Origin of the sequence: Pseudomonas sp. D4-21 (assembly GCF_051132125.1) — a bacterium.
In the GTDB taxonomy this organism is placed as follows: Bacteria; Pseudomonadota; Gammaproteobacteria; order Pseudomonadales; family Pseudomonadaceae; genus Aquipseudomonas.
Map to the genome: position 1 here is coordinate 4,348,723 of NZ_CP071664.1, position 227,069 is coordinate 4,575,791.

Consider the following 227,069-nt stretch of genomic DNA (forward strand, 5'->3'; position numbering starts at 1 on the left):
GCCGTACATGCTGGTGTTTTCCACGCTCTCGGTCTGGTTGCGCGAAGCCGGCGTGGCTCGCGAGACCATCGGTTACGCCAGCCTGATCGGCCTCGCCTACGCCTTCAAATGGGTCTGGTCGCCATTGCTGGACCAATGGCGCCTGCCACTGCTGGGCAAGCTGGGACGCCGCCGATCCTGGCTGGTGCTATCCCAAGGGCTGGTCATCCTGGGCCTGGTGGGCATGGGTTTCTGCGATCCGCAAAAGCACCTGTCCTGGCTGATCGCAATCGCGGTGATAGTGGCCTTCGCCTCCGCGACCCAGGACATCGCCGTCGATGCTTATCGACTGGAAATCGTGGACGACACCCGCCAGGCCGCATTGGCCGCCAGCTACATGTCCGGCTACCGGGTCGCCGCCCTGCTGGCCACGGCCGGCGCGCTGTTTTTCGCCGAGGGCTTCGGCTCCACCGGGTTCAGCTACAAACATTCGGCCTGGGCGGGCACGTACCTGTTGTTCGGCGTGCTGATGGTGCCCGCCTTGCTGACCTCACTGTTCATGCGCGAGCCTCCGGTGCCACTGCGCACACAGTTGCAGGCCGGGCGCTATACCTTCGTCCATCAGCTCGCATCGGTGTTCGTCCTGATCGTGCTCCTGGTGTCGGTTCCGGCCATGTTCACCCAACTCTATAACACCGACTTCGCCAGCGTGCTGTTCGAGGGCGTCAGCCTGCTCGACCTGCTGCTCGAGGACCGGGCGTTCCTGCGCGCCATCCTCTATATCCTCCTGACTGTCATGTGCTTGTCGTCGATGGGCCGTCGCGGCCTGGCGCCGGTGCTCACCCCCGTCAACGACTTCATCCTGCGCTACCGCTGGCAGGCGCTGCTGCTGCTCGGCCTGATCGCCACATACCGCATGTCCGACACGGTCATGGGCGTCATGGCCAACGTGTTCTACATCGACCAAGGATTTACCAAGGACCAGATCGCCAGCGTCAGCAAGATATTCGGGCTGATCATGACGCTGGTGGGCGCCGGCATGGGCGGCCTGCTCATCGTGCGATTCGGCATCTTGCCGATCCTGTTCATTGGCGGCGTGTCCTCGGCGGCCACCAATATCCTGTTCTTGATGCTCACGGGGATGGGCGCCGACCTGGAGATGCTGATTGTCACCATCTCCCTGGACAATTTCAGCTCCGGCCTGGCGACCTCGGCATTCGTCGCGTACCTGTCCAGCCTGACCAACCTGAAATTCTCCGCAACCCAGTACGCCCTGCTCAGCTCGATCATGCTCTTGCTGCCGCGCCTGATCGGTGGGTATTCCGGGGTCATGGTGGAAAAGTTCGGCTATCACGATTTCTTCCTGATCACCGCCCTGCTCGGCGTTCCAACCTTGCTGCTGATCGCGCTCCACTGGTATCAGGAAAATCGCCGCCAGGACTCGACGCACGGAACGGAGTCAGAGTCAGAGCCGGAGTCGAAATCGACGCCGACCCGGCCCGCCCAAGAGTCGTAGGCCCAAGAATCGTAGGAAAGCTCAGCAGGCGCCGAAGAAAGCGGCGCCTGGATCCGGCAACAGGCCACGCGCCTGTACGCCAGGGCATCTCGCCCGTACAATGCTGCGTCACTTCTCGTCATCAGCAACCGACAACGGCCAACCATGCGCACCAGTCAATTTTTGCTCGCCACACAGAAAGAAACGCCTTCCGACGCCGTCGTGATCAGCCACCAGCTGATGCTGCGTGCCGGCATGATCCGCAAACTCGCCTCCGGCCTGTACACCTGGCTGCCGATGGGCCTGCGGGTCATGCGCAAGGTCGAAGCCATCGTCCGTGAAGAAATGGACGCCGCCGGCTCTCTGGAAGTGTTGATGCCGAGCACCCAACCGGCCGAGCTGTGGCAGGAGTCGGGACGCTGGGAGGAGTACGGCCCCGAGCTGCTGCGCATCAAGGACCGTCACGGTCGCGACTTCTGCGCAGGCCCGACCCACGAAGAAGTGATCACCGACCTGATGCGCAACGAGTTGAGCAGCTACAAGCAGCTGCCCATCAACCTGTATCAGATCCAGACCAAGTTCCGTGACGAGATCCGTCCGCGCTTCGGCCTGATGCGCGGTCGCGAGTTCATCATGAAGGACGCCTACTCGTTCCACGCCGACCTGGCGTCGCTGCAGGTTACTTACGACCGCATGCACCAGGCGTACTGCAACGTGTTCACCCGCCTGGGCCTGAAATACCGCCCGGTTGAAGCCGACAACGGCTCCATTGGCGGTGCCGGCTCCCACGAATTCCACGTACTGGCCGAGTCCGGCGAAGACGACATCGTCTTCAGCAACGGCTCCGACTACGCCGCGAACATCGAGAAAGCCGAAGCCGTGCCACGGGAAACGTCCCGCGCCGCGCCGACCGAAGAATTGCGCCTGGTGGATACACCCAACACCAAGACCATCGCCCAGTTGGTGGAAGGCTACAACCTGCCGATCGAACGCACCATCAAGACCCTGATCGTGCGCGCGGAAGAAGAAGGCAAGCTGATCGCCCTGATCGTCCGCGGCGATCACGAGCTCAATGAAATCAAGGCGGCCAACCAGCCTGGCGTCGCAAGCCCATTGGTCATGGCCACCGACGCCGAGCTGCGCGACGCCATCGGCGCCGGCGCCGGCTCCCTCGGCCCGCTGAACCTGCCGCTGCCGATCATCATCGATCGCTCGGTGGAGCTGATGAGCGATTTCGCCATCGGCGCCAACATCGACGACAAGCACTATTTCGGCGTGAACTGGGAGCGCGACCTGCCGGTTCCAGCCGTCGCGGACCTGCGCAACGTGGTGGCCGGCGATCCAAGCCCGGACGGCAAGGGCACTCTGGAAATCAAACGCGGTATCGAAGTCGGACACATCTTCCAGCTGGGTGACAAGTACAGCAAGGCGATGAAATGCGAGGTGCTGGGCGACAACGGCAAGCCGGTCACCCTGCAGATGGGCTGCTACGGCATCGGTGTATCCCGCGTGGTGGCCGCTGCCATCGAGCAGAACAACGACGAGAACGGGATCATCTGGAGCGACACACTGGCGCCCTTCCAGGTCGCGCTGGTGCCGCTGCGCTATGAAACCGAACAGGTTCGCGAAGCGACCGACAAGCTCTACGCCGAATTGACGGCCGCTGGCTTCGAGGTGCTGCTGGACGACCGCGACAAGAAAACCAGCCCCGGTATCAAGTTCGCCGACATGGAACTGATCGGTATCCCGCACCGGATCGTAGTCAGTGATCGCGGCCTGGCCGAAGGCAACCTGGAATACAAGAGCCGCACCGAGGCCGAGCCGCAAGCGCTACCGGTCGCCGAAGTGCTGTCCTTCCTCCAGGCTCGTATCCGCCGCTGAGACCAGATAGAGACGTCATGTTCAAGCGAAACACCTTAGGCCTCGGGGGCGCCGCACTGTGCGGCGCCCTGCTGGTCAGCGGCTGCGCCAACCAGATGTCGCAACGCAACGAGCACGAAGAACGGATCGAGCGCAAGCTGCTCGACCATAGTCTGCAGATCGATGTGGGCGAGCCCAAGGTGCTCGACTTACCGCAGCGTCGGGTTCGGATCAACGAGCAAAAAACTTTCGAGGTCACTGAATTCGAAGTCACCCGGCACTACGATCGCTACACGCCCTACCAGCCATGGCGCGAGGTCTATGAGATCCCGCTGGGCGCGGTGGCGGTGGTGGCCGGTGTCGGCGCGAACGTGGTCAATGTGTTCGCCCTGGGCACCTTGCCTGACACCGCGACCCGTGACTGGATCAGCTACGGTTTCGCCGGCCTGAACCCATTCATGAACGTCCCGTCCAACGGTCGAGCGCAACAAAACCTGGCCGGTATCGACGAAATCCAGCGCGACAAGCGCACCGAGCACTCGAGCCTGCCCTGGAGCGAACGCTCGGTACAGGTGAAGGCCGCCCGCCAGACATTCGAGATGAGCACCGACCGCAACGGGGTGCTGCGCTTGAACCTGCTGGAAAGCCCGTTCGCCGAACATGACCTGAGCCAGTTCGGCAAATTGCAAATCAGCGTGACGGATGCCCAGGACGAGGTGCATACCGACTCGTCGCTGAGCATCAGCAGCACCCTGCGCAGCAAATTGGTCGAAGCCCACGCATTGATCTACGACGACCTGGAAGATGACGAAGTGAGCCAGTGGGTTCACCGGGTCAAACGCCTGTCGGAACTGGGCCTTGAAGAAGAAGCCAGTGAGCTGGAGCAAAGCCTGATCGAACTGACCCGCAACGATCCGGAACTGCAGACCGAGTTCCTGAAGGCGTTGACCAAGGATGGCGGACGGTTGGTGGCGGACCCAGGGGCGAGTTGAACCTGGCTGAACGAGGGATGCTTCCCCTGTGGTGAGGGGATTATCCCTCACCACAACGAGCGCTTACCGATCAAACAGCTCCAACTGTTCATACCCTCCCCGCAAATCCTCCAACCGTACCCCGATCCCCAACAACCGCACCGGCTTGCCGCCACGGTTGAAGGCCTGGGTCAACAAAAGCTGGTAACTGCCCAGATCCCGCCCGGCCCCGGACTGCTCCAGGGTGGTCTGGGTGAAATCATGGAATTTGACTTTGACGAATGGCTTGCCCGGGCGGTAACTGCTGTCGATCCGCGCCATGCGCCCGCTGAGGGTTTCCATCAGCTCCGGCAACTTGTCCAGGCAGCTTTTCAGATCGGGCAGATCAACGTCGTAGGTGTTTTCCACGCTGATGGACTGACGACGGCTGTCGTTGTGCACCAGACGCTCATCGATCCCACGGGCAAGGCTCCAGAGGCGCTCGCCAAAACTGCCGAATTCACGCACCAGGGCGAGCTTGTCCCACTGACGCAACTGTGAACAATCGGTGATCCCGAGCCTGTTCAACTTGTCGGCGGTGACCTTGCCAACACCGTGGAGTTTATTCACCGGTAATGCCGAGACGAAATCTTCCACTTGGTCGGGGGTGATGACAAACAAGCCATTGGGCTTCTTCCAATCACTGGCGATCTTGGCGAGAAACTTGTTCGGCGCAACGCCAGCGGACACGGTGATGTGCAGCTGATTGGAGACACGCCGGCGAATGTCTTGGGCAATACGCGTGGCGCTGCCGCCAAAATGCGCGCTGGCGGAGACATCCAGGTAAGCCTCGTCGAGGGACAGCGGCTCGATCAGATCGGTGTAATCGCTGAAGATCGTGTGGATTTCCTTCGACGCCTCTCGGTAGGCGTCCATCCTCGGCTTGACGATGGTCAGGTCAGGGCAGAGCTTCAGCGCATGGCCGGAAGACATGGCAGAGCGCACGCCATAGGCCCGGGCCTCATAGTTGCAGGTCGCGATTACGCCGCGCCGGTCCGCCGAGCCGCCGACCGCCAATGGCTTGCCGGCCAGCTGCGGATCATCACGCATCTCGATAGCGGCATAGAAGCAGTCGCAGTCGACGTGGATGATTTTGCGTTGCGTCATGAGAGAAGCGGCACACGGATTGATTCGGGGCGCCAGTATCTCATTCGAACCTGTATATAGCACCAGTGCTTTGAAAGATCCTTCGTTGAACCTTGAAAATTCCTACATGGATGTATTTCCTCAATCACCCAGAGCCCGCCAATAGGGCGCCAGCCCTTGCCCGGCTTGCGTCACAGCGCGAAACCTGGCCCTGCCCCTGGGCTAACCGCTTGAAGCGGAACATGTTTTTCCCGGATAAGGGTTGACAGCCCGTCGATCTTCTGTAGAATGCCGCCTCACAGACGCGGGATGGAGCAGCCTGGTAGCTCGTCGGGCTCATAACCCGAAGGTCGTCGGTTCAAATCCGGCTCCCGCAACCAAACATCAAGAAAGGCTACTCGAAAGAGTGGCCTTTTTTGTGCGCGCCTGATTTATGCGCCTGCGCCCCATGGCGCTTCTATCAACCTAAGCCCTTGCTGATGGTTGTAGGACAATTTTCTTTTGTTTTCGTGTATTTAGGTGAACTCGTCGTTTATTTCACCCAGCCCCTTATTAACGGTTGACACTCTGGCGTTCGCCTGTAGAATGCCGCCACACAGACGCGGGATGGAGCAGTCTGGTAGCTCGTCGGGCTCATAACCCGAAGGTCGTCGGTTCAAATCCGGCTCCCGCAACCAAACATCAAGAAAGGCTACTCGGAAGAGTGGCCTTTTTTGTGCGTGTCGTAAAAACTCCATGACAAATATTTTGTAATATTTTCCACCGCAGGGATTGGTAACTTGGCTGGATACCCCCATCCTGTCGCGCATAGCTCAAGAGGTGATTGATGCGCGCCCACTCGTCTGACCCACAAGACACTGTTTCTGCGACACAACCGATCAAGGCCGAGCGATTGCGCTGGATGGAGCGGATCAGCCAGTACCGGCAACCGATCGGCCTCGCTGTCACGCTGCTCCTGTTTGCAATTGCCTTGATCGCCTGCCGCCATCTGTTGAGCGAGCTCGACCTTTACGCCCTTCACGACTCGATCCTCGAGGTGCCGAGGCCGGCGCTGCTCGGCGCGATCGCCGCGACCGTGGCCGGTTTTGTCATTCTGCTGGGCTATGAGTGGTCCGCCACCCGCTACGCGGGGGTGAAGCTGCCGCCGCAAACCCTGGTGCTAGGGGGCTTCAGCGCTTTCGCCATTGGCAACGCCATCGGCCTGTCGCTGCTGTCGGGCGGCTCGGTTCGTTATCGCCTGTATGCTCGCCATGGCCTGGGGGCGACGGATGTCGCCCATATGACGTTGTTCGCCAGCCTGTCGCTGGGCTGCGCCCTGCCGCCCTTGGCCGCCCTGGCGACACTGAGCAATCTGCCTGCGGCATCCGCCGCCTTGCATCTTCCAGCCACGTTGCTGGGATCGATCGCCGTCGCGGTGCTGCTGCTGACTGGCGTGCTGGCGGTGGGTATCTATCGCCGTCGCCTGCCGGACCAACCCTACCGCGACAGCCTGCTGGTCAGGGCCGGTCGCCGGACCTTGCGGCTGCCCGGCCGACGCCTGACGCTCCTGCAATTGGTGATTACCGCGCTGGACGTCGCAGCTGCCGCGACGGTGCTCTATCTGTTGCTGCCCGAGGCGCCCCCGTTCGGTCCATTCCTGTTGGTGTACTTGCTCGCGCTGGCCGCCGGTGTACTCAGCCACGTGCCGGGCGGGGTCGGGGTGTTCGAGGCGATCCTGCTGGCCGCGTTTGCCGACAAGCTGGGTGCCGCGCCGCTGGCCGCCGCCTTGCTGCTGTATCGCTTGATCTACGTGCTGCTGCCGATGCTGGTAGCGTGCGTGCTGCTGCTGATCAACGAGGCGCAACGACTCTTCCAGACACGCCAGTCCTTGCGGGCGGCGTCAGGTTTCGCGGCACCGATCCTGGCCGTGCTGGTGTTTTTGTCGGGCGTGGTGCTGCTGTTTTCCGGGGTGACACCCGAAATCGACACCCGCCTGGAGCACATCGGGTTTCTGATTCCTCACCGACTGGTGGATGCCTCGCACTTTGGCGCCAGCCTGATTGGCGTGCTGTGCCTGTTGCTGGCCCAAGGCTTGCGCCGTCGCCTGTCCGCCGCCTGGATGCTCACCACCGTGTTATTGCTGGTGGGTGCCCTGCTCTCGCTGCTCAAGGGCTTTGATTGGGAAGAAGCCACGCTGCTGACCTTGACTGCTGCCCTGCTGTCGATCTTCCGGCGTTCGTTCTACAGGCCGAGTCGCCTGACCGAGTTGCCGTTTTCGCCGTTGTTCTTGATCGCTAGCCTGTGCGTCCTGGGGGCGTCGATCTGGCTGTTGCTGTTCGCCTATCAGGACGTGCCCTACAGCCATCAACTGTGGTGGCAATTCACCCTGGATGCCGACGCTCCCCGCGGCCTGCGCTCATTGCTCGGTGCCGCGGTGCTGCTGGTGGTGGTGTCGCTGACCTGGTTGCTGCGCACCGCGCGGCCGGTGATTCACTTGCCTACGGCACAAGAGCTGGAACGCGCCAAGACCATTCTCATGGCATCGTCTCAACCCGACGGCGGCTTGGCCCTGACCGGCGACAAGGCGCTGCTGTTTCACCCCAACGACGAGGCATTTTTGATGTACGCCCGTCGCGGCCGCAGCCTTGTCGCGCTGTACGACCCGATCGGGCCGACCCAGCAACGGGCGGAAATGATCTGGCAGTTCCGTGACCTGTGCGACATCTATCACGCCCGGCCAGTGTTCTACCAGGTACGCGCCGAGAACCTGCCTTACTACATGGACATCGGCCTGACCGCGATCAAGCTGGGCGAAGAGGCGCGAGTCGACCTCAAACGTTTCGATCTCGAAGCCAAGGGCAAAGAGATGAAGGACCTGCGCTACACCTGGAATCGCGGCACCCGCGATGGCCTGTCGCTGGAAATCCACGAGCCGGGCCAGGCGCCCATGGAGGAACTGAAAGTCATCTCCGACGCCTGGCTGACCGGCAAGAACGTCCGGGAAAAAGGCTTCTCCCTCGGACGATTCAGCGATGACTACCTCAAGCATTTCCGCATCGCGGTGATTCGTTTCGAAGGCCGGCCGGTGGCATTCGCCAACCTGCTGGAAACCCACAACCACGAATTGGCCAGCCTCGACCTGATGCGCGCCCACCCCGAGGCGCCGAAGCTGACCATGGAATTCATGATGGTCGGCCTGATTCAGCATTACAAAAACCATGGCTACGCTCGCTTCAGTCTCGGCATGGTCCCTTTGTCGGGCTTGCAGCCGCGTCGCGGCGCACCGCTGACCCAGCGCCTGGGGTCGATGGTGTTTCGCCGTGGCGAGCAGCTTTACAATTTCCAGGGGCTGCGCCGCTTCAAAGACAAATTCCAGCCTGACTGGGAACCTCGTTACATGGCCGTGCCCGCCGGACTCGATCCGCTGGTTGCACTGGCTGATACCGCCGCCCTGATTGCAGGCGGCCTGACTGGATTGGTGAAACGCTGATGATGCAACGCTCGTGGCGATACGTAGTGGCCGCCCTGCTGGTGCTGGCTGTGATTCTCGGTGGCGGCTACTGGTATTGGAACCGCCCTGCCCCGCAACCGACCCTGGAACAACTGGAACCCGCCGACGGCGTGCCAATGACGCGCATCATCCCCGGCACCAAGCCCCGCGCCCAGGTGCTGGTGGCCGTGAATGAGGACCAAAAGCTCAGCGACACCCAGTTGACGACCCTCAGCCGCAGCGGCTCGGCACAGATCGTCCAAGTGATCCTGCCCAAGGACTGCATGTTGCAAGGCCGTGCTCTACAGGCCGGCCTGAGACAACTCCACGGCCCGGCCACGCTGGTCAGCGGCATCGGCCCCGGCGCCGTGCTGGCCTGGCGCTGGTTGGCCGAGCAGAAGGACGACAATGCCCGGGCCGTCTCGGTGGACCTGGCCCTGGAAAAACCTGGCTGCACGCACCTGCTGCCCAAGAGCGCCGCACACGGTCACTGGCTGGTCGCCTGGAACGATAACCCCGACGACACCAGCGCCGGGTTCGTTCGTGATCAACACAATGCCGAAACCAGCATCAGCGACTACGACATCAACCTGCCGCAAGTGCTGAACAATGAACTGCGCAAGATCCTGGTAGGTGCCGAAAAGGGCAAGGGCGGCCTGAGCATCCCGGTGGTGGAGGTGCCCGCCAGCCAGGCCCGGGATACCGTGACGCTGTTTCTCTCTGGCGACGGTGGCTGGCGTGACCTGGACCGCGACGTGGCCGATGAAATGGCCAAGGTCGGCTACCCGGTCGTCGGCATCGACACCCTGCGTTACTACTGGCAGCACAAGAGCCCCGAACAGAGCGCCGCCGACCTGACCGAGCTGATGCAGCACTACCGCCAGATCTGGGGCACCAAGCGCTTCATCCTGACCGGCTACTCCTTCGGCGCCGATGTGCTGCCGGCGATCTACAACCGTCTACCGGCGACAGAGCAACAGCGTGTCGATGCAATCATCCTGCTCGCCTTCGCTCGCACCGGCAGCTTCGAAATCGAAGTCGAGGGCTGGCTCGGCAACGCCGGCACCGAAGCCGCCACCGGCCCGGAGATGGCCAAGCTGCCCGCCGAAAAAGTGGTGTGCATCTACGGCGCCGAAGAGGCCAACGAAAGCGGCTGCACCGACAAGACTGCCGTGGGCGAAGTCATCAAGTTGCCGGGCGGCCACCACTTCGATGAAAACTACCCGGCCCTGGCCAAGCGCCTGATCGGCGAGATCGACAAGCGCCAAACCAAGCCTGCCGTGCAATAAGCGGGGGCAAGCCAGACAAAAGCCCCCACCGCCGCAAGGCACTTGGGGGCTTTTGTTAACGGCGACGTTCTGCCGCGTCGTATACTTCTTTATCTCGCCGCGCGCCAACGGCGACTATCAGCACCTGAATCGCTTTTCCGTCGACCCTGTAAACAATGCGGGTATCACCCGTTCGGATCCTTCGGCACCCGGCCAGGCTGGCTCTGAGCGGCTTGCCGATCTTGTCCGGCTCGCCATTGATGATCCGCTCTTCGATGACATCAAGGATACGGTTCGCAGCCGCAACACCCAACTGATCCAGATCGTCTTGAACCTCCGGATGGTAAACAACGTTCCAAGCCATTCACCGCCCCTTCAGTCGTTTTTGGCATACCGCGCCCGCATATCCTCATGACTGACGGCCTTGGCCCGATCGAAATTGATCAAGCGTTCACGAGCCGTCGCCTCGACGCGAAGATTTTCCAGCTCATCGAGCATTTCCTGATAAGCGTCGACGTTGATGATCACCGCTGCGGGTTCATTGTCCTTGAAGATCACCAGCCTTTCGGTTGCACGACTCGATACTTCCTTGAGCTTCGCGCTGAACCCCCTGACCATTGCCGTAACGGATATCGCTTGATCCGCCCGCTCCAGTAGTGCTGCCATACCCCACCTCCTTCCACCTGATTCCGCATACTTTAAAACACATCTTTAACTGTAAAATATTACGTCATATTAGACGCAAATCAAGGTAAGGAAAGACCAACCGACCAAATGCCCAAGAGGCTCCCACAAAAAAGCCCCCACCGCCGCAAGGCAATGGGGGCTTTTTGTTTCCCGGTGCTACATCTCCACCTGCGTCCCCAATTCAATCACCCGATTCAACGGCAGATTGAAAAAGCGCAGGTTGCCGTTGGCATTTTTCAACATGAAAGCAAACAACGATTCACGCCAACGCGCCATGCCCTCCAGCTTGGAGGCGATAACAGTTTCGCGACTGAGAAAGTAGGTGGTGCGCATCGGACTGAAATCCAGGTCGTCCAAATGACAGAGCTTGAGCGCCTCGGGCACGTCCGGCTCGTCGGTAAAACCGAAATGCAGGATCACCCGGAAGAAGCCCTCGCCATAGGCATCGACCTCGAAACGCCGTTGTGGCGGCACGCGGGGAATGTCTTCGTAGACCACTGTCAGCAACACCACCTGCTCATGCAGCACCTGGTTGTGCAGCAGATTGTGCAATAGCGCATGGGGCACCGCATCCGAGCGCGCCGTCAGGAACACCGCCGTGCCCTGGACCCGGTGCGGCGGCTGCACGCGGATGCTGCTGATGAAGACCGGCAGCGGCAACGCCCCTTCGTCCAGCCGCTCCACCAACAGCTGCTTGCCGCGTTTCCAGGTGGTCATCAATACGAACAAGGCAATGCCGGCTATGACCGGGAATGCGCCGCCCTGGATGATCTTCGGCACGTTGGCGGCGAAGTACAGCCCATCTACCAGCAAGAAACCGAACAGCACCGGCACCGCCAGCAGCGGCGGCCATTTCCATAGCAACAGGATCACGGCGGAGACCAGGATCGTGGTCATCAACATCGTACCGGTCACCGCCACGCCGTAGGCCGATGCCAGCGCTCCGGACGACTCGAAGCCCAGCACCAGCAAGACCACGCCGACCATCAAAGACCAGTTCACCGCGCCGATGTAGATCTGGCCCTGTTCGGCGCTGGAGGTGTGCTGGATGTACATGCGCGGGATGTAGCCGAGCTGGATTGCCTGGCGCGTCAGGGAGAACGCGCCGGAGATCACCGCTTGCGAGGCGATCACCGTCGCCAGCGTCGCCAGGCCCACCAAGGGCAGCAATGCCCAGCTCGGCGCCAGCAGATAGAACGGGTTGCGCGCCGCTTCAGGATCACCGAGCAGCAAGGCGCCCTGGCCGAAATAGTTGAGCATCAGGCCCGGCAGCACGAGGATGAACCAGGCACGGGCGATGGGTTTACGGCCGAAGTGGCCCATGTCGGCGTACAGCGCTTCGGCCCCGGTCAGCGCCAGCACCACCGCGCCAAGGATCGCTACGCCCATGCCCGGGTGGACGACAAAGAAACGCACGGCCCAGGCCGGGTTCACTGCGTTCAATACTTCCGGGTGCTGGCTGATGCCATACACGCCCAAGGCGCCGAGGACGAGGAACCAGGTCACCATGATCGGACCAAAGAGGATGCCAATGCGCGCGGTGCCGTGGCGCTGGATCAGGAACAACGCCACCAGCACCACCACCGATAGCGGCACCACCCAGTGATCGATGCCTTCGAATGCGAGGCCCAGGCCTTCGACCGCCGACAATACCGAGATCGCCGGGGTGATCATGCTGTCGCCATAGAACAGCGCCGCACCGATCAAACCGCAGATCACCAACAACGTACGCAGCCGCGCCCTGCCGGCCGCCGCGCGCCGCGCCAGGGCAGTCAAGGCCATGATTCCGCCTTCGCCCTGGTTGTCCGCGCGAAGGACGAACATCATGTACTTGATGGACACGACCCAGATCAGCGACCAGAAAATCAGCGACAGGATCCCCAGCACCCCGTCATGGTTGACGGGCACGCCATAACCACCGGAAAACACTTCTTTAAGGGTGTACAGCGGGCTCGTGCCAATGTCGCCATAAACCACCCCGACCGCCGCGACCAGCATGCTCAGCGGTTTGGCCGCCGAGTGCTCGGCGCCCGCCGCCTGACTACCTGCATGACCCATCCAACACTCCTGATTTCCAGACCTGCCTTCTTGAAAGAAGCCGTACGCTCTTGTGACGCAGCATGGGCGGTTTTACGCTTTGTAACAGACGTTCTGTTGACTGCAGCGTTCGCCAGAAGGCAAAGGCGCGAAGCATAGCGCAGCACTCGTCGTATTTCCCGGTATAAAGCTGGTCAAGTGCGGCGACCACGGATAGAATTGCGCACTTTTTGATCAGAGGCGCGTCAGGCGCCCTGTCTCCGCAAGAGACGATCCCCCTACACCGAGGTTAGACATGTCCACCACTACCGCGCCAGCCAATCCCAAGGTTGGCTTCGTATCCCTGGGTTGCCCGAAAGCGCTGGTCGACTCCGAGCGCATCCTGACCCAGCTGCGCATGGAAGGTTATGACGTTGTGTCCACCTACCAGGACGCCGACGTGGTGGTGGTCAACACCTGTGGCTTCATCGACTCGGCCAAGGCCGAATCCCTTGAAGTGATCGGCGAAGCCATCAAGGAAAACGGCAAGGTCATCGTGACCGGCTGCATGGGTGTGGAAGAAGGCAACATCCGCGACGTGCACCCGAGCGTGCTGTCCGTGACCGGGCCGCAGCAGTACGAACAAGTGGTCAACGCCGTGCATGAAGTCGTGCCGCCGCGCCAGGACCACAATCCGCTGATCGACCTGGTGCCGCCACAAGGCATCAAGCTGACCCCGCGTCACTACGCCTACCTGAAGATTTCCGAAGGCTGCAACCACAGCTGCAGCTTCTGCATCATCCCCTCGATGCGCGGCAAACTGGTGAGCCGTCCGGTGGGTGACGTGCTCGACGAAGCCCAGCGCCTGGTCAAGGCCGGCGTCAAGGAATTGCTGGTGATTTCCCAGGACACCAGCGCCTACGGCGTCGACGTCAAGTACCGCACCGGCTTCTGGAACGGCGCGCCGGTGAAAACCCGCATGACCGAACTGTGCGAAGCCCTCAGCACCCTCGGTGTCTGGGTCCGCCTGCATTACGTCTACCCGTACCCGCACGTCGACGAGCTGATCCCGCTGATGGCCGCCGGCAAGATCCTGCCGTACCTGGACATCCCGTTCCAGCACGCCAGCCCGAAAGTTCTCAAGGCCATGAAACGCCCGGCTTTCGAAGACAAGACCCTGGCGCGCATCAAGAACTGGCGTGAAATCTGCCCCGAGCTGATCATCCGCTCGACCTTCATCGTCGGCTTCCCGGGGGAAACCGAAGAAGACTTCCAGTACCTGCTGGACTGGCTGACCGAAGCCCAGCTCGACCGCGTCGGCTGCTTCCAGTACTCGCCCGTCGAAGGCGCACCGGCCAACGACCTGAACCTGGACGTGGTGCCGGATGACGTCAAGCAGGACCGTTGGGAGCGCTTCATGGCGCACCAGCAGGCCATCAGCTCGGCGCGCCTGCAAATGCGCATCGGCCGTGAGATCGAAGTGCTGGTGGACGAAGTCGACGAACAAGGTGCCGTCGGCCGCTGCTTCTTCGATGCTCCGGAAATCGACGGCAACGTGTTCATCGACAACGGCAGCAATCTCAAGCCAGGCGACAAGGTCTGGTGCAAGGTCACCGACGCCGACGAGTATGACTTGTGGGCTGAGCAGATCGGTTGATCCAGGCCTGGACTCAAGCCGAATAGGCTTTTGTGGCGAGGGAGCTTGCTCCCGCTGGGCTACGAAGTAGCCCTATCCTTGCGATTGCTACGCAATCGAGCGGGAGCTAGCTCCCTCGCCACAGGTTGTTTGCCAGCCACTCGCCGCCTCTAAAAAAAACTTTCTGAAGCCCTGCTCTGTAACAAGAAGCAGGGCTTTTTTACGGCTATCGTATGCAGACAAGAAAACTCCACCACAAGGAACAGGCGGACATGCGCCAGCATTCGGTCATCCACACACCGAAACCGAGCGATTATCAGGAACTGACCCGGGTCTGGGAGGCATCGGTACGGGCCACCCATGATTTCCTGCCCGACAGTTATATCGAACTGCTCAGAAACCTGGTGCTCACCCGTTACCTGGACGCGGTGATGCTCATCTGCACCCGTGATTCACGCCAGCGCATCACAGGGTTCGCCGGGGTCGCGGCTGGCAAGATCGAAATGCTCTTCATCGACCCCGAGCATCGCGGCCAAGGCCTGGGCAAACAACTGCTGCGCTATGCCATTGAACACCTGAACGCCGATGAACTGGACGTCAACGAACAGAACCCGCAAGCCCTTGGCTTTTATCTCAAGCAAGGGTTCGAAGTTATCGGTCGCTCGGCAAAGGATGGCATGGACCAGCCCTACCCGCTGCTGCATATGCGCTACAAGCAGCCCGATCTGAAAGCGGGGCGCGGCTAAAAACGGCATGAGGCAAATGGACCCGCGATTAACCGGCGCCAGACAGGTACAATGCCCACCCCTTTTTGTTACGGCCCCGTCATGACTGACCCGATTCGTCTCTCCAAGCGTCTCATCGAACTCGTCGGCTGTTCCCGTCGGGAGGCTGAGCTGTTCATCGAGGGCGGCTGGGTCACCGTGGACGGCGAAGTCATCGATGAACCGCAGTTCAAGGTCACCACCCAAAAGGTCGAACTCGACCCCCAAGCCAAGGCCACCGCGCCAGAGCCTGTGACCCTCCTGCTGAACGTCCCGGCTGGCATGGATGTCGACGCGGCAATGGCAACCCTGGGGCCACAGACCTTGAGCGAAGAACATCGCTTCGGCAAGCGCCCGCTCAAGGGCCACTTCCTGCGCCTGACCGCCAGCGCCGATTTGCAGGCTGGCGCCAGCGGCCTTTTGGTATTCACCCAGGACTGGAAGATCCTGCGCAAGCTCACCGCCGACGCGGCCAAGATCGAGCAGGAGTATGTGGTGGAAGTCGAGGGCGAGATGGTCGCCCACGGTCTCAATCGCTTGAACCACGGCCTGACCTACAAAGGCAAGGAATTGCCGGCGGTCAAGGCCAGCTGGCAGAACGAGAACCGCCTGCGCTTCGCCATGAAGAACCCGCAACCGGGCGTTATCGCGCTGTTTTGCCAGGCCGTCGGGCTCAAGGTCGTTGCCATCCGCCGCATCCGCATAGGCGGCGTGTCGATCGGCAAGGTGCCGTTGGGCCAATGGCGCTACCTGTCCGCCAAAGAGAAATTCTAATTTTCCGGCGCCGCACCGAACCGGGGCGCCCACTGCCTTCATCAGGATTGCACACATGATTCACAACGACGTACTGCGCAGCGTGCGCTACATGCTCGACATCAGCGACAAGAAAGTCGTCGAGATCATCAAGCTGGGCGGCTTGGAAATCTCCCTGGAAGATTTGGCCGGCTACCTCAAGAAAGATGAAGAAGAAGGCTTTGTGTTCTGCCCCGACCTGGTCATGGCGCATTTCCTCGACGGGCTGGTGATCTTCAAGCGCGGCAAGGACGAAAGCCGTCCGCCGCAGCCGATCGAAGTGCCGGTCACCAACAACATCATCCTGAAAAAGCTGCGGGTGGCCTTCGAGCTGAAGGAAGACGACATGCACGCCATCCTCAAGGCCGCCGACTTCCCGGTGTCCAAGCCGGAACTGAGCGCATTGTTCCGCAAGTTCGGCCATACCAACTACCGGCCGTGTGGCGACCAGCTGCTGCGCAACTTCCTCAAGGGCCTGACGCTGCGCGTTCGCGGCTAATGCCGAAGGGCTGTCATTTCTTGAAGCGCTGCTGATGGTGGCAGAGCTTTTGTGGCGAGGGAGCTTGCTCCCTCGCCACAAAAGCCCCCGCCATAAACGGCAAGACCAGCCGCCCGCGCTATGATGCCCTTTCAACCCTGCCTTGATCCCAGCCCATGACCTACAACGTCTCCCCCATCGGCTTCGTACGCTCCTGCTTCAAGGAGAAGTTCGCCATTCCGCGCCAACCACAACTGGCCCCGGCCGCGCGCGGTGTGTTGGAGCTGGTGGCGCCATTCGACCAGGGCGAGGCCGTGCAGGGTCTGGAGCAGGTCAGCCATGTCTGGTTGCTGTTCCTGTTCCATCAAGCCCTGAAAGACAAGCCACGATTGAAAGTACGACCGCCGCGCCTGGGTGGCAATAAATCCATGGGCGTCTTCGCCACCCGAGCCACCCATCGCCCCAACGGCATCGGCCAGTCGGTGGTAAAGCTGGAACGGGTGGAGGCCGCTCGACTGTGGATCTCGGGCATCGACCTGTTGGACGGCACACCCGTGCTCGATATCAAGCCCTACGTCCCCTACGCGGACATCATCGACTTGGCCTCCAACAGGATCGCCAGCGCCGCGCCTGAGTTGATTCCAGTGCAATGGGCGGACTCTGCCCTGCTTCAGGCACGCGACCACGCAAGGCGCCTCGAAGAGCCCTTGGTGGAGCTGATCGAACAATGCCTGGCCCAAGACCCACGTCCGGCGTATCAGGTTCCTACAGCTGAACGGGAATACGGTGCGCGGTTCTGGGATCTGGACGTGCGCTGGCATTACCCGGAGCCGGGGGTGATTCGGGTGTTGGAAGTCGTTCCTACGGCTGGATAAAACCCGGACACGAAAAAGCCCGCGCGGCCTTCATCAGACGGCGCGGGCTTTTTATGGTCTGTCAGTTGGACCAAGTCGCTGCCATCGCGAGCAAGCTCGCTCCCACAACTGATTTGCAGCGACCACCAAAGTTGTGGTCATACATATCCAGTGTGGGAGCGAGCCTGCTCGCGATGGCGGTCGGTCAGCCACCGCAAACGCCGAAGCTTACTTCTCTACAAACGCGCGCTCGATCAGGTAATCACCCGGCTCGCGCATACGCGGCGAAACGGTCAGGCCGAAGCTGTTGAGCACTTCGCTGGTTTCGTCGAGCATGCTTGGGCTGCCGCACAGCATCGCGCGGTCGTCTTGCGGGTTGATCGGCGGCAGGCCGATGTCGCGGAACAACTTGCCGCTGCGCATCAGGTCGGTCAGGCGACCTTCGTTCTCGAACGGCTCGCGGGTCACGGTGGGGTAGTAGATCAGCTTTTCGCGTAGCGCTTCGCCGAAGAACTCGTTCTGTGGCAGGTGCTCGGTGATGAATTCGCGATAGGCGACTTCATTGACGTAACGCACGCCGTGGCACAGGATCACTTTTTCGAAACGCTCGTAGGTTTCCGGATCCTGGATGACGCTCATGAAAGGCGCCAGGCCAGTACCGGTGCTGAGCAGGTACAAATGCTTGCCAGGCTTGAGGTCGTCCAGCACCAGCGTGCCGGTGGGCTTCTTGCTGATGATGATCTCGTCGCCTTCCTTCAAGTGCTGCAACTGGGAAGTCAGCGGACCATCAGGGACCTTGATGCTGAAGAATTCCAGATGCTCTTCCCAGTTCGGGCTGGCAATCGAGTAAGCGCGCATAAGCGGGCGGCCGTTGGGCTGCTGCAGGCCGATCATCACGAACTGACCGTTCTCGAAGCGCAGGCCCGGATCGCGGGTGCACTTGAAGCTGAACAGAGTGTCGTTCCAGTGATGAACACTGAGGACACGCTCGTGGTTCATGTTGCTCATGTACGGGGGACTCCTGGAAATGATGCCTGCGCCGGTAATCTGCGCAATTGCATCGCATTCTAATGGCGGCGACAATATCTGTTAAATGGATTATTAAGATAAGGGTTATCGGTTATATCGATATGCGATTTACTCTACGGCAACTTCAAGTCTTCGTCGCTGTCGCCCAGCAGGAAAGCGTGTCCCGTGCCGCGGGCTTGCTCAATCTGTCGCAGTCGGCCGCCAGCACTTCCATCACTGAATTGGAGCGTCAATCCAGCTGCCAACTGTTCGACCGCGCCGGCAAGCGCCTGAGCCTCAACGCCTTGGGTAAGCAATTACTGCCCCAGGCCGTGGCACTGCTGGACCAGGCCAAAGAGATCGAAGACTTACTCAACGGCAAGTCCGGCTTCGGTTCGCTGGCGGTCGGGGCCACGCTGACCATCGGCAATTACCTGGCGACGCTGCTGATCGGCGGATTCATGCAGCGCCATCCGGAAAGCCAGGTGAAGCTGCACGTGCAAAACACTGCCAATATCGTGCACCAGGTCGCCCATTACGAAATTGATCTGGGTCTAATCGAAGGCGATTGCAGCCATCCGGACATTGAGGTGCAGAGCTGGGTCGAGGATGAATTGGTGGTGTTCTGCGCGCCCCAGCATCCACTGGCCAAGCGTGGTCAGGCGACCATGGAGGAATTGACCCATGAAGCGTGGATTTTGCGGGAGCAGGGTTCAGGTACGCGGCTGACCTTCGATCAGGCCATGCGCCACCACCGCAGCGCGCTGAACATTCGCCTGGAATTGGAACACACCGAAGCGATCAAGCGAGCAGTGGAATCGGGCCTGGGCATTGGCTGCATTTCGCGCCTGGCCTTACGTGATGCTTTCCGTCGCGGCAGCCTCGTGGCCGTGGAAACCCCGGACATGGACCTGGCGCGGCAGTTTTATTTCATCTGGCACAAACAGAAGTACCAGACCTCAGCCATGCGTGAATTCCTCGACCTCTGCCGGGCCTTCACCGCTGGGGTCCAGCGCAGCGACGAGATCGTCCTGCCTGCCATCGCTTGAATCAGAGCAGCACCAGGCCCCAGACCAGGGCAATCATCGTCAGGGCGACAAGTTGGGCCGCGCTGCCCATGTCCTTGGCGTTTTTCGACAAGGGGTGCAGCTCAAGGGAAATACGGTCGATTGCCGCCTCTACCGCCGAGTTGAGCAACTCCACGATCAAGGCCAGCAGGCACACCGCTATCAACAGCGCCTGCTCCACGCGACTCACGTTCAGGAAAAACGACAACGGAATCAGGATGACGTTAAGCAGGACCAGTTGACGGAACGCCGCTTCGCCGACGAAAGCTGCACGCAGCCCGTCCAGGGAATAGCCGGAGGCATTGAGGATGCGTTTCAGGCCGGTTTGGCCTTTGAAAGGAGACATAGAGTGGGCAACTGATCGATAGGAGTGAAGAAGCTACTGTAATTGCAGTCAAAAAAGCGTGAATTCAGGCGCTACGACTGCGGCGAAATTGACTCAAGTTGTTGCAACAACAAGGCAGCCTGGGTCCGGGTGCGCACATTCAATTTACGAAAGATCGCCGTAACATGAGCCTTGATGGTGGCCTCTGACACATTCAGTTCGTAAGCGATCTGCTTGTTCAACAGACCTTCACAAACCATGGTCAGCACTCTGAACTGCTGGGGCGTCAGGCTCGCGAGCCCTTCGCTGGCCGCCTTGGCCTCGTCGGACACGCTCACCGCCTCGAACGCCTGCGGCGGCCAGGATACATCACCGCTGAGGACGGCCTTCACCGCCCGTTGAATCATTTCGAGAGAGCTGGATTTGGGGATGAACCCGCTGGCACCAAATTCGCGGGCCTTGACCATCACCGAAGCTTCTTCCTGGGCTGAGACCATCACCACGGGAATCTGCGGATACTGCCCACGCAACAGGACCAGCCCTGAAAAACCATACGCGCCGGGCATGTTCAGATCCAGCAGCACCAGGTCCCAATCAGCCTTTTCCGCCAATCGGGCTTCCAACTCCGCGATGCTGGCCACCTCCGTCAACCGGACATCCGAACCAAGGCCCAGGGTCACCGCCTGATGCAACGCGCTGCGAAAGAGCGGGTGGTCATCGGCAATCAGGATTTCGTATGTGGCCATTTTTCAAATGATCCTGTTTTTTTAAGGCAGGCCCGATGCATTCGCGCCTCGCCATGCAACTCAAGATAACGCCATTCAGCGTTATCCACAGGGGCACGTTCAACGCCAATCACAGCGTCTTAAACTCCGGCCGCACCCTGGTCGGCGCCAAGCATGCCCAGCGAAACCGGGGTGGTCAAGCTGCACGGCCACCGCTGTACCCAGTATGGGCCACTATTAGGCCAACGCCGCCTGAGCCGAGCGGACAAAGGGCAGCAGTTCGGCATGGGCCGGAGTCGACACGTTCACTTCCTGCTGACGCTTGGCGCCCAGGTAATGCTGGCTGAACACATCGAAATAGGCGTCCAGGGCCGACGCCGCGTCGCTATCGCCCGCCAGCTCAAGGCACAGCGCCGCTACCTCGGCGGTGCACAGGTGCTCACTGCGTGTGGAGCGCCGCAAGCGATAGCGCGACAGCCTGTCGGGCAGCAGGCTCAAGATGGGCAGCCGGTCAAAGTAAGGACTTTTACGGAACATCTTGCGCGCTTCCGTCCAAGTGGCATCCAGCAAGATGAACAAGGGACGCTTGCCCCGAGCCAGATCAACCGTGTGGGTTACCCGGGAGGGTTCGACATACTCACCTGGAAATACCAGGTACGGTTGCCATTGTGGATCGTTCAACAAAGCCAGGAGTTGCTCATCGACATCAGTGCGCGACCAGATGAAGGCATGGTTATCCCGTACCACATCGGCGATCAGCCAGCCCGTGTTGCTCGGCTTGAAGACTTCCTTATTAGTCATGATCAGGCAGACGCCGGAACGGGTCTCGACGCTCGGACGCCAGGCACATAAGCAATGGCTCTCGATCACTCGACAGGCGCCACAACGGGGCGCGCGCCACCCTCGGGCCTGGAGCGGCTTGATGCCTTCATCGACGCGTTGGTCGCGCAAGCGGGCTACGGCGTTGGAAGCACAGCTCATCGCGGGCAACGCCCGCAGACAGGAAAACTTGACACGAACCACACTCGCAAGGGCAATGAAGACCGGCAGTCTACCAGAGCGCGCAAACCTGTACCGTCTACCCGGGCTTCCCTATAATCGCCGCCACTGAACGCACAGTCACGTGACCGGTCGAACCACCAGTTACTGAACCAGGAGAGTTTCATGCTGCGCCTTATCGTTCCAACCGTTGCCGTTCTGCTGGCGACGTCCATCAGCGCTCAGGCTGCGTCGCTGAAAGAACTCGAACTGAACAAGATGCTGCAGAACGTTGCCAAGCAAAGCAGTGTCGGCACGCCGCGCGCGATCAACGAAGACATTCTTGACCAGGGCTACACCGTCGAAGGCACCGAGCTGATCAACCATCTCAGCGTCCAAAGCAGCCATGCGCAAAAAATGCGCGCGGATCCCAAGGCGGTTTATTTCCAGCTGGGCTCCACGGTGTGCACCAATCCAGGGTTCCGCAAACTGATGGCCAAGGGCGCGACCATGCGCTACGAGTTCACCGAAGTGAAGACCAACCGTCCGGTCGCCAGCGAACGTTTCCAGGAATCGGATTGCCCGAAACCGGCCAAGACCAAGAAATAATCAACCCGCGCGCGCGCGCCGCTGCTCTTCGTCGGCGCGCAGTTCCGCCACCAGCGCCTGCAAATAGCGTGAGCGCCATTCCCGACCTTCCAGCCGACGGCAACATTCCTCTTCCAGGCTTACCCGATTGGCTTGAGCCGCTTCCAACAACATCAAATACAACTGCCCTTCGAGCTCCAGCGTTACCCTGGTCATTTCTCCCGCCTCCCTGCCCATCAATGCAGCATTTCATCGCGCGGACGTCCAGCCCTGGACGTCGAACTACGTTGGCACGCCTTTAATGGAGTTAATCAGAGCGGTACGCACCCAGCCGGTGAGCTGACGAGCGGTACGGGCCGAGGTCATTACTGAACCCATCGCGAGCGACCGATGAGCGTAGGACTACGGGGAAATGTTGCAAACGTTCACATTCGAGCGCCATGATCTGGACAGCGAAGTTCACCGCCAGAGGCTAGATTCAACGTATCGTTTTTACTGGGCAGAAAGAGGCTGCCCTCACCAATAAGCGATGTTCAACCGTTTTTCATCCAAGGGAAACAGCAGGACCCGTTGGATGGCTTGGCCGCCTTGCTACAGATTACGTCGAGCCAGGTTTACGCCCGGGCACGCGCCCGGACTCACAACGGCACAGGAAGTGTCGTGGCCCTGATGAATCTCTCGTCAGGACCGGGGTCCTGTTCAGAAGGAGAAGCTGAATGCCTTACAAACCGAATGACCTGCTCAGCCGTCATTTTGAGAGCCATGGCCACGACCTCACCCGCAAGGTCGAAGAGCAACTCAACCTGGTATCGCCCAACAGCCCCAACCTCCCCATCTACCGCGACATGATCCTGACCGTGCTGCGCATGGCCCAGGAAGATCACAACCGCTGGAATGCGAAGATCACGCTTCAGGCCCTTCGGGAACTGGAACATGCGTTTCGAACGCTGGAACAATTCAAAGGGCGCCGCAAGGTTACGGTCTTCGGCTCGGCCCGAACGCCCATCGAACACCCTTTGTATGGCTTGGCACGGGAGCTGGGAGCGGCGCTGGCTCGGTCAGACATGATGGTGATCACCGGCGCAGGCGGCGGGATCATGGCCGCGGCCCATGAAGGCGCGGGCCGCGAGCACAGCCTGGGATTCAACATCACCCTACCCTTCGAGCAGCATGCGAACCCGACCGTCGAAGGGACGCAGAACCTGTTGCCGTTCCATTTCTTCTTCACTCGCAAGCTTTTTTTCGTCAAGGAAGCCGATGCCTTGGTGCTGTGCCCCGGCGGTTTCGGCACTCTTGACGAAGCATTGGAGGTCCTGACTCTGGTGCAGACGGGCAAAAGCCCATTGGTACCGGTGGTATTGCTGGACGTGCCCGGAGGCAAGTTCTGGCAGAGCGCCCTGGACTTTATCCGCGAACAATTGGAGGAAAACCGCTACATCCTGCCGACCGACATGAAGTTGATGCGCCTGGTGTACTGCGCCGAGGACGCTGTGGGGGAAATCAACCAGTTCTACCGTAACTTCCATTCCAGCCGCTGGCTCAAGCATCAGTTCGTGATCCGCATGAATCACGAACTCAGTGAACAAGCACTGCAACAAATGCAGGCCGAGTTCGCCGACCTGTGCCTGAATGACTGTTTCCATCAGCACGCTTACAACGGCGAAGAACCCGAGGAAGCGCCCTTCAGTCATCTGACGCGATTGGCATTTACGTTCAACGCCCGTGACCACGGTCGCTTAAGGGAATTGGTGGACTACATCAACCTGCCGGAAAACTGGGCCCAACCCACCGCCAAGGCCCACCCCCTGACTTGGGAGCCGATCAAGGTAACGTGAGCCCATAAAAAAACGGCCCGCTATCGACATAGCGGGCCGTTTTTAGTCGTCCATGCTGCGACCACTGAACAAGCGGTTGATCATTTCCATGGAATAGCCTCGATACGCCAGGAAACGCCCTTGCTTGGCACGCTCCCGAATGTCGATAGGCAAATGTCCCGAAAACTTGCGGCGCCAGGTCTCGGCTAACTGTTGCTGCCAATCGATACCGCTCTCGCGCAAGGCTGATTCGATATCCGCTCGTTGCAACCCGCGTTGGCCAAGCTCTTCACGAATGCGCATTGGACCGTAGCCGGAGCGGGCGCGATAAGAGACGAAGCTCTCGAGGTACCGCGCTTCCGATAACAGCCCCTCTTCCGTCAAACGGTCAAGAGCGGCGTCGATCAACTCATCATGAGCCCCGCGTTGACGCAGTTTACGCGTCAGCTCCACACGACCGTGCTCGCGCCTGGCGAGCAGGTCCATCGCAGCTCGCCGCACCGCGACGAGGGTATCGAGTACGGCAGTCATCGGATCAATCAGATATCTGCGTCGGCCAGGTTGTCGGCAGTCTCGCGGTTGGCCACGGCTTTGACGTCCGCCACCGGGCTCAACAGCTTGTCCCGCAGTTGCTTCTCGAGGGCTGCCGCGACTTCCGGGTTGTCCGCCAGGAATTTGGCCGAGTTGGCCTTGCCCTGACCGATCTTGGTGCCGTTGTAGGCATACCAGGCGCCCGACTTCTCGACGAAACCGTGCAGCACACCCAGATCGATCATTTCGCCGTTGAGGTAGATACCCTTGCCGTACAGGATCTGGAACTCAGCCTGACGGAACGGCGATGCCACCTTGTTCTTCACAACCTTGACGCGGGTTTCGCTGCCGACAACCTCATCACCTTCTTTCACCGCGCCAGTACGACGGATGTCCAGGCGAACCGAGGCGTAGAACTTCAACGCGTTACCACCGGTGGTGGTTTCAGGGCTGCCGAACATCACGCCGATCTTCATGCGGATCTGGTTGATGAAGATCACCAGGCAGTTGGCGTTCTTGATGTTACCGGTGATCTTGCGCAAGGCCTGGGACATCAGGCGAGCCTGCAGACCCACGTGCGTGTCGCCCATCTCACCTTCGATTTCCGCTTTCGGTACCAGGGCCGCCACGGAGTCGACGATGATCACGTCAACTGCGTTGGAGCGCACCAGCATGTCGGTGATCTCCAAGGCCTGCTCGCCGGTGTCCGGTTGGGAGACCAGCAGGTCATCGACGTTGACGCCCAGCTTGCCGGCGTATTCCGGGTCCAAGGCGTGTTCGGCGTCGACGAAGGCGCAGGTAGCGCCCGCTTTTTGAGCCTGGGCGATCACGGACAGCGTCAGCGTGGTCTTACCGGAAGATTCGGGACCGTAGATTTCAACAATACGACCTTTTGGCAAGCCGCCGATACCAAGCGCGATGTCCAGGCCCAGGGAGCCGGTGGAGATGGAAGGAATAGCCTGGCGATCCTGATCGCCCATACGCATTACGGCACCCTTGCCGAATTGACGTTCGATCTGACCCAAGGCCGCAGCCAAGGCTTTCTTCTTGTTGTCGTCCATTAAAGTCCTCACGTAATCAATAAGGCCTGACGGCCAACACCTGTATAAGTAGCCAGTATTATTCCACAGCGATCGGGGATCGCCTACCCCTGATTTGAGATTTCTGCGGCGGCATGTTGTAACAGCCCGTCTAGCGCGGCCTTCACCGTTTGTCGGCGGACCTCGTCGCGGTTGCCAGGTAAGAATTTCTGCTCGCTGTACACCGCCTCGCCAACACCCCAGGCAAGCCACACCGTGCCCACCGGCTTGTTCGGCGAGCCCCCGTCCGGCCCGGCCACGCCGCTGACCGCCACGGCAAACCGCGCCAGGCTTTTCTGCTGGGCGCCGCGCACCATGGCCTCCACCACCTCGCGACTGACCGCGCCGACTTTGTCGAACAGCTCTGCGGGAACACCCAACTGCTGGGTTTTCTGGCGATTGGAATACGTGACAAAACCGGCCTCGAACCAGGCCGAGCTCCCCGGAATCCGAGTGATTGCCTCGGCGATCCCCCCGCCGGTGCAAGACTCGGCCGTGGTGACATGGGCATTTAGCACCTGCAAGCGCCTACCCAATTCAGCGGCCAGTTCAGTGATGTCGTCCACGCTGCTCTCCTGATTCGACGCAATGGGCCCTACCGTACACGAGCAATCGCCGCTTGCAAGACTCGGCGGATTACCGGCCCAGCGCCCTGACATACGCCTGGCAGGCCTGCAAGGCAATCAGTCCACGGTCGCCCGCGTCGGTGATGGCGATAATTCGTTGAGCATGCGCCGGGTCAAGTCGGGCGCGTGAGGCGCCATGATCCACGCCGCCGGTGCCGGTGGTGGCAGGCACTGTACAACCGGCGGCGACATCGTCGGCGTCGAGGAGGACTGACAGCCGGACATTGGCAGTAGCAAGGCGATCGCGCAGGCGATCCTGATCACGTTGGGCATCGCTCAGGGCTCGGTAATGGGTTTGTTCGCTGGTGGAGAGTTGTTGTTCCAGGGCGAGGCGTTTCTGTGTTTCCTTATGCTGGGAAGCCGCAGCTGCCGCGGTCATCTGCTTTAAGGTCTCGGCCTGCGCCCGCGCTTGCTCGGCCAAGACCCTGCCGTAACGCCAATCCTGGACCTTCCATGCCATGCTGGTCGCCAGCAGTAAAAGCCCCAATACTGTGATGGGAAAGAACCTCAACAGCGCCGGATTCATCCCAACACCTGCAACGCCCGCCCATGCAAGGCCCGCCGTTGCGCCGCGCCATTCTGGCCGCCATTGATCCGCTGCGTGATGGCGTCGAATCGACCAGCATCAGCGAGAGAATTAAGCCCATGCGACGCCCAGAACCACGCAGCCGAAAGCGCGGCCCATCGCGGCAGCTCCAGCAATGCAGGCTGCTCCATCAGATCCAGACTCAAGGCTTTACCGCAGGCCTGGTAATTAGCCCGCCCGGTGATCTGGATCAGACCTCGCCCACGGTATTTTTGCCCGTCGCCATCGGCTTCGGGGGAGTTGCCCAGGCACGAAGCCAATCGGCCAGTGTCATACTTTGATAAATAAACATCGTTGCCTAGCTCCCGTACGTGCCGCAGCTGGCCGGACTCGTGCCCCACCTGTGCAATGAATGCGGCGGCACGCTTGGGGCCGATGATCTGGTAAAGCTCCATGGCAGTGCCTAAGAGAGGTGCAAAAACGCCGGCATTGTCGCCGGCGTTTGGGAGGATACGCAGTAGTTGGGCAGGGGTGATGAACATGGCGCTCTCTTTAACGCGAATGAATACAACAACGATCATTGACTAACGGAATGGAATGAATGAGCAGGCGAAGTAGTTTTGAGAAATCGCTCATTACGGAGTCATCGTTTACATCGTTTGAAAACATGAGCTTTAGCGAATGTAGGAATGTAAAAAGTGGACCGGTTTTCATCATCGCCTCGGGCAACTCAGCGAAGGGCTTTCCGCTGGAGGAGTTTTCAGCCGTACCCATGATTACCATGAACGGCGCTATATCCATGTTCAGCCAAGCGCATACAAAACCCTTTTTTTATATCTGCTCCGATACCCACTTCCCGCTCCAGCAGCCCGATCTTTTTGCAACCGCTATGCGGCTCAGTGAGAACGTTGCCTTATGGGAGGACCAGTTCGACATCGTCCAAGCTAAGCCAAGCGGGCGAGCCTTCGGCTTGAAAAAAGCTCCCAGGGCCTCGATCTGCTCCACGTTATTCAACCCGCAGAAGTCTCTCGTCAGGTACAGATCTCTTTTTAGCAAGCGAAGCAAAGACATCGGCTTCAGCAAAAATATGACCCTCGGTTGCTTCGATGCCAGGACGGTGATGTATTTGGCCTTACAGGTTGCCTACCATCTGGGCTTCAATAGGGTTTTCCTTGTAGGTTTCGACTTGGACCAAGCGGCCGGCCGATTCTATGAAACGGTCGAAAGCAAACGCTCGCCCTGCGGGTTGGATCAGCATTACAAGACTCGCATCCTGCCTTCTCTAAAACTGATGTCCAAGCAGATCATTGATGATGATTTTCAGGTGTATAACTTGTCCGCGACCTCAAGGGTGCCGGCAGATATCATCAAAAAAATCAGTCTCGACGACGCACGGCGAATGCTACGTAACTGAATGATGGCCCCTCCAAGCCCCGGTCACGCTCTTGCATCCAGGCAAGTCGCCTCAACGCTGCAGCGGTAGCTTTTCTCCCGGCTACCGCTGGCGGTGACCTTGTCGATCGACCAGCGACCGCGCATGAAATCCGGCCAGGAAGGATCGAGCAGCACGATGCCCTCGGCGGACAGCCCCGGGTTACCCGGGCATTCGATCGTCACCTTGAGGGCCTCGCGCAGCATCCGGCGCACCTCGCCTTCGCCGGCGGCGCGGGCCTCTTCTGCGCTCTGGAAGCGCTGGCGCAGGGTCTTGAACGGCGCGATGCCGCTCTCCTCGACCCGCAGCTTGCCCGCCGCCGCATCCCACCAAAAGGTCTTGCAACCCTCGTACTTCGCCCGCGCGGTTTCATCCAGCTTGGCCGAAATGAAAGCGTGGTCGCCCGGGCGATTGTTCGTCGTCACCGACAGCCTTATCTCGGGCAGGACCTTGCCCGACAACGACTTCGCCTGACCGCGCCGGGCCAGCACATACAACTCGTTGACTGGTTTGGCCACAGCGTCATAACGATGGGCCAGGCGGGTCAGCAAGCCCATGTCGGTTTCGTTGGTTTGGTCAATGTGCTCGATTTTAATCAGCGAAAGCTCCGGCGCCACACGGGGCGAGAACCCGTGCCTGGACGTCAGCTCCCGAAACAACGCCCCCAGGGTCGTCGGGCCATGGCTGATGGATCGGCGCTGCTTGAAGCCCGTCTGGTCAGCCGCGCTGAACGGCGCCGCCATGGCCACCAGAACGAGTTGCAGAGGAAACAACAACGGCGTGCGCCGAGTGATGACAAACTCGCCTTTGTCCACCAGCCCCGATTCAAGATAACCGACCCGCAGGCCGATTTTCCCGCCCAGGCTTGGCAACCCTTCGAGTCCGTCCAGGCTGATGGTGAGCGTCAATTGATCGGACTCGATCCCCGCCGCGTCGACGTGGCTCCAACCGAGCAGGCGTTCGTTGAGCAGCGCGGCGTTCGCACCATAAATTTCCACCGCAGGCGTGAAACCCAATGACATGTCGCCTCCTTAATCCCAGGCCGAGACCGGAGGGATCGCCACGGGCTTGAGATCCACTTCCGGCAGGACAATCCATACGCCCGCCGGCAATACCGGGCCCCATTGCGCCAACCCCGGATTGAGCAGCCAGAGCGCCTCCTCAACGAGGTCGTCACAGCGCTCAAGCTCGCGGTACAGCAACAGATTCACCGAATCACCGGCGATACTTCGAACCCTACGCATTGGCGAACTCCGTCAAATCAATCACCCAACCGACCACCATCGCCGTGCCATCGTCGATGACCTCGGTCTGGGTCTCCGACACCTTGTTGATCTGCCACAGCCCCCAGTTTCGACCGATGCCATCGACCAATGGCAAAGGGATGCGCAAGGCTTGCAGCGCTCGCAATTCATCGAGGCGATCCATGGCGGTCGCGTACATCGATTTGCCGGTGATCGTCAGCCCTTGCAAGCCTTGCCCGACCTGACTGGACCTTGGTTTGCTGGTGAGGATGTCGATGTTTTTCCAGCCACCGTCCGAGGTGCGAACCAGCGAGTGATAAGCGAAGTTGCGGGAGAGGCCGAAAATGAAATTGCCCAACGCCATTTGTTGACGCATCACGTACCTCCGTCCGTCAGGGCCGCGTCACTGCGCATGGCGAGTGAGTTGGGCATGAGTTGGAATTGGCTGCTGATTTGTTGCACCACCAGGTTCGCCAATTGGGCGGCACTGGCCTGATCCTGGCCGTTGATGTAGATGTTTGCGGTCAGGGTGTTTTGCTGGGTGGTTGCCTGGGTGCCGGCCAGGTCTTTGCTGACCTGCTCTGGGACGGCGAGCCTGTCGGCGGGCGTGGCGAGTTTGTCACCCAGCCAGGACCCCGCCTCCCTGCCCATCCAGCTTCCCGTCAGGCCGCCAACAAGCGCGCCGATCGCTCCACCGAGGACGGTGCCGATGCCCGGACCGAAAAAGGTGCCAATCGCAGCGCCTGCCGACGCGCCCGCCCAGCCGCCGCCAGCGGCCCCCAGGCCCTCTCCGATCATTCCGCCGTCCCCATTGATCGCGCCCTCGACGACCTCAGCGGCGGCACCCAAAACCATCGCTTTGGGCATTATACGAGTCACCGTACGCAATGAACTGGTCACGCCTTGCAGGGAGCGGCCGGCGCTCACGCCACCCTCGGCCTTCGCAGCGCTCGTCGGCTCCAAAATTCGCTTGGCCGCTCGACTGCCCAATTCATCCGTGAGGGCCTTTAGCAACGCCCCCACCAGCGGCTTGATCGCCGCGCCGACCAGCACAATGGCGGCGGCGGCTTTAGGTGAGGTTTCGGCCAACTCGCTCATGTCATCGTTCAACGACCCGAGCCATTGCAGCGAGCTGTCCACAACGGGTGTCACGGCATTGCCAGCGGCCGCCGACAAACGCTCATTGCTGGCGTTGAAGACGTTCCACCGACCTTGCTGGGTGTTCGACAACGCCAACGCATCCTGCCGCACCGAGCCCTTGTCACCCAATAGCGACGTGGCGTAGTGGGCCGGGTCTTCCACCTGCCAGAACGCTGCGTTCACATCGTCAAGCTTCTGCGCCATGCGTAGCACCGCTTGGTCGCCCACGCCAAACAGCGAAGCGGCGAGGTTCGGGCGCTGGTCCACAGGCTGCGCATTCAAGGCCGCCAATACCGACATCACCGTACCGGGCGCTGCGTCTTTGGCACGCAGCCCATTCGCCACTTCCTCAGGGTCAAGCCGCAACTGCTTCCAGGCTGCCTGCTCGGTCGCGGAGGCTTGATTGCCCTTGCCCAAAGCCTTCGCGAAGCTATCCAGCGCGGCGCCGGCTTCAGCTTGTTGCGAACCGGTGTTGAGCAACGCCGCCGTCAACGCTGCGGCTTGCGCTGGTTGCAAACCCGCCGAGGTCGCGGCCGCACCGTCACGCTGCAACACGGTACCGATCTCACTGGCTTTCGCACCGCCGGGGAGCTTGCCGAGGTGGTTGGTTGCATCCGCCAGGTCAAACGCTTTTTCAGCGCTGAGTTTCATGGCGGTGCGCCAGCCGAGCAGCATCTCGGCGGCTTCCATGGCCGGCATCTTGAATGTGGATGCCGTCACCCCTGCATCACTGGCAAAGCGCAACAGTGCCAATTGCCGGTCCGAGGCATTGGGCAGATCGCTGCTGATTCCCGCCCTGGCCGCCAGGCTTCCCATCCTCACGACATCAACCGCCGTGGTCCCGCCGGCCGCCACCAATGGCGCGCTGGCGATGCGCTGGGTGGGCTCAGCCATCTCGGCAATCTGGCGAGGGCCGAATTGGGTGGCCAGCTTTAGATCGGCAATGGCTGAATCCATCGCTATCGCGGGTTTCAGCAGTTCTGGTGGCTCAATACCGCCGGCCGGCTGACCCTTCGGTTCCTTGGCTGTCTCGCCCTTGGCGCCGGTTCCCATTGCCTGGGAAAACAATCGCTGCGCCGAAAGCTTGACGGTCAGCGACTCGATTGCCGTGGTCAGTCGGCCGAGCTTGAGCCCAAGGTTTTCCATCGCGAGGCTCAGTCCTGGCAGCCGATCCCCAGCGGAGATGATCACACTACTCGCAGGGTTCGTATTTGAGGCCGCCGACCCACTCTCAGTGAAGGCTGCGTATCTGAGCGAATATCTATCGTCCGCCATCCCGCTCTACTCCTGTTTCACGCCAAGGCGAGTGATCGCGATGTCGTATCGGCGCAAGGCCTTGCCGGCGTCCCACTCCAGGATTTCCGCTTCACTTACCGAGTAAATGAGCGGCACCACATCGAGGATCACTTCGATGTCGCGCTCCGAAAGAAGTCCGCCGGTTTGTTTAAAAAATCGTCGATGCGCACCTGAAGTTGCGTCCAGTCAGGCACAGTCAGCGAGGCCAGATCGGGCAGCATCAGGCCGGTGCAATGGGCCGTGATGAACTCGGCGCGTTCCTTAGCCGTCTTCAGTTTCTTCATCGCCTTGGTGGCCCGCAGAACCGGCATTTCCAGGGTTAATGAGGTCAGGCTGCGGCCCGCGACGTCGAGTGGTTGCAGCAGCGGCATCTGGTCAGGATCGGCCTGTGGGTCATCCAGAAAATACGACGCCGGGCGCGTGGACATTTCGTGCACGTACTGGGCAATGCTCACGTAATCCGGACGCTTGAGCTGATCGAGCTCCTTGCCCGACAGGCCGGTGGCCAATTTGGCCAATTCGAAGAATTGCTCGTCTTCGTCATCGCCGGCACGGGCCAAGGCGTCTTTTTGCGCGGCGTAGTACAGCGGCCTGAGTTGCAGTTGCTCGAGCTGCGAACCGTCGTCATCGGTGATCGGCGATAACAGCTCAAGGGTTGGAGGCATCCAGGACATAAAATCAATTCCTTGAAAAATCGGGGATCCCCTGTGGGAGCGAGCTTGCTCGCGATGGCGACGTTCATTCAATATCAAGGTGTCTGACACTCCGCTATCGCGAGCAAGCTCGCTCCCACAGGGATTGCATCTAGCCGGCTGGCAACTGCTTAAGGCAGCAACACCGCACGACGCGCATCGCCAAGAATGTCGACGCCGTTGAGCACGAACTTCTGGGTGCGCACGTCGATGTCGATCACTGGGATGCCGTTTTCCAGGCGGCTGTAGGTGCGGCAGGACAGCTCCAGGGTGGTGGTGGGCGTCTCGTTCATTTTCAGGGCGGCTTCGTCGAGGGATTTCAACTTGCCGCCCACAGTGTGGTAGGTGAACCAGGTATTGCCGTCCTGATCCTGGCCCGCCTCGCGCACGTTCAGCAGGATGTCGTCTCCGACGCTCACGCCCAGCGCCAGCATGATTTCCGGGCCGACACCTTGCAGCACCAGTTTGGCTGTCAGCGCTTTGCCGCTCTTGGCCATTTCCTCGCCGATGAAGCGTCCGCCGCGCATTTCTTCCATTTCGAATTCAATTTTCGGCGGCGTGAATTCTTCCACGGTCGCCGACAACGGCAGGCCCTGCAGGGTGGCCGCAATGGCCTGTCTTACGCGGTTGGTAAACATTAGAGAACGTCCTCCAGAAACTGCTCGATGATTTCATCGCGGGCATTGAGTTGATAAATCATGTGTTCATTCGGCGCATAGCGGCCGTAGTCGATGACTACGTACCAGGTGCCGTTCTTGTACTTCTCGACGCTGTTCAGTTCCGGGTGCAGGTACACGCTGCCGCCAGGAATGGTTTCGTCGGCCACCAGGGTTTGCAGCCAGTCGTTGATGCGCTTGACCTCCTGGTCCATGAACGACTTGGTCAGGTTCTTGGCCATGGCTTTCTGGCCGGCCTTCACCAGCTTGCGGCTGATGGCGTCTTCCAAGCCGACGTAGCTGATGAACTTGCCGGTGATGGAACGGTTGCCCAGCAAAGAGAAGCCGCCGAGGATGGTGCGGGCGTAGTAGCTGACGCCGTAGCGGTTGAGCAGATCGCCTTCGGTGGAGGTGTCGAGGATGTTGTATTCGACGGTGCGGGAAACGTCCTCGGCGAAAGTCACCTGATTGCCCGGACTCTCCCACTGCTTGACCTTGGCAAGTGCGGCGATGGCCAGGCTCGACGGGGCCAGGAAGACGTTTTTCTTCGCCGCCTTGGAGTACACCGCCGGCATGTTGTGCACCACCAGGCAACGGTCGAAACCGAGGTCGGCGCCGCCCAACTCCTGGCTGTAGGTCACTTGATCAGCGACCGAGGCGTCCTTGCCATCCAGCACCACACGGGCCTTGATGCGCTTGCCGAACGAAGCGAACTCGCCGGCCACGGCCTTGGTGCCGGTGAAGCCCGGCGCGCCGATGATCGTCAGGTCTTCGGCCACGCCACTCAACGCGGCCAGGCCCAACTTGCGCCCGGTCTGCGCCTCGATGCCGCCGACTACATTGTTCTGCGTGTCGGCCAGTGTCGCGCCCTCTTCGACGATGACCACATACACCGGCACCTTGACCACTTTGAGGATCTGGTACACCGCGTGGAACAACGTCCCGGCCTCGGCACCGCTCGGGTCGAGCTGGGCTTGGGTGGTAAAACTGTTGATGCGAAACGGAGTATTTTTCGGAATCAGCGGGTTGGCATTCGGCGCGGTGCCGACCAGCCCGATGACGTTGTCCCCCAGGCCACCCATGGCCTCGGGAGATTCGGTGGCATTGACGGTGATGCCGTTGTGCTCGAAGTTCAAAACCTCAGCCATGGTTATTCAGCCTTTTTGGTGGTGGCCTTTTTGGCCGGGGTGGTTGTGGTGGCTTGCGTGTCAGAAGCCGGCTCCTGCGAATTCAGGACGCTGGTCAGTTCGAGGCGACCGGCACTGCGCAACGCGCTGGCCTGAACATCCAACAAATCCAACGTCTGGCCGACGCTCGACCAGTGCCCACCGCCGGTAGGAAATGGCAGCAGCACGGTGTATTGCTTACGAACGGGCATCTACGGTCTCTCCAGATGCGAAAAACACAAAAGCCCCATGGCGGGGCTTAGTGCAGGCGAAAAAAAACCGCTCTCGCGGTCGTGGATTACTTGATGAAATCTGGCAGCACGGGCCAGAGCAGGCTGGACGGCTCCACATCCGTTTCGGGGATGTCTCGCAAGGCCTGGCGATAAGCCTTGATATCGGCGAGCTGGGTTTCTGTTGCGGGGAAGTCTGGTAATTGGGTGAAATCCGTGTCTCGCAACAGTTGATTACGACGCGTGCGAATGGCAGCCCATTCGATTTCAGGCGACGGTACGGCAAGTGGAATTTCGGGTATGTCATTGTTGGACAGATCAGACATGTTCGTTCCTTAGCTGAAAATAACGGTTTCGGCCAGCGACAATCTGGTGACCAAATCCCCAAGATTGAACAACCGACCATTGCCCACGCGCATGGTGTCAATGCGCACGGTGGTGTAATAAATGTTTGGAATCAGAATTCGCATGACGATATTGCCGTTAGTATCGACATAGATAGAAGGGGTCATGTTTCCAAAAGTCGAAGCGTTTTGCAGAACCCGAGTGGGCTGATAGCAATACCCCACCAACGTTTCGTCGATTATTTTTGCTGTGCCGTAGCTGTAACCCTTGATGTTGAACCAGAACATCTCCGAGTGAACATTGATGTTCAATGGCACTTTGAAATGCATATAGACATTCGCGCTGGCACCCAGGTTCGTCGATACAAAATCACCTTGAGCCGTGGCGCCATAGACACCACCAGTCCCATAGACATGTCCCTGCAGCACATTGCGACGAATCGTACCGAGCGCGCTTGGATCCCCTTCTACATCCTTCTGACTTCGCCACTCGTTGAACTGCGTCAGCGCCGTGGCCATGGTCGTGTTGATACTGCCGATTTTCCCATTGACCACCGAGGTCAAATTGTTGGCCGCTGATACCAGCGACGCGATAGTGGTTTCCAGACTCACATTCAGATTCCTTGTGCTATTTGATTATTTGGCTTCGAGCGCCATTACCCGGAGCATCAGGCCAACGTGCCGCGCCATGTTGTCGATATTAGCGGTAGCCAACGTGGCGATTTCTTCACTCAATAGAATGTTCAGGTTGTCGGACCCGACCACCACCGTGACGCTTTGCGCCGGCAATGGTGAAATATCCAGCGTGAACTTTTGCAAGACTCGCGCTGCAGCGGCTTTGTAGGTCAGCAGCTTCCCAGCCACCGAATACACCGCCAACAACGTGCCCGTGGAAAGATAAAAACCGAACTCGCCAATCTCATATTCATCCGCCCCCTCAAACAAAGCGGCCATTCGCAACTGCCCTGTATCCAGGCCTTCGTAATCCACGATTGGCACACGCTGTCGCTCATTGCGAAGCGCCGTTTCCGATCCGTTGGGATCGTAGCGGGCGGTGCCAGCTCCAATGTGAGTGATCTCACCTTTCAAGCCTTGGTTCTTTGCCTGCAGCACTTCGGCCAGGCCGGCGGAAGTGAAACGAACCAAGCGCGTAATGTCTTCTGTCATGGCTGCGCCCTGAGGTCGTAATCGTTAATGGTGTAGGGTTGGAAAAAGCTGGTGCTGATAAGTCGTGCATCAAGATCAAGTGCTGGCAGCGCCCCCCACAGAAACAGCTCTGCTTCGCTCAATGCTCCATGGGGAGCTGACGCGAGCGCCAGACTGCCCCTCGTTTGATGTACAAGCGTGATAGTGGCCTGGTCGCGCTCGCTCTTGGCGGCATTGATGCGCCGTATCAAGCGATTGTGGTCGCCGCTGGACCAGCTCTGGCCGATGATCGCTTGCACATCAAAGGTGTAGGGATGTGTAGGAGGTTGCTGCTCATACCAGGCGACAACATGGGGTATAAACCCCATGGACTCGACGGCATGACTCAGGGCTCGACGCGTACCAGCCTGACGCTGGATCTGCCAGGACAACGAAACGGTCAAGCGCTTTTCCAGGTCGTCGGCTCCTGTGTCCCATTCACTGACCCCACGATCCGCCCCCAAATACGGCAGGAACGCCAAAGGCGTGGCCGCCGGGTTCATCAACTCGGGAAACGGCGGATCGATGCGCTCCAGCAATTGGGCAAACCCAAGATCCAGCGCCCGCTCCAGCGGTGAACTGTTGACCGGCAGCAGGCTCGGTCGAGATGTGTCGTCGCTCATAACGTATCCACCTCGACCTCGACGCCCGTGCAGTACGGCGCCTGGAAAGCCGTCGTCACGATCGGCGCAAGCGGTTCGAGAATCTGCAGTTGAACCGCGCCGGCGCTGTGCAGCGTGTAGTCAATCCAGCTCGGGTCCACCCGACCTTCCAGGCGATGGCAGGCCTCGGCGTATTCCTGCAGTTGCCGCTGTGCAGCAACCTGGGTCAGGCCCGAGTCAGGGCCGGGATTGATCTTCGCCACGACGCGGATCTTGTAGTTCTTGATCTGCGCGGGTTGGACGATGACCCGGTCCGTTTCCGGTCGTACATCCGGTCGGGCGAAGTGCTCGCGAACGCCGTCGAGCAACGCTTCGGATGGCGTTCCATCGCCGTCTCGGGACAGCACCGTGACCGTGACTTCGCCGGGCGCGGTGCGGCGTCCGTTGCCGTCCTTGACCTGGGCGGCGTAGCTGTCCGGGTCGAAGGTGTACGTGACCGTCACCACACCCGCCGAAGCGCTTTCAACCTTCACGACGGGGCGTTGCCCCAGGGTGAAAATTTCCCGTCGATATTGCATGCGCGAGCCAGCCGCCGGGGCATGGGGCGCCAGGTAGTAGCGCAGCCGCGCATCGTCATCGCTCTCGTAGACCGGGGGAACGGGCGGGAATGCCGCCGGATCGCCCGGGTCGAGCAACTGGCGTTCAAGACCCATGTCCGCGAGGCGAGCATCGAGGTTGGTGCCGGTGGCCCACCATGCCAGCATCTGCTTGATGCGGGCGTTGTATTTGCGTTCGTGGGTTTGCAGCCGGACACAGAACGCCTCGAGGGCCAGGGTCAGCAGTTCGCTTTCGTTTTCGAGGCTGTCCACCAGTTTTGCGGCGCTTGCGGGAGAGCGTGCCGCGACATACTCCACCACGAAGGTCTTGAATTCTGCGAGCAGATCCTCGAATGCCTCGACGGTGACGATGGCCGGTTCGGCCAGTTGGTTCTGGCCGGGTATCAACATGCTCATGCCACCACCTCGAAAGTCTGTTTGCGGTTTCTCCAGGTGCCGGCGAAACGCAGCAGCAATCCCGCACCGTGCCGGCTGGCAACGATGACCTGCGGCTCGAAATCATCGATACCGTTGTGCGGGTTGTAGAACGCTTGGGCCGCATGGCTCTGGGCGAGGATCAGCAGGTCGTCACCAAGGTTCTGCCCCAGCAACTGCGTGAGTGCGCAGCCATACAACGGACGCTTCTGACGAGTGCCCAACGGCGTGGTCAAGGCACGGGTAGCGCGCTGCACGAACTGCAGCCAGTCGTCGACCGTGGCGCCGGTATTTCGATCGATTCCAATCATGGGGAAATCTCTTATGCGGTACTGATGACGCGTCCCTGGTGATCCACCACCGGACCGCTCAGGTGCACACCCGACGCGTCGAGGCGAATGCCAACAGCGCCCAGTTGCAACTCGATGGTTTGCGGCGTCATCACCAAACTGGATGGGCCAATGTTCAACCGGAGGGATTCGCGGGAACCGCTGAATGCCGCCGGACCGTTGTTCCAATGCAGGACATGGCTGGCGTGGTCGTAGCCGTTTTCCGCGCCGTCCTGATAGAGGCGACGCGTCAGCGAAGCCTGGGTCGAGACGGGCGGAAACTGACCACCGTTAAGGCCGAACAGCGCCACCGCTTGGCCACCGCCGTCGCCGCCGCCATGGTTGAGCAACAGGCACTGCTCGCCCACGGACGGAATCCGCGACTCGCTCTGGGCACCGGCGCTCGGGTTGAAGAAGCGGATCGCCGGTGTCAGCAGCCCGCCATGGCTGACCTTGCAGGTATTGGTGGCGGCATCGACTTCCTGACACACACCGATGCGACAGAAACTTTCCGCACGCCGATGCAGGTCTTCGAGCTCGGTTTCCATCTGCGCCAGACGCTCGATGATCGGCCCCAGATGCATCCGCAACAGCGCATCAAACATGGTTCAACCCTCGAGTGCTGTGTATTGATCTGGGTCGTCGATGCTCGAGACTTCCCAGGTTCGCGCGAATTTCGGAATGCCCAACGGGTCATCCAGCAGCGTTGGCCCCAGGTACAGGGCCTGGCTGAAAGAAAGGGTCCAGGCGGTGTATTGCCGCGCCGGATGGATGAATGTAGACGGGAGGCCATCGAGCTCCGTCGGCAGGTCGCATTGATCACCGGACAGCCCCCAGCGGTTATCCATGACCAATTGCTTCAGCTCTGCGGCCAAATCGCAGGCGTCCCATCCCGGAACGGCCATGACCACCTGCAAAGACACCGTCAGCACATGGGCGATACGCCCGTCGTTGGCGCGAAGGCCGGACGCATCGCGCTCAATGGCGATCAGCACCCAAGGTTGGTCGTCGGTGCCGTCGAATTCTTGGGGGCTGCCGATCTTCAAGGCGGGATAAGTGGCGCGCAGCGTCTGGGCAATGGCGAAGAACAGCTGCGACGGTTTTTCGAGGACGGCAGGCATCGAGGCCTCCTTTTTTACGGCGGCACGAAGAACGCCAGTGAGGGATCAATGTGGATCGGAACGGGAATCACGCGGCGGCAGTTCACTCACGCCCATCCGTTTGGCGGCCCAGCGTTCGTAAAGCCCTATGGCCACGTCCGCCCCGGCCATTGCGGTAAGGCAACCGAAGGCACCAGCGGCCCAGATCGACAGGCCCATGGCGTACAACAGCATGATCGCCGAGACGCCACAGACCATGCAGGCACCGGAACGCAGCGCCAGGCGCCGCAGCAGCGACCAGCCACGGGCGCCTTCCTTATCGGCACGCCACATCTCGCCAGTCACCCCGCCCACCAGGGCGAGCACGATGACCAGCCAGATCGGCATGTCCAGCAACGCTTGTTGCTCGTTTGTCATGTCTCGTTTCCTGGGGTGATTAAGATTGGGCGGGGAAGTTGTTTGAAGTGGAATGAGATGTGGATCGGTGCAACCCATTAAGTTGCTAGAAACGGGGTTCAAACATTTGTCGGGTTATTTGAAAGCTGACATCACTTTGTAATCAGCATGTCCACACTGGTCGCATCGCAAGAGTTGTTAGCCTTTCTATCGATGGCCAGATAAAGCGAAGACGCCGGCGTGACGGCGACGTTGTTCAACATGAACGTGGTACTGCCTCCGTTTGCCAGGCTCCCGGACTGAAGCACCGTGTCGCCCAGGTTGAGCGACCAGCCGACACCGTCCCCGCAAGCGTTATGCAGGTCATTGACCCGGCCCAGTACGTTGATATTGCCGGTGACGGGACTGGCCCAGCGGAAGATGCTCTGGCTGTTGGTACCGGGATGCGTGGCGACATCGCCCTGCTTGAACACGAAGCTGGTGCCCGAGCCGGTGAAGGTGAAGCTTTCATTTGGAATGGAGATCCAAGCGCCCGTCACATCGTCGCGCCAGCATGTCGTTGGCTTGCCACTACAGACCCCGGCCTGAAATGTCGGAAAGAGCGTGTAGTTGGCCGAGGCATTCACGCCCGATTTGTTTTGCATGAACGACCACGGCGAACCGGCCGGTGCGGCTTCGGTCATCAGGTACATGTCCCGGGCCAGGTTCCACGACAGGGCCGTATCAGCCCAACTGTTCAGGGATACGAAGGACGACAAAAACACAGTTGTTAGTAGGGCTTTTTTGAGCAGTTTCATTTTTCTTACCTCGATGATGTCATTGAGTACGGCGTGCAGGGTCTATTCCGCACACTGTTCGCTCGACGGCGTTCACTCGAAGCTCAACGGCCTTCACATGATTCAACGTCCCGCATCGGGAACACTTGATCTGGAGTTCGGTGTTCTCGCCCATCCGGGCCAGAAGTTTTTTACAGTGACCGCATCTGAAATCCTTCAGCATCGAAAGCCCTCCCATTGGCGGCGGTTTGAAGTGCCTCGCGGCAGAGGCATTCCAAAAAGCCCGGTTACCCAGGCTTTTCAGTAATGCGCTTGATCTTTCGGCGCGACTGGCGCGGTACGGATCCATTCAAATTGTTTTTCCGGCCGCGGTCCCTGCCCGCCGGATAACTGCTTCTGGTGCTTTACGCTGCACACCCGGGCCAGTTGCCAACCCTCTGAACCGTTAAGGCCGGTTCATCGCTGCCTGTGGGTAGAACTAAAGAGCTTTGTTGCCAGCCGCTTTGTCGAGCGGCTTGGACACAGAATATGCATGGATGCATATACAGTCAATGCGTAAATGCATTTATTTATGCATGACAAATGCATCAACGCATGAAGCCCGCAGAAACACTGAGGGTTGCCAGTTTTCAGGAGGCGAAAAAAAACCCGCGCGGCGGCGGGTTTTATCTGACAGCGGAGGGGTTAACGGGCGTACATGCCCCACCAGAAGACGTGACCGAGGATGACGATCTGCTCGTCCTGCATTTCCTGGAACGTGTAGTCCTCATCCGGATGTTCATCGCGGTTGAAGCTGCGCAGACGAATGCCAGTGGGCAAGCGGTATAGCTGTTTCACCCGCAGTTGGCCGTTGTGGTTGATGGCGTAGAGGTCACCGTCGACAATGTCGCCGATCCCGCATTTGCCCGCGTTCACCCCAACCGTGGCGCCGTCACGCAGCACCGGCAACATGCTGTTGCCGCGTACCGTCACACACTTGGCCTGGTCGAACTGCACGCCGTTGTGGCGCAGGCTGCGCTTGCCGAAGCGCAGGCTGGAGCGCTCGCTTTCCTCGATGACGAATCTTCCTGATCCAGCAGCCAATTCAACCTCACGCAGAAAAGGAACGGACACCTCGTCTTCCTCGACGGGTGTGTCATCGTCCCACAGGCTTATGTCCTTGAGTTCGGAATGCGGCTCGTCGCGGCGGGCATTGCCGGCGGGCACAACGTCCGCGCGCCCGCGCAACTGGTCGGTGCTCACGGCAAAATATTCGGCGATCTTCGAGATGTGTTTATCCGAAGGGTCGACGATCTTGCCGCTGAGGATCCGCGAGAGGGTGGACTGAGGCACGCCGGTACGCCGGTGAAGCTCCGTGGGGGAGATCCCGTGCTGATCGAGCAATACTCTTAATACAGTAGAAACGTTGCGTTTTTGCATAACGCGCATAATGCTTGTTCTTTTGGCGGAAGACAAATGCTGATTTGCATAAATATGCAATTCCAGCGTCGCGCATTTCTTGTGGCGAGGGAGCTTGCTCCCGCTTGAGTGCGAAGCGCTCACAAGAAGGGTCTGCTGCGCAGCCCAGCGGGAGCAAGCTCCCTCGCCACGGAATTCGTCCTACAAGCCCTTGGGAAAAGGCTTCAAAGGCGTCCTTCAAATGTGCGACCCAAGGCTACGTTTCCTTGCGCCTCTGCCTACAACTACGCCAGAATCCGCCGGCTTGTGCGCCTTGGGGGCCACCGGTACTTTTGATCCTGTCACTGCCCATCAGTGATCGGGTTTAGTAGCCCGGTATTTCCAAGATGTACATCGCTCCATCCAGTCAGGTATTCCCATTCCTGTATTCGATGGTAGCTGTGCGCAGGGCGCCCTCGGGTGCGCCGGTTTCTTGGATCCCCGGTCTACTAACCTGCGTACAGCTGCCACCCACTTCGTTTAGTAGCGAATCGGTGATGGCTCCCACTTCGAGGATCCAAGCATCATGAGCAAGAACACTCCAAATCCCCCAGACGATCACATCTCCCGCACCCAATCGGCCAACGCCAAGAAACTCGACGACGCGGCCACCCGCGCCCTGAACTACTACCTCAAGCCGAAAACCGACAAAGAAACCTCAGAATCACTCGATACGCTCTATGTCATAGCTCCCAACATCGACGCCGAATGCCTGCTCGCCAACCTCAGCGAAACCCTGGCCTCGGCCAACGCCATGGTCAGCGACCTGGCATTCGACCTGAAGGGCTCGCGGCGGAATATCCTGCTGGGGGTTCAACAGATGATCGAGCTGAGCCAGTTGCTGGCGAACCGGGCGTTGGATGTGGTTGAGGTGAGGTAAACAGGTCCCATTAAGCAGAAACATAAATGGCCGTATGTATAGCCATAGTGTTCACTTAAGAAAACGAAGAGCTTGTTGGGGGAGTTCGCTCCGCTGGGCTTGGGAGCCCTCCTTTTTTGTGTGCACTCCGCACTCAAGCAGAAGCAGGCTCCCTCGCCACCGCTTCACCGATTTCCATCATGGACAGCACTGGACACCAATAGGTCGCTTGAGTCCGGCAAACACAGGAATATTAAAAAGGATTAGATTAATGACGGAGGATGCCAACACTCGCAATCAGGAAGTGGCTTTAGCAGATCGAACCGTTTATGAAGACGCATTGCGCTTCGCTCGATCCAATAAAAAAGCAATCGCAAAACGACTTACAGATAAGGAGCTTTATCCACCAGAAGAAGCGCCGGTATCAGTTTTCATGGCGGGTTCCCCTGGCGCAGGTAAAACCGAGGCCTCAATAGCTTTGGTGAATCTCTTTGCGGATACCGCCATTCTACGGATAGATGCTGATGAGCTGCGAAGTGAGTTTCCAGCTTATACGGGAACAAATTCGTGGCTTTTTCAGGGTGGGGTTTCGATTCTGGTCGACAAAATCCTCGATTTCGCATTGGATCAAAGGCAATCGTTTATCCTTGACGGGACGTTTTCCAACATAGATGTTGCAAGACAGAACGTCGACCGCTCATTGAAAAAAGGCCGATTCATACAAATTTTGTATGTCTATCAATCACCTGTGCTTGCCTGGGGGTTTGTCAACGCTCGTGAGGCGGCCGAGGGTAGGAGGATTCACAAAGAGCATTTCATCCAGCAATACTTCGCAGCACGTGACGTCGTGAACGCGCTTAAGCTAGAGTATCAAGGTGATGTCCATGTAGATCTGTTGCTCAAACATATCGACAATTCGGGACGACTTTACAAGGCTGGTGTCGATAAGATTGACTACCATATCCCTGAGCAACACACGCGGGCGGACCTAGAGGCCATGCTCGGAGCACCATCAGGAGGGCACCTATGATTTCGATCAAGCTTGGCTTGTCCAAAGGAACCAAGAGCACCTTCGCCGATTTTATTCGTAACGCGAAATCGGACCAAAAGAAGCGTGTTTATAGCGAGGTTTTGACGGAGGCTACCAAGCAGCAAAACCTAGTCATGATGCAGGCCGAGGCGAAACGAGCCTGATGTCAAGACTGGAACGAAGCCCGACCATGTGTCGGGCTTTTTGTTGCCTGGTTTCATACCTCAGGCATATTTCCGCGCCGCATCTAGAAGCGATATCGGAAGGAAGAAGCCCAGCTTCACCAACATCGAAGCACTCATCCCTGGGTAGCACCAGACCGCCCATGTTAACCTTGCGCCCATCGCGGAAAAGCCGGGCCGATGCCCCTCCTTTTGCCTACACCTTTCAACGAGCTTTGCCTGACCCCAATGAATACAGCCGTGAACGACCTGTCCTCCCACACGCCGATGATGCAGCAGTACTGGCGCCTGAAGAACCAGCATCCCGATCAGCTGATGTTCTACCGCATGGGCGACTTCTACGAGATCTTCTACGAAGATGCGAAGAAAGCCGCCAAGCTGCTGGACATCACCCTGACGGCGCGTGGGCAATCGGCGGGCATGGCGATTCCGATGTGTGGGATTCCTTACCACGCAGCGGAAGGTTATCTGGCGAAGCTGGTCAAACTCGGCGAGTCCGTGGTGATTTGCGAGCAAGTCGGCGACCCGGCCACCAGCAAAGGGCCGGTGGAACGCCAGGTCGTGCGGATCATCACGCCGGGCACGGTCAGTGACGAAGCCTTGCTGGACGAGCGTCGGGACAACCTGATTGCTGCAGTCCTGGGCGACGAGCGCCTGTTCGGTCTGGCGGTGCTGGACATCACCAGCGGCAATTTCTCGGTGCTGGAAATCAAGGGCTGGGAAAATCTGTTGGCGGAGCTGGAGCGGGTCAACCCGGTGGAGCTGTTGATTCCCGACGACTGGCCCAAAGACCTGCCGGCGGAAAAACGCCGTGGCGTACGTCGTCGGGCACCGTGGGACTTCGAGCGCGATTCGGCGTTGAAAAGTCTTTGCCAACAGTTCGCCACGCAAGACCTCAAGGGCTTTGGTTGCGAAAACCTGACCCTGGCCATCGGCGCTGCCGGTTGCCTGCTGGCCTACGCCAAGGAAACCCAGCGCACCGCCCTACCCCACTTGCGCAGCCTGCGTCACGAACGCCTGGATGACACCGTGGTGCTGGACGGCGCGAGTCGACGCAACCTGGAGCTGGACACCAACCTGGCCGGCGGACGCGACAACACCTTGCAGTCGGTGGTCGATCGCTGCCAGACCGCCATGGGCAGCCGCCTGTTGACCCGCTGGTTGAACCGTCCGCTGCGGGACCTGACGGTACTGACAGCGCGCCAGTCTTCCATTACTTGCCTGCTGGACCGTTATCGCTTCGAGCAGTTGCAACCGCAGCTCAAGGAAATCGGCGACATCGAGCGGATCCTCGCCCGTATCGGCCTGCGCAACGCCCGTCCCCGTGACTTGGCGCGCCTGCGCGACGCCCTCGGCGCGCTGCCGGAACTGCAAGTGGCGATGACCGACCTCGAAGCACCGCACCTGCAACAACTGGCGCGCATCACCAGCACCTACCCGGAACTGGCCGCGCTGTTGGAAAAAGCAATTATCGACAATCCGCCGGCGGTGATCCGTGACGGTGGCGTGCTGAAAACCGGCTACGACGCCGAGCTCGACGAACTGCAATCGCTGAGCGAGAACGCCGGCCAGTTCCTGATCGACCTCGAAGCCCGGGAAAAAGCCCGTACGGGCCTCGCCAACCTCAAGGTCGGCTACAACCGCATCCACGGCTACTTCATCGAACTGCCGAGCAAGCAGGCCGAGCAAGCCCCGGCCGATTACATTCGCCGCCAGACCCTCAAGGGCGCCGAGCGTTTCATCACTCCGGAGCTCAAGGCGTTCGAAGACAAGGCGCTGTCGGCCAAGAGCCGCGCCCTCGCCCGGGAAAAAATGCTCTACGAAGCCCTGCTCGAAGACTTGATCAGCCAGCTCCCGCCGCTGCAGGACACCGCCGCCGCCCTGGCTGAACTGGACGTGTTGAGCAACCTGGCCGAACGCGCGTTGAACCTGGACCTGAACTGCCCGCGCTTCGTCAGCGAACCGTGCATGCGCATCAGCCAGGGTCGTCACCCGGTGGTCGAGCAAGTACTGACCACGCCGTTCGTGGCCAACGACCTGAGCCTGGACGACAATACCCGCATGTTGGTGATCACCGGCCCGAACATGGGCGGTAAGTCCACCTACATGCGCCAGACGGCGTTGATCGTGCTGCTGGCCCACATCGGCAGCTTCGTGCCGGCGGCCAGCTGCGAACTTTCCCTGGTGGACCGCATCTTCACCCGGATCGGCTCCAGCGATGACCTGGCGGGTGGGCGTTCGACGTTCATGGTGGAAATGAGCGAAACCGCTAACATCCTGCACAACGCCACCGAACGCAGCCTGGTGCTGATGGACGAAGTCGGCCGGGGCACCAGCACCTTCGACGGCCTGTCCCTGGCCTGGGCTGCCGCTGAACGCCTGGCTCAACTGCGCGCCTACACGCTGTTCGCCACGCACTACTTCGAATTGACCGTACTGCCGGAAAGCCAACCGCTGGTAGCAAACGTCCACCTCAACGCCACCGAGCACAACGAACGCATCGTCTTCCTGCATCACGTGTTGCCCGGCCCAGCCAGCCAGAGCTACGGGTTGGCGGTGGCGCAGCTAGCCGGCGTGCCGAGCGATGTCATCACCCGCGCCCGCGAGCACCTGAGCCGCCTGGAAACCACCAGCCTGCCCCACGAAGTACCCCGCCCGACCAAAGGCAAACCGGCCGCGCCGCAGCAAAGCGACCTGTTCGCCAGCCTGCCCCATCCGGTGCTGGATGAACTGGCCAAGGTTGACCTGGACGACCTGACGCCACGCCGTGCACTCGAATTGCTTTATACATTGAAGACACGGATCTAACGCACAGGCTTTCAAGCTGTTAGAATCTCGCGCGGTTTGGGATGCTGCTGCCTATTAGCCTGGGTTTGCAGACTATCGCTCCCGAACCCCGCGACCCCTACCGTGAAGGGGCTTCGCCGCAGCCGCCTGAGGAGAGAATTAGAAATGACCTTCGTCGTCACCGACAACTGCATCAAGTGCAAGTACACCGACTGCGTAGAAGTGTGTCCGGTGGACTGCTTTTACGAAGGCCCGAATTTCCTGGTCATTCACCCGGACGAGTGCATCGACTGCGCCCTGTGTGAACCGGAATGCCCGGCGAATGCCATTTTCTCGGAAGACGAAGTGCCAGCTGGCATGGAGAACTTCATCGAGCTGAACGCTGAATTGGCGGACATCTGGCCGAACATCACCGAAAGGAAAGACGCCTTGCCGGACGCTGAAGAGTGGGATGGCAAGCCAGGCAAGATCGCAGACCTCGAGCGCTGATCTTTCCCGCGTCACCAAAGGCCCCTTGCGGGCCTTTTTGCTGGTTGAAAACAAAATCGCAGGCAAAAAAAAGGGGCGGTTTGACCCGCCCACATTTTTTCCCTAATCCCTTTAATCCTATTCATCGTCCTGATGAATCGCATCCTGCGATATCCTTTCCTTCCCATCATCCTTGACAGGTGTGTCTGTCCGTCGACACAGGACTGATATTAGTGTTTTCCCATTTCTGTGCAATGGCCCGCAGGCGTCTTCCTGCCCTCTGTAACAGTCCGTTCACAGAAACTTATCTTGTTTAAAAACAACTAGTTAACTATTTTTCACCGCATTCGTTAGTCATCTGTCCCATTGAAGGAAAACCGAACGCTTACGTAACAGTAGGCAAAGGCTTACAAACTGAAACTACAAAATGGGTAGGACTGGAAAATCAAATGGCCCAGAAACGCAAAAGCCCCGAACCAGTCGGGGCTTTCTCTGCTGCGCTTGGTGAGTGTTATTGAAACAACGATTCGCTCGACAGGCCATTTTTCTCCAGGATCTCCCGGAGGCGCTTGAGGCCTTCGACCTGGATCTGCCTCACCCGCTCCCGAGTCAAACCAATCTCCAGGCCGACATCTTCCAGCGTGCTGCTTTCATGGCCGCGCAAGCCGAAGCGGCGAATCACCACTTCCCGTTGCTTGTCCGTAAGCTCCGAGAGCCACTGGTCGATGCTCTGGGACAAATCGTCATCCTGGAGCAACTCGCATGGATCGGTGGGACGGTCATCGGTCAGGGTATCGAGCAGCGTCTTGTCAGAGTCCGGCCCCAGGGAAACGTCCACCGACGAAACCCGCTCATTGAGCCCAAGCATGCGCTTGACCTCACCCACAGGTTTTTCCAGCAGGTTGGCGATTTCTTCAGGTGAAGGTTCGTGGTCCAGCTTTTGGGTCAGTTCACGGGCAGCCCGCAGATAGACATTCAACTCCTTGACCACATGGATCGGCAGCCGAATGGTCCGGGTCTGGTTCATGATCGCCCGTTCGATGGTCTGGCGGATCCACCAGGTCGCGTAGGTCGAGAAACGGAAGCCGCGCTCGGGGTCGAATTTCTCGACAGCGCGAATCAGCCCCAGGTTTCCCTCTTCGATCAGGTCCAGCAGCGAAAGCCCACGATTGACATAACGTCGGGCGATTTTCACCACCAGGCGCAGGTTGCTTTCAATCATGCGTTTTCGACCGGCCGGGTCGCCACGTTGCGACAGGCGCGCAAAATGAACTTCTTCCTCGGGGGAGAGCAGCGGCGAGAAACCGATTTCGTTGAGGTACAGCTGAGTGGCGTCCAGCGCCCGGGTGTAGTCAATGTACTTATGTTGTTTAAGTGAAGCGGAGTGTTTGGATTTGGCACGAACGGAAGGTGGAGTCGCCCCTTCATCATTCGACATCGAATCCATAGCGATGCCGGTCTCCATAAGGAGAACCTCATCGTCGATGTCAAACTCCGGCACTTCTTTACTGAGAGCCATTGTTATAGTCCTTTGGTGAGTTCGACCTCAAGCTCGAGCGACGCCTTTATCCTTGGCAACGCTGGAGCCTGTTCCCTCTACGTGACGGAACAGGCTGACAACCGAATCAACGACGTGGCAGGAATTGCAGCGGATCTACAGGTTTACCTTGTCGGCGAATCTCAAAATGCAGCTTCACCCGGTCTGTACCCGTTGATCCCATCTCGGCAATTGTCTGTCCGACCTTGACCTGCTGCCCCTCCCGAACCAACAGCCTGCGGTTGTGACCGTAGGCACTGACGTAGGTATCGCTGTGTTTGATGATCACGAGTTCGCCGTAGCCCCTCAAACCACTCCCGGCGTACACAACCGTGCCATCAGACGCGGCTAAAACAGGCTGTCCCAAATCCCCGGCGATATCAATTCCTTTATTCAAACTACCGTTTGAAGAGAATTTTCCAATGAGAACGCCATTAGAAGGCCATCCCCAGCCAGTCGGGGCGGGGCCTGCAGGAGGCATCGGAGCAGGGGCCGGCTTGTTCGCGACGGACGGTACAGCCGCCGGCGCGGGACCCGCCGGACGACGGATAACCGTGGTTTTGCTCGAGGAAGAAGGTGTGGAACCGGACTGGGTGACGACCGCCGTAGGCGTTGAACCGCTGCGCCCGTCAAAGCGAATTGTCTGACCTGGGTGGATCGTATAAGGCGCAGGAATGTTGTTCCGGGCCGCGAGGGCTTTGTAGTCCCAGCCGTAGCGAAAAGCGATGGAAAACAGCGTATCGCCACGCCGGACTACATACTGGCCGGTCGTGACCGTTGGCCGTTGCGGTGTCGCATTGTTGCGATCGACCACTCGGACGTTACCCGAAGGCGTGCTGGAACAACCGACCAGCAAGGTACCCAAGAGAAGGCCAGTCACCAGGCGCTTTAAGCTCGTGATACCCATACGCTGCGCAATGACTGTGAGACTCACCCGCCGCTCCCTTTGTGGTGGCTGAAGAAATTCGAAACTGCCTGTCCAGGCAGACATGTTGCCCTATGGCTCGCCGACATTGCGCGTCTATAAAGGAAGCGCAATGGCCGCCCGCACACGTTTGCTCGACGCTGTTTAACGTTATCTGGCAAACCGAAGCCCGGCGAACGGGTGCTGCCGTAAGACACAGTCCGTGTCCTGGAATTCAGCATCCGATCACAAATGCTCAGGCCAACGGTCCGTTGAGCAACGGTACGAAACGCACCGCCCCAAGGACGTGTCGTGAAAAACCGTGCTCTTCGCGCACAATCAACATCAGCTGCTGGACTTCACCCGCACCGACCGGAATGACCAGGCGCCCGCCCGGAGCAAGCTGATCCAACAAGGCCTGGGGGACGTCTGTGGCCACCGCCGTGACAATGATGCCGTTATAAGGCGCCAACGCTGGCCAGCCTTCCCAACCGTCTCCCCAGCGAAATACCACGTTGCGCAGATTCAATTCCACGAGACGTTCCTTGGCGCGATCTTGCAGCACCTTGATCCGCTCCACGGAAAACACACGTTCCACCAACTGCGACAACACGGCGGTCTGATAGCCCGAACCCGTGCCGATCTCCAGCACCTTGTCCAGCGGCCCAGCCTCCAGCAGCAGCTCGCTCATGCGGGCCACCATATAAGGCTGGGAAATGGTCTGGTTATGGCCGATCGGCAACGCCGTGTCTTCATAGGCGCGATGGGCCAGCGCCTCATCGACGAACAGGTGACGCGGCGTGCGACGAATCACCTCCAGCACCTGGGCATTCGACAGCCCTTCTTCGTAAAGCCGCTGGATCAACCGTTCCCGGGTGCGCTGGGAGGTCATGCCAATTCCCCGGCGCAGCATATCGTCTTGTTCACGTGACATCAGTGCAGCCCCTCCAGCCAGCCTTCGAGATGCCTGAAGGCATCGTTGAAGGTTCGATCCAGCTGCAACGGCGTGATCGAGACGTAGCCCTGCATGACCGCATGGAAGTCCGTGCCAGGCCCGCCATCTTCGGCGTCGCCGGCGGCCGCGATCCAGTAGCCGGCCTTGCCGCGCGGATCGACGACATGCATCGGTTTGGCCGCGCGGGCACGATGGCCCAGGCGAGTGAGCTGGATGCCACGGATATGGTCTAGCGGCAAATTCGGGATGTTCACGTTCAGCACCGTGCGCGGCGGCAGGTCCAGTTCGCCGTGGGCCTCCACCAGCTTGCGGGCGAAGTAGGCGGCGGTAGGCAAGTTGTCGACCTGCCGTGAAACAAACGAAAAGGCAAAAGAGGTGTGGTTCAGGAAACGACCTTCCAGGGCCGCGGCAACCGTACCCGAATACAGCACATCGTCCCCCAGGTTTGCCCCCAGGTTAATACCTGAGACCACCATGTCCGGCTCGCGCTCCAACAGGCCATTCAGGCCCAGGTGCACGCAATCGGTCGGCGTACCGTTGAGGCTGATGAAACCATTGTCCAGGTAGCAAGGATGCAACGGACGATCGATCGTCAGCGAACTGCTGGCGCCGCTTTTGTCCTGGTCCGGGGCGATCACCACGCACTCGGCAAAATCCGCCAGCGCAGCATAAAGCGCGGCAAGACCGGGTGCTGTCACCCCGTCGTCGTTAGAAATCAGAATACGCATGGGTTGTCCGTCTGCCCTGCAGGCACCAGATCGACGAGTTCGCGCACCAAGACAGTGGCGAAACATCCGGCCGGCAGGACGAATTCCAATTGCAGAATGTCCAGCGAGGGATAATGCCACGACAGCCCGCCAATGGGCAGCCGCAGGATGCGACGTTCGTGACTCATCCCCGCGTTTATCAACCAGTCGCGCAGGTCCGCCTCGCTCTGGGCGACGGCCTGCTCTAATTCAAAGACCACGCCAGCGGCGGGTGAAGGGCCTTCGCCCCATTGGGGACCGGTCGGGTGCAGATCGAGAATCGCCAGGCGCGGATCGCTGCATTCAGCCTCCCCGGCCGGGAAAAAACTGCGGCTGTCGGTGAAAGCCAGCAGATCGCCCACCTGGGCGTGTTGCCAGGTACCGTCGGCCACTCTGGCCGCCAGCACTTTGTTGAAGAGAAAACTGCGGGCCGTCGACAGCAGGCGCGAACGCACGTTGCGCTGTTCCGGCAAGGCTTTGCGCGCCGCCCATGCACGAGCATCGACAACATTGCCACCTTCGTGGCCGAAGCGCTGGGCGCCGAAATAGTTAGGGATGCCCTGGCGAACAATTTGTTGCAGGCGTGCCTCGATCGCCGCTTTGTCGCCTGTGAACTGGGTCAGGCGCAAGGTAAAACCGTTGGCCGAGTGCGCACCGCGCTGCAGCTTGCGCCTGTGGCGGGCGGTCTTGAGGATTTTCAGGGTGTCGTTTTCGGCGGCCGCCAGGTCCGGGTCGGCCTTGCCTGGCAATTGCACGCTGAACCACTGACGAGTCAGTGCCTGGCGATCCTTGAGTCCGGCGTAGCTGACCGTGCGCAGCGGCACGCCGGCGGCCTTGGCGATACGCCGGGCAGCCTCCTCGGTGTTCAATCCGCGTTTTTCCACCCAGATCCACAAGTGCTCGCCATCGCCGGTCAACGGAATGTCGAGCACTTCATCGACCTGGAAATCCTCCGCCGTGGCTTTCAGTACCGCGCTGCCCAACGACTCGCCATAGGCCCGTGGCCCCAGTAGTTCAAGTTCGGTCATGAGCGCAACAACAAGGCAACGGAATGGACGGCTATGCCTTCTTCACGACCGACGAAGCCCAGCTTCTCGGTGGTGGTGGCCTTCACGTTCACCTGGTCCAGGTCTACCTGGAGATCTTCGGCAATCCGCTGGCGCATCGCTTCGATGTGCGGCGCCATCTTTGGCGCCTGGGCAACGATGGTGTTGTCGACGTTGCCCACTTTCCAGCCCTTGGCATGGATCAAGGAAACCACGTGACGTAGCAGCACACGGCTGTCGGCGCCCTTGAATTGCGGGTCGGTGTCAGGGAAATGCTTGCCGATATCGCCCAGGGCGGCAGCGCCGAGCAAGGCATCGCTCAAGGCGTGCAGCAACACGTCACCATCAGAATGCGCAAGCAGCCCGAAGCCGTGTGCGATCCGCACGCCGCCCAGAGTAATGAAGTCGCCTTCAGCAAAACGGTGAACATCGTAGCCGTGGCCAATACGCATAAAAAAACGCCCCGATTTTTGTCAGGGCGTGATTCTACCTGCATTAGCCGTTCAGGGCGCGTGCATGATGTTGCAAGTGTTCATCGATGAAGCTGGCAATGAAGAAGTAGCTGTGGTCATAGCCGGGTTGCAGCCGCAGTTCCAACGGGTGATCGGCCGCCTTGGCCGCCTGTTGCAAGGCTTCGGGCTTGAGCTGGTTGGCGAGGAAATCATCGCGATCACCCTGGTCCACCAACAGCGGCAGCTTTTCTCCCGCTTCGGCGATCAACGCGCAGGCATCCCATTCGCGCCATTTCGAACGGTCTTCCCCAAGGTAGCGGGCGAACGCTTTCTGTCCCCACGGGCAATCCATCGGATTGTTGATCGGAGAAAAGGCCGACACCGAACGGTAACGCCCGGGGTTGCGCAAGGCGCAGACCAGCGCGCCATGACCGCCCATGGAATGACCGCTGATGCCACGCTTATCCGAAGCCGGGAAATGCGCTTCTACCAACGCCGGCAATTCCTGCACGACATAGTCATGCATCCGATAGTGTCGCGCCCAAGGATCCTGCGTGGCGTTCAGATAGAACCCTGCCCCCAGGCCGAAGTCCCACGCACCGTCCGGATCACCGGGCACTTCGGCGCCACGGGGGCTGGTGTCCGGCGCGACGATGATCAAGCCCAACTCGGCGGCCATGCGCTGGGCACCGGCCTTTTGCATGAAATTTTCGTCCGTGCAGGTCAAACCGGACAACCAGTACAACACCGGCAACTTACCGCCCTGCTCCGCTTGCGGCGGCAGATACACGGCGAAGACCATGTCGCAACCCAGCACTTCGGAACGGTGCCGGTAACGCTTGTGCCAGCCGCCGAAGCTCTTCTGGCAGGAAATGTTTTCCAGGCTCATGACCGACCTCAGAAATGAATAACGGTACGGATGCTCTTGCCTTCATGCATCAAGTCGAATGCCTTGTTGATGTCCTCCAGGCCCATGGTGTGAGTGATGAAGGTATCCAGCGGGATCTCGCCCTTTTCAGCCATGTCCACGTAGCTCGGCAGTTCGCTGCGACCGCGCACGCCGCCAAACGCCGAACCGCGCCAGACGCGTCCGGTTACCAGTTGGAACGGACGGGTGGCGATCTCCTGGCCGGCCCCGGCCACGCCGATGATCACCGATTCGCCCCAACCTTTATGGCAGCATTCCAGGGCGGCACGCATCAACTGCACATTGCCGATGCACTCGAAGGAAAAGTCCACGCCGCCGTCTGTCATGTCGACAATGACTTCCTGGATCGGACGGTCGAAATCTTTCGGGTTGACGCAATCGGTGGCGCCCAGCTGCTTGGCGATTTCGAACTTGGCCGGGTTGATGTCGATGGCGATGATGCGCGCGGCCTTGGCCTTCACGGCACCGATCACGGCCGAAAGCCCGATACCGCCCAGGCCGAAGATCGCCACGGTGTCACCCGGCTTGACCTTGGCGGTGTTCAACACGGCGCCGATGCCGGTGGTAACGCCGCAACCCAGCAGGCAGACCTTTTCCAGGGGCGCATCTTTCTGGATCTTCGCTACGGAGATTTCCGGCAGCACGGTGTATTCAGAGAACGTCGACGTACCCATGTAGTGGAAAATCGACTCGCCCTTGTAGGAAAAGCGCGAAGTACCGTCCGGCATCAGGCCTTTGCCCTGGGTGGCGCGGATGGCCTGGCAGAGGTTGGTCTTGCCCGACTTACAGAATTTGCACTGGCCGCACTCCGGGGTGTACAGCGGGATCACATGGTCACCCACCGCCACCGATGTCACACCCTCGCCGATGGCTTCGACAATGGCGCCGCCTTCATGGCCAAGAATCGAGGGGAAGATCCCTTCCGGGTCAGCGCCGGACAGCGTGTAGGCATCGGTGTGACAAACGCCCGAAGCCACCACGCGCAACAGCACTTCGCCCGCCTTGGGCATGGCCACGTCGACTTCAACGATTTCCAGGGGTTTCTTGGCCTCGAAGGCAACGGCAGCGCGTGACTTGATCATCCGGATACTCCAGCAAAATAAAACGAGACAGGGAGTGTAATCCTATGCCGGAAACTGAATAATCCAGCCGAAAGCAAAACATTATTGCCATATAGGGATAATCAGCCATGTCAGACAACCGCTGGGAAGGCATCGATGAGTTCGTGGCTGTGGCCGAATGCAGCCAGTTCACCGCCGCAGCCGAACGTCTCGGTGTGTCGTCTTCCCATATCAGTCGACAAATCGTACGGCTTGAGGAGCGCCTGCAGACACGCTTGCTTTATCGAAGTACCCGTCGGGTAACGCTGACCGAAGCCGGGCAGACCTTCTTGCAGCATTGCCAGCGCTTGCAGGATGGGCGCGAGGAAGCATTGCGGGCCGTCGGTGATCTTGCCAGCGAACCCAAGGGCATGCTGCGCCTGACCTGTGCCGTTGCCTACGGTGAACGGTTCATCGTGCCATTGGTGACGCGGTTCATGGGGATCTATCCACAGTTACGGGTGGACATCGAGCTGAGCAATCGCGCGCTGGACCTGGTGCATGAAGGCCTGGACCTGGCGATTCGCCTCGGCCGCTTGCAGGACTCACGGCTGGTAGCCACGCGCCTGGCACCGCGGCGGATGTACCTTTGCGCTTCGCCGTCCTACCTGGAACGTTATGGTCGGCCCCATAGCTTGTCGGAACTGAGCCGCCACAACTGCCTGATCGGCAGCTCCGACATCTGGCAACTGGAGCAGAACGGCCGGGAATTTTCCCAGCGGGTGCAGGGAAACTGGCGCTGCAACAGCGGGCAAGCGGTGCTGGACGCTGCGTTGCAAGGCGTGGGGTTGTGCCAGTTGCCGGATTATTACGTGCTGGAGCATCTGCACAGCGGTGCGTTGATTTCGTTGCTGGAAGCCCATCAGCCCCCAAACACGGCGGTGTGGGCGCTTTATCCGCAGCAGCGACATCTGTCGCCGAAGGTGCGCAAGTTGGTGGATTACTTGAAGGAAGGGTTGGCTGAGCGGCCGGAGTATCGGGGGTAACGCTGGTTTTATATTGCCTGATCGATTGCTATCGCGAGCAGGCTCGCTCCCACAGTGGATCTTCAGCGGATACAAACTTTGCGTACAGACAACATCCCTTGTGGGAGCGAGCCTGCTCGCGATGGCGATCCTGAAGACGCCTCCATTGCTCGCTTAACGCCGATTCGCCCACCGCTGGCGCAACCACTCAAGGTCTTCCGGCCGGGTGACCTTGATGTTATCCGCCCGCCCCTCAATCAGCCGAGGCGCTTGCCCCGCCCACTCCATGGCGGACGCTTCATCGGTTATCACGGCATCGGCCACCAGGCTGTCGGCCAGGGCCCGGTGCAAGGCGCCAAGACGGAACATCTGCGGTGTATAGGCTTGCCAGATCACGCTGCGATCGACGGTCTCCAGCACGCGGCCATGCTTGTCGGCGCGCTTGAGGGTGTCGCGAGCCGGGACGGCCAGCAGGCCACCGACCGGATCGTTCGCCAGCTCATGGAGCAACGTATCCAGGTCGACCCGGGCAAGATTGGGACGCGCAGCGTCGTGAACCAACACCCAATCGAAATCGTCGGCGCCCTGTTCGTGTAAGTGCAGCAATGCATTGAGGACCGAATCCGAACGCTGCTCGCCGCCGTCCACCCGCTGGATACGGGGATCGCTGGCGCAGGCCAGGGTCGGCCAATAGGGATCGTCGTGAGCAATGCTGACCACCACGCCCTTGACGGTCGGGTGATCGAGGAAACAGCCGAGGCTGTGTTCAAGAATTGTGCGTGCGCCCAGTTGAAGGTATTGCTTGGGTCGGTCCGCGGCCATGCGAGCACCAACGCCCGCGGCAGGAATCACGGCCCAGAAGGCCGGTGGACGAATGCTCATTGGGCCAACTGGTAGAGGGTTTCGCCCTCCTTGACCATGCCCAGTTCATGGCGAGCCCGTTCTTCGACGGTCTCCATGCCTTTCTTCAGTTCCATCACTTCGGCGTCCATCACCCGATTGCGCTCCAGCAATGCCTCGTTTTCGGCGTGCTGGTCGGCAATCTGCTGATTCAGCTCGGCCACTTGCGCCAGGCTGCCATTGCCCACCCACAGGCGGTACTGCAGGCCGGCCAGCAACAGGAGCAAGACGAGAAACAACCAATTGGGACTGCGCATCGAATATCAGGTATCCAGTGAAAAAAGACCGCCATGCCAAACTTTGAAGCGTCTGATAGCACGAAGCCTGGAAGATCCAGGCTTGTGCTTGATAAGGCATCAGATTAGAGGCAAAACCACCGCGTTGGTAATTGTTGCGACGCAATCCGCTGTCTTTTTACCATTTACCGCTTAACCGCGAAACTCGGCGCGACCGTTGTACTTGGCCTTGCCGTTCAACTGCTCTTCGATGCGCAGCAGTTGGTTGTACTTGGAAACGCGGTCGGAGCGGCACAGCGAACCGGTCTTGATCTGGCCCGCCGCGGTGCCCACGGCCAGGTCGGCAATGGTCGAGTCTTCGGTCTCACCGGAGCGGTGGGAGATCACGGCGGTGTAGCCGGCAGCCTTGGCCATCTGGATGGCTTCCAGGGTTTCGGTCAGGGTGCCGATCTGGTTGAACTTGATCAGGATAGAGTTGGCGATCTTCTTGTCGATGCCTTCTTTCAGGATCTTGGTGTTGGTCACGAACAGGTCGTCGCCCACCAGCTGGGTTTTCTCGCCGATCTTGTCGGTGAGGATTTTCCAGCCAGCCCAGTCGGACTCGTCCAGGCCGTCTTCGATGGAAATGATCGGATAGCGCTCGGTCAGGCCCTTGAGGTAGTCGGCGAACCCTTCGGCGGTGAACACCTGGCCTTCGCCGGACAGGTTGTACTTGCCGTCTTCGAAGAACTCACTGGCCGCGCAGTCCAGGGCCAGGGTCACGTCGGTGCCCAGCTTGTAGCCAGCGTTGGCCACGGCTTCGGAGATCACTTTCAGGGCGTCTTCGTTGGACGCCAGGTTCGGTGCGAAACCGCCTTCGTCACCCACGGCGGTGCTCAGGCCACGGGCCTTCAGCACAGCCTTGAGGTGATGGAAAATCTCGGTGCCCATGCGCAGGCCTTCGGAGAAGGACTTGGCGCCAACCGGCTGCACCATGAATTCCTGGATGTCGACGTTGTTATCGGCATGTTCGCCGCCGTTGATGATGTTCATCATTGGCACCGGCATCGAGTACACGCCTGGCGTACCGTTGAGGTTGGCAATGTGGGCGTACAAAGGCAGGTCCTGGTCCTGAGCGGCGGCTTTGGCGGCGGCCAGGGACACTGCGAGGATCGCGTTGGCGCCCAGAGTGGCTTTGTTTTCGGTGCCGTCGAGCTTGATCATGGCCTGGTCGAGGGCCTTCTGGTCGGCAGGGTCCTTGCCCAGCAACAGTTCGCGGATCGGACCGTTGATGTTGGCGACGGCTTTCATCACGCCCTTGCCCATGTAACGGCTCTTGTCGCCATCACGCAGCTCCAGCGCTTCGCGCGAGCCAGTGGAAGCACCGGACGGCGCGCAGGCGCTGCCGATGATGCCGTTGTCGAGAAGCACGTCCGCTTCGACAGTGGGGTTGCCACGGGAGTCGAGAACTTCACGACCTTTGATGTCGACGATTTTTGCCATTGTTGTAAACACTCCAAAGTTGACGAAAACGACGCAGCGAGAAGAAAACTTTTACGGTCGGCGGGTGTAGAGCAGCGGGCAGGCTCGCCGACGACAACGCCCGGCCCGCAGGCCAGAGCGTTGATCGAGCGGTACTTTACCGGAGAAAACCGCGTTACGCGGTTTCTATCGTCGGAAAACCCTTGACCAGCTCATCCAGCGACTTGAGCTGAGACAGGAAAGGTTCCAGCTTGTTCAAGCGCAAGGCACAAGGGCCGTCGCACTTGGCATTGTCGGGATCAGGGTGGGCTTCAAGGAACAGGCCAGCCAGAGACTGGCTCATGCCGGCCTTGGCCAGGTCGGTCACCTGGGCGCGACGACCGCCGGCGGAATCGGAGCGACCGCCGGGCATTTGCAGCGCGTGGGTCACGTCGAAGAACACCGGGTACTCGAACTGCTTCATGATGCCGAAGCCGAGCATGTCCACGACAAGGTTGTTGTAGCCGAAGCTCGAACCACGCTCGCAGAGGATCAATTGGTCATTCCCGGCCTCTTCACATTTGCTCAGGATGTGTTTCATTTCCTGGGGCGCGAGAAACTGGGCTTTCTTGATATTGATCACCGCGCCGGTCTTGGCCATCGCGACCACCAGGTCGGTCTGGCGCGACAGAAAGGCCGGCAACTGGATGATGTCGCAGACTTCGGCGACGACCGCGGCCTGGGCCGGCTCGTGGACGTCGGTGATGATCGGCACGCCGAACGCTTGCTTGATGTCCTGGAAGATCCGCATGCCTTCTTCCAGGCCGGGGCCTCGGTAGGAGGTGACCGACGAACGGTTGGCCTTGTCGAAGCTGGCCTTGAAGACGTAAGGGATACCCAGCTTCTGGGTCACCTTCACGTATTCTTCGCAGACCTGCATCGCCATGTCGCGGCTTTCCAGCACGTTCATGCCACCAAACAGCACCATGGGCTTGTCGTTGGCAATCTCGATGTCGCCGACGCGGATGATCTTCTGGGCCATCGTCTTATGCCTTTTTCTGGTGTTGAGCCAAAGCGGCTTTCACGAAACCGCTGAACAGCGGGTGACCGTCGCGCGGTGTCGAAGTGAACTCCGGGTGGAACTGGCAGGCCACGAACCATGGATGGTCGGCAGCTTCGACCACTTCGACCAGCGCGCCGTCACCGGAACGACCGGAGATCTTCAGGCCGGCTTCGATCAGTTGAGGCAGCAGGTTGTTATTCACTTCGTAGCGGTGGCGATGGCGCTCGACAATCACATCCTTGGCGTAGCAGTCGTGCACCTTGGAGCCGGCTTCGAGCAGGCATTCCTGTGCGCCGAGGCGCATGGTGCCGCCCAGGTCGGAGCTTTCGGTACGCACTTCGACGGCACCGGTGGCGTCTTCCCACTCGGTGATCAGGCCCACGACCGGGTGGCCACTGGCACGATCGAATTCGGTGGAGTTGGCGTCTTTCCAGCCCATCACGTTACGTGCAAACTCGATGACCGCCACTTGCATCCCGAGGCAGATGCCCAGGTACGGCACCTTGTTTTCACGAGCGTATTGCACCGCGGTGATCTTGCCTTCCACGCCGCGCAGGCCAAAGCCGCCCGGCACGAGGATCGCATCGGCGCCTTCGAGCAGGCCGGTGCCCTGGTTCTCGATGTCTTCGGAGTCGATGTAGCGCAGGTTGACCTTGGTGCGGTTGCTGATGCCGGCATGACTCATCGCCTCGATCAGCGACTTGTAGGCGTCCAGCAGCTCCATGTACTTGCCGACCATGGCGATGGTGACTTCGTGTTCCGGGTTGAGCTTGGCATCGACCACGGCCTCCCACTCAGACAGGTCCGCGCTGGCGCATTGCAGGCCGAAGCGCTCGACGACGAAATCATCGAGGCCCTGGGAGTGCAGGATGCCCGGGATCTTGTAGATGGTGTCGGCGTCTTCCAGGCCGATGACCGCGCGTTCTTCCACGTTGGTGAACTGGGCGATCTTGCGACGCGAGGACATATCGATCGGGTGATCGGAGCGGCATACCAGCACGTCCGGCTGCAAGCCGATGGAACGCAGTTCCTTGACCGAGTGCTGGGTTGGCTTGGTCTTGGTTTCGCCGGCCGTGGCGATGTACGGCACCAGCGTCAGGTGCATCAGCATCGCGCGCTTGGCACCGATTTCGAAACGCAACTGGCGGATGGCTTCGAGGAACGGCTGGGACTCGATGTCGCCCACGGTACCGCCGATCTCTACCATCGCCACGTCCGCGTCGCCGGCGCCCTTGATGATGCGGCGCTTGATTTCGTCGGTGATGTGCGGGATGACCTGGATGGTCGCGCCCAGGTAGTCACCACGGCGTTCCTTGCGCAGCACGTGCTCGTAGACACGGCCGGTGGTGAAGTTGTTGTTCTGGGTCATGGTCGTGCGGATGAACCGCTCGTAGTGGCCCAGGTCCAGGTCGGTCTCGGCGCCGTCATGGGTAACGAACACTTCACCGTGCTGGAACGGGCTCATGGTGCCCGGGTCGACGTTGATGTACGGGTCCAGCTTGAGCATGGTGACCTTAAGTCCCCGCGCCTCCAGGATGGCCGCCAATGAAGCCGAGGCAATGCCTTTCCCCAATGAAGAAACAACACCGCCCGTGACGAATATGTAGCGCGTCATGAAAAACCCTAGAAGTCTGCGTTAAAGCGGTCCGAGCCGCCGGGGAAAGCGAAGGAAGGCCGAAGCCCCCGATCACCTGCATTAATCACAGTGCACCTTTCAAAAAAACCGCCGCGTCGGGACAGACCGGAGGTGAAATCACCGGTACGTTGCTCGCTACACATTTTTTGGAATCGCCCAGCAAAGACTGCTTGGTAATCGGCAACTCCTGCAATTCAGGCGAATCCACAGAAGTTGTATCAAGAAGGGAGCGTAGTCTACCGGAAAGCCCCTTTCAGCTCAAACCCAGATCTTCCTTTCATGGCTGCCAAATGAGTTGCCAACGGTCACTGGCGTCCCGATCGAACCCCTTCAGATTGGCCAACCCCAGCAATTGCTCGCCCCGGTACAGGAGCGGCAAACGGCCACGGACGAACGCCGGCACGCTGTTTTCGTTGAGCAAACGCTTGAGGTCCCGGTGTCCACGACCCGGCAATTCCATGACTTCGCCGCCCCGGCGATAGCGAACGCAAAGCGGTCCCGGGGGGGCTTCGCCGCGCAAGCTCACCCGGCCATTGCCCGGCAAGGCCAAAGGCTGATCCACGCAAGGCCATTCAACGGGGCCTGAGACTGGCTGCAGCCAGTGGTCGGATAACCACCAGATGCGTCCGCCGGTCCGGTGTATTTCCCCATCGGCCAGTCGCCAGACAGGATGGCCATCGTCCCTGGCATCACGCAACGAGTCCCAGCCAACCCAATGGTCACTGTCGGGAAGCCGCGTGACGGGCGCCAGCCAATGACTCAACGCATTGCGTTGCCGGGCGGGGGACAGGGCCCGAAAAGATGTCATTTCAAGGGACCGCAGCCCGAGCCAATCGAAGGCATTCGGCGTGAGGGCGCACGCCAGGTCGATCTGCGCCAGCTCGTCCAGCAAGCCTTGCGCCTCGCTCAGGTGCGCGGCGCTGCGGGCCAGGGTCAGCGACGCCTGGGGCCACTGCTCGGCCAAGACTGGAAAGACCCGCTGCCGCAGGAAATTGCGGGCGTAACGATGATCGTCATTGGAGGGATCTTCAACCCAGCTCAAGCCATGCCGGCTGGCATAGGCCTCCAGTTCCGCCCGGGAGACATCGAGCAATGGCCGCAGCAAATGCCCCTGCCCCAAGGGCCGCTGCTTCGGCATCGCCGACAAGCCTCGCGCCCCGGCCCCGCGCAGCAAACGAAACAACAGGGTTTCGGCCTGGTCGTCCCGGTGTTGCGCCGTGAGCAGCACTTCGTTGTTCTGCGTCGCCGCGATGAAAGCCGTGTAACGCGCATCCCGGGCAGCGCGCTCGACACTGGCGCCGGGCCGGACCTCAACGCTGATCACTTGCAGCGGTACCCCAAGGGTCTCGCAGACCCGGCGACAATGTTCCGGCCACGCCTCGGCCACGGCCTGGAGGCCATGGTGGACATGGATGGCGCCGAGGGGCGGCAGGACCTGGCTTTTTGCCAGGGAAACGAGCAGGTGCAGCAGGACAGTGGAGTCGAGGCCACCGGAGAAGGCGATGCGCCAGGTGGACGCGTTGCGCCAGTCAGATAACTGAGCGAGAAGCCGGGTGGGCAGATCCGTGTTTGAGTTCATAGGAGTCAGCCTAGGGCATAAACAACTGTGGGAGCGAGCTTGCTTGCGATGGCGGTGTCTCAGTCAACTCAGGAGTTGAATGTTAAATCGCTATCGCGAGCAGGCTCGCTCCCACAAGGTATTGCAATCAGATCAGAGACCGTAGCTCATCAAGCGCTCATAGCGACGGGCCAGCAGCGCGTCGTTGTCAAAGGTTTTGAGCATCGACAACTGCGAGCTCAGTTCAGCGCGAATCAGCGCCGCTGCTGCGGCCGGATCGCGATGGGCGCCGCCCACTGGCTCGTTGATCACTTTATCAACGATGCCCAGGCCCTTGAGGCGCTCGGCGGTGATGCCCATGGCTTCGGCGGCATCCGGTGCCTTCTCGGCGGTTTTCCAGAGGATCGAAGCGCAACCTTCCGGCGAAATCACCGCGTAGGTGGAATATTGCAGCATGTTCAATTGGTCGCAGACACCGATGGCCAACGCACCGCCAGAACCGCCTTCGCCGATCACGGTGGCGATGATCGGGGTCTTCAGGCGCGCCATCACGCGCAGGTTCCAGGCGATCGCTTCGCTCTGGTTGCGCTCTTCAGCGTCGATGCCCGGATAGGCGCCTGGGGTGTCGATGAAGGTCAGGATCGGCATCTTGAAGCGCTCGGCCATTTCCATCAGGCGGCAAGCCTTGCGGTAGCCTTCCGGACGCGGCATGCCGAAGTTGCGACGCACCTTCTCGCGCACTTCGCGGCCCTTCTGGTGACCGATCACCATCACTGGCTGGTCGTCCAGGCGGGCGACACCACCGACAATCGCGGCGTCGTCGGAGAAATGACGGTCGCCGTGAAGCTCATCGAACTCGGTGAAGATGTGTTCAATGTAGTCCAGGGTGTAGGGACGACGCGGATGACGCGCCAGACGCGCGATCTGCCAACTGGTCAGCTTGCCGAAGATGTCTTCGGTCAGCGTGCGGCTCTTGTCCTGCAGCCGAGAGATTTCATCGCCGATATTCAGCGAATTGTCGTTACCGACCAAGCGCAACTCTTCGATCTTGGCTTGCAGGTCGGCGATCGGCTGTTCGAAATCTAGAAAATTCGGGTTCATAGGCGTCCGTCTTGGGTCGACGTCCAAGAGAGCTTGGGCCGGCCGGTTGTCTATTCGCGCCCTACCTTAAGGGAGAGGCGCGTTCAGGTCGAGATTAAAAATTCGAGTCGAGGTCAGGGGCGCTCCGGGTGCGGGAGTGGCCCCTGGCCGTCAACGGTATTGGAGGAAGACGTTGTCTTTGCCGAACTGGTCACGCAAGGCTTGAATCAACGCATCCGCCGGGTCGATCCGCCACCCCTCGCCAAACTGCAGCACGGCCTTGGCGTCGGGGCGCACATATTCCATGGTGATCGGGCATGCACCACGGTGGCGCTTGAACAACTCGCCCAACCAGCGTAGCTGATCGCCCTTTAAATCCTGGGTCTGCAACTTCAGGCGCAGGCTCTCGGCCAGGTTGGTGCGGGCATCCTCCATGCTCATTACGCGTTTGACCCGCAACCGCAGGCCGCCGGAAAAGTCATCATTGCTGACCTCCCCTTCCACCACGACCATCGCATCCGTCTGCAGCAACGACTGCGCCGAATGGAACGCGTCGGCAAACAATGACGCTTCGATACGCCCAGAGCGGTCGTCGAGGGTGATGAAGCCCATCTTGTCGCCCTTTTTGTTTTTCATTACCCGCAGGGCGATGATCATGCCGGCGACCGTTTGCGTGTCGCGTGCCGGCTTCAGGTCGATGATGCGCTGACGGGCGAAGCGGCGGATCTCGCCTTCGTATTCATCGATCGGGTGACCGGTGAGGTACAGACCCAAGGTGTCTTTCTCGCCCTTGAGGCGCTCCTTGAGGGTCAGCTCCTTGGCCTTGCGATGATTGGCATACACATCGGCGTCTTCCTCGACGAACAACCCGCCAAACAGGTCGGCGTGGCCGCTGTCGTGGGTGCGGGCCGTCTGTTCGGCGGCCTTGATCGCTTCTTCCATCGCCGCCAGCAACACCGCGCGGTTGCGGTCGATGTTGGCCTGGTAGGCCTTGGGCTCGTCATGGAAGTACGGGCCCAAACGGTCCAGGGCGCCACTGCGGATCAGCCCGTCGAGGGTACGCTTGTTGATACGTTTGAGGTCGACCCGGGCGCAGAAATCGAACAGGTCCTTGAAGGGCCCGTCCTGGCGCGCTTCGGTGATCGCCTCCACCGGGCCTTCGCCCACGCCCTTGATCGCGCCGAGGCCGTAGATGATGCGGCCTTCGTCGTTCACCGTGAACTTGAACTCCGAAGCGTTCACGTCCGGCGCGTCGAGGCGCAGCTTCATGGTCCGCACTTCTTCGATCAAGGTCACGACCTTGTCGGTGTTGTGCATATCCGCCGAGAGCACCGCCGCCATGAACGGCGCCGGGTAGTGTGCTTTCAACCATGCCGTCTGGTACGACACCAGGCCATAGGCGGCGGAGTGGGATTTGTTGAAGCCATAGCCGGCGAATTTTTCCACCAGGTCGAAGATGTTGCCCGCCAGGTCCGCATCGATGCCGTTGTTTGCACAACCTTCGATGAAACCGCCGCGTTGTTTGGCCATCTCCTCGGGCTTTTTCTTACCCATCGCTCGACGCAGCATATCCGCGCCGCCGAGGGTGTAGCCGGCCATCACCTGGGCAATCTGCATCACCTGTTCCTGATACAGGATGATGCCGTAGGTCGGTGCCAGTACTGGCTTGAGGCCCTCGTACTGGTAGTCGGGGTGCGGATAGGCCAGCTCGGCGCGCCCGTGCTTACGGTTGATGAAGTCGTCCACCATGCCCGATTGCAGCGGGCCCGGACGGAACAGGGCCACCAGTGCGATCAAGTCTTCCAGGCAGTCGGGCTTGAGCTTCTTGATCAGCTCCTTCATGCCTCGGGATTCAAGCTGGAACACCGCCGTGGTTTCAGCTTTCTGCAACAGGCTGTAGGTCGGCTTGTCGTCAAGCGGAATGAAGGCAATGTCCAGCGGCTCTTCGCCGACCTTGGCCCGGTCGCGGTTGATGGTCTTGAGCGCCCAGTCGATGATGGTCAGGGTCCGCAGGCCAAGGAAGTCGAACTTCACCAGGCCCGCCGCCTCGACGTCGTCCTTGTCGAACTGGGTGACCAGGCCGTCGCCCTCTTCATCGCAATAGATCGGCGAGAAGTCGGTCAGCTTGGTCGGCGCGATCACCACGCCACCGGCGTGCTTGCCGACGTTACGCACCACGCCTTCGAGCTTGCGGGCCATCTCCCAGATTTCCGCGGCCTCTTCGTCGACCTTGATGAAGTCCCGCAGGATTTCTTCCTGCTCGTAGGCTTTTTCCAGGGTCATGCCGACTTCGAAGGGGATCATCTTCGACAGGCGATCCGCCAGGCCGTAGGACTTGCCCTGCACCCGCGCCACGTCGCGCACCACAGCCTTGGCGGCCATGGAACCGAAAGTGATGATCTGGCTCACTGCGTTGCGGCCGTATTTTTCGGCCACGTAGTCGATCACCCGGTCGCGACCGTCCATGCAGAAGTCGACGTCGAAGTCGGGCATGGAAACCCGTTCCGGGTTGAGGAAACGTTCGAACAGCAGGTCATATTCCAGCGGGTCGAGGTCGGTGATCTTCTGCACGTAGGCCACCAGCGACCCGGCGCCCGACCCCCGGCCAGGGCCTACCGGCACGCCGTTGCTCTTGGCCCACTGGATGAAGTCCATCACAATCAGGAAGTAACCGGGGAACCCCATCTGGATGATGATATCCAGTTCGAAATTCAACCGATCGACATAGACCTGGCGCTTGGCTTCGTAATCTTCGGTGGTGTCCTTGGGCAAAAGGACGCTCAGCCGTTCTTCGAGGCCGTCGAACGAGACCTTGCGGAAATATTCATCGATGGTCATGCCATCGGGAATCGGGAAGTTGGGCAAAAAGTGCTTGCCCAGCTTCACTTCGATGTTGCAGCGCTTGGCGATCTCGACGGTGTTTTCCAGCGCTTCGGGCAGGTCGCTGAACAACTCGGCCATTTCCTCGGCGCTCTTGAGGTACTGCTGGTCGCTGTAGTTCTTCGGCCGACGCGGGTCGTCGAGGGCGCGGCCCTCGCCGATGCAGACGCGGGTCTCGTGGGCCTCGAAATCTTCTTGCTTGATAAACCGCACGTCGTTGGTCGCCACCAGCGGCGCACCGAGCTTGTCGGCCAGGGCCACGGCGGCGTGCAGGTGCTCTTCGTCATTGGGACGGCTGGTGCGCTGCACTTCGATGTAGAAGCGATCCGGGAACACCGCCATCCAGTCGCGAGCGAGCTGCTCGGCTTCTTCGGTATTGCCGCTGAGCAGGGCCAGGCCGATCTCGCCCTCCTTGGCCGCCGACAGCATGATCAACCCTTCGCTGGCCTCGGCCACCCATTCGCGCTCGATGATGATCGAGCCGTTGCGCTGGCCGTCGATAAAGCCGCGGGAAATCAGCTCGGTGAGGTTGCGGTAGCCCACGGCATTCATCACCAGCAGGCTGATACGGCTCAGCGGCGCATCCGGGTCCTTGCTCGCCAGCCACAGGTCGGCGCCGCAGATGGGCTTGATCCCGGCGCCCATGGCGTTCTTGTAGAACTTGACCAGCGAGCACATGTTGTTCTGGTCGGTAACCGCCACGGCAGGCATGTTCATGCCCACCAGGGTCTTGACCAGGGGCTTGATCCGCACCAGACCGTCGACCAGGGAATATTCAGTGTGCAGGCGTAGATGAACGAATGAAGCCGGCATAGTGATCCTGCGTTAAGTCATGAAAACAACAAGGCCCGGATTGTACCGGGCCTTGGGTAAAACATCAGCCATGTGTATCCCGTCAGGCAAATGCGCACACTACTTTTGTGGCGAGGGGATTTATCCCCGCTGGGCTGCGAAGCGGCCCCAAAAGCCCATCAGGCAACGGGTTGTCAGCTAAAGGACCGCTTCGCGCTCCAGCGGGGATAAATCCCCTCGCCACAAATCCACATTCGCCTTTATGTAATGGGAGCCTGATTACTCACGATCAGCCCACCACGCGCTTCATAAGCCAGCCGAACCGGCGCAAACGAACGCCTGTGGATCGGCGTCGGCCCAAGGCGTGCCAGGGCTTCCAGATGCACCGGGGTCGGATAACCCTTGTGGCTGCCAATCCCGTAGCCGGGGTAGATCAATTCGAACGCGGCCATTTCCCGGTCGCGGCTGACCTTGGCCAGGATCGAGGCGGCTGCGATGGCCGGAACCTTGCCGTCGCCCTGGATGACCGCCTCGGCGCGCATCGACAGTTTCGGACAGCGATTGCCGTCGATCATCGCCAGCTTCGGCGTGACATGCAGCCCGTGCACCGCACGCTGCATCGCGAGCATGGTGGCGTGCAGGATATTGAGTTCATCGATTTCTTCGACTTCGGCCCGGGCGATGCACCAACTCAAGGCTTTCTCACAGATTTCGTCATAAAGCTTTTCGCGACGGGCCTCGGTGAGTTTCTTCGAGTCATCGAGACCCAGAATCGGCCGTGTCGGATCGAGAATCACCGCCGCCGTTACCACCGCGCCGCACAACGGGCCGCGTCCTACTTCATCGACACCGGCGACAAGCTGTTCCACCTCGGCGACCAGGTTGAAATCCAGGCCCATCTGCAGCTTTACGTTGCTCATTGTTTCTTGCCGATCAGGGTCAATACAGCCTCCGCAGCCTGGTTGGACGCATCGCGTCGCAAGGTGCGGTGGATTTCGTCAAAGCCCCGGGTCTGTTCCTCGCCGCCGTCGATCAGGGGCAACAGCGTATTGGCCAGCGACTCGGCGGTTGCGTCGTCCTGAAGCAGCTCCGGTACCAGCAAGCGCTGGGCCAGAAGATTCGGCAAGGAAACGTAAGGGCTCTTGACCATGCGCTTGAGAATCCAGAACGTCAGCGGCGCCAAACGATACGCGACCACCATTGGGCGTTTGTATAACAACGCCTCAAGGGTAGCAGTGCCAGAGGCAATCAACACGGCATCGCAGGCGGCCAGCGCTTGGTGGGACTGACCGTCGAGCAGCATCACCGGCAAATCGCGCCCGGCCAGCAAGGCTTCAAGCTGGCCGCGCCGCTGCGGGCTGGCACAAGGAAGGACAAACCTGACATCGGGACGCATCGTCCGCATCCGTTCGGCGGCGTCGAAGAACAACCCGCCCAGGCGACTGACCTCGCCGCCCCGGCTGCCAGGCATCAACGCCACCAGCGGCCCTTCCGGCAGGCCCAATGCCTGGCGAGCCGCCGCGCGGTCTGCCTCCAGGGGAATGGTATCGGCCAGGGTGTGCCCGACGAACCGCACCGGCACGCCTTTTTCTTCGTAGAAGCGGGCTTCGAATGGCAGCAGCGTGAGCATCAGGTCGCAGCCTTCGCGAATCTTCAGCACCCGCTTCTGCCGCCAGGCCCAGACGGACGGGCTGACGTAATGCACGGTCTTGATGCCAGCCTGGCGCAACTTGAGCTCGATATTGAGGGTGAAGTCCGGCGCGTCGATGCCGATGAAGACGTCCGGTTTCTCCTCGATCAGCGTCTGGATCAGTTTCTTGCGACGGGCCAGTAACTCGCGCAAGCGCCCGAGCACCTCCACCAGGCCCATGACCGACAGCCGCTCCATGGGAAAGTAGGACTCCAGGCCTTCGGCCTGCATCAACGGGCCGCCGACACCGATGAATTCGACCGCGGGATGCTGCGCCTTGAGCGCGCGCATCAAGCCGGCACCCAGGATGTCACCGGAAGCCTCTCCCGCTACCAGCGCAATACGCAGATTGGCCATGGTCAGCGGGTAATGCCGCGGGTCGAAGACTGGATGGAGTCGCGGAATGTCGCGACCTCCGGGAACTGCACTGACGCTTCGGCCAGTTCGGCGAGCGCCTGCTCGACCGTCAGGCCCTGGCGGTAGACGACCTTGTAGGCGCGGCGCAAGGCCGTGATCGCCTCTTCGCTGAAACCACGACGACGCATGCCTTCGAAGTTCATGCTGCGGGCTTCGGCCGGGTTGCCGAACACCGTGACATAGGCCGGGACATCCTTGCCGATGGCGGTGCCCATGCCGGAGAAACTGTGGGCACCGATATGGCAATACTGGTGGACCAGGGTGAAACCGGACAGGATCGCCCAGTCATCCACATGCACATGGCCGGCCAACGCGGTGTTGTTGACCAGGATGCAATGGTTGCCAATGATGCTGTCGTGACCGATATGGGCATAGGCCATGATCAGGTTGTGATCGCCCAGCGTCGTTTCGGAACGGTCCTGGACGGTGCCACGGTGGATCGTCACGCCTTCGCGAATCACATTGTGATCGCCGATCACCAGGCGGGTTTCTTCACCTTTGTACTTGAGATCGGGCGTGTCCTCGCCTACCGATGAAAATTGGTAGATGCGATTGTGCCGGCCGATCCGGGTCGGGCCCTTGAGAATTACGTGGGGACCGATCACCGTGCCCTCGCCGATTTCCACACCTGCGCCGATGATTGACCAAGGGCCAACCTCGACATCGGCGGCCAGCACGGCCGACGGATCGATGATTGCGCGAGGGTCAATCAAACTCATAGCTTGCGTTCCGCGCAGATGATTTCAGCGGAGCAGACCGGCTTGCCGTCGACCGAAGCCTGGCATTCGAATTTCCAGATCTGGCGCTTGCAACTGATGAACTTGGCCTCGAGGATCAATTGATCGCCCGGGGTCACCGGCTGGCGGAAACGCAGCTTGTCGGAGCCGACGAAGTAATACAGCGTGCCATCGGCAGGCTTCACGTCGAGCATTTTGAAACCAAGGATCCCGGCAGCCTGAGCCATCGCTTCGATGATCAACACGCCCGGCATGATTGGATGCGCTGGGAAGTGGCCATTGAAGAACGGTTCGTTGATGCTGACATTCTTGTAGGCGCGAATGCGCTTGCCTTCAACATCCAGGTCCACGACCCGATCCACCAGCAGGAACGGGTAACGGTGAGGCAGGTATTCGCGAATCTCGTTGATGTCCATCATTTCGGGGGGAAGCCTATGTAAAGATTGGGAGCGCACGATTGACGCGCACCCCGCTAGCAAATCAAGGAGGCCAGGGCCTAGCGGCTGTGCACACTTGATATGGAAATGGTATCAGCCATCTGATGAAGCATTACCGTCAGGGGTCACGTCCCCTACACGCTTTTCCACCTGCTTGAGGCGCCGCGCGATGTCGTCGAGCTGGCGGATACGCGCCGCGCTCTTTCGCCACTCGGCAGCCGGTTGCATGGCTGTGCCGGAAGAATAGGCACCCGGCTCGGTAATCGAGTGGGTCACCATGGTCATCCCGGTCAGGAATACGTTGTCACAAATATCGATATGGCCCACCAGGCCCACGCCGCCGGCGAGCATGCAGTGCTTGCCGATTTTGGTGCTGCCGGAAATGCCGACACAAGCCGCCATGGCGGTGTGATCACCGACCTGGACGTTGTGGGCGATCTGGATCTGGTTATCGAGCTTGACGCCATTGCCGATGACCGTATCGGCCAGCGCGCCACGGTCGATGGCCGTATTGACGCCTATCTCCACGTCGTCGCCAACGCTCACGCCACCAATCTGGGCGATCTTTTGCCAGACGCCCTTCTCATTGGCGAAACCGAACCCTTCACCGCCCAGCACCGCGCCGGACTGGATCACCACCCGTTTGCCGATGCGTACATCGTGGTAGAGGGTGACCCGCGGAGCCAGCCAACCGCCCTCGCCGATCTCGCTGCGCGCACCGATGAAGCAATGGGCGCCCAGCGTCACGCCGGCGCCAATCCGGGCCGCGCTTTCGATGACGACGAAGGGACCGATACTGGCCGAGGGATCGACGACGGCATCCGACGCGATCACCGCGCTGGGATGAATGCCTGCCGCCGACTTGGGTTTGGGATCGAACAGATGGGAAATTCGCGCGTACGCCAGGTACGGATCGGCCACGATCAGCGCATCGCCGACAAACCCTTCGGCATCGCCAGCCTTGAGCAATAACGCGGCAGCCCGGCTGTCAGCCAGGTATTTGCGGTACTGGGGATTTGCCAGGAAGCTCAACTGAGCTGGGCCAGCCTCTTGCAAAGTGGCTAGCCCAGTGATGACCTTCTCCGGGTCGCCACGCAGGGTGGCGCCGAGGAACTCAGCCAATTGGCCGAGCTTGATAGTCGCTGTCATGGATTACTTCAGCTGGTTCATGCGCTCGATGACCTGGCGCGTGATGTCGTATTGAGGTTTGACATCGATCACTGCGCCCCGCTCGAACACCAGGTCGAAACCACCTTTCTTGATGACTTCTTCCACGGCGCTGTCGAGTTTCGGCTTGAGCTGCTTGAGCATTTCACGGTCGGCCACGGCTTTCGCTTCGTTCAGTTCCTTGGACTGGAACTGGAAGTCACGAGCCTTCTGCTTGAATTCAAGCTCTAGGCGTTCGCGCTCGCCCTGGGCCATCTTGTCGCCACCGGCCACCAGACGGTCCTGAATGCCTTTGGCACTGCTTTCCAGGCCTTTGAGCTTGGTCAGTTGCGGGCCAAATTTCTTCTCGGCGTCTACGGCGTATTTCTTCGCCGCGTCGGACTCCAGCAAGGCCATCTGATAGTTCAGCACGGCGATTTTCATGTCGGCAAAAGCCGGGCCTGCGACCAGCACGGTCGCCAGGAGAACCAATTGAGTCAACTTACGCACGATGTACTCCTACAAAATCCGTTGTCGTTATCTTGGGTCAGACGCTTAGAACGTCTGGCCGAGGGAGAATTGGAACACTTGGGTTTCAGCGTCGTCCGGTTTCTTGATCGGCATCGCCAATGCGAAGCTCAACGGGCCCAGCGCGGTGACCCAGGTCACGCCCACACCGACGGAGCTGGCCAGGTTGCTGAGGCTGATGTCGTTGCACTTGGTATTGGAACTCGTACCGTTAGCGTTGGTGGTGTCATCACAACTGGAGTCGAATACGTTACCCACGTCCCAGAATACCGAGGTACGCAGGGAGCGCTGATCCTTGACGAACGGCATCGGGAACAGGATTTCCGCGCCGCCCTGGATGAGCACGTTGCCACCGAACGGCAGCGGATCCTGGTCCGGATCGCGGATGGTCCCCGGGTTGGTGCCACGGCTCGGCGTACTGCGCGGGCCCAAGGTGCTGTCCTTGAAACCACGGACCGAGTTGAAACCACCGGCGTAGTAGTTCTCATAGAACGGCAGGCCATCGGTCGAACCGTAGCCATCGCCATAACCCAGCTCGGTGTGCAGGCGCATGGTGTAGTTGTCGGTCAACGGCTGGAACAACTGGCCACGGTAATCGAGCTTGAAGAACGACAGGTCACTGCCAGGGGTGGTGGTTTCCAGCACCAGGCTCTGGGACCGACCGCGCGTCGCCAGCACGCCCTTGTTCAAGGTCGATTCGGACCAGCCGACAGACGCCTTGAAGTTCAGGTAGTTATCGCCTTCCTTCTCGACGAAATCGAAAATCTCGTCAACGGTGTAGCGACCGGTGTTGATCTTGTCCTGCTGCGCGGTGAGGCCGAAGGTAAGGCGCGAAGTCTCGCTGATTGGGTAACCAACGTTCACACCCGCACCCAGGCTGTCCACGGCGTAGCTGGAGATGTCAGCATCGAGCTCGTCGTAGTCGGTGGTGCGATAGAAGGCGTTGTAGCCCAGGCTCACGCCGTCGGCGGTCCAGTAGGGGTCCACGTAGCCGAAGTTGTAGCGGGTCTGGTACTCGCTTCGGGTCAGGCCGAGGCTGACCTTGTTACCGGTGCCCAGGAAGTTGTTCTGGGTGATCGACCCACCCAGGATCAGGCCCGCGCTCTGGGCGAAACCGACGCTGGCGGTGATCGAGCCGGAAGCTTGTTCTTCAACGCTGTAGTTCACATCCACCTGGTCATCGACGCCCGGTACGGCCGGGGTCTCGACGTTGACTTCCTTAAAGAAGCCCAGGCGTTCCAGACGGGTCTTGGATTGGTCGATCAGGTAGGTCGACGCCCAACCGCCTTCCATCTGACGCATTTCACGACGCAGCACTTCATCTTCGGATTTGGTGTTGCCACGGAAGTTGATGCGGTTGACGTAGGCACGCTTGCCCGGATCCACGGCGAAGGTGATGTCGACGGTATGGTCTTCATCGTGCGGCTGCGGCACGCCGTTGACGTTGGCGAAGGTATAACCCTCGTTACCCAGGCGACGGGTGATCAGCTCGGACGTGGTGGTCATCAGCTTGCGCGAGAACACCTGGCCCTTCTGCACGAGCAAGAGTGATTTCACCTGGTCTTCAGGGACTTTCAGGTCACCACTGAGCTTGACGTCACGAACGGTGTACTTCTCGCCTTCGTTGACGTTGACGGTGATGTAGACGTGCTTCTTGTCCGGGGTAATGGACACCTGGGTCGAAGCGATATCCATGTTGATGTAGCCACGGTCCAGGTAGTAGGAACGCAGGCGCTCCAGGTCACCGGAAAGTTTTTCACGGGCGTACTTGTCGTCGTTCTTGAAGAACGACAGCCAGTTGGTGGTCTTGAGCTCGAACAGGTCGATCAGGTCTTCATCCGGGAAAACCGTGTTGCCCACCACGTTGATGTGCTGGATGGCCGCCACGGTGCCTTCGTTGATGTTGACCTTCAGGCCGACGCGGTTGCGTGGCTGCGGCACCACTTCGGTGTCGACGGTGGCCGAATAGCGACCCTGGGCGACGTACTGGCGCTGCAGCTCGTTACGCACACCTTCGAGAGTGGCGCGCTGGAAGATCTCGCCTTCGGCCAGGCCGGATTGCTTGAGGCCTTTCATCAGGTCCTCAGTGGAAATCGCCTTGTTGCCCTCGATCTCGATACTGGCGACCGAAGGGCGCTCGACGACCGTGATGACCAGGACATTGCCGTCGCGGCCCAGCTGGATATCTTGAAAGAAGCCGGTCTTGAACAACGCACGAGTGGATTCCACCAGGCGCCGATCATCCGCCTGCTCGCCGACGTTCAGCGGCAAGGCACCAAAGACGCTACCTGCGGAAACCCGCTGGAGGCCGTTGACGCGAATATCAGAGATAGTGAAGGACTCGGCGTGAACTTCGGCGATCATCAATACGGTGAGAACCGCAGTTAGCAGCAGACGTTTCATGAAGTCCTTTCTTATTCCAACTGGCAATAAACAAACTGCCGCAAAATGCGGCAGATTCGCAATTCAGCGAAGCGTTACAGACGACCCAGATCGTTGACCAAGGCAAGCAACATCACCCCGACCACCAAGCTGATACCGATCTGTATCCCCCAACCTTGCACCCGATCCGACAAGGGACGACCACGCGCCCACTCGATCAGATAAAACAGCAGATGCCCCCCATCCAGTACCGGGATGGGCAGCAAATTCAGAACCCCCAGGCTAATGCTCAGATAAGCAAGGAAATTCAGGAAATCAGCGACGCCCGACTGGGCAGAAGCGCCCGCCACTTTAGCAATGGTTATCGGTCCACTCAAGTTTTTTACCGAGAGCTCGCCGAACAACATTTTCTTCAGCGAGTCGAGGGTCAGGACACTCATGGTCCAAGTACGCCGCGCGCCCTCGCCAATTGCCGCGACAGGGCCGAAGCTGACCTCTCGAACCATCTCCGGTGGCCAGTCGACCGCCTTGACCCCCGCCCCCAGGTAACCCGTCGGCGCTTTGGCTTCGCCACGGGCGGCCAACGTCACGGGAACATCAATCGTGGCGCCGTCGCGCTCCACGCTCAGCAATATTTTGGCATCAGGACGGACACGAACCGAGTCGACCACCTGCTGCCAGTCGCTGACCGCCCGCCCATCGAACGCGAGCAAACGGTCACCGGTCTTCAGGCCCGCGGCATGTGCCGGGCCTTTCGGGTCGAGTTCGGCGAGGACAGGCGCCAGCGCGGGACGCCATGGACGGATCCCGAGGGAGCGGATCGGATCAGGCTCGTCGGCACCTTTGAGCCAATTATCGAGTACCAGCTCCCGGGGCGAGTCCGCGGTGGATCCCTCCTCGCGAACGATCATCTGCAGGGAACCGCTCTCACCCAGGCGACGCACCAATTGCAGATTGACGGCGGCCCAGCCTGATGTTGGCTCGCCATCGATGGCCACGATTTCCTGGCCCGCGCCCAACCCGGCGCGCGCCGCAACGCTCCCCGCCTCGACCGCGCCAATGACAGGGCGCACCTGCTCGCTGCCCAGCATGGCCAGCGCCCAGAAAAACACCAGGGCCAGCAGGAAGTTGGCGATCGGCCCCGCCGCCACGATGGCGATGCGCTGACGAACGGTCTTGCGATTGAAGGATTGGTCGAGCTGGTCGAGAGGAACTTCACCCTCGCGCTCGTCGAGCATCTTCACGTAGCCGCCCAGGGGGATGGCCGCGACAACGAATTCAGTGCCCTGCTTGTCGTGCCAGCGTAGCAGGGGCATGCCGAAGCCGACGGAAAAACGCAGGACCTTGACGCCACAGCGACGCGCGACCCAGAAATGGCCGAATTCGTGAAAAGTGACCAGCACACCCAGCGCAACCAGGGTGCCGACGATCATATAGAGCGCGCTCATCTGTTTTCTCCACAATCCTGCCCAGGACAACCCTGGCTAACGTACCGCAGCCTCAACGCCCGTGGCGGCTCAACCACTGGCCCGCCAACTGGCGAGCCCTGGCATCCACGGTAAATACCGCGTCGAGGTCATCGAGGGAGACCACGGCCTCGAGGTTCAAGACTTCCTCGATGATACTCGCGATCTCGAGGTAACGGACACGCCCATCGAGAAACGCTGCAACCGCCACTTCGTTAGCGGCATTAAGCATGGCCGGCGCGCTGTTGCCCACCTCGGCCGCCTGCCGCGCCAGGCGCAGGCAGGGAAAGCGCTGTTCATCGGGCGCCTGGAAATCCAGGCGCGCGATCGCGAACAGGTCCAGCGGCGCCACTCCCGAATCAATCCGCTCCGGCCAGGCCAACGCGTTGGCGATCGGCGTGCGCATGTCCGGGTTGCCCAACTGGGCCAGCACCGAACCATCGACGTAGTCGACGAGGGAGTGGATCACGCTCTGCGGGTGGATCACCACTTCTACCTGCGACGGCTTGGCGTCGAACAGCCAGCAGGCCTCGATCAACTCCAACCCTTTGTTCATCATGCTGGCTGAATCCACGGATATCTTGCGCCCCATGGACCAGTTCGGATGAGCGCAGGCCTGCTCGGGTGAAACATGCACCAATTCTTCCAGCGGTGTCTGCCGGAACGGACCACCGGACGCCGTCAGAAGAATCCTCCGGACGCCCACTGCCTCCAGGCCACGGGAAAAGTCCTGCGGCATGCATTGGAAAATCGCGTTGTGTTCGCTGTCGATCGGCAACAGTACCGAGCCGCTTTTGCGCACCGCTTGCATGAACAGCGCGCCAGACATCACCAGCGCCTCTTTATTGGCCAGCAGAATTTTCTTGCCAGCCTCCACCGCCGCCAAGGTCGGGCGCAGCCCCGCCGCACCCACGATCGCCGCCATCACGGCGTCGACTTCCGGATCGGAAGCCACCTGGCAAAGACCCTCTTCCCCCACGAGCACCCGGGTTCGCAGCCCCGCGGCCCGTAGGTCGTCTTGCAGCGCGCTCGCCACGCTAGCCTCGGGCACTACGGCAAACCGTGGCGCGTGGCGAATGCACAGCGCCAGCAACTCGCTCAAGCGCGTGAAACCACTGAGGGCGAACACCTGGTAGCGCTCAGGGTGCCGGCCAATGACGTCCAGCGTGCTGAGGCCGATCGAACCCGTAGCGCCCAGCACAGTGATCTGCTGTGCACGACTCACGACGCGGCCATCCAGAGCAGAACGGCGAAGACAGGAATCGCGGCAGTCAGGCTGTCGATACGATCCAGTACGCCGCCGTGACCCGGCAGCAGGTTACTGCTGTCCTTGATCCCGGACTGGCGCTTGAACATGCTTTCGGTCAAGTCGCCGACCACCGAGACAAACACGATGAGGGCCGCGCCGAACAACCCCATCAACAGTTGCGCGACGGTCCAGTCTCGCACGAAGCCGACCACCGCCGTGATGACCAGGCTCAAGGCAAGGCCGCCATAGACGCCTTCCCAGCTCTTGCCAGGACTGACCTTTGGCGCCAGCTTGCGCTTGCCGAAGGCACGGCCAGAAAAATAGGCTCCGACATCGGCGCCCCACACCAGCACCATCACCGCCATGATCTGCCAGTTGCCCAGAGGCCCCTGCTTGATCCAGATCAGCCCTTGCCAGGCCGGCAACAGGATCAGCAGCCCTATCACCAGCTTGGTCGCGGCATTGGACCAATGGTGCGTGGTACGCGGATAGGTCAAGACCAGGAACGTCGCGGTTGCCCACCAGAGCACCGCCGCTCCCAGTACCCAGGGCGCGATACCAGGCACCACATACATGATGAACAACATGGCCGCTACCGCCGCCGCGTAGGTCACGCGCGCCGATTGAGCGGCAAAACCCGCCAGCCGCCCCCATTCCCAAGCGCCCAACGTCACGACCAGGCCGATGAACAGGGCGAAGCCCGCACCTTCCAATAGGAAAAAACCACCCAACGCGATGGGCAACAGGATCAAGGCTGTGATGATTCGTTGTTTTAGCATTAAACCCGGGCTCCAGCTTCGATCTGCTCGCTCGTTTTACCGAAACGACGCTGACGGGAAGCGAAATCGGCCAATGCGGTGCGCATGGCTTCGTGTTTGAAGTCCGGCCAGAACAGGTCGGAGAAGTACAGCTCGGCGTAAGCCAGCTGCCACAGCAGGAAATTGCTGATGCGGTGTTCGCCACCGGTGCGGATGCACAAGTCCGGCAGCGGCAGGTCGCCGGTCGCCAGGCACGTTTGCAACAGGTCGGCAGTGATGTCCTCTGGCCGCAAATGACCGGCCTGAACCTCCCGCGCCAGCCGCTGGGCGGCCTGGGCAATATCCCATTGGCCGCCATAATTGGCGGCGATTTGCAGGACAAACCGATCGGCGCCAGCCGTGGCTGACTCAGCCTCACGCATTGCCGCCTGCAGCTCAGGATGAAAACGTGAACGATCGCCGATGATCCGCAAGCTGATCTTGTTTTCGTCCAGGCGCTTGGCTTCACGTCGCAAGGCCTTGAGGAACAGGTCCATCAAGGCACTGACCTCATCGGCCGGACGCTGCCAGTTCTCGCTGGAGAAGGCGAACAGGGTGAGCACCTCGACGCCGGCCTCGGCACACACCTCGATGACTGCACGGACCGCATCAACCCCGGCTTTGTGCCCGGCGACGCCGGGCATAAAGCGTTTCTTGGCCCAGCGGTTATTGCCGTCCATGATGATCGCCACGTGGCGCGGCACCGCGAACGGCACGGCCTGCTTGGTCTTATCCATTAAAACGAGACCCTTATACGGCCATCAGGTCTTTTTCTTTCTCGTCCGTGGCCTTGGTGATCTGGGCCTCGGATTCTTTGGTCAGCTTATCGATATCAGCGATGGCACGACGCTCTTCGTCTTCACTGATTTCCTTATCCTTGACCAGCTTCTTCAGCTCACCCAACGCGTCACGACGGATGTTGCGCACGGCAACACGCGCGTCTTCCGCAGCGCTACGGGCCTGTTTGGTAAATCCTTTGCGCGTTTCCTCGGTGAGAGCCGGCATCGGGATCAGCAGCAGCTCACCCAGGTTAGTTGGGTTGAGGTTCAGACCGGCGCTCTGGATCGCCTTGTCTACAGCAGCGAGCATGTTGCGCTCAAAAGCCACGACCTGCAGGGTGCGCGAATCTTTCACGGTGACGTTGGCAACGCTGCTCAGCGGTGTGTCAGTGCCGTAGTAAGGCACCATGACGCTGCCGAGGATGCTCGGGTGAGCCTTGCCGGTACGAATCTGACCGAATGCGTGGCTCAGGGAGTCCAAGGATTTCTTCATGCGCTCTTCAGCGTCTTTCTTGATTTCGTTGATCATTGCTTGCCTTCCTCGATCAGTGTTCCTTCGGCGCCGCCATGGACGATGTTCAGCAGGGCACCGGGTTTGTTCATGTTGAAAACGCGCAGCGGCATCTTGTGGTCGCGGCACAGGCAGATAGCCGTCAGATCCATTACACCCAGCTTGCGATCCAGCACTTCATCGTAGGTCAGATGATCGAACTTCTCGGCATGCGGGTCTTTGAACGGGTCAGCGGTGTACACGCCATCTACCTTGGTTGCCTTGAGCACGACATCGGCATCGATTTCGATCGCTCGCAGGCACGCGGCCGAATCCGTGGTGAAGAACGGATTACCGGTACCGGCGGCAAAGATCACCACTTCCTTGGAGTTGAGGTGGCGCATGGCCTTGCGGCGATCGTAGTGATCGGTCACGCCAACCATGGAAATGGCCGACATCACGATGGCCGAGATATTGGCACGCTCCAGCGCGTCGCGCATAGCCAGAGCGTTCATCACAGTGGCCAGCATGCCCATGTGGTCGCCCGTGACCCGATCCATGCCCGCCGCGCTCAGCGCAGCACCACGGAACAGGTTGCCGCCGCCGATGACCAGGCCGACCTGTACGCCGATCCCGACCAACTGGCCAACTTCCAGAGCCATGCGGTCTAGCACTTTCGGATCGATCCCGAACTCTTCCGAGCCCATCAGGGCCTCGCCGCTAAGCTTGAGTAGAATGCGTTTATAGCGAGCCTGATAACCACTGCCCTGCTGAGCCATTGCGAATCTCTCCTGCGGCGTATTTTCTCAAAAAATTCTTAACGGGCTGTTTGCAGCCTCGTTCACTCTAGCTTGACGCTGACACAGCGCCATCGGAACACGGCTTTGTAAGCCAGTTCCGACAGGAAACCAATATAAATCGGCATCCTCATCCAAAAAGAGGCTGCGCGCGTGAGCGGGCAGCCTCTTCTGGGCGACAGTCGTTGAACCGTCTTATTGCTTGCTGGCAGCAGCTACCTGGGCAGCAACTTCTTCAGCGAAGTTGTCGACCGGCTTCTCGATGCCTTCGCCTACTTTGAAGTAGGTGAACGAAACGATTTCAGCGCCGGCTTTCTTCGCCAGGTCGCCGACCTTGATTTCCGGGTTCTTGACGAACGCCTGCTCAACCAGGCTGGCTTCGGCCAGGAATTTGGAAATACGGCCGCTGACCATTTTTTCAGCGATTTCAGCAGGCTTGCCTTTCAGCTTCTCTTCGTTCAGCTGCAGGAAAACACCCTTCTCGCGCTCGATCGCTTCAGCCGAAACGTCCGAAGGCAGCAGGAACTCAGGGTTGGTTGCAGCCACGTGCATGGCGATGTCTTTCGCCAGCTCGGTATCGCCGCCCTTCAGGACAACTGCAACACCGATCTTGTTGCCGTGCAGGTAGGTACCAACCACATCACCTTCAACACGAACCAGGCGACGGATGTTGACGTTTTCGCCGGTCTTGCCAACCAGGACCAGGCGGGCTTCTTCCTGAGCTTCGATCAGCGGAGCTGCGTCGGTCAGTTTGTCAGCGAAAGCTTTTTCGACGCTGGCAGCGACGAATGCCTTGAAGTCATCCTGCAGAGCCAGGAAGTCGGTCTGGGAGTTGACTTCCAGCAGAACGGCGGCTTTACCGTCGTCCTTGATGGCGATGGCGCCTTCAGCGGCAACGTTGCCAGCTTTCTTGGCAGCCTTGATGGCGCCCGAAGCGCGCATGTCATCAATGGCTTTCTCGATGTCGCCGCCAGCCTTGGTCAAGGCTTTCTTGCAGTCCATCATGCCTTCGCCGGTACGCTCGCGCAGTTCTTTGACCAACGCTGCAGTAATCTCTGCCATTTCAAAATCCTCTTGGATAGGTTTTCAACCATTCCACCCGACCGAACGGGCGATCAATTCTTCCTGGAAAAACCACTGTTTATAGATCGCTGCAGGTTACAAACAGGTAGCTGCGCTTGCGACAAGTGGTTTTCGAGGTGGCAAAAAGGGGGCCAAGCCCCCTTTTTGCTTACTGAGTCAACGCCAGGGCGTCAATTACTCAGCGGCTGCCGCCGGAGCTTCTTCAGCGAAGACTTCGGTGCCGCCATTAACGTTGTTGCGACCACGGATAACAGCGTCAGCCATCGAACCCATGTACAGCTGGATGGCGCGGATGGCGTCATCGTTGCCTGGGATGATGTAGTCAACGCCTTCCGGGCTGCTGTTGGTGTCGACAACGCCGATGACCGGGATACCCAGCTTGTTGGCTTCGGTGATCGCGATGCGCTCGTGGTCAACGTCGATCACGAACAGTGCGTCAGGCAGACCGCCCATGTCCTTGATACCGCCCAGGGAGCGGTCCAGCTTCTCAAGATCGCGAGTGCGCATCAGCGCTTCTTTCTTGGTCAGCTTGGCGAAAGTACCGTCTTCGGACTGGACTTCAAGGTCACGCAGACGCTTGATGGAAGCGCGGATGGTCTTGAAGTTGGTCAGCATGCCGCCCAACCAGCGGTGATCGACGTACGGCGAACCGCAACGTGCTGCTTCTTCAGCAACGATCTTGCCGGCGGAACGCTTGGTGCCGACGAACAGAATCTTGTTTTTGCCCTGGGCCAGGCGCTCTACGAAGGTCAGTGCTTCGTTGAACATCGGCAGGGTTTTTTCAAGGTTGATGATGTGGATCTTGTTGCGCGCGCCGAAAATGTACTTGCCCATTTTCGGGTTCCAGTAACGGGTCTGGTGGCCGAAGTGCACACCGGCCTTCAGCATATCGCGCATGTTGACTTGGGACATGATAGTTCCTTGATAAGTCGGGTTTGGCCTCCACGTATCCCAATGACCAACCAGCGGCGGTGAAAGCCGAAGGCACCCAGGTCATCGTGTCGACACGTGTGTGGATTTAAGCTTACGGGGTCATCCCCGGAAAGCGGCGCATTTTATACCACAGCAAGGGCGAAAACGGAACACGGATTCTGAAATCCCGGTGAAGCCCCCTTCCCACAGCCCTTTCATGGGCCATGGATGCACACCCCTATAGAGAGAAGCGATGCATGTGGACGGGGATTTGCGCTGATCGTCTGTTAGAATCGCCTCTTTCAGGGCCGCATGGATCATCATCCGCCGCCCATTTCGTTTTGAACAGCGCCGTCGGGCGCAGAGAGAGCCTGTATGACCGTTACCCTCAAGACTCCCGAGGACATCGCTAAAATGCGTGTCGCCGGCAAACTCGCCGCCGAAGTGCTGGAAATGATCGCCGACTACGTCAAGCCGGGCGTTACCACTGAAGAGCTGGACCGCATCTGCCACGACTATATCGTCAACGAGCAGAAAGCCATCCCTGCCCCGCTCAACTATAAAGGCTTTCCGAAGTCGATCTGTACCTCGATCAACCATGTGGTCTGCCATGGCATCCCCAATGAGAAACCATTGAAGGACGGCGATACCCTGAACATCGACGTCACTGTCATCAAGGATGGCTACCATGGCGATACCAGCCGGATGTTCCATGTCGGCAACGTACCGGAGTGGGCCGAACGCCTGTCCAAGGTCACCCAGGAATGCATGTACATGGCCATCGAACTGGTGAAACCGGGCTGCCGCCTGGGCGACATCGGCGAAGTGATCCAGAAGCACGCGCAGAAGAACGGTTTCTCGGTGGTGCGCGAGTTCTGCGGCCACGGCATCGGCAAGGTGTTCCATGAAGAACCGCAAATCCTGCATTACGGCCGCGCCGGCACCGGCATGGAACTGCAGGCGGGCATGACCTTCACCATCGAGCCGATGATCAACCAGGGCCGCGCCGACACCAAGGTACTGGGCGACGGCTGGACCGCCATCACCAAGGACCGCAAGTTGTCGGCCCAATGGGAGCACACGCTGCTCGTCACCGAGACCGGCTACGAAATCTTTACCCTGCGCAGCGATGACACCATCGCGCGTGTTTCCGCCTGACCCGTACCCAGCCTATAGATATAGATAGAAAGGAAAGTCATTCGATGCCGCAGGTGGACCCCGAACTCTTCGACCGCGGCCAGTTCCAGGCTGAACTGGCCCTGAAGGCAAGCCCCATTTCGGCGTTCAAGAAGGCGATCCGCCAGGCCCACGAAGTGCTCGACCAGCGCTTTCGCAGTGGCCGCGATATCCGCCGGTTGATCGAAGACCGCGCCTGGTTCGTCGACAACATCCTGCAAAAGGCCTGGGACCAGTTCAACTGGAGCGAGGATGCCGACATCGCGCTGGTGGCGGTGGGCGGCTACGGGCGTGGCGAACTGCACCCCTATTCCGACATTGATCTGCTGATCCTTTTGGATAGCGCGGACCACGAGATTTTCCGCGATTCCATCGAGCGCTTCCTGACGCTGCTGTGGGACATTGGCCTGGAAGTCGGCCAAAGCGTGCGTTCTGTGCAGGAATGCGCCGACGAGGCCCGCGCCGACCTGACGGTGATCACCAACCTGATGGAAAGCCGCACCATCGCCGGCCCCGAGCGCCTGCGCCAGCGCATGCTGGATGTGACCAGCACCGCGCACATGTGGCCCAGCAAAGACTTTTTCCTGGCCAAGCATGCCGAGCAGAAGGCCCGGCACCACAAGTACAACGACACCGAATACAACCTGGAGCCCAACGTCAAGGGCTCGCCCGGCGGGCTGCGTGACATCCAGACGATCCTGTGGGTCGCCCGCCGTCAGTACGGCACGCTGAACCTGCGAGCCCTGGCCGGCGAAGGTTTCCTGGTGGAAAGCGAGAACGCCTTGCTGGCATCGTCCCAGGAATTCTTATGGAAGGTCCGCTACGCCCTGCACATGCTCGCTGGACGCTCCGAGGACCGCTTGCTGTTCGATCATCAGCGCTCCATTGCCGGCCTGCTGGGTTTCGAAGGACAGGATGCCAAGCAATCCATCGAAAACTTCATGCAGCAGTACTACCGTGTCGTGATGAGCATCGCCCAGCTCAGCGAACTGATCATCCAGCACTTCGAAGAGGTCATCCTCGCCCCCGAGGACGAGGAGCCGCCGCAGCCGATCAACTCGCGCTTCCAACTGCACGACGGCTACATCGAAGCGCGCAATGCCAATGTGTTCCGCCGCACCCCGTTCGCCATGCTCGAGGTTTTCGTGCTCATGGCCCAGCAACCGGAAATCAAGGGCGTGCGCGCCGATACCATTCGCCTGCTGCGGGAAAACCGGCATCTGATCGACGATGATTTCCGCCACGATATCCGCAACACCAGCCTGTTCATCGAACTGTTCAAGTGCAAGATCGGCGTGCACCGCAACCTGCGACGCATGAACCGCTACGGGATCCTGGGGCGCTACCTGCCGGAATTCGGCTACATCGTCGGGCAGATGCAACACGACCTGTTCCACATCTACACGGTCGACGCCCACACCCTGAACCTGATCAAGCATCTGCGTAAGCTGCAGTACACCCAGGTGTCGGAGAAATTTCCGCTGGCCAGCAAGCTCATGGCCAAGCTGCCCAAGCCCGAGCTGATCTACATGGCGGGGCTGTATCACGACATCGGCAAGGGCCGCCAGGGCGACCATTCCGAGATTGGCGCGGTGGATGCCGAGGCTTTTTGCCAGCGGCACCAACTGCCAACTTGGGACAGCCGGCTGATCGTCTGGCTGGTGCAGAACCACCTGGTGATGTCCACCACCGCCCAGCGCAAGGACCTGTCCGACCCGCAGGTGATCCATGACTTCGCCCAGGCCGTTGGCGACGAAACCCGCCTGGATTACCTCTACGTGCTGACCGTTGCCGACATCAACGCCACCAACCCGACCCTGTGGAATTCCTGGCGCGCCAGCCTGTTGCGCCAGCTCTACACCGAGACCAAGCGCGCCTTGCGCCGTGGCCTGGAAAACCCCGTGGACCGCGAAGAGCAGATCCGCCGCACCCAAAGCGCGGCCCTGGATATCCTGGTGCGCGGGGGCACTGATCCGGACGACGTCGAGCAGCTCTGGTCGCAATTGGGTGATGATTATTTCCTGCGCCATACCGCCGGCGACGTGGCCTGGCACAGCGACGCGATCCTGCAGCAACCGGCCGATGGCGGGCCGCTGGTGTTGATCAAGGAAACCACCCAGCGCGAGTTCGAGGGCGGCACGCAGATCTTCATCTATGCGCCGGACCAGCACGACTTCTTCGCGGTGACGGTGGCGGCGATGGACCAGCTCAATCTCAACATCCATGACGCTCGGGTCATTACGTCCACCAGCCAGTTCACCCTCGACACCTATATCGTGCTCGACACTGACGGCGACTCTATTGGCGACAACCCGGCGCGGGTCAAGCAGATTCGCGACGGACTCACCGACGCCCTACGCAACCCGGCGGACTACCCGACCATCATCCAGCGACGCGTGCCCCGCCAGCTCAAGCATTTTGCCTTTGCACCACAAGTGACGATCCACAACGACGCCCAGCGTCAGGTCACGGTGTTGGAGCTCAGCGCACCGGATCGCCCGGGCCTGCTGGCGCGAGTCGGCCATATTTTCCTGGAATTCGACCTGTCGCTGCAGAACGCCAAGATCGCCACGCTCGGCGAGCGGGTGGAAGACGTTTTCTTCATCACCGACGCCCACAACCAGCCGTTGTCCGATCCGCAGCTTTGCAGCCGCTTGCAGGAAGCGATCGTCCAGCACTTGAGCGTCAACCAGGAACCCGATGCTCACCTGACTCGCATTAGCATCTGAACGAACACCACTCCCTGTGGGAGCGCGCTTGCTCGCGATGGCCGCGGAACATCCAAGCCGATGTTGCCTGATCCACCGCTGTCGCGAGCAAGCTCGCTCCCACAAAGGATCGCGCCCACATTGAACGAGGCCCCCGATGAACAACGCTTTGAACCAGCTCCAGCCGTACCCGTTCGAAAAACTCCGCGCCCTGCTCGGCAGCGTCACGCCGAACCCGGACAAGCGCCCGATCGCGTTGTCCATCGGCGAGCCCAAGCATCGCTCGCCAAGCTTCGTGGCCGAGGCGCTGGCCAGCAATCTGGAAAAAATGGCGGTGTACCCGACCACACTCGGCATCCCGGAACTGCGTGAAGCCATCACCGGCTGGTGCGAGCGCCGCTTCAACGTGCCGAACGGCTGGCTCGACCCGGCGCGCCACGTGCTGCCGGTCAATGGCACCCGCGAAGCCCTGTTCGCCTTCACCCAGACCGTGGTCAACCGTGGCGACAACGCCTTGGTGGTGAGCCCGAATCCGTTCTACCAGATCTACGAAGGCGCGGCGTTCCTGGCCGGGGCCAAGCCGCATTACCTGCCGTGCCTGGACACGAACGGTTTCAATCCGGATTTCGATGCCGTCTCGCCAGACGTCTGGAAACGTTGCCAGATCCTGTTCCTGTGCTCCCCCGGCAACCCGACTGGCGCGCTGATCCCGGTGGATGTGCTGAAGAAACTCATCGCCCTGGCGGATGAATATGACTTCGTCATCGCCTCGGACGAGTGCTACAGCGAACTCTACTTCGACGAACAAACCCCACCGCCAGGCCTACTCACCGCCTGCGTCGAACTGGGCCGCAAGGACTTCAAGCGTTGCGTGGTGTTCCACAGCCTCTCCAAGCGCTCCAACCTGCCCGGCCTGCGCTCCGGTTTCGTGGGCGGCGACGCCGATATCCTCAAGGGCTTTTTGCTGTACCGCACCTATCATGGCTGCGCGATGCCGGTTCAGACCCAACTGGCGAGCATCGCCGCGTGGAACGACGAAGAGCACGTGCGAGCCAACCGCGCCCTGTACCGGGAAAAATTCGACGCCGTGCTGGAAATCCTCAGTCCGGTGCTGGACGTACAACGCCCCGATGGCAGCTTCTACCTGTGGCCGAACGTAGCGGGCGATGATGCCGCCTTCTGCCGCGACTTGTTCGAACAGGAACACGTAACCGTCGTGCCAGGCTCGTACCTGTCCCGCGATGTGGACGGCGTCAACCCAGGCGCCGGCCGCGTGCGCATGGCCCTGGTTGCGCCATTGGCCGAATGCGTGGAAGCGGCGGAGCGGATCCGAGCGTTTATCCAGCGCCGGGGTTGATGGCTGTATCGCGCTGAAGCGGACCGCTGTTGTGGCGAGGGAGCTTGCTCCCGCTGGGCTGCGTAGCAGCCCAAAGCAGTCAACTCAATCTGCCTGACATACCGCGCTGCCCGGTTTCAGGGCCGCTTCGCGCTGGAGCGCCAGCCCGGCCCAGCGGGAGCAAGCTCCCTCGCCACAGGGGTTTGATGTAGACCTCATATTTGTTGACACCACATACGCTGTGGGAGCGAGCCTGCTCGCGAAGAGGCCGGCACTTATTACATCAAGTCCGAAGCCCTACCCGATCCAGGCACTTGTTCGCCAACAACATCCCCAACTCAATCATCTGCGCCACCCCCAACGCTACATGCCGTCGCGAGCCGTCCAGGTCAAACGTCAGGTTGCTGAGTACTGCATAGGCCGAGGCCAGGAGATGCCCGCAATCGCAGGATTCTGTAGACATTGACAGTAGCAACCGGACTTGTGAAATGCACCTATTTCGGTACACTCCCATTCATGGTTGATATTGCCCCCATACTGAACGTACGTTTCTTCCGCACCGACGCCGGGAATGAGCCTGTTCGCGAATGGCTGACTGATCTGCCTCGCGAGCATAGACGGATGATCGGGACTGACATCAAAACCGTTCAGATTGGTTGGCCTATAGGTATGCCGGTGGTTCGCAAGCTGGACACTGGGCTATGGGAGGTCAGGATTGACCTTGGAGATACCATCGCCCGCGTTCTCTTCACTGTGGTGGGCTCTGACATGGTTCTGCTCCACGCTTTCATAAAGAAAAGTCAAAAAACGCCAACCACCGACATGGCAACCGCCAAGCAACGCAAAGCAAGACTATGAGGCACAGCAAATGAACAAACACATCGGATCTGATTTTGACGACTTCCTCGCCGAGCAAGGTATCGCCGAAGAAGTTTCCGCAGCTGCGCTCAAACGCGTTATTGCCTGGCAGATTGCCGAAGCAATGAAGCTTCAGAAAGTGACCAAAAAGGCCTTGGCACAGCGGATGCACACCAGTCGCACTGCTGTTGATCGTGCGCTGGATCAGAACGATGCGGGGATGACGCTGGCAACACTTGCCAGCGCAGCGCGTGCGTTGGGTCAGAGGGTGGAAGTACGGCTGGTGCCTGAGCAGGAAGAAACCCACGCATAACAGCTGTTGTGGCGAGGGAGCTTGCTCCCGCTGGGCTGCGTAGCAGCCCCAAAGCAGTCAACTCAATCTGCCTGACATACCGCGCTGCCCGGTTTCAGGGCTGCTTCGCGCTGGAGCGCCAGCCCGGCCCAGCGGGAGCAAGCTCCCTCGCCACAGGGGTTTGATGTAGACCTCATATTTGTTGACACCACATACCCTGTGGGAGCGAGCCTGCTCGCGATGAGGCCGGCACTTATTACATCAAGTCCGAAGCTCTACCCGATCTAGGCACTTGTTCGCCAACAACATCCCCAACTCAATCATCTGCGCCACCCCCAACGCTACATGCCGTCGCGAGCCGTCCTGATCGAAGGCAAGATCATTGAGCATCGCATTGGCCGAAGCCAGGGTTTCGCTGAGGTTGGCCAGCAACACTTCGGTGTCGATACCGTCAGCCACCGTGAATAACTGCACTGAGGGCTTGGGCTCTGACTTGCTGTCGTCATCAGGCTTGAGATATTGATCCAGCACACGGTCAGCTGCTTCTTGCAGTTTTTCGGGGGCGTAATCGCCGTAGGGGAAAGTGGAGGCTGGCTTTGGAGGATTAGGCGTATCTTTGATCATGTTATTGCTCCTAGAGAATTGGGAGCCGCCACCGAGTCTTCTCACGGACCGGAGGGTGGCAGCCGTACGCGGGGTGAGAATCCGAGTCCCTAGAAGCCCGGCCATGCCGAAGCATGCCCGCGCACAGCCGCCATAACATAATGCGCAGACGAAAAGCGCCTGCACTTTATATGGTCGACGCCTGCGCGCCTAGAGGAGTTCGGATTCTCACGTCCGGTCGCTGAACTGGCAGCAACACCCAGAGGCTAGAGCCCTCGCTTCCGACGGACAACCTTAAAAACTTGTCGGAAACTTCGGTGCGTCTGACAGACCACAAGCGCTTGCTCAGACAAGAAAAGAAATAAAACGCACCTCATCGAAGCAAGCCCTTGATTTTACGGGTTTAACACCGCAAAAAAACTCATGCAGCCTGTTTCAAGAATCAAGCTCGCTTGAATTCGCTGATATCAGTAGCCATGATCGCCCCCGTCACCGGCGAACGCTGGCAGGAGTCTGGGTCCCTCTCCGGGTTGACCCAGCCACGCAGAAGGGGCAGAGCAAGCTCAACTGCGTGTCGATTGAAGCCGCCTTCGGGCGGCTTTGCTTTTTATGAGGTCTGGCTAGCTGCACATGCCGCCTTGCTTGTCTATGCCGAGCCCGACGAAGTGATCGCCGTGGGCAGAAAGAATTTCGCCACCTCACCGGCATCGATTCGTGCAGCAAGCGTTCCGTCGATATGGACAGCGACATAGCAGTCGCGCCCCAGGAACCCCGTGTCTCAAGTCACGACTACGGTTCCGTATGTCTCTTTCGGCTTTGAGGAGAAAGCAAGGATCAGTCTTTCGGAACCGGCTTCGCTTCGCCTGGAGAAACTGGCGACGTAGAACACCCCGCCAGCAAAGCAATAGCTACCGCGCCTACGAACAATCTCATGGCGTCCCCTGTGGAAGATGGGCCCAAGATATCGGAAACAGAGTGCCCGGCAGAACTGCAAGCTGTTGCTTGTGAATGCTTGCAAAAGTCCCACCACGGGACTACATTCTCACCCATGAGAATTATCGCCATCAGTCACCTGAAAGCCTTCTGGGAGAAATACCCAGATTCCGAACAGCAGCTTAAGGCTTGGCTTGACGATGCCAAAAAAGCCACTTGGACCAACCCTAACGACATCAAGGCGCAATACGGTAACGCAAGCATTCTCAAGAGTCGCCGCGTGGTATTCAACATCAAGGGTAACGACTACCGCCTGGTGGTCGCCATTGCCTACCGCTTCGGCGCTGTGTACATCAAGTTTGTCGGCACTCATCGTCGGTACGATGAGATCGACGTAAACACCGTGGAAATGGAGTAATCACCATGAACATTCGCCCAATCCGCACCGATGACGAATACCGGATAGCTCTCAAAGAGATCTCTCCCCTGTTTGAGAATGAGCCTGAACCTGGCACCCCGGAAGGCGATGCTTTCGAAGTCATGATCACTCTGATCGAGGCCTACGAAACCAAGAACTTCCCGGTTGATCTGCCTGACCCAATTGAAGCCATCAAGTTTCGCATGGAGCAATCCGGACTCACCGCGGCCGATCTGGCTCCCGCTATCGGAAAAACGAACCGCGTATACGAGGTGCTCAACCGTAAACGCTCGTTAACTCTGCCCATGATCTGGAAGCTTCACGATATGTTCGGCATTCCAGCAGAAAGCCTGATAAAGCCAGTAAAAGCTGCCTGATACTAGCCCGGGCAGTCCGGGCTTTTTTATGTCTTCCAGAAACGACAAGCCCACATCTGCGGGCTTTGTCGTTAGGGTAAGGATCAGAAAATGGATGTGATCTCGATGGTCGCAAATTGTTGATCTTCTGGATCCCTCTCGGCGTTGACCCAGCCAGGCAGACGGGTCGGAATAAGCTTAACTGCAATGCCAGCTACACATATCCGGCAACAGCTTGCAGTTGAAGTGCCATATTGACCGCCTAACATCAGCTTGGCCGTTACACCTATGTCGCAGCCCTGCCCTGTGGAATGAGCCTGTGGGAGCAAAGCTTGCTCGCGATGAACGATGACACAGTGTTGCAGTTGAACCGTGTCGCCTGTATCGCGAGCAAGCTTTGCTCCCACAAGCTCGCTCCCACAGGTTTTGGTGTACATCAACCTGGGCCGCCGCGAAACCGTCCGGTCATGGCATAATCCTTCACCTTTTATTTCCGGCACCTGCAAAGGGGGCAGTTCCTTGACCGATTCAAGCAAAACGTTGCACCTTTTCGGCATCAAAGCCTGTGACACGATGAAAAAGGCGCGCACCTGGCTCGATGATCACGCTGTGCATTACGATTTTCATGACTACAAGACCGCCGGCATCGACCGTGAGCACCTGACTCAATGGTGCGACGAGCATGGCTGGCAAGTGGTGTTGAACCGCGCCGGTACGACCTTTCGCAAACTCGACGACGAACGCAAAGCCGATCTCGACCAGACGAAAGCCATCGAACTGATGCTCGCCCAACCCTCGATGATCAAGCGCCCGGTGCTCGACCTCGGTGACCGTACCCTGATTGGCTTCAAGCCAGATATCTACGCGGCAGAAATCAAGTAAGCCTGCCCAGTCCATTTTGTAGAGGTAATTTCATGTCCACTACCCTGTTCAGCCTGGCCTTCGGCGTCGGCACCCAAAATCGTGAAGGCGCCTGGCTGGAAGTGTTCTACGCACAGCCATTACTCAACCCGTCGGCCGAGATCGTGGCAGCCGTCGCGCCGATCCTTGGCTACAGCGAAGGCAACCAGGCCATCACTTTCACCACCGCTCAGGCCTCGCAACTGGCCGAGGCACTTCGCAGCGTCGACGCCGCGCAAGCCAAGCTGTTGACTCGCCTGGCTGAAAGCCACAAGCCGCTGGTCGCCACCCTGTTGGCCGAGGATGCCCAGCTGAGCTCCACCCCTGAGGCTTACCTGAAGCTGCACCTGTTGTCCCATCGTCTGGTCAAGCCTCACGGCCTGAACCTGGCCGGTATCTTCCCGCTGCTGCCAAACGTGGCATGGACCAGCCAGGGCGCGATCGACCTGGCCGAACTGGCCGAGCACCAGCTCGAAGCCCGCTTGCGTGGCGAGTTGCTGGAAGTGTTCTCGGTGGATAAATTCCCGAAAATGACCGACTACGTGGTCCCGGCCGGCGTGCGTATCGCCGACGCCGCGCGCCTGCGCCTGGGCGCCTATGTGGGCGAAGGCACCACGGTCATGCACGAAGGTTTCGTCAATTTCAACGCCGGCACCGAAGGCCCGGGCATGATCGAAGGCCGTGTTTCGGCGGGCGTGTTCGTCGGCAAGGGCTCGGACCTGGGTGGCGGCTGCTCGACCATGGGTACTCTCTCGGGCGGCGGCAACATTGTGATCAAGGTCGGCGAAGGCTGCCTGATCGGCGCCAACGCCGGCATCGGTATCCCGCTGGGCGACCGCAACACCGTGGAGTCGGGCCTGTACGTGACCGCCGGCACCAAAGTCGCCCTGCTGGATGAGAACAACCAGCTGGTCAAAGTGGTCAAGGCCCGCGATCTGGCTGGCCAGCCGGACCTGTTGTTCCGCCGTAACTCCGAGACCGGCGCGGTGGAATGCAAGACCCACAAGTCGGCCATCGAGCTCAACGAAGCATTGCACGCGCACAACTAAGCTTCACACCATCACCTGTGGGAGCAGATTTGCTCCCACAGGGTCCGGCGTAACTCCAGCAGGGCCCGCAAGCATGTTGATTCAATCCCCCTGGCGTGCCGATTTCCCGGCCATCGCCGCCCTGCAACGGCAAGGCCAGACCTACCTGGACAACGCCGCCACCACGCAAAAACCCCAAGCTTTGCTCGACGCTCTGGCGCATTACTACGCCAACGGCGCGGCCAACGTGCACCGGGCGCAACATCTGCCCGGAGCCCTGGCCACCCAGGCATTCGAAGACAGTCGCCTCAAGGTCTCACAATGGCTCAACGCGGGTGACTGCGGGCAAATCGTATTCACCCACGGCGCCACTTCGGCGTTGAACCTGCTCGCCTACGGGCTGGAACACCTGTTCAACCCAGGCGATGAAATTGTCGTCAGCGCCCTGGAGCATCACGCCAACCTGTTGCCCTGGCAGCAACTGGCCGAGCGCCGCGCGTTGACACTGGTGGTACTGCCACTGGACGCCGACGGCGTTATCGACAGCGCTGCGGCCGCCGAGCTTATCGGTCCTCGCACGCGCCTGTTGGCGGTGAGCCAATTGTCCAACGTGCTTGGCACTTGGCAGCCGTTGCCGGCATTGCTGGCGATGGCCAAGGCGCAGGGTGCGCTGACGGTCATCGATGGCGCCCAAGGCGTCGTCCATGGTCGTCATGATGTGGAGACCTTGGGCTGCGACTTCTATGTGTTTTCCAGTCACAAGCTGTACGGCCCGGAAGGCTTGGGCGTGCTGTTTGGCCGCACCGCAGCGCTTGGCCAACTGCGTCACTGGCAGTTTGGCGGCGAAATGGTGCAGCAGGCCGATTACCACAGCGCCACCTTCCGCCCGGCGCCACTGGGTTTCGAAGCCGGGACGCCGCCTATCGCCAGTGTGATCGGCCTGGGAGCGACCCTCGATTACCTGTCCGGCCTCGACGGGCAGGCGGTCATCGATCATGAAACTGCCCTGCATGACTATCTGCTTCACGGCCTGCAGGCGCGCAACGGCGTGCGCCTGGTGGGCGAGCCGCAACTGGCCCTCGTCAGTTTTGTGGTCGACGGCATCCACAATGCCGACCTGGCGCACCTGCTGACCGAGCAAGGCATCGCCGTGCGCGCCGGGCATCACTGCGCAATGCCGCTGTTCAGGCATCTGAAGCTGTCCGGGGCGATTCGGGTGTCGCTGGCGCTGTACAACGACTCCGCCGATCTCGAACGTTTTTTCGAGGCCCTGGACCAGGCCTTGGAGATGCTGCGATGAACCTGCCTGCCGATGCGGTCGCCGCGCTGCAAGTTTTTCAGGACGCCTCCGGTTGGGAACAGCGGGCCCGCCTGCTGATGCAATGGGGCGATCGCCTGGCGCCATTGAGCGATGCAGACAAGTGCGACGCCAACCTTGTCCACGGCTGTGAGAGCCAGGTGTGGTTGGTGGGGCAGTTGCGCGATGGCCACTGGCAGTTCTCCGCCAACAGCGATGCGAGATTGATCCGTGGCTTGGTGGCGTTGTTGCTCGCGCGGGTCAATGGCTTATCCGCTGACGAGTTACAGCAGGTTGATTTGCCGGATTGGTTCAATCAGTTGGGGTTATCGCGGCAGCTATCGCCGTCGCGCAGCAATGGATTGAATGCGGTGTTGAAGCGCATGCGCGAACTGACGCAATAACCTGTGGCGAGGGAGCTTGCTCCCGCTTGAGCGCGAAGCGCTCACATTAATGGGTCTGCTGCGCAGCCCAGCGGGAGCAAGCTCCCTCGCCACAGGTCATCACTCCCTTAGTCAACTGCGCTGCATCACTCCCCGGGTTTGACCCTGTCCGCCGGCCGCCGCACGCCCGCGACAATCTTATCCACAGCCTTGGTCGCCGCGACCATGCCGAACGTCGCCGTGACCATCATCACCGCGCCGAACCCGCCGGCGCAGTCGAGCTTGACGCCGTCTCCGACAAAACTCTTCTGCAAGCAAATGCTGCCATCCGGTTTCGGGTAGCGCAGTTGTTCGGTGGAGAACACGCACGGCACGCTGTAGTGGCGGGTCACGGTGCGGGAGAAGCCGTAGTCGCGGCGCAAGGTCGAGCGCACCTTGGAGGCCAGCGGGTCATTGAAGGTGCGGTTCAAGTCACAGACCTGGATCAGCGTCGGGTCGATCTGCCCGCCCGCGCCGCCGGTGGTGATGATCTGGATCTTGCGGCGCTTGCACCAGGCGATGAGCGCGGCCTTGGCATTGACGCTGTCGATGCAGTCGATCACGCAGTCGATGTTCGGCGTGATGTACTCGGCCATGGTGTCGCGGGTGACGAAGTCCGCGACTGCATGCACGGTGCAATCGGGGTTGATGCCGCGCAGCCGCTCGGCCATCACCTCGACCTTGGGCTTGCCGACGGTGCTATCCAGGGCGTGTAGTTGGCGGTTTGCGTTGCTGACGCAGACGTCGTCCAAGTCGAACAGCGAAATCTCGCCCACGCCACAACGGGCAATGGCTTCCGCCGCCCAGGATCCGACGCCGCCAACACCGACAATTGCCACATGGGCCGCCCGCAGGCGCTCCAGGCCTTCGATGCCATACAAACGGGCGATGCCGGCAAACCGTGGATCTTCTGTACTCATGACCGTTACCCCAAAAACCGGCGCGCATTATAGGGCTTTGCCGTGGCAATTCGAGCTGTTCGCGAATTGAATCCCACCAATTTCCCCTTGCTCGCGATGGCGTCAATCCAGTCAATAGAGTATCGACTGATCCACCGCCATCGCGAGCAGGCTCGCTCCCACAGGATTTGTGTTCCAACCGACCAGCACCAGGGGCCCATGAGAGTCGTTTTGCTATAAGATAACCGCCATTTTGCGCGAGCCAGCCTGCTCCCGCACTAGCCTTGCGTCCACATTATTCCCGGAGCTTCCATGACGGCCCACGCCGACCTTTCGCCAACCCTGCAACTCGCCATCGACCTGATCCGCCGTCCGTCCGTGACGCCGTTGGATGCCGATTGCCAGAAAATCATGATGCAGCGCCTGGGCGACGCCGGTTTTAAGCTGGAGCCGATGCGCATCGAGGATGTGGATAACTTCTGGGCCAGCCATGGCAAGCAGGACGGCCCGGTGCTGTGCTTCGCCGGCCACACCGATGTGGTGCCGACCGGTCCGGTGCAGGCGTGGCAGCTCGACCCGTTCAATGCGGTCATCGACGAACACGGCATGCTCTGCGGCCGCGGCGCGGCGGACATGAAAGGCAGCCTGGCGGCGATGGTTGTGGCGGCCGAGCGGTTTGTCGCCGACTACCCGGACCACAAGGGCTCGCTGACTTTCCTGATCACCAGCGATGAAGAAGGCCCGGCCCACCACGGCACCAAAGCCGTGGTCGAACGCCTCAAGGCCCGCCAGGAGCGCCTGGACTGGTGCATCGTCGGCGAGCCGTCGAGTACCACGCTGGTGGGCGATGTGGTCAAGAACGGCCGTCGCGGCTCCCTCGGCGCGAAACTCACCGTACGCGGCAAACAGGGTCACGTGGCTTATCCACACCTGGCGAAGAACCCGATCCACCTGGCCGCGCCGGCCCTGGCCGAACTCGCCGCCGAGCACTGGGACCATGGCAACGATTTCTTCCCACCGACCAGCTTCCAGATCTCCAACCTGAACTCTGGCACCGGCGCGACCAACGTGATCCCCGGCGATCTGGAAGCGGTGTTCAACTTCCGCTTCTCCACTGAATCCACCGTCGAGGGCCTGCAACAGCGCGTCGCCGATATCCTCGACAAGCATCAGCTGGACTGGCACATCGACTGGGCTTTGTCCGGCCTGCCATTCCTCACCGAGCCGGGTGCCCTGCTGGACGCCGTGTCATCGAGCATCAAGGACGTGACGGGCCGCGAGACGAAAGCCTCCACCAGCGGCGGTACGTCCGACGGTCGATTCATCGCCACCATGGGCACGCAAGTCGTGGAGCTGGGGCCGGTCAACGCGACCATCCACCAGGTCAACGAACGCGTGCTGGCGGCTGATCTCGACGTGCTCACCGAGATCTACTACAAGACGCTGATCAAGTTGCTCGCCTGATGCTCGCCTGCCCGATCTGCAGTGAACCGCTGAACGCCGTGGACAACGGCGTCGTGTGCCCCGCCGGCCACCGGTTCGACCGTGCGCGGCAGGGTTACCTGAACCTGTTGCCGGTGCAGCACAAGAACAGCCGCGACCCCGGCGACAACCAGGCGATGGTCGAAGCTCGCCGCGACTTTCTCAACGCCGGGCACTACGCCCCGGTCGCCCGGCGCCTGGCCGAATTGGCGGCCGAACGGGCACCTGGACGTTGGCTCGACATCGGTTGTGGTGAGGGCTACTACACCGCGCAAATCGCCGATGCCCTGCCCAACGCCGATGGCTATGCCCTCGACATCTCCCGCGAAGCGGTCAAGCGCGCCTGCAAACGCAACCCGCGGCTTACCTGGTTGATCGCCAGCATGGCCCGGGTGCCGCTGGCGGATGGCTGCTGCCAGTTCCTCGCGAGTGTGTTCAGCCCGCTGGATTGGCAAGAGGCCAAGCGCTTGCTCAGCCCCGGCGGCGGCCTGATGAAAGTCGGCCCTACCGCCGGCCACCTGATGGAATTGCGCGAGCGCCTGTACGACGAAGTGCGCGGGTACACGGACGACAAGCACCTGGCCTTGGTGCCGCCCGGCATGGCGCTGGATCACAGCGAAACCCTGGAATTCAAGCTGACGCTCGACAGCGGCCAGGACCGCGCCAATCTGCTGGCGATGACGCCCCACGGCTGGCGCGCCAGCGCCGAGCGCCGCGCCAACGTGATCGAACAGGCCGAGCCGTTCGAAGTCACGGTGTCGATGCGCTACGATTATTTCATTGTTCAATAATTAACCTTTGGCCCCTGGCAATCGCTTGGGGCCAGCTAAATCCGCGAATGGATTTTTCAAGACCACAGTGAGGACATCCATGCGCCAACCCGATATCGAGATTTACCTGAAGGACGCCGACGTTGACCACAGGGCCATCGCCCACTGGCTAGGCGAGGCCCTGGGCCCATGCAGCGACTGGGTACAGAAAGGCCAGACCTACAAGTGCAAGGCTGGCCACATTCCGGTGACCTGGCTGCCCAAGGCCGTAGGAAAATGGAACAGCCTCTATCTGGAAAGTGACCAGACCCCGTGGGAAGACGACATTGCCTGCGCCCGCGCCGCCTTCGCCGCGCTGAACGTCGAAGTGCGCTGCGCGCCCGGCTCCTGGGTGGAAGAAGAAGGGGAAGAATCGGCGGACCGCTGGATCCGCATCAGCGCCGATGGGGAAGAAGAGATTACCTGGAAAACGGCGTGATTTAGCGCCCAGCGCTGATCTAATGTGGGAGCGAGCCTGCTCGCGAAAGCGGTGTGACAGTTAATGAGTCATTGTCTGATACACAGCTTTCGCGAGCAGGCTCGCTCCCACAGGGTTTTGTGTTGCCGGTGAATGCGGCTTACAACCCACCACATCCTCAGCCTGCAGGCCCTTCTGGCCTTCCACGACCGCGTACTCGACCTGCTGGCCTTCGGTCAGTGAGCGGTGGCCCTCGCCACGGATCGCGCGGTAATGCACGAACACATCCGCTCCGCCCTCGCGCTGGATAAAGCCGTAGCCCTTGGCGTCGTTGAACCACTTCACACTGCCGGTTTCGCGTGTTGCCATGATGCTCACTCCTGTTTTCTTATTGTTAAGTCGGCTTTTCCCGCCCGATTGAAAAGGCAAAGCCGTACGAACCTAAGCCACCGTCCGAACGTCCATGGGGAAGCCCCGGGCAGTAACCGGCCGAGTATATGACACCCGGAAAAACTCTCAACTGACTTTACTTCGGTGCTTTTTTGCCGATTTTCGACGAATCCGGCACACTGGCGCCCGCTCCATCCCATTCACTCATGCAGAAGCCGTATGACCCGCTCCCCGTTCCGCCGTCTTGTGTTTGGCACCTTGCGCCGACTTTTATATCTCTGGGTTCGCTCCGAGACGATCAATCAGTCGTCCTTTACCCTCAACCTCGACCGCAGTCGCCCCGTGTTCTACGTCCTGCAAGACCCTTCGCTGACCGACCTGGCGGTGCTCGACACCGAATGCACCAAGGCCGGCCTGCCGCGCCCGGTACTGCCGGTCTCGGTGGGCAACCTGCTGGAGCCGGCGGCATTTTTCTACCTGACGCCGGCACCGGACTGGCTCGGGCGCCAGGATAAACGCGGTGCGCCGCCCACCCTGACGCGGCTGGTCGACGTGCTGACCCACAACGCCGCCGAGGACGCGCAGATCATTCCGGTCAGCGTGTTCTGGGGCCAATCGCCCGACAGCGAATCCAGCCCGTGGAAACTGTTGTTCGCCGACAGTTGGGCGGTCACCGGACGCCTGCGCCGATTGCTGAGCATCATGATCCTGGGGCGCAAGACCCGCGTGCAGTTCTCCGCCCCGATCCATCTGCGCGAACTGATCGAGCACGATAAAGGCCACGAACGCACCGTGCGCATGGCCCAGCGGATCCTGCGGGTACACTTTCGCAACTTGAAAGCGGCGGTCATCGGTCCCGACATCTCCCACCGACGCCATCTGGTCAAGGGTCTGTTGAACCAGCCGCTGGTCAAGCAGGCCATCGCCGAAGAAGCCGAGCGGGAGAAGATCTCGCCGGAGAAAGCCAAAGCCCAGGCCCTGCGCTACGGCAACGAGATCGCCTCGGACTACACCTACACGGCCATCCGCTTCCTGGAAGTGGTGCTGAGCTGGTTCTGGAACAAGATCTACGACGGCATCAAGGTCAACCACATCGAAGGCGTGCAAAACGTTGCCCAAGGCCATGAAGTCATTTATGTCCCCTGCCACCGCAGTCATATCGACTACCTGCTGCTGTCGTACCTGCTGTTTCGCAATGGCCTGACGCCACCGCACATCGCCGCCGGCATCAACCTGAACATGCCGGTGATCGGCAGCCTGCTGCGCCGCGGCGGGGCGTTTTTCATGCGCCGCACGTTCAAGGGCAACCCGCTCTATACCGCCGTGTTCAACGAATACCTGCACACGCTGTTCACCAAGGGGTTCCCGGTGGAGTACTTCGTCGAAGGCGGCCGTTCGCGCACCGGGCGCATGCTGCAACCCAAGACCGGCATGCTCGCCATTACCCTACGCAGTTTCTTGCGCTCGTCACGCATGCCCATCGTCTTCGTGCCGGTGTACATCGGTTATGAGCGGGTCCTGGAAGGCCGTACCTACCTGGGCGAACTGCGCGGCGCGAGCAAGAAGAAGGAGTCGATCTTCGACATCTTCAAGGTCATCGGCGCCCTCAAGCAACGCTTCGGCCAAGTGGCGGTGAACTTCGGCGAGCCGATCAAGCTGGCGGAATTCCTCGACGGCGAGCAACCTGGCTGGCGCCAGCAAGAGCTGGGCCCGCAATTCAAGCCGGCCTGGCTCAACGCGACCACCAACCGCCTCGGCGAACGCGTGGCGCGGCACCTGAACGAGGCCGCCGCTATCAACCCGGTCAACCTTGTCGCCCTGGCATTGCTGTCCACCAGCCGACTGGCTCTCGACGACCAGGCCATGGCCCGCGTGCTGGACTTGTACCTCGCGCTGCTGCGCAAAGTGCCCTATTCGCCCCACACCACCTTGCCTGAGGGCGACGGCCGGGCGTTGATCGAGCATGTCAAAGGCATGGACCTGCTGTCGGAACAGAGCGATGCCTTGGGCAAGATTCTGTATCTGGATGAACAGAACGCCGTGTTGATGACCTACTACCGCAACAACGTGCTGCACATCTTCGCCCTTCCGGCGCTGCTGGCGAGCTTCTTCCAGAGCAGCTCGCGCATGAGCCGCGAACAGATCCTGCGTTATACACGAGCCCTGTATCCGTACTTGCAATCGGAGCTGTTCATTCGCTGGTCGCTGGAAGAACTGGACGATGTGGTCGACCAGTGGCTTGAAGCGTTCGTCGAACAGGGCCTGCTGCGTTTCGAGAAAGACCTGTACTTGCGTCCTGTTCCAAGTTCTCGACACTTTGTGCTGCTGACCTTGCTATCGAAGAGCATCGCCCAGACATTGCAGCGCTTCTACATGACCGTTTCGCTGCTGCTCAACAGCGGGCAGAACAGCATCAGCGCCGAAGAACTGGAAGACCTCTGCACCGTCATGGCCCAGCGGCTGTCGATCCTGCACGGACTCAACGCGCCGGAGTTCTTCGACAAGAGCCTGTTCCGCCACTTCATCCAGACGATGCTCGACCTCGACGTACTGCGCCGTGATGAAGCGGGCAAGCTAAGCTATCACGAGCTGCTCGGCGAATTGGCCGAAGGCGCGGCCAAGCGTGTGTTGCCGGCGGAGATTCGCTTGTCGATCCGCCAGGTGGCGTTGCATCGCAGTGAAGACGCCATGGCTCCGGACACGCCAGTCACCCAGGATTGATTCTGTCACAGGCCCCAGGATTTCACTGGGGCCCCCAATATGGAAATGTCCCCATGAAAAAGCTTCTTCTCGTCGCTGCTGCCACGTTGCTCAGCGCCTGCTCCAGCACGCCGCTGGCCAGCAAGAACAGCCTCGACGGCGAGGTGTTCTACCTGCAACGCATCGCCTTACCGCCCACTGCTACCTTGACCGTGAGCCTGCAAGACGTCTCCCTCGCCGACGCGCCAGCCGTGACGGTCGATGAGCAGCGGGGCCCCGTCAAAGGCCAAGTCCCATTACCATTCAAGCTCAGTTATGATCCGGCGCAGGTCAAGCCCGGCCACCGTTATGCCGTGAGCGCCCGCATCGAAGTCGACGGCCAGTTGATGTTCATCAGCACTGAACAACACACCGTGCAGCTCGATGGCAAAGATCCGCAGCCGTTGAAGATTCGCGTCAACGCTGCACGCTGATTCCTGTTCCACTCTTCAAGGAAGCTGCCATGCTCCGCTTTACCCTTCGTTTCACCGGCCTGTGCGCCGGCCTGTTGATCTGCGCCAATGCCATGGCCCTGTCCCTCGGCGACCTTTCCCAGAAAGACGCCACGGGTGGTCTCAAGGATGCCCTGACCCAGGGCGCCCAGGTGGCGGTCAAGCAGCTGGGCACCCCAGGCGGGTTCAGCAACAACCCGGACGTCAAGATTGAATTGCCAGGCAAGCTCGGCAAAGTCGCCAGCAAGATGAAAGCCTTCGGCATGGGCGACCAGGTGGATCAGCTGGAAACCAGCATGAACCAGGCGGCCGAAGCCGCGGTGGTGCAGGCCCAGCCGATCCTGGTCGACGCCGTGAAGAACATGAGCGTGAGCGACGCCAAGGGCATATTGAGCGGCGGCAACGATTCGGCCACCCAGTACCTGAACAAGAGCAGCCGCGAGCAGATTCGCGCCAAGTTCCTGCCCATCGTCAAGCAAGCCACCGACAAGGTCGGCCTGGCCCAGCAATACAACGCCTTTGCCGGCCAAGCCGCGACACTAGGAGTGGTCGATGCCAAGAGCGCCAATGTCGAGAACTATGTGACTGAACAGGCGCTGGATGGTTTGTTCGAGATGATCGCAAAACAGGAAGCCACCATTCGCCAGAATCCGGCGGCTGCGGCGACCAGTTTGGCGAAGAAGGTTTTTGGCACTCTCTAAGCCAAGCGCAAAAACACTGTGGGAGCGAGCCTGCTCGCGATATCGGTATCAGCCATAACATCTCTGTTGGCTGTAGCACCGCAATCGCGAGCAGGCTCGCTCCCACATTTGATTTTCAGTGCTATCAGAATCGGTTCAAGTCTTCTTGACCCTGAACCACGCCGCATACAACGCCGGCAGGAACAGCAGCGTCAATGCCGTTGCCACGATCAATCCCCCCATGATCGCCACCGCCATCGGGCCGAAGAACAGGCTGCGTGACAGCGGGATCATTGCCAGCACCGCCGCCAGCGCGGTGAGCACGATCGGGCGGAACCGTCGCACCGTCGCTTCGATGATCGCCTGCCACGGGGCAAGCCCGGCCTTGATATCCTGTTCGATCTGATCCACCAGGATCACCGAGTTGCGCATGATCATGCCGGACAAGGCGATGGTGCCAAGCATTGCAACGAAACCGAACGGCTGGCGGAACACCAACAGGAACAGCGTCACGCCGATCAACCCCAGCGGCGCGGTGAGGAAGACCATGGCCGTGCGAGAGAAGCTGCGCAGTTGCAGCATCAACAAGGTCAGCACCACCACGATGAACAACGGCACACCGGCGTTCACCGATTTCTGGCCTCGGGCCGAGTCCTCTACCGTGCCACCCACCTCAAGCAGATAACCATCCGGAAGTTCCGCCTGGATCGGATCCAGGGTCGGGAAAATCTGCTGCACCAGGGTCGCCGGCTGTTCTTTGCCGTAGATATCGGCCCGAACGGTCACGCTCGGCAGGCGGTTGCGGTGCCAGATCACGCCCTCTTCAAAGCCATACTCCAGCGTGGCGATCTGCGACAGGGCAACGGTCGTGCCGTTGTCGGTCGGCACCGCCAGGCTTGGCAACAGCGACAGCTCGGTGCGCTCATGCACCGTGCCGCGCAGCAGAATCTCGATCAACTCGTTGTCTTCCCGGTACTGGCTGACGCTGGATCCGGTGAGGGAGCTTTGCAAGAAGCTCGACAGACTCGCGGTTGTCACCCCCAAGGCTCGCGCACGGTCCTGGTCGATGTTCAGATAGACCACTTTGCTGGGCTCTTCCCAGTCCAGATGCACATTGGCAACGTAGGGGTTTTCCCGGACTTTTGTCGCCACTTTCCTCGCCAGGGCCCGCACCTCCTCGATGTGCTCTCCCGTCACGCGAAACTGCACCGGGTAGCCCACCGGCGGACCGTTCTCCAGGCGCGTCACCCGCGAGCGCAAGGTTGGGAACTGCTCGTTCAGGGTGGTGATCAGCCAACTGCGCAACGGCTCGCGGTCTTCGATGGTCTTGGCCAACACCACGAATTGGGCGAAGCTCGGCGCCGGCAGTTGTTGGTCCAGGGGCAAATAGAAACGCGGTGAACCGGTGCCGACATAAGCGACGTAGTTGTCGATGCCGGCGTGGTCCTTGAGCAGCGCTTCCAGGCGCTTGACCTGCTCGGCGGTGTTGACCAACGAAGCGCCCTCGGCCAATTTCAAATCGACCATCAGCTCCAGGCGCCCCGACGCCGGGAAAAACTGCTGCGGCACAAAACGGAACAGCACCACCGAGCCCAGGAACAGCAGCACGGTCAACGCGATGACGGTCTTGCGCCGACGCACGCACCACTCCACCAATCGCCGTACACGCTGGTAGAACGGCGTACCGTAGGGATCGGGCTGGCCGTCCACCGTGCCATGCTTGGCCGCATGAATCTTCGCCAGGTCCGGCAGGAGTTTTTCCCCCAGGTACGGCACGAATACCACGGCAGCCACCCAGGAAGCCAACAGTGCGAGGGTCACCACCTGGAAAATCGAACGGGTGTACTCGCCGGTGCCCGATTGGGCGGTGGCGATCGGCAGGAAGCCCGCCGCGGTGATCAAGGTCCCGGTGAGCATCGGAAACGCCGTACTGGTCCAGGCGTAGCTGGCCGCCCTGATCCGGTCGAAGCCTTGCTCCATCTTGATCGCCATCATCTCCACGGCGATGATCGCGTCGTCCACCAGCAGCCCCAGGGCCAAGACCAGCGCGCCGAGGGAGATTTTGTGCAAGCCGATCCCCAGGTAGTACATCGCGGCGAAGGTCATCGCCAACACCAGCGGAATCGCCAGCGCCACCACCATCCCGGTACGCAGCCCCAGGGAGAAAAAGCTCACCAGCAACACGATGGTCAGCGCTTCCACCAGCACCTGGACGAACTCGCCGACACCGGTCTTCACCGCCGCGGGCTGGTCGGAAACCTTGCGCAATTGCATACCCGCCGGCAGCGTGTTCTGGATGCGGGCAAACTCGACTTCCAGGGCCTTGCCCAACACAAGGATGTCACCGCCCTCCTTCATCGCCACGGCCAGGCCGATGGCATCTTCGCCCATGAACCGCATGCGCGGCGCGGGTGGATCGTTGAAGCCGCGACGCACGTCTGCTACATCGCCGATGCGGAAGGTGCGGTCGGCCACGCGGATCGGAAAGTCACGGATCTCTTCCACGGTCTGGAAATTCCCGGAAACCCGTAGCTGCAATCGCTCGCTGGCGGTCTCGAAGAATCCGGCCGTAGACACCGCGTTCTGCGCTTCCAGGGCTTGCTGGACCGCCGCCAGCGGCAGGCCGAGGGTCGCCAGTTTCACGTTCGACAGTTCGACCCAGATTTTCTCGTCCTGCAGGCCGAGCAATTCGACCTTGCCCACATCCTTGACCCGCTGCAGCTGGATCTGGATGCGGTCGGCATAATCCTTGAGCACGCCATAATCGAAGCCGTCACCGGTGAGTGCGTAGATATTGCCAAACGTGGTGCCGAACTCATCGTTGAAGAACGGCCCCTGGATACCCGGCGGCAAGGTATGCCGGATATCGCTGATTTTCTTGCGGATCTGATACCACAGCTCGGGAATCTGCTTGGAATGCAAGGAGTCGCGAGCCATGAACGTCACCTGGGATTCGCCCGGGCGGGAGAACGAGACGATCTTTTCGTAATCGCCGGTTTCCATCAGCTTCTTTTCGATGCGCTCGGTGACTTGGCGCGACACTTCCTCAGCCGTGGCGCCTGGCCAGATCGTGCGAATGACCATGGCCTTGAAGGTGAACGGCGGGTCTTCGCTCTGGCCAAGCTTGGTGTAGGAAAGCGCCCCGACGATTGCGAGCAACAGCATCAGGAACAGTACGATCTGGCGGTTCCGCAACGCCCATTCGGAAAGATTGAAGCCCATCGGGGGTTACTCCTTGGCCGCCAGGTTGACTACGCGGTTGGAGCGATCCACCGGCCGCACCTGCTGGCCGTCCAGGAGCACATGCACGCCAGCGGCCACCACCCAGTCATTGGCACCCAGGCCTTCAAGCACCGGCACGTTGTTTTCGCCAAAGGCACCGACACGCACCGGGACTTTCTTGAGGGTGTTGTCGGGGTTGACCACCCAGACATAAGTCGCGCCGTTCTCGGCGGTGAGGGCCGACAGCGGCACTGACAGGGGGACCTTTTCGGCATTCTGGATAAACACCCGGGCGCTCTGGCCCAGTTCCGCCGGGACGCTGCCGGCGGTGAAGGCGACACGAGCGGCGAAGGTGCGGGATCTGGGATCGGCGGCCGGCGAGAGTTCGCGGATACGTCCGCTAAAGCGCTGGTCAGGTTGGCTCCACAGCTCGACCGAAACCGGCTGGCCAATCTTGAACCGACCGAAACTCTGCTCCGGCAGGCTGATCAGCACCTCGCGTTCACCGTCGGTGGCCAGGGTGAAGACGGTTTGACCGGCCGACACGACCTGACCCACTTCTACCGAACGCCGGGCCACGACGCCATCCTGGGGCGCACGCAAAATCGAATAGCTGGCCTGGTTGCTGGCAACGTCGAATTCAGCCTTGATCTGCTTGACCCGCGCGGCCCCGGAGCGAAAGAGATTTTCGGCGTTGTCGTATTGGGAGCGGCTGACCATCTGCCGCTCCATCAAGGTCTTGTAGCGGTCACGCTCGGCACGCACCAGGCTCAGGTTGGCCTCGGCGGCAGCGACCTGGGCCCGGCTCGCCTCGAGTTGCAGACGCACGTCTTCGGGATCGAGTTCAGCCAAGGGTTGATTGGCCTTGACCCGCTGCCCCTCCTCCACCAGCCGTCGGCTGACTTTGCCACCGATGCGAAAGGCCAGGTCCGGCTCGAATCGCGCCCGCACTTCGCCAGGATAACTGTCCATCGCCTGGGCCGAGGGCTCGGGCTTGACCACCATGGCCGGGCGGACGGTGACGGCCACCGGCTCCTCGTGGCCACACGCAGACAATAAAAAAGCCAGGCTGACTGGCACGGCGAGGGGCAGGACATAGCGGAACATGGTGGATGACCTTTCGCTAATGATGCTTGGAATAATTATACTGGCGGGTATGTTATTAATAGCAAACTCACCAGTCCAGTATTAAAGCGAAGAATGTCGAACAATCCTCCCCCTCCCAGCGGCCCTGGTCGTCCGAAGGATCTGGCCAAACGCCAGGCCATTCTCGATGCGGCCAAAAATCTCTTCCTGAGCCTGGGTTACGCCAGTACCAGCATGGATGCGGTGGCGACCGAGGCCGGTGTATCGAAGCTGACGGTCTACAGCCACTTCAACGATAAGGAAACGCTGTTTTCCGCCGCGGTGATCGCCAAGTGCGAAGAGCAAGTGCCGCCGCTGTTCTTCGAATGGGTCGAAGGCGTCCCGATCGAGCACGTGTTAATGAACATCGCCCGGGGCTTCAATCAACTGATCAACAGCGACGAGTCGGTGAATCTGCATCGGCTAATGGTCGCCCTGGGTAGTCAGGATCCGAAGCTCTCGACGATTTTCTACGAGGCCGGCCCGCAACGCATGCTCTGCGGCATGGAGCGGTTATTGAGCAAGGTCAACCAGAGCGGCGCCTTGAGCATCGACAAACCGCGAAATGCCGCCGAGCATTTTTTCTGCCTGATCAAGGGGGCGGCCAACTTCAGGTTGCTGTACGGCTGCGACGGACCGCAAGACGCCGAGGCGGCCGAGGCTCATGTGCAGGAAGTGGTGGGGTTGTTCATGCGGGCCTATCGGCCCTAGTTCCCAAGCGCCATCACCTGGGGGCTTCATTCGCGAGCAGGCTCGCTCCCACAAGGGATCGTGGTGTTCCGTGTGGGAGCGAGCCCGCTCGCGAACGGGGGCGCCTCGGTTTCAAGCCTTGAGCGCCTTCTTGGGATAGATATCGTACCGACTGGACTTGCCCTCGAGCCCATGGCTCGGCTTCGGCCCTTCGATGCAAGGCGCCTTGCGCGGGCGCTTGACCACCACCCGGTGGGTCGCCAGCGCCAGCGCCGCGGCCAGCAGCGCCGGTGCGTCATTGTCATCGCCCACCAAAGGTCGGAACAGGCGCATTTCCTTTTTCACCAGGGCGGTTTTCTCTCGATGGGGAAACATCGGGTCCAGGTAGATCACCTGGGGCGGCTCGCCTTCCCAATGGCGCATCACCTCGATGGAGTTGCCCTTGAGCAAACGCATGCGCGCCACGATCGGCGCCACGTCGAAATCTTCCGCGCCACGGGCCAGGCCATCTTCCAGCAGTGCACCGATCAGCGGCTGGCGCTCGATCAGGCTCATTTCGCAGCCCAGGCTCGCCAGCACAAACGCGTCCTTGCCCAACCCGGCCGTGGCGTCGAGTACCCGCGGACGCACACCTTGGGCGACACCGACCGCCTTGGCGATCATCTGACCGCTGCCACCGCCGTACAAGCGCCGATGGGCCGCGCCACCCTCGACGAAATCCACCCGCACCGGTCCCGGCGCGTCCGGACCCAATTGCTGCAATTGCAATCCCTGCTCGCCGACCTGCAAGGCAAACTCGCCATCGTCCACTTGCAAAGGCAGGCCAAGCCGCTCTGCCCATTGTTCGGCCTGGGGCTGGAACGCCGGAATCAAGGCCTCGACATGGATGCGGCAGGCCGCGGGTTGCTCAATCATGAAAACACGCTCGAAAAAATTAAGGATCGGCAAAACCAGCCGATAACAACGGTGAACGGCATTTTGCCAGAGCTGAGCGTCGACCGAGAAAAATGTCAGACATTCAATCCACATCGATAGGCGTTATCTCCCCTTACGGCGATTACAGCCTGCGTAACACCCAAGCGCTGAGCGGCGTCAGTCACCTGTGGCAGGATTTTTTTGCCCGGGCCCTGGCCGATCAACTGGGTGAAAACGCACCGGCGCCTGGCAGCTACCAGCCCGTCGCCCTCGATGAAGCGGTTGAACCGACCCTTGGCGCCGAGCTGCTGGAGCACATCGTCAGCCAGCGCACCTGCGACGTGAAGGAAACCCAGGTCAAGCCGCCAGAGCCGTTGTTCCTGCCGATTGCCGAGTTCGAACTGGATTTGCTGGACAAGCCGTTCCCACCGTTCCCGCCCGAAGAAATCGTTGCCCAGCAAAAGCAGCAAACCTTCGAGAGCAACTGGGTTCGCCCGATCGTCCTCACAGCCGGCCAGCCACAGTCGGAACCGGGCCCGGCGCCGCACCCGCGGCCATTGCACCTGCCGATCGCCGAGTTCGAACTCGACTTGCTGGATAAACCGTTCCCTCCGTTCCCGGAAGAGGAATTGGTGGCGCAGCAGAAGCAACTCGATTTCGATACCCGTTGGGCACGTCCGATCGTTCTGCAGAACCTTCGTATCGCCGCCTGATTCTTACCGACAGATCCACCACGGCCCTACATCCAGATGGAAGTGGTTGCGGTGCGCCGCGTTGTAGTCCGGACTCAACACCACACTGAACATCTCACAGGCGCCATCTCGCACCTGCCGCAGGAACTGCGCATCGGTGTTGTCTTTCGGCCAGTCCCTGAGCACGCTGATCGCTTTCCCATTGGCCAGGCGAAACCCGGCAATATCGAGCGCGCTGGCGGTGGCGTGCTGGCTGCGCGCCCCGCTCTCACGGCCGTACATGTTGCGACAGGCAAAGCTGCCCAGATGATCGACCCGCGTGACTTTCTGCCCATAGGCCGCCGTTGCCGCCGGCTGCAGCGCATGACGCTCGAACAACGCGAAAGCCACGGCCAGCGGGCAACTGGCCAGGAAGCTGCTGCTCAGCGCCACCTCGCCGCCCTGCACTCGCAACACATTGGTCAACGGACAGGTGGTGTTGGCGCCGCTGTCCGCCTGGCGAGAGGTCCGAAGCCCTGACGTAGCGAGCGCTTGGTCGCACAGTTGTGGGTCGTTGCGCAGGGCCATCAGCTTGTAGCGGGTTAGCATGTTCGGCGGGGCGCTGACGTCCAGCGGCGCCCAGGGATTCCATTGCGGCGGCACCGACAACCAGCCGCGCCATACGCCAAGCACTGCGGCGCCGACGATCAGCAGCACCACCATCAAACCTTTGAAAAACCGCACGACAACGCCCCGGGCATCAGCCCTTGAATAATTGATTGGCCTGCTTGAATGGCATCGAGCGACGGGTGAAGGTGAACGTGCCTTGCTCCTGGATTTCCTGCGCGGCGCGGAAGAACTCGCCATAGGCCGCCAGCGCCAACGCCGAGCCGACACTGATGCGCTTGACGCCCAGTTCGCTCAACTGCGCCACGGTAAGGTCCAGGGCGCCGGACATCAGCACATTGACCGGTTTGGGCGCCACCGCTTGTACCACCGCGAGGACCTGTTCGGCGCTGCTCAATCCTGGCGCGTACAACACGTCGGCGCCTGCGTCGGCGAACGCCTTGAGGCGTCGGATCGTGTCGTCCAGGTCGGGTTTGTTGTGCAGGAAATTTTCCGCGCGGGCGGTGAGCATGAACGGGAACGGCAGGCTGCGCACCGCCTCGGCCGCGGCCTTGACCCGCGCCACTGCTTGATCGAAACGATAGATCGGGCTGTCTTCGCGCCCGGTGGCGTCCTCGATGGAGCCCCCCACCGCCCCGGCCTCTGCCGCACGCAGCAGGCTGGCCGCGCATGCGTCGGGCGCATCGGCAAAGCCGTTTTCCAGGTCGACCGCAACTGGCAGATCCGTGGCCGCCACAATCGCTCGCACGTTGGCCAGGGTGTCATCCAGGCCCAGAGCACCATCGGGCCGCGCCAGGGAAAAAGCGTGGCCGGCACTGGTGGTCGCCAAGGCTTCGAAGCCAAGGCTGGCGAGCATCTTCGCCGATCCGGCATCCCACGGATTGGGAATTACAAAGGCCCCTTCGCGTTCATGCAGGGCCTTGAACGCCTGGGCTCGCCGGGTTTGTGCATCCATCAGAGTCGCTCCTGAGCAATGGGAGGGTTTGCCTTAGAGCAATCCCAGTTGCTCGGCGGCGGGTTCTCTATATAGCTCAGGCAGGGCCGGCAAGCCAGGCAAACGGTTCATCAAGCGGCTGTGAAAACGCATCGCGAGCTTTGCCGCCAGAAGGTTGTCGGCGGTGTGCAGGAACATGTACGGGGTGCGCCCTTCTTCGATCCACTCGGCGATTTTTTCCACCCAGGGCGTCAGGAACGGCTCGTTGGCTTCCACCACTGGATGGCCGACGAAGCGCACCTGCGGGCATTGAGTGAAAGCCGCTGGCCGCGTAGGCACCCGAGGCTTCTTGTATTGCGCATCAAGCACTGAGGGATCGGTCGAGGCGCAGCTGAACAAGCCCCGTGGATCGAGACAGATGCGTTCCACGCCGCGATCGAGCAACAGGCGATTGAGCCGGCGCTCGGCATCGCCCTTGGCAAAAAACTCGTCGTGACGGACCTCGACCGCCAACGGGCTCGGGAACGCGTCGATAAACGCCGCCAGCTCCTGCATCCGATTGGGCGTGAAGGCCTTGGACAGCTGCAGCCAAAACGGCGAGACGCGCTTGCCCAGCGGGCTGAGCAGTTGAACGAAGGTTTCAGTGGCGGTCAGGTGTTCACGCAAGTCGCCGCCATGGCTGATGTCGCCCGGGATCTTGGCCGTGAAACGAAAATGCTCGGGCATGATTTCCGCCCAGCGCTGGACAGTGGCCGCAGACGGGCTCGCATAGAAGGTCGTGTTGCCTTCCACGGCATTGAAAACCTGGCTATAGAGGTTCAGGAAGTCGGAGCTTTTTGCGTCTTGGGGATAAAGATAATCGCGCCAGGCGTTTTCGCTCCAGGATGGGCAGCCCAGGTAATAAGGCAACCGCATCAGATGTAGAGGTCGAGCCCTAGCACTTCCATATCCCAGTCGACAAAACCGGCAGTGCTCAAATAACTGGCAAGGGCCGTGGCGACACTGCGGCTCATGGCGCGGTGATACAGCATGTCCTGCTGACGGGCGGGGAGATTGCTCAGGCGCTGCGCAGAGGCTTTGGCGGCACGTGCGGCCAGTTGCTCTTCGGACGGAAATTCCAGGTCGCCATCGATATCATCGAAGTTTTCGGGCTCAGCGGATTTACCCGCACGAGGCCGACGCTTGATCGGGTAGGACTGGGATGAAACGCCGTCTATACGCATGACAGAATGCTCGGTATCAATGATGGCAATTTAGCGGCACATTCGTAGCCGCGCAAACGCGCAAGTGATAACTAGAACACAGAAAGCCAAAAAGGTTTAAAAACGGGCCGGAAAAGTGACGACTGGCAATGTGGCGTGTGACTTTTAGTTAGAGAAATGACTTTTCAAGCGCAAATCTGAAATTGGTCGATGCCCTTGTGGCGAGGGAGCTTGCTCCCGCTCGAGTGCGTAGCACTCGCTCGATAGTTGGCTTTCACACCAAGGTCGGGGCCGCTCCGCCCGAAGCGTCGGACCGTCCCAGCGGGAGCAAGCTCCCTCGCCACGAAGGCCGTTCGCTTGAGGTCAGAGCCGCTCGGATTTTGGCGTTGCTACCTTGTCCCGCAGGTAAACCGGCTGGGCATCATCGGCCACAATGGCCTCGCCGCGTTCCCAGGCGAAGCGTGCCAGCGCAAGCAAGTCTTCGGCATGGGGCAACATCGAGGCGTCCTGGCCAACAAGGCTGACACCGATCCGCTCGGCATAACCCCAGCCCGTACCGGCGCCGAACCAATCACCACTCGCCTCAGCCGGCAGCGCCGCCGCCTCGGGTGGCAATACCGCTTCAGGCCCCGCCAGGCGCATCTCGCCGTTCGCTTCGCGATAGCAGCCCCAATACACCTCGTCCATGCGCGCATCGATCGCTGCGGCGACCTGGCGCGCACCGTGTTCGCGCAGGGCGCGCTGGGCCAGCACCGCCAGGTTCGACACCGGCAGCACCGGGCGCTCCAGGGCAAAGGCCAAGCCCTGCACCACGCCGATGGCGATGCGCACACCGGTGAAAGCCCCGGGCCCGCGACCGAAGGCGATTGCATCCACCGCTTGCAAGTTGGTGCCGGCATCGCTGAGCAACTGCTGGATCATCGGCAGCAATTTCTGCGCATGCAAACGCGGGATCACCTCGTAATGGCTCGTGACCTTGCCGTTGTGCAGCAAAGCAACGGAGCAAGCTTCAGTCGCGGTGTCCAGGGCCAGCAAGGTGCTCATTAATGTGTCCGTAAATCAGGTGGGGAAAAAGTGCGCCAGTATAAACAACTACGGCCCGCAAGCGGGCCGTAGTTGTTGCTGCCGATCAGACTTTTCAGCTCAAGGCCGCAAGCACTTTGGCAGTGATGGCCTCAACCGAACCGACGCCTTCGATATGGCTGTATTTCGGCTTGCCGTTGGCAGCCGACAGCTTCTGGTAGAAATCCACCAGCGGCTTGGTCTGGGAGTGGTAGACCGACAAACGATGACGCACGGTTTCTTCGGTATCGTCCTTGCGCTGCACCAGTTCTTCACCCGTCACATCGTCCTTGCCTTCGGCTTTTGGAGGATTGTAGACGGTGTGATAGACACGGCCGGACGGCTCATGAACACGTCGACCGGCGATGCGCTGGACGATTTCTTCGTCCTCGACGGCGATTTCAACGACTGCATCCAGCTCGACGCCGGCGCTCACCAGGGCTTCAGCCTGTGGAATGGTGCGCGGGAAACCATCGAACAGGAAGCCATTGGCGCAGTCAGGTTGAGCGATACGATCCTTGACCAGGGCGATGATCAGGTCATCCGACACTAGGCCGCCGGCATCCATGATGCTCTTGGCCTTGATGCCCAGCTCGGTGCCGGCCTTGACCGCCGCACGCAGCATGTCGCCGGTGGAGATTTGCGGGATACCGAATTTTTCGGTGATGAACTTTGCCTGAGTACCTTTACCGGCCCCGGGAGCTCCCAGCAGAATGACGCGCATCGATGTGCTCCTCAATTTTTTTATGTAAACGCTCGGATTCGCCTCGTGGGGCCAATCTCGGAAAACAGGATCGTGGCCGCCCAAACGGCCAAAGGCTGATCAAGATACACAGCAGGCCCGACCCACACAAGCCGCCGAAAGTCGGAGGAACCCGCGTCGAACGCGACCTTCGTACGAGGTGGCGAGAGTCGCAACCTGACAACAAACTGTCGCCTGGCCGACCTGTCGTTCTCCATAAACGGCTACGCCCGGACGAGCCGGGCGAGTTGTCGCGGGTAACGACCCGACGTCAGCCGGTGTTGCGCAAACCGGCGGCGATCCCGGCTACAGACACCAACAATGCCTGTTCCACGGGGCTGCCTTGGGCAACGTCCTGCTGTCGCGAACGTGCCAGCAGTTCGGCTTGCAACAGGTGCAAGGGGTCGAGGTAAGTGTTGCGCAGGCGAATGAATTCCAAGGTATCTGGGCTATGTGCCAGTAGCTGCGACTGGCCGGTCAACCCCAGGACCACCGAGCAGGCCTGCGACAATAGGTCGCGTAAATGCTCGCCCAACGGCAGCAATGCCGGTTCCACCAGACGCTCATCGTAAGACTGGGCAATATCGGCGTCGGCCTTGGCCAGCACCATCTCCAGCATGTCGATGCGGGTGCGGAAGAACGGCCATTGTTCGCGCATCTGCCCCAGCAATTCACCCTCGCCGCGCTCCAGCGCCTTGCCCAGGGCGGTTTCCCAACCGAGCCAGGCTGGCAGCATCAGGCGGGTCTGGGTCCAGCCGAAGATCCACGGAATCGCCCGCAAGCTCTCGATCCCCCCGGCGCGACGCTTGGCCGGACGGCTGCCCAAGGGCAGACGACCCAACTCCTGCTCCGGCGTGGACTGGCGAAAATACTCGACGAATTGCGGATTTTCCCGCACCACCGCGCGGTAGGCACTGACGCCGTCAGCGGCCAATTCGTCCATCAAATGGCGCCATTCTGGCGTGGGCGGCGGCGGTGGCAGCAGGGTCGCTTCCAGCACCGCGGCGAGATAAAGGTTGAGGTTCTGTTCGGCGATGTCCGGCAGGCCGAATTTGAAACGAATCATTTCGCCTTGCTCAGTGGTGCGGAACCGCCCCGCCACCGAACCTGGCGGCTGCGACAGGATCGCCGCGTGCGCCGGGCCACCGCCACGGCCTACCGTACCCCCGCGACCATGAAACAACAGCAGTTCGACTTGCTGCTCGCGGCAGATGTCCACGAGTCGCTCCTGCGCTCGATACTGTGCCCACGCCGCCGCCGTGGTCCCGGCGTCCTTGGCTGAATCGGAATAGCCGATCATCACCTCCTGGGGTCCTTGCAGGCGCGAGCGATAACCCGGCAACGCCAGCAGGCGCTCCATCACCGGCCCGGCGTTGTCCAGGTCGGCGAGGGTTTCGAACAGCGGCACCACCCGCATCGGCCGCAACACGCCGGCTTCCTTGAGCAGCAATTGAACTGCCAGCACATCGGAAGCGGCACCGGCCATCGAGATCACGTAGGAACCCAGGGACGCCGCCGGCGCCGCCGCGACTTCCCGACAGGTCGCCAGGACCTCACCAGTGTCGGCGGACGGTTTGAAATGCGGCGGCAACAACGGACGTCGGTTATTCAGCTCATCCAGCAGAAAACGGATGCGCTGCTCTTCGTCCCAGTCTTCATAGCGTCCAAGCCCGAGGTAATCGGTGATCTCGGTCATGGCCATCGTGTGGCGCGTCGAATCCTGGCGCACATCGAGGCGCACGAGGAACAGCCCGAAGGTCACCGCGCGGCGCAGGCAATCGAGCAGCGGCCCGTCGGCAATCACCCCCATGCCGCACTCGTGCAGGGACTGATAACACAACTCCAGCGGATCGAGCAGTTCGCGGTTGTCCTGCAACACTTCGGAAGAGGCCGGCGTAGTGGCTTTCAAGGAGGCCTGGGCCCAGTTGCGGGTGGCCCGCAGGCGTTCACGCAATTGCTTGAGTACCGCGCGATAGGGTTCGGCGCTATCACCGGCCTGGGCGCGCAAGGCCTCGCTGGCCTTTTGCATGGAGAGGTCGGCCGCCAGGTGATCGACATCGCGCAGATAAAGGTCCGCCGCCATCCAACGCGCCAGCAACAGCACTTCGCGTGTGACCGCGGCGGTGACGTTCGGGTTGCCATCCCGGTCGCCGCCCATCCAGGAGGCAAAGCGGATCGGCGCGGCTTCCAGCGGCAAGCGCAGCCCGGTGGCGGCGTGCAGGGCCTGGTCGGCCTTGCGCAGGTAATTGGGGATGGCCTGCCACAGCGAATGCTCGATCACCGCAAAGCCCCACTTGGCCTCGTCCACGGGCGTGGGCCGGGTGCGGCGGATTTCTTCGGTGTGCCAGGCTTCGGCGATCAATCTTTGCAAGCGCTCATGGATCTGCGCGCGCTCGGCACTGGTGAGGTCACGGTGATCCTGGGCCGCCAGTTGCGCGGCGATGGCGTCGTATTTCTGGATCAGCGTACGCCGGGCGACTTCCGTGGGGTGGGCGGTGAGGACCAACTCGATATCGAGCCGGCCCAACTGCCGGGCCAGCGATTCGGCGCTGTGGCCTTCGGCGCGCAAGCGTGCCAGCAACTCGGGCAACACTCGCGCTTCAAACGGCGCAGGCTTGGATTCTTCGCGCCGATGAATCAACTGGTATTGCTCAGCGATGTTGGCCAGGTTCAAGAACTGGTTGAACGCTCGCGCGACCGGCAGCAATTCCTCCTCGCTCAACTGATTGAGGCTGGCGCTCAGTTCGGCGTCCATGGAACCACGTCGGTCCGCCTTGGCGCCTTTGCGGATCTGCTCGATCTTGTCGAGAAAGGTGTCCCCGTACTGGTCGCGAATGGTGTTGCCCAGCAACTCGCCGAGCAGGTGGACATCCTCGCGCAGGCGGGCATCGATATCGGTCATCAGCAGTTCTCCAGCAAAAGGTCCGGACAGCTTTGTAGGAGAGAGTGCCGATGCTGATCGTTTATGACAAGCGACGAAGGGACATTAAACCTTGTCGGACAAAGCTAGTCTCAAGATAAGCCACACAACGGCTTGTCACTGTCGCGCCTGCCATAAGCAGGGCTATTGAGGTCATCATGAAAATCCGTGAGCTTGCCCAGCATTGGGAAGAAAATGCCAAGGGTCGCCTGACCCAGACCGGCTACACGATTCATCTCGATGTAGAGGCCGCTGCGCGCCTGGCGGCCATCTGCGACATGTACCCCAAGCGTCAGCCCGAAGAACTGCTCGGGGAGCTGATCGGCGCCGCGTTGGAAGAGCTGGAAGCCAGCTTCCCCTACGTCAAGGGATCGCAAGTCGTATCGACCGATGAGGAAGGTGATCCGCTGTATGAAGACGTGGGCCCGACGCCACGTTTTCTCGCGCTGTCACGCCGTCATCTGCGCGAACTTTCCTCCCACAGCGACAAATCCAAACACTGATTGCCGCCCTTTCCAGCGTGCGAAATTCCAGCGCGGAGCCTGTCCCAGTCGCGTTGGAATACCGCTGCCCGCCATGAAAGTTCAGCTTTTTGGCGCTTGACCAATCAGTCAGTATTTCTTTTGGCGAATGGCCATCCTTGCCTGAACTTTTGAAAAACGCCTCGGGTCACACCGAATAACCATACTGGAACGGCCGTTTAAAAAAACGCGCCCTGGCGCCAGCGCCAAAACAGACGTCACGGCTTCGGTCCCAGCATGGAATGGTGTTTTTTTCAGGAGTTTTCCAATGGAGTTGAAGCCTATGAATACCTGCACTGCCAAACCCTCATCCACTGGCCTGCGCGGCCTGAAGTTGGCTGCCCTGGCTATCGGTAGCAGCTTCATTCTGGCCGGTTGTGCCGGCAACCCACCTTCGGAGCAATACGCGGTCACGCAATCTGCGGTCAACAGCGCCGTCAGCGCTGGCGGCACCGAGTTTGCCGCCGTGGAAATGAAATCGGCCCAGGACAAGCTCAAGCAGGCCGAGATCGCCATGCACGACGAGAATTACGAAGAGGCCAAGCGTCTGGCCGAACAGGCCGAATGGGATGCCCGCGTCGCCGAGCGCAAGGCCCAGGCCGCCAAGGCCGAACAGGCCCTCAAGGATTCCCAGAAAGGGGTTCAGGAACTGCGTCAGGAAGGCATGAACAAGGTCCAGTGACCCGGTTCGAGCCACGACGCATTTCTCATTGATAAAAGGACGACAGACTATGACGCACAAACATTTCATGATGCCCGCCCTGCTTGCCGCCTGCGTAGCCCTGGCCGCTTGCTCCCACGATCCGAACGCGAACCTGGAACAGGCGCGCACCAACTACAACGGCTTGCAGGCCGACCCGGCGGCCACCAAGGTCGCGGCCCTGGAAACCAAGGACGCTGCCGATTTTCTCGCCAAGGCCGACAAGGCCTACATGGATAACGAGGACGAAGCCAAGGTCGACCAGCTGGCCTACCTGACCAACCAGCGTGTCGAAGTGGCCAAGCAGACCATTGCCCTGCGCAACGCCGAAGCCGAGCTGAAAAACGCCGGTGACGAACGCGCCCGCGCACTGCTGGAAGCCCGCAACGCGCAGATCAAGCAGTTGCAGGACAGCCTCAACGCCAAGCAGACCGAGCGCGGTACGCTGGTGACCTTCGGCGACGTGCTGTTTGCCACCAACAAGTCGGACCTGCGTACCAGCGGTATGACTAACGTGAGCAAACTGGCGCAGTTCCTCCAGGAAAACCCGGATCGCAAGGTGATCATCGAAGGCTACACCGACAGCACCGGTTCGGACTCCTACAACCAATCGCTGTCCGAACGCCGCGCCAGCTCCGTGCGCACCGCCCTGGTGAAAATGGGCGTCGACCCGGCCCGCATCGTGACTCAGGGCTACGGCAAGGAATTCCCGGTCGCCGACAACACCAGCGTCTCGGGCCGCGCCATGAACCGTCGCGTGGAGGTCACCATCTCCAACGACAACCAGCCCGTCGCCCCGCGTTCGACCATGAGCGCCAACTGATCGGTTGACTGCAACTCAAAAGCCCCGCCTGACTTCAATCAGGCGGGGCTTTTTTATGATCAAATTTATTAGGCTGCACACGATCCTTGTGGGAGCGAGCTTGCTCGCGATAGGGGAGTGTCAGGCACTATCAATGCTGCTGAACCACCGCTATCGCGAGCAAGCTCGCTCCCACAGGGGTCTCGCTTAAGGCTGAAGTTTTTGTGGGGTCTCCTGCCCCATGCACCGCACCGCGCGCTTCTTCTCGTTGATCAGCACACCGGTCAGGCCTTTCTGTTCGGTGTCGAACAACACCAGCACGCCCTCGATGCACTGGGCCACTTGCGGCGCCGGCTCCAGGGAAACCTTGTAGTCCTCCCCCGGAACGGTCTTGAGCATGGTGAACTCGTTGAGCAGCAACGCATCCTCGGGCTTGGCGAAATGCAGGTAGCCGTAGTACCAGAGCGCCGCGACGGTGCCGAGGATGCTGCAGATACCTGTGATTATCAGGGGGATGGCGTTACGTTCTTCGCTCATTGCGGATTCTCAGGTGATTCAACGGGTGATTTCGGGTAATTCGGAATTTCGCCCAGGCGGCGCAGGCCGTAAAAGTGCCGGGGGTCGTCGAGGTAGCGCAGCATCACGGTTCGCCAGGTTGGGTCGGCGAAGGTCTGCACATGCCCGCCACGGGTCAGTTGCAGCACCCGTGGCGGCGGCGCAGCTTGATACAAGCGGATGCCGTTGGAAAGGGGCACGATCGGATCGTCGAGGCTGTGGTAGATCAGTTTCGGTACGCCGCTCAATTGCGCGATCGAGCCGATGGCGCTGTCGCCGTCCGGCACCAGCCACGACAGCGGCACCTGGAGTGGCCAGGTCAGCCATGAGGTGCCAAGAGCGAAACGCCCTACATCACGATAACTGGCGGGCACGCCGTCGAGCACCAAGGCCTTGAGCTGCTGCTGGCGCTGCGGGTGCTCGGCCAGGTAATGCACCGCCAGCGCGCCACCGAGACTCTGGCCGAGCAGCACCAACGGCTTGCCCCGCACTTCCGGCGCCTGGTCGAGCCAATTGAACGCGGCGTCGATGTCCTGGTAGATCGCCGGCAGGCTCGGCTCGCCTTCGGAAACGCCATAGCCACGGTAATCGACCATCAAGACTTGATAACCCTGCTCCGGCAACCACCAGCTCCCGCCGAGGTGCCAGGCCAGGTTGCCGCCGTTGCCGTGAAGATGCAGCACCGTGCCCTTGACCTCTACACCCGGCTTCACCGGCAGCCACCAACCCCGCAGCTTCAGCCCATCGGCGGTGGTCAGGGTGACGTCGCGGTAGTCAAGCTTGGCCCGTTCCGGGGTAAACGGCAGGCCGCGTTCGGGGTAGAACAGCAGGGAGCTGCAACCGCTCAGGGCCAGCAGCAGGCAAATGATGCCGAGGGTTCGCATCCGGTGAAGCCTCGCTAAAACTCAGGTTGAAACACGGTCCCCTGTGGGAGCGAGCCTGCTCGCGAAAGCGGTTGAATATTCAACATCAATGTTGACCACAATACCGCTTTCGCGAGCAGGCTCGCTCCCACAAAGGATGGGGTGTTATTCAAAGGATATTGGAATAATCCGCTTCGATCCGGTCCAGGCTCAGGTGGTTCAAGAAGTTGGAGAAGCACATCCAGGCCGACAGCGCGTTCATGTCGCGAAATTGGTCGGGCAGGTACTTGGGCGGTACGACCAGGCCTTCATCCACTAACTGGCGCAACGTGCGCATGTCCTCCAGGGTGGTCTTGCCGCAGAACAGCAACGGCACCTGCTCCAGCTTGCCTTTGCGCACGGCCAGCTGAATATAGTTGTAAACCATGATGAAGCCCTTGAGGTAGGACAAGTCTTTGGTGAACGGCAGTCCGGTCGGCACCGAACCACGGAAAACCCGGCTGGCGTTGCCGTAGCTTTCGGCCATTTCAAAGCCCTGTTCACGGAAGAACTCGTAGACCTGCAGGAAATCGGCGCCCTCTTCCACCATATGAATGGCGCGGGTACGGTTGGTGAGCTTGCGCAAGCGACTCGGGTAGGACGCGAAGGTGATGATCTCCATCAGGATCGCCAGGCCTTCCTGAGTCACTGTCGACGAGGGCGGGCCCTTGGACAGGAAGGTGCAGATCGGCTGGTTCAGCCCGTTGAGGGTGGTGCCGACGTGCACCAGCCCTTCATGGACCTCCAGGGCGCGCACATCGCGCTCGTTGAACATCGCGTCGGTGCGGATCTTGATGTAGTCGGCGCCCGCTGCCGCGTCGGCCACGATCCCATCGGACTCGAACACGCGGATGGTCTCCTCGGCTTCGCCGAACACCCGGTTGAGGCGATGCTGCAACAGGCTCACGGCTTCCTTGGCGCTGAGGACCTTGGGCTCGTCCTTCAGGTCGCCACGGCCATCGATGTTGTTCAGGTAATCGGACAGCATCAGCCCCAGGTCGGCCAGGGTCGGGTCACCGGCGTGGAAGGCGTCGGACGCCGCGCCATACAGCTCCTGGGAAATCAGCCCGAAGTCCTCGGTGCCGCGCGCTTCGAGCATGCGCACCACCATGCGGTATTCCTTGCACATGCGGCGCATGATCTGGCCAACCGGGTTGAACTGCCCGAGTTGGCGGGTGATGTCGCGCTCGATGTTCTGAAACTCCAGCTTCACTTTGCTGGAATCGAACGACAGCGGTCGGTTGAGGTAATAGTCGCGGTCCACGGCGGGCATTTCCTTGCCCTTGGTCTTGAGAAAACCTTTGCGGATGTTCTCGTCCCACTTCACCGCGTCGAGGATTCGAATCGGCGTCTGCGCCAGCACAATGCGATCGGACAAGGTGCGTATCGTCTGCTGGTAATCGTCCACCCGGAACTCCTGTGAAAAAAACGTCCGCTTGTAGCAGTTATTGGGATTTGGCCAGTCGCTGATAGCGCACGGCTTCCGAGAACACGTCGGAATTGGCTGGGTCGTCGAGGTAGCTGAACACCTTGACCATGTCGCTGTCCACCAGCACGCCATCGCCCTCTTCGCTTGGGTTCGGCTGGCCACTGAGGAGCTTCTGGCCGATGGCCTGGTTGATCTGTTCCATGTCCAGGTTGTAGACCACCAGTTCCTGTTTGTCGGTCAGTTCGAAACCGGCAATGACGAAATGTCCGCCATAGCGGGCCGGCACCTTGGCCGACAGGTACCAGCGGCTGCCGTGTCGGGAGACCGTCACGGGAATGGCTTCGCGTTCCCGGGGCTTGGCCCTGAAGTAGCTGATGGCCTGGTAGCGGTGCTTGCCGACTTGCGTCAGCTCCAGGTTCAACGGCTCGCCCCAGGCGTTGGTGCTGGTCCATTGGCCGAGCAGGCCCTTGGGCGCGGCTTCGCTGTCGGGCAACGGCGCCTTGAACGACACCAGGCACCCACTGAGCAGCAGCAACGACACGGCCAGAACAACGGCATGCCAGGCTTTCATTGGAACTCCCTATGGCTTCAGCGCTTTGTTTTTTGTGGCGAGGGAGCTTGCTCCCTCGCCACGGGGGACCTGTTGTACCCCAATAAGGGCTACACCGACGCCAGTACCAGGTGCATGTAGCGGGTCAGGATGCCGAGCATGTCTTCTTCAGCGACAGGCTCGGCGCCATTGAGCAAGCCCTGATATTCCATCCGACCGATAATCGCCGTCAACACTTTGGCATCCTGTTGCGGCTCGCGCGAGCCCAACACCTGGAAAAACTGACAGGTGCCATGGAGCAGGATTCGTTGATGAGAACGAACCAGTTCCGCCAGGCGTGGGTTGAGCAGCGCTTCCTGGCGAAAGGCCTGTTCGGCCATCAAATAGTCGCGACGACTCTGCAACTGATGCTGCACATAATCAGCGGTCATCCGCGCAATGTCGTCGGCCAATTGCGAGCGCGACTCGGCGCTGCCGTCCCCGTAGGCGACCATTTCACGCAGCAGCCCCTCGTTGTTGGTCCACAGCTTGGCCATGAACGCCGCGCTGCGCTCCACGTACTGGGCGAAGGTATCGGTGAGCAGGTCGTCGATGTCCTTGAAGTAGTAAGTGGTGGCCGACAGCGGCACGCCCGCTTCGGCGGCCACCGCGCGGTGTCGCACGGCCCGCACGCCATCGCGCACGACGATGCGCATGGCCGCGTCGAGAATGTCCTGGCGGCGCTGTTCACTGCCCTGTCGGCTGGCCTTGCGACCCTGGTACTGAACACTTTCAGCGACAGCAGTGGCGACGCCCGCTGCACCTTCTGGAGCCATTGCACGATTCACGACAGGTGTTTCCTCGCTATTTCAGAAGTAACCAATTGATACGTTTGTACCAGACAGGCAATAAAAAGCCGCCCATCGAGGCGGCTTTTTGATTCAGACCATTACGCTTGGGGCCGCATGTGCGGGAAGAGGATCACATCCCGGATCGACGGCGAGTTGGTCAGCAACATCACCAGGCGATCGATGCCGATGCCTTCACCTGCGGTCGGCGGCATGCCGTACTCCAAGGCGCGGACGAAGTCGGCGTCGTAGTGCATGGCTTCGTCGTCGCCCGCGTCCTTGTCGGCTACCTGGGCCATGAAGCGCTCGGCCTGGTCTTCCGCGTCATTGAGCTCGGAATAGGCGTTGGCGATTTCCCGGCCACCGATGAACAGCTCGAAGCGGTCGGTCACGCTTGGGTCTTCGTCGTTGCGACGGGCCAGCGGCGACACTTCGAACGGGTACTGGGTGATGAAGTGCGGCTGCTCCAGCTTGTGCTCCACCAGCTCTTCGAAAATCATCACCTGCAGCTTGCCCAGGCCTTCGAAGCCGAGCACCTTGGCGCCGGCCTTCTTGGCGATGGCACGGGCCTTGTCGATGTCCTGCAGATCGGCGGCGGTGATCTCAGGGTTGTACTTGAGGATCGAATCGAACACCGACAGGCGCACGAACGGCTCGCCGAAGTGGAACACTTTGTCGCCGTATGGCACATCGGTGCTGCCCAGGACCAACTGCGCCAGTTCGCGGAACAGTTCTTCGGTCAGGTCCATGTTGTCTTCGTAGTCAGCATAGGCCTGGTAGAACTCGAGCATGGTGAACTCGGGGTTGTGCCGGGTCGAAACGCCTTCGTTACGGAAGTTGCGGTTGATCTCGAACACTTTCTCGAAGCCGCCGACCACCAGGCGCTTGAGGTACAGCTCCGGGGCGATACGCAGGAACATTTCCATGTCCAGGGCGTTATGGTGGGTTTCGAACGGCTTGGCCGCCGCGCCGCCAGGGATGGTCTGGAGCATCGGCGTCTCGACTTCCAGGAAGTCACGCTTCATCAGGAAGCTGCGGATGTGGGCGATGACTTGCGAACGCACGCGGAAGGTCTGGCGCACGTCTTCGTTGACGATCAGGTCGACGTAGCGCTGGCGGTAACGTTGCTCGGTGTCGGTCAGGCCGTGGTGCTTGTCCGGCAGCGGGCGCAAGGACTTGGTCAGCAGGCGCACGCTGGTCATTTCGACGTACAGGTCGCCCTTGCCGGAGCGGGCCAGGGTGCCTTCGGCGGCGATGATGTCGCCCAGGTCCCAGGTCTTGACGGCGGCCAGGGTTTCTTCCGGCAGGGTCTTGCGGTTGACGTAGACCTGAATGCGCCCGGTCATGTCCTGGATCACCATGAACGAACCACGGTTGAGCATGATGCGACCGGCAACCTTGACCGCAATCGCCGCCTCGGCCAGCTCTTCCTTGGTCTTGTCTGCGTACTTCTTCTGCAGGACGTCGCAATACGCGTCGCGGCGGAAGTCGTTGGGGAAGGCCTGGCCCTTGGCGCGCTCGGCAGCAAGCTTTTCCTTGCGCAGGGCGATCAGGGAGTTTTCTTCCTGTTGCAGGGCTTGCGGGTCGAGTTCTAGGTCGCTCATGTCTTTAAGGATTCCATCACAGGTTCGTTGCCCCCGGCCCCGGGCCGGAGTTTGCGGGCAGGCCTCGCTTGCGTGCAAGCGTGCCTGCCCACCGCGTGGGTGTCGCGTTACAGCCCTTGCTTGAGGCTGGCGATCAGGTATTCATCGATGTCGCCATCAAGCACTTTGTCGCAGTCGCTGCGTTCGATGCTGGTACGCAAGTCCTTGATCCGCGAGGCGTCGAGCACGTACGAACGGATCTGGTGACCCCAGCCGATGTCGGACTTGGTGTCTTCCAGTGCCTGGGACGCGGCGTTGCGCTTCTGCACTTCCTGCTCGTACAAGCGGGCCCGCAACATCTTCATCGCGGTGTCTTTGTTGGCGTGCTGGGAACGTTCGTTCTGGCAACTCACCACCGTGTTGGTCGGTACGTGGGTAATCCGCACGGCCGAGTCGGTGGTGTTTACGTGCTGGCCACCGGCACCGGAGGAGCGGTAGGTGTCGATGCGCAGGTCGGCCGGGTTGATCTCGATTTCGATGTTGTCATCGATTTCCGGAGAGACGAATACCGCTGAGAACGAGGTGTGGCGCCGGTTGCCGGAGTCGAACGGGCTCTTGCGTACCAGGCGGTGCACGCCGATCTCGGTCCGCAGCCAACCAAAGGCGTATTCGCCCTTGATGTGCACGGTGGCGCCCTTGATCCCGGCGACTTCGCCGGCGGACAGTTCCATGATCGTGGCGTCGAAACCGCGTTTGTCAGCCCAGCGCAGGTACATGCGCAGCAGGATGTTGGCCCAGTCCTGGGCTTCGGTGCCGCCGGAACCGGCCTGGATGTCCAGGTAGGCGTTGTTCATGTCCATCTCGCCGCTGAACATGCGACGGAATTCCAGCTTGGCGAGGTTCTCGTCCAGGCGAGTCAGTTCGGCGACGACATCGCCGACCGCGCCTTCGTCGTTCTCTTCGACAGCCATGTCCAGCAGGTCGCGACAATCGGCCAGGCCGCTGGACAATTCGTCCAGGGTCTCGACGATCTGCGCCAGCGCAGAACGCTCGCGGCCCAGTTCCTGGGCGTAGGAAGGGTTGTTCCAGACATTCGGATCTTCAAGCTCGCGATTGACTTCGGTCAGGCGCTCATGCTTTTGATCGTAGTCAAAGATACCCCCGAATAGTTTCGGAGCGCTCGGACAGGTCCTTGATAGTGTTCAGGATCGGGTTGATTTCCATGGCGGGCAGCACTCGTTGGCGAACTTTTGAAAGCCGGCGAGTATAACGTAATCAAACGCCAGCGGCAGCCCGCCCGGCGGCTTTAGGGGCAATGAGATTCCGCGTACGGCCCCTGTGGCGAGGGAGCTTGCTCCCGCTGGGGCGCGCAGCGCCCCTGAAACCAGTTGGCTCGGTGTGTCAGGTTGACCGAGGGAGCCATTTTAGGGCTGCTGCGCAACCCAGCGCGATCAAGCTCCCTCGCCACGAAAAGCATCTTTCGCCGCAAACCTATTCCACCCCCACCCGATTGCCGGCCGGAAGGTCGGAGGATCAGCAGCGACGGCTGGGACTGATCCCGCAGCAACCCTCCACAGGTATAGTTTCAACTCTTCCAATTACTCTACGAACAGATCAGGCAGTCGCCTGGCGCACCTGCTTTTCCAGTTCCGCCTTCAACCCCGGCTCCAGCTTCAACTGCCGCGCCAGTTCGTCGAGGTAGGACTTTTCCATGAAATTCTCTTCGTCCACCAACATCACACTGGCGATGTACATCTCTGCGGCGATTTCCGGCGTGCTTGCGGCACGTGCCACGTCGGTGGGGTCCAGCGGTTTGTTGAGCTCGGCATGCAGCCAGTGTTGAAGCTCCTGGTCGTTATCGAGCTTGGTGAATTCGCCTTCGATCAACTGCCGCTCGCGGTCATCCACATGGCCGTCAGCCTTGGCCGCCGCGACCAGGGCCTTGAGGATCGCCTGGCTGTGTTGCTCGACTTGCGCCGCCGGCACGCGGTCCAGGGTCTGCGGCTCGGTTTTCGGCGCGTTGCCCTGTTGGGCCTGCCAATTGCCGTAAGCCTTGTAGGCAATCACGCCCAGGGCAGCCAGGCCACCATAAGCCAGCGCCTTGCCACCAAAATTGCGGGCTTTCTTGTTGCCCAGCAGCATGCCCATGGCGCTCGCCGCCAGCGCCCCGCCCCCCGCGCCGGACAGCATGCCGCCCAGGTTGCCGGAGCCGCCGAGCAACCCGCCCAGGCCGCTGGATGGCTTGCCTTGCGAACCGCCGGCCTTGTTCTGCAACATTTCCTGACCGGACTTGAGTAACTGATCGAGCAATCCACGGGTGTTCATTTGCCGCCTCCACGCATTCGGGTTAACCGGATCATAAGGCCCTCAGCCTAGAACGAAAGTGCCCTACTACCCTTGGTCACATTGCTTCGAGATGTTGCCTGGGCAACCAAAGTCTCGCCGGCAACATTCGATAAAAACGATATACACTTCAAGGTCTCGATAAATCCGATCTCAGGATGTGCGTCATGATGACCCTGCGCCAGATCCGTCATTTCATCGCAGTGGCCGAGACCGGCTCGATCTCCGCCGCCGCGCAGACCGCATTCATCTCCCAATCGACCTTGACCCTGGCAATCCAGCAACTGGAAGAGGAAATCGGCGTCAGCCTGTTCAACCGCCACGCGAAAGGCATGACGCTGACCCATCAGGGACACCAGTTCCTGCGCCAGGCCCATCTGATTCTCGCCACGGTCGATAACGCCAAGCGTAGCCTGCAGCAAAGCACCGACCAGGTGGCCGGCCAGATCACCATCGGCGTGACCAGCCTGGTCGCCGGTTACTACCTGGCGGATCTCCTGACCCGTTTCCAGCGCGCCTACCCCAATGTGGCAATCCGGGTTATGGAGGACGAACGTCCCTACATCGAACATCTGCTGGTCAGCGGTGAGATCGATGTCGGCGTGCTGATCCTCTCCAACCTGGAAGACCGCCACGCCCTGCAGACCGAAGTGCTGACCCACTCACCCCATCGCTTGTGGTTGCCGGCGCAGCATCCGCTGCTTGAAAACGACAGCATCCACCTGGCGGATGTCGCCCGGGAACAGCTGATCCAATTGAACGTCGATGAGATGGACCGCAACGCGCAACGCCTCTGGCGCGGCGCCGGCCTGCAACCGCAAATCACCCTGCGCACAGCCTCGACCGAAGCGGTACGCAGCCTGGTGGCGGCCGGCCTGGGTGTTTCGATCCAACCGGACATGACCTACCGCCCCTGGTCGCTGGAAGGCGACATCATCGAGGCGCGCCCCATCGCCGACCTCAACCAGACGCTGGATGTCGGGCTGGCCTGGCGCCGGGGAACTGCACGCCCGGCCTCGGTCGACCCGTTCCTGGCGGTCGCTCGGGAACAATCCCATGGCGGACGCAAGCCATCGATTTAATCGAACGCAGCGTTGAGTATTTCGAATTTGTAGGCCTTGCGAGTGCGCACTAGTCTTGCTGAATCCTTAAGACTGCTGACAACTCGAGAAATAAAACATGGCTGGCACGCAAACCCCGTTGTGTACCGCGTTGTTGATCAACGGAGAATTGGCGGCCGGCGAGGGTTTTGTCGAGCCGATTCTCAACCCGGCCACGGGTGAAGTGGTTGCGCAAATCGCCGAGGGCAGTATCGAACAGGTCGAAGCCGCGATCCTCGCGGCTCATCACGCCTTCGGCGGCTGGTCACGTACCACGCCGCAACAACGCTCGAACCTGCTGCTGGAAATCGCCAGCGCCATCGAAAAAAATGCCGATCACCTGGCCCGTCTCGAATCCTTGAACTGCGGCAAGCCCTTGCACCTGGCTCGCCAGGATGACTTGAGCGCCACGGTGGATGTGTTCCGTTTCTTCGCCGGCGCGGTGCGCTGCCAGACCGGCCAGCTCAGCGGTGAATACCTGCCGGGCTACACCAGCATGGTGCGCCGCGACCCGATCGGCGTGGTGGCCTCCATCGCGCCGTGGAATTACCCCATCATGATGGCGGCCTGGAAGATCGCCCCGGCCCTGGCCGCTGGCAATACCTTGGTGTTCAAGCCTTCCGAGCACACGCCGCTGTCGATCCTGGCCCTGGCGCCAATACTGGCCGAGATCCTGCCGCCCGGCGTCATCAACATCATCTGCGGTGGCGGCGAAGGCGTCGGTAGCCATCTGGTCAGCCATCCGAAGGTGCGCATGGTCTCGCTGACCGGCGATATCGTCACCGGCCAGAAGATCCTTCAGGCGGCGGCGAAAACCCTCAAGCGCACGCATCTGGAACTGGGTGGCAAGGCCCCGGTGATTGTCTGTGACGACGCCGATCTCCAAGCGGTGATCGAGGGCGTGCGCACCTATGGTTATTACAACGCCGGACAGGATTGCACCGCCGCCTGCCGGATCTACGCCCAGGCCGGTATCCACGACCGGCTGGTGGCGGAACTCGGCGCGGCGGTCGGCAGCCTGCGCTTTGCCGGCAAGCGCGACGCCGACAATGAAATCGGTCCGCTGATCAGCGTGCGCCAGCGCGACCGTGTCGCCAGTTTTGTCGAGCGAGCCCTTGGCCAGCCGCACATCGAACGCATCACCGGTGCGGCGGTGCATTCCGGGGCCGGTTTCTACTATCAGCCGACGCTGCTGGCCGGCTGCAAGCAAAGCGATGAGATCGTCCAACGGGAAGTGTTCGGCCCGGTGGTCACCGTGACCCGCTTCGACGAGCTCAGCCAAGCGGTGGACTGGGCCAACGATTCGGAATATGGCCTGGCCTCCTCGGTATGGACCCAGAACCTGGACAAGGCGATGCAAGTGGCGGCACGGCTGCAATACGGCTGCACCTGGATCAACAGCCATTTCATGCTGGTCAGCGAGATGCCCCACGGCGGCTTGAAACGCTCGGGCTACGGCAAGGATCTGTCCAGCGATTCGCTCCAGGACTACAGCGTGGTGCGCCATATCATGGCCCGGCATGGCCGGGAGCTTTGAGCTGCGAGCTTTCAAGCCCTTCGCTGCCTTGCAGCTTGCGGCTCAAGGCTTGCAGCTAAGCTAAAACAATAACCAGCGACACGTTCTCAAAAAACTGCCCCGACCATAATTAAAGCAAGAGGGATTTCCATGTACGCGCACAAGACCGTATTGCTCAGTGCAATCACCACGGCGCTGCTGACCAGCGTCAGCGTCCAGGCCGCCGAACCGCTCAAGGCCATTGGTGCCGGCGAAGGCCAATTGGATATCGTCGCCTGGCCGGGCTACATCGAACGCGGTGAAAGCGACAAGGCCTATGACTGGGTCACCGGTTTCGAAAAGGAAACCGGCTGCAAGGTCAACGTGAAAACCGCCGCCACGTCCGATGAAATGGTCAGCCTGATGAGCAAGGGCGGCTATGACCTCGTCACTGCTTCGGGCGATGCCTCGTTGCGGCTGATTGCCGGCAAACGCGTGCAGCCGATCAACACCGCGCTGATCGCCAATTGGAAAAACCTCGACCCGCGCCTCAAAGACGCGCCGTGGTATGTGGTCAATCAACAGACCTACGGCACGCCCTACCAGTGGGGCCCAAACGTGTTGATGTACAACACCCAGGTATTCAAGCAGGCACCGACCAGTTGGAGCGTGCTGTTCGAAGCCCAGAACCTGCCCGACGGAAAGCCGAACAAGGGGCGCGTGCAAGCCTACGACGGCCCGATCTACATCGCCGACGCGGCGCTTTATCTCATGACCGCCAAACCTGAACTGGGTATCAAGGACCCGTACCAGCTCGACGAAACCCAGTACAAGGCTGTGCTCCAATTGCTACGGGCCCAGCAACCGTTGATTCACCGCTACTGGCATGACACCACCGTGCAGATGAGCGACTTCAAGAACGAAGGCGTGGTGGCGTCCGGCGCCTGGCCGTATCAGGTCAACGGTTTGATGAACGAGAAACAGCCAATCGCCTCGACCATTCCCAAAGAAGGCGCCACCGGCTGGGCCGACACCACCATGCTGCACGCCGAGGCCAAGCACCCCAACTGCGCCTACAAGTGGATGGATTGGTCGCTGCAACCGAAAGTCCAGGGTGACGTGGCCGCATGGTTCGGCTCCTTGCCTGCCGTGCCCGAGGCGTGCAAAGGCAGCGAACTGCTGGGCGCCGAAGGTTGCAAAACCAACGGCTTCGATCAGTTCGACAAGATCGCTTTCTGGAAAACGCCCCAGGCCGAGGGTGGCAAGTTCGTACCGTACAGCCGCTGGACCCAGGATTACATAGCGATCATGGGTGGGCGTTAACGCACTATCTCCGTGGCGAGGGAGCTTGCTCCCGCTGGATGGCGCAGCCATCCCAAAACCAGCCGATGCGGTGAAACAGGCAAGACCGCATCGGTCGGTTTTGGGCGTGCTTCGCCCGCCAGCGGGAGCAAGCTCCCTCGCCACGGGATTGCATTTCAATATTCATAGCGCCCCGTTTTGTGGAGCCCCGCACCATGACACTTGCAGTCCAGTTCACCCATGTGTCCCGTCAGTTCGGCGATGTGAAGGCCGTCGATCGGGTCTCCATCGACATCCAGGACGGCGAGTTCTTCTCCATGCTGGGCCCTTCCGGCTCCGGCAAGACCACCTGCCTGCGGCTGATCGCAGGCTTCGAGCAACCCAGCGCCGGTTCGATCCGTATCCACGGTGAAGAAGCCGTGGGTCTTGCGCCCTACCAGCGGGACGTGAATACGGTTTTCCAGGACTACGCCCTGTTCCCCCATATGAATGTGCGCGACAACGTGGCCTATGGCTTGAAAGTCAAAGGCGTCGCCAAGGCCGAGCGCATCAAGCGCGCCGACGAAGCCTTGGAGATGGTAGCCCTGGGCGGCTACGGCGAGCGCAAGCCGGTGCAACTTTCCGGCGGCCAGCGCCAGCGTGTCGCCCTGGCCCGTGCGTTGGTCAATCGCCCACGGGTATTGTTGCTGGACGAGCCGCTGGGCGCCCTCGACTTGAAGCTGCGTGAACAGATGCAAGGCGAACTGAAGAAGCTGCAACGGCAGCTGGGCATCACCTTCATTTTCGTTACTCATGACCAGACCGAAGCGTTGTCGATGTCCGATCGCGTGGCGGTGTTCAACAAGGGCCGCATTGAACAGGTCGATACGCCGCGCAACCTGTACATGAAACCGGCCACTACCTTCGTTGCCGAATTCGTCGGCACCTCCAACGTGATCCGCGGCGAACTGGCGCGACAACTGAGCGGTTATCCACAGCCGTTCTCGATTCGTCCGGAACACGTGCGTTTTGCCGAAGGACCGCTGGCGAGTCATGAAATAGAGGTCAATGGCCTGCTCCATGACATCCAGTACCAAGGCAGCGCGACACGCTACGAATTGAAGCTGGAAAACGGCCAGACCCTGAGCCTCAGCCAGGCCAACACCCAGTGGAGCGACAACGGCACCCGGCATCAGGCCGGCCAGCACCTGGCCGTGCGCTGGGCCCGCGAGGCGATGGTTGCCCTGCACGACACCGTCGGCAGCGAGGTCTGAGATGAGCACCCTGGCCATGGCTCAAACAGCGACGCACGGCTCGGCGTTGCGGCGCTTTTCGAATCTGCTGTACCGACGACCGAATCTGTATCTGTCGATGCTGCTGGTGCCTCCGCTGATCTGGTTCGGCGCGATCTACCTGGGTTCGTTGCTGACCCTGCTCTGGCAGGGCTTCTACACTTTCGACGACTTCACCATGGCGGTCACGCCGGACCTGACCCTGGCGAATTTTTCAGCACTGTTTCAGCCATCGAATTTCGACATCATCGCTCGCACCCTGACCATGGCGATTGCCGTGTCCATCGCGAGCGCCCTGGTTGCGTTCCCGATTGCCTATTACATGGCGCGCCACACCAGCGGCAAGACCAAGGCGTTCTTCTACATCGCGGTGATGCTGCCGATGTGGGCCAGCTATATCGTCAAGGCCTATGCCTGGACGCTGTTGCTGGCCAAAGGCGGCGTGGCGCAATGGTTCGTCCAGCACCTGGGCCTGGGGCCGCTGCTGCAATGGGCGCTGGAGATTCCCGGCGTGGGCGGCAGCACGTTGTCCACATCGCACTTGGGGCGCTTCCTGGTGTTCGTCTACATCTGGCTGCCGTTCATGATCCTGCCGATCCAGGCATCCCTGGAACGCCTGCCGCCGTCGCTGCTGCAGGCCTCGGCGGACCTGGGCGCCCGTCCACACCAGACATTCATGCAGGTGATCCTGCCGCTGTCGGTCCCAGGCATCGCGGCCGGCTCGATCTTCACCTTCTCGCTGACCCTGGGGGATTTCATCGTGCCGCAACTGGTGGGCCCGCCGGGCTACTTCGTCGGCAGCATGGTCTACGCCCAGCAAGGCGCCATCGGCAACATGCCCATGGCCGCGGCATTCACGCTGGTGCCCATCGTGCTGATCGCCATCTATCTTTCCATCGTCAAGCGACTGGGGGCTTTCGATGCACTCTGACTCTCGAGCGTCATGGGGCCTGCGCATCGCGGCATGGGGCGGGCTGGTGTTCCTGCACTTCCCGATCCTGATCATCTTCCTTTATGCCTTCAACACCGAAGACGCCGCGTTCAGCTTCCCGCCCAAGGGCCTGACGTTGAAATGGTTTAGCGTGGCCTTTTCGCGCCCGGACGTGCTGGAAGCGATCAAGTTGTCGTTGCAAGTGGCGGCTGTCGCCACGCTGATCGCCATGGTGCTCGGCACCCTGGCCTCGGCGGCGCTGTATCGCCGGGACTTCTTCGGCAAACAAGGCATTTCCCTGATGTTGATCCTGCCGATTGCCCTACCGGGGATCATCACCGGCATTGCGCTGTTGGCGACCTTCAAGAGCTTGGGCATCGAGCCGGGGATGTTCACCATCATCGTCGGCCACGCAACCTTCTGCGTGGTGATCGTCTACAACAACGTCATCGCCCGCCTGCGCCGCACGTCCCATAGTCTGATCGAAGCCTCGATGGACCTGGGCGCCGACGGCTGGCAGACCTTTCGCTACATCGTCCTGCCCAACCTGGGATCGGCCCTGCTGGCCGGCGGGATGCTGGCGTTTGCCTTGTCGTTCGATGAAATCATCGTCACCACCTTCACCGCCGGCCACGAGCGCACCTTGCCGCTCTGGCTGCTCAACCAGCTCAGCCGCCCTCGCGACGTCCCAGTAACCAATGTGGTGGCGATGCTGGTGATGTTGGTCACGATGTTGCCGATCCTCGGCGCGTATTACCTGACCCGTGGTGGCGAAAGCGTGGCGGGGAGCGGTGGGAAATAGATTCGCCGCCAAGATGACTATCCCCTGTGGGGGCGAGCCTGCTCGCGATGACTGACCAGCGCTCAACACAGATGTCGGCTGCAAGGACGCCTTCGCGAGCAGGCTCGCTCCCACAGAAAAGCACTAACGTTCAAGAGGACATGGACATGCAAACCAAACTGCTTATCAACGGCCACCTCGTCAACGGCGAGGGCCCTGGCCAGGCCGTTTTCAATCCGGCCCTGGGCCGGGTGCTGGTGGAAATCAACGAAGCCAGCGAGGCCCAGGTCGATGCCGCGGTCCGCGCTGCCGACAACGCCTTCGAATCCTGGTCGCAGGTGCCGCCCAAGGACCGTTCCCTGTTGCTGCTCAAGCTGGCGGACGCCATCGAGACCCAGGGCGAGGAACTGGCGAAACTGGAATCGGATAACTGCGGCAAACCGTTCAACGCCGCGCTGAACGACGAAATCCCGGCAATCGCCGACGTGTTCCGCTTCTTTGCCGGCGCCAGTCGCTGCATGAACGGCTCGGCGGGCGGCGAATACCTGCCGGGCCACACCTCGATGATCCGTCGCGACCCGGTGGGCGTCATCGCGTCCATCGCACCGTGGAATTACCCGTTGATGATGGTTGCCTGGAAAATCGCCCCCGCCCTGGCCGCCGGCAACACGGTGGTGCTCAAGCCGTCGGAGCAGACGCCGCTGACAGCGTTGCGCATGGCGGAATTGGCATCAGAGATATTTCCGGCGGGCGTGCTCAACGTGATCTTCGGCCGCGGGCAAACCGTGGGCAACCCGCTGGTCACCCACCCGAAAGTGCGCATGGTATCCCTCACAGGCTCCATCGCCACTGGCTCGAACATCATTTCCAGTACCGCCGACAGCGTCAAACGCATGCACATGGAGTTGGGCGGCAAGGCCCCGGTGATCATTTTCGATGATGCCGACATCGACGCTGCGGTGGAAGGCATCCGCACCTTCGGCTTCTATAACGCTGGCCAGGATTGCACCGCCGCTTGCCGCATCTACGCCCAGCAAGGGATCTACGACAAGTTTGTCGAGAAACTCGGCGCCGCCGTCGCCAGCATCAAGTACGGTCTGCAGAACGAGCCCGACACCGAGATGGGGCCGCTGATCACTGCCCAGCATCGTGACCGAGTGGCCGCCTTCGTCGAGCGAGCCATCGCCCAGCCCCACATCCGCCTGGTCACCGGGGGCAAGGCGGTAGAAGGCAACGGTTTCTTTTTCGAACCGACAGTGCTGGCCGATGCCCAGCAGGATGACGAAATCGTCCGCCGCGAAGTCTTCGGCCCGGTGGTGTCCGTCACGCCGTTCCTTGATGAAGCGCAAGTGTTGGCCTGGGCCAACGATTCGGACTACGGACTGGCCTCATCGGTATGGACCACCGACATCGGCCGCGCCCATCGCCTCTCGGCGCGGCTGCAATACGGCTGCACCTGGGTGAATACCCACTTCATGCTGGTCAGCGAAATGCCCCATGGCGGTCAGAAACGTTCTGGCTACGGCAAGGACATGTCCATGTATGGGTTGGAGGATTACACGGTGGTGCGGCATGTGATGTTCAAGCACTGATGTAGAGACAACGTTGGCAACACATGCCCATGCCTGCCCCGCGTTCGTCCTGCTAAGGTTTTCGTCGATCGGTGCACGCCGCCGGTTGACGGAGATTCTGGCAGCGCCTAGGGTGTCTACAATGTATACATCCAGGAGATGAACCATGGCCTCGCCCGTTTTGTCCTTTCGTGTCGAGGAAGGTCTGGCCCAGCAATTGGACTTGCTGGCTGCCGCCACCGACCGCGACCGTCAATATCACCTCAAGCGTGCATTGGTTCGATATGTGGAAGCCGAATCGTGGCATCTGCAAGCGATCAGCGAAGGCATGGCGGATGCCGATGCTGGACATCTGACCGACCTGGACGCCGTGAAGGCTAAGTGGGCAAAGCGTGCCGAGCATCGTACTGACCGACAAAGCACAGAGTGACCTCGACTCGATCCATGAATATTACTCCCACGCTATCGGCCCGGACGATGCTGATGAGGTCGTCCTCACGATCCTTGAAACGTTGCAGCAACTGCAGCGTTTTCCTGGCTCGGGTCGTCCCTCACCTGCTCCCGATATCCGAGAGCTGGTGCTGACGCGCTATCCGTTTTTTGCGCCTTACCGACTCTTGCATGGGCAATTGCAGGTCCTGCGAGTATTGCACCAGCGCACCGAGCGCCCCCAGGACTGGTCAGAGCAGTAACGCCGACTAACACCTCCCGACCCAGCCGCCGATCTCCATCGGTATTCAAAATCGCGAAACACTGCGCATCGCATCCAGCAGGTAGCGCATGGCGATCCGGTCGCTTTCCGACAGCTCCCGGTACCGTTCGACCAATCTCAATTCTTCCCGGCTGAGCCGGCGTTTCTTGCGCGCGTTGATCAGGCCCGGGAAGACTCCCAGCATTTCGGTAAGGCCCTGTATTTTCGTCATGACTTGTCCTTCTGTTACGTCGAGTTGACCTGATAGCGCCCGGTGAACCGGTTACATCGTCCTTCACACTCAAGAATAGGGAGGATTCATCGGGTGAAAAGGGAGTTTTAGAGTAATTAGTCAAAAAAACCCAAAATGTTCATAAAAAAGGAAATAACTGTAAGAAATTTTGACCAGGTCACGCTTTCCTGTCTCTCCAAGCTCGCATTTCCCCTATGATTTTGCGCCTCGGTGAACCGATCCAGCTCTCAGGTATCTGTTCTTACGTTCGTCGCGTTTGGCCAAAGGCATGTCCGAACTCCTTTTTCAATCTCTGTTGCCAGGATCGGCTCGGGATTGCTTTGATTAAGGTTGTATTTATGCACCGCAGGAATTTGCTCAAGGCCTCCATGGCCTTCGCCGCCTACACCGGGCTATCGGCGTCGGGACTCATGGCCGCACGCGCCTGGGCCGCTGACCAGACCGCCGACGGCGAAGCCCGTCCCTTCGATTTCAAAGGGCTGAAGGATCAGGCCCGGCGGCTGGCCGAGAGCCGCTACGTCGACACCAAGCAAGTCCTGCCACCGACCCTGGCCCAGATGTCGCCGCTGCAGTTCAATGCCATCCGGTACGACGCCAACCACTCCCTGTGGAATGAGCTGGACGGGCAATTGGACGCACAGTTCTTCCATGTCGGCATGGGTTTCAAGCAACCGGTTCGCATGTACAGCGTCGACCCAAAGACGCGTATGGCCCGTGAGGTGCATTTCCGCCCGGAGCTGTTCAACTACGAAAAGACCACGGTCAATACCTCGCAATTGACGGGTGACCTGGGCTTCGCGGGTTTCCGGGTGTTCAAGGCACCGGAGCTGGACCGGCACGACATCGTTTCATTCCTGGGGGCCAGCTATTTCCGCGCCGTCGATGCCAGCGGCCAGTACGGGCTGTCGGCCCGGGGCCTGGCCATCGACACCTATGCGAAGAAGCGCGAGGAGTTTCCGGATTTCACCAAGTTCTGGTTCGAAACCCCGGACAAGAACAGCACCCGTTTCGTGGTCTACGCCCTGCTCGACTCGCCCAGCGCCACCGGCGCCTATCGTTTCGATATCGATTGCCAGCCGACCCGGGTCGTCATGGAAATCGATGCGCACATCCATGCCCGTACCGCCATTGAGCAACTGGGCATCGCGCCGATGACCAGCATGTTCAGCTGCGGCACGGTCGAGCGGCGCATGTGCGACACCATTCACCCGCAAATCCACGACTCCGACCGGCTGGCCATGTGGCGCGGCAACGGCGAATGGGTCTGCCGCCCGCTGAACAACCCCGCCACCCTGCAATTCAACGCGTTCGCCGACAAGAATCCGAAAGGCTTCGGGCTGGTGCAGACCGACCATGACTTCGACAGCTACCAGGACACCGTGGATTGGTACAGCAAACGTCCGAGCCTGTGGGTCGAGCCTACGACCGCATGGGGAGAAGGCTCAGTCGATCTGTTGGAAATTCCTACAACCGGCGAAACCCTGGATAACATCGTCGCGTTCTGGACCCCGAAAAAACCCGTCGCCGCCGGTGATTCGCTGAATTACGGCTACAAGCTCTACTGGAGTGCCTTGCCACCGGTGAGCTCCGACCTGGCGCGTGTCGATGCCACCCGCTCCGGCATGGGCGGCTTCATCGAAGGCTGGGCACCCGGCGAGCATTACCCGACCGTTTGGGCGCGGCGCTTTGCCGTGGACTTCACCGGCGGTGGCCTCGACCAGTTGCCACCGGGCACCGGTATCGAACCGGTCGTGACCTGCTCCCACGGCGAGGTCAAGGACTTCAACGTGTTGGTACTGGACGCGATCAAGGGCTACCGCATTACTTTCGACTGGTACCCGACCGACGATCGCGTGGACCCGGTAGAAATGCGGCTCTTCCTGCGTTCCAAGGACCGCACGTTGAGCGAGACCTGGCTGTACCAGTATTTCCCGCCGGCGCCGGATCGGCGTAAGTATCCCTGAACCAACTCTGGACACCCGATAAACAAAAAACAAAAAGCCCCGGCCAATGACCGGGGCTTTTTGTTTCATCGCCAATTCAGTCCCGCAGATCCGACTCATGGATCGGCTGGTCCCGATGCGTCGCCCGCTGGTACTGCGCCGGCCAAGTGGCCTTGCGCCCACCCAAGTCATCATCGGCATGCAAGGCCCAATACGGATCGCGCAACAATTCCCGGGCGAGGAAGATGATATCGGCCTGGCAGGTGCGTAGGATGTGCTCGGCCTGGGCCGGCTCGGTAATCATGCCCACGGTGCCGGTGGCAATTTCCGACTCCTTGCGTACCCGCTCGGCGAAGCGGGTCTGATAACCCGGGCCGGTGGGAATTTCCGCATTCGCGGCGGTTCCGCCCGACGACACGTCAATCAAGTCCACCCCCAGCATCCTGAATCGTCGCGCCAGTTCCACGGTTTCGTCCGGGTTCCAACCGTCTTCGACCCAGTCGGTGGCGGAGACGCGAACGAACACCGGTAGTTCTTCTGGCCACACCGCCCTCACCGCTTCAGTCACTTGCAGCACCAGCCGGATACGGTTTTCGAACGACCCGCCGTATTGATCGCGGCGCTGGTTGCTCAAGGGCGACAGGAACTGGTGCAGCAGGTAACCGTGGGCCGCATGGACCTCGACCACCTTGAAGCCTGCGGTCAGGGCACGCTTGGCCGCGTCCACGAATGCCTGGATCACGCCAGCGATCTGCCCCTCGTCCAATTGCATCGGCTGGGTGTGTTGTGGGTCGAAGGCGATTGGCGAAGGACCGACCGGGACCCAGCCGCCGTCCTCCGGCTTGACGCTGCCATGCTTGCCCAACCAGGGCCGCCAGGTACTTGCCTTGCGACCTGCGTGCGCCAGCTGGATGCCGGGGACGGCCCCTTGGGCGGTGATGAAACGGGTGATGCGTTGCAGCGCCGGGATTTGCTCATCGTTCCACAACCCAAGGTCCTGGGCGGTGATACGGCCGTCCGCGGTGACTGCGGTGGCTTCGGTGAACACCAGCCCGGCGCCGCCCACGGCGCGACTGCCAAGGTGTACCAGGTGCCAGTCGTTGGCCAGGCCATCGACGCTCGAGTATTGGCACATCGGCGAAACCGCGATGCGATTGGGAAGGGTCAATTGGCGAAGGGTATAGGGTTCCAGCAGCAGACTCATGGGGCACCTCTCGAATCAGTGGGCAGGCTCCAGGGTTCTGTTTGAAAAGTCGACGAGTGACAAAAAGGTACAACACCCGCCCCCGCGGGCAAAAAATCCGACAAGACGTCACAAGGGCTATCAAGCAGTGCTTAGAGACTAGTCGACAACTTCGAAGAAGGGAGGGTTCCGATTCCAAAAACCGACCCTGGGCGGCCAAGCTGTTTGCCTGGGTCTTGTGGCAAGCGAGCTTGCTCCCTCGCCACAGGTTTCGCTTGGGTTCTGCTATCGCGGCTCGATATGGGCGATCATCAGTTGCACCGTTTCCTGGCCACGAAACTCGTTGAGGTCAAGCTTGTAGGCCAGTTCCACCCAGCGCACAGTCGGGTTCGGCCAGATCTCACGGTCGATGCCAAAGGCGATGCCATCGAGCTTCAGCGAGCCGCACTCACTTTTGAGAACAACCTTCAAGTGACGTTCGCCCACCACTCGCTGCTCGACCAACTGGAAAACACCGTGGAACACTGGCTCCGGGAAATGCTGGCCCCACGGTCCCGCATGGCGCAGTGCCCGGGCCAGTTCCAGATGGAATTCCTCGACCGCCAGGGTGCCGTCCGACAGCATTCGTCCAGTCAGGTCCTCCTCACGCAGTTGCCTACGTACTTCAGCGTCGAATGCCTCGGCGAACAACGGAAAATTCGCCTCGGGCAATGTCAGCCCCGCCGCCATGGCGTGGCCGCCGTATTTGCTGATGAGGGTTGGATGCTGTGCCGCAACGACACTCAGGGCATCGCGGATATGGAAGCCCGGCACCGAACGACCGGAGCCCTTCAGAAGACCGTCGCCGGCATCGGCGAAAGCGATGGTCGGACGGAAATAACGCTCCTTCATGCGCGAGGCGAGGATACCGATCACGCCTTGGTGCCATTGCGGGTCGAACAGACACAAGCCGAACGGCATCGACTCCACCGGCAGGTCCTTGAGCTGAGCCAGGGCTTCGCGCTGCATGCCCTGCTCAATGGATTTGCGATCCTGGTTCATGCCGTCCAGCTGGGCCGCCATCTCACGGGCCAGCGATGGGTCGGCGGTCAGCAGGCATTCGATGCCCAGGCTCATGTCGTCCAGGCGTCCCGCCGCATTCAGTCGTGGACCGACGATGAAACCCAGGTCCGTGGAGGTGATGCGCGACGGATCGCGCTTGGCCACTTCCAGGATGGCCTTGATCCCGGGACGCGCGCGGCCAGCGCGAATACGCTCCAGACCCTGGTGAACCAGGATCCGGTTGTTGGCGTCCAGGGGCACCACGTCGGCCACGCTGCCCAGCGCCACCAGGTCCAGCAATTCACCAATGTTCGGCTGGGGCGTGCTGGCATACCAGCCCAGGCCGCGCAGGCGCGCCCGCAGCGCCATCAGTACATAAAAAATCACCCCGACGCCCGCCAAAGCCTTGCTTGGGAATTCGCAGCCCGGCTGGTTCGGGTTGACGATTGCATCGGCCTGCGGCAACTCCAACCCAGGCAAGTGGTGATCGGTAACCAGCACCTTCAGGCCCGCCGCCTTGGCCGCCGCCACGCCTTCCACGCTGGAAATGCCGTTGTCCACGGTGATCAGTAACTGTGGCTCGCGTGTCAGGGCGACTTCGACGATCTCCGGCGTCAAGCCATAGCCGTATTCGAAGCGATTGGGCACCAGGTAATCGACATGAGCCGCGCCCAGCAGCCGCAGGCCCAACACACCCACGGCACTGGCCGTCGCGCCGTCGGCGTCGAAGTCGCCGACAATCAGGATCCGCTGGCGTTGCTCGAGCGCCGCCACCAACAGATCCACCGCCGCATCGATCCCCTTGAGCTGCTGGTAGGGAATCAGGCGCGCCAGGCTTTTGTCCAGCTCAGCCGCCGATTGCACGCCTCGAGCGGCATAGAGGCGAGTCAACAAGGGCGGCAGGTCACCAAGGAACGGCAGGGTGTCGGGGAGTTGGCGGGGTTCTATGCGCATGGGGGACGGACATTTCTCTACTTTTTGGTCCTGGACCGTGGCGAGGGAGCTTGCTCCCGCTGGGCTGCGTAGCGGCCCCCTTGATTGTGGGCGCTGCGCACCCAAGCGGGAGCAAGCTCCCTCGCCACAATGAGTTCACTCAATACTTGTCAATGGCTCAACCACGCTCGCCCAGCAACCATTGCAACTGGACTTCATGCTGGCCACGGTCGTCGGTCACGAAAATGGTCCCTTCGCTGATCATCACGTCCCACTTGATGACGCGGGGCATGTCCTTGGCCAGGGTTTCGAGGACTTCCTGGGGCACGGCGGCGATGTTCACGTTTTTCAGGGTCTTCACGGCTGGAATCACCTTGCCCTCCCAGACACGCAGGCTGCCATAGGCCAGCAGGCTGGTGCGCTCGGTACGACGCGAGCACCACGTCAGGCGTTCGGCATCCGGCTGGCCGACTTCGATCCAATGCAGGACACGGTCATCCAGGCTTTTTTCCCACAGGGCAGGTTCATCGACGTCTGACAGGCCACGACCAAACGCCAGCAGCTCGTTGTACCAGAACGCGTAGGCCAACAAGCGCACGGTCATGCGTTCCTCGGTTTCCGAAGGATGGCGGGCGATGGTCTGCTTCACGCTCTCATACACACTGCGGTCGAGGTCGGTGAGGTTCAGTTCGAATTTGTAGGTCGTGGACGGCTGGGCCATGAACGGGCTTCTTGATACGAGGAAAGTCGGCAAGTCTAACCGATGAGGCGGCCAATCCACGAATTGCCGACCATCAACCTGCGGCGACGGGCGTTGGCCTATGATAAAACGCTCCATTCGTTCTGCCTTTGTCCTACAGGATTCGTCATGTCGCTTACTGCCAAACCCCTTGCCGGCGTCAAAGTCATTGAACTCGGCACCTTGATCGCCGGCCCTTTCGCCTCGCGGATCTGCGGTGAATTCGGTGCCGAGGTGATCAAGGTCGAATCCCCCGACGGCGGCGATCCGCTGCGCAAATGGCGCAAGCTGTATGAAGGCACGTCCTTGTGGTGGTTCGTCCAGGCACGCAACAAAAAGTCCCTGACTCTGAACCTCAAGCACCCCGAAGGCCTGTCGATCCTGAAACAGCTGATCGGCGAAGCGGACATCCTGATCGAGAATTTTCGCCCGGGCGTGCTGGAAAAGCTCGGTCTGGGCTGGGACGTATTGCACGCGCTGAACCCTAAACTGGTCATGGTGCGGCTCTCCGGTTTCGGCCAGACCGGGCCGATGAAGGATCAACCGGGGTTTGGCGCCGTCGGCGAATCCATGGGCGGCCTGCGCTACATCACCGGTTTCGAGGATCGTCCGCCAGTGCGTACCGGAATTTCAATCGGCGACTCCATTGCCGCACTCTGGGGCGTGATCGGCGCACTGATGGCCTTGCGTCACCGCGAGGTAAATGGCGGGACCGGACAAGTGGTGGACGTGGCGCTGTACGAGGCGATCTTCGCCATGATGGAAAGCATGGTGCCGGAGTTCGATGTGTTCGGCTTCATCCGCGAGCGCACCGGCAATATCATGCCCGGCATCACCCCGTCATCCATCCACACCAGTGCCGACGGCAAGCACGTGCAGATCGGCGCTAACGGTGACGCAATCTTCAAGCGCTTCATGCAGATCATCGGCCGCGACGACCTGGCCAACGACCCGCAACTGGCCGGCAACGATGGACGCGACAGTCGCCGCGACGAGCTGTATGGCGTGATTGATCGCTGGGTCAACTCACTGCCGCTGGAGGCTGTCATCGACCAACTGAACCAGGCCGGAGTACCGGCCAGCCGGATCTTCAGCGCCGAAGACATGTTCAGCGACCCGCAGTTTCTCGCCCGGGAAATGTTCTTGCAGGCCAAGCTGCCGGACGGCAAGGCGTTCAAGATGCCGGGCATCGTACCGAAACTGTCGGACACGCCGGGCACATCCGAATGGGTCGGGCCGGCGCTGGGTGAGCACACGGCACAGGTACTCGGCGAGCTGGGCTACGATGCGCAGCGGATCGCCAAACTGCGGGCCGATGGTGCTATTTGAGATAAGCAGCTAAAGCACGTTGTCAGATCTGTAACTGTGGAAGCGATGCCCCTTGGCGGGATAGAACGAGCCAAGCCCTGAACGCCAGGCAAAAAGAAACCCCGAGAAGTGGGGAGACAACTCGGGGTTAAACGTGACCATTCAAGGTCCGTGCAACAAGCGACAAGCACCGGAGCACAATGCTCGCTCTTGTTGGTAAAAGGTCTGACTCACAGGGACGTAGGAAGGTTCCCTCAAACCGTCGCTCAATTAGGGACAGCCATGGCCTTGTCCCCTGCCAGATTACGCAAAGCCGCGATCACGCAGGGCTCCAGGCGGCCTTCGGCGATCAGTACATCGCGGTGCAGGCCATCGACCACGTCGGTGAGCTGGCGCTTGTCGGCCAGCTGGGCCTGGTTGAACACCCGCTCGACCATGATGGCCCCCGTGGGGTTTTTCAGCGTTACCAGGCATTCACCCTTGGCACCGGAGGGAGTGAGCGTGACCTGATACGGGCTCAAGGCTTCATTCAGCAACAGGCTGATACTTTCCATTCGATCACCCTTCAATAGTCCGAGAAAACAACTGCACATTAAGTGACCGTGGGCCATGGCCTAAAGTTCTGCCAGCGCAACGAACCGACACTTTTGCAGCGTGTTCAACCGAGCATGCGCGCCCAATATGACAGGTTGGCAACAGGCACGGCCATCATCAAGCCAGGAAGCGGTTGCGGCGCCAACGATGCCCAACATCGATCCACCCTCCCAGCAGACCGCGCAACTGACCATCGGCCCCATAGAACGGCACTGACCAGTGATAGATGTCCCGCAAGCCACCGCTGAACATCAGTTGGCGGTCCACAAAACGCGGCTGGCGGGTTTGCAGCTGCTCCATCAACTCGCCGTGCAACAATTCGGCGGTTGCTGCTGGAAACGTCGCGGAATCGGTCAGGCGCGTGCCCAGCAGCTTCTCGAAGCGAGTCTCGAACTGATCCTCATAACTTTTGTTGCACATGATCAGGCGACCTTCCAGGTCGCGAATGAAGATCGGATCGGGAATCGCGTCCATCAGGGCTCGCTGGAACTTCAGTTGGTCATTGAGTACGGCCTCGACCTTGAGCCGTTGATCAATCTGGACCTGCAGGCGTCGGTTCCATAACAGCGACAGCAGGGACAACAGGCCAAACACCCCGAACACGACCACACACCAGTAGCCCCACTGTTTGATGTACAACCAGGAAGACGGTGACGGATGGGGAGCGATGCCTGTCAGCCATTTCGAGCGCAGCGCTCGCATCTCTTCGGCGGGGAACGCTTCCAGCGCCTTGTTCAGGATGCTTAACAATGGCCGAAGGTCTTGGCGCACAGCCAGATAGTCGGGCTCCCACTTGCCTTCGAGATTGCTTCCTACTTGCAGCTGCCCCGCAGGGTACAGGTGCGCGCCGGTTTCATTTTCAATGGTGGCGTAGGCTTCACCGCTTTCCACCAGCGCCCGAGCTTCACCGTACGTCTTGACCGTGCGCAACTCGATGGCTGGATGATTGCGCCTGATCTCCGACTCCAACGCATGCCGTGCCGGCAACACCAGCACCTTGCCTTCGAGTTGCTCCAGCGAACGAAGTGCGGGCTCTGCGTCACGTCCGACGAAGACCCAACCGGAACCTCCGAAGGCATGGCTGAAACTCAAGAACTCCCTGCGCTCGTCATTCATCGCCAGGGTAGTCGTCATGTCGGCCTCGCCTTTTTCCAACAGGGCCATTAATTGATCGGGAGAGAACGACTCCCGATGAACGAATTCAAGTCCGGTCATGTGCTCGATACGCCGGAGAATATCGTCGTTCAGCCCGTTCCATTGCCCACGTTCATTTTTGAACAGGTACAACGGGAACTGCATCGAGGCGACGACGACGCGAGGGTTTTCGCTGATCCACTTCAGCTCCTGGGCATCGAGCGCGATCCGTCCGCTGGATTCGAACGGTGGCTTGCCAGAGGCCGCCAACTGGGCCGCGCCTCCCCATGGCGCCCCAAACAAAAACACCAGGCCCATCATCCAGCTCATCACTGGTTTGCAACGTATAAAGAACAACATCTGCACTTCCTTCGAGATTACCCGCCCGTCCCTCCAAGGGCGGAAACCCGGCCAGTTTGGCATGCAGAAACAAGAAAGCCCGTCAGGAGACGGGCTTCAAAATGTGACAACTTCCAGCTATCAGAGAGGCTTGCCGCGGTTGCCATGCTGGCTGACAAAGGCCTGCACGGCTTTCAAGTCATTGGGCAACACCGTGCAACGCTCGTTTCGCTCAAACAAATCCGAAAGATGTGCAGGCAGTTCAAGCGCTTTTCCTACGCCAGCTTTCTCCACGGCTTCCGGAAACTTGACCGGGTGTGCGGTGCCCAGGACGACCATCGGGGTATCCAGGCTGCGGCGGCACTCGCGTGCAGCTCTCACGCCAATGGCGGTGTGTGGGTCGAGCAGCTCACCGCTCTGCTCGAACACCTCGGCGATGGTTTCGCAGGTCTGTGCGTCATCCACTGCAAGGGAGTCGAACAGCTTGCGGGCTTCGGTCCAGCGCTCGGCTTCGACGCTGAAACCGCCACCCTGGCGGAAGCTGTCCATCAGGCCGGCAATCGCGGCGCCATTGCGACCGTGCAAGTCGAACAACAGGCGCTCGAAGTTCGACGACACCATGATGTCCATCGAAGGTGACAGCGTGGCGTGCAGGGTTTCCTTGACGTACTGGTTACCGCTCATGAAGCGATGCAGGATGTCGTTGCGGTTGGTGGCGACGATCAATTGGTTGATCGGCAGGCCCATGTTGCGCGCCAGGTAACCGGCGAAAATATCGCCGAAGTTGCCGGTAGGCACCGAGAACGCCACCGAACGGGCCGGGCCGCCCAACTGCAGCGCCGCGTGGAAGTAGTAGACGATCTGGGCCATGATCCGCGCCCAGTTGATCGAGTTCACCGCCACCAGCCGGGTGCCCTTGAGGAAGCTCTGGTCGGCGAAACTGGCCTTGACCATTTCCTGGCAGTCATCGAAGTTGCCTTCGATGGCGATGTTGTGGATGTTGTCGCCGAAGATCGTCGTCATCTGCCGACGCTGCACTTCCGAGACGCGGTTGTGCGGGTGCAGGATGAAAATATCGACGTGCTCGCAATGCTTGCAGCCTTCGATCGCGGCCGAGCCGGTGTCGCCGGACGTTGCGCCGACGATCACCACGCGCTCGCCACGCTTTTGCAACACGTAGTCCAACAGGCGGCCGAGCAGCTGCAGGGCGAAATCCTTGAACGCCAGGGTCGGACCGTGGAACAGCTCCATGACCCATTCGTTACCGTTTAGCTGGCGCAACGGTGCGATGGCATTGTGGGAAAAGACCCCATAGGTCTCTTCCAGAATCTTTTTGAAATCGGCGTCCGGAATGCTGCCGGCAACAAACGGGCGCATGACCCGGAAAGCCAGCTCGTGGTACGGCAGGCCGGCCCAGGAGGCAATCTCCTCCTGTGTGAAACGTGGCAGGTTCTCCGGCACATAAAGACCGCCATCCGTGGCCAGGCCGGCCAGCAGGACATCTTCGAAATTCAGGGCCGGTGCCTGGCCGCGGGTGCTGATATAGCGCATAGGGGCAAACCTTCGGTTTGAGCTTCAAGCCTCAAGCTGCACGCTACAAGTGAAAAGCGGTTCGGCTTTTACTTGCAGCTTACAGCTTATAGCTTGCCGCTAAATTAGTTCAAATGTTCGACGCGGATACGGACCACTGGGCCAACGACCCCCTGGAGCGCTTCCAATGCCGCAATCGCATCGTTGATGCGCTGCTCGACCACGCGATGGGTCAGCAGAATCATCGGCACCAGGCCATCATGTTCCTCGACTTCCTTCTGCATGATCGACTCGATGTTGATGCCGCGCTCCGAAAGAATGCTCGCCACCTGGGCCAATACGCCCGGATGGTCCTTGGCCTGGATACGCAAGTAGTAGGCACTTTCGCAAGCATCGATCGGAAGAATCGGATGGGCCGACAGCGAATCCGGCTGGAAGGCCAGGTGCGGCACACGGTTCTCTGGATCCGAGGTCATCGCGCGAACCACATCCACCAGGTCGGCGATCACCGACGATGCAGTCGGCTCCATGCCCGCGCCAGCCCCGTAGAACAGCGTCGACCCGGAGGCATCACCATTGACCATCACTGCGTTCATCACACCGTTGACGTTGGCGATCAGGCGGTCGGCCGGGATCAGCGTCGGGTGTACGCGCAATTCGATGCCGCTGGCGGTGCTGCGCGCCACGCCCAGGTGTTTAATGCGGTAGCCCAAGGCTTCGGCATAGTTCACGTCAGCGGTGGTCAGCTTGGTGATGCCTTCGGTGTAGGCCTTGTCGAATTGCAGCGGTATACCAAAGGCGATGGAAGCCAGGATCGTCAGCTTGTGCGCCGCGTCGATGCCCTCCACGTCGAAGGTTGGATCCGCCTCGGCATAACCCAGGGCCTGGGCCTCGGTGAGGACGTCCTCGAAGGTGCGACCTTTCTCGCGCATCTCGGTGAGGATGAAGTTGCCGGTGCCGTTGATGATTCCCGCAAGCCAGTTGATACGGTTGGCCGACAGGCCTTCGCGAATCGCCTTGATCACTGGGATGCCACCCGCCACGGCGGCTTCGAACGCCACGATCACGCCTTTCTCTCGTGCCTTGGCGAAGATTTCATTACCGTGAACGGCGATAAGCGCCTTGTTCGCGGTGACCACATGCTTGCCATTCTCGATGGCCTTGAGTACCAGCTCTCGGGCAACGGTATAGCCGCCCATCAGCTCTATTACGATGTCGATCTCAGGGTTCGTGGCCACTTCGAAGACATCGTTGGTAATCGCAATACCGGTCGTCTGGAACTGAGGCTTTGGCGTGCGCATGGCAATTTGTGCCACTTCGATTCCACGCCCGGCACGACGAGCAATTTCCTCGGCGTTGCGCTGAAGTACGTTGAAGGTGCCGCCACCGACGGTACCTAACCCACAGATGCCTACTTTGACCGGATTCACTCTTGACTCCCCATGAAACGGCCGACGCAAGGTCGGCCGTGAAATACAGCCGCGCAGCAACGCGACTTTGTGTTTAACGGCCCGACGAACGTTTTCGCCGAGCCGTGATCTTCAAAAGCGGATCGACGCAGGTCATTTTGCGTCCAAAGCCAGTTTGGCGACTTGCGGCGCCGGCTGATAGCCCGGAATCACCTGGCCGTCTGCCAAAACGATGGCCGGCGTACCGTTGACGCCGATGGACTGGCCGAGGGCGAACTGCTTGGAAACCGGATTCTCGCACTTGGCGGACTTGATCTCCTTGCCATCGACCATCTTGTCCATGGCCGCTTTTTTGTCCTTGGAACACCAGACCGCTTGCAACTGCTCGTCACCCGGCGAGCCCAGGCCCTGGCGCGGGAACGCTACATAACGCACTTCGATGCCGCGCTTGTTGAGCTCGGGCACTTCAGCGTGCAGCTTGTGGCAATAAGGACAGGTGGTGTCGGTGAACACGGTGATGTGCGACTTGGTTTCGCCGACTGCTGGATAGACCACGGTTTCGGCGACCGGGATGCCGTTGATCAACTTCGAAATGCCCTGGCGTTCGGTGATCTCGGTGAGATTGACCGGCTTGCCGTCCTTGAGCGTGAACAGGTTGCCCTGGACGATGTACTGGCCGTCGGCGCTGGCGTACAGCACGCGGCTGCCCTTGAGCTTGACTTCATAGAGCCCGGACATGGGACTGGCAGAGATGGCTTCGATCGGCACTTCGAGCTCGAGGTTGGCCAGGCTCTTGCGGATAGCCTGGTCAGCCGCGTCGTCGGCGATGGCAAAGGTGCTGGCCAACGCAATGGCGGCGGCGGTGAACATCTGGATCAAACGCATGAGGACTCCTGAGGCGAACAAATGGGACGGGAACCAACGACCCGCAGATTCGGGTTCCAGCCGCCCACCGTGCAAACCGGGAAAGCCTACCACATAAGGCTGGCGTGGCCGAATGCCGGTGATGCAAGGCAATGGCGAGCGCTTATCTGTGGGGTTCTTCTTCAGCCGCGGGGATGATGCTTGGCGTGCAGGTCCTGCAACCGCGCCCGAGCCACGTGGGTGTAGATCTGGGTGGTGGACAGGTCGCTATGCCCCAGCAACATCTGTACTACCCGCAGATCAGCGCCATGATTGAGCAGGTGCGTGGCGAAGGCATGGCGCAAGGTGTGGGGGGACAGCGATTTATTGATTCCCGCCACCTTGGCCTGGTGCTTGATGCGGTGCCAGAAAGTCTGGCGGGTCATCTGCTCGCCGCGCAGGCTCGGAAACAGCACATCGCTGGGACGCCCACCCAGCAGGTCATGACGCGCATCGCGCATGTAGCGCTCGACCCAGACGATCGCTTCCTCGCCCATGGGCACCAGGCGTTCCTTGCTGCCCTTGCCCATCACCCGCAGCACGCCCTGGCGCACGTTCACTTGCTCAAGTGTCAGGCTGATCAGTTCGGTGACCCGCAAACCACAGGCATACAGCACTTCCAGCATCGCTCGGTCGCGCTGGCCGATGGGGTCACTGAGGTCGGGGGCCGCCAGCAATGCTTCCACGTCCGCTTCCGACAGGGATTTTGGCAGCGGACGGCCCAGTTGCGGCATTTCCACGCGCAAGGTCGGGTCCACCGCAATCACTTTTTCCCTCAGCAAATAGCGATAGAAGCCACGCAACCCGGAAAGAAATCTGGCGGTAGAGCGGGGTTTATAGTTCTGCTCCAAACGCCACGCCAGATGGTCGAGGATCAATTCCCTTCCGGCGTTGATCAATTCCAGGTTCTGTTCCTGCAACCAGCCATTGAACAAGGCCAGGTCGCTGCGATAGGCGCCGCGGGTGTTATCGGAGAGCCCCTTCTCCAGCCACAGGGCGTCGAGGAACTGGTCTATCAGTGGATGGTCGATGGCTGGCATAAAGACTCATGAGCTAGCGAAGGCTGCGTCGAATAAAAAACGACGAGTGAAGAGTGCTCAAAGCACAAATCGCAGGCAACAAAAAAGCAGCCCGCAGGCTGCTTTTTTTTGCATCGGAAGCTGGACTTAAGCCAGTTTTTCCTTGATGCGAGCTGCTTTACCCGACAGGTCACGCAGGTAGTACAGCTTGGCTTTACGCACGTCACCGCGACGCTTCACAGCCATGCTGTCGATTTGCGGGCTGTAGGTCTGGAAAGTACGCTCTACGCCAACACCGTTGGAGATTTTACGAACGGTGAATGCACTGTTTACGCCGCGGTTACGCTTGGCGATAACAACGCCTTCGAACGCTTGCAGACGCGAACGGTCGCCTTCCTTCACTTTCACCTGAACGACAATGGTGTCGCCTGGGGCAAAGGTAGGGATCTCTTTGGTCATCTGCTCTGCTTCGAGTGCAAGGATGATTTTGTTAGTCATGCTGTGCTCCTAAGGCAAGTCAACGGACTTACCATCGATACGTTGTTAACTATCGTCCCGCTCGCGGATGTATTCCTCGAGCAGCTTCTTCTCTTCTCCAGAAAGCGAGCGGCTTTCCAGAAGATCGGCGCGTCGTTCATAGGTCCGACCAAGGGACTGCTGTAAACGCCAACGCCGGATGTGCGCGTGGTTGCCACTTAGCAACACGTCGGGAACACGCTGATCCGCATACACCTCCGGTCGGGTGTAGTGCGGGCAATCCAGCAGACCATCCGTAAAGGAATCTTCCTCGGCGGAATCCGCATGCCCTAAAGCTCCAGGCAGCAGTCGTGTAACCGCATCGATCAGGACCATCGCCGGCAGCTCGCCGCCAGACAGTACATAGTCGCCAATCGACCACTCTTCATCGACATGAGCCTCAATGAAACGCTCGTCAATGCCTTCATAACGGCCGGCAATCAGGATCAATGCATCCGAATTCGCCAGCTCGCGTACCGCCGACTGAGTCAGCTGACGGCCTTGGGGCGACAGGTAGATCACCTTCGCACCCTCCCCGGCTGCCATCCTGGCCTGAACCAGCGCATCTTCCAGGGGCTTGATCTTCATCACCATGCCCGGACCACCGCCAAACGGGCGATCGTCCACAGTGTGATGCCGATCCGTGGTGTAGTCTCGCGGATTCCAACAGGTGAGCTGCAACAGCTCCTGTTTCACCGCGCGGCTGGTTATGCCGTATTCGCTGATGGCGGAAAACATCTCGGGAAACAGCGTGATGACTTCAACGCGCAAATTAGCCACGTTTAGAAATCCGCATCCCATTCCACCTTCATCTCGCCTGCTTCAAGGTCGACTGCCAACACGCATTGCTCCGTATAGGGCAACAGGCGTTCGCGATCATCCAGGCTGCCGACGCAAGGCTTGACCACCATGACATCGTTCGAACCGGTCTCGAGCAGATGATCGATCTTCCCGAGCAATTGCCCGAGGTGGTCGATGACCTTCAGACCCACCAGCTGGTACCAGTAGTACTCGCCGTCGGTCAGTTCAGGGAACAGGTTGCGCGGCACGCAGATCTCATAACCGGCCAGAAGACGCGCTTCTTCACGATCATCGAGACCCTTGAGCTTCGCGACCAGGAACTTGTCGTTCCCGCGTCCGCTGACCAGCTCCACCTGTTTCACGCTACCTTCGCGCTTGAGCGTCCAGGTTTTGTAGTCCAACAGGTTCTTGATCGGATCAGTAAAGGAATACACCTTCACTTCGCCGCGAACGCCATGTACAGAGTAGATCTTGCCGACAACGATCAAATCACCGGCATCTTTTGGCGTCGCGTTCATATTGCTCAGGCCGCGGCCTTAGCCGATTCCTTCAACAACTGAGCAACACGCTCAGAAGGCTGTGCACCAACGCTCAGCCAGTAGGCTACGCGCTCTTGGTTCACGGACAGACGAACTTCCTGACCACGGGCAACAGGGTTGAAGAAACCAACCTGTTCCTTGTGGGAACCGTCACGCGGGTTGCGGCTGTCGGTTACGGTCAGGTGGTAAAACGGGCGCTTTTTGGAGCCGCCAAGGGCAAGACGGATTGTTAGCATGTGAACATCGTTCCTGTAGTCGGTGCTGCAAATCTAAATGCACAGCGGGCATAGGTGCCCGAAAGGCCGCATATTCTAAGGAATATCCGGACTTTTGCAAATGACTTTTTCCGGCGCCTGGCGCGGTGCAATCAAGATTTGCCATAGAGCCGTCATGAAAAACGGCGGGTCAGCTCCCGCGTAGCGCGGGTTTGCTGGAAATCCCCGCTTCCGTGCGGGGCAACGCCGACATGACAGCCGGCGCAGATTCTTTACATTTTCGGCATGCCGCCGCCGGGCAACATACCGCCCATGCCGCGCATCATCTTGGCCATCCCGCCCTTGGCGGAGAATTTCTTCATCATCTTCTGCATCTGCTTGTGCTGCTTGATCAAGCGTCCGATGTCCTGCACCTGGGTGCCGGAACCCATGGCGATACGACGCTTGCGCGAACCGCTGATCAGCTCAGGGTCGCGGCGCTCGGCCGGGGTCATGGAGTTGATGATGGCTTCCATCTGCTTGAACTGCTTTTCAGCCGCGCCCTGGGCATTGCCCATCTGCGCCAGGTTCACGCCGCCGATGTTCGGCAGTTTGTCCATGAGGCCGCCGAGGCCGCCCATGTTCTTCATTTGTTGCAGCTGGTCGCGGAAGTCTTCGAGGTCGAAGCCCTTGCCCTTCTTCAGCTTCTTGGCCAGTTTGTCGGCCTTGTCCTTGTCGAGGGTCTGTTCGGCCTGCTCGATCAGGCTGAGCACATCGCCCATGCCGAGGATGCGCGAAGCGATACGCTCAGGGTGGAACGGCTCGAGCGCTTCGCTCTTCTCGCCCATGCCGATGAACTTGATGGGCTTACCGGTGATGGCGCGTACCGACAGCGCGGCACCGCCACGGGCGTCGCCGTCGACCTTGGTCAGGATCACGCCGGTCAGCGGCAGTGCGTCACCGAACGCCTTGGCGGTGTTGGCCGCGTCCTGGCCGGTCATGGCATCGACCACGAAGAGCGTTTCCACGGGGTTGATCGCGGCGTGCAGCGCCTTGATCTCACCCATCATCTCTTCATCGATGTGCAGGCGACCGGCGGTGTCGACGATGACCACGTCGATGAATTTGAGCTTCGCTTCCTTTATAGCCGCCTGGGCGATGTCCACCGGCTTCTGGCTCAGGTCGGACGGAAAGAACGTCACGCCGATATCGCTGGCCAGGGTTTCCAGCTGCTTGATTGCCGCCGGACGGTAGATGTCCGCCGACACCACCATCACCGACTTCTTCTTGCGCTCCTTAAGGAAGCGCGCCAGCTTGCCGGCGGTGGTGGTCTTGCCCGCGCCTTGCAGACCGGCCATCAGCACCACCGCTGGCGGCACGGCGCTGAGGTTCAGGTCTTCGTTGGCGGCGCCCATCAGGCTTTCGAGCTCGGCCTGGACGATCTTCACGAACGCCTGGCCCGGGGTCAGGCTGCGGGACACTTCGGTGCCGACGGCGCGTTCCTTCACCGAATTGACGAAGTCCTTCACCACCGGCAGGGCAACGTCGGCTTCGAGCAACGCCATGCGCACTTCGCGCAAGGTGTCTTTGATGTTGTCTTCGGTCAGTTTCGCCTTGCCGGTGACATGGCGCAGCGTCTGCGAGAGACGGTCGGTTAGGTTTTCAAACATGCGCGATCCTTTCAGGCCCAGATAAGACCGGGATAATGGCGGCCCAGACCGTGAAATATGTGCTCGGCGAGCCTGCGGCGTGGGCAGGTCGCGGATTATAGCGAAGAAGCGTGCGACGTACACCTCGCCGTCGGTTGCGGCGGTCTTTCGTGCGGTAGGGGTTCTATGCCAAACTCAGCGCCTTTCGGGCCTGCCTAACAGGATTTATGCTCCCCTTGTCACCCAGCTTGCTTGCAACCCTCGCCGCCGCTTGTCTTTATGCCGCTGCGACCTTCTATCAGGGCACCCGTCTGGCCTCCGGCGCCAAGGCGAACAAGCGCCTGCTGGTCACGCTCGGCGTGCTGGCGGTGCTCGGCCATGCGGTCAGCCTGTTCACCCACTTGATGACGCCGATCGGCCTGGGCCTGGACTTCTTCAACGCCGCCAGCCTGATCGCCATGGCCGTGATCGCGCTGACGCTGCTGGCCTGCTCGCGCATCCCCGTGGAAAACCTGCTGGTGCTGCTGTTCCCCCTCGGGCTGGCCACGGTGCTGCTGGCGCAATTCGCGCCCTCGGGCACCGTGCAGATCATCGACGAGGAACCGGGCATCCTGGCGCATATCCTGTTGTCGATCCTCGCCTACGGCCTGTTCACCATCGCGGTGTTCCAGGCACTGCTCCTGCTGTTGCAGGACCACCAGCTCAAGCACAAGCACCCCTCCGGTCTGATCCGCAATTTCCCGCCCCTGCAAACCATGGAAAGCCTGCTGTTCGGCTTCCTCTGGGCCGGCTGGACCCTGCTCTCGCTGTCGTTGATCTCCGGCTGGCTGTTCGTCGAGAACCTGTTCGCCCAGCATCTTGTGCACAAGACTCTGCTGGCGTGCCTGGCGTGGGTCGTTTTCAGCGTGCTGCTGTGGGGTCGCAACCGCCTCGGCTGGCGTGGCCACAAAGCCATTCGTTGGACCCTGGCGGGATTCTGCCTGCTGATGCTGGCCTACTTCGGCAGCAAGCTGGTCCGCGAATACATCCTGCATGTCTGACGGACGACGCTGATGGATAGGCTGCCCTTGGGGCCATTGTTTGCGGTAATGGTCGTGCTGATCCTGTGGTCAGCCCTGTTCACGGCCATCGAAGCCGCCCAACAGTATCTGCTCGCCCGACGCAGGGCCTCGCGCTCCGGCGACAAGCCATTGGCGAAGCTCAGCTTTCCCTTGGCCAGCCTGATCCTGTGCAACACCCTCTGTCGCGCCCTCGCCGTGGTCATCGGCACGTGGCTGGCTATTTTCACCTGGCTGGAAAACGGTCCCTGGCTGGCCTGGCTCGGCACCAGCGTGGCCCTGCTGGTTTTCGCCGACTACCTGCCACGCACGCTCGCCACCCGTCATCCCGATGCGGTGCTGGCCCTGGGCAACGGTTTGCTGGGCGTTCCGTTGAAAATCGTTTATCCGGTGGCCTGGCTGCTCAATGGCCTCAGCCAGTTGCTGCTGCGCCCTTTTGCCCGCAAGGCTGGCGCGGTCCAGCAAAGCGACGACGAGCCCCCCGCGACGCCGCGTGCCGAGGAACAGGAACAGACCAGCGGTCGGGTGCATCCGGTTTCCGGTATCCACGCGCTGGACAACATCACCGTCAACGACATCCTCGTCCCTCGCAGCGAGGTGGACGGGATCAATCTCGACGACCCCATCGGCGACATCATCGAGCAGTTGCGCCTGAATCGGCGAACCCGCCTGCCCGTGTTCCACAGCGATATCAACCAGGTCGAAGCAGTCCTCAATACCCGCCAGGTTCGCCATCTACTGGCGGATGCGAGCCTGACCAAGGAAGCACTGCTGGCAGCCTGCCACGAACCGTATTTCGTTCCCGAGAGCACCCCCCTGCAGCTGCAGTTGCTCAACTTCCACAAGCAGCAACGCCGCTTGGGCATGGTGGTGGACGAATATGGCGAAGTCATGGGCATCGTGACCCTGGAGGACATCCTGGAGGAGATTGTCGGCGAGTTCGAAAGCGAGCACAGCCTCGACAATCCCCACGTTCATCCCCAACCCGACGGCCGCTTGATGATCGATGGCGCCGCGTCGATCCGCGAGCTGAACAAGACCCTCGGTTGGCATTTGCCCTGCGACGGCCCCAAGACGCTCAATGGCTTGGTGACCGAAGCACTGGAAACCATCCCGGAAAGCCCGGTGTGCCTGAAGATCGGCCGCTACCGCCTGGAAATCATCGAGACCGTCGACAACCGCGTCAGCCAGGTGCTGGTGTGGCATAACAGTTCGGTGCCGGTAGTTCTCTAATCACCGCACCGTGGCGAGGGAGCTTGCTCCCTCGCTACAAAAGCTCAGCGCATGTTCCAAATTGTGTGCGGGCTCACTTGTTGATTCGTTAGCCTCCTTCCTATACTCAAACCGCTTACCCAGCCCCGCCCGAACCTCGTGCCTACCCTGCACCCAGACGGTTCCGGGCCGTTCACCGGTTCTATTCGCTTCAGCCCTGCGACTGTTCCTACCCGAAACAGCGACAGCGCCCACCCCACATCCCTGGGTGTTTGACCATAATAATTCGCTCCAACGGAGCATATGACTGTCAGGGACAACCGCATGACAACCACTACCTGCAACGAAGCAGTGCCTGTCGAGCCGACCAACTCCGCCACCCGCGTGGCGACCGCGAGCTTCATCGGCACCGCCATCGAGTTCTATGATTTCTACGTCTATGCCACCGCCGCGGCCCTGGTGATCGGACCGGTATTCTTTCCGCAGACCTCAGGCACGGCACAGATGCTGTCGTCCTTTCTGACCTTCGGTATCGCGTTTCTCGCCCGCCCCCTGGGCTCGGCGTTGTTCGGCCACTTCGGCGACCGCATCGGGCGCAAGTCGACACTCGTGGCCTCGCTGCTGCTGATGGGCGTGTGTACCACGCTCATCGGCGTGCTGCCTGGCTACGCCAGCATTGGCGCCTGGGCCCCGATTCTCTTGTGCCTTTTGCGTTTCGGCCAAGGGTTGGGGCTTGGCGGCGAATGGGGCGGCGCGGCCTTGCTGGCCACCGAGAACGCCCCAAAAGGCAAGCGCGCCTGGTTCGGCATGTTCCCGCAACTGGGCCCCTCTATCGGTTTCCTGGCGGCCAACGGATTGTTCCTTACCCTTGCCATGACCCTGGATGACGAGCAGTTCCGCTCATGGGGCTGGCGGATTCCGTTCTTGCTCAGCGCCGTATTGGTGATCGTCGGCCTCTATGTACGTCTCAAGCTCCACGAGACGCCGGTGTTCGCCAACGCCATGGCCCGCCAGGAACGGGTGAAAATCCCGCTGGTGGAGTTGTTCAGCCAGTACTGGGCGCCGACACTGCTTGGCGCGGCCGCGATGGTGGTGTGTTACGCCCTGTTCTACATCTCCACGGTATTTTCCTTGAGCTATGGCGTCGCGACCCTGGGCTATAGCCGCGAGACCTTCCTCGGCCTGCTGTGCTTTGCAGTGTTGTTCATGGCCGCCGCCACGCCGCTGTCGGCCTGGGCAAGCGACCGGTTTGGCCGCAAGCCGGTGCTCATCACCGGCGGCCTGCTGGCGGTGGCCTCGGGCTTCCTCATGGAGCCCCTACTGACTCAAGGCTCCACGGGAAGCGTGGCGCTGTTCCTGTGCATCGAGCTGTTCCTGATGGGCGTGACCTTCGCGCCCATGGGCGCGTTGCTGCCGGAGCTGTTTCCTACGCATGTGCGCTACACCGGCGCGTCGGCGGCCTACAACCTGGGTGGCATTGTCGGCGCTTCTGCGGCACCGTTCTTCGCGCAGAAGCTGGTGGCGATGGGCGGCCTGAGCTACGTCGGCGGTTACGTATCCGCTGCCGCGGTGCTCAGCGTGATCGCGGTGCTGTGCCTGAAGGAAACACGCCATAACGACCTGAACCGCGTAGGCTGAAACGCGTGGCGAGGGGGGCATCCCCTCGCCACGCCAACCTGTCGCCCACCTGAATACCCATCAATGAAATAACCGCTGACAATTGCCCGCCATTGAAACAACCCCCTGCCCGCCCCATCTAAGGTCCATACCCCATTGCGCAGGTGCCCCATGAGCGACCAGCACTCTACTGAAGCGAATAACGAATACACAGAATCCGAGCACATCGAACACACCGTTTCCGGCACCGGCCTGGCCCTGCCCGGCCAGAGCCTGCCGGACAAGGTCTACATCATTCCTATCCACAACCGCCCGTTCTTCCCGGCCCAGGTGCTGCCGGTCATCGTCAACGAAGAGCCGTGGGCCGAAACCCTGGAACTGGTGGCCAAGTCCGAACATCATTCCCTGGCGCTGTTCTTCATGGACTCACCCCAGGAAGACCCGCGCCATTTCGACACTTCGAAGCTGCCGCTCTACGGCACGCTGGTGAAGGTCCACCACGCCAGCCGTGAAGCCGGCAAATTGCAGTTCGTTGCCCAGGGCCTGACCCGCGTGCGCATCCGCACCTGGCTCAAGCACCACCGCCCACCGTACCTGGTGGAAGTCGAATACCCGCACCAGCCGAGCGAGCCGACCGACGAGGTCAAGGCCTATGGCATGGCGCTGATCAACGCGATCAAGGAGCTGCTGCCGCTCAACCCGCTGTATAGCGAAGAGCTGAAAAACTACCTCAACCGCTTCAGCCCCAACGACCCGTCGCCGCTGACCGATTTCGCCGCCGCGCTCACCTCCGCCACCGGCAGCGAATTGCAGGAAGTACTCGATTGCGTGCCGATGCTCAAGCGCATGGAAAAAGTCCTGCCGATGCTGCGCAAGGAAGTCGAGGTCGCGCGGTTGCAGAAAGAAATTTCCGCCGAGGTCAACAGCAAGATCGGCGAACATCAGCGCCAGTTCTTCCTCAAGGAACAACTCAAGGTCATCCAGCAGGAGCTGGGTCTGACCAAGGACGACCGCAGCGCAGACCTGGAACAGTTCGAACAGCGCCTTGAAGGCAAGGTATTACCGGCCCAGGCCGAGAAGCGCATCGAAGAGGAAATGAACAAACTCTCGATCCTGGAAACCGGCTCACCGGAGTACGCCGTCACACGCAATTACCTGGACTGGGCAACATCGGTGCCTTGGGGCGTGTATGGCCAGGACAAGCTCGATCTCAAGCATGCGCGCAAGATTCTCGACCAGCACCACGCCGGGCTGGGCGACATCAAGGAGCGCATCCTGGAATTCCTCGCCGTGGGCGCCTACAAGGGTGAGATCAGCGGTTCCATTGTGTTGCTGGTGGGCCCGCCCGGCGTGGGCAAGACCAGCGTCGGTAAATCCATTGCCGAATCCCTCGGGCGGCCGTTCTATCGCTTCAGCGTCGGCGGCATGCGCGACGAAGCCGAAATCAAGGGTCACCGGCGCACCTACATCGGGGCCCAGCCGGGCAAGCTGGTGCAGGCGCTCAAGGACGTCGAAGTGATGAACCCGGTGATCATGCTCGACGAAATCGACAAGATGGGCCAGAGCTACCAGGGCGACCCAGCGTCCGCGCTGCTGGAAACTCTCGACCCCGAGCAGAATGTCGAATTCCTCGATCATTACCTGGACATGCGCCTGGACCTGTCGAAAGTGCTCTTTGTGTGCACCGCCAACACCCTCGACTCGATCCCCGGCCCGCTGCTGGACCGCATGGAAGTCATTCGCCTGTCGGGCTACATCACCGAAGAGAAGGTTGCCATCGCCAAGCGTCACTTGTGGCCCAAGCAACTGGCCAAGGCCGGCGTGTCCAAGGGCAGCCTGAGCATCAACGATAGCGCCCTGAAGGCCCTGATCGACGGCTACGCCCGTGAAGCCGGGGTACGCCAGTTGGAGAAACAACTGGGCAAACTGGTGCGCAAGGCCGTGATGAAACTGATCGAAGATCCAAAAGCCGTGATCAAGCTCGGGCCCAAGGATCTCGAAGCCTCCCTGGGCAAACCGGTATTTCGCAACGAGCAGGTGCTGTCTGGCGTCGGGGTCATCACCGGCCTGGCCTGGACCAGCATGGGCGGCGCCACGTTGCCGATCGAGGCAACGCGGATCCACACTCTCAATCGCGGCTTCAAGCTCACCGGGCAACTGGGCGAGGTGATGAAGGAGTCTGCGGAGATAGCCCACAGCTACGTCAGCTCCCACCTGAAGCAATTCGGTGGCGATCCGAAGTTCTTTGACGAGGCCTTCGTGCACCTGCACGTACCGGAAGGCGCCACGCCCAAGGACGGCCCGAGTGCCGGCGTGACCATGGCCAGCGCCTTGCTGTCCCTTGCGCGCAACCAGCCGGCGAAGAAAGGCGTGGCCATGACTGGCGAATTGACACTTACCGGCCACGTCCTGCCGATTGGCGGCGTACGCGAAAAGGTCATCGCGGCGCGCCGGCAGAAAATCAATGAGTTGATCCTGCCGGAAGCCAACCGTGGCAACTTCGAGGAGCTGCCGGACTATCTGAAGGAAGGCGTCACGGTGCACTTCGCCAAGCGGTTTGCGGACGTGGTGAAGGTGTTGTTCTGATCGTTCTGCAGTGACTGCATTGGCCTCATCGCTAGCAGGCCCGCTCCCCCGGGGATTTGTGGTGTTCACGGTATGTGATTCGCAACGAACCCTTGTAGGAGCGAGCCTGCTCGCGAAGGCGTCATTTGCACCAGCACATGTCCAGCTGACACACCCAGTAGCATCTTCGGTTATGCTCGCCGTTCGTCGTGAATGCCGGAGCCCTTATGTCCCTCACCCGCCTGCTTGTCCCCGTCAGCCTCGCCTTGCTGAGCGCCTGCGCCACACAGCCGAAACACAATGTGACGGTGGAAAAACAGAGCCAATGCCCGGTGCAGCTCAAAAACGGGCAGAACCTGATCCTGAGTTTGCCGAGCAATCCCACCACCGGCTATCGCTGGAGCATCCAGGATTCGGCCGGCGGTGTTCTCAAAGGCCTCGGCCCAGAGGTTTACCGTAACCCGGAAGACGCCGGCATCGTCGGCGCCGCCGGTGTCTCGACTTGGCGCTTCCAGGCGTTCGACACCGGCACCGGGCGCTTGCGCCTGACTTATCAACAGCCATGGGCACCCGAAGTGCCACCCGTGGAAACGTTTGACTGCGCTATTTCGGTGAAATGACTGTGGGTTGGCTGATCCTCGCGCTGATGGGTGCGGCCACCTTTCTATATGGCCTGAGCGTGCATGCCACGTTGCTGTGCCTGCTGGTCAAGCCGATGCCGGTGCTGGCCCTGCTGGGCTGGCTGCACGACGCGCCGCCGGGCGAATACCGACGCTGGATAAGCCTGGGCCTGATATTTTCAGTGGTGGGCGACGTATTGCTGGCCTGGCCAGGAGATTTGTTTGTATTGGGGCTCGGCGCTTTTTTGTTGGCGCACCTGGCCTATTTGAAAGCCTACCTCAGTGACTGCCGCCGCCCGGCGCTCATGCCGTTGACGATTGCCTTGTTCATTGGCGCCTTGCTGTTGGGAATATTGGTGTCGAACGGCCTCGGGCCGCTGCTGGTGCCGGTGGTCGTCTATGGCTTGGTCATCAGCGCTATGCTCTGGAGGGCCCTGGCGCGCTTGGGGACCGAGGTGCCGAAACGCTCGGCCCTGCTCGCAGCCGTTGGAGCGCTGGGGTTTGTCTTTTCCGACAGCCTGATCGGGATCAACCGGTTCGTGGCGCCGTTCCATGCCGCGCCCTACCTGATCATCATCAGTTACTGGCTGGGACAGTGGGGCATCACCGCATCGGCGTTCCCCCGAAAGCCGCACTAAAGCAGCATTTTTCTGGTTAAAATGCCGGCCTTTTCAACACCCCAGCCGCTGGAACCGCCGTGAGCAAAGAGCCCGATCGCCTATTCGCCCAACCCTTGGCCCAGGTGCCCGACTTCGCCTTCAATGAAGACGTGGTGCGGGTGTTCCCGGACATGATCAAGCGGTCAGTGCCAGGCTACCCGACCATTGTCGAGAACCTCGGCGTGCTCGCGGCGCAATTTGCCCAGCCCAACAGCGTGCTTTATGACCTGGGCTCCTCCCTCGGAGCCGTGACCCAGGCATTGCGCCGCCACGTGCGCACCGAGGGTTGCCGGGTGATTGCGGTGGATAACTCTTCGGCCATGGTCGAGCGCTGCCGCGAATACCTCAACGGCCAGGACTCGATGTTCCAAGAGCTGCTGCCGGTGGAAGTGATCGAAGGTGACATCCTGGCCCTGACGTTTCAACCGGCCTCGGTGGTGGCGTTGAACTTCACCCTGCAATTCATCGCGCCGGACCAGCGCACCGCGCTATTGGGCCGCATTCGCCAATCGTTGCTACCCGGCGGCGCCCTGATCCTTTCGGAGAAGCTGCGCTTCAACGATGCCGAGGAACACGCGTTGCTCACCGACCTGCATGTGGCGTTCAAGCGCGCCAACGGCTACAGCGAACTGGAAATCGCTCAGAAACGCAGCGCCATCGAAAACGTCATGAAGCCCGACAGCCTCGAAGAGCACCGCGAGCGCCTGCTGGCCGCCGGGTTCTCGAAAGTCGTGCCGTGGTTCCAGTGTCTTAACTTTGCCTCGTTGATTGCCCTGCCATGATCGATCTGTCCCCCCTCGCCCGCCATCTGGCCGGCACGCCCCTGGCCGATTGGGCCGCGACGCTGCAAACGCAGCTCGACGTCAAGATGGAAAAGGGCCACGGCGACCTGGAGCGTTGGCAAAGCGCCCTTGATGCGCTGCCGCTCTTGCAGCCCACCACGGTGGATTTGCTGAATGGGCTGACGCTGGACGCCGATTGCTCCGACGAAACCCGCGCCCAAATGCGTACCGCGTTGATGGGCCTTTCGCCTTGGCGCAAAGGTCCGTTCAATCTGTTTGGCGTGCATGTGGATACCGAATGGCGCTCGGATTGGAAATGGTCGCGCGTCGCCCCGCATTTGGATCTCAAGGGCAAGCGGATCCTCGACGTTGGTTGCGGCAACGGATACTACATGTGGCGCATGCTGGGCGCCGGAGCCGACACGGTGATCGGCGTCGACCCGAACTGGCTGTTCTTCTGCCAATTCCAGGCGGTACAGCGCTACCTGTCCCAGCCCAACGCCTGGCACCTGCCGTTCCCCTTCGAGGCCCTGCCGCCAGAGCTCGAAGGCTTCGATACGGTGTTTTCCATGGGCGTGTTCTACCACCGCCGCTCGCCAATCGAGCATCTACTTGCTTTGAAGGATTGCCTGGTCAAGGGCGGCGAACTGGTGCTGGAAACCCTGGTGATCGAGGGCGACGAGCATCAAGTGCTGGTGCCCGAAGATCGCTACGCGCAGATGCGCAACGTGTGGTTCCTGCCATCGGTTCCGGCCTTGGAGCGCTGGCTGCGTCGCGCCGGGTTCAGCGACGTGCGCTGCGTGGACGTGAGCCTGACGACCGTGGAGGAACAGCGCGGCACCGAATGGATGAAATATCAATCCCTAAGTGACTTCCTCGACCCCGCCGACCACAGCAAAACCGTCGAAGGGCTGCCAGCGCCGATGCGGGCGGTGATTGTGGCGCGCAAATAAATCGCCCGACCCCCCTGTGGGAGAGCAACCTACTCACTTAAGGGCTGCCAATCATTGTGGCGAGGGAGCTTGCTCCCGCTCGGCTGCGCAGCAGTCGTAAAAGCTGCCAACCGTTTTTCCTGATGCACTGTGTTGAACGGTTTGGGGCTGCTGCGCAGCCCAGCGGGAGCAAGCTCCCTCGCCACAAGGGTATGTGTTCAACCTTGCGATTTGGCTCTTCGTGTCTTGAAGAACTCACTCAGCACCGTGCTGCACTCCTCAGCCAGCACCCCGCCCTCGAACAGTACCCGATGGTTCAAGAACCCCTGGCTGAAAAACTGCCCCTGACTCTGCACGATTCCGGCCTTGGGCTCCAATGCGCCGTAGACGACCCGGGCGATGCGTGAATGCACGATCAGCCCGGCGCACATGCTGCACGGCTCCAACGTGACATAAAGGGTGCTACCCGGCAGGCGATAGTTGCTCACCGCCTGGGCGGCGGCACGGATGGCGACCATTTCGGCATGGGCGCTGGGGTCGTGGCCGCTGATCGGGCAGTTGAAACCACGCCCGATGATTTCGCCATCCTGCACCAACACCGCGCCCACCGGCACTTCGCCCAAGGCGGCGCCCTGTGCGGCGAGGGCCAGGGCTTCGCGCATGAAATCCTGGTCACGGCTACGATCAATGATCTTGGCGGGACGAATCTGGCGCATCACGCCACCTCGATGGCGGCCATCAGGCCGGTTTCCATGTGGTCGATCACATGGCAGTGGAACATCCATACGCCCGGATTATCCGCCACCAACGCCACCTGCGCCCGCTCGTTCTTGCCCAGCAGGTAGGTGTCGGTGAAGTACGGGATGACCTTGTGCCGGTTCGACGCGATCACTTTGAAGCTCATGCCGTGCAGATGGATCGGATGTTGGTACTGAGTCATGTTCTTCAATTCAAAAATGTAACTCTGGCCTTTTTTCAGCGTAGCGATCGGCCGGTCGGAACAGGTCTTGTCGGTGATGTCCCAGGCCTTGCCGTTGATCTGCCACAGGCTCGGCGGCTTGCCATTGTCGACATTGACCGACACCGAACCGACCCATTCGAAATTGAAGTTGAGCTTCTCGGCATTGGCCAGGTCCGGCTCAGCCACCGGGTTGGGCGGCAATGCCGGCGGCCATGGGGTCGGCGCCTCATTGTTTGGCACCGAACGCAGGGTCCCCAAGCGCACCGGGCCATTGCGCAGCGACAATTCTTCACCGGCCGGCGGAGCCTTGATCGCCAGGCAAATGCGCATGCCTGGCCCCAGCCAGTATTCCTTGCCCAACGGGCGCGGCTCGATGGGGTTGCCATCCAACGCATAGATCTGCGCCTCTACGCCTGGAATGTTGATGCGATAGGTAAGCGTGTTGTCGAGGTTGAGCAAACGCACCCGGGTAATCTGCCCTGCCGGCAGATCGATTACCGCCTGCGGCACGCCGTTGATGGTCGACAACCGTCCAGCCGTACCACCACGCGCAGCCTCGCGGGGAATGCTGAATTCGACGAACTGGCCCTGCTCGTCCACGTGCCAGCTCTTGAGGCTCAGGGTCTGTTCGTATTTGAAACCGGTGGGCTCGCGCTCTTCGACGATCAGCGGCCCCACCAGCCCGCGCCCGAGTTCTTCACTGCTATTGACGTGGGGGTGGTACCAATAGCTGCCGGCGTCCGGCACGCGGAATTTGTAGTCGAAGTACTCACCCGGCAGCACCGGCAGTTGCGAGACATAAGGTACGCCGTCCATCTCCAGCGGCAAACGGATACCGTGCCAGTGAATGGTCGTCGCGACCGGCAAATGGTTGATAAAGCGAACCCGCAACCACTCGCCCTGACGCACCCGCAACTCCGTCCCCGGCGCCGAGGGGCCAAACGCCCAGGCCTGGGTCTTATGCCCGGCCACCAGCTCCACGTCCAAAGGCGCCGCGATCAGCTCGTAGTCGTGACCGGCCTCGGCATCGGCCATTTTCCCCAGCCAGTACCGCGACGCGCCTCCCGCCCCCACACCAACGACAACAAGACCGGCCAGGCCACCGAGTATTTGGCGACGGGTGAAAGACATGAACGCAACTACCTCTGGATCTGCGACGGACCGGTGGGCCCGCAAAAGGCGAATACGATACACCCGCAGATGAGAAACGGTAAGGAAACCAAGATGAAAAAAACGTGTGGGGGCTATCGACTAAGCTTTTCCGACAAGAGGATGAATCAAGCAGCCCCCGAGCAGTCAGCCTTGCAAGCCAGTGATCAGGTGCACCACGCCGTCGTCCAGCGCCATCACCCCCGTCACACCGGCGTCGCTCAACCCGGCCCGATCCATGCGCGCCACATCCCGCAGCTCCACCCGCAGCCGCGTCAAGGCCACGGGCTGATGAGACTTGAGGTTTTCCGCGCCACCCAATGCAGCGATGATGGCCGGTGCCAGCCCGTCCACCGTTGGCGGCTGCTTGGGTTCTTCCGGGACCAGGTCCGGGGTCAAGGCTTTCCAGAAGGCCTGTTGTAGTTTGTCGAACATGTTCAATGCTCCATGGCCAGGGTGGCCGGATTGGCCGCGGATGAATGAGTACGCAGGAGGTCACGAACCTGCTCCGCGCTGTCCTGGCCCAAGGCCTGTTGAGCGAGCGTGCGGCAGTCCTTCAGGTCCCATTCACGCACGCAGGCCTTAATCGCCGGAATCAGCGGCACACTGACCGATAATTCGTCCACGCCCAACCCCAACAAGAGCGGCACCGCCAGGGATTCCGAGGCCAGCGCGCCACATACGCCGACCCATTTGCCATGGGCGCGAGCGGCCTCGGTCGTACGGGCGATCAGGCGCAACACCGAGGGATGCAGGCTGTCGGCCTGGCTGGCCAGGCGAGGATGGTCACGGTCCATCGCCAGGGTGTATTGGGTCAGGTCGTTGGTGCCGATGGAAAAGAAATCCACTTCAGGGGCAAACAGATCGGCCATCAGCGCAGCAGCCGGCACTTCGATCATGATGCCCAGCTTCGGCGCGTGCTCGAGCCGCAACTGACGGACCTCTTCGTCCAGCATCTGCCGCGCCAGGCGCAGCTCCGCCAGTTGCGTAACCATGGGCAACATGATGTGCAGCCGCGCCAGCCGCGAACAGGCGAGAATGGCCCGGAATTGTTCACGCAACAACTGCGGTCGCTCCAGGCACAGGCGAATACCACGCATGCCCAGGAATGGATTGGCTTCATGAGCCATCGGCACATAAGCCAGCGGCTTGTCCCCACCCACGTCCAGGGTGCGAACCACCAGGTTGCGCTCAGGTCCGAGAACCCGGGCGACGGCGCTGTAGAGGGCGGCTTGCTCGTCGTGACCCGGTGGGTGCGCGCGATCCAGGTAGAGCAGTTCGGAGCGCAACAGTCCCACACCTTCGCCCCCTAGGGTCATGGCCTGCTCCACGTCCCGCAGCGACCCGACATTGGCACTGACCTCGATTCGATGACCGTCAAGGGTACGAGCCGCCAGGGCGGACTGTTCCAGGTCACGTTGATGTCGCTGGCGCTGCCGCTCACCCGCGGCCTGGCGCTGCTCGATCAGGGCCTGATCCGGGTTCACGTGCAACTCACCGCTATCAGCGTCCAGCAACACCCGGGTGCCGTTATCCAAGACCAACACGTCTTGCGCCACGCCACACAACGATGGCAAACCCAGCGCACGGGCCAGGATCGCGACATGGCTGGTGGCGCCGCCGCCCACGGTCACAAAACCGGCGATGCGTGAGGTGTCGAGGCTGGCGGTCTGGGAGGGCGTCAATTGCTCGGCCACCAGAATCGCCTGTTCGGGCAGGTTCCAGGCGTTGTCCTGCACGCCCAGGATCAGCTTGAGCACCCGTTGCCCGACGTCGGCCAGGTCCGTTGCGCGCTCGGCCAGTAAGGCACTGCCCAATTGCTGGAATAGCGCAGCACTCGCCTCGGTGGCGGTTTTCCAGGCGAACGCCGCGCTCTTGCCCGCGGCCATCAAGGCTTGGGCCTGCTCCAGCAAGGTGGGGTCTTCGAGCAACTCTTGATGGGCACGAAAAATCTGTGCCTGGACACTGCCCGCTGCCTCGTCCTGCAATGCTTTCAAGGCTTGCGTCGCCTGCTCCAGTGCTTGAACAAGGGCCGCCTGCTCGGCCTCGATGCCGACGCCCGCAGCCTCGATGTCCAACACCTGGGAGGCGATCTGGACCACTTCACCAAACGCCGAGCCGGGCGATGCGCAAACACCCCGCAGCCGGCCAGGCGTCGATGGTTCGACGGCGATGATCGGTTCCAGCGTTAGCGGCGCTCGTACTGTTTCGCCGCACCCTGACAGCAGCAATTGCTCCAGCGCTTCGATGGCCTGCCCAGCCTGGGCACCGGCGGCGCTGATCTGCACACTGTCGCCCTTGGCCGTCTGCAACGCCATGATCGCCACCAGGGATTTGGCGTTGGCGCTGGCTTGCTGCTTATGGAGCTGAATATGCGCATCGAATCCCTTGGCCGCTTGGGCAAACGCCGCGGCGGGACGGGCATGCAGGCCGCTTTCATTGGGCACGACCAGCGGCCGGGAAAACAGCACCGTCCCCGGCTGCGCCTCATCGATCGCCCCTTGCTCACCCGGGCGCACCTGCAACAACGGCACGCCACTCTCGACGCAAGTAGCCTCGTCCACGAGCAGGCTGAAGGGTTCGCCACTGACCACCAGCATCAGCGTCAACAGACTGCGCGCGTGCAAGGCGATGTAGTCGGCATCGAAATCGATCAGCGGCTGACCGGCCTCGACCCGTTGCCCCATGGTCACCCGCGAGGTGAACCCCTTGCCCGCCAGGTTGACCGTGTCCAGGCCGATATGCATCAGCACCTGGACACCATTGTCAGCGGTGATACTCACCGCATGGGCGCTGTCCTGGAGCGTGCCGATGACACCGGACAGCGGAGCGCAAAGGGTTTGCGAGGTCGGATCGATACAAATGCCATCCCCCACCACACGGCTGGAGAAAACCGGATCCGGCACGTTGTCCAAAGGCATCAAGACCCCGGACAGCGGTGCGAGCAATTGCAAGGATTGCGTTGTGTTCATGACTTCACCTGCTGCTGTCTGTTCTTTTTCGCATCTCGGGCACGCAGATCAGCGACCCGCGCCTGCACGGGTCACTTCCACCAGTATTCGACCTGCAGGCCCACGTTGGAACCATGTCGCGCCCCACCAAACGCACCGGTGTCGGACAGCGCCGAACCGGCCGCCAGCTCATTGGCTGCTCGCTGGGCCGCCGCGTTCCAACTGGCGTAGGTGTAATAGAGCCGTATTTCCGGGCGCGCCCAGAATTCCGGGCCCTTGGGCGACCAGGTGGGAGCAAAGGTGAATTTGCTCAGCTTGCGTGTGCCATCGTTGGCCTGCACCTGGTCATGGCCCAGTTCGGCCACCAGCTTGAACTGATCGGTGATGGCGTACGCCGGGCGAACCCCCAGTGACAGCCAGTCCTGGTCGGTGCCGTCGGGGCGTATGTTCTTCTCGTACACCGCCTGCACCTGCCCGCCGAAACGCGGCGTGACCTGCCAATCGAAAAACTCCACCAGACGATAGCGCTTGTTGCTGTCGTCCAGCCCCGTGTCGCCGGTATAACCCAGCCCAGTTCCGGGCCCCTCGCCGTATTGCAAGGCCAATTTATTCTTGCCGCCCAGGAAGTCCTGCTGCACGTGCTGGGCGGTCAGGGCCCAACCGCGGTGGGCGTCGCGACGGTTCGCCCGATCGATGAAGCTCAGGCCAAATTCCAACTCGCCGCCAGGGTTGGTCCTGAAACCGGCGACGTTGAAGTCGTGCCGGTTGACCGGGTCTTTCTGGTAGAGGTTGTCCTTGCGCGAGAAGGCGTAACTGTATTTCAACCCGCCGATCAACACGTCCTCGATCCCGCCACCGGTGGCGCTCTGGTTCCAGTAGTAAAAATCCGAAATATGGATGTCGTTGCGTTTGTAATACCGCCGCCCGGCCCACAACGATCCGCCGTTCAGGCTGGGCATGTTCGACCATTGGGCATACATCTGCGGCATGCGCGCCGCGCCGTTTTCACCCTGGAAGGTCGGCGCGAGGTCGTAGCGGTTGTACAGCGAAGCCATGCCGTCCACGCTCAACACCGAGCCATCGTCGAGGGTGAACAAGTCCTGGCGCAGCTCCAACTCCCCGTACTGCTCGCACTCGTTGCCCAACCGATATTTAGTCTGCGCCCCAGGCAGTTGGAAACAGGATTGGGAACGGCCATTGGTCGCGCTGCCGACGCCACTGCGCAAATAACCGGAAAACTCCAGCGCCTGGACCGGGAACGGCAGCGCCAGGCAGATACAGGACGCGGCAAGGCCACGGTTTATTATTGTTTTCATACGCCTCTCCATTGTTTCTTATTGTTTTTTGCTCCGTGACTTCCCCCCTTGTTTGCCGTTTGGCCGACGACAAGGGGCTCACGATGCGTCTGGCGCAACGTGTTCGCTTTCAGGCATTGCCTGGGTCAGAGGAAGTTTTTTATTCAGTCGCTCAGGTGCAGCACGAACGACTCGTAGGGCCGCAGGCGCAGCCGTTGGTATCGGTGTTCACCCGCTTCGTAGTTGCCAATCACCCAGCGCTGTGTCGTCTCTTGGGTGAGGATCCCTTCGGGCAGCTCCACCTCGCAGTTGCCCCCATAAAAATGGCTGACCACCAGCAGACGCTCTCCCTGCCCTTCGCGCAGGTACACCCACACGTGCGGATGTTCGGGCAAAAGCAGGCGATAGACGCCGTCCTGGATCAAGGCTTCGCTGCGGCGCAGGGCGATCAGCTCGCGGTAGAAATGCAGCACCGAGGTCGCGTCTTCTCGTTGTTGCTCGACATTGATGAAAGCGGCGTTGGCAGGCACGCCAATCCAGGGTTCGACCCGACTGAAGCCCGCGTGCGGCCCGGCACTCCATTGCATCGGCGTGCGTCCGTTGTCTCGGGACTTCTGCATGATTGGCGCCATGGCCTCGGCTTCGGGAACTCCGGCGTTGCGCTTGAGGCGATAGATGTTCAGGGTTTCCACATCGCGGTATTGCTCGATGTGATCGAAATCCGGATTGGTCATGCCCAGCTCCTCGCCCTGGTACACGAACGGCGTGCCTTGGAGAAAATGCAACGCCGTGGCGAGCATCTTCGCCGAAGGCACGCGGTACTCACCGTCATCACCGAACCGCGACACCACCCGCGGCTGGTCATGGTTACACCAGAACAGCGCATTCCAACCGCCACCGGCCTGCATGCCGCTCTGCCAGTCGGACAGGATGCGTTTGAGCTCGAGAAAATCGAAGTCGGCCCGTACCCACTTTTGCAGGTTCGGATAATCCACCTTCAGGTGATGGAAATTGAAGGTCATCGACAGTTCCCGGGAGGCCGGGCACGAATAACGGACACAGTGCTCGAGGCTGGTGGACGACATCTCGCCAACATTGATCAGGTCGAAACCCTCGAAGACTTCCCGGTGCATTTCCTGCAAGTAGCGGTGAACGTTGGGACCGTCGGTATAGAAACGTCGACCGTCGGTGTGGTCGTCAGGAAAGTCGGCTGGCTTGGAGATCAGGTTGATCACATCGAGACGGAAGCCTCCCACGCCCTTGTCCCGCCAGAAACGCATCATCTTGAACACTTCGGCGCGGACCTGGGGGTTATCCCAGTTCAGGTCGGCCTGGGTATGGTCGAACAGGTGCAGGTAATATTGGCCGGTCTGGGCTTCGTACTCCCAGGCCGACCCACCGAACTTGGACTCCCAGGTGTTCGGCTGGTCCCGCCAGATATAGAAATCGCGGTACGGGTTATCGAGGCTGCTGCGGGCGGCCTGGAACCAGGGGTGCTCGATGGACGTGTGATTGACCACGATGTCGAGCATCAGCTTGATACCGCGCTTGCGCGCCTCGGCGATTAATAACTCGCAGTCGGCCATGGTGCCGTAGCTGGGGTCGATGGCGTAGTAGTCACTGATGTCGTACCCATTGTCCCGTTGCGGCGAACGCAGGAACGGCGTCAGCCACAGGTAGTCCACACCCAGCCAATGCAAATAGTCGAGCTTGTCCACCACCCCCAGCAAATCACCGGTGGCCTGGCCGCCATGGCTGTAGAAACTCTTGGGGTAGATCTGGTAGATCACCGAGCGTTGCCAGTCTTGCATGTGCAAATCCTTCAGTCTGTTTGGTACTGGCCTTGCGGGCCTCATCGTGCAAGCACCCGGTGTCAGGCCACCCGATACCCCGGCCGAACGATCTTCATGCTCAAGGCGCAGGTCAGGGCAAAGGGCACGCTCATGGCGATGACCATGCCGACCACGAACATCGGTATGTAGTCCGGCACGATGGAAATGAACCCCGGCAGGCCTCCCACGCCAATCGCCGAGGCCTTGATCTTGTTCAGCGACAGGAAAATGCAGCCCAGGGCCGAGCCGGCCAGGGCGCAATAGAAGGGAAATTTGTAGCGCAGGTTGACCCCGAACATCGCCGGTTCGGTGATGCCGAAATAAGCGGAAATCGCCGAGGTCGACGCCATGCTCTTGTCCCGCGCATTGCGGGTCATGTAGAACACTGCCAGCGCCGCGCTGCCCTGGGCCAGGTTGGACATGACGATCATCGGCCAGATGAAGGTGCCGCCCTGGGTCGAGATCAATTGCAGGTCCACCGCCAGGAACATGTGGTGCATGCCGGTCACCACCAGCGGCGCATAGAGCAGGCCGAAAATCGCCCCGCCAATCACCGGCGCCAGGTCGAACAGCGCCACCATGCCTTCGGTGATCAGGATGCCCAGGTGCCGGGTGACCGGACCGATGATGGCGAGGGCCAGCACCCCGGTGATCACAATGGTGGTAATGGGGATCACCAGCAATTGGATGGCGTTGGGCACCCTGGCCCGCAACCATCGCTCGATCACGCTCATGACATAGGCCGCCAACAGGATCGGGAGAATCTGGCCCTGGTAGCCGACTTTCTCGATCCGGAACCAGCCGAAGATATCGAAATACGGCAGGCTCTGGCCTTCCAGCCCCGCTACCGCCTTGCCGTAGTTCCAGGCGTTGAGCAGGTCTGGGTGGACAAGCATCAGACCCAGCACGATGCCGAGGATCTCACTGCCGCCGAAACGCTTGGCCGCCGACCAGCCCACCAAGGCCGGGAGAAAGACGAAGGAGGTATTGGCCATCAGGTTGATCAGGCTCCAGACGCCGTCCAGGTTCGGATAGGCATCGAGCAACGTTTGCCCGGCAATGAACATGCCCTTGGCGCCCAGCAGGTTGTTGACACCCATCAGCAGGCCGGCGATCACCAGGGCGGGCAGGATAGGCATGAACACATCGGACAGCACCCGCACCAGGCGCTGCATCCCGTTGCCCTTCTGCGCGCCCTGGCGCTTGACGTCGGCGATGGTCGCGGCGGCCAGGCCCGTCAGCTCGCGCAGGGCGGCGTAGACCTTTTCCACCTCGCCCGGGCCAATGACCACCTGGAACAGGCCACCGGTGAAAAACGAGCCCTTGACCAGGTCGATCTGGTTCAGCGTGGCACTGTCCACCCGCGCCGCGTCATTCAGGGACAGGCGCAGGCGCGTCACGCAATGGGCGGCCTGCTCGATATTGTCGACGCCACCCAAGCTGTGCAGCAGCTCGCTGGCGATTCTGGAGTAATCGTGGCTCATGCTTTTTTCTTCCGCGTCATTCTTGTTATTGAGAGTCGACAGCACGTGGAAGAGAAAGTACTCGTCTGTACGAGTTAAATCAACAACTCGTACAGACGAGTTATGTTTTTGTTTATGATGAGCCCAGAAACGTCCTACGCTCATGTCGTCAAACGGTGACAGCCGGATGGACAAATCCCCCACTTGGCCCGTAAGGTTCCGCCCCGGTGAACAGCGCGGTACAGAGCCCTCTCCATGAGCAAATACAACCAGATCTACAACGATCTGCTGACCAGCATTACCACCGAACGCCTGGAGCGAGGCGCCCGCCTGCCCTCCGAAACCGAACTGATGGACAGCTATCAGGCCAGTCGTGGCACGGTGCGCAAGGCCATCGAACAGCTCCAGGAGCGCGGCTTCGCCCAGAAGATCCATGGCAAGGGCACCTTCGTGCTATCGACCCAGCCGATCGAATTCCAGCTCGGCGGCATCGTCAGTTTCCAGGAGACCTACCCGCGCCTGGGCAACGATGTCAGTACCAAAGTGGTCGAGTTCAGTCAGTTACCCTTGGAAGGAGCGCTGCTCGAGCACATCAAGGCCCCCGTCGGCAGCCAGATCACCCGCATCAAGCGGGTCCGGCGAATCGACGGCAAGCGCGTGATCCTGGACATCAACCACTTCGTCAGCGACGTGATCCCCGGCCTGACCCGCGACATCGCCGTGCAGTCGATCTACGCCTTCATCGAACAGACCCTGCAACTGCAGATCGCCTACGCCCAGCGCACCATCGAAGCGGTCCGCTGCGGCAAGGACGACCAGCAACACCTGGACCTCGAAGGCCAGAGCCATGTCATCGTGGTGAGTAACCAGACCTTTCTCCAGGACGGTCGGCAGTTCGAGTACACCGAATCGCGGCATACGCTGGATAAGTTTTATTTTTCGGATGTGGCGCGGCGGTGAGGTCGGCGATGGCCGTCCGAGCGACAGATAGGGCATCATTCAGTTGTGTCAGGTTGCTCCTGCGCGCTTGGATTGGGGGCGCTTCGCACCCCAGCGGGAGCAAGCTCCCTCGCCACGGTTTGTGTTTGGCGGGCAATGACGCGAGCCTTTCAAGTCTCATCACGTCAGTGACAAAGTGCTGATCCCGCAATAGAGGGATCTGGAAGCCGACCGCGTGCTGGCGCGGACCGACTACAAGGAGGTGCCGAACCCCAAAACGCCAAAAGCCCGCAATTAAGCGGGCTTCAGGGTGTTGCTTGCTAGAGGCTACCGGTCAGCGCCGGCGCCCCATCACTCCCACTCAATCGTCGCCGGCGGCTTGCTCGACACGTCATACGTCACGCGAGAGATGCCTTCGATTTCATTGATGATCCGCCCGGAAACGGTTTCCAGCAGCTCGTACGGCAGGTGTGCCCAGCGAGCGGTCATGAAGTCGATGGTTTCCACGGCGCGCAGGGCCACGACCCAGGCGTAGCGACGGCCATCGCCGACCACGCCGACCGATTTCACCGGTTGGAACACCACGAATGCCTGGCTGACCTTGTGGTACCAGTCGGCCTTGCGCAGTTCTTCGATGAAGATGTGGTCGGCGCGACGCAGCAGGTCGGCGTATTCCTTCTTCACTTCGCCGAGGATCCGCACGCCCAGGCCCGGGCCCGGGAATGGGTGGCGGTAGACCATGTCATACGGCAAGCCCAGTTCCAGGCCGAGGCGACGCACTTCGTCCTTGAACAGTTCGCGCAGTGGTTCGACCAGCTTCAGGTTCATCTCTTCCGGCAAGCCACCAACGTTGTGGTGGGACTTGATCACGTGGGCCTTGCCGCTCTTGGCGCCGGCCGACTCGATCACGTCAGGGTAGATGGTGCCCTGGGCGAGGTACTTGATGTTGTCCAGCTTGCAGGATTCGGCATCGAACACGTCGATGAAGGTACGGCCGATGATCTTGCGTTTCTTCTCCGGGTCGGACTCGCCGGCCAGGTTGTTCAAGAACTGCTCTTCGGCATTGGCGCGAATCACCTTGACGCCCATGTTCTCGGCGAACATGGCCATCACTTGCTCGCCTTCGTGCAGGCGCAGCAGGCCGTTGTCGACGAAGACGCACGTCAGCTGGTCGCCGATGGCCTTGTGCAGCAGTGCGGCAACCACCGAGGAATCAACGCCGCCAGACAAGCCCAGCAATACGTTGTCGGTGCCGACCTGGGCGCGGACCTGGGCGATGGCGTCTTCAGCGATTTTCGACGGAGTCCACAAGGCTTCGCATTCGCAGATGTCGAGGATGAAGCGCGACAGAATGCGGCCGCCCTGCTTGGTGTGGGTCACTTCCGGGTGGAACTGCACGCCGTAGTAGCGACGCTCGTCGCTGAACATGCCAGCGATCGGGCAGCTCGGGGTGCTGGCCAGGATGTGGAAGTCTTCAGGCATCTTGGTGACTTTGTCACCATGGCTCATCCACACGTCGAGGCCGAACAGGCCGTCGGCGTCGATATGATCCTCGATGCCGTCCAGCAGGCGGCTCTTGCCGACCACGTCGACGCGAGCGTAACCGAACTCACGCAGGTCGGAACCCTCGACCTTGCCGCCCAGCTGTTCAGCCATGGTCTGCATGCCGTAGCAGATGCCGAACACCGGTACCCCCAGGTCGAACACCGCTTGCGGGCAACGCGGGCTGTTGGCTTCGTGCACGGACTCGGGGCCGCCGGCGAGGATGACGCCTTTCGGAGCGAATTCGCGAATCGCTTCGTCATCCATGTCGAACGGATGCAGTTCGCAGTACACGCCGATCTCACGCACGCGGCGGGCAATCAGCTGGGTGTACTGGGAACCGAAGTCGAGGATCAGGATGCGGTGAGCGTGAATGTCGAGGGCCATGACTCATTCTCATGTAGTGAATCAGAAACAACTCGGGGCTGAATGAACAGCCCCGGTGATTAACGTTTTGCTGGAAGCCTTAACCTACGCGGTAGTTCGGCGCTTCCTTGGTGATCTGCACGTCGTGTACATGGGACTCGGCCATGCCGGCGCCAGTGATGCGCACGAATTCCGGCTTAGTGCGCATCTCTTCGATGTCAGCGCTGCCGGTGTAGCCCATCGAGGAACGCAGGCCGCCCATCAGTTGATGGATGATGGCGCTCAGGGTGCCCTTATACGGCACGCGACCTTCGATGCCTTCCGGCACCAGCTTCTCGGCACCCGCGGAGGAGTCCTGGAAGTAACGGTCGGACGAACCCTGGGCCTGGGACATGGCGCCCAGCGAACCCATGCCGCGATAAGCCTTGTAGCTACGGCCCTGGAACAGTTCGATCTCGCCCGGCGCTTCTTCGGTACCGGCGAACATCGAACCCATCATCACGCAGTAGGCACCGGCGACGATGGCCTTGGATAGGTCACCGGAGAAACGGATACCGCCGTCGGCGATCAACGGCACGCCGGTGCCTTCAAGGGCAGCGGCGACGTTGGCGATGGCACTGATCTGCGGCACGCCGACACCGGCGACGATACGGGTAGTACAGATCGAGCCTGGGCCGATACCGACCTTGACCGCGTCGGCGCCCGCTTCGGCCAGGGCCTTGGCGGCAGCGCCGGTGGCGATGTTGCCGCCGATCACCTGTACGTCGGGGAAGTTCTGCTTGACCCAGCGCACGCGGTCGATAACGCCTTTGGAGTGACCGTGGGCGGTGTCGACCACCACCACGTCAACGCCAGCGTTGACCAGGGCGGCGACGCGGTCACCAGTGTCCTTGCCGGTGCCGACGGCGGCGCCGACGCGCAGACGACCCTGGTCGTCCTTGCTGGCCAGCGGGTAGGCCTTGGCTTTTTCGATGTCGTTGACGGTCATCATGCCCTTGAGGGCGAATTTGTCATCGACGATCAACACGCGCTCGATGCGGTGCTTGTGCAGCAATTCGCGGACGTCGTCCTTGCTGGTGCCTTCCTTGACCGTGACCAGGCGCTCTTTAGGCGTCATCACCTGGCGAACAGAGGCGTCCAGGCGGCTTTCGAAGCGCACGTCACGGGAAGTAACGATGCCGACGAGGTCGCCATCGTGCAGCACCGGAACGCCGGAGATGTTGTGCATGCGGGTCAGTTCGAACAGATCCCGGACCGTGGCGTCAGCCTCGATGGTGATCGGATCCTTGACCACGCCAGCCTCGAACCGCTTGACCTTGCGCACTTCGGCGGCCTGCTGTTCGATGGTCATGTTCTTGTGGATGATACCGATACCGCCTTCCTGGGCCATGGCAATGGCCAGACGGGCTTCGGTCACGGTGTCCATGGCGGCGGAAACCAGGGGGATATTCAGTTCGATGCCACGGGTGAGACGGGTTTTGAGACTGACTTCGTTAGGCAGCACCTCGGAATAACCGGGCACTAGGAGAATGTCGTCGAAGGTCAGAGCTTCTTGGCTGATACGCAGCATCGCGGGGGCTCCCGAGCGGGAAAATGGAAGCGCGCCATTATACTCATGCACCCCGTCTGGCTCAATGTAAAACTCTGTCTATTATTGGCGGGGTGATTGACGGGCTAAAACCACTGTCCTTGTGGTACACCAAACCCTGTGATGTACCTATCTACAACTCCACCTTCACCCAACTCACCGGCTGATCCAGCCAGTCGGCGAATTCATCAAGAAACCCCTGCTTGAACCCCGCCTCCAGCCAGTTATTGAAGATGAACCCCAGGTTGGAGAACGCGCAGGGTTGTAGGAACAGGAAGCCATTGATGTCATCTTCATGCCCACACTCGGGGCAGGTGAAGTTATCGGTACGCCCTGGCATCCAGTCTTCCAGGCTTTCGAATAGCGCTTCGCCAATCTCCCGGCGACACTCAGCGCAACCGGCTTCTTCAAGAAAGCCCTTGGCCGGCGTATAGATGCAGCGCTTGGTGATGATCTCCAGGCCATTGATCGGCTCGCCGAACGGCAAGGCTTCGGGGTGCATGACCACGTCGCGCGCACCGGGAGCGATGGCGTGGGCCATGCGATTGCCGGTGCGGCCGCAAGTGGTCAATTGCTCTTCGATAATGTTCTTGCGCACCAGCCAGCGCACGATTGCCCGGGCCCGAGGCTCGTGGACCGGCAGTGTGGAGATTTTCGGGACGATAATGCTTTGCGAATTCATGGCGAGGCCTGGCTGTTTCCCTGGCAGGATCTGATAAAAGGCCGGCAGCTTAATCCCTGGCCGTGCCAGGTCAAGCACTCAGGTAACGGCCGATCAACGCCAGCCCGCTGGCGAGCACCAGCCAGGTGACCAACCGCACGAACGCTTCGCGCGACATCTTCAGGGTCAGGCGACGCCCCACCCACAATCCCAGCGCCATGGCCGGCAATAAACACAGCGCCAGTACCAGCAAGGGTAGCTCGGCATACACGCCCGCAATGACAAACAAACTCAAGCGCACCACAGTGCTGCAACTGATCAGCGCACTCTGGGTCGCCCGCGCCGCCTCCTTGGGCAAACGGCTGTTCAGGTAGATGGCATATAAAAAGCCGCCACTGCCAAACAACGCTCCGAACATCCCGCCCACCGTGCCCATCGGCAACGCCCACAATGAAGATAACTGCTTGGGCCTGGTTTTTATCAACAGGCTGTAGATCGCATAGGCGCTAATAAACAGCCCCATCAACAGCAGCAAAAGATCTGACTTGAGGTTGAGCAGGAAAATCACACCCAAGGTGCACCCCACAGCCATGCAGGGCAGCAACCGCAGCAGCTCCGGCCGGGACACGTCCCGCCGCGACGGCAACAAGTTGCCAAAGGCGGCGACAAAATCCAGCAAGACCAATAGCGGGACAATCTTCGACAGCGGCATGAACAACAGCAGGATCGGCGCAGCCACCAGGGCGGTGCCGAACCCGGCGATGCCGAACACGATGTAGGCCAGGACAATGGCCGAGGCGATTACCAGCCATTCCATCGGGGCAAATGCCCACTGGCCCAACCATGGGAGAAGATTCATCCGGCACTTCCTTGATGAGGAGAGCGGGGACTTTAGCCAGATGTGTCGGGGCATATCCAGTATTTGTGCTGACTGGGCTACTGCTATCGCGAGCAAGCTCCCACACTGGATCTTCGGTGCGACATGGATCCCCTGTGGGAGCGAGCTTGCTCGCGATGCAGACAACCCGGTCTAATTGTCTGCACACCATTGGCGAATCCCCTTATCATGCCGCCCATGATTAAAGATCCCTTTGCCCGACTGGGCCTGGACCGCGAGGTCCTGACTGTCAGCCAACTCAACGGCCGTGCACGGGTGTTGCTGGAAGACGTGTTCAGCAACATCTGGGTCGAGGGCGAGATCTCCAACCTCGCCCGCCCGGCTTCCGGCCACGTGTATTTCACCCTCAAGGACAGCGGCGCCCAGGTGCGCTGCGCGCTGTTCCGGCAGAACGCCGCACGGGTGCGCCAGGCCTTGAAGGATGGGTTGGCGGTGAAGGTGCGCGGCAAGGTCTCGCTGTTCGAGGGCCGTGGCGACTATCAACTGATCCTCGACACCGTGGAACCGGCCGGCGATGGTGCCCTGCGCCTGGCCTTCGATGCCCTGAAGGAAAAGCTCAGCGCCGAAGGGCTGTTCAGCGCCGAACGCAAAGTGCCGCTGCCGGCCCATCCGCAACGCATCGGCATCATCAGTTCGCCCACCGGCGCGGTGATCCGCGACATCATCAGCGTCTTCCGCCGCCGCGCGCCGCAGATTTCCCTGACCTTGATTCCCACCGCAGTGCAAGGCCGAGAAGCCACCGGGCAAATTGTTCGCGCCCTGAAACTGGCCGATGCCCGCGGCTTCGACGCGCTGATCCTGGCCCGGGGCGGCGGTTCGCTGGAAGATTTGTGGTGCTTCAACGAAGAAGCCGTGGCCCGGGCGGTGGATGCCTGCGTCACGCCGATCGTCAGCGCCGTCGGCCATGAGACCGACGTATCCATCAGCGATTTCGTCGCCGATGTGCGTGCCCCGACCCCGTCCGCCGCCGCCGAACTGCTGGCACCGGATGCCGGCGACCTGGTCCGCCGGGTTGAAAGTCTGCACCGCCGGTTGGTGATGCGCATGCGTGACCGGCTGATGCGCGACCAACTGCGCCTCGAAGGTCTTACGCGGCGCCTGCGTCATCCCGGCGAACGGCTGCGCCAACAGGCCCAGCGCCTCGACGATCTGGACATGCGCATGCGCCGGGCCTTCGAGCGCAGCCTCAACACCCGCCGCGAAAGGCTGATCCGCCTGGAAACCCGTCTGGCCGGACAGCATCCGGGCCGGCAATTGGCCATGTTGCGTCATCGCCTCGACAGCCTTGCCGAACGCTTGCCCCGGGCGATGCGCGAAGGGCTCAAAACGCGACGCGTGCAGTTGCAAAACCAGATGCAGACGCTGCACATCGTCAGCCCGCTGGCGACCCTTGGTCGTGGCTACAGCATCCTGCTCGACGAGCGCGGCCATGCCATCCGCAACGCCGGGCAAACCCAGATGGGCCAGCGCCTGACCGCCAAGCTCGGCGAAGGCGAACTGCTGGTGCGGGTCGAAGACAACCACCTGACGCCAGTCACCCTTTCTTTATTGGATTGATTCATGCCGCGATTCCTCGCTCCGCTGCTGTTGCTGTGCCTGACCTTCAACGCCCACGCCGACAGCTACATCACCCGCCTGTTGAACAAACCGGTGCCCGGCGGTGTGGCCGTGGTGGACCTGGGCAGCGCGGCCCAGGCGCCAAAAGCCACCTACCAGGGCAAACCGGTGCTGGTGGTCAAGGAGCAACAGAACTGGCTGGCGATTGTCGGCATTCCGTTGACGGTACAACCCGGCACGCAGCAGATCAGCAGCGGCGGCAGCACTCAGCCCTTCGTGGTCGGTTACAAGAAGTATCCCGAGCAGCACATCACGCTGAAGAACAAGCGTCAGGTCAACCCTAACCCGGCGGACCTCAAGCGTATCGACGCCGAGCTGGCGGTGCAGTTGAAGGCCTACCGCAGCTTCAGCCCGAACATCCCCAGCAATCTGTTGCTGGATAAACCGGTCAACGGCCCGCTGTCGAGCAAGTTCGGTGTGCGCCGTTTCTTCAACGGCGAAGAACGCAACCCCCACGCAGGCCTGGACTTCGCCGTGCCCGCCGGCACACCGATCAAGACCCCGGCCGCCGGCAAGGTGATCCTCACCGGCAACTATTTCTTCAATGGCAACACGGTATTCGTCGACCATGGCCAGGGCTTCATCAGCATGTTCTGCCACATGTCGAAAATAGATGTGAAGGTCGGCCAGCAGTTGGCCCGTGGCACAGTGGTCGGCAAGGTCGGCGCCACCGGCCGGGCGACCGGGCCGCATATGCACTGGAACATCAGCCTGAACGATGCTCGTGTGGATCCGGCGATTTTTATCGGGGCGTTTCAGCCCTGAGCATTTCGGTCAGGCTACTGGTCTCTTCGCGAGCAGGCTCGCTCCCACATTGGGATCTGCGTAGACCACAACATTGCAACCACAAAGATCCCTTGTGGGAGCGAGCCTGCTCGCGAAGACGCAGGCCCTGGCACCACCATCCTTGGAATTGCCGAGCCCTAAATATCAGCGCAATCCTTTGAGCCTATTCTGACCGCTTACGCGATTAAATCTCGCAAACCCATCCAAAAACAGAACTTCTCCCAATTTTTTCCGACTGCTTGCAACCCCCCGTCCACGCGGTTAGGGTTGAGGGCATGAAAACCTCTCACACCCTCATTCAGCTTCGTCAGCACCGCAGCCTGTGCCTCGTCAGCGCACGACTGCCGGGCTGAATCGCGGCAACTCGTCCCGGCTGACAAGCCACCCCATTCGAACCACCGGCAGGCCGCCTTTTTCCGGCCACGACAATAAGGATTTCCTCATGAGCATGCTCAAAGACCCGTCTTCGAAATACCGCGCCTTCCCGACCATCAACCTGCCGGATCGCACCTGGCCGTCGAAGACCATCACTGCCGCGCCGATCTGGTGCAGTTCCGACCTGCGTGATGGCAACCAGTCGCTGATCGAGCCCATGGACGCGGCCAAGAAGCTGCGCTTCTGGAAAACCTTGGTGGCGGTGGGCGTGAAAGAAATCGAAGCGTCGTTCCCGGCCGCTTCCCAGACTGACTTCGACTTCGTGCGCACCCTCATCGAAGAAGGCCACATCCCGGACGACACCACCATCCAGGTGCTGACCCAGGCCCGCGAAGACCTCATCGCCCGTACCTTCGAATCCCTGCGTGGCGCGAAGAAAGCCATCGTCCACCTCTACAACGCCACCTGTCCGTCGTTCCGCCGCATCGTGTTCAACCAGGACAAGGAAGGCGTGAAGGAAATTGCAGTGAACGCGGCCAAGCTGTTCGTCAAATACGCCGCTCAGCAGCCGGAAACCCAGTGGCAGTTCGAATATTCCCCAGAAACCTTCAGCGCCACCGAGCTGGAGTTCGCCAAGGAAGTCTGCGACGCCGTGATCGAAGTGTGGAACCCGACCCCGGAGCGCAAGGTGATCCTTAACCTGCCCGCCACCGTGGAAGTCGCCACGCCGAACATCTACGCCGACCAGATCGAGTGGTTCCACCGCAACATCAGCCGTCGTGACAGCGTGCTCATCAGCCTGCACACCCACAACGACCGTGGCACCGGCGTGGCCGCTACCGAGCTGGGCCTGATGGCCGGCGCCGACCGTGTCGAAGGCTGCCTGTTCGGCAACGGCGAGCGCACCGGCAACGTCGACCTGGTGACCGTCGCGCTGAACCTCTACACCCAGGGTATCGACCCTGAGCTGGATTTCTCCGACATCGACGGCGTACGCAAAGTGGTCGAAGAGTGCAACCAGATCGCGGTGCACCCGCGTCATCCTTATGTGGGCGACCTGGTCCACACCGCATTTTCCGGCTCGCACCAGGACGCGATCCGCAAGGGCTTCGCCCAGCAGAAACCCGACACCCTTTGGGAAGTGCCGTACCTGCCGATCGACCCGGCTGACATCGGCCGCAGCTACGAGGCGGTGATCCGCGTGAACAGCCAGTCGGGCAAGGGCGGCATCGCCTACCTGCTGGAGCAGGAATACGGCATCAGCCTGCCGCGTCGCATGCAGATCGAATTCAGCCAAGTGGTGCAGCGCGAAACCGATCGCCTGGGCCTGGAAATGACTGCCCAGCAGATCCATGCCCTGTTGCAGCGTGAATACCTGCAAGCCAACACCCCGTATGCGCTGGTCAGCCATCGCCTGCAGGAAGAAAACGGCAACAGCGCCGTGGAAGTGGAAGTCGCCAGCAAAGGCCAGGGCGAAACCAACCTGCACTGGCGTGGCAAAGGCAACGGCGCGCTGGAAGCGCTGGTGGCCGGCCTGCCGATTCCGGTGGAAATCATGGACTACAACGAACACGCCATCGGCGCCGGCACCAACGCCAAGGCGGCGGCTTACATCGAGCTGCGGGTCAACGGTGAGCGTGCGGTGCATGGCGTGGGCATCGATGAAAACATCACCACCGCCAGCTTCAAGGCGCTGTTCAGTGCACTGAACCGCTCGCTGAGCCAGCCGGAAGCCAAGGCGGCCTGACCAAGGCTGAAATGCAAAAAGGCCCTGGGGTGTGAACCTCAGGGCCTTTTTGTTTGGCTGATGATTTGAATTGGCTGCTCTGGCCTGTTCGCGAGTCAGCCAATAAAAATCTCAGGCATGGGTATCGATCGAAATCGTCATCGCCTGCAACAGCGCAGCCTGCAGGGTCTGCAAGGTTGCCTGGGTCGCCATGATCTGGGTCTGGATCGCCATGGCTTGCTGGGATTTCTGCGCCTGGTCGGCCTGGCTTTTCTGGACGCGGGCCAGTTGGGCTTGCTGGTCGGCCAGCAATTTTTCGGTTCGTTCGATCTGCTTCTTCAACTGTTCGATGACATCGCTGCTGCCGCTGCTGCCGCCGGCACCTGCGATGTTCGCGCCGCTGGTGTCGACTTTCAGTAGCTTGTCTTTGTCTTCGGCGGTTTCGGTCGGTGTCACTGGACTGACCGCCCTGTCTTCCTCAGCCCCGCGGATGGTGACTGTGGGAGCAGACAATGGATAAGGGTTTACGGTCGTTGCGCTGATGCTGGTCATAGGGGATTCCTCCTTGGCTGACCGGTTATCGGCGCGCAACACCGTTCCTTGAGGCTGAATCGTTTCAATAGATGAATTCGAAACGATCGGCATCCAGGTTCGCTGGAAAGCGTTTGCGATACTCAGCCAGGTCCGCGGCGCTCAGGCAAACCGTGAACACACCGTCGGCATCGCCGGCGCCGAGCAGGGTCTCGCCCTGGAAGTCCAGCACCTGGCTGTCGCCGGTGTAGGCGAAGCCCTTGCCGTCGGTGCCGATCCGATTCACCGCCGCCACATAGCACAGGTTTTCGATGGCCCGTGCCGGCAGCAAACGGTTCCAATGCTGACGCCGAGCGCCCGGCCAGTTGGCGGTGTACAGCAACAGATCGGTGTCCTCGGCGTCGCGGCTCCACGCCGGAAAGCGCAGGTCATAGCAGATCAACGGGCGAATCCGCCATCCCTTGAGCTCGAACAGTACCTGCTGATCACCCGGCGTGTAGTGGTTGTGCTCGCCGGCCATGCGGAACAGATGGCGTTTGTCGTAATGCAGCACCTCGCCGTCGGGCCGCGCCCACAGCAAGCGATTACGATGGCTGCCATCGCCGGCCTGGACGATCACGCTGCCGGTGATCACTGCATCCAGTTTCGCCGCCTGGTCCTTGAGCCATTGGCGCGTCGGACCATTCTCGGGCTCCGCCAACGTCTCGGACTCCATGGAAAAGCCCGTGGTGAACATTTCCGGCAGGATGATCAGGTCCGCCCCCCGCGCCTGTTCAAGCAGCGCGTCGAAATGCTCAAGGTTAGCTCGACGGTCATGCCAGGCCAGGGTTGTCTGGATCAAGGCAACGTTCAGGTTGGGCAAGGTGCTCAAATCACGCATAGCTTTTGCGCCGCTTCACGCAGCGTCTCCTCGCGCTTGGCAAAGCACAGGCGCACCAGGCGCTGGCCTTGCGGTGGGTTCTGGTAGAAGACCGAGATCGGAATGGTCGCCACGCCATGTTCGCGGGTCATCCACACCGCCATGTCGACGTCGTTGAGGTCCGGGCGGATCTGCGAGTAATCCACCAGCTGGAAATAGGTGCCGGTGACGCGCTTGAAGCTGAACCGCGACGGTGCCAGCAGGTCGCAGAACAGATCGCGCTTGGCCTGGTAGAAGTCCGGCAGTTCGTCGACGTGCTCCGGATGCGCGGCCATGTAGTCGGCCAAGGCATACTGCAACGGTGTGACGCCGCAAAAACTGACGTACTGATGCACCTTGCGCAACTCCGCCGTCAGGGCCGGTGGCGCGACGACATAACCGGTCTTCCAGCCGGTGACGTGGTAGGTCTTGCCAAACGAACTGACCACGAAGGCACGGCGATACAGTTCTTCATGGGCAAGCACGCTGACATGAGCCACGCCGTCGAACACCAGGTGCTCATACACCTCGTCGCTGATCAGATAGATGTCACGGTCGCGGATCAACGCCGCCAATTGGTCCAGCTCGGCGCGGCTGATCAACGCACCGCTGGGGTTGTGCGGCGTGTTGAGGATGATCATGCGCGTGCGCGGGCTCAGGGCTTCGCCGAGCTTTTCAAAGTCGATGGCGAAATCGCCCAGGCTCAATGGCACATGCACGCAACGCCCGCCGGCCAGTTGCACGGACGGCTCGTAGCTATCGTAGGCGGGGTCGAAGACGATGACTTCATCGCCGCTGTTAACCACCGCCGCGATGGCGCAAAAAATCGCCTGGGTCGCGCCAGGGGTCACGGTGACTTCCTGATCGGCATCGACGGTAGCGCCATAGCTGCGGGCAACTTTGGCCGCAATCTGCTGGCGCAGCGCCGGCAGGCCGGTCATGGGGGAATATTGGTTGTGGCCTTGGGCGATGTGCCGGCCGACCGCATCGCGCAGGGCTTGCGGGCCATCGAAATCGGGAAACCCCTGGGACAGGTTCAGCGCGCCGGTCTGTGCGGCGAGTTGGGACATCTGGGTGAAAATCGTGATGCCGACGTTCGGCAACTTGCTGGTGATCATCGAGGGTTCCCTGGGTCTGCACCCGGCTCTGGTGCGGCGCGGGAGAGGTCGAGGATAGCCCAATCGCCGGGCATGAAAAAGGGTGCCCGTGGGCACCCTCTTCAATTGTCGCCGAACCACCGTGGCGAGGGAGCTTGCTCCCGCTGGGGTGCGAAGCAGCCCCTGTGTTTCATCTGATGCACTGCGGTGGCAGGTACATCTTTGGGGCTGCTGCGCAGCCCAGCGGGAGCAAGCTCCCTCGCCACAGAGCGGTCCTGAGCAAACCTGATTCAGCGCTTGTCGCGGCGCTTCTTGTCGGCCTTCTTGTGGTGCGACATCAAGCGGCGCTTCTTGTTGACCTGGCGGTCGGTGAGCGTGTTCTTGTTGCCTTCGTACGGGTTCTCACCGCCCTTGAACTCGATGCGGATCGGCGTGCCGACCAGCTTCAGGACCCGGCGATAGGTGTTCTCCAAGTAACGAACGTACGACTTGGGCACCTTTTCGATCTGGTTACCGTGGATCACGATAATCGGCGGGTTGGCACCGCCCAAGTGGGCGTAGCGCAGCTTGATCCGACGGTTGTTGACCATCGGTGGCGCGTGCTCGCCGACCGCATCTTCGAGGATCTGGGTCAGGCGGTTGGTCGGCCAGCGGGTAACCGCCGACTTGAACGAGTTCTGCACCGAAGCGTAGAGGTTGCCCACGCCCGTGCCGTGCAGGGCCGAGATGAAGTGGATGTCGGCAAAGTCGACGAAGAACAACCGACGCTGGAGTTCGACTTTCACAAAGTCGCGCTCGCTCGGCGTCATGCCGTCCCACTTGTTGATCGCGATGACCAGCGCACGACCGGCTTCGAGGGCAAAGCCCAGCAGGTTCAAGTCGTGATCCACCACGCCTTCGCGTGCGTCCATCACGAAGATCACCACGTTGGCGTCCTTGATCGCCTGCAGCGTCTTGACCACGGAGAACTTTTCGACTTCTTCGTGGATCTTGCCGCGCTTGCGTACACCGGCGGTGTCGATCAGCGTGTATTTCTCTTCGTTACGCTCGAAGGGAATATAGATGCTGTCGCGGGTGGTGCCGGGCTGGTCGTACACAATGACCCGGTCTTCGCCGAGCATGCGGTTGACCAGGGTCGACTTGCCCACGTTCGGGCGGCCGATGATTGCGATCTTGATCCCGTCTTTTTCGCTCGGGCCCGGAATGCGCTTGGCTTCCTCGCCTTCGGCAACGACTTCTTCCTCGCCTTCTTCCGGCTCGTCTTCATCGTCCTTGGGGAAACTCTCAAGGGCGATTTCCAGCATCTGGGTGATGCCACGGCCGTGAGCGCCGGCGATCGGGATCGCCTGGCCCATGCCCAACGGTGCAAACTCGGCGCGGGCCATGTCCGGGTCGATGTTGTCGACCTTGTTGGCGACCACGTAAGAACGCTTGTTACGCTTGCGCAAATGCTCGGCAATCATCTGGTCGGCGGCGGTAAAACCGGCCTTGGCGTCTACCAGGAACAGCACCACATCCGCTTCTTCGATGGCGAGCAGCGACTGCTCGGCCATTTTTTCATCCATGCCGTGTTCATCACCGGAGATGCCGCCGGTGTCGACCAGAATATAGGTACGCCCTTGCCACTTGGCCTCACCGTATTGGCGATCACGGGTCAGACCGGACAAGTCGCCGACGATGGCGTCGCGAGTCCTGGTCAGGCGGTTGAACAAGGTGGACTTGCCGACGTTCGGTCGGCCCACCAGGGCGATTACGGGAACCATGCGGCTCTCCACTTCGTTATTTCCAGAAAATACAAAAGCCGCTGCGAGGCAGCGGCTGGTGCTCGGGGCAGCCTGTGCAAGCACTGCAAGCCTCGCGAACAAGGCCGCTTGGGGGATAAGCCCCAAGCATAGTCTTACTTGATGGTCAGGGCTTCCAGTTTGCCGCTGTTGCCATACACATAGATCATGCTGCCCACCACCAGCGGACGGGCACGCAGGCCGTCGCTGTCGATGCGCTCACGGCCGACGAAACGACCGTCCACCTGGCTGAGCAGGTGCAGGTAACCTTCCAGGTCACCCACTGCAACGTAGCTGGAGAACACTTCCGGGGCCGACAGTTGACGACGGGCCAGGGAATCGTTGCTCCACAATGCGGTGGTGGAACGCTCGTCGACGCCTTCGACGGTGCCCGAGGACAGGCTTACGTAGACGCTGCCAAAGCCTTGGGCGACACCGGCGTAGCTGGACGCATCGCGCTGCCACAACGGACGACCGGTTTCCAGGTCGAGCGCCGCGACGCGGCCCTGGTAGCTGGCGACGTACAGCGTACCGCCGGACAGCAGCAAGCCGCCATCGATGTCGACCACGCGTTCCAGTTCCGAACGACCTTGAGGGATCGCTACACGCTGCTCCCAGACCGGCACGCCATTGGAAATGTCCAGGGCCACGACTTTACCGGTCGACAGGCCAGCCACCGCGAGGCGGTTGGTGACGATCGGTGCGCTGGTGCCGCGCAGGGTCAGGACCGCCGGGGTACTGTCATACAACCAGCGCTGGCCGCCGGTGGCGGCGTCCAGGCCGATCAGACGGTCGTCCTGGGTCTGGACCACGACCACATCACCGTTGGTGGCAGGCGGCGCGAGGACTTCACTGGTCACGCGGGCGCGCCATTTTTCTTCGCCGCTGCTCGCGTCAAGGGCGACGATCTCGCCCTTGAGCGTGCCGATCATGACCAGCCCGTAACCCACGCCAACGGCGCCGGACACAGGCAGCTCGAGATCTTTTTCCCACTTCACGTCGCCGTTCGTGCGATCCATGGCCATGACGACGCCAGTAACGTCGCCGGCATAGATGGTGTCGCCGTCGATGGCCGGCACCAGCATATTGTAGGTTTCACCCTGGCCGTCACCGATGGAGCGGCTCCATTGCTTCTGCAGCACGACTTCTTCTTTGAAGTCGGTCAGTTCGGCCGGAGGCAGTTCTTTCTTGCTGTTGCTGCTGCAACCCGCGGCCAGAATGGCCAGGGTCAGCAATGCTGCATGTTTCCAACGGATCACGTCACGCATCCCCTTTGGCCAGGTCGTCCAGCTTGATTTGCAGGCCACCGACCGCGGCTTCATCCGACAGCGCAGCCTTGGCTTTTTGGTAGGCCACATGGGCCTCATCGGCACGACCCAGCTGTACCAGCAGGTCGCCCTTGAGTTCTTCGCGAGTCGCCAGGAACGCCTTGTCGGCGTCGCCGTCGAGCAGCTTCAATGCATCTTCAGCCTTGTTCTGTGCCGCCAGCACCTGTGCCAGGCGCTGACGCGCCACTTCGCCCAGGGTCGGGTTGGCCGGCTTGTCGACGATCGCTTTCAGCTCGGTGGCCGCATCGTCCAGCTTGCCGCTGTCCACCGCGACCTTGGCCACGAAGAGGCTGCCGTACTGGGCATAGGCGGTGCCGCCGAACTCTTTGTTGAGCTTGCCGGCCAGGTCCGCCACGCGGGCCGCGTCAGGCTTGCCGTCCGGGGTCAGGGTGGTTTCCAGCAATTGCTGGTAGAGCATCGAGGCGCCTTGCGACTGGTTGCTCTGGTATTTCTGGTAGGCCTGCCAGCCGAACACGATGACCAGCGCCAACAGGCCGCCAGTGACCAGCGGCTTGCCATTGCGCGTCCACCAGTCCTTCAAATCCGCCAGCTGTTCATCTTCGGTACTCGACACCCCAATACTCCTTAATCGCTAAATCGGCTGTTTGACAGCTTCAACCCTGCACGACGCAGGTGGCCAGGTGCGCGGCAAGCGCATCCCAGGCAATGCTTTGTTGTTCGCCCTGGCCACGCAGGGGTTTGAAACCTACCACTTGTTGGGCCAGTTCGTCGTCACCGAGGATCAATGCGTACAGCGCACCGCTCTTGTCGGCCTTCTTGAATTGGCTCTTGAAGCTGCCGGCGCCGGCATTGATCTGCAAGCGCAGGTTGGGTAGCTGGTCACGGATCCGCTCGCTAAACGACAAGGCGGCCAGTTCGGCGGCCTCGCCAAAGGCGCACAGGTATACGTCGACCTGGCGGGAAAGCTCTTCAGGCACTTTATCCAGAGCTTCAAGCATCAGTACCAAACGTTCGATGCCCATGGCAAAGCCCACGCCCGGGGTCGGCTTGCCGCCCATCTGCTCCACCAGCCCGTCGTAGCGACCACCGGCACACACGGTGCCCTGGGCGCCGAGCTTGTCGGTGACCCACTCGAAGACGGTCTTGCTGTAGTAATCCAGGCCCCGGACCAACTTGGGGTTGATCACATAAGGAATGCCAACGGCGTCCAGGCGTGCCTTCAACCCTTCGAAATGCGCCCGGGACTCGTCGTCGAGGTAGTCGGCCATTTTCGGCGCGTCCACCAGGATCGCTTGGGTTTCCGGGTTCTTGGTGTCCAGCACGCGCAGCGGGTTGGTCTTGAGGCGGCGCTGGCTGTCTTCGTCGAGCTTGTCGATGTGCGCGGACAGAAACTCCACCAGCGCTTCGCGATAGCGGCCACGGGACTCGCTGGTGCCCAGGCTGTTGAGCTCAAGCTTGACTGCGTCGCGCAGCCCCAGCTCGCCCCACAGGCGCCAGGTCATGACGATCAATTCGGCGTCGATGTCCGGCCCTTCGAGGTTGAACACCTCGAGACCGATCTGGTGGAACTGGCGGTACCGGCCTTTCTGCGGACGCTCGTGGCGGAACATCGGGCCGACGTACCAGAGTTTCTGCACCTGGCCCCCGCCGGTAATGCCATGCTCGAGCACTGCACGCACGCATGCCGCCGTGCCTTCGGGGCGCAAGGTCAGGGAATCGCCGTTGCGGTCGTCGAAGGTGTACATCTCTTTTTCGACGATGTCGGTCACTTCACCGATGGAGCGCTTGAACAGCTCGGTGAACTCGACGATCGGCATGCGGATCTGCCGATAACCGTAGTTATCCAGCAAACGCGCCACGGTGCCCTCGAAATAGCGCCACAGGGGCGTCTGCTCGGGCAGGATGTCGTTCATGCCACGAATGGCTTGCAGAGACTTGCTCACATGTATTCCTTAATCTTGCGACTTAACCGCGCGCGATGACCGCTGCGTCGGCTTCGACCTTTTCGGCCGCTTTCTGGCGGATCAGCTTTTCCAGCTCATCCACCAGATTGTCATTCGTCAGTTTCTGCGACGGCTTGCCATCGATGTAAATCAGGTTCGGTGTGCCGCCAGTGAGGCCGATATGGGCCTCCTTGGCTTCGCCAGGCCCGTTGACCACGCAGCCGATCACCGCGACATCCAGCGGCACCAGCAAATCTTCAAGGCGCCCTTCCAGCTCGTTCATGGTCTTGACCACATCGAAGTTCTGCCGCGAGCAGCTCGGGCAGGCGATGAAGTTGATGCCGCGCGAACGCAGGTGCAGGGACTTGAGGATGTCGTAGCCGACTTTCACTTCCTCGACCGGGTCAGCCGCCAGCGAGATGCGGATGGTATCGCCAATCCCTTCGGCGAGCAGCATACCGAGGCCGACGGCGGATTTCACCGTACCCGAACGCAACCCACCGGCTTCGGTGATGCCCAGGTGCAGCGGCTGGACGATTTCCTTGGCCAGCAGGCGGTAGGCTTCGACGGCCATGAACACATCGGACGCCTTTACGCTGACCTTGAAGTCCTGGAAATTCAGGCGTTCGAGGTGCTCCACATGGCGCAGGGCCGACTCCACCAGCGCGGCTGGGGTCGGTTCGCCGTATTTTTTCTGCAGGTCTTTTTCCAGGGAGCCAGCGTTGACGCCGATGCGGATCGGAATGCCGCGATCACGGGCGGCATCCACCACGGCCCGCACACGGTCTTCGCGACCGATGTTGCCGGGGTTGATGCGCAGGCAATCGACGCCCAATTCGGCCACGCGCAGGGCGATGCGGTAGTCGAAGTGGATATCGGCCACCAAGGGGACCTTGACCAGTTGCTTGATCTTGCCGAATGCCTCGGCGGCGTCCATATCCGGCACGGACACGCGCACGATGTCGACGCCGGCGGCTTCCAGGCGGTTGATCTGCGCGACCGTGGCGGCCACGTCATTGGTGTCGCTGTTGGTCATGCTCTGCACAGCGATTGGCGCATCGCCGCCCACGGGCACGTTACCGACCCAGATTTTCCGGGACTCGCGACGCTTGATTGGAGATTCGCCGTGCATGACTTATTGACCCAATTTCAGGCGAGCGGTCTCGCCACTGGTGAACGGAGCCACATCGACCGGCTGGCCGTTGTAGCTGACCTGCGCGCCACGGGCATAACCCAGGCGTACGGCAAACGGTGGCTTGCCGTTGACTGAGGTGCTGTCGCCCTTGCGCTTGAGGCCACTGAACAACACCTTGCCGTTGCCGTCGGTGATCTGCGTCCAGCAATCGGCGGTGAACTGAATCTGTACCTGGCCGTCGCCCGGTGCGGGGGCCTGAGCGGTTGGAGCAACCGGCGCCGCCGGCACCGTTGGAGCCGCCACGGTCGGCGCGGGCGTGACAGGGGCCGGAGCTGCCGGGGCTGCTGGTGCCGCCGGAGCGCTGCCAGCCTGGACCGGCGCGGTCGGTGCGGGCGCAGTGGCTGGGGCCGTTGGAGCGGCTGATTCGGTACCCGCGGCGGCACCGGTCTCGCCATTGTCAGGGCCTTGCGGCAGGGCCAGGGCGGTTTCGCCTTCGGCCTGGCCTTCGACGACGGCCTGGTCTTCCGGTTCGTCCAGCGGATGGATCTGGGTCGTGCCGTCGGCGCCTTCGACTTCGACGTGCTCGGGGTTCATGGCAACCGGCTCCTTGCCACGCAAGGAAGCCTGGTCTTGCCACCAGACAAAACCACCACCAATCACCGCAATCAGCAGCAACAGACTGACGATTCGCAAAATGGTGTGGGAAACGCGAACCGGCTCCTCGATACGACCCAGGCTGTGCACGCTGCTGCCCTGGGCATCGGAACCGGTGTATTGATCGAATTGCTGGACCAGCGTGGTCTGGTCCATGCCAAGCAGTTTGGCATAGGCGCGGATATAGCCCCGGGCAAAGGTATGCCCTGGCAATTTGTCGAACGCGCCTGCTTCCAGGTTGCTCAGGGAAGTCACGGTGAGGTTGAGCTTGAGGGCCACTTCGGCCAGCGACCAACCATTGCTTTCGCGGGCTTGACGCAGGGTCTCACCGGGATTTACGCGAGTCGCTGCTACAACTTCGGGATGCGCCGCTTTCATCATTGCTCCGACAGGTATTGCTGATATTCCGGCGTACCGGGATAAAGTCTTTTGAGTTGCAGGCCGTAGCTTGCGGCCTTGTCGCGATCTTCAAACACATGTGCCAGCCGAACGCCGAGCAATAGACTACGTGCATTTTGCTCGCTGAGCAGGCTAAAACGCTCGTAATAGTCGCGCGCGGGCACATAATGCCTGTCCTCGTAGGACAACTCAGCCATTTCCAGCAACGCACGGGGTTGTTGGCGGTTGAGCCGCAGCGCTTTTTCCAACTGCTGGCGGGCCAGGTCGCGCTGGCCGAGTTTCGCGGCGGTCATGCCGAGGTTCTCGAAGACCCGTGAGCGCTCGGGGTAAAGGGTATCGGCGGCGGCTTGCTCGAAACGTTCGTAGGCGTCCTTGTAGCGGGCCTGTTCGTAGAGAAAACTGCCGTAATTGTTCAGGATCCGGGCATCTTGCGGCTGGGCCGACAGCGCCTTGCGAAAATGCTCGTCAGCCAGTTCCGGCTCCAGCTCCGCCTGGAACACCAACGCCAGCGCCGCGTTGGCATCGGCGTCGGAGCTGTCCAGTTCCAGGGCTTTCTTGAGGGGCACCTTGGCCCGCTCGGTCATGCCCTGCTGCAAGTAGCCAATGCCCAACTGCACATAGGCTTCGCGCGCCTCGTCGCGCCCTTTGCTGGTCTTCATCGGGTTGTAGTCACCCGACAGGACACAACCGGAGCAGAGTCCGGCCAACAGCAACAGCAGCGCGAAGCGCAGGGACATAGAGTTCCTCTCTTAGTGACTGTTCGCAGCGTTCTGCGCGACTTCGTCGGCGGCGTTCAATTCGCGCACGGCGATGTAGCGTTCGCTGCGACGGGTGCGATCCAGCACCTGTCCAACCAATTGGCCACACGCGGCGTCGATGTCTTCGCCGCGGGTGGTGCGCACGGTGACGTTGAAGCCAGCGTGGTGGAGCTGATCCTGGAAGCGACGGATCGCGTTGTTGCTCGGACGCTCGTAACCGGAATGCGGGAACGGGTTGAAGGGGATCAGGTTGATCTTGCACGGGATGTTCTTGAGCAGCTCGATCATCTCGACCGCGTGTTCAACCTTGTCGTTCACGTCCTTGAGCAGGGTGTATTCGATGGTCAGCACGCGCTTTTCGCCCAGGGACGACATATAGCGCTGGCACGACTCGAGCAGCATCTTAAGCGGATATTTCTTGTTGATCGGCACCAATTGGTTACGCAATGCGTCATTGGGTGCGTGCAGCGACAACGCCAGGGAGACGTCGATGTGCTTGGCCAGCTCATCGATCATCGGCACCACGCCGGACGTGGATAGGGTCACGCGGCGCTTGGAAATGCCGTAGCCCAGGTCATCCATCATCAGGTGCATGGCGGAAACGACGTTGTCGAAGTTCAGCAGCGGCTCTCCCATGCCCATCATCACCACGTTGGTGATGGCACGGTCGACGGTTGCCGGGACACTGCCAAAGGATTTGTTGGCAATCCACACCTGGCCGATCACTTCGGCGGCGGTGAGGTTGCTGTTGAAGCCTTGCTTGCCGGTGGAGCAGAAACTGCAATCCAGGGCACAGCCTGCCTGGGACGAAACGCACAAGGTGCCGCGCTTGCCCTGGGGAATGTAGACGGTCTCGACGCAGCTGCCGGAAGCCACGCGCACTACCCATTTACGGGTGCCGTCGCTGGAGATGTCCTGGCTGACCACTTCGGGACCGCGAATCTCGGCAACAGCCTTGAGCTTTTCGCGCAGGGCCTTGCCGACATTCGTCATGGCGTCGAAATCGTCGACGCCAAAGTGGTGAATCCATTTCATCACCTGGCCGGCACGGAAACGCTTCTCCCCGATCGAGTCGAAGAATTTCTCCATTTCCGGCTGGGTCAGGCCCAACAGGTTGGTTTTGCCGTTCGATGTAGTCATGGATTCACCTTCACTCAAAAGCCTGGGCTTAGCGAGTGGTTACTTCAGTAGCGGAGAAAAAGTAAGCGATTTCGCGAGCAGCGGCAGCTTCGGAGTCCGAACCGTGGACGGCGTTGGCGTCGATGGATTCAGCGAAGTCAGCACGGATGGTGCCGGCAGCAGCTTCTTTAGGGTTGGTAGCGCCCATCAGCTCACGGTTGCGAGCGATGGCGTTTTCGCCTTCCAGCACCTGAACGACAACCGGACCGGAAGTCATGAAAGCAACCAGCTCACCGAAGAAACCGCGCTCGCTGTGCTCAGCGTAGAAGCCTTCGGCTTCGGCTTTGGACAGTTGCTTCATTTTCGAAGCTACAACGCGCAGGCCAGCGTCTTCGAAGCGGGTAACGATCTTGCCGATCACGTTTTTAGCAACGGCGTCAGGCTTGATGATGGAGAAAGTACGTTGAACAGCCATGGTGTAACTCCAGAAACGGTAATTTACGAAAAATTAAACCCGCGAATTATACGCGGGTTCTTAGGTATTGCCTAACCTGCGAAGCGATCAGTCCAATTCGGCGGCCCAGAGCTCCTGAACCGCTTCCAACACCTTCTCGCCGACTCGGCCAGACGTGGCATCGAAGCCAGGCAGCTCCAGGATCATCTGCTGCAGACGGACGAAACCTACAGAGTACGGATCGAGGCCCTCATGGGCTTCAGCCAATTCTTCTGCGATGCGCTGTACATCATTCCAACCATAGCTCATGACAGTGTCACCATCAGTGCGGCGCTTCGGCCGCATGGTTAAGCGAATATTTCGGGATTTCGACGGTCAGGTCTTCGGTGCCGACGATAACCTGGCAACCCAGGCGCGATTGCGCTTCCAGTCCCCAGGCCCGATCAAGGAAGTCTTCCTCCAGTTCGTCCGCCTCTTCCAGCGAGTCGAAGCCTTCGCGAATGATGCAATGGCAGGTCGTGCAAGCACAGACGCCGCCACAGGCACTTTCCATCTCGATATGGTGCTCATGGGCCAGCTCGAGAATGGAGATTCCGGGCTCAGCCTCTACGACCATGCCCTCCGGACAGAACTTCTCGTGGGGCAGAAAAATCACCTGCGGCATCAGTTATTCCTCGATTTCATTCAGGTTGCGCCCCGCCAGGGCGGCTTTCACCGTCGAGTCCAGGCGGCGGGCAGCAAAGGCATCGGTGACCTGCGACAAACGCTTGGTCTGCTGCTCGATGGCATAACCATCGGTGCCCTTGAGCAATTCGGACAATTCCTGCACTTGCAGCTCGATGACCATGCGTTCCTCGGCGTCGAGCAAACGGTCGCCATCCGCTTCAAGGGCGGCTTGCACGGCTTCGATCAGACGCTGGCCGTCGACTTGCTGTTCACGCAACACACGGGCAACCTTGTCGTCGCTGGCGTGCTGGAACGAGTCCTTGAGCATCTTGGCAATTTCACCGTCGGTCAGGCCATAGGACGGCTTGACCTGGATGCTCGCCTCCACGCCCGAACCCAACTCGCGGGCGGAGACGTTGAGCAGACCGTCGGCGTCGACCTGGAAGGTCACGCGGATCTTCGCTGCACCGGCAACCATCGCCGGGATGCCGCGCAATTCGAAGCGGGCCAGGGAACGGCAGTCGCTGATCAGCTCACGCTCGCCTTGCAGCACGTGGATCATCATGGCCGACTGGCCGTCTTTATAAGTGGTGAAGTCCTGGGCGCGGGCAACCGGGATGGTAGTGTTGCGCGGAATTACCTTCTCCATCAGGCCACCCATGGTTTCCAGCCCCAGGGACAGCGGGATTACGTCGAGCAACAGCAGCTCGCCACCGTCGCGCTTGTTGCCGGCCAGGGTGTCGGCCTGGATCGCGGCGCCGATGGCGACTACCTGGTCCGGGTCGATTTCGGTCAGCGGCTGGCGGCCGAAGGCCTCGGCAACGGCTTCACGAACCCGCGGCACTCGGGTCGAACCACCGACCATGACCACCGCTTTCACATCCTCAAGCTCCACGCCGGAATCACGCACGGCACGGCGGCAGGCCTTGAGGCTGCGGGCAACCATGGGTTCGATCAGTGCGTTGAAGGCTTCGCGGGTAAGGGCGGCGCTCCAGTCGCCATAAGCGACTTCAACGGAGGCAGCGTCGGTCAAGGCTTCCTTGGCCGCGCAGGCGGTTTGCAGCAGATGGCGCTGGGCACCTGGGTCGAGGTCGGCAGAGAGGCCGGCCTGCTCGATGATCCAGCCAGCGATCGCGTGGTCGAAATCGTCGCCGCCCAGGGCGCTGTCGCCACCGGTAGCGAGAACTTCGAAGACACCGCCGGTCAGGCGCAGGATCGAAATATCGAAAGTACCGCCACCCAGGTCGTAGATCGCGACCAGGCCTTCGGCGTGCTGGTCAAGGCCGTAGGCAACGGCAGCGGCGGTCGGCTCATTGAGCAGGCGCAACACGTTGAGGCCGGCGAGCTTGGCGGCGTCCTTGGTGGCTTGGCGCTGAGCGTCGTCGAAATACGCCGGGACGGTAATCACTGCGCCCACCAGCTCACCACCCAACGCCGCTTCGGCGCGCTGACGCAGGACCTTGAGGATGTCGGCGGACACTTCTACCGGGCTTTTCGGCCCCTGCACGGTCTCGATGAACGGCATGTGGGACTCGCCGCCAACGAAGCGGTACGGCAGCTGCTCGCCCAATTGCTTGACGTCGGACAGACCACGACCCATCAAGCGCTTGACCGACACAATGGTGTTCAGGGGATCGCTGGCGGCGGCCAGCCTGGCCGAATCGCCTACTTCGACGCGATCGGCGTGGTAGCGCACGGCGGACGGCAGGATGACCCGCCCCTGCTCGTCGGCCAGCGGTTCGGAAAGACCGCTGCGCAAGGCAGCGACCAGGGAATTGGTGGTACCCAAGTCGATCCCGACAGCCAGGCGACGCTGGTGCGGTTGTGGACTTTGGCCGGGTTCGGCGATCTGCAGTAGGGCCATCGTAATCAGGACTTATCTGTAATCAGGCGTGCGACCGGAGCGGCACTGGGTTAATCGTCGAGGCGCTCTTCTAACTGGCGCACTTCGTGGGTGAGCTTGTCGAGGAACTGCATGCGCCGCATCAGGCGCTCGGCCTGTTCGCGTTGCGCGGCATCGTTCCAGCAGGCTGCGAAGTCTTCGTTCAGTTCTTGCTGGGCGTCTTTCAAGCGACGCTTGAATACCGCGACACCGGCCAGATCCGCGCTGTCCTGCAGGTCTTCGAGCTCTTCGCGCCATTGCATCTGCTGCAAAAGAAACTCGGGATCATGGACCGTGACCTCCAGCGGCAACTCATGGCCGCTGATGGCCAGCAGGTAGCGCGCACGCTTGGCCGGGTTCTTGAGCGTCTGGTAAGCCTCGTTGAGGTTCGCCGACTGCTCGAGCGCCCGCCGCTGCTCCGCCTCGGAGGCATCGGCAAAGCGGTCGGGATGAACACCACGGGCCAGTTCCAGGTAACGCGCGGACAACTGATCGAGGTCCAGCTGGAAAGCAGGCTGCAACTGGAACAACGCAAAATGACAAGGAGTACCCACGAGCAGCCTCAGATGTTGAAGCTTTCGCCGCAGCCACACTCACCGCGCACGTTGGGGTTGTTGAACTTGAAGCCTTCGTTCAACCCTTCCTTGACGAAATCCAGCTCGGTGCCGTCCAGGTACGTCAGGCTCTTCGGGTCAATGATCACTTTCTGACCATGACTCTCGAACACCTTATCGTCTTCGCCCACTTCGTCGACGAATTCCAGTACATAGGCGAGGCCAGAACAGCCCGTGGTGCGAACACCCAGGCGGATACCCTCGCCCTTGCCGCGCCCCGCAAGGGAGCGCTGGATATGGTTAGCTGCCGCTTCTGTCATCTGGATAGCCATGGAAAACTCCTTACCGTAACGCGGATCAGATCAAGCCTTTCTTCTGCTTGTAATCGCGAACGGCGGCCTTGATGGCGTCTTCGGCGAGTACCGAGCAGTGGATCTTCACTGGCGGCAGGGCCAGTTCTTCGGCCAGCTGGGTGTTCTTGATGGTTTCGGCTTCATCGAGGGTCTTGCCCTTCATCCACTCAGTAGCCAGGGAGCTGGACGCGATGGCCGAGCCGCAGCCATAGGTCTTGAACTTGGCATCCTCGATGATGCCTTGCTCGTTGACCTTGATCTGCAGGCGCATCACGTCGCCGCACGCCGGAGCACCGACCATGCCGGTGCCGACGTCAGGATCCTGCGCGTCCATCTTGCCGACGTTGCGCGGGTTCTCGTAGTGGTCGATGACCTTTTCGCTATATGCCATTTGCTTCAATCCTCATCAGTGGAGCCGCTCTGGTGGCGACTTCTCAGTGCGCTGCCCATTCGATTTTCGAAATGTCGACGCCGTCTTTGTACATGTCCCACAGCGGCGACAGTGCGCGCAGCTTGGTCACTGCCTCGCAGACTTTCTGCGCGGCATAATCGATTTCTTCTTCGGTGGTGAAGCGGCCGAAGGTGAAGCGGATGGAGCTGTGGGCCAGTTCGTCGTTGCGGCCCAGGGCGCGCAGTACGTACGAAGGCTCCAGCGACGCCGAGGTGCACGCCGAACCGGACGACACGGCCAGATCCTTGAGCGCCATGATCAGCGACTCACCTTCAACGTAGTTGAAGCTCAGGTTCAGGTTGTGCGGGACGCGTGCGGTCATGCTGCCATTGACGTACAGCTCTTCGAGGTGCTCGACCTGCTTGAAGAAACGGTCGCTCAAGGTCTTGATGCGCACGTTTTCGGCAGCCATGTCTTCCTTGGCAACTCGGAACGCTTCGCCCATGCCGACGATCTGGTGGGTCGCCAGGGTACCGGAACGCATGCCGCGCTCGTGACCACCGCCGTGCATGGTCGCTTCGAGGCGAACACGCGGCTTGCGGCTGACGTACAGGGCGCCGATGCCTTTAGGACCGTAGGTCTTGTGGGCCGAGAACGACATCAGGTCGACTTTCAGCTTCGACAGGTCGATGTCGACCTTGCCAGTGGATTGCGCCGCGTCGACGTGGAACAGGACTCCCTTGGAACGGGTCAGCTCGCCGATGGCGGCGATGTCGTTGACGGTGCCGATTTCGTTGTTCACGTGCATGATCGAAACCAGGATGGTGTCGTCGCGCAGGGCGGCTTCGACCATGGCCGGGGTGATCAGGCCGTCTTCACCGGGCTCGATGTAGGTGACTTCGAAGCCTTCACGCTCCAGTTGACGCGTGGTGTCCAGGACAGCCTTGTGCTCGATCTTGGAGGTGATCAAGTGCTTGCCCTTGGTGTGGTAGAAATGCGCGACACCCTTGATTGCCAGGTTGTCGGATTCGGTGGCACCGGAGGTCCAGACGATCTCGCGCGGGTCGGCGTTGACCAGGTCGGCGACCTGGCGACGAGCGTTTTCGACCGATTCTTCGGCTTTCCAGCCAAACACGTGGGAGCGCGAAGCCGGGTTACCGAAGTTTCCGTCGACCAGCAGGCATTCACTCATCTTTTGCGCGACACGCGGATCAACCGGGGTGGTCGCAGAGTAATCAAGGTAAATCGGCAATTTCATGGACTCTCTCCTAAATCAGGCTGGCTGGCGTTCCGCTTGCTCTGCGGCGGTCATTCGACGGCGGACGCTTCGATCTTGTCCAGGTGCGGCGCCTTGCCATTGCAACGGCGCTGGTCCTGACGCTGGGCGACTTCTTGCACCTCACGGCGAGTTACAAGGTCGGCCAAGCTGATACCGCTCAGAAACTCGTGGATCTGCAGGCTCAAGTCACACCACAGATGGTGGGTCAGGCATGTATCGCCGCCATGGCAATCGCCCAGCCCCTGGCATTTGGTCGCATCGACCGATTCGTTCACGGCATCGATCACCTGGGCGACCTGGATGCCTTGCATCTCGCGTGACAGCTGGTAGCCGCCACCGGGACCACGAACGCTGGAAACCAGGTTGCTGCGGCGCAGCTTGGCGAACAGCTGTTCGAGGTAAGACAGGGAGATGCCCTGGCGCTCGGAGATATCGGCCAGGGACACCGGCCCGTGCTGCGCATGCAATGCCAGATCCAGCATTGCGGTCACGGCGTATCGGCCTTTTGTAGTCAGTCGCATGGACAATTACCACGGAGTTCGGAATGGGGGCGAGTATGCAATTCCCGAGTATTTAAGTCAAGTATAAGACCTAGTGCTTTACTCGGGATTACCCGCAAAAGAGCGCGCGCATGATAGCAAAAGTAGGCGGCTAACGACCAGCTATACCGCGTTACCGTTCTCCGCGAACAGGCTCGCTCCCACAGGAGATCACCGCTGTAGGCGTGGGAGCGAGCCTGCTCGCGATGAGGCCAGCAGGGTTTCAGCCAGCCTGGGTCTCATCCTTGTCCTTCACACACGCGAAGTCTTCTTCGCGCAGCTCAGGCAGGTCCTTGGCACAATAATTACTGCCCAGGTCCTTGAGGGCTCCGCACATCCCCTCCAGGCGTCCATCGACGGCCTGCAAATGGTCCAGCAGCTGGTTGATGGCGCGGGCGACCGGGTCGGGCATGTCTTCGCCGACACCGTAGGCGTCGAAGCCGATCTTTTCGGCCATGGCTTTGCGCCGTGCGTCCTGCTCTTCATCCGATTTGACGATGATCCGCCCCGGAATACCCACCACGGTCGCGCCAGGCGGCACGGCCTTGGTAACCACGGCGTTGGAACCGACCTTCGCCCCCGCCCCTACCGTGAACGGCCCGAGCACCTTGGCGCCGGCACCGACGACGACGCCGTCCTCCAGCGTTGGGTGGCGCTTGCCTTTGTTCCAGCTGGTGCCGCCGAGGGTCACACCCTGGTACAGCGTCACGTCGTCGCCGATCTCGGCGGTCTCGCCAATGACGATGCCCATGCCATGATCGATGAAGAACCGGCGACCGACCTTGGCGCCCGGATGGATCTCGATCCCGGTCAGCCAGCGGCCGAAGTTCGAGACCAGCCGCGCCAGCCATTTCCAGCCCATGTTCCACAAGGCGCCGGACAGGCGATGGATCCAGATGGCGTGCATCCCCGGGTAGCAGGTCAATACTTCAAAGGCATTGCGCGCCGCCGGGTCACGATGAAAGACGCTCTGGATATCTTCACGCAAACGTTCGAACATTTTATTCCTTCCGCTTAATCAGCTCGCCACGGGCCGCTTTCTGGGTTTCCGTGAGGATGCCGCGCAATATATTCATTTCCGCCCGGCTCACCGAGCTTCGTCCGTACAACCGACGCAGGCGCGCCATCAAGTGTCGAGGCTTGTCCGGGTCGAGGAATTCGATGTCCACCAGGGCTTGTTCCAGGTGCTCATAGAATCGCTCCAGTTCGTCCATGGTCGCCAGTGTCTCACTGCGCGGCGACGTCGCCTCGAATTTTTCCACCTTGCTGGGCTGGCCTTCGGCTTGCAGCCAGGCCATGCGCACTTCATAGCTCAACACCTGCACCGCCGCCCCAAGGTTCAGCGAGCTGAATCCAGGGTCGGAAGGGATATGCACGTGATAATGACATCGCTGCAGTTCTTCGTTGGTGAGGCCGGAATCTTCTCGGCCGAACACCAAAGCGATCTGCACGCCCTGCCCCGCCTCCTCGACCACTTTGGTGCCGCATTCGCGGGGATCGAGCAGCGGCCACGGGATACGCCGATCGCGGGCGCTGGTGCCGAGCACCAGGTTGCAACCCACCAGGGCGTCTTCCAACGTGGCGACGACCTCGGCATTGGCCAGGATGTCGTTCGCGCCGGATGCCCGGGCATCGGCTTCGTGATGGGGAAACGAACGGGGCTCGACCAGCACCAGCCGCGACAGGCCCATGTTCTTCATGGCCCGCGCAGCTCCGCCGATATTTCCCGGATGGCTGGTATTGACCAGGACGACACGAATGTTCTGCAACAAGGGAGGCGCTCTCGAACACATAAAAGGGAGCAAATCTTACCTAAGCACCTACCGTTAAGCTATGAAAGCGAACACCAACCTTCTCCTGAGAAAACTTTCTGATAGAATGCGCGGCTTTCTTTAACAACCTTAGGTGACACATCCATGCAGCCCATGCTGAATATCGCGCTGCGCGCCGCCCGCAGCGCCAGTGAACTGATCTTCCGCTCCATCGAGCGCCTGGATACCATCAAGGTCGATGAAAAAGACGCCAAGGACTACGTGTCCGAGGTCGATCGCGCCGCCGAACAGAAAATCGTCGACGCCCTGCGCAAGGCTTACCCGAACCACTCTATCCGCGGTGAAGAGACCGGCATGCACGCCGGTACCGGCATCGAAGGCGAAGAGTACCTCTGGATCATCGATCCGCTGGACGGCACCACCAACTTCCTGCGCGGCATCCCCCACTTCGCTGTCAGCATCGCCTGCAAATACCGTGGCCGCCTGGAACACGCCGTCGTGCTGGACCCGGTTCGCCAGGAAGAATTCACCGCCAGCCGTGGCCGTGGCGCCCAATTGAACGGTCGTCGCCTGCGCGTCAGCGGCCGCACCAGCCTGGACGGCGCCCTGCTGGGTACCGGCTTCCCGTTCCGTGACGACCAGATGGACAACCTGGACAACTACCTGGGCATGTTCCGTGCCCTGGTCGGCCAGACCGCCGGCATCCGCCGCGCCGGTGCCGCCAGCCTGGACCTCGCTTATGTCGCGGCCGGTCGTTTCGATGCGTTCTGGGAGTCGGGCCTGTCAGAGTGGGACATGGCAGCAGGCGCTCTGCTGATCCAGGAAGCGGGTGGCTTGGTGAGCGACTTCACTGGCGGTCATGACTTCCTTGAAAAAGGCCACATCGTTGCTGGCAACACCAAATGCTTCAAGGCTGTGCTGACGGCGATCCAGCCACACCTGCCGGCCTCGCTGAAGCGCTAAGCCGCTTGGCTCAAGAGAAGCACCCTTCGGGGTGCTTTTTTTTGCCTGTTCAAACCACTCAGTTCAGATGTGAACACTCCGTGGCGAGGGAGCTTGCTCCCGCTCGGCCGGGCTGGCGCTCCAGTGAGCAGCGATCGCAAGATCTTGGGCCTGCTGCGCAGCCCAGCGGGAGCAAGCTCCCTCGCCACAGGTTTATCTGGAATATGAATGCAGCTTTCGCGAGCAGGCTCGCTCTCTCATAGTATCTGGGATGGGCATAAAATGTGGGCGCAAAAAAAGCACCCCGAAGGGTGCTTTTTCATAGCGGTTGGATCACTGGGCCGGTTCGTTCTGGCCCAGGATCAGTTGGCCTTCCTTGCTAACCGGGATCTGGTTGCCCGGGTCGCGGTCCATGCGGACTTTTCCTTCCTTGCCGTCGAGCATGTAGCGGACGTCGTAGCCGACCACCTTGTCGCTGATGTCATTGACCGTGTTGCAGCGAGTTTGGGTGGTAGTGTACGTGTCGCGTTCTTGCATGCCTTCCTGGATCTTGTTACCGGCATAACCACCGCCGGCCGCACCCGCCACCGTGGCGATTTTCTTGCCGGTGCCGCCGCCGATCTGGTTGCCCAACAGGCCACCGGCCACAGCACCGAGCACGGTGCCAGCGATCTGGTGCTGGTCCTGGACGGGCTTCTGCCGAGTCACGGTGACGTCCTTGCACACTTCACGCGGAGTCTTGATCTGGGTCTTGACCGGTTCCACGGCCAGTACTTGCGCGTACTCAGGGCCACTTTTTACCAAGCTGTAGGTGGCGACCGCACCACCGGCTGTTACACCGACAGCACCCAATACCGCACCAACCAGCATCGATTTGTTCACTTGAACCTCCTGACCATCACAAGCGGAAATAATCCGCGCTTCTCCCAGCCTTGGAGCATAAAAAAAGGCGCGAGTTCAACTCGCGCCTTCTCAGCGGTGACGGACGGAAAACCGAGCCTTACGGGCGGTCGTCCACCTCGGTCTCCGTAGCGGCCGGAGGAATCAGATCCTCGGTGCTCAGGTTCAGCCAGATCAACACCACGTTGGCGATGTAGATCGAGGAGTAGGTACCCGCCATCACACCGATGAACAACGCGATGGAGAAACCGAACAGGTTGTCGCCACCAAAGAACAGCAACGCGGCAATCGCCAACAAGGTGGAGATCGACGTCGCCATGGTCCGCAACAGGGTCTGGGTGGTCGAGATATTGATGTTCTCGACCAGGGACGCCTTGCGCAGCACACGGAAGTTCTCACGCACCCGGTCGAACACCACGATGGTGTCGTTGAGCGAGTAACCGATGATCGCCAGCACCGCCGCCAATACCGTCAGGTCGAAGGTGATCTGGAAGAACGACAGGATGCCCACGGTCACGATCACGTCGTGGATCAGCGAGACAATGGCGCCTACCGCGAACTTCCACTGGAAGCGGAAAGCCAGGTAGAGCATCACGCCGCCCAACGCCAACAGCATGCCGAGGCCGCCCTGGTCGCGCAGTTCTTCACCCACTTGCGGGCCGACGAACTCGACGCGCTTGACCACCGCCGGGTTGTCGCCACCGGCCTTCTGCAAGGCATCGGCTACGCGCTGGCCCAGTTGCGGGTCTTCACCCGGCATGCGCACCAGCAAATCAGTGGTGGCGCCAAAGCTCTGCACCACGGCGTCGCTGTAGCCCGAGGTCGCCAGCTGCTCACGCACCTTGGTGACATCGGCCGGACGTTCGTAGGTCAGCTCGATGAGCGTACCGCCGGTGAAGTCCAAGCCGTAGTTCAGGCCCTTGGTGGCCCAGCTGAACAACGCCAAGGCCGTAAGGAACAATGTGACGCCGAACGCAATGTTGCGGACGCCCATGAAGTTGATTGTACGTAACATGTCAGCCCCTTAAATCCACAACTTCTTGACGTCACGACCACCATAAATCAGGTTGACCATTGCACGGGTCACCAGAATGGCTGTGAACATCGAGGTAAAGATCCCGAGGGACATGGTCACTGCGAAGCCTTTGACCGGGCCGGTGCCCATGGCAAAGAGAATCCCGCCGACCAGCAACGTGGTCAGGTTGGAGTCGATAATCGCAGTGAATGCGCGGCCGAAGCCTTCGTTGATTGCCCGCTGGATCGACATGCCCGCGGCGATCTCTTCACGTATCCGCGAGAAGATCAGCACGTTGGCGTCCACCGCCATGCCCATGGTCAAGACGATACCGGCGATACCCGGCAGGGTCAGCGTGGCGCCCAGCAAGGACATCAAGGCCAGCAGCAGCACCATGTTCACCGCCAGCGCAACCGTGGCGATCAAGCCGAAGAAACGGTAGATGGCGATGATGAACAGCGACACGAACAGCATGCCCCACAGGGATGCATCGACGCCCTTGGTGATGTTGTCGGCACCCAGGCTCGGGCCGATGGTGCGTTCTTCAGCGAAGTACATCGGCGCGGCCAGGCCACCGGCACGCAGCAGCAGGGCCAGTTCCGAGGACTCGCCCTGGCCGTTCAGGCCGGTGATGCGGAATTGGCTGCCCAGCGGCGACTGGATGGTCGCCAGGCTGATGATTTTCTTCTCTTCCTTGAAGGTCTGGACCGGTACGTCTTTTTCGACGCCGTTGACCACTTGCTTGGTGTAGGTGGTGGTCGGCTTCTGCTCGATGAAGATCACCGCCATGCTGCGACCGACGTTGCTGCGCGTGGCGCGGCTCATCAGTTCGCCGCCGTGGCCGTCGAGGCGAATGTTCACCTGCGGACGACCTTGCTCGTCGAAGCCCGCCTGGGCATCGGTCACCTGGTCACCGGTGATGATCAGGCCACGCTCGATCTGCGCCGCCGGACGACCGCCTTCACGGAACTCGAAGCTCTCGGAAGTGGCCTTGGACGCACCCGGCTCTGCGGCCAGGCGGAATTCCAGGTTGGCGGTCTTGCCGAGGATACGCTTGGCTTCGGCCGTGTCCTGCACGCCTGGCAGCTCGACCACGATGCGGTTGGCGCCCTGGCGCTGCACGATCGGCTCGGCCACACCCAGCTCGTTGACGCGGTTACGGACCGTGGTCAAGTTCTGCTTGATGGAGTATTCGCGGATTTCCGCCAGCTTGGCCGGGGTCATCGCCAGACGCAGCACCGGTTGGCCATTGAGGTCGGCCGGCACAATGTCGAAATCGTTGAAATTCTTGCGGACCAGCGCACGGGCCTGTTCGCGGGTATCTTCATCACTGAAGCCCAGCTGAATGGCACCTTCGAACTGCGGCAGGCTGCGATAGCGCACGCGCTCTTTGCGCAACAGGCTCTTGACGTCGCCTTCGTAGACTTTCAGGCGTGCGTCGAGGGCTTTTTCCATGTCCACTTCCAGCAGGAAGTGCACACCACCGGACAAGTCCAGGCCCAGCTTCATTGGGTGGGCGCCGAGATTGCGCAGCCATTGTGGGGTGGTCTGGGCCAGGTTCAGGGCTACAACGTAATCGTCGCCCAACGCCTTGCGCACCACGTCCTTGGCCGGCAACTGGTCTTCAGACTTGACCAGGCGCAACAGGCCGCCCTTGCCGTTTTCGGCGATGGACGCAGCCTTGACGTCGATGTTGGACGCCTTGAGCGCAGCGCTCGCACGGTCCAGATCGGCCTGGGTGACCTGCAGCGCAGTGCTTGCGCCACTGACCTGAATGGCCGGGTCATCCGGGTAAAGATTGGGAGCGGAATAAATCAGACCGACCGCCAGCACCGCCAGGATCAGTAGGTATTTCCACAGAGGGTATTTGTTCAGCATCACGCCGCCCGCTTATGACGCGGGGCGCCTTGCGCGCCCCGTCGATTGAAGAGAAGATGTTACTTAGATCGCTTTCAGCGTGCCTTTTGGCAGCGTGGCCGCGATGGCGCCCTTCTGGAACTTCATCTCAACCGTGTCGGACACTTCCAGTACCACGAAGTCATCGGCCACTTTGGTGATCTTGCCGGCGATGCCGCCGGTGGTGACCACTTCATCACCTTTTTGCAGGCTGCTGAGCAGGTTCTTCTGCTCTTTGGCGCGCTTGGCCTGTGGACGCCAGATCATCAGGTAGAAGATGACCAGGAAGCCGACCAGGAAAATCCACTCGAAACCGCCACCCATTGGCGCAGCTGCAGGTGCAGCGGCATCGGCCATGGCGTTAGAGATAAAAAAGCTCATTTAGCACTCCAGTTGCAAGTATTGAATCTAGGGATCGGAAAACTCAGTCCAAAGGCGGAACAGGCAACCCGCGCTTGGCATAGAAGGCCTCGACAAAGGCGGCCAATGTACCCTGTTGGATAGCCTCGCGCAAACCAGCCATAAGCACCTGATAATGGCGCAAATTGTGGATGGTATTGAGCATGCTGCCGAGCATTTCGCCGCACTTGTCCAAATGATGCAGATAAGCGCGGGAGAAGTTCTGGCAGGTGTAGCAATCGCACGTCGGATCCAGCGGCGAATCATCATGGCGATGGAACGCGTTACGGATCTTCAGCACACCGGTGTCGATGAACAGATGCCCATTGCGGGCATTACGGGTTGGCATCACGCAATCGAACATGTCCACCCCGCGGCGCACACCCTCAACCAGATCTTCCGGTTTGCCAACGCCCATAAGGTAACGAGGTTTGTCAGCGGGCATTTCCCCCGGCAGGTAATCGAGCACCTTGATCATTTCGTGCTTCGGTTCACCCACCGACAGACCGCCAATCGCCAGGCCGTCGAACCCGATCTTGTCCAGGCCTTCCAGCGAGCGCATGCGCAGGTCGCGGTGCATGCCGCCCTGGACGATGCCGAACAGCGCCGCGGTGTTTTCGCCGTGGGCATTCTTCGAACGCTGGGCCCAGCGCAACGACAGCTCCATGGACACCCGCGCCACGTCTTCATCGGCCGGGTACGGCGTGCATTCGTCGAAGATCATCACGATGTCCGAGCCCAGGTCGCGCTGCACCTGCATCGACTCTTCCGGCCCCATGAACACCTTGGAACCGTCCACCGGAGAAGCGAAGGTCACGCCCTCCTCTTTGATCTTGCGCATCGCGCCCAAGCTGAACACCTGGAAACCGCCAGAGTCGGTCAGAATCGGGCCTTTCCATTGCATGAAATCGTGCAGGTCGCCGTGGGCCTTGATCACTTCCATGCCCGGGCGCAGCCACAGGTGGAAGGTGTTGCCGAGAATGATCTCCGCGCCAATTGCCTCGATATCACGCGGCAGCATGCCCTTGACCGTGCCGTAGGTGCCCACCGGCATGAATGCCGGGGTTTCCACGGTACCGCGGGGGAAGGTCAGGCGTCCGCGACGAGCCTTGCCATCGGTGGCAAGCAACTCGAAGGACATGCGACAGGTGCGACTCATACGGTTTCCTCGGGCCCGCGTGGCGCGGGGTTACGGGTGATGAACATCGCATCACCGTAGCTGAAAAAGCGGTACCCATGCTCGACGGCGGTCTTGTAGGCGGCCATGGCTTCGGGGTAACCGGCGAAGGCCGAAACCAGCATCAACAGCGTGGATTCGGGCAAATGAAAGTTGGTGACCAGGGCATCGACCACATGAAACGGCCGGCCCGGGTAGATAAAGATATCGGTGTCGCCACTGAACGGCTTGAGCACGCCATCGCGCGCGGCGCTTTCCAAAGAGCGCACGCTGGTGGTCCCCACCGCCACCACCCGCCCACCGCGCGCGCGACAGGCCGCCACGGCATCGACCACTTCCTGGCTCACTTCGAGCCATTCGTTGTGCATGTGGTGGTCTTCGATGCGCTCCACCCGCACCGGCTGGAACGTGCCGGCGCCGACGTGCAGCGTCACGAACGCCGTCTCCACGCCCTTGGCCGCAATCGCCTCCAGCAACGGCTGATCAAAATGCAGCCCCGCCGTCGGCGCCGCCACCGCCCCCAGGCGCTCGGCGTATACGGTCTGATAGCGCTCGCGGTCCGAACCTTCGTCCGGGCGGTCTATATAAGGAGGCAACGGCATGTGCCCGACACGGTCGAGTAGCGGCAACACCTCTTCGGCAAATTCCAGCTCGAACAACGCATCGTGCCGCGCCACCATCCGCGCCTCACCGCCGCCGTCGATCAAAATCGACGAACCCGGCTTGGGCGACTTGCTCGACCGCACATGGGCCAGCACGCGATGACTGTCCAGCACCCGCTCCACCAGAATCTCCAGCTTGCCACCGGAGGCCTTCTGGCCAAACAACCGCGCCGGAATCACCCGGGTATTGTTGAACACCATCAAATCGCCCGGACGCAAATGCTCGAGCAAATCAGTGAATTGACGGTGAGCCATGGCACCGCTGACCCCGTCCAGGGTCAACAGTCGACTGGCGCGCCGCTCGGCCAGCGGGTGGCGAGCGATCAGCGAATCCGGGAGTTCGAAAGTAAAGTCAGCAACACGCATGATGGGGTTCGTCTAGCAGGGCCGGAAAGTCTAGCGGAAATATTATAAATTCACCATGAAACGTGATTGACCAACGGTAGGCACCTCTCTATACTTCGCCGCCATTGAGCCCTGATGGCGGAATTGGTAGACGCGGCGGATTCAAAATCCGTTTTCGAAAGGAGTGGGAGTTCGAGTCTCCCTCGGGGCACCATATTAAAGAAAGACCTTGAAATTCAAGGTCTTTTTTTTCGTCTGCAAGAAAGTGGTTAGGCCCATGATCGACGCCACCAGCCCGCTTTTGTGGCGAGGGGATTCATCCCCGCTGGGCTGCAAAGCAGCCCCAAATACCAGCCCAGTGGCGAGAAAGAACCTGCAATAAGGAAGACAGGAAGTAGGGAAAACCCCGTGGCGAGGGAGCTTGCTCCCGCCTGAGCGCAAAGCGCTCACAAAATAGTCACTCCCCACACCGATACTCCGACTAGCACTCGCCAAGCCATGAACCCTCAACCCAACTCCACCCCACCCTCCTCACCCAGTCACAAAGGATTTCACCCCATGGAATTGCTGCTGGAAACGGTCGCTCTCTACTCCCTCAAACTGGCTTATGAGACAGAAGGCCACAGCCCGATCCTGCGGGATGATCCGTTGATGGGCAGTTGCGACCGGGAGATTTTCGAGTTGTTGGTGCGGCGGGGCGATGTGGCCGGGATTCAGGGCGAAATCAGTCGATGCCTGGATTTGGCGTTGGGGGCGATTGGTGGGGTGGATACAGTGCTGGGCCGAGAGCTGCATCGTTTGGCTACGGATTTCAGCTCAGCGCAAAAGATAGACGACCTTCACGCTCCGCTCATCGCGCTTAACGCTTATGTGAAAGATATTCCATAAACCCCAGCGCTCGTTCCCACGCTCCGCGTGGTAACGCATAAGGAACTGAGAGCTGCTGGTCTTGGGCAGGTTTATACCGCTCCAAGACCAGACAATCCACCGCAACATCAAGGCAAGGAAATCTTGTACTCGGCAAGCTTGGCCTTGTGCTCATCCCGAACGTACTTTTCATCGACGATTTGCGAAAACTTCATGAAGTCGATCTTGGCATCGTCCTTGTCCCCCAAATGATCATAGGCGATCCCGCGCGCATAATAGGCCCAGGCATAGTTCGACTGACGCTCAAGGCCGGTGCTGAATGCTTCAGTGGCCTCTCTGTACTGACCCAGGTCTGTCAGCGCGAGGCCCAGATGATAGTAGGTCGGCATGTGGAAGCCCGAACCCTTTCCGGCTTCTCCCAGCCCGTTGTCGAGGTTGTATTGCACAAGTTCCAGCGCTTTTTTCGGATTGCCGGCGTCGCGATACATACCGCTCAAATCCAGATTGGCGCGTGCATCAGGCTTGGCCGCCAACTGGATGGATTTTTCCTTGGCAGCCACAGCTTCGGGAAAATGCTTGAGGTTGCTGTGGGCGTCAGCCTGCACCGCGTAAATCAGACTTTCCAGCGAGGCAGGCAGCGTATTTTTCTGTAAGCACAAATCACCTTCCTGCAGCACTAGTGGATAGTTTTCGGCTTTAGCCGCCTTGAGCTGATTTGTGCAGTGCGCAAGGTTGGCTTTTTGCGGGTTCTGCATCCCGGCACATCCCATCAGGATGAGGGAGCAAGCGATCAGTGCGGGCCAGCGAGCTTTCATGAAGAGCAACCTTGTCAGTCGAAGAGACGAGCGTTGAGGTCAGGGCGATAGGCCTGCAAGAGCGGCGCGGTCACGGTGCCTTGGAGCGAGCAGAACACGGTTGTATGCCCGGCGAGCGGCGGTGTCGTGTCGCCCGTGTCGACCATCAACACACGGTCTACGAAACCAAACGGAGTGGCGACGCCAGGGCCGGTCAATCCTTCGGTGCGCCATTGGCCGATCGGGTCACCGACGCGGCGAATTTCGGCGCGGGCAATGGCTTTGCCCTGACTGACAAAGCGCGCGTTATCGACGATCAACGGCTTTAGTTTCGCGGCCACCTCTTGCGGCGAGCCATCGACTACGAACCCCCAGAACAGAAAATTACCGAGATCCTTGATGGTTTGGGCCTGGTTGTAATAGCCGACCATACGCACACCGTTGACGATCAGGGGCGCTTCGAAATGTTGGTAAGTGCCACCCTCCTGGAGCGGATTCATAATGGTCGGTGCCCTGACCGAACCGTAATCACTCAGGCGCACTGTACCTGCCGGCAGGCGGGCGTCACGCAGGCTCTCGAAGAAACGCGCATCGCAACGAGAAAATTCGGTCAGCAGTTGTTCGGGAGTGGTGACGGTCTGGGCCTGGGCCGTGCAGGCAGCGGCGGCAGCGAGCAAAGCAACGCCGGAAAAAACGGAGCGGAACATTAGAATCATCCATGAGGTGGAAACGAAGGCTGTCGGCTTATGGGTCACGAACTTTAGTAACGCGGGCCTGCGGGAGAAGCCCCGGGCTCCGAAAACCAGGAGATCAGACTCATGATCCGCTGAACGCGCTCAGTGATATCTGAAAATATCCAGTGAACGACGGCGTAATCAAGGGCTGGTATTAGCCGGAAAAGATTAGAGTTAGGATGCAACAAGCCAGCCTCTGAAATCAGTGGCAAACTCTGGAAAGCTATCACAAAAGCGGCCTGAGCTTCACGGGACAGTATCGCTAAGGAATGTCGCATCAATGAGCAAGAAAAACGCCATCGACCGGCTGACAATCAAGGGCTTCAAGTCCATAAAAAATTTGGAGGGCCTGGAGCTTGGCAGCCTGAACGTCCTGCTGGGCGCCAATGGTGCCGGCAAGAGCAGCTTCGTCTCCTACTTTCGCATGCTTGGCGAGATGATGGAACAACGCCTGAAGAAATGGACCGCTCAACAGGGCTCTGCTGATCGCATCCTCAGTTTCGGCGTAAAAGAAACTCAGAAAATCGTGTCCTTCGTCAAATTTGGCCTAAACGGATACCAATTCGAGCTTGAACCAACAGTGGATGGGGACTTTGTATTTTCGAATGAGAGACTTTTCTTTGATGGCCCTCGGTACGGAGCACAATGGATAGAGCTAGGTTCTGGACATCAAGAAGCGAAACTGAAAGAAACATTCAATTCCAAGCGTTTTTATGCCGATTACAAAAACGATGTGGTCTCCTACTGCTACGAATCGATTTCCAGTTGGAAAGTATTCCACTTCCATGACAGCAGCGATACAGCAAGCGTCAAGCGTCGCGGCCCCGTCCACATCAACGACTACCTGCGCCCAGACGCATCCAACCTGGCAGCCTATCTATATCGGCTCTTTACAGAAGCGCCGGATGTCTACGAACAGATTCGTAAAACAATTCAATTGGCGATTCCGTTTTTTGATGATTTCGTGCTCATTCCTCTTCGCTTAAAGACGGAAGAGGAGCTGATCAACTTGCTGTGGCGACAGAAAGACAGCGATTACGTCTTCTGGCCCAGCCAGCTCTCAGACGGTTCTATCCGCTTCATTTGCCTGGTCACTGCACTACTACAACCGGAGCCGCCTTCCACAATCATCATTGACGAACCTGAACTGGGTTTGCACCCGTATGCAATTACTTTGTTGGGCTCCCTGCTTCGGTCGGCCTCGACGAGGATGCAAGTGATTGTCTCAACCCAGTCAGTTCCGTTGGTGAATGAGTTTCCCATTAGCGATCTGATCATAGTCGAGCGCGAAGAAGGGGCGACGGTATTCAAACGGCTCGACGAGAACGAGTTTGATATCTGGTTAGAAGATTATTCAGTTGGTGAGCTTTGGGAGAAAAATATCCTTGGCGGGAGGCCGCGTAGATGATTCGAGTACATGTCATCTGCGAGGGTCAGACCGAGGAAATGTTCATTAATCAGGTGCTTGCACCAGCCTTCCATCATTTGAACATTTATCTTGTGCCAGCCTTAATAGGGAAACCGGGGCACAAGGGTGGTAACTTCCGTTTTGAGCGCCTGCTTACTGATGTTGAGAAACGGCTGCTCGGAGACCGTCAGGCCTATTGCACTACCTTCTTCGATTTCTATGGCTTGCCCGAAGCGTTTCCCGGAAAAAATGAAGCCAACAGCAAGGAAACTATGGATGCCAAAGCTGATTGCTTGCTGGAGATCATGACAGAAAAGCTACGAGAAAAGCTCGGTGGCGAGGTAATGCGCCGCTTCATTCCTTACGTCCAAATGTATGAATTCGAGGGATTACTGTTCAGCTGTCCCACGCGACTTGCCCAAGGAATCAATCAACCGGCCCTCGAAGCAAAGCTGCTGCGGATCCGAAACGATTTCGATACTCCGGAAGCCATCAACAATAGTCCGTTGACAGCTCCGAGCAAACGAATCCAGAACCTATACCAGGGCTATGACAAACCATGGCATGGCTCGTTGGCAGCAATTGAGATTGGGCTACCGGTGATTCGGTCGCAATGCAACAGATTTGATGCTTGGATCAAATGCATGGAATCCTTGCTACCCATCACATAGAAGAATATTCGACAGCCTTTGCTGACGCTCAGCTACCTTATGGGTCGCCATCATGGGTCAGGGCAAACATGTCTATAAAGCGCACGGGAATACAAAGCCAATAGCTCGACAGCTTCAGCCCGAGCATGGGTACTCTCAACCCAATAGCTGTCTCAACGTCGTAATAATTGTGCTGAGGTTCGATCCGATCGACGTTTCTTTCTCAAGCTTTTCGAGATTACTGACGGCCTGTGAATCCGCAGCGTATTGCACATTTATCGTATCGACGCGCATGGTTGGTGCAGGCATCTCTTGAGGCGCTTCGACTGCGCTCACGTTTTGGGGCGACGCGCTGTAGCGTAACTTCGATACAAGAAACTCTTCGGTAGGCAAAGCCTCATATGAGTCGTATGCTCCTAGCGAAAACACACGGCGCATCCGGTCGATTTCCGAGTCGATGCGGATGGCTATGGAAGCATAGGTGGTGTGTTCAATTTTTTCCTTTTTGACCTTCACCCGCCAATTGTAAAGATCGACGATATTGTCAAATGGATAAAGGACATCCAGCCCCAGATAACATAGTCGCTTTAGCGCTTTCGGCCCTAACGCGATGGCGCACGAGTGGGCTTCGATCGCAAGCGTAATTAGTTCAGGAGGTCCGAAACCGCCGTTCGGCTCTGCGGTACGAAACGTCGGATAGTGTTCGAGCATAAGATGAAAATACTTATCATGGGCTGCCTCGAATGCATCCAGTACTGCTAGCTTGTCCATGCGCTTTCCATCAGTTATTAGGGTGAGCCCGTCGCTATCCGCCGGGAGTCCGTGGGTCGCTCTGACGACCTTATCGTATGCCTTATCTCGTGCCTACCGCATGCATGCTGGCGAGCCTGTTCCGCACAAGGCTTCAGGTAAAAAACCAACGCTCGCGTGGCGGCGTCATCGATTTTCTTATTTCGGGCAGATGGAGCACGGGAGACGTGTTCGTTTGTATCGGGAAGATTCGGAGTAACTTTCGCCAACATCTTGCTTCCTGTAGTGGGAGCCATCACTGATGAGCATTCACAGGCCCCGAAGTACCGACGCAACCGGAGGCGGACAAGCCGGCGGATTCTGGCGTAGTTGTAGGCAAAGGCGCAGGGCGACGTGGGGCTTACGGGCGCTGTTAGCCAAGACTGTCAGACCTTTCAAAAGAAGCAATTTTCCGGCTCATTCATCCATCCGATCAAACGCCTGGGCCAGATCCGCACACAGATCAGGCGCATGTTCGAGCCCAATGTGCAGGCGAACCAGCCGCCCCTCGTCAGGTAGCGTCTTGATCGAGCGCAGTTCGTGTGGAATGGCGGGCATGACCAGACTTTCATACCCGCCCCAACTGGTGCCTAGGCCAAACAATTTCAACGCATTGATGAAGCGTTCAAACGTGGCTTCATTGCAAGGTTGCAGTTCGAAAGTAAAGGGCCCTGCGCCACCGGAGAACTGTCTTTTCCAAAGTGCGTGCCCGGGATCGGAGGCCAATACTGGAAACATCACGCGTTTGACCTTCGAATGTTCATTCAACCATTCAGCCACTTCGATTGCGCTGGCTTGATGCCGGGGCATGCGCACGGCGAGTGTTCTCAATCCGCGCAGGGTGAGCCAGCACGCGTCCGGGGAGGCATGTGAGCCGTAGCGGTCACACCATTTGCGTGTCGTGTCCAACGTTGAGTAAGCGCAGGTCACCAGGCCGAGAATGACGTCTGAGTGGCCGTTGATGAACTTGGTTGCCGCGTGAATCGAAATATCGATCCCCAGCGCATGGGCGTTGAAGTACATCGGTGAGCCCCACGTTGAGTCGCAGGCAACCGGTATGCCCCGTTCATGGGCCGCCGCGCACACTTGCGTGATGTCCAGCATCTGCATCGTCAACGATGAAGGCACTTCGATGAAGACTAGGCTCGTATTGTCGTCGATCAGTTGGCCGACTTCGGCGCTGTCGTTGAAGAAGCTGATTTTGGTGCCAAGTGCTGTCAGCGATTGCTCGCAAAATACTCGGGTCGGACCATACACGCCGTTGTAGACCAGGATATGTTTTCCCGGTCCCGCATGTGCGCCTAACACTGCGGCGATAGCGCTCAAACCGCTGGAGGTGGCGATGCAGCTTTCGGCATTTTCAAGGCGTGCCATGGCCTCTTGTAACTCAAACGTGGTGACCGTGCCCGAGCGCCCATAACGTAACGATTCGAAAACCCTGCCCTGGTACGAATGCCGATATTCCTCCAGGGTTTCAAACACTACTGTTGAAGCGCGTACCAAGGGTGGGTTGACCGCATGAACCGCTGCGGCGCTGGTTCGGCCCAGGTGAACAAGAGCAGAGTCACGGTGCATGATGGCCTCGATTCGAGTGGTCAGAGTCCTATAGTATGTTTGGCATGTCAGACTCCATCAGCCAAAAAATATCGCTGACGCGCCATCCCGAGCCCGCCGAGTTTCGCCTGTTAGCGAAGCGGCATGAGCGCGGCGCTGTGTTGCCTTCGCACGAGCACCAGACCGGGCAACTGGTGTTTGCGTTGCGCGGCACGATGTTGGTTGAAACACAGCAAAGTCGCTGGACGGTTCCACCGCAACGGGCGTTGTGGATACCGCCGCATCAACCCCATGCCATTCAAATCCTGTCGGATGTTGAGATGCGAACGGTGTATTTCCACCCGGCATTGTTCACCGAAGTCGCCGGCTTCGCGCGTTGCAACGACGTGCACGCGGTCGTGGCATCCAGCCTTATCAGGGAACTGGTACTGGGCTTGTTCGAACAGCCGCGCCAGGGTGAGATGCGCGAATTGATGGTGCAGTTATTACTGCATGCATTGGGTGAAGCGGCCTGCCTACCGACACACTTGCCGATGCCGACTAACGAGCGGCTGCGCGCGGCATTGATGGAGCTGATTTCAGGCAATCAGTGGCATTGGTCGATATCTGAAATTGCGTATCGTGCGGCCATGTCCGAACGCACCTTTACGCGGCGCTTTAGCGCGGAAGTGGGCTTGAACTATCGCACATGGCACCATCGGGCGCGCATCGTTGCCTCGCTGGATCTGCTGGCATCGAATCGGTCCGTCAAATCGGTTGCACATACTTTGCAGTTTGCGAGTGCAGCAGCCTATGTGGCGGCCTTTCGAAAAATAACAGGCAGTACGCCACGGGCCTTTCAGTCCACTCATTTAATGCAAAGCGCGCCTCAGTGATTCCTCGTTACATCATCGCCCAGATCAAAACGACTCTGGTCCTTCCACACACGCTGCAGGTCTTAAGTGTGCTTTGATGCTCCCGTCAGGCGGCAGGAAAGGTCAGCTGCGCAAGACCTTTCCTGCCGAGGCGAACGCCTCGGCTACCTCACCTCAACAATATCCAACGCCCGATTCGCCAACAGCTCACTTACCTCAATCACCTGCAAAATCCCCAACGCAACACGTCGCCGCGATCCATCCAGATCAAACGCCAAGTCACTGATCATCGCGTTCGCCGAAGCCAAATTCTCACTGAGATTCGCAAGCAAACACTCAGAATCCACACTCGGATCAATCCGTAAAATGGAGTCGGTCTTGTCAGATGTTTCGCTCTTAGGCTTGGGCTTCAGGTAGTAATCCAACGCGCGAGTGGTCGCGTCATCGAGCTTTTTGTTGCGGGCAGACTGGGCACGGGATGTGGGTTCGTCTGTTACTGGAGGATTCGGTGTAATTTTGACCATGGTCCTAGCTCTCTTTTGGTTGAGGCTACGACCCGTTCGCGACTAAACGATTGGGAGGCAGCTATGCGCAGGTTAGTCGACCGACGAGCTAAGAAATCGGCGCGCCCGGAGGCGCCCTGCGCACAGCCACCATCGAGTGCAGGGATGGGGATACCTGACTGATGGACGCTTGAGCGACTTAGCAACGACGGGCGACTAAACCCGATCACTGATGAGCAGTGACATGTCCCAAACTACCGACGCAACCCAAGGCGCACAAGCCGGCGGATTCTGGCCTAGTTGTAGGCAAAGGCGCAAGGCGCTGTGGGCTGGCGGGGCTTCGTGGCGGTTTCTGTCGGGCTTTACTGACAGGGCTTCATTTGGCTGGGGTGAGCGGCTGGCCGATGGATGAAGAGGGGCTGCTGCGCAGCCCAGCGGGAGCAAGCTCCCTCGCCACTGGGTTCGGCGTTTAATCAACTGAGCAGCGTAATAAATAGATCTGTCCCCTTTCGGACACTTTAGTCTTTAAGGAGAGGGATAGACCTCGTTAAACGCTGATGCAAAATCTTCCGCCTTTGAAAACAGCAGCATCTCAACATCTCCTATCTCGACTTGGAGTTTTCGGGTGACGCTTATCAGCAACCCAATATAGGTCGAGTAGACATCAGTCGTTGCAATTCGAAGCCAGCCCTGTTGCCGCGCCTGGGTCTTCAAGCGTGGCCAGCAGGCCTTGAGCCGCGGGTTTTGACCCGCCAAGTGCGGAAACCACCAGCGTTGCTCATCACCCTGAAGCATTTGTAGAACGTTCAGGGAAAATGAAACCCGCGCATCGAAGATGGCATGCTCGTTTGGATTCGAGAACGCCGCCACTTTCGACCATGAGGCGATTCCCTTGTGATTTATCGGCACTTGGCCCTGCGACACAATCTGAACGTAGCCTTGCATCGTTGCAGATGCATTTCCTTTGACGCCACCCCAGACGCGCACCGCGTAGTCCGCGAGCGCCATCCGTTGGTCGGGTGACGCCCCCCATTGCTGTGAGGCATACCGCTTCAGCGCGGACGCCTTTTCGTACCAATTCGAGCCGCCAATATCCCATCCAAACGTTTGGTAGACGAGCGCGGTATCAAACTCCCAAGTGTAGATACTGGGAAGTGTCGGCACGTGCTTCCTGGCGTAACAAAGCAGCGTTTTTTCGAGAGACTTCATGAATGGAGGCCATATATTGAGCAAGGCCCCTAGATTAATTGACTCCCTTTCGTGCAGCGAATTTTCAGATGCCTACCTGATTCGCAACCGGAGCCAGAACCGACATCTCTTCTCTATAATGGCACTAAGACATCAATCTCGATATCCTGCCATCACTTCAATCTGAGCGATCAAGGACGAATCACCATGAAAGTTCCCGAGCTGTTTGATCTTGAGGCGCATGGCGCAGGCTGGTACCCCTGGGCAGAAATCAGCAATTGCTTCTGGCCCGGGGTCGGCAAGAAATCCACCGGTGTGGACCCCGTTCTCGCACAGATGGTTGCTGCGAAGGGCGTCTACTGCATTGCCTGGAGAGCGACCGGGAAGGCCTCTCCTGACAATCCAACCGTCCAATACATTGGGCAAACGAGCAGTTTCAAGTTTCGCATGGGCCAATTTGCCTGGTCCGCAGGGCTTTGGGGAGCCCGGGCTCGTGGCCATTCGGCTGGCTGGCGCTGGCATGAACAAAAAGAAGACCAATTGTCCATCGCGTTCTTTCCGCTGCGTAATTCAAACATCCCCAAACACATGTTGAATGGCTATCTGCATTGGTATGAGGCACTGGCCCTTGAAGCCCATCATCAGCGATGCAGCGCGTTGCCGTTCGTGAACGTTCCCCAGAATGGCATTGTTGTACTGGACTAATGAAACGTCGCGCGCAGCGACTCCCCTTAGCTTGACCGCTGCGCGCATCCTTACCTCCAAGAAAATCTTCCCCATCCATCCCCTCCCGCAAAGCCCCCATCCCCTCCAGCAAACACCCCACCGCACCCCCACCTTGATAATCCCCCGCTTCACCCACCCCAAGCGCTACAACCGAGCACCGCGTCCCTCCCATGAACCTACACACCTTCATTCGCAGCTATTGCCTGAACTCCAGGCTCGCCACGAATGCCCTGACCCGCCTGCACAAATCGCTCTCTTCCCTGGTCCGCTACTTGGCCCTGCAAGGCTTCGATTCCAATACATGGCCCGCCACCCGCGACGAAGCCGCCCTGGACCGTCACCTCAACACCCTGTGCCCAGAGCTGGCCACCACCGTGTTCTGCCATGCCCGCGAAGGCATCATCCTCGTTGATCCCTTCGGCCGCGTCATCGCCGTGAACGAGGCCTTTACGCGGCTTACCGGTTACGGTCAGGAAGAGATTCAGGGCCATGAGCTGAACTCCCATCGCATGGTCCGTCGCCTCACCGCGTTTTACGCGCCGATGAAGAATGCGCTGGATTTCCACGGACATTGGTCCGGTGAGATTCAGACCAACCATAAAGATGGCCGGGAGATGACGTCGAGGATCAGCATCAGTGCGGTGCATGACCGTCACGGCAATGTTCAGCACTACGTGGCGCTGTTCAGCGACATGACGCAGATGAAGCAGCGCTTGCAGCTGCTGGAACGGGATGCGCGGTATGACGCGCTCACGCAGTTGCCCAATCGGTTGTTGTTGGCCGAGCGGATGCGGCAGGCGTTGGGCAAGGCGCGGGTTCATCAGCAGAAGGTGGCGATTGCGTTTATCGACCTGGATGGGTTCAAGGCGCTGAACGACAGTTATGGGCATGACTGGGGGGATCGGGTGTTGCAGATTGTCGCGGCGCGGATCAATGCGACGTTGCGCGAGGGCGATACGTTGGCGCGCCTTGGGGGGGATGAGTTTGTGGCCGGGTTGGTGGGGCTGCAGGAAGTGGAGGATTGCGAGCCGATGCTCAAGCGGATGCTGGCGGCGGCCAATGCGCCGATCCTGATTGGCGCGCAGACGGTGGAGATTGCCGCGAGTATCGGGGTGGCGTTTTTTCCGGAGCATGGGCTTGAGGTGGATGGGCTGATCAGCAAGGCGGATCAGGCCATGTACCTGTCGAAAAAGGCCGGTGGTAATCGCCTGGCGTTTTGTCCAACCCGCTGCCTTTCGGTCAATAACGAAACCTGACGGTGGTGCCGACGGTGCGTTCGCTGCCGGTCATGACGCCGTAGTCGCCGGCACCGAGCAGTGAGTAGACGGCGGTGATGTAGTTGCGATCGAACACGTTGCGCACCCAGCCTTCGACTTCCCAGGCGCGATCCTGGCTGCGCATGCCCAGGCGCAGGTTGGTGAGGCCGTAGCTGGGTTGATAGCTGCCTTCGCCGCCTTCGAGGGTGCCGTAGTAACCGGTGCGGAAGCTGTAGTCGACGCCGCTGTAGAGTTCCAGGCCATAGGGCAGCGGGTGGGTGTGGTCGAGGCCGCTGCTCAGGTTCCATTCCGGCGCGTTGTAGAGGCGCTCGCCGCTGAGGTCGCAGGTCCATTGACCCGAGGCCGGTGGGCACGGGGCGTTGGGGAAGCTGCGGTAGCGCGCGTCGCTCCAGGCCACGCCCAGGCGCCCGGTGAGTTGGGAGGTGAGTTGCCACGCGGAATCGAATTCGATGCCGCGCAAGCGGACTTTGCCGACGTTGATCAGGTTGTCCCGCAGCGGCGGCGCGAACAGCGATGTCGGCGGGCTGTAGGTGAGCGCTTGGTAGTCATCGACGTCGGTCTGGTAGACGGCAAGATTGAGCAATGCGCGCTGATCCCAGAACTGCGTCTTCATGCCCACTTCCAGGGACGTGGCGCGTTCCGGCTCGAAGGTGGGCTCGGTGAACGGCCCGATCACGTCGAAGTTGATGCCGCCGGCCTTGTAGCCCCGCGACCAACTGACGTAGCCCATCACGGCATCGCTGAAGCGATAGCTGGCGCTGAGCAGGCCGGAGACGTTGTTTTCTTTTATGGAGTCCTCACGGTAATAAGTACCGCCGAGGGCGATGTCCCGCAGCAATTGCCCGCCCACCTGGAACACCGGGGGTAAGCCGTTCAGCGGGGCAAGGTTGCTGACGTCGCGGGAGATCCAGCCGTCCTTGCGCTCCTGGCTGTAGCGCAGGCCGCCGGTGAGTTCCAACGAGTCGATCGGACGCCAGGAAAGTTGACCGAACACCGCGCGGCTGTCGCCCTTCTGCTCGCCGTCATAACGCTGCCGAGCGCCATCGAGCAGCACGGAAGGCACCTGACTCGGATCGGTAAACGTGATGCCGAAGATTTTTTGCAGTGCCTCCAGTTGATCGCCAACGAACCAGGGCGCGGCGTCCGGGCCGAATTCGGCGTCGATCTGGCGGTCGAGCTGTTGGCGCAGGTAATAGAGCCCGGCGACATAATCGACGGACGAGCCGGCCGTGCCGGACAGCCGCCATTCCTGGCTGAACTGCCGATGGCCCAACTCGGTTTCGGATTGGGCCACCGCCAGCGCGGTGCTGTCACCGTCGCGACCGGCGCGGTAGTCCCAGTCGCGGTAGGCGGTGATGCTGGTGAAGCGCATCGCCTCGTCCAAGTCCCAATTCAATTCCAGTGACACGCCGTTCTGCAGAGTTCGCGGGCGACCCGGCGCGTCGATGCGGTTCTCCCGTTGGTAAGGGTCGGGCTCCGCCAGCGGATAGCCAAGGAATTTGGCGCGCTTGCGGGTTTGCTCGCTGTAGTGATTGACCAACAGGACGTTGCCGGCTTCGTTCTGCTCGGCGTAGTCGGCGATCAGGCGGGCGCTGAAGTCGCTGTTCGGCGTCCACAGCAACTGGCCGCGCAGGCCTTGGCTGTCGGCGTCGCCGAGGCGGCTGCCGTCGTGCAGGTTTTCCACGGCGCCCTCGCTGGAGCCGTCGAAGACATTGAGCCGCCCGGCAAGAACGCCGTCTTGCAGCGGCCCGGAGACGGTGCCGCGATATTCCCGCAGACCGCGCTCGCCGTAACTGGCTTCGAGGTTGGCTTCGGGCTGGAAAGTCGGCTGGCGCGTGACGATGTTCAGCGCGCCCGCGGTGGTGTTCTTGCCGAACAAGGTGCCTTGCGGCCCGCGCAACACTTCGATGCGTTCGATGTCCATCAACTCGCTGAAGGCCATGCCCTGGCGTGCCTGGTAAACGCCATCGACGTAGGTGCCGACGCTGCCTTCCAGGCCATCGTTGTAGGCGGTCGCGCCGAAGCCGCGCAGGCCGAAACCGGCATAACGGGCATCGTGGCCGGACACCACCAGGCCCGGCACCTGTTGTTGAATGTCTTGCAGACGATGCAGGCCGGCTTCGTCCAGCTGATCGCCGTAGAGGACGTTGATCGGGATCGGCACGTCTTGCGGGTCTTCTTCGCGGCGGCGAGCGGTGACGGTGGTCTGGTCAAGGACGAGGCCGCCGGAGGTGTCTTGCGCTGCCTTGGCCGACAGCCAAGGCAATACCGTAAGGCTGCCGAGCAAGAGCAGCCGATAACCCATACCCGGCATGCTAGAACTCCCGGGCCATTGCTCGATGCACCGTGTCCGGGCAAACCAGGGTCTTGATCCGCGCCAGCAATTGGCGGCTGTCGGTGGGCTTGAGCAGCACAGCGTCGAAGGCCAGGTCCTCGGGGTAACCCGGCGGCCTGTGTGGCGGGACCGCTGAATAAAGCATCACGGGCAGATCATGCTCACGGGCACGCACGTGTCGCAGCAGTTCCCAACCGTCCATCCCAGGCATCATCTGATCGCTGATCAGCAGGTCGATTGGCTGTTCCGCCAGGCAAGCCAAGGCATCTTCGCCGCTCGCCGCCATGCTCACATCGAAACCGTAACCGGCCAGCAGGTCATAGAGCCATTCGCTGTTTTGTTCGATGTCGTCCACCAGCAACACGTGTTTGCCCTGGCCATCGAGCGGCGTGATGTTGTTATCGACGATGCCGTTTTCCAGGTCATCTTCTTGGGCGCATTTGAGTTGCAGGCGAAAACTGAAGTGGCTGCCCTGCCCCGTGGCCTGGGGTTCGAGACGGCTGCCCATGCGTTCCAGCAATTGGGTGACGATGGACAGCCCCAGCCCGCTGCCTTCGTAGCGTTGGGCGTTGCGGCCACGGCGGAACGGTTGCAGCAGTTGTTCGAATTCTTGCGGGTCGATGCCGATGCCGGTGTCGATCACGCTGAAGCGCAGCTCCACGGTGTCAGCGGTTGCTCCCGGACAACAGCCCACTTCGAAACGGATCTGGCCGTTGCGGGTGAACTTCGCCGCGTTCGCCAGAAGGTTCATCAACACCTGCCGAAGCCGCTTGAAGTCGGCCTCCACCAGGGGCGGCAGGTCCTGGGCCATTACCGCGTTGAAGCTGTTGCCCTGGCGCGCGGCGAGAAAGCCCGCCTCGTCGGCGATTTCCTGGAGAAAGCCGTACAGATAGCCCGGCGCGAGGGTCAGTTGCATCTGCTCCAGCTCGCCCTGGGAGAACTCGAGCATCTCGTCGATCAGCTCCAGTTGTTGACGGGCGTTGCGCTCGATCGTCGCCGGGTAGTCGCGATTCGGCCCGCCGTGTAGCAGGCGCGCATAGTCGATGATGCGCACCAGTGGCGAGCGCAGGTCGTGGCTGATCCGCGCCATCAATGCGCTGCGAGCCGCGAGGGAGTCGCGCAGCTGCGAGGTGCGCAGGGCCACGGTGCTTTCCAGGCGCTCGTGCTCTGCCTGGCGTTGCTGTTCGAGGGTCGACAGCGCGTGCTTTTCCCGGTTGCGGCTGCGGGCCACTTCCATGATCAAGGTGCACACCAGCAACACCACGCCTGCCAAGGTGGAAGACAGGCTGTACTTGCTTTCCGGCGACTGCCAGGGCAATTGTTCCTGGGGGAAGAAAATCCGCATCAGCAGTTGCCCCACCAAGAGCCCGGGCACCAGCCATGCCATCCAGCTGTAGCTCAGCCGCCTGCGCCACGCCATGAATAACGTAGCGAACAACACGCCGTAGAAACTCATCAGGAAGACCTGAACGATCTGCGCGCCCTGGACCGCATCGATCTTCAACCACCAAAGTCGGCCGAAGACACAACCTAGCAGCGGCACCCAATAGCTCCAGCCGATGATCCTGGGCAGCTGGGACACCTGCAACAGTACACGGAAGTACGCCAGGAACAGTACGAACGAGAGCGCGCTGGCGCAGGTCAGCAGCTCGCGCATCCAGCCCAGCGCCGACGGCCAGTAGATCAGGTAACCGTTGAGGATGCAGGTCAGCAGGATGTAGCTCAGTACCGCACCCGCGTTCACCATCAGCAGCCGGGAGCGCAGGATCCAGCCGACGATAAAGCCGAACGGCACGACCAGCAGGACAATGCCGAGGGAGAGCCCGTCGCTCAGGTACGTCTGTTGCTGACTGCGCAGCAGCGCCGGTTCGGACCACAGTTCCGGCTCCAGCAGCATCTGGAAGTTGCTCGCCACCCGGACGAACACCGTGGTGCTCTGCCCCGCCGCCAACGACACTGGGAACGCCGGCTGACGCGCCGCCGGTTGAGGCCATTCGGCCAGGGGATAGGCGCCGCCGCCGTGTGCCTCGTACCCCGGTTGGTAGACGCGGATGTCTTCCAGGCGCGGCGCCCCGACCACCAGCAAGCGCGAACACGCCGCATCGCTCGAATTGGTCAGCCGTAATTTCAACCAGAAGGCGGAGCGGCTGTAGCCCTGCGTCGGCCAGCTTGGGGTGGCGGCTTTGAACTGCGTGTCTGGCAGCCGAGCGACTTCTGCCAGGCTCAGGCGTGCCTGGGTGTCTTCGAGAATCCGCACGACGGACATCAGGTTCAGAGAGTCGGCGCGGCAGATATCCACAGGTGCCGCACGCAGCAGGCCTGTGGATAACAATGTAATGGTCAGCAATAGAAACTGAAGAAGCCGCATCAGGTGCGCCCGGCCGACTCGGTTTCAACGATGCCCAGGGTTTGCTGGCGAAACTGGCTGGGCGTCATGCCGATTCGCTGGCGGAAGGCCGTGGTGAAGTTGCAGGCGCTGCGAAAGCCCACCAGTTCGGCGACATCCTGCACGCTCATGGCGCTTTCGCACAGTAGATCCTGGCCGCGCCGCAATCGCGCGTCGCGAATATAGGCGAACACGGTCAGCCCGAGATGCTCGCGAAAAATGGCGGAGAGGCGTTTCTCATGGGTGCCGACTTTTTGCGCGAGCATGCCCAGGGACGGCATGTCGTCCAACTGGTTTTCTATCAGTCGCATGGCCGCGCGCAGCACGATTTCATCACCCTGCGGCTCCGGATCGGCCGGACTTTCCTGGACGGTCGGTGGTGCGCGCCAAGTCAGCTGCAGGTGGATCTTGATGCGCGCCAGCACTTCTTCGGGGGCGCAGGATTTGGGGATGTAGTCCACGGCGCCCACGGTCAGCCCTTCCAATCGTTCCAATGAGGTATTTGCAGAAGACAGGAACAGAATCGGGATATGCCGGGTGGCCGGTGCCTCGCGCAAGAGCCTGCACAGGCTGAAGCCGTCCATTTGTGGCATGTGCACATCCAGGACGATCAGGTCCGGGCGCAGCGCAAGTGCCCGTTGATAGCCCTGATAGGCGTCGCTGGCCAGGGAAATGCGCCAGGGCTGGGCCTTCAAGAGGATGAGCGTGGCGCGGATGTCTTC

222 protein-coding genes, 3 tRNA genes and 1 pseudogene (2 of these 226 only partly in view) are annotated in these 227,069 nt (G+C 60.5%); 75 read left to right on the top strand and 151 right to left on the bottom strand.

The annotated features are described in order from the left end of the window. The 3 genes from J3Q04_RS19420 to J3Q04_RS19430 form a co-directional block, all read left to right on the top strand. On the top strand, positions 1-1,495 hold the 3' portion of the coding sequence (locus J3Q04_RS19420) for an AmpG family muropeptide MFS transporter (protein WP_434609902.1). The gene continues 89 nt to the left of window position 1, outside the view; 1,495 of the gene's 1,584 nt are visible here — the last part of the coding sequence; its start codon lies beyond the left edge, outside the window; it ends in the stop codon at positions 1,493-1,495. A 144-nt stretch (positions 1,496-1,639) separates the two neighbouring features. Continuing rightward, a complete protein-coding gene (locus tag J3Q04_RS19425) occupies positions 1,640-3,355 on the top strand; it encodes a proline--tRNA ligase (RefSeq protein WP_420764297.1) in 1,716 nt (571 codons plus the stop codon). Positions 3,356-3,372: 17 nt separating this feature from the next. Further along, on the top strand, positions 3,373-4,326 hold the full coding sequence (locus tag J3Q04_RS19430) for a hypothetical protein (protein ID WP_434609900.1): 954 nt from the start codon (positions 3,373-3,375) through the stop codon (positions 4,324-4,326). 63 nt (positions 4,327-4,389) lie between these two features. Here the strand turns inward: J3Q04_RS19430 and dinB are convergent, their stop codons facing one another. Next, on the bottom strand, positions 4,390-5,451 hold the full coding sequence (gene dinB / locus J3Q04_RS19435) for a DNA polymerase IV (protein ID WP_420764295.1): 1,062 nt from the start codon (positions 5,449-5,451) through the stop codon (positions 4,390-4,392). Positions 5,452-5,733: 282 nt separating this feature from the next. Between dinB and J3Q04_RS19440 the strand changes: the two genes are divergently transcribed. The 4 genes from J3Q04_RS19440 (at position 5,734) to J3Q04_RS19455 (ending at position 10,188) form a co-directional block, all read left to right on the top strand. Further along, a tRNA-Met gene (locus tag J3Q04_RS19440) sits at positions 5,734-5,810 on the top strand. A gap of 220 nt (positions 5,811-6,030) precedes the next feature. Continuing rightward, positions 6,031-6,107: transfer RNA gene (locus J3Q04_RS19445), tRNA-Met, on the top strand. A 224-nt stretch (positions 6,108-6,331) separates the two neighbouring features. Further along, positions 6,332-8,899, top strand: a complete 2,568-nt coding sequence (mprF, locus tag J3Q04_RS19450) for a bifunctional lysylphosphatidylglycerol flippase/synthetase MprF (protein WP_434611528.1) — start codon at positions 6,332-6,334, stop codon at positions 8,897-8,899. Further along, complete coding sequence (locus tag J3Q04_RS19455; protein ID WP_434609897.1) at positions 8,899-10,188, top strand: virulence factor family protein; 1,290 nt, start codon at positions 8,899-8,901, stop codon at positions 10,186-10,188. The genes mprF and J3Q04_RS19455 overlap by 1 nt, the downstream gene beginning before the upstream one ends. Positions 10,189-10,243: 55 nt before the next feature. On the opposite strand, the gene J3Q04_RS19460 is transcribed toward J3Q04_RS19455, so the two are convergent. The 3 genes from J3Q04_RS19460 to J3Q04_RS19470 form a co-directional block, all read right to left on the bottom strand. Then, positions 10,244-10,531, bottom strand: coding sequence for a type II toxin-antitoxin system RelE family toxin (locus tag J3Q04_RS19460; protein ID WP_434609895.1), 288 nt, complete (start codon positions 10,529-10,531; stop codon positions 10,244-10,246). 11 nt (positions 10,532-10,542) lie between these two features. Then, complete coding sequence (locus J3Q04_RS19465) at positions 10,543-10,833, bottom strand: type II toxin-antitoxin system Phd/YefM family antitoxin (protein WP_434562598.1); 291 nt, start codon at positions 10,831-10,833, stop codon at positions 10,543-10,545. Between the two features lie 177 nt (positions 10,834-11,010). Continuing rightward, positions 11,011-12,852, bottom strand: coding sequence for a potassium transporter Kup (locus J3Q04_RS19470; RefSeq protein ID WP_420764452.1), 1,842 nt, complete (start codon positions 12,850-12,852; stop codon positions 11,011-11,013). A gap of 334 nt (positions 12,853-13,186) precedes the next feature. Here J3Q04_RS19470 and rimO point away from each other — a divergent pair, with 334 nt between their 5' ends. The 5 genes from rimO (at position 13,187) to tsaA (ending at position 17,415) form a co-directional block, all read left to right on the top strand. Beyond that, complete coding sequence (rimO, locus tag J3Q04_RS19475) at positions 13,187-14,527, top strand: 30S ribosomal protein S12 methylthiotransferase RimO (RefSeq protein WP_420764293.1); 1,341 nt, start codon at positions 13,187-13,189, stop codon at positions 14,525-14,527. 251 nt (positions 14,528-14,778) lie between these two features. Continuing rightward, positions 14,779-15,252: a GNAT family N-acetyltransferase gene (locus J3Q04_RS19480; RefSeq protein WP_420764451.1), complete on the top strand. Its 474-nt coding sequence runs from the start codon at positions 14,779-14,781 to the stop codon at positions 15,250-15,252. Between the two features lie 81 nt (positions 15,253-15,333). Next, the gene (locus tag J3Q04_RS19485) at positions 15,334-16,044 is read left to right on the top strand and encodes an rRNA pseudouridine synthase (protein WP_420764292.1); all 711 of its coding nucleotides are present in this window, start codon (positions 15,334-15,336) and stop codon (positions 16,042-16,044) included. Between the two features lie 55 nt (positions 16,045-16,099). Continuing rightward, positions 16,100-16,561 carry a DUF1456 family protein gene (locus J3Q04_RS19490; protein ID WP_420764291.1) on the top strand — a complete coding sequence of 154 codons (462 nt, stop codon included), beginning with the start codon at positions 16,100-16,102 and terminating at the stop codon, positions 16,559-16,561. A gap of 155 nt (positions 16,562-16,716) precedes the next feature. Further along, complete coding sequence (gene tsaA / locus J3Q04_RS19495; RefSeq protein ID WP_434609892.1) at positions 16,717-17,415, top strand: tRNA (N6-threonylcarbamoyladenosine(37)-N6)-methyltransferase TrmO; 699 nt, start codon at positions 16,717-16,719, stop codon at positions 17,413-17,415. 207 nt (positions 17,416-17,622) lie between these two features. Here the strand turns inward: tsaA and fpr are convergent, their stop codons facing one another. Next, positions 17,623-18,402, bottom strand: coding sequence for a ferredoxin-NADP reductase (gene fpr, locus J3Q04_RS19500; RefSeq protein WP_003198368.1), 780 nt, complete (start codon positions 18,400-18,402; stop codon positions 17,623-17,625). A 122-nt stretch (positions 18,403-18,524) separates the two neighbouring features. Between fpr and J3Q04_RS19505 the strand changes: the two genes are divergently transcribed. Then, a complete protein-coding gene (locus J3Q04_RS19505; RefSeq protein ID WP_039594356.1) occupies positions 18,525-19,451 on the top strand; it encodes a LysR family transcriptional regulator in 927 nt (308 codons plus the stop codon). 1 nt (position 19,452) lies between these two features. Here the strand turns inward: J3Q04_RS19505 and J3Q04_RS19510 are convergent, their stop codons facing one another. The 3 genes from J3Q04_RS19510 to J3Q04_RS19520 all read right to left on the bottom strand — a co-directional run bounded on the left by J3Q04_RS19510 (position 19,453) and on the right by J3Q04_RS19520 (position 21,500). Beyond that, positions 19,453-19,815: a diacylglycerol kinase gene (locus tag J3Q04_RS19510; protein ID WP_420764289.1), complete on the bottom strand. Its 363-nt coding sequence runs from the start codon at positions 19,813-19,815 to the stop codon at positions 19,453-19,455. A gap of 71 nt (positions 19,816-19,886) precedes the next feature. After that, entirely contained in the window at positions 19,887-20,540 is a 654-nt protein-coding gene (gene erdR / locus J3Q04_RS19515; protein WP_434562592.1) for a response regulator transcription factor ErdR, read from the bottom strand. Between the two features lie 216 nt (positions 20,541-20,756). Then, positions 20,757-21,500 (bottom strand): tRNA-uridine aminocarboxypropyltransferase, encoded by a 744-nt coding sequence (locus J3Q04_RS19520; RefSeq protein ID WP_434562590.1) that lies wholly within the window; start codon positions 21,498-21,500, stop codon positions 20,757-20,759. 183 nt (positions 21,501-21,683) lie between these two features. Here J3Q04_RS19520 and J3Q04_RS19525 point away from each other — a divergent pair, with 183 nt between their 5' ends. Beyond that, positions 21,684-22,106, top strand: coding sequence for a quorum-sensing-regulated virulence factor family protein (locus J3Q04_RS19525; RefSeq protein WP_420764286.1), 423 nt, complete (start codon positions 21,684-21,686; stop codon positions 22,104-22,106). Here J3Q04_RS19525 and J3Q04_RS19530 read toward each other — a convergent pair whose 3' ends face one another. After that, positions 22,107-22,301 (bottom strand): hypothetical protein, encoded by a 195-nt coding sequence (locus J3Q04_RS19530; RefSeq protein ID WP_420764285.1) that lies wholly within the window; start codon positions 22,299-22,301, stop codon positions 22,107-22,109. It abuts the gene before it with no gap. 500 nt (positions 22,302-22,801) lie between these two features. Between J3Q04_RS19530 and J3Q04_RS19535 the strand changes: the two genes are divergently transcribed. Next, positions 22,802-23,920, top strand: a complete 1,119-nt coding sequence (locus tag J3Q04_RS19535; protein ID WP_434609888.1) for a TIGR00730 family Rossman fold protein — start codon at positions 22,802-22,804, stop codon at positions 23,918-23,920. A 42-nt stretch (positions 23,921-23,962) separates the two neighbouring features. On the opposite strand, the gene recX is transcribed toward J3Q04_RS19535, so the two are convergent. The 5 genes from recX to J3Q04_RS19560 all read right to left on the bottom strand — a co-directional run bounded on the left by recX (position 23,963) and on the right by J3Q04_RS19560 (position 27,203). Further along, positions 23,963-24,430 (bottom strand): recombination regulator RecX, encoded by a 468-nt coding sequence (gene recX, locus J3Q04_RS19540; RefSeq protein ID WP_434609886.1) that lies wholly within the window; start codon positions 24,428-24,430, stop codon positions 23,963-23,965. 8 nt (positions 24,431-24,438) lie between these two features. After that, entirely contained in the window at positions 24,439-25,491 is a 1,053-nt protein-coding gene (gene recA, locus J3Q04_RS19545) for a recombinase RecA (RefSeq protein WP_434609884.1), read from the bottom strand. Between the two features lie 83 nt (positions 25,492-25,574). Next, a complete protein-coding gene (locus J3Q04_RS19550; protein WP_434609882.1) occupies positions 25,575-26,075 on the bottom strand; it encodes a CinA family protein in 501 nt (166 codons plus the stop codon). 70 nt (positions 26,076-26,145) lie between these two features. Continuing rightward, positions 26,146-26,661, bottom strand: coding sequence for a lysis system i-spanin subunit Rz (locus J3Q04_RS19555; RefSeq protein WP_434609880.1), 516 nt, complete (start codon positions 26,659-26,661; stop codon positions 26,146-26,148). After that, entirely contained in the window at positions 26,658-27,203 is a 546-nt protein-coding gene (locus J3Q04_RS19560; RefSeq protein ID WP_420764279.1) for a glycoside hydrolase family 19 protein, read from the bottom strand. The genes J3Q04_RS19555 and J3Q04_RS19560 overlap by 4 nt, the downstream gene beginning before the upstream one ends. 125 nt (positions 27,204-27,328) lie before the next feature. Here J3Q04_RS19560 and J3Q04_RS19565 point away from each other — a divergent pair, with 125 nt between their 5' ends. Then, positions 27,329-28,075: a lipopolysaccharide biosynthesis protein gene (locus tag J3Q04_RS19565; protein WP_434611525.1), complete on the top strand. Its 747-nt coding sequence runs from the start codon at positions 27,329-27,331 to the stop codon at positions 28,073-28,075. Positions 28,076-28,098: 23 nt separating this feature from the next. Here the strand turns inward: J3Q04_RS19565 and J3Q04_RS19570 are convergent, their stop codons facing one another. The 20 genes from J3Q04_RS19570 to J3Q04_RS19665 all read right to left on the bottom strand — a co-directional run bounded on the left by J3Q04_RS19570 (position 28,099) and on the right by J3Q04_RS19665 (position 41,699). Continuing rightward, a complete protein-coding gene (locus J3Q04_RS19570) occupies positions 28,099-29,115 on the bottom strand; it encodes a phage late control D family protein (RefSeq protein ID WP_434609878.1) in 1,017 nt (338 codons plus the stop codon). Between the two features lie 9 nt (positions 29,116-29,124). Beyond that, a complete protein-coding gene (locus J3Q04_RS19575; RefSeq protein WP_420764276.1) occupies positions 29,125-29,337 on the bottom strand; it encodes a tail protein X in 213 nt (70 codons plus the stop codon). Next, entirely contained in the window at positions 29,330-29,713 is a 384-nt protein-coding gene (locus J3Q04_RS19580) for a phage tail protein (protein ID WP_420764275.1), read from the bottom strand. The genes J3Q04_RS19575 and J3Q04_RS19580 overlap by 8 nt, the downstream gene beginning before the upstream one ends. Beyond that, positions 29,713-31,623 carry a phage tail tape measure protein gene (locus J3Q04_RS19585; protein ID WP_434609875.1) on the bottom strand — a complete coding sequence of 637 codons (1,911 nt, stop codon included), beginning with the start codon at positions 31,621-31,623 and terminating at the stop codon, positions 29,713-29,715. Before J3Q04_RS19585 ends, J3Q04_RS19580 begins: the two co-directional genes overlap by 1 nt. A gap of 257 nt (positions 31,624-31,880) precedes the next feature. Next, on the bottom strand, positions 31,881-32,447 hold the full coding sequence (locus tag J3Q04_RS19590; protein ID WP_434609873.1) for a phage tail assembly protein: 567 nt from the start codon (positions 32,445-32,447) through the stop codon (positions 31,881-31,883). A gap of 149 nt (positions 32,448-32,596) precedes the next feature. After that, entirely contained in the window at positions 32,597-33,103 is a 507-nt protein-coding gene (locus J3Q04_RS19595; RefSeq protein ID WP_420764272.1) for a phage major tail tube protein, read from the bottom strand. Next, positions 33,103-34,269, bottom strand: a complete 1,167-nt coding sequence (locus tag J3Q04_RS19600; RefSeq protein WP_434609871.1) for a phage tail protein — start codon at positions 34,267-34,269, stop codon at positions 33,103-33,105. The genes J3Q04_RS19595 and J3Q04_RS19600 overlap by 1 nt, the downstream gene beginning before the upstream one ends. Positions 34,270-34,271: 2 nt before the next feature. After that, positions 34,272-34,499: a hypothetical protein gene (locus J3Q04_RS19605; protein WP_434609869.1), complete on the bottom strand. Its 228-nt coding sequence runs from the start codon at positions 34,497-34,499 to the stop codon at positions 34,272-34,274. Positions 34,500-34,585: 86 nt separating this feature from the next. Continuing rightward, positions 34,586-34,843, bottom strand: a complete 258-nt coding sequence (locus tag J3Q04_RS19610; protein WP_434609867.1) for a tail fiber assembly protein — start codon at positions 34,841-34,843, stop codon at positions 34,586-34,588. A gap of 9 nt (positions 34,844-34,852) precedes the next feature. Beyond that, a complete protein-coding gene (locus J3Q04_RS19615) occupies positions 34,853-35,473 on the bottom strand; it encodes a hypothetical protein (protein ID WP_434609865.1) in 621 nt (206 codons plus the stop codon). Positions 35,474-35,497: 24 nt separating this feature from the next. Then, positions 35,498-36,028 (bottom strand): hypothetical protein, encoded by a 531-nt coding sequence (locus J3Q04_RS19620; RefSeq protein ID WP_434609863.1) that lies wholly within the window; start codon positions 36,026-36,028, stop codon positions 35,498-35,500. Then, entirely contained in the window at positions 36,025-36,669 is a 645-nt protein-coding gene (locus J3Q04_RS19625; RefSeq protein WP_434609861.1) for a phage tail protein I, read from the bottom strand. The genes J3Q04_RS19620 and J3Q04_RS19625 overlap by 4 nt, the downstream gene beginning before the upstream one ends. Continuing rightward, positions 36,666-37,661 (bottom strand): baseplate J/gp47 family protein, encoded by a 996-nt coding sequence (locus J3Q04_RS19630; protein ID WP_434609859.1) that lies wholly within the window; start codon positions 37,659-37,661, stop codon positions 36,666-36,668. Before J3Q04_RS19630 ends, J3Q04_RS19625 begins: the two co-directional genes overlap by 4 nt. Continuing rightward, on the bottom strand, positions 37,658-37,990 hold the full coding sequence (locus J3Q04_RS19635) for a phage baseplate protein (protein ID WP_420764265.1): 333 nt from the start codon (positions 37,988-37,990) through the stop codon (positions 37,658-37,660). Before J3Q04_RS19635 ends, J3Q04_RS19630 begins: the two co-directional genes overlap by 4 nt. 11 nt (positions 37,991-38,001) lie before the next feature. Beyond that, entirely contained in the window at positions 38,002-38,613 is a 612-nt protein-coding gene (locus tag J3Q04_RS19640) for a phage baseplate assembly protein V (RefSeq protein WP_434609857.1), read from the bottom strand. Between the two features lie 3 nt (positions 38,614-38,616). Further along, entirely contained in the window at positions 38,617-39,129 is a 513-nt protein-coding gene (locus J3Q04_RS19645) for a hypothetical protein (protein ID WP_420764263.1), read from the bottom strand. 45 nt (positions 39,130-39,174) lie between these two features. Continuing rightward, entirely contained in the window at positions 39,175-39,525 is a 351-nt protein-coding gene (locus J3Q04_RS19650) for a phage holin family protein (protein WP_420764262.1), read from the bottom strand. Positions 39,526-39,656: 131 nt separating this feature from the next. Beyond that, the gene (locus J3Q04_RS19655; RefSeq protein WP_434609855.1) at positions 39,657-40,301 is read right to left on the bottom strand and encodes a hypothetical protein; all 645 of its coding nucleotides are present in this window, start codon (positions 40,299-40,301) and stop codon (positions 39,657-39,659) included. Between the two features lie 19 nt (positions 40,302-40,320). Further along, positions 40,321-40,503, bottom strand: a complete 183-nt coding sequence (locus J3Q04_RS19660; protein WP_434611523.1) for a Com family DNA-binding transcriptional regulator — start codon at positions 40,501-40,503, stop codon at positions 40,321-40,323. Positions 40,504-40,964: 461 nt separating this feature from the next. Beyond that, a complete protein-coding gene (locus J3Q04_RS19665; protein ID WP_420764450.1) occupies positions 40,965-41,699 on the bottom strand; it encodes a LexA family transcriptional regulator in 735 nt (244 codons plus the stop codon). Between the two features lie 544 nt (positions 41,700-42,243). On the opposite strand from J3Q04_RS19665, the gene J3Q04_RS19670 reads away from it, so the two are divergent. The 5 genes from J3Q04_RS19670 to fdxA all read left to right on the top strand — a co-directional run bounded on the left by J3Q04_RS19670 (position 42,244) and on the right by fdxA (position 47,064). Continuing rightward, the gene (locus tag J3Q04_RS19670; RefSeq protein WP_434609853.1) at positions 42,244-42,597 is read left to right on the top strand and encodes a DUF6124 family protein; all 354 of its coding nucleotides are present in this window, start codon (positions 42,244-42,246) and stop codon (positions 42,595-42,597) included. A gap of 250 nt (positions 42,598-42,847) precedes the next feature. Further along, a complete protein-coding gene (locus J3Q04_RS19675) occupies positions 42,848-43,606 on the top strand; it encodes a zeta toxin family protein (protein WP_434609851.1) in 759 nt (252 codons plus the stop codon). Beyond that, on the top strand, positions 43,603-43,770 hold the full coding sequence (locus J3Q04_RS19680) for a hypothetical protein (protein ID WP_186611217.1): 168 nt from the start codon (positions 43,603-43,605) through the stop codon (positions 43,768-43,770). The genes J3Q04_RS19675 and J3Q04_RS19680 overlap by 4 nt, the downstream gene beginning before the upstream one ends. Before the next feature lie 258 nt (positions 43,771-44,028). Then, positions 44,029-46,596, top strand: a complete 2,568-nt coding sequence (gene mutS, locus J3Q04_RS19685) for a DNA mismatch repair protein MutS (RefSeq protein WP_434609848.1) — start codon at positions 44,029-44,031, stop codon at positions 46,594-46,596. Positions 46,597-46,740: 144 nt separating this feature from the next. Next, entirely contained in the window at positions 46,741-47,064 is a 324-nt protein-coding gene (gene fdxA, locus J3Q04_RS19690; RefSeq protein WP_065886008.1) for a ferredoxin FdxA, read from the top strand. 490 nt (positions 47,065-47,554) lie between these two features. Here fdxA and rpoS read toward each other — a convergent pair whose 3' ends face one another. The 8 genes from rpoS to J3Q04_RS19730 form a co-directional block, all read right to left on the bottom strand. Further along, positions 47,555-48,562, bottom strand: coding sequence for an RNA polymerase sigma factor RpoS (rpoS, locus tag J3Q04_RS19695; RefSeq protein ID WP_420764258.1), 1,008 nt, complete (start codon positions 48,560-48,562; stop codon positions 47,555-47,557). A 106-nt stretch (positions 48,563-48,668) separates the two neighbouring features. Beyond that, complete coding sequence (locus J3Q04_RS19700; RefSeq protein ID WP_434562560.1) at positions 48,669-49,514, bottom strand: peptidoglycan DD-metalloendopeptidase family protein; 846 nt, start codon at positions 49,512-49,514, stop codon at positions 48,669-48,671. Between the two features lie 226 nt (positions 49,515-49,740). Continuing rightward, positions 49,741-50,376, bottom strand: a complete 636-nt coding sequence (locus J3Q04_RS19705) for a protein-L-isoaspartate(D-aspartate) O-methyltransferase (protein ID WP_161796107.1) — start codon at positions 50,374-50,376, stop codon at positions 49,741-49,743. Between the two features lie 41 nt (positions 50,377-50,417). After that, positions 50,418-51,167, bottom strand: coding sequence for a 5'/3'-nucleotidase SurE (gene surE, locus J3Q04_RS19710; protein WP_420764256.1), 750 nt, complete (start codon positions 51,165-51,167; stop codon positions 50,418-50,420). Beyond that, on the bottom strand, positions 51,155-52,213 hold the full coding sequence (truD, locus tag J3Q04_RS19715; protein WP_434609845.1) for a tRNA pseudouridine(13) synthase TruD: 1,059 nt from the start codon (positions 52,211-52,213) through the stop codon (positions 51,155-51,157). The genes surE and truD overlap by 13 nt, the downstream gene beginning before the upstream one ends. Then, positions 52,210-52,683, bottom strand: coding sequence for a 2-C-methyl-D-erythritol 2,4-cyclodiphosphate synthase (ispF, locus tag J3Q04_RS19720; RefSeq protein WP_434609843.1), 474 nt, complete (start codon positions 52,681-52,683; stop codon positions 52,210-52,212). The genes truD and ispF overlap by 4 nt, the downstream gene beginning before the upstream one ends. Positions 52,684-52,726: 43 nt before the next feature. After that, positions 52,727-53,572, bottom strand: a complete 846-nt coding sequence (gene fghA / locus J3Q04_RS19725) for an S-formylglutathione hydrolase (protein ID WP_434562551.1) — start codon at positions 53,570-53,572, stop codon at positions 52,727-52,729. A gap of 8 nt (positions 53,573-53,580) precedes the next feature. Continuing rightward, positions 53,581-54,693, bottom strand: a complete 1,113-nt coding sequence (locus tag J3Q04_RS19730) for an S-(hydroxymethyl)glutathione dehydrogenase/class III alcohol dehydrogenase (RefSeq protein ID WP_434609841.1) — start codon at positions 54,691-54,693, stop codon at positions 53,581-53,583. Between the two features lie 107 nt (positions 54,694-54,800). Between J3Q04_RS19730 and J3Q04_RS19735 the strand changes: the two genes are divergently transcribed. Continuing rightward, positions 54,801-55,697, top strand: a complete 897-nt coding sequence (locus J3Q04_RS19735) for a LysR substrate-binding domain-containing protein (RefSeq protein WP_420764251.1) — start codon at positions 54,801-54,803, stop codon at positions 55,695-55,697. A 153-nt stretch (positions 55,698-55,850) separates the two neighbouring features. Here the strand turns inward: J3Q04_RS19735 and ispD are convergent, their stop codons facing one another. The 23 genes from ispD to rpsB form a co-directional block, all read right to left on the bottom strand. After that, a complete protein-coding gene (gene ispD / locus J3Q04_RS19740) occupies positions 55,851-56,558 on the bottom strand; it encodes a 2-C-methyl-D-erythritol 4-phosphate cytidylyltransferase (RefSeq protein ID WP_420764250.1) in 708 nt (235 codons plus the stop codon). Further along, complete coding sequence (gene ftsB, locus J3Q04_RS19745; protein ID WP_420764249.1) at positions 56,555-56,833, bottom strand: cell division protein FtsB; 279 nt, start codon at positions 56,831-56,833, stop codon at positions 56,555-56,557. The genes ispD and ftsB overlap by 4 nt, the downstream gene beginning before the upstream one ends. A 171-nt stretch (positions 56,834-57,004) precedes the next feature. Next, on the bottom strand, positions 57,005-58,294 hold the full coding sequence (eno, locus tag J3Q04_RS19750) for a phosphopyruvate hydratase (RefSeq protein WP_434609838.1): 1,290 nt from the start codon (positions 58,292-58,294) through the stop codon (positions 57,005-57,007). Between the two features lie 154 nt (positions 58,295-58,448). After that, positions 58,449-59,294, bottom strand: coding sequence for a 3-deoxy-8-phosphooctulonate synthase (kdsA, locus tag J3Q04_RS19755; RefSeq protein ID WP_122565457.1), 846 nt, complete (start codon positions 59,292-59,294; stop codon positions 58,449-58,451). A 4-nt stretch (positions 59,295-59,298) separates the two neighbouring features. Next, on the bottom strand, positions 59,299-60,930 hold the full coding sequence (locus tag J3Q04_RS19760; RefSeq protein WP_420764248.1) for a CTP synthase: 1,632 nt from the start codon (positions 60,928-60,930) through the stop codon (positions 59,299-59,301). A 298-nt stretch (positions 60,931-61,228) separates the two neighbouring features. Beyond that, entirely contained in the window at positions 61,229-62,530 is a 1,302-nt protein-coding gene (gene tilS, locus J3Q04_RS19765) for a tRNA lysidine(34) synthetase TilS (RefSeq protein ID WP_434609835.1), read from the bottom strand. Positions 62,531-62,662: 132 nt separating this feature from the next. Next, a complete protein-coding gene (locus tag J3Q04_RS19770) occupies positions 62,663-63,610 on the bottom strand; it encodes an acetyl-CoA carboxylase carboxyltransferase subunit alpha (RefSeq protein WP_420764246.1) in 948 nt (315 codons plus the stop codon). Between the two features lie 150 nt (positions 63,611-63,760). Next, positions 63,761-67,282 (bottom strand): DNA polymerase III subunit alpha, encoded by a 3,522-nt coding sequence (gene dnaE, locus J3Q04_RS19775; protein WP_434562539.1) that lies wholly within the window; start codon positions 67,280-67,282, stop codon positions 63,761-63,763. 239 nt (positions 67,283-67,521) lie between these two features. Beyond that, entirely contained in the window at positions 67,522-68,166 is a 645-nt protein-coding gene (rnhB, locus tag J3Q04_RS19780; protein WP_420764449.1) for a ribonuclease HII, read from the bottom strand. An 11-nt stretch (positions 68,167-68,177) separates the two neighbouring features. Further along, complete coding sequence (gene lpxB, locus J3Q04_RS19785; protein WP_420764244.1) at positions 68,178-69,308, bottom strand: lipid-A-disaccharide synthase; 1,131 nt, start codon at positions 69,306-69,308, stop codon at positions 68,178-68,180. A gap of 2 nt (positions 69,309-69,310) precedes the next feature. Beyond that, positions 69,311-70,087 (bottom strand): acyl-ACP--UDP-N-acetylglucosamine O-acyltransferase, encoded by a 777-nt coding sequence (gene lpxA / locus J3Q04_RS19790; RefSeq protein WP_420764243.1) that lies wholly within the window; start codon positions 70,085-70,087, stop codon positions 69,311-69,313. Then, positions 70,084-70,524, bottom strand: coding sequence for a 3-hydroxyacyl-ACP dehydratase FabZ (gene fabZ, locus J3Q04_RS19795; protein ID WP_003184897.1), 441 nt, complete (start codon positions 70,522-70,524; stop codon positions 70,084-70,086). Before fabZ ends, lpxA begins: the two co-directional genes overlap by 4 nt. A 111-nt stretch (positions 70,525-70,635) precedes the next feature. Beyond that, positions 70,636-71,691 (bottom strand): UDP-3-O-(3-hydroxymyristoyl)glucosamine N-acyltransferase, encoded by a 1,056-nt coding sequence (gene lpxD, locus J3Q04_RS19800; RefSeq protein ID WP_434609832.1) that lies wholly within the window; start codon positions 71,689-71,691, stop codon positions 70,636-70,638. Between the two features lie 3 nt (positions 71,692-71,694). Further along, positions 71,695-72,198 carry an OmpH family outer membrane protein gene (locus tag J3Q04_RS19805; RefSeq protein ID WP_003184901.1) on the bottom strand — a complete coding sequence of 168 codons (504 nt, stop codon included), beginning with the start codon at positions 72,196-72,198 and terminating at the stop codon, positions 71,695-71,697. Positions 72,199-72,243: 45 nt separating this feature from the next. Then, positions 72,244-74,619: an outer membrane protein assembly factor BamA gene (bamA, locus tag J3Q04_RS19810; protein WP_420764241.1), complete on the bottom strand. Its 2,376-nt coding sequence runs from the start codon at positions 74,617-74,619 to the stop codon at positions 72,244-72,246. 74 nt (positions 74,620-74,693) lie between these two features. Then, positions 74,694-76,046: an RIP metalloprotease RseP gene (gene rseP / locus J3Q04_RS19815; protein ID WP_420764240.1), complete on the bottom strand. Its 1,353-nt coding sequence runs from the start codon at positions 76,044-76,046 to the stop codon at positions 74,694-74,696. Between the two features lie 52 nt (positions 76,047-76,098). Next, a complete protein-coding gene (gene ispC, locus J3Q04_RS19820) occupies positions 76,099-77,289 on the bottom strand; it encodes a 1-deoxy-D-xylulose-5-phosphate reductoisomerase (RefSeq protein WP_434609829.1) in 1,191 nt (396 codons plus the stop codon). Further along, a complete protein-coding gene (locus tag J3Q04_RS19825; RefSeq protein ID WP_434609827.1) occupies positions 77,286-78,092 on the bottom strand; it encodes a phosphatidate cytidylyltransferase in 807 nt (268 codons plus the stop codon). Before J3Q04_RS19825 ends, ispC begins: the two co-directional genes overlap by 4 nt. After that, entirely contained in the window at positions 78,092-78,847 is a 756-nt protein-coding gene (gene uppS, locus J3Q04_RS19830) for a polyprenyl diphosphate synthase (protein WP_434562533.1), read from the bottom strand. The genes J3Q04_RS19825 and uppS overlap by 1 nt, the downstream gene beginning before the upstream one ends. A 13-nt stretch (positions 78,848-78,860) precedes the next feature. Then, entirely contained in the window at positions 78,861-79,418 is a 558-nt protein-coding gene (frr, locus tag J3Q04_RS19835) for a ribosome recycling factor (RefSeq protein WP_420764236.1), read from the bottom strand. After that, positions 79,415-80,158: a UMP kinase gene (gene pyrH / locus J3Q04_RS19840; RefSeq protein WP_039591983.1), complete on the bottom strand. Its 744-nt coding sequence runs from the start codon at positions 80,156-80,158 to the stop codon at positions 79,415-79,417. The genes frr and pyrH overlap by 4 nt, the downstream gene beginning before the upstream one ends. Before the next feature lie 213 nt (positions 80,159-80,371). Then, complete coding sequence (gene tsf, locus J3Q04_RS19845) at positions 80,372-81,238, bottom strand: translation elongation factor Ts (RefSeq protein ID WP_072387961.1); 867 nt, start codon at positions 81,236-81,238, stop codon at positions 80,372-80,374. Positions 81,239-81,433: 195 nt separating this feature from the next. After that, positions 81,434-82,171 (bottom strand): 30S ribosomal protein S2, encoded by a 738-nt coding sequence (rpsB, locus tag J3Q04_RS19850; RefSeq protein WP_003198231.1) that lies wholly within the window; start codon positions 82,169-82,171, stop codon positions 81,434-81,436. A gap of 375 nt (positions 82,172-82,546) precedes the next feature. On the opposite strand from rpsB, the gene map reads away from it, so the two are divergent. The 3 genes from map to dapC all read left to right on the top strand — a co-directional run bounded on the left by map (position 82,547) and on the right by dapC (position 87,412). After that, positions 82,547-83,329, top strand: coding sequence for a type I methionyl aminopeptidase (gene map / locus J3Q04_RS19855; protein WP_186705495.1), 783 nt, complete (start codon positions 82,547-82,549; stop codon positions 83,327-83,329). 44 nt (positions 83,330-83,373) lie between these two features. Continuing rightward, entirely contained in the window at positions 83,374-86,076 is a 2,703-nt protein-coding gene (locus J3Q04_RS19860; protein ID WP_434609823.1) for a [protein-PII] uridylyltransferase, read from the top strand. 136 nt (positions 86,077-86,212) lie between these two features. Next, positions 86,213-87,412 (top strand): succinyldiaminopimelate transaminase, encoded by a 1,200-nt coding sequence (gene dapC / locus J3Q04_RS19865; protein ID WP_434609821.1) that lies wholly within the window; start codon positions 86,213-86,215, stop codon positions 87,410-87,412. 262 nt (positions 87,413-87,674) lie between these two features. On the opposite strand, the gene J3Q04_RS19870 is transcribed toward dapC, so the two are convergent. Then, positions 87,675-87,905, bottom strand: a complete 231-nt coding sequence (locus J3Q04_RS19870) for a DUF6124 family protein (RefSeq protein ID WP_434609819.1) — start codon at positions 87,903-87,905, stop codon at positions 87,675-87,677. Between the two features lie 2 nt (positions 87,906-87,907). Here J3Q04_RS19870 and J3Q04_RS19875 point away from each other — a divergent pair, with 2 nt between their 5' ends. After that, complete coding sequence (locus J3Q04_RS19875) at positions 87,908-88,249, top strand: type II toxin-antitoxin system RelE/ParE family toxin (protein ID WP_028237030.1); 342 nt, start codon at positions 87,908-87,910, stop codon at positions 88,247-88,249. Between the two features lie 10 nt (positions 88,250-88,259). After that, on the top strand, positions 88,260-88,562 hold the full coding sequence (locus J3Q04_RS19880) for a Fis family transcriptional regulator (RefSeq protein WP_420764233.1): 303 nt from the start codon (positions 88,260-88,262) through the stop codon (positions 88,560-88,562). 240 nt (positions 88,563-88,802) lie between these two features. Here the strand turns inward: J3Q04_RS19880 and J3Q04_RS19885 are convergent, their stop codons facing one another. Continuing rightward, a complete protein-coding gene (locus J3Q04_RS19885) occupies positions 88,803-89,165 on the bottom strand; it encodes a DUF6124 family protein (RefSeq protein WP_434609816.1) in 363 nt (120 codons plus the stop codon). A 1,027-nt stretch (positions 89,166-90,192) separates the two neighbouring features. Between J3Q04_RS19885 and J3Q04_RS19890 the strand changes: the two genes are divergently transcribed. Both J3Q04_RS19890 and J3Q04_RS19895 read left to right on the top strand, forming a co-directional pair. After that, on the top strand, positions 90,193-90,495 hold the full coding sequence (locus tag J3Q04_RS19890; protein WP_434609814.1) for a type II toxin-antitoxin system HigB family toxin: 303 nt from the start codon (positions 90,193-90,195) through the stop codon (positions 90,493-90,495). Positions 90,496-90,500: 5 nt separating this feature from the next. After that, positions 90,501-90,872, top strand: coding sequence for a helix-turn-helix domain-containing protein (locus tag J3Q04_RS19895; protein WP_434609812.1), 372 nt, complete (start codon positions 90,501-90,503; stop codon positions 90,870-90,872). A gap of 83 nt (positions 90,873-90,955) precedes the next feature. Here J3Q04_RS19895 and J3Q04_RS19900 read toward each other — a convergent pair whose 3' ends face one another. Then, entirely contained in the window at positions 90,956-91,387 is a 432-nt protein-coding gene (locus J3Q04_RS19900) for a hypothetical protein (protein ID WP_434609810.1), read from the bottom strand. Between the two features lie 37 nt (positions 91,388-91,424). Here J3Q04_RS19900 and J3Q04_RS19905 point away from each other — a divergent pair, with 37 nt between their 5' ends. From J3Q04_RS19905 to J3Q04_RS19920, 4 genes are all read left to right on the top strand, one after another. Further along, positions 91,425-91,733 (top strand): arsenate reductase, encoded by a 309-nt coding sequence (locus J3Q04_RS19905; protein ID WP_238349422.1) that lies wholly within the window; start codon positions 91,425-91,427, stop codon positions 91,731-91,733. Between the two features lie 32 nt (positions 91,734-91,765). Continuing rightward, positions 91,766-92,800: a 2,3,4,5-tetrahydropyridine-2,6-dicarboxylate N-succinyltransferase gene (gene dapD, locus J3Q04_RS19910; RefSeq protein WP_420764230.1), complete on the top strand. Its 1,035-nt coding sequence runs from the start codon at positions 91,766-91,768 to the stop codon at positions 92,798-92,800. Positions 92,801-92,873: 73 nt separating this feature from the next. Continuing rightward, the gene (locus J3Q04_RS19915) at positions 92,874-94,079 is read left to right on the top strand and encodes an aminotransferase class V-fold PLP-dependent enzyme (RefSeq protein ID WP_434609807.1); all 1,206 of its coding nucleotides are present in this window, start codon (positions 92,874-92,876) and stop codon (positions 94,077-94,079) included. Next, positions 94,076-94,480 (top strand): SufE family protein, encoded by a 405-nt coding sequence (locus J3Q04_RS19920; RefSeq protein ID WP_434562523.1) that lies wholly within the window; start codon positions 94,076-94,078, stop codon positions 94,478-94,480. The genes J3Q04_RS19915 and J3Q04_RS19920 overlap by 4 nt, the downstream gene beginning before the upstream one ends. A gap of 125 nt (positions 94,481-94,605) precedes the next feature. On the opposite strand, the gene tcdA is transcribed toward J3Q04_RS19920, so the two are convergent. Further along, complete coding sequence (gene tcdA / locus J3Q04_RS19925; protein ID WP_053182857.1) at positions 94,606-95,418, bottom strand: tRNA cyclic N6-threonylcarbamoyladenosine(37) synthase TcdA; 813 nt, start codon at positions 95,416-95,418, stop codon at positions 94,606-94,608. Between the two features lie 291 nt (positions 95,419-95,709). Between tcdA and dapE the strand changes: the two genes are divergently transcribed. The 3 genes from dapE (at position 95,710) to J3Q04_RS19940 (ending at position 98,127) form a co-directional block, all read left to right on the top strand. After that, positions 95,710-96,861, top strand: a complete 1,152-nt coding sequence (dapE, locus tag J3Q04_RS19930) for a succinyl-diaminopimelate desuccinylase (RefSeq protein ID WP_434562521.1) — start codon at positions 95,710-95,712, stop codon at positions 96,859-96,861. Next, positions 96,861-97,670 (top strand): putative RNA methyltransferase, encoded by an 810-nt coding sequence (locus J3Q04_RS19935; protein ID WP_434609804.1) that lies wholly within the window; start codon positions 96,861-96,863, stop codon positions 97,668-97,670. Before dapE ends, J3Q04_RS19935 begins: the two co-directional genes overlap by 1 nt. A 79-nt stretch (positions 97,671-97,749) precedes the next feature. After that, positions 97,750-98,127: a hypothetical protein gene (locus J3Q04_RS19940; RefSeq protein WP_434609802.1), complete on the top strand. Its 378-nt coding sequence runs from the start codon at positions 97,750-97,752 to the stop codon at positions 98,125-98,127. Positions 98,128-98,277: 150 nt separating this feature from the next. Here J3Q04_RS19940 and J3Q04_RS19945 read toward each other — a convergent pair. Beyond that, a pseudogene (locus tag J3Q04_RS19945) lies at positions 98,278-98,475 on the bottom strand (cold-shock protein); the annotation flags it as partial. Between the two features lie 240 nt (positions 98,476-98,715). Between J3Q04_RS19945 and plsB the strand changes: the two are divergent. From plsB to J3Q04_RS19960, 3 genes are read left to right on the top strand one after another with little or no spacing between them, the layout of a single operon-like run. Continuing rightward, a complete protein-coding gene (plsB, locus tag J3Q04_RS19950; RefSeq protein WP_434562517.1) occupies positions 98,716-101,217 on the top strand; it encodes a glycerol-3-phosphate 1-O-acyltransferase PlsB in 2,502 nt (833 codons plus the stop codon). Positions 101,218-101,270: 53 nt separating this feature from the next. Continuing rightward, positions 101,271-101,669, top strand: coding sequence for a YbaY family lipoprotein (locus J3Q04_RS19955; protein WP_420764223.1), 399 nt, complete (start codon positions 101,271-101,273; stop codon positions 101,667-101,669). 29 nt (positions 101,670-101,698) lie between these two features. After that, positions 101,699-102,388, top strand: a complete 690-nt coding sequence (locus J3Q04_RS19960; RefSeq protein ID WP_434562515.1) for a DUF4197 domain-containing protein — start codon at positions 101,699-101,701, stop codon at positions 102,386-102,388. Between the two features lie 135 nt (positions 102,389-102,523). Here the strand turns inward: J3Q04_RS19960 and J3Q04_RS19965 are convergent, their stop codons facing one another. Together J3Q04_RS19965 and J3Q04_RS19970 are read right to left on the bottom strand one after the other, a co-directional pair. Further along, positions 102,524-105,589, bottom strand: coding sequence for an efflux RND transporter permease subunit (locus tag J3Q04_RS19965; RefSeq protein ID WP_434609798.1), 3,066 nt, complete (start codon positions 105,587-105,589; stop codon positions 102,524-102,526). 6 nt (positions 105,590-105,595) lie between these two features. After that, positions 105,596-106,696 carry an efflux RND transporter periplasmic adaptor subunit gene (locus J3Q04_RS19970; RefSeq protein ID WP_420764221.1) on the bottom strand — a complete coding sequence of 367 codons (1,101 nt, stop codon included), beginning with the start codon at positions 106,694-106,696 and terminating at the stop codon, positions 105,596-105,598. Positions 106,697-106,789: 93 nt separating this feature from the next. Between J3Q04_RS19970 and J3Q04_RS19975 the strand changes: the two genes are divergently transcribed. Then, positions 106,790-107,425 (top strand): TetR/AcrR family transcriptional regulator, encoded by a 636-nt coding sequence (locus tag J3Q04_RS19975; RefSeq protein ID WP_434609795.1) that lies wholly within the window; start codon positions 106,790-106,792, stop codon positions 107,423-107,425. Between the two features lie 111 nt (positions 107,426-107,536). Here the strand turns inward: J3Q04_RS19975 and J3Q04_RS19980 are convergent, their stop codons facing one another. Continuing rightward, a complete protein-coding gene (locus tag J3Q04_RS19980; RefSeq protein WP_420764219.1) occupies positions 107,537-108,319 on the bottom strand; it encodes a class I SAM-dependent methyltransferase in 783 nt (260 codons plus the stop codon). Positions 108,320-108,411: 92 nt separating this feature from the next. Here J3Q04_RS19980 and J3Q04_RS19985 point away from each other — a divergent pair, with 92 nt between their 5' ends. Next, positions 108,412-109,032: an energy transducer TonB gene (locus J3Q04_RS19985; protein WP_420764218.1), complete on the top strand. Its 621-nt coding sequence runs from the start codon at positions 108,412-108,414 to the stop codon at positions 109,030-109,032. 3 nt (positions 109,033-109,035) lie between these two features. Here J3Q04_RS19985 and J3Q04_RS19990 read toward each other — a convergent pair whose 3' ends face one another. From J3Q04_RS19990 to ppc, 7 genes are all read right to left on the bottom strand, one after another. After that, positions 109,036-109,734 (bottom strand): extensin-like domain-containing protein, encoded by a 699-nt coding sequence (locus tag J3Q04_RS19990; RefSeq protein WP_434562511.1) that lies wholly within the window; start codon positions 109,732-109,734, stop codon positions 109,036-109,038. A 16-nt stretch (positions 109,735-109,750) separates the two neighbouring features. Further along, the gene (locus J3Q04_RS19995) at positions 109,751-110,572 is read right to left on the bottom strand and encodes an isocitrate lyase/PEP mutase family protein (RefSeq protein WP_434609792.1); all 822 of its coding nucleotides are present in this window, start codon (positions 110,570-110,572) and stop codon (positions 109,751-109,753) included. Between the two features lie 33 nt (positions 110,573-110,605). Next, complete coding sequence (locus tag J3Q04_RS20000; protein WP_434609789.1) at positions 110,606-111,466, bottom strand: DUF72 domain-containing protein; 861 nt, start codon at positions 111,464-111,466, stop codon at positions 110,606-110,608. Further along, on the bottom strand, positions 111,466-111,774 hold the full coding sequence (locus tag J3Q04_RS20005; protein ID WP_420764214.1) for a hypothetical protein: 309 nt from the start codon (positions 111,772-111,774) through the stop codon (positions 111,466-111,468). The genes J3Q04_RS20000 and J3Q04_RS20005 overlap by 1 nt, the downstream gene beginning before the upstream one ends. 342 nt (positions 111,775-112,116) lie before the next feature. Then, a complete protein-coding gene (tsaB, locus tag J3Q04_RS20010) occupies positions 112,117-112,797 on the bottom strand; it encodes a tRNA (adenosine(37)-N6)-threonylcarbamoyltransferase complex dimerization subunit type 1 TsaB (protein WP_434562505.1) in 681 nt (226 codons plus the stop codon). A 94-nt stretch (positions 112,798-112,891) separates the two neighbouring features. Continuing rightward, entirely contained in the window at positions 112,892-113,539 is a 648-nt protein-coding gene (gene adk, locus J3Q04_RS20015; RefSeq protein WP_420764212.1) for an adenylate kinase, read from the bottom strand. A 289-nt stretch (positions 113,540-113,828) separates the two neighbouring features. Next, positions 113,829-116,459: a phosphoenolpyruvate carboxylase gene (gene ppc, locus J3Q04_RS20020; protein ID WP_434609786.1), complete on the bottom strand. Its 2,631-nt coding sequence runs from the start codon at positions 116,457-116,459 to the stop codon at positions 113,829-113,831. 176 nt (positions 116,460-116,635) lie between these two features. Here ppc and J3Q04_RS20025 point away from each other — a divergent pair, with 176 nt between their 5' ends. The 3 genes from J3Q04_RS20025 to J3Q04_RS20035 all read left to right on the top strand — a co-directional run bounded on the left by J3Q04_RS20025 (position 116,636) and on the right by J3Q04_RS20035 (position 118,521). Beyond that, the gene (locus J3Q04_RS20025; RefSeq protein WP_420764210.1) at positions 116,636-116,980 is read left to right on the top strand and encodes a pilin assembly protein; all 345 of its coding nucleotides are present in this window, start codon (positions 116,636-116,638) and stop codon (positions 116,978-116,980) included. Positions 116,981-117,266: 286 nt separating this feature from the next. Next, positions 117,267-117,680: a DUF4398 domain-containing protein gene (locus J3Q04_RS20030; RefSeq protein WP_014336761.1), complete on the top strand. Its 414-nt coding sequence runs from the start codon at positions 117,267-117,269 to the stop codon at positions 117,678-117,680. A gap of 49 nt (positions 117,681-117,729) precedes the next feature. After that, entirely contained in the window at positions 117,730-118,521 is a 792-nt protein-coding gene (locus J3Q04_RS20035) for an OmpA family protein (RefSeq protein WP_420764209.1), read from the top strand. Between the two features lie 186 nt (positions 118,522-118,707). On the opposite strand, the gene J3Q04_RS20040 is transcribed toward J3Q04_RS20035, so the two are convergent. The 8 genes from J3Q04_RS20040 to J3Q04_RS20075 all read right to left on the bottom strand — a co-directional run bounded on the left by J3Q04_RS20040 (position 118,708) and on the right by J3Q04_RS20075 (position 126,671). Further along, positions 118,708-119,037: a hypothetical protein gene (locus J3Q04_RS20040; protein WP_434609784.1), complete on the bottom strand. Its 330-nt coding sequence runs from the start codon at positions 119,035-119,037 to the stop codon at positions 118,708-118,710. Then, on the bottom strand, positions 119,034-119,939 hold the full coding sequence (locus J3Q04_RS20045; protein ID WP_434609782.1) for an alpha/beta hydrolase: 906 nt from the start codon (positions 119,937-119,939) through the stop codon (positions 119,034-119,036). The genes J3Q04_RS20040 and J3Q04_RS20045 overlap by 4 nt, the downstream gene beginning before the upstream one ends. 148 nt (positions 119,940-120,087) lie before the next feature. Then, positions 120,088-121,365, bottom strand: a complete 1,278-nt coding sequence (locus J3Q04_RS20050) for a flavohemoglobin expression-modulating QEGLA motif protein (protein WP_420764206.1) — start codon at positions 121,363-121,365, stop codon at positions 120,088-120,090. Between the two features lie 37 nt (positions 121,366-121,402). Continuing rightward, entirely contained in the window at positions 121,403-121,957 is a 555-nt protein-coding gene (locus J3Q04_RS20055; RefSeq protein WP_434562495.1) for a hypothetical protein, read from the bottom strand. A gap of 89 nt (positions 121,958-122,046) precedes the next feature. Next, positions 122,047-122,763, bottom strand: coding sequence for a TetR/AcrR family transcriptional regulator (locus J3Q04_RS20060; protein WP_420764204.1), 717 nt, complete (start codon positions 122,761-122,763; stop codon positions 122,047-122,049). Positions 122,764-122,864: 101 nt separating this feature from the next. Continuing rightward, on the bottom strand, positions 122,865-124,367 hold the full coding sequence (gene lysS, locus J3Q04_RS20065) for a lysine--tRNA ligase (RefSeq protein ID WP_434609778.1): 1,503 nt from the start codon (positions 124,365-124,367) through the stop codon (positions 122,865-122,867). A gap of 107 nt (positions 124,368-124,474) precedes the next feature. Continuing rightward, positions 124,475-125,570 (bottom strand): peptide chain release factor 2 gene (gene prfB / locus J3Q04_RS20070; RefSeq protein ID WP_095963568.1). Its coding sequence is split into 2 segments (ribosomal slippage): positions 124,475-125,497 and positions 125,499-125,570, totalling 1,095 coding nucleotides; the frame shifts between segments, so codons are not numbered across the junction. 390 nt (positions 125,571-125,960) lie between these two features. Further along, positions 125,961-126,671, bottom strand: coding sequence for a tellurite resistance TerB family protein (locus J3Q04_RS20075; RefSeq protein WP_434609775.1), 711 nt, complete (start codon positions 126,669-126,671; stop codon positions 125,961-125,963). 185 nt (positions 126,672-126,856) lie between these two features. Between J3Q04_RS20075 and J3Q04_RS20080 the strand changes: the two genes are divergently transcribed. From J3Q04_RS20080 to J3Q04_RS20120, 9 genes are all read left to right on the top strand, one after another. Further along, positions 126,857-127,771 carry a LysR family transcriptional regulator gene (locus J3Q04_RS20080; protein ID WP_420764201.1) on the top strand — a complete coding sequence of 305 codons (915 nt, stop codon included), beginning with the start codon at positions 126,857-126,859 and terminating at the stop codon, positions 127,769-127,771. 97 nt (positions 127,772-127,868) lie between these two features. Then, the gene (locus J3Q04_RS20085; protein WP_420764200.1) at positions 127,869-129,326 is read left to right on the top strand and encodes a gamma-aminobutyraldehyde dehydrogenase; all 1,458 of its coding nucleotides are present in this window, start codon (positions 127,869-127,871) and stop codon (positions 129,324-129,326) included. Positions 129,327-129,455: 129 nt separating this feature from the next. Then, the gene (ydcS, locus tag J3Q04_RS20090; RefSeq protein ID WP_420764199.1) at positions 129,456-130,607 is read left to right on the top strand and encodes a putative ABC transporter substrate-binding protein YdcS; all 1,152 of its coding nucleotides are present in this window, start codon (positions 129,456-129,458) and stop codon (positions 130,605-130,607) included. Between the two features lie 194 nt (positions 130,608-130,801). Continuing rightward, positions 130,802-131,839: an ABC transporter ATP-binding protein gene (locus tag J3Q04_RS20095; RefSeq protein WP_434609772.1), complete on the top strand. Its 1,038-nt coding sequence runs from the start codon at positions 130,802-130,804 to the stop codon at positions 131,837-131,839. Position 131,840: 1 nt separating this feature from the next. Then, the gene (locus tag J3Q04_RS20100; protein WP_434609770.1) at positions 131,841-132,788 is read left to right on the top strand and encodes an ABC transporter permease; all 948 of its coding nucleotides are present in this window, start codon (positions 131,841-131,843) and stop codon (positions 132,786-132,788) included. Further along, positions 132,778-133,590, top strand: coding sequence for an ABC transporter permease (locus J3Q04_RS20105; protein ID WP_434609768.1), 813 nt, complete (start codon positions 132,778-132,780; stop codon positions 133,588-133,590). Before J3Q04_RS20100 ends, J3Q04_RS20105 begins: the two co-directional genes overlap by 11 nt. Before the next feature lie 146 nt (positions 133,591-133,736). Then, entirely contained in the window at positions 133,737-135,161 is a 1,425-nt protein-coding gene (locus J3Q04_RS20110) for a gamma-aminobutyraldehyde dehydrogenase (protein WP_434609766.1), read from the top strand. 145 nt (positions 135,162-135,306) lie between these two features. After that, positions 135,307-135,570 (top strand): CopG family ribbon-helix-helix protein, encoded by a 264-nt coding sequence (locus J3Q04_RS20115; RefSeq protein WP_420764194.1) that lies wholly within the window; start codon positions 135,307-135,309, stop codon positions 135,568-135,570. Further along, entirely contained in the window at positions 135,533-135,832 is a 300-nt protein-coding gene (locus J3Q04_RS20120; protein ID WP_434609763.1) for a type II toxin-antitoxin system RelE/ParE family toxin, read from the top strand. The genes J3Q04_RS20115 and J3Q04_RS20120 overlap by 38 nt, the downstream gene beginning before the upstream one ends. Before the next feature lie 45 nt (positions 135,833-135,877). On the opposite strand, the gene J3Q04_RS20125 is transcribed toward J3Q04_RS20120, so the two are convergent. Next, on the bottom strand, positions 135,878-136,063 hold the full coding sequence (locus tag J3Q04_RS20125) for a hypothetical protein (RefSeq protein ID WP_434562483.1): 186 nt from the start codon (positions 136,061-136,063) through the stop codon (positions 135,878-135,880). A 359-nt stretch (positions 136,064-136,422) separates the two neighbouring features. On the opposite strand from J3Q04_RS20125, the gene J3Q04_RS20130 reads away from it, so the two are divergent. After that, positions 136,423-138,048 (top strand): glucan biosynthesis protein D, encoded by a 1,626-nt coding sequence (locus tag J3Q04_RS20130; RefSeq protein WP_434609761.1) that lies wholly within the window; start codon positions 136,423-136,425, stop codon positions 138,046-138,048. A 76-nt stretch (positions 138,049-138,124) separates the two neighbouring features. Here J3Q04_RS20130 and J3Q04_RS20135 read toward each other — a convergent pair whose 3' ends face one another. The 3 genes from J3Q04_RS20135 to J3Q04_RS20145 form a co-directional block, all read right to left on the bottom strand. After that, a complete protein-coding gene (locus J3Q04_RS20135) occupies positions 138,125-139,231 on the bottom strand; it encodes an NADH:flavin oxidoreductase/NADH oxidase (RefSeq protein ID WP_420764190.1) in 1,107 nt (368 codons plus the stop codon). 264 nt (positions 139,232-139,495) lie between these two features. Further along, the gene (gene recJ, locus J3Q04_RS20140) at positions 139,496-141,205 is read right to left on the bottom strand and encodes a single-stranded-DNA-specific exonuclease RecJ (RefSeq protein ID WP_434609759.1); all 1,710 of its coding nucleotides are present in this window, start codon (positions 141,203-141,205) and stop codon (positions 139,496-139,498) included. 157 nt (positions 141,206-141,362) lie between these two features. Continuing rightward, a complete protein-coding gene (locus J3Q04_RS20145; RefSeq protein WP_420764188.1) occupies positions 141,363-141,905 on the bottom strand; it encodes a YaeQ family protein in 543 nt (180 codons plus the stop codon). A gap of 147 nt (positions 141,906-142,052) precedes the next feature. On the opposite strand from J3Q04_RS20145, the gene J3Q04_RS20150 reads away from it, so the two are divergent. Beyond that, the gene (locus J3Q04_RS20150) at positions 142,053-143,252 is read left to right on the top strand and encodes a CaiB/BaiF CoA transferase family protein (protein ID WP_434609757.1); all 1,200 of its coding nucleotides are present in this window, start codon (positions 142,053-142,055) and stop codon (positions 143,250-143,252) included. 245 nt (positions 143,253-143,497) lie between these two features. Here the strand turns inward: J3Q04_RS20150 and J3Q04_RS20155 are convergent, their stop codons facing one another. From J3Q04_RS20155 to ffh, 11 genes are all read right to left on the bottom strand, one after another. Next, the gene (locus J3Q04_RS20155; protein WP_420764186.1) at positions 143,498-143,785 is read right to left on the bottom strand and encodes a DUF3509 domain-containing protein; all 288 of its coding nucleotides are present in this window, start codon (positions 143,783-143,785) and stop codon (positions 143,498-143,500) included. Between the two features lie 157 nt (positions 143,786-143,942). Further along, positions 143,943-145,319, bottom strand: a complete 1,377-nt coding sequence (locus J3Q04_RS20160) for a transporter substrate-binding domain-containing protein (RefSeq protein ID WP_434562475.1) — start codon at positions 145,317-145,319, stop codon at positions 143,943-143,945. Between the two features lie 120 nt (positions 145,320-145,439). Continuing rightward, positions 145,440-146,849, bottom strand: coding sequence for a threonine synthase (gene thrC, locus J3Q04_RS20165; protein WP_420764184.1), 1,410 nt, complete (start codon positions 146,847-146,849; stop codon positions 145,440-145,442). A gap of 104 nt (positions 146,850-146,953) precedes the next feature. Beyond that, on the bottom strand, positions 146,954-148,258 hold the full coding sequence (locus tag J3Q04_RS20170; RefSeq protein WP_420764183.1) for a homoserine dehydrogenase: 1,305 nt from the start codon (positions 148,256-148,258) through the stop codon (positions 146,954-146,956). Between the two features lie 132 nt (positions 148,259-148,390). Then, a complete protein-coding gene (locus J3Q04_RS20175; protein WP_420764182.1) occupies positions 148,391-149,122 on the bottom strand; it encodes a DsbC family protein in 732 nt (243 codons plus the stop codon). A 161-nt stretch (positions 149,123-149,283) separates the two neighbouring features. Beyond that, the gene (gene xerD / locus J3Q04_RS20180; protein ID WP_434609753.1) at positions 149,284-150,180 is read right to left on the bottom strand and encodes a site-specific tyrosine recombinase XerD; all 897 of its coding nucleotides are present in this window, start codon (positions 150,178-150,180) and stop codon (positions 149,284-149,286) included. 126 nt (positions 150,181-150,306) lie between these two features. Next, positions 150,307-150,657 carry a 50S ribosomal protein L19 gene (rplS, locus tag J3Q04_RS20185; RefSeq protein WP_003175895.1) on the bottom strand — a complete coding sequence of 117 codons (351 nt, stop codon included), beginning with the start codon at positions 150,655-150,657 and terminating at the stop codon, positions 150,307-150,309. Between the two features lie 45 nt (positions 150,658-150,702). Further along, positions 150,703-151,476 carry a tRNA (guanosine(37)-N1)-methyltransferase TrmD gene (gene trmD / locus J3Q04_RS20190; protein ID WP_434562473.1) on the bottom strand — a complete coding sequence of 258 codons (774 nt, stop codon included), beginning with the start codon at positions 151,474-151,476 and terminating at the stop codon, positions 150,703-150,705. Next, positions 151,458-151,994, bottom strand: coding sequence for a ribosome maturation factor RimM (gene rimM / locus J3Q04_RS20195; protein WP_420764180.1), 537 nt, complete (start codon positions 151,992-151,994; stop codon positions 151,458-151,460). Before rimM ends, trmD begins: the two co-directional genes overlap by 19 nt. 5 nt (positions 151,995-151,999) lie before the next feature. Continuing rightward, entirely contained in the window at positions 152,000-152,251 is a 252-nt protein-coding gene (gene rpsP, locus J3Q04_RS20200; protein WP_003198088.1) for a 30S ribosomal protein S16, read from the bottom strand. 251 nt (positions 152,252-152,502) lie between these two features. Next, positions 152,503-153,879, bottom strand: coding sequence for a signal recognition particle protein (gene ffh, locus J3Q04_RS20205; RefSeq protein WP_413794151.1), 1,377 nt, complete (start codon positions 153,877-153,879; stop codon positions 152,503-152,505). Positions 153,880-154,085: 206 nt separating this feature from the next. On the opposite strand from ffh, the gene J3Q04_RS20210 reads away from it, so the two are divergent. From J3Q04_RS20210 to cmoB, 8 genes are all read left to right on the top strand, one after another. Beyond that, positions 154,086-154,898 (top strand): cytochrome C assembly family protein, encoded by an 813-nt coding sequence (locus J3Q04_RS20210; protein WP_434562471.1) that lies wholly within the window; start codon positions 154,086-154,088, stop codon positions 154,896-154,898. A gap of 12 nt (positions 154,899-154,910) precedes the next feature. After that, entirely contained in the window at positions 154,911-156,149 is a 1,239-nt protein-coding gene (locus J3Q04_RS20215; RefSeq protein ID WP_434609749.1) for a CNNM domain-containing protein, read from the top strand. Between the two features lie 303 nt (positions 156,150-156,452). Then, positions 156,453-157,766 carry an MFS transporter gene (locus tag J3Q04_RS20220; protein ID WP_434562467.1) on the top strand — a complete coding sequence of 438 codons (1,314 nt, stop codon included), beginning with the start codon at positions 156,453-156,455 and terminating at the stop codon, positions 157,764-157,766. A 150-nt stretch (positions 157,767-157,916) separates the two neighbouring features. Continuing rightward, positions 157,917-160,331, top strand: coding sequence for an endopeptidase La (lon, locus tag J3Q04_RS20225; RefSeq protein ID WP_420764176.1), 2,415 nt, complete (start codon positions 157,917-157,919; stop codon positions 160,329-160,331). A gap of 206 nt (positions 160,332-160,537) precedes the next feature. After that, positions 160,538-160,930 (top strand): protease inhibitor I42 family protein, encoded by a 393-nt coding sequence (locus tag J3Q04_RS20230; protein ID WP_434609746.1) that lies wholly within the window; start codon positions 160,538-160,540, stop codon positions 160,928-160,930. Between the two features lie 2 nt (positions 160,931-160,932). Next, positions 160,933-161,568 (top strand): lysoplasmalogenase, encoded by a 636-nt coding sequence (locus J3Q04_RS20235; protein WP_420764174.1) that lies wholly within the window; start codon positions 160,933-160,935, stop codon positions 161,566-161,568. A 59-nt stretch (positions 161,569-161,627) separates the two neighbouring features. After that, positions 161,628-162,371 (top strand): carboxy-S-adenosyl-L-methionine synthase CmoA, encoded by a 744-nt coding sequence (gene cmoA / locus J3Q04_RS20240; RefSeq protein WP_434609744.1) that lies wholly within the window; start codon positions 161,628-161,630, stop codon positions 162,369-162,371. Then, positions 162,368-163,324 carry a tRNA 5-methoxyuridine(34)/uridine 5-oxyacetic acid(34) synthase CmoB gene (gene cmoB / locus J3Q04_RS20245; protein ID WP_420764172.1) on the top strand — a complete coding sequence of 319 codons (957 nt, stop codon included), beginning with the start codon at positions 162,368-162,370 and terminating at the stop codon, positions 163,322-163,324. The genes cmoA and cmoB overlap by 4 nt, the downstream gene beginning before the upstream one ends. 197 nt (positions 163,325-163,521) lie before the next feature. Here the strand turns inward: cmoB and tadA are convergent, their stop codons facing one another. The 7 genes from tadA to treP all read right to left on the bottom strand — a co-directional run bounded on the left by tadA (position 163,522) and on the right by treP (position 172,975). Then, complete coding sequence (tadA, locus tag J3Q04_RS20250; RefSeq protein WP_420764171.1) at positions 163,522-164,019, bottom strand: tRNA adenosine(34) deaminase TadA; 498 nt, start codon at positions 164,017-164,019, stop codon at positions 163,522-163,524. Further along, entirely contained in the window at positions 164,019-165,395 is a 1,377-nt protein-coding gene (locus tag J3Q04_RS20255) for a multicopper oxidase family protein (protein WP_434562457.1), read from the bottom strand. The genes tadA and J3Q04_RS20255 overlap by 1 nt, the downstream gene beginning before the upstream one ends. Positions 165,396-165,560: 165 nt before the next feature. After that, complete coding sequence (locus J3Q04_RS20260) at positions 165,561-165,848, bottom strand: PTS transporter subunit EIIB (protein ID WP_434609741.1); 288 nt, start codon at positions 165,846-165,848, stop codon at positions 165,561-165,563. A 2-nt stretch (positions 165,849-165,850) separates the two neighbouring features. Continuing rightward, a complete protein-coding gene (ptsP, locus tag J3Q04_RS20265) occupies positions 165,851-168,385 on the bottom strand; it encodes a phosphoenolpyruvate--protein phosphotransferase (RefSeq protein WP_434609739.1) in 2,535 nt (844 codons plus the stop codon). A 71-nt stretch (positions 168,386-168,456) separates the two neighbouring features. Continuing rightward, entirely contained in the window at positions 168,457-169,680 is a 1,224-nt protein-coding gene (locus J3Q04_RS20270) for a maltoporin (RefSeq protein WP_434609737.1), read from the bottom strand. Between the two features lie 143 nt (positions 169,681-169,823). Next, entirely contained in the window at positions 169,824-171,470 is a 1,647-nt protein-coding gene (gene treC, locus J3Q04_RS20275) for an alpha,alpha-phosphotrehalase (RefSeq protein WP_434609735.1), read from the bottom strand. Between the two features lie 62 nt (positions 171,471-171,532). After that, the gene (treP, locus tag J3Q04_RS20280; RefSeq protein ID WP_434609733.1) at positions 171,533-172,975 is read right to left on the bottom strand and encodes a PTS system trehalose-specific EIIBC component; all 1,443 of its coding nucleotides are present in this window, start codon (positions 172,973-172,975) and stop codon (positions 171,533-171,535) included. Positions 172,976-173,209: 234 nt separating this feature from the next. Between treP and treR the strand changes: the two genes are divergently transcribed. Then, the gene (gene treR, locus J3Q04_RS20285) at positions 173,210-173,914 is read left to right on the top strand and encodes a trehalose operon repressor (protein ID WP_434609731.1); all 705 of its coding nucleotides are present in this window, start codon (positions 173,210-173,212) and stop codon (positions 173,912-173,914) included. A 330-nt stretch (positions 173,915-174,244) separates the two neighbouring features. Here treR and guaA read toward each other — a convergent pair whose 3' ends face one another. The 4 genes from guaA to J3Q04_RS20305 all read right to left on the bottom strand — a co-directional run bounded on the left by guaA (position 174,245) and on the right by J3Q04_RS20305 (position 178,909). Next, on the bottom strand, positions 174,245-175,822 hold the full coding sequence (gene guaA / locus J3Q04_RS20290) for a glutamine-hydrolyzing GMP synthase (RefSeq protein ID WP_420764167.1): 1,578 nt from the start codon (positions 175,820-175,822) through the stop codon (positions 174,245-174,247). Between the two features lie 79 nt (positions 175,823-175,901). Continuing rightward, positions 175,902-177,371: an IMP dehydrogenase gene (gene guaB / locus J3Q04_RS20295; RefSeq protein WP_420764166.1), complete on the bottom strand. Its 1,470-nt coding sequence runs from the start codon at positions 177,369-177,371 to the stop codon at positions 175,902-175,904. A gap of 151 nt (positions 177,372-177,522) precedes the next feature. Beyond that, positions 177,523-178,071, bottom strand: a complete 549-nt coding sequence (locus J3Q04_RS20300; protein WP_434609727.1) for a sugar ABC transporter ATPase — start codon at positions 178,069-178,071, stop codon at positions 177,523-177,525. A gap of 70 nt (positions 178,072-178,141) precedes the next feature. Beyond that, complete coding sequence (locus J3Q04_RS20305; RefSeq protein ID WP_420764164.1) at positions 178,142-178,909, bottom strand: sulfite exporter TauE/SafE family protein; 768 nt, start codon at positions 178,907-178,909, stop codon at positions 178,142-178,144. 216 nt (positions 178,910-179,125) lie between these two features. Here J3Q04_RS20305 and xseA point away from each other — a divergent pair, with 216 nt between their 5' ends. From xseA to leuA, 3 genes are all read left to right on the top strand, one after another. Beyond that, positions 179,126-180,505, top strand: coding sequence for an exodeoxyribonuclease VII large subunit (xseA, locus tag J3Q04_RS20310; RefSeq protein WP_420764163.1), 1,380 nt, complete (start codon positions 179,126-179,128; stop codon positions 180,503-180,505). 3 nt (positions 180,506-180,508) lie between these two features. Then, on the top strand, positions 180,509-181,330 hold the full coding sequence (locus J3Q04_RS20315; RefSeq protein ID WP_039592103.1) for a peptidoglycan DD-metalloendopeptidase family protein: 822 nt from the start codon (positions 180,509-180,511) through the stop codon (positions 181,328-181,330). Positions 181,331-181,793: 463 nt separating this feature from the next. Further along, entirely contained in the window at positions 181,794-183,473 is a 1,680-nt protein-coding gene (leuA, locus tag J3Q04_RS20320; RefSeq protein WP_420764161.1) for a 2-isopropylmalate synthase, read from the top strand. 111 nt (positions 183,474-183,584) lie between these two features. On the opposite strand, the gene J3Q04_RS20325 is transcribed toward leuA, so the two are convergent. From J3Q04_RS20325 to trmJ, 22 genes are all read right to left on the bottom strand, one after another. Continuing rightward, entirely contained in the window at positions 183,585-184,004 is a 420-nt protein-coding gene (locus tag J3Q04_RS20325) for a hypothetical protein (protein ID WP_434609725.1), read from the bottom strand. A gap of 64 nt (positions 184,005-184,068) precedes the next feature. Further along, positions 184,069-184,863: an amidohydrolase gene (locus tag J3Q04_RS20330; RefSeq protein WP_434609723.1), complete on the bottom strand. Its 795-nt coding sequence runs from the start codon at positions 184,861-184,863 to the stop codon at positions 184,069-184,071. After that, complete coding sequence (locus tag J3Q04_RS20335; protein WP_434562437.1) at positions 184,851-185,999, bottom strand: pyridoxal phosphate-dependent aminotransferase; 1,149 nt, start codon at positions 185,997-185,999, stop codon at positions 184,851-184,853. The genes J3Q04_RS20330 and J3Q04_RS20335 overlap by 13 nt, the downstream gene beginning before the upstream one ends. Before the next feature lie 269 nt (positions 186,000-186,268). Continuing rightward, on the bottom strand, positions 186,269-187,741 hold the full coding sequence (gene der, locus J3Q04_RS20340) for a ribosome biogenesis GTPase Der (RefSeq protein ID WP_045155133.1): 1,473 nt from the start codon (positions 187,739-187,741) through the stop codon (positions 186,269-186,271). Between the two features lie 134 nt (positions 187,742-187,875). Further along, entirely contained in the window at positions 187,876-189,027 is a 1,152-nt protein-coding gene (bamB, locus tag J3Q04_RS20345; protein WP_434609720.1) for an outer membrane protein assembly factor BamB, read from the bottom strand. Next, positions 189,020-189,661: a tetratricopeptide repeat protein gene (locus tag J3Q04_RS20350; RefSeq protein ID WP_434609718.1), complete on the bottom strand. Its 642-nt coding sequence runs from the start codon at positions 189,659-189,661 to the stop codon at positions 189,020-189,022. Before J3Q04_RS20350 ends, bamB begins: the two co-directional genes overlap by 8 nt. Positions 189,662-189,701: 40 nt before the next feature. Next, on the bottom strand, positions 189,702-190,991 hold the full coding sequence (gene hisS / locus J3Q04_RS20355) for a histidine--tRNA ligase (RefSeq protein WP_434609716.1): 1,290 nt from the start codon (positions 190,989-190,991) through the stop codon (positions 189,702-189,704). A 22-nt stretch (positions 190,992-191,013) separates the two neighbouring features. Beyond that, complete coding sequence (ispG, locus tag J3Q04_RS20360; protein WP_325717643.1) at positions 191,014-192,123, bottom strand: flavodoxin-dependent (E)-4-hydroxy-3-methylbut-2-enyl-diphosphate synthase; 1,110 nt, start codon at positions 192,121-192,123, stop codon at positions 191,014-191,016. Positions 192,124-192,126: 3 nt separating this feature from the next. Then, a complete protein-coding gene (locus J3Q04_RS20365; protein ID WP_434609714.1) occupies positions 192,127-193,158 on the bottom strand; it encodes a RodZ domain-containing protein in 1,032 nt (343 codons plus the stop codon). Then, entirely contained in the window at positions 193,158-193,916 is a 759-nt protein-coding gene (gene pilW, locus J3Q04_RS20370) for a type IV pilus biogenesis/stability protein PilW (RefSeq protein WP_434609712.1), read from the bottom strand. The genes J3Q04_RS20365 and pilW overlap by 1 nt, the downstream gene beginning before the upstream one ends. 12 nt (positions 193,917-193,928) lie before the next feature. Then, complete coding sequence (gene rlmN / locus J3Q04_RS20375; RefSeq protein ID WP_420764153.1) at positions 193,929-195,077, bottom strand: 23S rRNA (adenine(2503)-C(2))-methyltransferase RlmN; 1,149 nt, start codon at positions 195,075-195,077, stop codon at positions 193,929-193,931. Positions 195,078-195,105: 28 nt separating this feature from the next. Continuing rightward, the gene (gene ndk, locus J3Q04_RS20380; protein ID WP_042727994.1) at positions 195,106-195,531 is read right to left on the bottom strand and encodes a nucleoside-diphosphate kinase; all 426 of its coding nucleotides are present in this window, start codon (positions 195,529-195,531) and stop codon (positions 195,106-195,108) included. Positions 195,532-195,618: 87 nt separating this feature from the next. Next, on the bottom strand, positions 195,619-195,819 hold the full coding sequence (iscX, locus tag J3Q04_RS20385; protein ID WP_305498989.1) for a Fe-S cluster assembly protein IscX: 201 nt from the start codon (positions 195,817-195,819) through the stop codon (positions 195,619-195,621). A 13-nt stretch (positions 195,820-195,832) separates the two neighbouring features. Further along, a complete protein-coding gene (fdx, locus tag J3Q04_RS20390; protein ID WP_420764152.1) occupies positions 195,833-196,174 on the bottom strand; it encodes an ISC system 2Fe-2S type ferredoxin in 342 nt (113 codons plus the stop codon). 3 nt (positions 196,175-196,177) lie between these two features. Beyond that, the gene (gene hscA, locus J3Q04_RS20395; protein WP_434562429.1) at positions 196,178-198,040 is read right to left on the bottom strand and encodes a Fe-S protein assembly chaperone HscA; all 1,863 of its coding nucleotides are present in this window, start codon (positions 198,038-198,040) and stop codon (positions 196,178-196,180) included. A 50-nt stretch (positions 198,041-198,090) separates the two neighbouring features. Continuing rightward, positions 198,091-198,612, bottom strand: coding sequence for a co-chaperone HscB (gene hscB, locus J3Q04_RS20400; protein WP_420764150.1), 522 nt, complete (start codon positions 198,610-198,612; stop codon positions 198,091-198,093). A gap of 8 nt (positions 198,613-198,620) precedes the next feature. Then, on the bottom strand, positions 198,621-198,944 hold the full coding sequence (gene iscA, locus J3Q04_RS20405) for an iron-sulfur cluster assembly protein IscA (RefSeq protein ID WP_186611090.1): 324 nt from the start codon (positions 198,942-198,944) through the stop codon (positions 198,621-198,623). Positions 198,945-198,969: 25 nt separating this feature from the next. Next, entirely contained in the window at positions 198,970-199,356 is a 387-nt protein-coding gene (gene iscU / locus J3Q04_RS20410) for a Fe-S cluster assembly scaffold IscU (RefSeq protein ID WP_003185157.1), read from the bottom strand. A gap of 43 nt (positions 199,357-199,399) precedes the next feature. After that, on the bottom strand, positions 199,400-200,614 hold the full coding sequence (locus tag J3Q04_RS20415; protein ID WP_434609708.1) for an IscS subfamily cysteine desulfurase: 1,215 nt from the start codon (positions 200,612-200,614) through the stop codon (positions 199,400-199,402). Between the two features lie 50 nt (positions 200,615-200,664). Further along, on the bottom strand, positions 200,665-201,156 hold the full coding sequence (gene iscR, locus J3Q04_RS20420; RefSeq protein ID WP_030139599.1) for a Fe-S cluster assembly transcriptional regulator IscR: 492 nt from the start codon (positions 201,154-201,156) through the stop codon (positions 200,665-200,667). Between the two features lie 241 nt (positions 201,157-201,397). After that, complete coding sequence (cysE, locus tag J3Q04_RS20425) at positions 201,398-202,174, bottom strand: serine O-acetyltransferase (RefSeq protein WP_434562427.1); 777 nt, start codon at positions 202,172-202,174, stop codon at positions 201,398-201,400. A gap of 1 nt (position 202,175) precedes the next feature. Then, positions 202,176-202,946 (bottom strand): tRNA (cytosine(32)/uridine(32)-2'-O)-methyltransferase TrmJ, encoded by a 771-nt coding sequence (gene trmJ, locus J3Q04_RS20430; RefSeq protein WP_434609706.1) that lies wholly within the window; start codon positions 202,944-202,946, stop codon positions 202,176-202,178. Positions 202,947-203,090: 144 nt separating this feature from the next. On the opposite strand from trmJ, the gene suhB reads away from it, so the two are divergent. Then, positions 203,091-203,909, top strand: a complete 819-nt coding sequence (suhB, locus tag J3Q04_RS20435; RefSeq protein ID WP_039592127.1) for a type III secretion system regulator SuhB — start codon at positions 203,091-203,093, stop codon at positions 203,907-203,909. 312 nt (positions 203,910-204,221) lie between these two features. On the opposite strand, the gene J3Q04_RS20440 is transcribed toward suhB, so the two are convergent. The 6 genes from J3Q04_RS20440 to queA form a co-directional block, all read right to left on the bottom strand. Continuing rightward, positions 204,222-204,770, bottom strand: coding sequence for a glycine zipper 2TM domain-containing protein (locus J3Q04_RS20440; RefSeq protein ID WP_014336691.1), 549 nt, complete (start codon positions 204,768-204,770; stop codon positions 204,222-204,224). Positions 204,771-204,888: 118 nt separating this feature from the next. Continuing rightward, on the bottom strand, positions 204,889-205,803 hold the full coding sequence (gene secF, locus J3Q04_RS20445; protein ID WP_420764145.1) for a protein translocase subunit SecF: 915 nt from the start codon (positions 205,801-205,803) through the stop codon (positions 204,889-204,891). 9 nt (positions 205,804-205,812) lie between these two features. Further along, positions 205,813-207,681, bottom strand: coding sequence for a protein translocase subunit SecD (gene secD / locus J3Q04_RS20450; protein WP_434609703.1), 1,869 nt, complete (start codon positions 207,679-207,681; stop codon positions 205,813-205,815). Between the two features lie 63 nt (positions 207,682-207,744). Continuing rightward, the gene (gene yajC, locus J3Q04_RS20455) at positions 207,745-208,080 is read right to left on the bottom strand and encodes a preprotein translocase subunit YajC (protein WP_007956696.1); all 336 of its coding nucleotides are present in this window, start codon (positions 208,078-208,080) and stop codon (positions 207,745-207,747) included. Positions 208,081-208,123: 43 nt separating this feature from the next. Then, positions 208,124-209,239 carry a tRNA guanosine(34) transglycosylase Tgt gene (gene tgt / locus J3Q04_RS20460; protein ID WP_161951757.1) on the bottom strand — a complete coding sequence of 372 codons (1,116 nt, stop codon included), beginning with the start codon at positions 209,237-209,239 and terminating at the stop codon, positions 208,124-208,126. Positions 209,240-209,253: 14 nt separating this feature from the next. Continuing rightward, complete coding sequence (gene queA / locus J3Q04_RS20465) at positions 209,254-210,303, bottom strand: tRNA preQ1(34) S-adenosylmethionine ribosyltransferase-isomerase QueA (RefSeq protein WP_434609700.1); 1,050 nt, start codon at positions 210,301-210,303, stop codon at positions 209,254-209,256. A 108-nt stretch (positions 210,304-210,411) separates the two neighbouring features. Here queA and J3Q04_RS20470 point away from each other — a divergent pair. Next, positions 210,412-210,496: transfer RNA gene (locus J3Q04_RS20470), tRNA-Leu, on the top strand. Positions 210,497-210,840: 344 nt separating this feature from the next. Then, entirely contained in the window at positions 210,841-211,170 is a 330-nt protein-coding gene (locus J3Q04_RS20475; RefSeq protein ID WP_434609698.1) for a hypothetical protein, read from the top strand. Positions 211,171-211,277: 107 nt separating this feature from the next. Here the strand turns inward: J3Q04_RS20475 and J3Q04_RS20480 are convergent, their stop codons facing one another. Together J3Q04_RS20480 and J3Q04_RS20485 are read right to left on the bottom strand one after the other, a co-directional pair. Continuing rightward, the gene (locus J3Q04_RS20480; protein WP_434609696.1) at positions 211,278-211,964 is read right to left on the bottom strand and encodes a tetratricopeptide repeat protein; all 687 of its coding nucleotides are present in this window, start codon (positions 211,962-211,964) and stop codon (positions 211,278-211,280) included. Between the two features lie 14 nt (positions 211,965-211,978). Beyond that, complete coding sequence (locus tag J3Q04_RS20485) at positions 211,979-212,650, bottom strand: hypothetical protein (RefSeq protein ID WP_434609694.1); 672 nt, start codon at positions 212,648-212,650, stop codon at positions 211,979-211,981. 307 nt (positions 212,651-212,957) lie between these two features. On the opposite strand from J3Q04_RS20485, the gene J3Q04_RS20490 reads away from it, so the two are divergent. Continuing rightward, positions 212,958-214,085, top strand: coding sequence for an AAA family ATPase (locus J3Q04_RS20490; protein ID WP_420764139.1), 1,128 nt, complete (start codon positions 212,958-212,960; stop codon positions 214,083-214,085). Further along, positions 214,082-214,756, top strand: coding sequence for a DUF4276 family protein (locus J3Q04_RS20495; protein ID WP_434609692.1), 675 nt, complete (start codon positions 214,082-214,084; stop codon positions 214,754-214,756). The genes J3Q04_RS20490 and J3Q04_RS20495 overlap by 4 nt, the downstream gene beginning before the upstream one ends. A 135-nt stretch (positions 214,757-214,891) precedes the next feature. On the opposite strand, the gene J3Q04_RS20500 is transcribed toward J3Q04_RS20495, so the two are convergent. Both J3Q04_RS20500 and metC read right to left on the bottom strand, forming a co-directional pair. Then, entirely contained in the window at positions 214,892-215,506 is a 615-nt protein-coding gene (locus J3Q04_RS20500; protein ID WP_434609690.1) for a hypothetical protein, read from the bottom strand. 435 nt (positions 215,507-215,941) lie between these two features. Then, positions 215,942-217,099 (bottom strand): cystathionine beta-lyase, encoded by a 1,158-nt coding sequence (gene metC, locus J3Q04_RS20505; protein ID WP_434609688.1) that lies wholly within the window; start codon positions 217,097-217,099, stop codon positions 215,942-215,944. Positions 217,100-217,143: 44 nt separating this feature from the next. Between metC and J3Q04_RS20510 the strand changes: the two genes are divergently transcribed. Next, the gene (locus tag J3Q04_RS20510) at positions 217,144-217,953 is read left to right on the top strand and encodes a helix-turn-helix domain-containing protein (RefSeq protein ID WP_434609686.1); all 810 of its coding nucleotides are present in this window, start codon (positions 217,144-217,146) and stop codon (positions 217,951-217,953) included. Positions 217,954-218,096: 143 nt separating this feature from the next. Here J3Q04_RS20510 and J3Q04_RS20515 read toward each other — a convergent pair whose 3' ends face one another. Both J3Q04_RS20515 and J3Q04_RS20520 read right to left on the bottom strand, forming a co-directional pair. Further along, positions 218,097-218,456, bottom strand: a complete 360-nt coding sequence (locus J3Q04_RS20515; protein ID WP_434609683.1) for a DUF6124 family protein — start codon at positions 218,454-218,456, stop codon at positions 218,097-218,099. Between the two features lie 504 nt (positions 218,457-218,960). After that, positions 218,961-219,644, bottom strand: coding sequence for a hypothetical protein (locus J3Q04_RS20520; RefSeq protein WP_434609681.1), 684 nt, complete (start codon positions 219,642-219,644; stop codon positions 218,961-218,963). Positions 219,645-219,830: 186 nt separating this feature from the next. Between J3Q04_RS20520 and J3Q04_RS20525 the strand changes: the two genes are divergently transcribed. Beyond that, positions 219,831-220,328, top strand: a complete 498-nt coding sequence (locus J3Q04_RS20525) for a hypothetical protein (protein ID WP_434562413.1) — start codon at positions 219,831-219,833, stop codon at positions 220,326-220,328. A 191-nt stretch (positions 220,329-220,519) separates the two neighbouring features. Beyond that, positions 220,520-221,605 (top strand): diguanylate cyclase domain-containing protein, encoded by a 1,086-nt coding sequence (locus J3Q04_RS20530; protein WP_434562411.1) that lies wholly within the window; start codon positions 220,520-220,522, stop codon positions 221,603-221,605. On the opposite strand, the gene J3Q04_RS20535 is transcribed toward J3Q04_RS20530, so the two are convergent. The 3 genes in view from J3Q04_RS20535 to J3Q04_RS20545 are tightly spaced (at most 1 nt apart) and all read right to left on the bottom strand, a layout consistent with a single transcriptional unit that may run on beyond the window. Continuing rightward, positions 221,589-223,940 carry a TonB-dependent receptor gene (locus J3Q04_RS20535; protein ID WP_434609679.1) on the bottom strand — a complete coding sequence of 784 codons (2,352 nt, stop codon included), beginning with the start codon at positions 223,938-223,940 and terminating at the stop codon, positions 221,589-221,591. The two genes, J3Q04_RS20530 and J3Q04_RS20535, sit on opposite strands and share 17 nt — an antisense overlap. Position 223,941: 1 nt before the next feature. Continuing rightward, positions 223,942-226,329 (bottom strand): 7TM-DISM domain-containing protein, encoded by a 2,388-nt coding sequence (locus tag J3Q04_RS20540; RefSeq protein ID WP_434609677.1) that lies wholly within the window; start codon positions 226,327-226,329, stop codon positions 223,942-223,944. Beyond that, positions 226,329-227,069 carry the 3' portion of a response regulator transcription factor gene (locus tag J3Q04_RS20545; protein ID WP_420764124.1) on the bottom strand. It continues 96 nt past the right edge of the window, so the window shows 741 of its 837 coding nt (coding positions 97-837); its start codon lies beyond the right edge, outside the window — the gene reads right to left on this strand; its stop codon occupies positions 226,329-226,331. Before J3Q04_RS20545 ends, J3Q04_RS20540 begins: the two co-directional genes overlap by 1 nt.

Bases quoted from the DNA above. Each gene is read 5' to 3' on its own strand.
- J3Q04_RS19770 (WP_420764246.1), bottom strand. From the start codon at position 63,610: ATGAACCCGAATTTTCTAGATTTCGAACAGCCGATCGCCGACCTGCAA.
- J3Q04_RS19905 (WP_238349422.1), top strand. From the start codon at position 91,425: ATGAAAAAGGCGCGCACCTGGCTCGATGATCACGCTGTGCATTACGAT.
- J3Q04_RS20080 (WP_420764201.1), top strand. From the start codon at position 126,857: ATGATGACCCTGCGCCAGATCCGTCATTTCATCGCAGTGGCCGAGACC.
- pyrH (WP_039591983.1), bottom strand. From the start codon at position 80,158: ATGGCTCAGCAGGGCAGTGGTTATCAGGCTCGCTATAAACGCATTCTA.
- rpsB (WP_003198231.1), bottom strand. From the start codon at position 82,171: ATGTCCCAAGTCAACATGCGCGATATGCTGAAGGCCGGTGTGCACTTC.
- dapE (WP_434562521.1), top strand. From the start codon at position 95,710: ATGACGGCCCACGCCGACCTTTCGCCAACCCTGCAACTCGCCATCGAC.
- J3Q04_RS20040 (WP_434609784.1), bottom strand. From the start codon at position 119,037: ATGAGCGAAGAACGTAACGCCATCCCCCTGATAATCACAGGTATCTGC.
- J3Q04_RS19940 (WP_434609802.1), top strand. From the start codon at position 97,750: ATGCGCCAACCCGATATCGAGATTTACCTGAAGGACGCCGACGTTGAC.
- map (WP_186705495.1), top strand. From the start codon at position 82,547: ATGACCGTTACCCTCAAGACTCCCGAGGACATCGCTAAAATGCGTGTC.
- J3Q04_RS20230 (WP_434609746.1), top strand. From the start codon at position 160,538: ATGTCCCTCACCCGCCTGCTTGTCCCCGTCAGCCTCGCCTTGCTGAGC.
- kdsA (WP_122565457.1), bottom strand. From the start codon at position 59,294: ATGGCCCAGAAGATCATCCGCGTCGGCGACATCGAGATTGCCAACGAC.
- lpxB (WP_420764244.1), bottom strand. From the start codon at position 69,308: ATGGCCAATCTGCGTATTGCGCTGGTAGCGGGAGAGGCTTCCGGTGAC.
- J3Q04_RS19535 (WP_434609888.1), top strand. From the start codon at position 22,802: ATGCCTTACAAACCGAATGACCTGCTCAGCCGTCATTTTGAGAGCCAT.
- J3Q04_RS19575 (WP_420764276.1), bottom strand. From the start codon at position 29,337: ATGCGTAGGGTTCGAAGTATCGCCGGTGATTCGGTGAATCTGTTGCTG.
- J3Q04_RS20535 (WP_434609679.1), bottom strand. From the start codon at position 223,940: ATGCCGGGTATGGGTTATCGGCTGCTCTTGCTCGGCAGCCTTACGGTA.
- J3Q04_RS19585 (WP_434609875.1), bottom strand. From the start codon at position 31,623: ATGGAAAACCTTGGGCTCAAGCTCGGCCGACTGACCACGGCAATCGAG.
- recX (WP_434609886.1), bottom strand. From the start codon at position 24,430: ATGACTGCCGTACTCGATACCCTCGTCGCGGTGCGGCGAGCTGCGATG.
- tadA (WP_420764171.1), bottom strand. From the start codon at position 164,019: ATGCGCCAGATTCGTCCCGCCAAGATCATTGATCGTAGCCGTGACCAG.
- J3Q04_RS19895 (WP_434609812.1), top strand. From the start codon at position 90,501: ATGAACATTCGCCCAATCCGCACCGATGACGAATACCGGATAGCTCTC.
- metC (WP_434609688.1), bottom strand. From the start codon at position 217,099: ATGCACCGTGACTCTGCTCTTGTTCACCTGGGCCGAACCAGCGCCGCA.
- J3Q04_RS19620 (WP_434609863.1), bottom strand. From the start codon at position 36,028: ATGACAGAAGACATTACGCGCTTGGTTCGTTTCACTTCCGCCGGCCTG.
- tsaB (WP_434562505.1), bottom strand. From the start codon at position 112,797: ATGAGCACCTTGCTGGCCCTGGACACCGCGACTGAAGCTTGCTCCGTT.
- J3Q04_RS20530 (WP_434562411.1), top strand. From the start codon at position 220,520: ATGAACCTACACACCTTCATTCGCAGCTATTGCCTGAACTCCAGGCTC.
- ftsB (WP_420764249.1), bottom strand. From the start codon at position 56,833: ATGCGCAGTCCCAATTGGTTGTTTCTCGTCTTGCTCCTGTTGCTGGCC.
- J3Q04_RS19590 (WP_434609873.1), bottom strand. From the start codon at position 32,447: ATGTCCTGGATGCCTCCAACCCTTGAGCTGTTATCGCCGATCACCGAT.
- J3Q04_RS20485 (WP_434609694.1), bottom strand. From the start codon at position 212,650: ATGTTCCGCTCCGTTTTTTCCGGCGTTGCTTTGCTCGCTGCCGCCGCT.
- treC (WP_434609735.1), bottom strand. From the start codon at position 171,470: ATGCAAGACTGGCAACGCTCGGTGATCTACCAGATCTACCCCAAGAGT.
- J3Q04_RS20500 (WP_434609690.1), bottom strand. From the start codon at position 215,506: ATGGACAAGCTAGCAGTACTGGATGCATTCGAGGCAGCCCATGATAAG.
- J3Q04_RS19425 (WP_420764297.1), top strand. From the start codon at position 1,640: ATGCGCACCAGTCAATTTTTGCTCGCCACACAGAAAGAAACGCCTTCC.
- dapD (WP_420764230.1), top strand. From the start codon at position 91,766: ATGTCCACTACCCTGTTCAGCCTGGCCTTCGGCGTCGGCACCCAAAAT.
- rimO (WP_420764293.1), top strand. From the start codon at position 13,187: ATGTCCACCACTACCGCGCCAGCCAATCCCAAGGTTGGCTTCGTATCC.
- cysE (WP_434562427.1), bottom strand. From the start codon at position 202,174: ATGTTCGAACGTTTGCGTGAAGATATCCAGAGCGTCTTTCATCGTGAC.
- J3Q04_RS19490 (WP_420764291.1), top strand. From the start codon at position 16,100: ATGATTCACAACGACGTACTGCGCAGCGTGCGCTACATGCTCGACATC.
- J3Q04_RS19735 (WP_420764251.1), top strand. From the start codon at position 54,801: ATGTCAGACAACCGCTGGGAAGGCATCGATGAGTTCGTGGCTGTGGCC.
- J3Q04_RS20525 (WP_434562413.1), top strand. From the start codon at position 219,831: ATGAAAGTTCCCGAGCTGTTTGATCTTGAGGCGCATGGCGCAGGCTGG.
- J3Q04_RS19455 (WP_434609897.1), top strand. From the start codon at position 8,899: ATGATGCAACGCTCGTGGCGATACGTAGTGGCCGCCCTGCTGGTGCTG.
- trmD (WP_434562473.1), bottom strand. From the start codon at position 151,476: ATGGGATGCGGATTTCTAAACGTGGCTAATTTGCGCGTTGAAGTCATC.
- tilS (WP_434609835.1), bottom strand. From the start codon at position 62,530: ATGAACTCAAACACGGATCTGCCCACCCGGCTTCTCGCTCAGTTATCT.
- J3Q04_RS19460 (WP_434609895.1), bottom strand. From the start codon at position 10,531: ATGGCTTGGAACGTTGTTTACCATCCGGAGGTTCAAGACGATCTGGAT.
- J3Q04_RS19465 (WP_434562598.1), bottom strand. From the start codon at position 10,833: ATGGCAGCACTACTGGAGCGGGCGGATCAAGCGATATCCGTTACGGCA.
- pilW (WP_434609712.1), bottom strand. From the start codon at position 193,916: ATGTCCCTGCGCTTCGCGCTGCTGTTGCTGTTGGCCGGACTCTGCTCC.
- truD (WP_434609845.1), bottom strand. From the start codon at position 52,213: ATGACCGAACTTGAACTACTGGGGCCACGGGCCTATGGCGAGTCGTTG.
- J3Q04_RS20520 (WP_434609681.1), bottom strand. From the start codon at position 219,644: ATGAAGTCTCTCGAAAAAACGCTGCTTTGTTACGCCAGGAAGCACGTG.
- J3Q04_RS20325 (WP_434609725.1), bottom strand. From the start codon at position 184,004: ATGACCAGCATCAGCGCAACGACCGTAAACCCTTATCCATTGTCTGCT.
- J3Q04_RS20025 (WP_420764210.1), top strand. From the start codon at position 116,636: ATGAAAATCCGTGAGCTTGCCCAGCATTGGGAAGAAAATGCCAAGGGT.
- J3Q04_RS19760 (WP_420764248.1), bottom strand. From the start codon at position 60,930: ATGACGCGCTACATATTCGTCACGGGCGGTGTTGTTTCTTCATTGGGG.
- bamA (WP_420764241.1), bottom strand. From the start codon at position 74,619: ATGAAACGTCTGCTGCTAACTGCGGTTCTCACCGTATTGATGATCGCC.
- J3Q04_RS20135 (WP_420764190.1), bottom strand. From the start codon at position 139,231: ATGAGTCTGCTGCTGGAACCCTATACCCTTCGCCAATTGACCCTTCCC.
- rimM (WP_420764180.1), bottom strand. From the start codon at position 151,994: ATGAACGCGACGCCAAAAGATGCCGGTGATTTGATCGTTGTCGGCAAG.
- J3Q04_RS19630 (WP_434609859.1), bottom strand. From the start codon at position 37,661: ATGAGCATGTTGATACCCGGCCAGAACCAACTGGCCGAACCGGCCATC.
- J3Q04_RS20115 (WP_420764194.1), top strand. From the start codon at position 135,307: ATGGCCTCGCCCGTTTTGTCCTTTCGTGTCGAGGAAGGTCTGGCCCAG.
- xseA (WP_420764163.1), top strand. From the start codon at position 179,126: ATGATTAAAGATCCCTTTGCCCGACTGGGCCTGGACCGCGAGGTCCTG.
- dapC (WP_434609821.1), top strand. From the start codon at position 86,213: ATGAACAACGCTTTGAACCAGCTCCAGCCGTACCCGTTCGAAAAACTC.
- J3Q04_RS19430 (WP_434609900.1), top strand. From the start codon at position 3,373: ATGTTCAAGCGAAACACCTTAGGCCTCGGGGGCGCCGCACTGTGCGGC.
- hscA (WP_434562429.1), bottom strand. From the start codon at position 198,040: ATGGCCCTACTGCAGATCGCCGAACCCGGCCAAAGTCCACAACCGCAC.
- ispF (WP_434609843.1), bottom strand. From the start codon at position 52,683: ATGCGTATTGGCCACGGCTACGATGTTCACCGTTTTGCTGAAGGCGAC.
- der (WP_045155133.1), bottom strand. From the start codon at position 187,741: ATGGTTCCCGTAATCGCCCTGGTGGGCCGACCGAACGTCGGCAAGTCC.
- J3Q04_RS20490 (WP_420764139.1), top strand. From the start codon at position 212,958: ATGAGCAAGAAAAACGCCATCGACCGGCTGACAATCAAGGGCTTCAAG.
- J3Q04_RS20105 (WP_434609768.1), top strand. From the start codon at position 132,778: ATGCACTCTGACTCTCGAGCGTCATGGGGCCTGCGCATCGCGGCATGG.
- J3Q04_RS20510 (WP_434609686.1), top strand. From the start codon at position 217,144: ATGTCAGACTCCATCAGCCAAAAAATATCGCTGACGCGCCATCCCGAG.
- J3Q04_RS19920 (WP_434562523.1), top strand. From the start codon at position 94,076: ATGAACCTGCCTGCCGATGCGGTCGCCGCGCTGCAAGTTTTTCAGGAC.
- J3Q04_RS19885 (WP_434609816.1), bottom strand. From the start codon at position 89,165: ATGATCAAAGATACGCCTAATCCTCCAAAGCCAGCCTCCACTTTCCCC.
- J3Q04_RS19875 (WP_028237030.1), top strand. From the start codon at position 87,908: ATGGTTGATATTGCCCCCATACTGAACGTACGTTTCTTCCGCACCGAC.
- cmoB (WP_420764172.1), top strand. From the start codon at position 162,368: ATGATCGATCTGTCCCCCCTCGCCCGCCATCTGGCCGGCACGCCCCTG.
- J3Q04_RS20150 (WP_434609757.1), top strand. From the start codon at position 142,053: ATGTCGCTTACTGCCAAACCCCTTGCCGGCGTCAAAGTCATTGAACTC.
- ptsP (WP_434609739.1), bottom strand. From the start codon at position 168,385: ATGAACACAACGCAATCCTTGCAATTGCTCGCACCGCTGTCCGGGGTC.
- J3Q04_RS19705 (WP_161796107.1), bottom strand. From the start codon at position 50,376: ATGACCTCCCAGCGCACCCGGGAACGGTTGATCCAGCGGCTTTACGAA.
- J3Q04_RS20130 (WP_434609761.1), top strand. From the start codon at position 136,423: ATGCACCGCAGGAATTTGCTCAAGGCCTCCATGGCCTTCGCCGCCTAC.
- J3Q04_RS19880 (WP_420764233.1), top strand. From the start codon at position 88,260: ATGAACAAACACATCGGATCTGATTTTGACGACTTCCTCGCCGAGCAA.
- secD (WP_434609703.1), bottom strand. From the start codon at position 207,681: ATGCTGAACAAATACCCTCTGTGGAAATACCTACTGATCCTGGCGGTG.
- J3Q04_RS20330 (WP_434609723.1), bottom strand. From the start codon at position 184,863: ATGCGTGATTTGAGCACCTTGCCCAACCTGAACGTTGCCTTGATCCAG.
- erdR (WP_434562592.1), bottom strand. From the start codon at position 20,540: ATGGCCACATACGAAATCCTGATTGCCGATGACCACCCGCTCTTTCGC.
- queA (WP_434609700.1), bottom strand. From the start codon at position 210,303: ATGCGTGTTGCTGACTTTACTTTCGAACTCCCGGATTCGCTGATCGCT.
- ppc (WP_434609786.1), bottom strand. From the start codon at position 116,459: ATGACCGATATCGATGCCCGCCTGCGCGAGGATGTCCACCTGCTCGGC.
- J3Q04_RS20515 (WP_434609683.1), bottom strand. From the start codon at position 218,456: ATGGTCAAAATTACACCGAATCCTCCAGTAACAGACGAACCCACATCC.
- guaB (WP_420764166.1), bottom strand. From the start codon at position 177,371: ATGCTGCGTATCAGCCAAGAAGCTCTGACCTTCGACGACATTCTCCTA.
- J3Q04_RS19520 (WP_434562590.1), bottom strand. From the start codon at position 21,500: ATGAGCTGTGCTTCCAACGCCGTAGCCCGCTTGCGCGACCAACGCGTC.
- J3Q04_RS19960 (WP_434562515.1), top strand. From the start codon at position 101,699: ATGCTCCGCTTTACCCTTCGTTTCACCGGCCTGTGCGCCGGCCTGTTG.
- rpsP (WP_003198088.1), bottom strand. From the start codon at position 152,251: ATGCTAACAATCCGTCTTGCCCTTGGCGGCTCCAAAAAGCGCCCGTTT.
- J3Q04_RS19890 (WP_434609814.1), top strand. From the start codon at position 90,193: ATGAGAATTATCGCCATCAGTCACCTGAAAGCCTTCTGGGAGAAATAC.
- J3Q04_RS19670 (WP_434609853.1), top strand. From the start codon at position 42,244: ATGAGCAAGAACACTCCAAATCCCCCAGACGATCACATCTCCCGCACC.
- J3Q04_RS20220 (WP_434562467.1), top strand. From the start codon at position 156,453: ATGACAACCACTACCTGCAACGAAGCAGTGCCTGTCGAGCCGACCAAC.
- J3Q04_RS19655 (WP_434609855.1), bottom strand. From the start codon at position 40,301: ATGAAACTGCTCAAAAAAGCCCTACTAACAACTGTGTTTTTGTCGTCC.
- J3Q04_RS19530 (WP_420764285.1), bottom strand. From the start codon at position 22,301: ATGACCAGGGTAACGCTGGAGCTCGAAGGGCAGTTGTATTTGATGTTG.
- J3Q04_RS20475 (WP_434609698.1), top strand. From the start codon at position 210,841: ATGGAATTGCTGCTGGAAACGGTCGCTCTCTACTCCCTCAAACTGGCT.
- tsaA (WP_434609892.1), top strand. From the start codon at position 16,717: ATGACCTACAACGTCTCCCCCATCGGCTTCGTACGCTCCTGCTTCAAG.
- J3Q04_RS19525 (WP_420764286.1), top strand. From the start codon at position 21,684: ATGCTGCGCCTTATCGTTCCAACCGTTGCCGTTCTGCTGGCGACGTCC.
- J3Q04_RS19570 (WP_434609878.1), bottom strand. From the start codon at position 29,115: ATGTCATTGGGTTTCACGCCTGCGGTGGAAATTTATGGTGCGAACGCC.
- J3Q04_RS19650 (WP_420764262.1), bottom strand. From the start codon at position 39,525: ATGACAAACGAGCAACAAGCGTTGCTGGACATGCCGATCTGGCTGGTC.
- lysS (WP_434609778.1), bottom strand. From the start codon at position 124,367: ATGAGCGACCTAGAACTCGACCCGCAAGCCCTGCAACAGGAAGAAAAC.
- dnaE (WP_434562539.1), bottom strand. From the start codon at position 67,282: ATGCCGGCTTCATTCGTTCATCTACGCCTGCACACTGAATATTCCCTG.
- J3Q04_RS20480 (WP_434609696.1), bottom strand. From the start codon at position 211,964: ATGAAAGCTCGCTGGCCCGCACTGATCGCTTGCTCCCTCATCCTGATG.
- recJ (WP_434609759.1), bottom strand. From the start codon at position 141,205: ATGCGCATAGAACCCCGCCAACTCCCCGACACCCTGCCGTTCCTTGGT.
- J3Q04_RS20145 (WP_420764188.1), bottom strand. From the start codon at position 141,905: ATGGCCCAGCCGTCCACGACCTACAAATTCGAACTGAACCTCACCGAC.
- eno (WP_434609838.1), bottom strand. From the start codon at position 58,294: ATGGCAAAAATCGTCGACATCAAAGGTCGTGAAGTTCTCGACTCCCGT.
- J3Q04_RS19825 (WP_434609827.1), bottom strand. From the start codon at position 78,092: ATGCTAAAACAACGAATCATCACAGCCTTGATCCTGTTGCCCATCGCG.
- xerD (WP_434609753.1), bottom strand. From the start codon at position 150,180: ATGCCAGCCATCGACCATCCACTGATAGACCAGTTCCTCGACGCCCTG.
- J3Q04_RS20315 (WP_039592103.1), top strand. From the start codon at position 180,509: ATGCCGCGATTCCTCGCTCCGCTGCTGTTGCTGTGCCTGACCTTCAAC.
- J3Q04_RS20260 (WP_434609741.1), bottom strand. From the start codon at position 165,848: ATGTTCGACAAACTACAACAGGCCTTCTGGAAAGCCTTGACCCCGGAC.
- J3Q04_RS19675 (WP_434609851.1), top strand. From the start codon at position 42,848: ATGACGGAGGATGCCAACACTCGCAATCAGGAAGTGGCTTTAGCAGAT.
- J3Q04_RS20160 (WP_434562475.1), bottom strand. From the start codon at position 145,319: ATGTTGTTCTTTATACGTTGCAAACCAGTGATGAGCTGGATGATGGGC.
- rpoS (WP_420764258.1), bottom strand. From the start codon at position 48,562: ATGGCTCTCAGTAAAGAAGTGCCGGAGTTTGACATCGACGATGAGGTT.
- fdxA (WP_065886008.1), top strand. From the start codon at position 46,741: ATGACCTTCGTCGTCACCGACAACTGCATCAAGTGCAAGTACACCGAC.
- J3Q04_RS19565 (WP_434611525.1), top strand. From the start codon at position 27,329: ATGAGCTTTAGCGAATGTAGGAATGTAAAAAGTGGACCGGTTTTCATC.
- J3Q04_RS19975 (WP_434609795.1), top strand. From the start codon at position 106,790: ATGTCGAACAATCCTCCCCCTCCCAGCGGCCCTGGTCGTCCGAAGGAT.
- J3Q04_RS19645 (WP_420764263.1), bottom strand. From the start codon at position 39,129: ATGCCTGCCGTCCTCGAAAAACCGTCGCAGCTGTTCTTCGCCATTGCC.
- ispD (WP_420764250.1), bottom strand. From the start codon at position 56,558: ATGAGCATTCGTCCACCGGCCTTCTGGGCCGTGATTCCTGCCGCGGGC.
- J3Q04_RS20030 (WP_014336761.1), top strand. From the start codon at position 117,267: ATGGAGTTGAAGCCTATGAATACCTGCACTGCCAAACCCTCATCCACT.
- fabZ (WP_003184897.1), bottom strand. From the start codon at position 70,524: ATGATGGACATCAACGAGATTCGCGAATACCTGCCTCACCGTTACCCG.
- J3Q04_RS20125 (WP_434562483.1), bottom strand. From the start codon at position 136,063: ATGACGAAAATACAGGGCCTTACCGAAATGCTGGGAGTCTTCCCGGGC.
- J3Q04_RS20045 (WP_434609782.1), bottom strand. From the start codon at position 119,939: ATGCGAACCCTCGGCATCATTTGCCTGCTGCTGGCCCTGAGCGGTTGC.
- J3Q04_RS20215 (WP_434609749.1), top strand. From the start codon at position 154,911: ATGGATAGGCTGCCCTTGGGGCCATTGTTTGCGGTAATGGTCGTGCTG.
- fghA (WP_434562551.1), bottom strand. From the start codon at position 53,572: ATGAGCCTGGAAAACATTTCCTGCCAGAAGAGCTTCGGCGGCTGGCAC.
- mprF (WP_434611528.1), top strand. From the start codon at position 6,332: ATGGAGCGGATCAGCCAGTACCGGCAACCGATCGGCCTCGCTGTCACG.
- lpxD (WP_434609832.1), bottom strand. From the start codon at position 71,691: ATGACAGCGACTATCAAGCTCGGCCAATTGGCTGAGTTCCTCGGCGCC.
- J3Q04_RS19555 (WP_434609880.1), bottom strand. From the start codon at position 26,661: ATGAATCCGGCGCTGTTGAGGTTCTTTCCCATCACAGTATTGGGGCTT.
- treP (WP_434609733.1), bottom strand. From the start codon at position 172,975: ATGAGCCACGATTACTCCAGAATCGCCAGCGAGCTGCTGCACAGCTTG.
- J3Q04_RS19635 (WP_420764265.1), bottom strand. From the start codon at position 37,990: ATGATTGGAATCGATCGAAATACCGGCGCCACGGTCGACGACTGGCTG.
- J3Q04_RS19680 (WP_186611217.1), top strand. From the start codon at position 43,603: ATGATTTCGATCAAGCTTGGCTTGTCCAAAGGAACCAAGAGCACCTTC.
- ffh (WP_413794151.1), bottom strand. From the start codon at position 153,879: ATGTTTGAAAACCTAACCGACCGTCTCTCGCAGACGCTGCGCCATGTC.
- suhB (WP_039592127.1), top strand. From the start codon at position 203,091: ATGCAGCCCATGCTGAATATCGCGCTGCGCGCCGCCCGCAGCGCCAGT.
- J3Q04_RS19560 (WP_420764279.1), bottom strand. From the start codon at position 27,203: ATGTTCATCACCCCTGCCCAACTACTGCGTATCCTCCCAAACGCCGGC.
- J3Q04_RS19935 (WP_434609804.1), top strand. From the start codon at position 96,861: ATGCTCGCCTGCCCGATCTGCAGTGAACCGCTGAACGCCGTGGACAAC.
- frr (WP_420764236.1), bottom strand. From the start codon at position 79,418: ATGATCAACGAAATCAAGAAAGACGCTGAAGAGCGCATGAAGAAATCC.
- J3Q04_RS20085 (WP_420764200.1), top strand. From the start codon at position 127,869: ATGGCTGGCACGCAAACCCCGTTGTGTACCGCGTTGTTGATCAACGGA.
- dinB (WP_420764295.1), bottom strand. From the start codon at position 5,451: ATGACGCAACGCAAAATCATCCACGTCGACTGCGACTGCTTCTATGCC.
- J3Q04_RS19600 (WP_434609871.1), bottom strand. From the start codon at position 34,269: ATGGCTGAGGTTTTGAACTTCGAGCACAACGGCATCACCGTCAATGCC.
- J3Q04_RS20270 (WP_434609737.1), bottom strand. From the start codon at position 169,680: ATGAAAACAATAATAAACCGTGGCCTTGCCGCGTCCTGTATCTGCCTG.
- ispG (WP_325717643.1), bottom strand. From the start codon at position 192,123: ATGCACGGCGAATCTCCAATCAAGCGTCGCGAGTCCCGGAAAATCTGG.
- J3Q04_RS20110 (WP_434609766.1), top strand. From the start codon at position 133,737: ATGCAAACCAAACTGCTTATCAACGGCCACCTCGTCAACGGCGAGGGC.
- J3Q04_RS19505 (WP_039594356.1), top strand. From the start codon at position 18,525: ATGCGATTTACTCTACGGCAACTTCAAGTCTTCGTCGCTGTCGCCCAG.
- adk (WP_420764212.1), bottom strand. From the start codon at position 113,539: ATGCGCGTCATTCTGCTGGGAGCTCCCGGGGCCGGTAAAGGTACTCAG.
- J3Q04_RS20095 (WP_434609772.1), top strand. From the start codon at position 130,802: ATGACACTTGCAGTCCAGTTCACCCATGTGTCCCGTCAGTTCGGCGAT.
- lon (WP_420764176.1), top strand. From the start codon at position 157,917: ATGAGCGACCAGCACTCTACTGAAGCGAATAACGAATACACAGAATCC.
- J3Q04_RS19640 (WP_434609857.1), bottom strand. From the start codon at position 38,613: ATGTTTGATGCGCTGTTGCGGATGCATCTGGGGCCGATCATCGAGCGT.
- iscX (WP_305498989.1), bottom strand. From the start codon at position 195,819: ATGAGCTATGGTTGGAATGATGTACAGCGCATCGCAGAAGAATTGGCT.
- surE (WP_420764256.1), bottom strand. From the start codon at position 51,167: ATGCGTATTCTGATTTCTAACGACGACGGGGTGACAGCACCCGGTCTT.
- J3Q04_RS19980 (WP_420764219.1), bottom strand. From the start codon at position 108,319: ATGATTGAGCAACCCGCGGCCTGCCGCATCCATGTCGAGGCCTTGATT.
- uppS (WP_434562533.1), bottom strand. From the start codon at position 78,847: ATGGATAAGACCAAGCAGGCCGTGCCGTTCGCGGTGCCGCGCCACGTG.
- J3Q04_RS19480 (WP_420764451.1), top strand. From the start codon at position 14,779: ATGCGCCAGCATTCGGTCATCCACACACCGAAACCGAGCGATTATCAG.
- bamB (WP_434609720.1), bottom strand. From the start codon at position 189,027: ATGCGTGACGTGATCCGTTGGAAACATGCAGCATTGCTGACCCTGGCC.
- J3Q04_RS20055 (WP_434562495.1), bottom strand. From the start codon at position 121,957: ATGAAAGCCTGGCATGCCGTTGTTCTGGCCGTGTCGTTGCTGCTGCTC.
- J3Q04_RS19955 (WP_420764223.1), top strand. From the start codon at position 101,271: ATGAAAAAGCTTCTTCTCGTCGCTGCTGCCACGTTGCTCAGCGCCTGC.
- treR (WP_434609731.1), top strand. From the start codon at position 173,210: ATGAGCAAATACAACCAGATCTACAACGATCTGCTGACCAGCATTACC.
- J3Q04_RS19625 (WP_434609861.1), bottom strand. From the start codon at position 36,669: ATGAGCGACGACACATCTCGACCGAGCCTGCTGCCGGTCAACAGTTCA.
- plsB (WP_434562517.1), top strand. From the start codon at position 98,716: ATGACCCGCTCCCCGTTCCGCCGTCTTGTGTTTGGCACCTTGCGCCGA.
- J3Q04_RS19985 (WP_420764218.1), top strand. From the start codon at position 108,412: ATGTCAGACATTCAATCCACATCGATAGGCGTTATCTCCCCTTACGGC.
- J3Q04_RS19605 (WP_434609869.1), bottom strand. From the start codon at position 34,499: ATGCCCGTTCGTAAGCAATACACCGTGCTGCTGCCATTTCCTACCGGC.
- leuA (WP_420764161.1), top strand. From the start codon at position 181,794: ATGAGCATGCTCAAAGACCCGTCTTCGAAATACCGCGCCTTCCCGACC.
- thrC (WP_420764184.1), bottom strand. From the start codon at position 146,849: ATGCGCTATATCAGCACCCGCGGCCAGGCACCGGCCCTGAATTTCGAA.
- J3Q04_RS19510 (WP_420764289.1), bottom strand. From the start codon at position 19,815: ATGTCTCCTTTCAAAGGCCAAACCGGCCTGAAACGCATCCTCAATGCC.
- J3Q04_RS20365 (WP_434609714.1), bottom strand. From the start codon at position 193,158: ATGAAAGCGGCGCATCCCGAAGTTGTAGCAGCGACTCGCGTAAATCCC.
- fdx (WP_420764152.1), bottom strand. From the start codon at position 196,174: ATGCCGCAGGTGATTTTTCTGCCCCACGAGAAGTTCTGTCCGGAGGGC.
- ndk (WP_042727994.1), bottom strand. From the start codon at position 195,531: ATGGCTGTTCAACGTACTTTCTCCATCATCAAGCCTGACGCCGTTGCT.
- J3Q04_RS19580 (WP_420764275.1), bottom strand. From the start codon at position 29,713: ATGCGTCAACAAATGGCGTTGGGCAATTTCATTTTCGGCCTCTCCCGC.
- J3Q04_RS19730 (WP_434609841.1), bottom strand. From the start codon at position 54,693: ATGATCAAGTCACGCGCTGCCGTTGCCTTCGAGGCCAAGAAACCCCTG.
- secF (WP_420764145.1), bottom strand. From the start codon at position 205,803: ATGTTACGTACAATCAACTTCATGGGCGTCCGCAACATTGCGTTCGGC.
- J3Q04_RS19915 (WP_434609807.1), top strand. From the start codon at position 92,874: ATGTTGATTCAATCCCCCTGGCGTGCCGATTTCCCGGCCATCGCCGCC.
- J3Q04_RS20155 (WP_420764186.1), bottom strand. From the start codon at position 143,785: ATGGAAAGTATCAGCCTGTTGCTGAATGAAGCCTTGAGCCCGTATCAG.
- J3Q04_RS20035 (WP_420764209.1), top strand. From the start codon at position 117,730: ATGACGCACAAACATTTCATGATGCCCGCCCTGCTTGCCGCCTGCGTA.
- ydcS (WP_420764199.1), top strand. From the start codon at position 129,456: ATGTACGCGCACAAGACCGTATTGCTCAGTGCAATCACCACGGCGCTG.
- tcdA (WP_053182857.1), bottom strand. From the start codon at position 95,418: ATGAGTACAGAAGATCCACGGTTTGCCGGCATCGCCCGTTTGTATGGC.
- iscR (WP_030139599.1), bottom strand. From the start codon at position 201,156: ATGCGACTGACTACAAAAGGCCGATACGCCGTGACCGCAATGCTGGAT.
- J3Q04_RS20100 (WP_434609770.1), top strand. From the start codon at position 131,841: ATGAGCACCCTGGCCATGGCTCAAACAGCGACGCACGGCTCGGCGTTG.
- J3Q04_RS20005 (WP_420764214.1), bottom strand. From the start codon at position 111,774: ATGCGTATAGACGGCGTTTCATCCCAGTCCTACCCGATCAAGCGTCGG.
- J3Q04_RS19995 (WP_434609792.1), bottom strand. From the start codon at position 110,572: ATGGATGCACAAACCCGGCGAGCCCAGGCGTTCAAGGCCCTGCATGAA.
- J3Q04_RS19965 (WP_434609798.1), bottom strand. From the start codon at position 105,589: ATGGGCTTCAATCTTTCCGAATGGGCGTTGCGGAACCGCCAGATCGTA.
- J3Q04_RS19595 (WP_420764272.1), bottom strand. From the start codon at position 33,103: ATGTTTACCAACCGCGTAAGACAGGCCATTGCGGCCACCCTGCAGGGC.
- fpr (WP_003198368.1), bottom strand. From the start codon at position 18,402: ATGAGCAACATGAACCACGAGCGTGTCCTCAGTGTTCATCACTGGAAC.
- iscA (WP_186611090.1), bottom strand. From the start codon at position 198,944: ATGGCTATCCAGATGACAGAAGCGGCAGCTAACCATATCCAGCGCTCC.
- J3Q04_RS20075 (WP_434609775.1), bottom strand. From the start codon at position 126,671: ATGAACACCCGTGGATTGCTCGATCAGTTACTCAAGTCCGGTCAGGAA.
- J3Q04_RS20305 (WP_420764164.1), bottom strand. From the start codon at position 178,909: ATGAATCTTCTCCCATGGTTGGGCCAGTGGGCATTTGCCCCGATGGAA.
- J3Q04_RS20335 (WP_434562437.1), bottom strand. From the start codon at position 185,999: ATGATCACCAGCAAGTTGCCGAACGTCGGCATCACGATTTTCACCCAG.
- J3Q04_RS19485 (WP_420764292.1), top strand. From the start codon at position 15,334: ATGACTGACCCGATTCGTCTCTCCAAGCGTCTCATCGAACTCGTCGGC.
- lpxA (WP_420764243.1), bottom strand. From the start codon at position 70,087: ATGAGTTTGATTGACCCTCGCGCAATCATCGATCCGTCGGCCGTGCTG.
- J3Q04_RS20495 (WP_434609692.1), top strand. From the start codon at position 214,082: ATGATTCGAGTACATGTCATCTGCGAGGGTCAGACCGAGGAAATGTTC.
- iscU (WP_003185157.1), bottom strand. From the start codon at position 199,356: ATGGCATATAGCGAAAAGGTCATCGACCACTACGAGAACCCGCGCAAC.
- tgt (WP_161951757.1), bottom strand. From the start codon at position 209,239: ATGTCCTTCGAGTTGCTTGCCACCGATGGCAAGGCTCGTCGCGGACGC.
- J3Q04_RS19665 (WP_420764450.1), bottom strand. From the start codon at position 41,699: ATGCAAAAACGCAACGTTTCTACTGTATTAAGAGTATTGCTCGATCAG.
- J3Q04_RS19860 (WP_434609823.1), top strand. From the start codon at position 83,374: ATGCCGCAGGTGGACCCCGAACTCTTCGACCGCGGCCAGTTCCAGGCT.
- J3Q04_RS19870 (WP_434609819.1), bottom strand. From the start codon at position 87,905: ATGGGAGTGTACCGAAATAGGTGCATTTCACAAGTCCGGTTGCTACTG.
- J3Q04_RS20175 (WP_420764182.1), bottom strand. From the start codon at position 149,122: ATGCGTTTGATCCAGATGTTCACCGCCGCCGCCATTGCGTTGGCCAGC.
- rplS (WP_003175895.1), bottom strand. From the start codon at position 150,657: ATGACTAACAAAATCATCCTTGCACTCGAAGCAGAGCAGATGACCAAA.
- J3Q04_RS19970 (WP_420764221.1), bottom strand. From the start codon at position 106,696: ATGTTCCGCTATGTCCTGCCCCTCGCCGTGCCAGTCAGCCTGGCTTTT.
- J3Q04_RS19610 (WP_434609867.1), bottom strand. From the start codon at position 34,843: ATGTCTGATCTGTCCAACAATGACATACCCGAAATTCCACTTGCCGTA.
- tsf (WP_072387961.1), bottom strand. From the start codon at position 81,238: ATGGCAGAGATTACTGCAGCGTTGGTCAAAGAACTGCGCGAGCGTACC.
- J3Q04_RS20415 (WP_434609708.1), bottom strand. From the start codon at position 200,614: ATGAAATTGCCGATTTACCTTGATTACTCTGCGACCACCCCGGTTGAT.
- rseP (WP_420764240.1), bottom strand. From the start codon at position 76,046: ATGAGCGCGCTCTATATGATCGTCGGCACCCTGGTTGCGCTGGGTGTG.
- J3Q04_RS19660 (WP_434611523.1), bottom strand. From the start codon at position 40,503: ATGCTGAAGGATTTCAGATGCGGTCACTGTAAAAAACTTCTGGCCCGG.
- J3Q04_RS19470 (WP_420764452.1), bottom strand. From the start codon at position 12,852: ATGCTGGTCGCGGCGGTCGGGGTGGTTTATGGCGACATTGGCACGAGC.
- J3Q04_RS20540 (WP_434609677.1), bottom strand. From the start codon at position 226,329: ATGCGGCTTCTTCAGTTTCTATTGCTGACCATTACATTGTTATCCACA.
- guaA (WP_420764167.1), bottom strand. From the start codon at position 175,822: ATGGCCCTCGACATTCACGCTCACCGCATCCTGATCCTCGACTTCGGT.
- recA (WP_434609884.1), bottom strand. From the start codon at position 25,491: ATGGACGACAACAAGAAGAAAGCCTTGGCTGCGGCCTTGGGTCAGATC.
- rlmN (WP_420764153.1), bottom strand. From the start codon at position 195,077: ATGACTACATCGAACGGCAAAACCAACCTGTTGGGCCTGACCCAGCCG.
- yajC (WP_007956696.1), bottom strand. From the start codon at position 208,080: ATGAGCTTTTTTATCTCTAACGCCATGGCCGATGCCGCTGCACCTGCA.
- J3Q04_RS20210 (WP_434562471.1), top strand. From the start codon at position 154,086: ATGCTCCCCTTGTCACCCAGCTTGCTTGCAACCCTCGCCGCCGCTTGT.
- J3Q04_RS20255 (WP_434562457.1), bottom strand. From the start codon at position 165,395: ATGTCTTTCACCCGTCGCCAAATACTCGGTGGCCTGGCCGGTCTTGTT.
- J3Q04_RS20300 (WP_434609727.1), bottom strand. From the start codon at position 178,071: ATGAATTCGCAAAGCATTATCGTCCCGAAAATCTCCACACTGCCGGTC.
- J3Q04_RS20000 (WP_434609789.1), bottom strand. From the start codon at position 111,466: ATGCGGTTGCCTTATTACCTGGGCTGCCCATCCTGGAGCGAAAACGCC.